216 protein-coding genes, 6 tRNA genes and 4 pseudogenes (1 of these 226 running past the window's edge) are annotated in these 227351 nt (G+C 68.2%); 90 read left to right on the top strand and 136 right to left on the bottom strand.

Annotated features, from left to right (window positions below):
- Window positions 1-5: 5 nt before the first annotated feature.
- The 3 genes from infB to rimP all read right to left on the bottom strand — a co-directional run bounded on the left by infB (window position 6) and on the right by rimP (window position 4825).
- Window positions 6-2612, bottom strand: a complete 2607-nt coding sequence (infB, locus tag AC3ANK_RS06805; protein WP_206859243.1) for a translation initiation factor IF-2 — start codon at window positions 2610-2612, stop codon at window positions 6-8.
- Window positions 2613-2701: 89 nt separating this feature from the next.
- Complete coding sequence (gene nusA, locus AC3ANK_RS06800; protein WP_206859245.1) at window positions 2702-4189, bottom strand: transcription termination factor NusA; 1488 nt, start codon at window positions 4187-4189, stop codon at window positions 2702-2704.
- A 60-nt stretch (window positions 4190-4249) separates the two neighbouring features.
- Window positions 4250-4825, bottom strand: a complete 576-nt coding sequence (gene rimP, locus AC3ANK_RS06795) for a ribosome maturation factor RimP (RefSeq protein WP_484172509.1) — start codon at window positions 4823-4825, stop codon at window positions 4250-4252.
- A 390-nt stretch (window positions 4826-5215) separates the two neighbouring features.
- On the opposite strand from rimP, the gene AC3ANK_RS06790 reads away from it, so the two are divergent.
- Window positions 5216-5872, top strand: coding sequence for a hypothetical protein (locus tag AC3ANK_RS06790; RefSeq protein ID WP_484172508.1), 657 nt, complete (start codon window positions 5216-5218; stop codon window positions 5870-5872).
- A gap of 131 nt (window positions 5873-6003) precedes the next feature.
- Here AC3ANK_RS06790 and AC3ANK_RS06785 read toward each other — a convergent pair whose 3' ends face one another.
- Window positions 6004-6243 carry a hypothetical protein gene (locus AC3ANK_RS06785; RefSeq protein ID WP_484172923.1) on the bottom strand — a complete coding sequence of 80 codons (240 nt, stop codon included), beginning with the start codon at window positions 6241-6243 and terminating at the stop codon, window positions 6004-6006.
- Here AC3ANK_RS06785 and AC3ANK_RS06780 point away from each other — a divergent pair.
- A pseudogene (locus tag AC3ANK_RS06780) lies at window positions 6206-6544 on the top strand (SOS response-associated peptidase family protein); the annotation flags it as partial. The gene AC3ANK_RS06785 and the pseudogene AC3ANK_RS06780 overlap by 38 nt on opposite strands.
- Window positions 6545-6682: 138 nt before the next feature.
- Here the strand turns inward: AC3ANK_RS06780 and AC3ANK_RS06775 are convergent.
- The gene (locus AC3ANK_RS06775; RefSeq protein ID WP_484172923.1) at window positions 6683-6922 is read right to left on the bottom strand and encodes a hypothetical protein; all 240 of its coding nucleotides are present in this window, start codon (window positions 6920-6922) and stop codon (window positions 6683-6685) included.
- Here AC3ANK_RS06775 and AC3ANK_RS06770 point away from each other — a divergent pair.
- From AC3ANK_RS06770 to AC3ANK_RS06760, 3 genes and pseudogenes are all read left to right on the top strand, one after another.
- A pseudogene (locus AC3ANK_RS06770) lies at window positions 6885-7223 on the top strand (SOS response-associated peptidase family protein); the annotation flags it as partial. The gene AC3ANK_RS06775 and the pseudogene AC3ANK_RS06770 overlap by 38 nt on opposite strands.
- A 184-nt stretch (window positions 7224-7407) precedes the next feature.
- The gene (locus tag AC3ANK_RS06765) at window positions 7408-8202 is read left to right on the top strand and encodes an SOS response-associated peptidase family protein (RefSeq protein ID WP_484172507.1); all 795 of its coding nucleotides are present in this window, start codon (window positions 7408-7410) and stop codon (window positions 8200-8202) included.
- An 8-nt stretch (window positions 8203-8210) separates the two neighbouring features.
- Window positions 8211-8804 (top strand): HEPN domain-containing protein, encoded by a 594-nt coding sequence (locus tag AC3ANK_RS06760; protein ID WP_484172506.1) that lies wholly within the window; start codon window positions 8211-8213, stop codon window positions 8802-8804.
- On the opposite strand, the gene AC3ANK_RS06755 is transcribed toward AC3ANK_RS06760, so the two are convergent.
- The 31 genes from AC3ANK_RS06755 to AC3ANK_RS06605 form a co-directional block, all read right to left on the bottom strand.
- Complete coding sequence (locus tag AC3ANK_RS06755) at window positions 8801-9037, bottom strand: hypothetical protein (RefSeq protein WP_484172505.1); 237 nt, start codon at window positions 9035-9037, stop codon at window positions 8801-8803. The two genes, AC3ANK_RS06760 and AC3ANK_RS06755, sit on opposite strands and share 4 nt — an antisense overlap.
- Before the next feature lie 85 nt (window positions 9038-9122).
- A complete protein-coding gene (locus tag AC3ANK_RS06750; protein ID WP_484172504.1) occupies window positions 9123-9398 on the bottom strand; it encodes a hypothetical protein in 276 nt (91 codons plus the stop codon).
- A 52-nt stretch (window positions 9399-9450) separates the two neighbouring features.
- Window positions 9451-10167: a hypothetical protein gene (locus AC3ANK_RS06745; protein WP_484172503.1), complete on the bottom strand. Its 717-nt coding sequence runs from the start codon at window positions 10165-10167 to the stop codon at window positions 9451-9453.
- Between the two features lies 1 nt (window position 10168).
- Window positions 10169-10459 carry a hypothetical protein gene (locus tag AC3ANK_RS06740; RefSeq protein ID WP_484172502.1) on the bottom strand — a complete coding sequence of 97 codons (291 nt, stop codon included), beginning with the start codon at window positions 10457-10459 and terminating at the stop codon, window positions 10169-10171.
- Window positions 10459-13656, bottom strand: coding sequence for a TipJ family phage tail tip protein (locus AC3ANK_RS06735; protein ID WP_484172501.1), 3198 nt, complete (start codon window positions 13654-13656; stop codon window positions 10459-10461). The genes AC3ANK_RS06740 and AC3ANK_RS06735 overlap by 1 nt, the downstream gene beginning before the upstream one ends.
- Window positions 13653-14234: a tail assembly protein gene (locus AC3ANK_RS06730; protein WP_484172500.1), complete on the bottom strand. Its 582-nt coding sequence runs from the start codon at window positions 14232-14234 to the stop codon at window positions 13653-13655. The genes AC3ANK_RS06735 and AC3ANK_RS06730 overlap by 4 nt, the downstream gene beginning before the upstream one ends.
- Window positions 14227-15015, bottom strand: coding sequence for a C40 family peptidase (locus AC3ANK_RS06725; protein ID WP_484172499.1), 789 nt, complete (start codon window positions 15013-15015; stop codon window positions 14227-14229). The genes AC3ANK_RS06730 and AC3ANK_RS06725 overlap by 8 nt, the downstream gene beginning before the upstream one ends.
- A complete protein-coding gene (locus AC3ANK_RS06720) occupies window positions 15012-15710 on the bottom strand; it encodes a phage minor tail protein L (protein ID WP_484172498.1) in 699 nt (232 codons plus the stop codon). Before AC3ANK_RS06720 ends, AC3ANK_RS06725 begins: the two co-directional genes overlap by 4 nt.
- Window positions 15694-16011 carry a tail fiber assembly protein gene (locus AC3ANK_RS06715; RefSeq protein WP_484172497.1) on the bottom strand — a complete coding sequence of 106 codons (318 nt, stop codon included), beginning with the start codon at window positions 16009-16011 and terminating at the stop codon, window positions 15694-15696. Before AC3ANK_RS06715 ends, AC3ANK_RS06720 begins: the two co-directional genes overlap by 17 nt.
- Window positions 16012-16013: 2 nt before the next feature.
- Window positions 16014-16865, bottom strand: coding sequence for a hypothetical protein (locus tag AC3ANK_RS06710; RefSeq protein WP_484172496.1), 852 nt, complete (start codon window positions 16863-16865; stop codon window positions 16014-16016).
- Window positions 16866-16872: 7 nt separating this feature from the next.
- Complete coding sequence (locus AC3ANK_RS06705; protein ID WP_484172495.1) at window positions 16873-17205, bottom strand: phage tail protein; 333 nt, start codon at window positions 17203-17205, stop codon at window positions 16873-16875.
- Complete coding sequence (locus AC3ANK_RS06700) at window positions 17205-19667, bottom strand: phage tail tape measure protein (RefSeq protein WP_484172494.1); 2463 nt, start codon at window positions 19665-19667, stop codon at window positions 17205-17207. The genes AC3ANK_RS06705 and AC3ANK_RS06700 overlap by 1 nt, the downstream gene beginning before the upstream one ends.
- Window positions 19668-19915: 248 nt before the next feature.
- On the bottom strand, window positions 19916-20131 hold the full coding sequence (locus AC3ANK_RS06695) for a DUF1799 domain-containing protein (protein ID WP_484172493.1): 216 nt from the start codon (window positions 20129-20131) through the stop codon (window positions 19916-19918).
- Between the two features lie 92 nt (window positions 20132-20223).
- Entirely contained in the window at window positions 20224-20526 is a 303-nt protein-coding gene (locus AC3ANK_RS06690; protein ID WP_484172492.1) for a phage tail assembly chaperone, read from the bottom strand.
- Complete coding sequence (locus tag AC3ANK_RS06685) at window positions 20526-21194, bottom strand: phage tail tube protein (protein ID WP_484172491.1); 669 nt, start codon at window positions 21192-21194, stop codon at window positions 20526-20528. The genes AC3ANK_RS06690 and AC3ANK_RS06685 overlap by 1 nt, the downstream gene beginning before the upstream one ends.
- A 75-nt stretch (window positions 21195-21269) precedes the next feature.
- On the bottom strand, window positions 21270-21626 hold the full coding sequence (gp17, locus tag AC3ANK_RS06680; RefSeq protein WP_484172490.1) for a tail completion protein gp17: 357 nt from the start codon (window positions 21624-21626) through the stop codon (window positions 21270-21272).
- Complete coding sequence (locus tag AC3ANK_RS06675) at window positions 21623-22141, bottom strand: HK97 gp10 family phage protein (RefSeq protein ID WP_484172489.1); 519 nt, start codon at window positions 22139-22141, stop codon at window positions 21623-21625. Before AC3ANK_RS06675 ends, gp17 begins: the two co-directional genes overlap by 4 nt.
- On the bottom strand, window positions 22138-22494 hold the full coding sequence (locus AC3ANK_RS06670) for a head-tail adaptor protein (RefSeq protein WP_484172488.1): 357 nt from the start codon (window positions 22492-22494) through the stop codon (window positions 22138-22140). The genes AC3ANK_RS06675 and AC3ANK_RS06670 overlap by 4 nt, the downstream gene beginning before the upstream one ends.
- Window positions 22491-22970 (bottom strand): head-tail connector protein, encoded by a 480-nt coding sequence (locus tag AC3ANK_RS06665; protein WP_484172487.1) that lies wholly within the window; start codon window positions 22968-22970, stop codon window positions 22491-22493. The genes AC3ANK_RS06670 and AC3ANK_RS06665 overlap by 4 nt, the downstream gene beginning before the upstream one ends.
- 3 nt (window positions 22971-22973) lie before the next feature.
- Complete coding sequence (locus AC3ANK_RS06660) at window positions 22974-23258, bottom strand: hypothetical protein (RefSeq protein ID WP_484172486.1); 285 nt, start codon at window positions 23256-23258, stop codon at window positions 22974-22976.
- Window positions 23259-23323: 65 nt separating this feature from the next.
- Window positions 23324-24568, bottom strand: coding sequence for a phage major capsid protein (locus tag AC3ANK_RS06655; protein ID WP_484172485.1), 1245 nt, complete (start codon window positions 24566-24568; stop codon window positions 23324-23326).
- Window positions 24569-24571: 3 nt separating this feature from the next.
- Window positions 24572-25408 carry a head maturation protease, ClpP-related gene (locus AC3ANK_RS06650; protein WP_484172484.1) on the bottom strand — a complete coding sequence of 279 codons (837 nt, stop codon included), beginning with the start codon at window positions 25406-25408 and terminating at the stop codon, window positions 24572-24574.
- Entirely contained in the window at window positions 25386-26642 is a 1257-nt protein-coding gene (locus tag AC3ANK_RS06645; RefSeq protein WP_484172483.1) for a phage portal protein, read from the bottom strand. The genes AC3ANK_RS06650 and AC3ANK_RS06645 overlap by 23 nt, the downstream gene beginning before the upstream one ends.
- Before the next feature lie 16 nt (window positions 26643-26658).
- Window positions 26659-28392, bottom strand: coding sequence for a terminase large subunit (locus tag AC3ANK_RS06640; RefSeq protein ID WP_484172482.1), 1734 nt, complete (start codon window positions 28390-28392; stop codon window positions 26659-26661).
- A complete protein-coding gene (locus AC3ANK_RS06635) occupies window positions 28392-28703 on the bottom strand; it encodes a hypothetical protein (RefSeq protein ID WP_484172481.1) in 312 nt (103 codons plus the stop codon). The genes AC3ANK_RS06640 and AC3ANK_RS06635 overlap by 1 nt, the downstream gene beginning before the upstream one ends.
- Before the next feature lie 92 nt (window positions 28704-28795).
- Window positions 28796-29110, bottom strand: coding sequence for an HNH endonuclease (locus AC3ANK_RS06630; RefSeq protein WP_484172480.1), 315 nt, complete (start codon window positions 29108-29110; stop codon window positions 28796-28798).
- Between the two features lie 114 nt (window positions 29111-29224).
- Window positions 29225-29605: a hypothetical protein gene (locus AC3ANK_RS06625; protein WP_484172479.1), complete on the bottom strand. Its 381-nt coding sequence runs from the start codon at window positions 29603-29605 to the stop codon at window positions 29225-29227.
- Window positions 29602-29790: a hypothetical protein gene (locus tag AC3ANK_RS06620; RefSeq protein ID WP_484172478.1), complete on the bottom strand. Its 189-nt coding sequence runs from the start codon at window positions 29788-29790 to the stop codon at window positions 29602-29604. The genes AC3ANK_RS06625 and AC3ANK_RS06620 overlap by 4 nt, the downstream gene beginning before the upstream one ends.
- Entirely contained in the window at window positions 29790-30347 is a 558-nt protein-coding gene (locus tag AC3ANK_RS06615; protein WP_484172477.1) for a lysozyme, read from the bottom strand. Before AC3ANK_RS06615 ends, AC3ANK_RS06620 begins: the two co-directional genes overlap by 1 nt.
- Window positions 30344-30514 (bottom strand): hypothetical protein, encoded by a 171-nt coding sequence (locus AC3ANK_RS06610; RefSeq protein ID WP_484172476.1) that lies wholly within the window; start codon window positions 30512-30514, stop codon window positions 30344-30346. The genes AC3ANK_RS06615 and AC3ANK_RS06610 overlap by 4 nt, the downstream gene beginning before the upstream one ends.
- A 170-nt stretch (window positions 30515-30684) precedes the next feature.
- Complete coding sequence (locus AC3ANK_RS06605; RefSeq protein ID WP_484172475.1) at window positions 30685-30888, bottom strand: hypothetical protein; 204 nt, start codon at window positions 30886-30888, stop codon at window positions 30685-30687.
- Window positions 30889-31018: 130 nt separating this feature from the next.
- On the opposite strand from AC3ANK_RS06605, the gene AC3ANK_RS06600 reads away from it, so the two are divergent.
- Window positions 31019-31600, top strand: a complete 582-nt coding sequence (locus AC3ANK_RS06600) for a hypothetical protein (protein WP_484172474.1) — start codon at window positions 31019-31021, stop codon at window positions 31598-31600.
- A gap of 3 nt (window positions 31601-31603) precedes the next feature.
- Here AC3ANK_RS06600 and AC3ANK_RS06595 read toward each other — a convergent pair whose 3' ends face one another.
- From AC3ANK_RS06595 to AC3ANK_RS06580, 4 genes are read right to left on the bottom strand one after another with little or no spacing between them, the layout of a single operon-like run.
- Window positions 31604-32038: a hypothetical protein gene (locus tag AC3ANK_RS06595; RefSeq protein WP_484172473.1), complete on the bottom strand. Its 435-nt coding sequence runs from the start codon at window positions 32036-32038 to the stop codon at window positions 31604-31606.
- A gap of 8 nt (window positions 32039-32046) precedes the next feature.
- Window positions 32047-32295, bottom strand: coding sequence for a hypothetical protein (locus AC3ANK_RS06590; RefSeq protein WP_484172472.1), 249 nt, complete (start codon window positions 32293-32295; stop codon window positions 32047-32049).
- Window positions 32292-32801: a hypothetical protein gene (locus AC3ANK_RS06585; RefSeq protein WP_484172471.1), complete on the bottom strand. Its 510-nt coding sequence runs from the start codon at window positions 32799-32801 to the stop codon at window positions 32292-32294. The genes AC3ANK_RS06590 and AC3ANK_RS06585 overlap by 4 nt, the downstream gene beginning before the upstream one ends.
- On the bottom strand, window positions 32798-33208 hold the full coding sequence (locus AC3ANK_RS06580) for a hypothetical protein (RefSeq protein WP_484172470.1): 411 nt from the start codon (window positions 33206-33208) through the stop codon (window positions 32798-32800). Before AC3ANK_RS06580 ends, AC3ANK_RS06585 begins: the two co-directional genes overlap by 4 nt.
- 35 nt (window positions 33209-33243) lie before the next feature.
- On the opposite strand from AC3ANK_RS06580, the gene AC3ANK_RS06575 reads away from it, so the two are divergent.
- Complete coding sequence (locus AC3ANK_RS06575; protein WP_484172469.1) at window positions 33244-33780, top strand: hypothetical protein; 537 nt, start codon at window positions 33244-33246, stop codon at window positions 33778-33780.
- On the opposite strand, the gene AC3ANK_RS06570 is transcribed toward AC3ANK_RS06575, so the two are convergent.
- The 6 genes from AC3ANK_RS06570 to AC3ANK_RS06545 form a co-directional block, all read right to left on the bottom strand.
- The gene (locus tag AC3ANK_RS06570; protein WP_484172468.1) at window positions 33777-34337 is read right to left on the bottom strand and encodes a hypothetical protein; all 561 of its coding nucleotides are present in this window, start codon (window positions 34335-34337) and stop codon (window positions 33777-33779) included. The genes AC3ANK_RS06575 and AC3ANK_RS06570 overlap by 4 nt on opposite strands.
- A complete protein-coding gene (gene dnaB, locus AC3ANK_RS06565; protein WP_484172467.1) occupies window positions 34334-35854 on the bottom strand; it encodes a replicative DNA helicase in 1521 nt (506 codons plus the stop codon). The genes AC3ANK_RS06570 and dnaB overlap by 4 nt, the downstream gene beginning before the upstream one ends.
- Window positions 35854-36831 carry a hypothetical protein gene (locus tag AC3ANK_RS06560; RefSeq protein WP_484172466.1) on the bottom strand — a complete coding sequence of 326 codons (978 nt, stop codon included), beginning with the start codon at window positions 36829-36831 and terminating at the stop codon, window positions 35854-35856. Before AC3ANK_RS06560 ends, dnaB begins: the two co-directional genes overlap by 1 nt.
- Before the next feature lies 1 nt (window position 36832).
- Window positions 36833-37015 carry a hypothetical protein gene (locus AC3ANK_RS06555; RefSeq protein ID WP_484172465.1) on the bottom strand — a complete coding sequence of 61 codons (183 nt, stop codon included), beginning with the start codon at window positions 37013-37015 and terminating at the stop codon, window positions 36833-36835.
- Window positions 37016-37017: 2 nt separating this feature from the next.
- Complete coding sequence (locus AC3ANK_RS06550; protein ID WP_484172464.1) at window positions 37018-37641, bottom strand: hypothetical protein; 624 nt, start codon at window positions 37639-37641, stop codon at window positions 37018-37020.
- A gap of 79 nt (window positions 37642-37720) precedes the next feature.
- Entirely contained in the window at window positions 37721-37963 is a 243-nt protein-coding gene (locus AC3ANK_RS06545) for a helix-turn-helix domain-containing protein (protein WP_484172463.1), read from the bottom strand.
- 151 nt (window positions 37964-38114) lie between these two features.
- Between AC3ANK_RS06545 and AC3ANK_RS06540 the strand changes: the two genes are divergently transcribed.
- The 18 genes from AC3ANK_RS06540 (at window position 38115) to AC3ANK_RS06455 (ending at window position 51874) form a co-directional block, all read left to right on the top strand.
- Window positions 38115-38579, top strand: coding sequence for a hypothetical protein (locus AC3ANK_RS06540; RefSeq protein WP_484172462.1), 465 nt, complete (start codon window positions 38115-38117; stop codon window positions 38577-38579).
- A gap of 961 nt (window positions 38580-39540) precedes the next feature.
- Window positions 39541-39960, top strand: a complete 420-nt coding sequence (locus tag AC3ANK_RS06535) for a hypothetical protein (RefSeq protein WP_484172461.1) — start codon at window positions 39541-39543, stop codon at window positions 39958-39960.
- A complete protein-coding gene (locus tag AC3ANK_RS06530) occupies window positions 39957-40181 on the top strand; it encodes a hypothetical protein (protein WP_484172460.1) in 225 nt (74 codons plus the stop codon). Before AC3ANK_RS06535 ends, AC3ANK_RS06530 begins: the two co-directional genes overlap by 4 nt.
- Window positions 40178-40411 (top strand): hypothetical protein, encoded by a 234-nt coding sequence (locus AC3ANK_RS06525; protein ID WP_484172459.1) that lies wholly within the window; start codon window positions 40178-40180, stop codon window positions 40409-40411. Before AC3ANK_RS06530 ends, AC3ANK_RS06525 begins: the two co-directional genes overlap by 4 nt.
- Entirely contained in the window at window positions 40408-40584 is a 177-nt protein-coding gene (locus AC3ANK_RS06520) for a hypothetical protein (RefSeq protein WP_484172458.1), read from the top strand. Before AC3ANK_RS06525 ends, AC3ANK_RS06520 begins: the two co-directional genes overlap by 4 nt.
- A gap of 2 nt (window positions 40585-40586) precedes the next feature.
- On the top strand, window positions 40587-40808 hold the full coding sequence (locus AC3ANK_RS06515) for a hypothetical protein (protein ID WP_484172457.1): 222 nt from the start codon (window positions 40587-40589) through the stop codon (window positions 40806-40808).
- Window positions 40805-41083 (top strand): hypothetical protein, encoded by a 279-nt coding sequence (locus AC3ANK_RS06510; protein ID WP_484172456.1) that lies wholly within the window; start codon window positions 40805-40807, stop codon window positions 41081-41083. The genes AC3ANK_RS06515 and AC3ANK_RS06510 overlap by 4 nt, the downstream gene beginning before the upstream one ends.
- Before the next feature lie 103 nt (window positions 41084-41186).
- The gene (locus AC3ANK_RS06505) at window positions 41187-41426 is read left to right on the top strand and encodes a hypothetical protein (protein ID WP_484172455.1); all 240 of its coding nucleotides are present in this window, start codon (window positions 41187-41189) and stop codon (window positions 41424-41426) included.
- A gap of 10 nt (window positions 41427-41436) precedes the next feature.
- On the top strand, window positions 41437-42054 hold the full coding sequence (locus AC3ANK_RS06500; RefSeq protein ID WP_484172454.1) for a hypothetical protein: 618 nt from the start codon (window positions 41437-41439) through the stop codon (window positions 42052-42054).
- Between the two features lie 140 nt (window positions 42055-42194).
- Complete coding sequence (locus tag AC3ANK_RS06495; RefSeq protein WP_484172453.1) at window positions 42195-42467, top strand: KTSC domain-containing protein; 273 nt, start codon at window positions 42195-42197, stop codon at window positions 42465-42467.
- 49 nt (window positions 42468-42516) lie between these two features.
- The gene (locus AC3ANK_RS06490) at window positions 42517-43323 is read left to right on the top strand and encodes a recombinase RecT (RefSeq protein ID WP_484172452.1); all 807 of its coding nucleotides are present in this window, start codon (window positions 42517-42519) and stop codon (window positions 43321-43323) included.
- Complete coding sequence (locus AC3ANK_RS06485; protein WP_484172451.1) at window positions 43320-45020, top strand: YqaJ viral recombinase family protein; 1701 nt, start codon at window positions 43320-43322, stop codon at window positions 45018-45020. The genes AC3ANK_RS06490 and AC3ANK_RS06485 overlap by 4 nt, the downstream gene beginning before the upstream one ends.
- Window positions 45020-45496 carry an HNH endonuclease signature motif containing protein gene (locus AC3ANK_RS06480; protein WP_484172450.1) on the top strand — a complete coding sequence of 159 codons (477 nt, stop codon included), beginning with the start codon at window positions 45020-45022 and terminating at the stop codon, window positions 45494-45496. The genes AC3ANK_RS06485 and AC3ANK_RS06480 overlap by 1 nt, the downstream gene beginning before the upstream one ends.
- Window positions 45493-45879: a hypothetical protein gene (locus tag AC3ANK_RS06475; protein WP_484172449.1), complete on the top strand. Its 387-nt coding sequence runs from the start codon at window positions 45493-45495 to the stop codon at window positions 45877-45879. The genes AC3ANK_RS06480 and AC3ANK_RS06475 overlap by 4 nt, the downstream gene beginning before the upstream one ends.
- A complete protein-coding gene (locus AC3ANK_RS06470) occupies window positions 45872-47602 on the top strand; it encodes a DNA cytosine methyltransferase (RefSeq protein WP_484172448.1) in 1731 nt (576 codons plus the stop codon). The genes AC3ANK_RS06475 and AC3ANK_RS06470 overlap by 8 nt, the downstream gene beginning before the upstream one ends.
- Window positions 47602-50172, top strand: a complete 2571-nt coding sequence (locus tag AC3ANK_RS06465; RefSeq protein WP_484172447.1) for a DNA methyltransferase — start codon at window positions 47602-47604, stop codon at window positions 50170-50172. Before AC3ANK_RS06470 ends, AC3ANK_RS06465 begins: the two co-directional genes overlap by 1 nt.
- Complete coding sequence (locus tag AC3ANK_RS06460; RefSeq protein ID WP_484172446.1) at window positions 50169-50327, top strand: hypothetical protein; 159 nt, start codon at window positions 50169-50171, stop codon at window positions 50325-50327. Before AC3ANK_RS06465 ends, AC3ANK_RS06460 begins: the two co-directional genes overlap by 4 nt.
- Window positions 50328-50338: 11 nt before the next feature.
- A complete protein-coding gene (locus tag AC3ANK_RS06455; protein WP_484172853.1) occupies window positions 50339-51874 on the top strand; it encodes a recombinase family protein in 1536 nt (511 codons plus the stop codon).
- Here AC3ANK_RS06455 and AC3ANK_RS06450 read toward each other — a convergent pair.
- The 18 genes from AC3ANK_RS06450 to tpiA form a co-directional block, all read right to left on the bottom strand.
- A tRNA-Met gene (locus AC3ANK_RS06450) sits at window positions 51831-51907 on the bottom strand. The genes AC3ANK_RS06455 and AC3ANK_RS06450 overlap by 44 nt on opposite strands.
- Window positions 51908-51985: 78 nt before the next feature.
- Complete coding sequence (gene nuoN, locus AC3ANK_RS06445; protein ID WP_206859249.1) at window positions 51986-53440, bottom strand: NADH-quinone oxidoreductase subunit NuoN; 1455 nt, start codon at window positions 53438-53440, stop codon at window positions 51986-51988.
- 12 nt (window positions 53441-53452) lie between these two features.
- The gene (locus tag AC3ANK_RS06440) at window positions 53453-54901 is read right to left on the bottom strand and encodes an NADH-quinone oxidoreductase subunit M (RefSeq protein WP_484172852.1); all 1449 of its coding nucleotides are present in this window, start codon (window positions 54899-54901) and stop codon (window positions 53453-53455) included.
- A 99-nt stretch (window positions 54902-55000) separates the two neighbouring features.
- Complete coding sequence (gene nuoL, locus AC3ANK_RS06435; RefSeq protein WP_484172445.1) at window positions 55001-57193, bottom strand: NADH-quinone oxidoreductase subunit L; 2193 nt, start codon at window positions 57191-57193, stop codon at window positions 55001-55003.
- A 13-nt stretch (window positions 57194-57206) separates the two neighbouring features.
- Complete coding sequence (nuoK, locus tag AC3ANK_RS06430; protein ID WP_206860365.1) at window positions 57207-57509, bottom strand: NADH-quinone oxidoreductase subunit NuoK; 303 nt, start codon at window positions 57507-57509, stop codon at window positions 57207-57209.
- A 20-nt stretch (window positions 57510-57529) separates the two neighbouring features.
- Window positions 57530-58162: an NADH-quinone oxidoreductase subunit J gene (locus AC3ANK_RS06425; RefSeq protein WP_484172444.1), complete on the bottom strand. Its 633-nt coding sequence runs from the start codon at window positions 58160-58162 to the stop codon at window positions 57530-57532.
- Between the two features lie 12 nt (window positions 58163-58174).
- Window positions 58175-58663 carry an NADH-quinone oxidoreductase subunit NuoI gene (gene nuoI, locus AC3ANK_RS06420; protein WP_206859253.1) on the bottom strand — a complete coding sequence of 163 codons (489 nt, stop codon included), beginning with the start codon at window positions 58661-58663 and terminating at the stop codon, window positions 58175-58177.
- A 9-nt stretch (window positions 58664-58672) separates the two neighbouring features.
- Window positions 58673-59722, bottom strand: a complete 1050-nt coding sequence (gene nuoH / locus AC3ANK_RS06415; protein ID WP_206859254.1) for an NADH-quinone oxidoreductase subunit NuoH — start codon at window positions 59720-59722, stop codon at window positions 58673-58675.
- A 3-nt stretch (window positions 59723-59725) separates the two neighbouring features.
- Window positions 59726-61954: an NADH-quinone oxidoreductase subunit NuoG gene (gene nuoG, locus AC3ANK_RS06410; protein WP_484172443.1), complete on the bottom strand. Its 2229-nt coding sequence runs from the start codon at window positions 61952-61954 to the stop codon at window positions 59726-59728.
- A complete protein-coding gene (gene nuoF, locus AC3ANK_RS06405; protein ID WP_192630374.1) occupies window positions 61951-63318 on the bottom strand; it encodes an NADH-quinone oxidoreductase subunit NuoF in 1368 nt (455 codons plus the stop codon). Before nuoF ends, nuoG begins: the two co-directional genes overlap by 4 nt.
- A gap of 12 nt (window positions 63319-63330) precedes the next feature.
- Window positions 63331-63858 carry an NADH-quinone oxidoreductase subunit NuoE gene (gene nuoE / locus AC3ANK_RS06400; RefSeq protein WP_484172442.1) on the bottom strand — a complete coding sequence of 176 codons (528 nt, stop codon included), beginning with the start codon at window positions 63856-63858 and terminating at the stop codon, window positions 63331-63333.
- 30 nt (window positions 63859-63888) lie between these two features.
- Window positions 63889-65196 (bottom strand): NADH-quinone oxidoreductase subunit D, encoded by a 1308-nt coding sequence (locus AC3ANK_RS06395; protein ID WP_206859262.1) that lies wholly within the window; start codon window positions 65194-65196, stop codon window positions 63889-63891.
- Window positions 65193-65915, bottom strand: a complete 723-nt coding sequence (locus AC3ANK_RS06390; RefSeq protein ID WP_484172851.1) for an NADH-quinone oxidoreductase subunit C — start codon at window positions 65913-65915, stop codon at window positions 65193-65195. The genes AC3ANK_RS06395 and AC3ANK_RS06390 overlap by 4 nt, the downstream gene beginning before the upstream one ends.
- 22 nt (window positions 65916-65937) lie before the next feature.
- Entirely contained in the window at window positions 65938-66510 is a 573-nt protein-coding gene (locus tag AC3ANK_RS06385; RefSeq protein WP_206859264.1) for a NuoB/complex I 20 kDa subunit family protein, read from the bottom strand.
- Window positions 66501-66857 carry an NADH-quinone oxidoreductase subunit A gene (locus tag AC3ANK_RS06380; RefSeq protein WP_206859265.1) on the bottom strand — a complete coding sequence of 119 codons (357 nt, stop codon included), beginning with the start codon at window positions 66855-66857 and terminating at the stop codon, window positions 66501-66503. The genes AC3ANK_RS06385 and AC3ANK_RS06380 overlap by 10 nt, the downstream gene beginning before the upstream one ends.
- 159 nt (window positions 66858-67016) lie before the next feature.
- A tRNA-Leu gene (locus AC3ANK_RS06375) sits at window positions 67017-67101 on the bottom strand.
- Between the two features lie 138 nt (window positions 67102-67239).
- Window positions 67240-67719, bottom strand: coding sequence for a preprotein translocase subunit SecG (gene secG, locus AC3ANK_RS06370; protein ID WP_484172441.1), 480 nt, complete (start codon window positions 67717-67719; stop codon window positions 67240-67242).
- Window positions 67720-67769: 50 nt separating this feature from the next.
- Entirely contained in the window at window positions 67770-68522 is a 753-nt protein-coding gene (tpiA, locus tag AC3ANK_RS06365) for a triose-phosphate isomerase (protein ID WP_484172440.1), read from the bottom strand.
- A gap of 91 nt (window positions 68523-68613) precedes the next feature.
- On the opposite strand from tpiA, the gene AC3ANK_RS06360 reads away from it, so the two are divergent.
- Window positions 68614-69165: a DNA-deoxyinosine glycosylase gene (locus AC3ANK_RS06360; protein WP_206859268.1), complete on the top strand. Its 552-nt coding sequence runs from the start codon at window positions 68614-68616 to the stop codon at window positions 69163-69165.
- On the opposite strand, the gene AC3ANK_RS06355 is transcribed toward AC3ANK_RS06360, so the two are convergent.
- Window positions 69166-70116, bottom strand: a complete 951-nt coding sequence (locus tag AC3ANK_RS06355) for an isopenicillin N synthase family dioxygenase (RefSeq protein ID WP_320415128.1) — start codon at window positions 70114-70116, stop codon at window positions 69166-69168.
- A gap of 178 nt (window positions 70117-70294) precedes the next feature.
- On the opposite strand from AC3ANK_RS06355, the gene AC3ANK_RS06350 reads away from it, so the two are divergent.
- The gene (locus AC3ANK_RS06350; protein WP_484172439.1) at window positions 70295-72145 is read left to right on the top strand and encodes a sulfatase-like hydrolase/transferase; all 1851 of its coding nucleotides are present in this window, start codon (window positions 70295-70297) and stop codon (window positions 72143-72145) included.
- Between the two features lie 188 nt (window positions 72146-72333).
- Here AC3ANK_RS06350 and glmM read toward each other — a convergent pair whose 3' ends face one another.
- From glmM to trpB, 4 genes are all read right to left on the bottom strand, one after another.
- Window positions 72334-73674 carry a phosphoglucosamine mutase gene (gene glmM, locus AC3ANK_RS06345; protein ID WP_484172438.1) on the bottom strand — a complete coding sequence of 447 codons (1341 nt, stop codon included), beginning with the start codon at window positions 73672-73674 and terminating at the stop codon, window positions 72334-72336.
- Entirely contained in the window at window positions 73671-74558 is an 888-nt protein-coding gene (gene accD / locus AC3ANK_RS06340) for an acetyl-CoA carboxylase, carboxyltransferase subunit beta (protein ID WP_206859275.1), read from the bottom strand. The genes glmM and accD overlap by 4 nt, the downstream gene beginning before the upstream one ends.
- A gap of 99 nt (window positions 74559-74657) precedes the next feature.
- On the bottom strand, window positions 74658-75473 hold the full coding sequence (gene trpA, locus AC3ANK_RS06335) for a tryptophan synthase subunit alpha (protein ID WP_484172437.1): 816 nt from the start codon (window positions 75471-75473) through the stop codon (window positions 74658-74660).
- 161 nt (window positions 75474-75634) lie between these two features.
- On the bottom strand, window positions 75635-76843 hold the full coding sequence (gene trpB, locus AC3ANK_RS06330; RefSeq protein WP_484172436.1) for a tryptophan synthase subunit beta: 1209 nt from the start codon (window positions 76841-76843) through the stop codon (window positions 75635-75637).
- A gap of 79 nt (window positions 76844-76922) precedes the next feature.
- On the opposite strand from trpB, the gene AC3ANK_RS06325 reads away from it, so the two are divergent.
- On the top strand, window positions 76923-77810 hold the full coding sequence (locus tag AC3ANK_RS06325; protein ID WP_484172435.1) for a LysR family transcriptional regulator: 888 nt from the start codon (window positions 76923-76925) through the stop codon (window positions 77808-77810).
- Window positions 77811-77853: 43 nt separating this feature from the next.
- Here the strand turns inward: AC3ANK_RS06325 and AC3ANK_RS06320 are convergent, their stop codons facing one another.
- The 8 genes from AC3ANK_RS06320 to prmB all read right to left on the bottom strand — a co-directional run bounded on the left by AC3ANK_RS06320 (window position 77854) and on the right by prmB (window position 86504).
- On the bottom strand, window positions 77854-78453 hold the full coding sequence (locus tag AC3ANK_RS06320; RefSeq protein WP_484172850.1) for a phosphoribosylanthranilate isomerase: 600 nt from the start codon (window positions 78451-78453) through the stop codon (window positions 77854-77856).
- A gap of 35 nt (window positions 78454-78488) precedes the next feature.
- The gene (gene truA / locus AC3ANK_RS06315; protein ID WP_484172434.1) at window positions 78489-79325 is read right to left on the bottom strand and encodes a tRNA pseudouridine(38-40) synthase TruA; all 837 of its coding nucleotides are present in this window, start codon (window positions 79323-79325) and stop codon (window positions 78489-78491) included.
- A gap of 225 nt (window positions 79326-79550) precedes the next feature.
- A complete protein-coding gene (locus AC3ANK_RS06310; protein WP_484172433.1) occupies window positions 79551-81386 on the bottom strand; it encodes a motility hub landmark protein FimV in 1836 nt (611 codons plus the stop codon).
- Between the two features lie 216 nt (window positions 81387-81602).
- Window positions 81603-82628, bottom strand: coding sequence for an aspartate-semialdehyde dehydrogenase (locus tag AC3ANK_RS06305; RefSeq protein ID WP_115840687.1), 1026 nt, complete (start codon window positions 82626-82628; stop codon window positions 81603-81605).
- Between the two features lie 85 nt (window positions 82629-82713).
- Window positions 82714-83082: an NIPSNAP family protein gene (locus AC3ANK_RS06300; protein WP_484172432.1), complete on the bottom strand. Its 369-nt coding sequence runs from the start codon at window positions 83080-83082 to the stop codon at window positions 82714-82716.
- 91 nt (window positions 83083-83173) lie between these two features.
- The gene (locus tag AC3ANK_RS06295) at window positions 83174-84268 is read right to left on the bottom strand and encodes a 2-hydroxyacid dehydrogenase (RefSeq protein ID WP_484172431.1); all 1095 of its coding nucleotides are present in this window, start codon (window positions 84266-84268) and stop codon (window positions 83174-83176) included.
- Window positions 84261-85364 carry a chorismate synthase gene (gene aroC, locus AC3ANK_RS06290; RefSeq protein ID WP_484172430.1) on the bottom strand — a complete coding sequence of 368 codons (1104 nt, stop codon included), beginning with the start codon at window positions 85362-85364 and terminating at the stop codon, window positions 84261-84263. The genes AC3ANK_RS06295 and aroC overlap by 8 nt, the downstream gene beginning before the upstream one ends.
- A gap of 198 nt (window positions 85365-85562) precedes the next feature.
- Window positions 85563-86504, bottom strand: a complete 942-nt coding sequence (prmB, locus tag AC3ANK_RS06285) for a 50S ribosomal protein L3 N(5)-glutamine methyltransferase (RefSeq protein WP_484172429.1) — start codon at window positions 86502-86504, stop codon at window positions 85563-85565.
- A gap of 91 nt (window positions 86505-86595) precedes the next feature.
- On the opposite strand from prmB, the gene AC3ANK_RS06280 reads away from it, so the two are divergent.
- Both AC3ANK_RS06280 and asd read left to right on the top strand, forming a co-directional pair.
- Window positions 86596-87264: an SCO family protein gene (locus tag AC3ANK_RS06280; protein WP_484172428.1), complete on the top strand. Its 669-nt coding sequence runs from the start codon at window positions 86596-86598 to the stop codon at window positions 87262-87264.
- 92 nt (window positions 87265-87356) lie between these two features.
- Window positions 87357-88202 (top strand): archaetidylserine decarboxylase, encoded by an 846-nt coding sequence (gene asd, locus AC3ANK_RS06275; protein WP_484172427.1) that lies wholly within the window; start codon window positions 87357-87359, stop codon window positions 88200-88202.
- Between the two features lie 91 nt (window positions 88203-88293).
- Here asd and AC3ANK_RS06270 read toward each other — a convergent pair whose 3' ends face one another.
- Genes AC3ANK_RS06270 through AC3ANK_RS06260 form a run of 3 tightly spaced genes read right to left on the bottom strand, consistent with a single transcriptional unit; the run spans window position 88294 to window position 91193 of the window.
- Window positions 88294-88947, bottom strand: coding sequence for a lysoplasmalogenase (locus AC3ANK_RS06270; protein WP_320415132.1), 654 nt, complete (start codon window positions 88945-88947; stop codon window positions 88294-88296).
- Complete coding sequence (locus AC3ANK_RS06265; RefSeq protein WP_206859293.1) at window positions 88944-89582, bottom strand: DUF6891 domain-containing protein; 639 nt, start codon at window positions 89580-89582, stop codon at window positions 88944-88946. Before AC3ANK_RS06265 ends, AC3ANK_RS06270 begins: the two co-directional genes overlap by 4 nt.
- A 57-nt stretch (window positions 89583-89639) precedes the next feature.
- Window positions 89640-91193, bottom strand: coding sequence for a transglycosylase SLT domain-containing protein (locus AC3ANK_RS06260; RefSeq protein WP_484172426.1), 1554 nt, complete (start codon window positions 91191-91193; stop codon window positions 89640-89642).
- A 220-nt stretch (window positions 91194-91413) separates the two neighbouring features.
- Here AC3ANK_RS06260 and AC3ANK_RS06255 point away from each other — a divergent pair, with 220 nt between their 5' ends.
- The 5 genes from AC3ANK_RS06255 (at window position 91414) to AC3ANK_RS06235 (ending at window position 95850) form a co-directional block, all read left to right on the top strand.
- The gene (locus AC3ANK_RS06255) at window positions 91414-92943 is read left to right on the top strand and encodes a helicase HerA-like domain-containing protein (protein ID WP_484172425.1); all 1530 of its coding nucleotides are present in this window, start codon (window positions 91414-91416) and stop codon (window positions 92941-92943) included.
- A 40-nt stretch (window positions 92944-92983) separates the two neighbouring features.
- Window positions 92984-93487, top strand: coding sequence for a copper resistance protein NlpE (locus AC3ANK_RS06250; protein WP_484172424.1), 504 nt, complete (start codon window positions 92984-92986; stop codon window positions 93485-93487).
- Window positions 93488-93598: 111 nt separating this feature from the next.
- Window positions 93599-94111: a transcription elongation factor GreB gene (greB, locus tag AC3ANK_RS06245; RefSeq protein WP_206859301.1), complete on the top strand. Its 513-nt coding sequence runs from the start codon at window positions 93599-93601 to the stop codon at window positions 94109-94111.
- On the top strand, window positions 94098-94580 hold the full coding sequence (locus AC3ANK_RS06240) for a GNAT family N-acetyltransferase (protein WP_484172423.1): 483 nt from the start codon (window positions 94098-94100) through the stop codon (window positions 94578-94580). The genes greB and AC3ANK_RS06240 overlap by 14 nt, the downstream gene beginning before the upstream one ends.
- A 34-nt stretch (window positions 94581-94614) precedes the next feature.
- Window positions 94615-95850: an MgtC/SapB family protein gene (locus AC3ANK_RS06235; protein WP_484172422.1), complete on the top strand. Its 1236-nt coding sequence runs from the start codon at window positions 94615-94617 to the stop codon at window positions 95848-95850.
- A gap of 39 nt (window positions 95851-95889) precedes the next feature.
- Here AC3ANK_RS06235 and rimO read toward each other — a convergent pair whose 3' ends face one another.
- Entirely contained in the window at window positions 95890-97221 is a 1332-nt protein-coding gene (gene rimO, locus AC3ANK_RS06230; protein WP_484172421.1) for a 30S ribosomal protein S12 methylthiotransferase RimO, read from the bottom strand.
- A 185-nt stretch (window positions 97222-97406) separates the two neighbouring features.
- On the opposite strand from rimO, the gene AC3ANK_RS06225 reads away from it, so the two are divergent.
- The 9 genes from AC3ANK_RS06225 to pcp are packed head-to-tail and all read left to right on the top strand — an operon-like array spanning window position 97407 to window position 103503.
- Window positions 97407-98075, top strand: a complete 669-nt coding sequence (locus AC3ANK_RS06225) for a dienelactone hydrolase family protein (protein WP_484172420.1) — start codon at window positions 97407-97409, stop codon at window positions 98073-98075.
- Entirely contained in the window at window positions 98072-98500 is a 429-nt protein-coding gene (locus AC3ANK_RS06220; RefSeq protein ID WP_206859309.1) for an HIT family protein, read from the top strand. Before AC3ANK_RS06225 ends, AC3ANK_RS06220 begins: the two co-directional genes overlap by 4 nt.
- A complete protein-coding gene (gene pxpB, locus AC3ANK_RS06215) occupies window positions 98497-99255 on the top strand; it encodes a 5-oxoprolinase subunit PxpB (protein WP_484172419.1) in 759 nt (252 codons plus the stop codon). The genes AC3ANK_RS06220 and pxpB overlap by 4 nt, the downstream gene beginning before the upstream one ends.
- A complete protein-coding gene (locus AC3ANK_RS06210) occupies window positions 99252-100196 on the top strand; it encodes a 5-oxoprolinase subunit C family protein (protein ID WP_484172418.1) in 945 nt (314 codons plus the stop codon). Before pxpB ends, AC3ANK_RS06210 begins: the two co-directional genes overlap by 4 nt.
- A gap of 27 nt (window positions 100197-100223) precedes the next feature.
- Window positions 100224-100388, top strand: a complete 165-nt coding sequence (locus AC3ANK_RS06205; protein ID WP_181902663.1) for a LiaI-LiaF-like domain-containing protein — start codon at window positions 100224-100226, stop codon at window positions 100386-100388.
- A 20-nt stretch (window positions 100389-100408) separates the two neighbouring features.
- Window positions 100409-101164, top strand: a complete 756-nt coding sequence (locus AC3ANK_RS06200) for a LamB/YcsF family protein (RefSeq protein ID WP_484172417.1) — start codon at window positions 100409-100411, stop codon at window positions 101162-101164.
- The gene (locus AC3ANK_RS06195; RefSeq protein ID WP_484172416.1) at window positions 101161-101895 is read left to right on the top strand and encodes a DUF969 domain-containing protein; all 735 of its coding nucleotides are present in this window, start codon (window positions 101161-101163) and stop codon (window positions 101893-101895) included. Before AC3ANK_RS06200 ends, AC3ANK_RS06195 begins: the two co-directional genes overlap by 4 nt.
- Window positions 101882-102847: a DUF979 domain-containing protein gene (locus AC3ANK_RS06190; RefSeq protein WP_484172415.1), complete on the top strand. Its 966-nt coding sequence runs from the start codon at window positions 101882-101884 to the stop codon at window positions 102845-102847. Before AC3ANK_RS06195 ends, AC3ANK_RS06190 begins: the two co-directional genes overlap by 14 nt.
- On the top strand, window positions 102844-103503 hold the full coding sequence (pcp, locus tag AC3ANK_RS06185) for a pyroglutamyl-peptidase I (RefSeq protein WP_206859324.1): 660 nt from the start codon (window positions 102844-102846) through the stop codon (window positions 103501-103503). Before AC3ANK_RS06190 ends, pcp begins: the two co-directional genes overlap by 4 nt.
- A gap of 76 nt (window positions 103504-103579) precedes the next feature.
- Here the strand turns inward: pcp and AC3ANK_RS06180 are convergent, their stop codons facing one another.
- The 4 genes from AC3ANK_RS06180 to apbC all read right to left on the bottom strand — a co-directional run bounded on the left by AC3ANK_RS06180 (window position 103580) and on the right by apbC (window position 106869).
- Window positions 103580-104359: a M48 family metallopeptidase gene (locus AC3ANK_RS06180; RefSeq protein WP_484172414.1), complete on the bottom strand. Its 780-nt coding sequence runs from the start codon at window positions 104357-104359 to the stop codon at window positions 103580-103582.
- 146 nt (window positions 104360-104505) lie between these two features.
- On the bottom strand, window positions 104506-105006 hold the full coding sequence (locus AC3ANK_RS06175; protein WP_206859327.1) for an RDD family protein: 501 nt from the start codon (window positions 105004-105006) through the stop codon (window positions 104506-104508).
- Between the two features lie 75 nt (window positions 105007-105081).
- Entirely contained in the window at window positions 105082-105654 is a 573-nt protein-coding gene (dcd, locus tag AC3ANK_RS06170) for a dCTP deaminase (protein WP_206859328.1), read from the bottom strand.
- Window positions 105655-105786: 132 nt separating this feature from the next.
- On the bottom strand, window positions 105787-106869 hold the full coding sequence (gene apbC, locus AC3ANK_RS06165) for an iron-sulfur cluster carrier protein ApbC (protein ID WP_484172413.1): 1083 nt from the start codon (window positions 106867-106869) through the stop codon (window positions 105787-105789).
- A gap of 168 nt (window positions 106870-107037) precedes the next feature.
- On the opposite strand from apbC, the gene AC3ANK_RS06160 reads away from it, so the two are divergent.
- The 4 genes from AC3ANK_RS06160 (at window position 107038) to rnfB (ending at window position 113206) form a co-directional block, all read left to right on the top strand.
- A complete protein-coding gene (locus AC3ANK_RS06160; protein ID WP_484172412.1) occupies window positions 107038-109863 on the top strand; it encodes a TonB-dependent receptor plug domain-containing protein in 2826 nt (941 codons plus the stop codon).
- A gap of 137 nt (window positions 109864-110000) precedes the next feature.
- Window positions 110001-110435: a DUF2147 domain-containing protein gene (locus AC3ANK_RS06155; RefSeq protein WP_206859333.1), complete on the top strand. Its 435-nt coding sequence runs from the start codon at window positions 110001-110003 to the stop codon at window positions 110433-110435.
- 206 nt (window positions 110436-110641) lie between these two features.
- Window positions 110642-112714, top strand: coding sequence for a methionine--tRNA ligase (metG, locus tag AC3ANK_RS06150; RefSeq protein ID WP_484172411.1), 2073 nt, complete (start codon window positions 110642-110644; stop codon window positions 112712-112714).
- A gap of 90 nt (window positions 112715-112804) precedes the next feature.
- A complete protein-coding gene (rnfB, locus tag AC3ANK_RS06145) occupies window positions 112805-113206 on the top strand; it encodes an Rnf electron transport complex subunit RnfB (RefSeq protein ID WP_206859338.1) in 402 nt (133 codons plus the stop codon).
- Window positions 113207-113309: 103 nt separating this feature from the next.
- On the opposite strand, the gene AC3ANK_RS06140 is transcribed toward rnfB, so the two are convergent.
- The 6 genes from AC3ANK_RS06140 to AC3ANK_RS06115 form a co-directional block, all read right to left on the bottom strand.
- Complete coding sequence (locus AC3ANK_RS06140) at window positions 113310-114347, bottom strand: TraB/GumN family protein (RefSeq protein ID WP_206859340.1); 1038 nt, start codon at window positions 114345-114347, stop codon at window positions 113310-113312.
- 16 nt (window positions 114348-114363) lie between these two features.
- Entirely contained in the window at window positions 114364-115308 is a 945-nt protein-coding gene (locus AC3ANK_RS06135; protein ID WP_484172410.1) for a DUF1684 domain-containing protein, read from the bottom strand.
- The gene (mutL, locus tag AC3ANK_RS06130; RefSeq protein ID WP_484172409.1) at window positions 115309-117165 is read right to left on the bottom strand and encodes a DNA mismatch repair endonuclease MutL; all 1857 of its coding nucleotides are present in this window, start codon (window positions 117163-117165) and stop codon (window positions 115309-115311) included.
- A gap of 187 nt (window positions 117166-117352) precedes the next feature.
- Window positions 117353-119011 (bottom strand): N-acetylmuramoyl-L-alanine amidase, encoded by a 1659-nt coding sequence (locus tag AC3ANK_RS06125; RefSeq protein ID WP_484172408.1) that lies wholly within the window; start codon window positions 119009-119011, stop codon window positions 117353-117355.
- Window positions 119012-119098: 87 nt separating this feature from the next.
- On the bottom strand, window positions 119099-119575 hold the full coding sequence (tsaE, locus tag AC3ANK_RS06120; protein ID WP_484172407.1) for a tRNA (adenosine(37)-N6)-threonylcarbamoyltransferase complex ATPase subunit type 1 TsaE: 477 nt from the start codon (window positions 119573-119575) through the stop codon (window positions 119099-119101).
- Window positions 119572-121086 (bottom strand): NAD(P)H-hydrate dehydratase, encoded by a 1515-nt coding sequence (locus tag AC3ANK_RS06115; RefSeq protein WP_484172406.1) that lies wholly within the window; start codon window positions 121084-121086, stop codon window positions 119572-119574. The genes tsaE and AC3ANK_RS06115 overlap by 4 nt, the downstream gene beginning before the upstream one ends.
- 52 nt (window positions 121087-121138) lie before the next feature.
- Here AC3ANK_RS06115 and queG point away from each other — a divergent pair, with 52 nt between their 5' ends.
- The gene (queG, locus tag AC3ANK_RS06110; RefSeq protein ID WP_484172849.1) at window positions 121139-122209 is read left to right on the top strand and encodes a tRNA epoxyqueuosine(34) reductase QueG; all 1071 of its coding nucleotides are present in this window, start codon (window positions 121139-121141) and stop codon (window positions 122207-122209) included.
- Window positions 122210-122319: 110 nt separating this feature from the next.
- On the opposite strand, the gene pgi is transcribed toward queG, so the two are convergent.
- The 6 genes and pseudogenes from pgi to pcnB form a co-directional block, all read right to left on the bottom strand.
- Window positions 122320-123834, bottom strand: coding sequence for a glucose-6-phosphate isomerase (pgi, locus tag AC3ANK_RS06105; protein ID WP_484172405.1), 1515 nt, complete (start codon window positions 123832-123834; stop codon window positions 122320-122322).
- Window positions 123835-123842: 8 nt separating this feature from the next.
- Window positions 123843-124223, bottom strand: coding sequence for an aspartate 1-decarboxylase (panD, locus tag AC3ANK_RS06100; protein ID WP_206859352.1), 381 nt, complete (start codon window positions 124221-124223; stop codon window positions 123843-123845).
- 146 nt (window positions 124224-124369) lie between these two features.
- Window positions 124370-125218, bottom strand: a complete 849-nt coding sequence (gene panC, locus AC3ANK_RS06095; protein WP_484172404.1) for a pantoate--beta-alanine ligase — start codon at window positions 125216-125218, stop codon at window positions 124370-124372.
- Between the two features lie 145 nt (window positions 125219-125363).
- Window positions 125364-126182: a 3-methyl-2-oxobutanoate hydroxymethyltransferase gene (panB, locus tag AC3ANK_RS06090; protein WP_484172403.1), complete on the bottom strand. Its 819-nt coding sequence runs from the start codon at window positions 126180-126182 to the stop codon at window positions 125364-125366.
- 24 nt (window positions 126183-126206) lie between these two features.
- Window positions 126207-126737: a 2-amino-4-hydroxy-6-hydroxymethyldihydropteridine diphosphokinase gene (gene folK / locus AC3ANK_RS06085; protein WP_484172402.1), complete on the bottom strand. Its 531-nt coding sequence runs from the start codon at window positions 126735-126737 to the stop codon at window positions 126207-126209.
- Window positions 126738-126746: 9 nt separating this feature from the next.
- Window positions 126747-128048 (bottom strand): annotated as a pseudogene (pcnB, locus tag AC3ANK_RS06080) (polynucleotide adenylyltransferase PcnB); the annotation flags it as partial.
- A gap of 138 nt (window positions 128049-128186) precedes the next feature.
- On the opposite strand from pcnB, the gene AC3ANK_RS06075 reads away from it, so the two are divergent.
- Window positions 128187-128262: transfer RNA gene (locus AC3ANK_RS06075), tRNA-Glu, on the top strand.
- Window positions 128263-128411: 149 nt separating this feature from the next.
- A complete protein-coding gene (fdxA, locus tag AC3ANK_RS06070) occupies window positions 128412-128735 on the top strand; it encodes a ferredoxin FdxA (protein ID WP_206859357.1) in 324 nt (107 codons plus the stop codon).
- Window positions 128736-128903: 168 nt separating this feature from the next.
- Here fdxA and AC3ANK_RS06065 read toward each other — a convergent pair whose 3' ends face one another.
- Together AC3ANK_RS06065 and dapA are read right to left on the bottom strand one after the other, a co-directional pair.
- On the bottom strand, window positions 128904-129404 hold the full coding sequence (locus AC3ANK_RS06065) for a hypothetical protein (RefSeq protein WP_484172401.1): 501 nt from the start codon (window positions 129402-129404) through the stop codon (window positions 128904-128906).
- Between the two features lie 18 nt (window positions 129405-129422).
- Complete coding sequence (dapA, locus tag AC3ANK_RS06060) at window positions 129423-130328, bottom strand: 4-hydroxy-tetrahydrodipicolinate synthase (RefSeq protein WP_484172400.1); 906 nt, start codon at window positions 130326-130328, stop codon at window positions 129423-129425.
- A 225-nt stretch (window positions 130329-130553) separates the two neighbouring features.
- On the opposite strand from dapA, the gene AC3ANK_RS06055 reads away from it, so the two are divergent.
- The 7 genes from AC3ANK_RS06055 (at window position 130554) to AC3ANK_RS06025 (ending at window position 138274) form a co-directional block, all read left to right on the top strand.
- The gene (locus tag AC3ANK_RS06055; RefSeq protein WP_206859362.1) at window positions 130554-131114 is read left to right on the top strand and encodes a glycine cleavage system transcriptional repressor; all 561 of its coding nucleotides are present in this window, start codon (window positions 130554-130556) and stop codon (window positions 131112-131114) included.
- 29 nt (window positions 131115-131143) lie between these two features.
- Window positions 131144-131626: a peroxiredoxin gene (locus AC3ANK_RS06050; protein ID WP_484172399.1), complete on the top strand. Its 483-nt coding sequence runs from the start codon at window positions 131144-131146 to the stop codon at window positions 131624-131626.
- 160 nt (window positions 131627-131786) lie between these two features.
- Window positions 131787-133184, top strand: a complete 1398-nt coding sequence (locus AC3ANK_RS06045; RefSeq protein WP_206859365.1) for a PhoH family protein — start codon at window positions 131787-131789, stop codon at window positions 133182-133184.
- 794 nt (window positions 133185-133978) lie between these two features.
- Entirely contained in the window at window positions 133979-134659 is a 681-nt protein-coding gene (locus AC3ANK_RS06040) for a YoaK family protein (protein ID WP_206859366.1), read from the top strand.
- The gene (thiD, locus tag AC3ANK_RS06035; RefSeq protein WP_206859368.1) at window positions 134656-135477 is read left to right on the top strand and encodes a bifunctional hydroxymethylpyrimidine kinase/phosphomethylpyrimidine kinase; all 822 of its coding nucleotides are present in this window, start codon (window positions 134656-134658) and stop codon (window positions 135475-135477) included. Before AC3ANK_RS06040 ends, thiD begins: the two co-directional genes overlap by 4 nt.
- On the top strand, window positions 135470-136327 hold the full coding sequence (locus AC3ANK_RS06030; RefSeq protein WP_484172398.1) for an alpha/beta hydrolase family protein: 858 nt from the start codon (window positions 135470-135472) through the stop codon (window positions 136325-136327). The genes thiD and AC3ANK_RS06030 overlap by 8 nt, the downstream gene beginning before the upstream one ends.
- Before the next feature lie 153 nt (window positions 136328-136480).
- Complete coding sequence (locus AC3ANK_RS06025) at window positions 136481-138274, top strand: sulfatase-like hydrolase/transferase (protein ID WP_484172397.1); 1794 nt, start codon at window positions 136481-136483, stop codon at window positions 138272-138274.
- Window positions 138275-138465: 191 nt separating this feature from the next.
- Here AC3ANK_RS06025 and galE read toward each other — a convergent pair whose 3' ends face one another.
- Complete coding sequence (galE, locus tag AC3ANK_RS06020; RefSeq protein WP_484172396.1) at window positions 138466-139554, bottom strand: UDP-glucose 4-epimerase GalE; 1089 nt, start codon at window positions 139552-139554, stop codon at window positions 138466-138468.
- Window positions 139555-139816: 262 nt separating this feature from the next.
- Between galE and AC3ANK_RS06015 the strand changes: the two genes are divergently transcribed.
- From AC3ANK_RS06015 to AC3ANK_RS05965, 11 genes are all read left to right on the top strand, one after another.
- Window positions 139817-140455 carry an XrtA/PEP-CTERM system exopolysaccharide export protein gene (locus tag AC3ANK_RS06015; RefSeq protein WP_484172395.1) on the top strand — a complete coding sequence of 213 codons (639 nt, stop codon included), beginning with the start codon at window positions 139817-139819 and terminating at the stop codon, window positions 140453-140455.
- Between the two features lie 5 nt (window positions 140456-140460).
- Window positions 140461-142065, top strand: coding sequence for an XrtA system polysaccharide chain length determinant (locus AC3ANK_RS06010; protein ID WP_242524969.1), 1605 nt, complete (start codon window positions 140461-140463; stop codon window positions 142063-142065).
- Entirely contained in the window at window positions 142062-142844 is a 783-nt protein-coding gene (locus AC3ANK_RS06005; protein WP_206859374.1) for a P-loop NTPase family protein, read from the top strand. Before AC3ANK_RS06010 ends, AC3ANK_RS06005 begins: the two co-directional genes overlap by 4 nt.
- A 64-nt stretch (window positions 142845-142908) precedes the next feature.
- Entirely contained in the window at window positions 142909-144270 is a 1362-nt protein-coding gene (locus AC3ANK_RS06000; RefSeq protein WP_484172394.1) for an outer membrane beta-barrel protein, read from the top strand.
- The gene (locus AC3ANK_RS05995; protein ID WP_484172393.1) at window positions 144236-145441 is read left to right on the top strand and encodes a glycosyltransferase; all 1206 of its coding nucleotides are present in this window, start codon (window positions 144236-144238) and stop codon (window positions 145439-145441) included. The genes AC3ANK_RS06000 and AC3ANK_RS05995 overlap by 35 nt, the downstream gene beginning before the upstream one ends.
- Window positions 145442-145456: 15 nt before the next feature.
- On the top strand, window positions 145457-146626 hold the full coding sequence (locus tag AC3ANK_RS05990) for a glycosyltransferase (protein ID WP_484172392.1): 1170 nt from the start codon (window positions 145457-145459) through the stop codon (window positions 146624-146626).
- On the top strand, window positions 146607-147968 hold the full coding sequence (locus AC3ANK_RS05985; RefSeq protein WP_484172391.1) for an O-antigen ligase family protein: 1362 nt from the start codon (window positions 146607-146609) through the stop codon (window positions 147966-147968). Before AC3ANK_RS05990 ends, AC3ANK_RS05985 begins: the two co-directional genes overlap by 20 nt.
- Window positions 147965-149005: a polysaccharide deacetylase family protein gene (locus AC3ANK_RS05980; protein ID WP_484172390.1), complete on the top strand. Its 1041-nt coding sequence runs from the start codon at window positions 147965-147967 to the stop codon at window positions 149003-149005. The genes AC3ANK_RS05985 and AC3ANK_RS05980 overlap by 4 nt, the downstream gene beginning before the upstream one ends.
- Before the next feature lie 22 nt (window positions 149006-149027).
- On the top strand, window positions 149028-149792 hold the full coding sequence (locus tag AC3ANK_RS05975; protein WP_484172389.1) for a polysaccharide deacetylase family protein: 765 nt from the start codon (window positions 149028-149030) through the stop codon (window positions 149790-149792).
- Window positions 149789-150937: a glycosyltransferase family 2 protein gene (locus AC3ANK_RS05970; RefSeq protein WP_484172388.1), complete on the top strand. Its 1149-nt coding sequence runs from the start codon at window positions 149789-149791 to the stop codon at window positions 150935-150937. The genes AC3ANK_RS05975 and AC3ANK_RS05970 overlap by 4 nt, the downstream gene beginning before the upstream one ends.
- Before the next feature lie 9 nt (window positions 150938-150946).
- Window positions 150947-152194 carry a glycosyltransferase family 4 protein gene (locus AC3ANK_RS05965; RefSeq protein WP_484172387.1) on the top strand — a complete coding sequence of 416 codons (1248 nt, stop codon included), beginning with the start codon at window positions 150947-150949 and terminating at the stop codon, window positions 152192-152194.
- Between the two features lie 124 nt (window positions 152195-152318).
- On the opposite strand, the gene AC3ANK_RS05960 is transcribed toward AC3ANK_RS05965, so the two are convergent.
- Window positions 152319-153074 carry a YdcF family protein gene (locus tag AC3ANK_RS05960; protein WP_484172386.1) on the bottom strand — a complete coding sequence of 252 codons (756 nt, stop codon included), beginning with the start codon at window positions 153072-153074 and terminating at the stop codon, window positions 152319-152321.
- A 117-nt stretch (window positions 153075-153191) separates the two neighbouring features.
- Here AC3ANK_RS05960 and AC3ANK_RS05955 point away from each other — a divergent pair, with 117 nt between their 5' ends.
- Window positions 153192-155036 carry a choice-of-anchor Q domain-containing protein gene (locus AC3ANK_RS05955; RefSeq protein ID WP_484172385.1) on the top strand — a complete coding sequence of 615 codons (1845 nt, stop codon included), beginning with the start codon at window positions 153192-153194 and terminating at the stop codon, window positions 155034-155036.
- Window positions 155037-155357: 321 nt separating this feature from the next.
- On the opposite strand, the gene AC3ANK_RS05950 is transcribed toward AC3ANK_RS05955, so the two are convergent.
- Genes AC3ANK_RS05950 through AC3ANK_RS05930 form a run of 5 tightly spaced genes read right to left on the bottom strand, consistent with a single transcriptional unit; the run spans window position 155358 to window position 171936 of the window.
- Entirely contained in the window at window positions 155358-156854 is a 1497-nt protein-coding gene (locus AC3ANK_RS05950; protein WP_484172384.1) for an oligosaccharide flippase family protein, read from the bottom strand.
- A 4-nt stretch (window positions 156855-156858) separates the two neighbouring features.
- Entirely contained in the window at window positions 156859-157764 is a 906-nt protein-coding gene (locus tag AC3ANK_RS05945; protein WP_484172383.1) for a serine aminopeptidase domain-containing protein, read from the bottom strand.
- The gene (locus AC3ANK_RS05940; protein ID WP_484172382.1) at window positions 157761-158570 is read right to left on the bottom strand and encodes a hypothetical protein; all 810 of its coding nucleotides are present in this window, start codon (window positions 158568-158570) and stop codon (window positions 157761-157763) included. The genes AC3ANK_RS05945 and AC3ANK_RS05940 overlap by 4 nt, the downstream gene beginning before the upstream one ends.
- Entirely contained in the window at window positions 158567-164686 is a 6120-nt protein-coding gene (locus tag AC3ANK_RS05935) for an amino acid adenylation domain-containing protein (RefSeq protein WP_484172381.1), read from the bottom strand. Before AC3ANK_RS05935 ends, AC3ANK_RS05940 begins: the two co-directional genes overlap by 4 nt.
- A complete protein-coding gene (locus AC3ANK_RS05930) occupies window positions 164683-171936 on the bottom strand; it encodes an amino acid adenylation domain-containing protein (RefSeq protein WP_484172380.1) in 7254 nt (2417 codons plus the stop codon). The genes AC3ANK_RS05935 and AC3ANK_RS05930 overlap by 4 nt, the downstream gene beginning before the upstream one ends.
- Before the next feature lie 443 nt (window positions 171937-172379).
- Here AC3ANK_RS05930 and AC3ANK_RS05925 point away from each other — a divergent pair, with 443 nt between their 5' ends.
- The gene (locus AC3ANK_RS05925; protein ID WP_206859396.1) at window positions 172380-173078 is read left to right on the top strand and encodes a J domain-containing protein; all 699 of its coding nucleotides are present in this window, start codon (window positions 172380-172382) and stop codon (window positions 173076-173078) included.
- 121 nt (window positions 173079-173199) lie between these two features.
- Here the strand turns inward: AC3ANK_RS05925 and AC3ANK_RS05920 are convergent, their stop codons facing one another.
- Window positions 173200-174594, bottom strand: a complete 1395-nt coding sequence (locus AC3ANK_RS05920; protein WP_242524971.1) for a TIGR03013 family XrtA/PEP-CTERM system glycosyltransferase — start codon at window positions 174592-174594, stop codon at window positions 173200-173202.
- Between the two features lie 149 nt (window positions 174595-174743).
- On the bottom strand, window positions 174744-175508 hold the full coding sequence (locus AC3ANK_RS05915) for a 4'-phosphopantetheinyl transferase family protein (RefSeq protein WP_484172379.1): 765 nt from the start codon (window positions 175506-175508) through the stop codon (window positions 174744-174746).
- A 341-nt stretch (window positions 175509-175849) separates the two neighbouring features.
- Between AC3ANK_RS05915 and tviB the strand changes: the two genes are divergently transcribed.
- Both tviB and AC3ANK_RS05905 read left to right on the top strand, forming a co-directional pair.
- Window positions 175850-177118, top strand: a complete 1269-nt coding sequence (tviB, locus tag AC3ANK_RS05910; protein WP_484172848.1) for a Vi polysaccharide biosynthesis UDP-N-acetylglucosamine C-6 dehydrogenase TviB — start codon at window positions 175850-175852, stop codon at window positions 177116-177118.
- Between the two features lie 2 nt (window positions 177119-177120).
- Window positions 177121-178179, top strand: coding sequence for an NAD-dependent epimerase (locus tag AC3ANK_RS05905; RefSeq protein ID WP_484172378.1), 1059 nt, complete (start codon window positions 177121-177123; stop codon window positions 178177-178179).
- A 259-nt stretch (window positions 178180-178438) separates the two neighbouring features.
- Here AC3ANK_RS05905 and AC3ANK_RS05900 read toward each other — a convergent pair.
- From AC3ANK_RS05900 to AC3ANK_RS05865, 8 genes are all read right to left on the bottom strand, one after another.
- Window positions 178439-178515 (bottom strand) — tRNA-Arg (locus tag AC3ANK_RS05900).
- 201 nt (window positions 178516-178716) lie between these two features.
- A tRNA-Ser gene (locus AC3ANK_RS05895) sits at window positions 178717-178809 on the bottom strand.
- A 66-nt stretch (window positions 178810-178875) separates the two neighbouring features.
- Window positions 178876-179082: a carbon storage regulator CsrA gene (csrA, locus tag AC3ANK_RS05890; RefSeq protein ID WP_206859401.1), complete on the bottom strand. Its 207-nt coding sequence runs from the start codon at window positions 179080-179082 to the stop codon at window positions 178876-178878.
- 141 nt (window positions 179083-179223) lie between these two features.
- On the bottom strand, window positions 179224-181857 hold the full coding sequence (gene alaS, locus AC3ANK_RS05885; protein ID WP_484172377.1) for an alanine--tRNA ligase: 2634 nt from the start codon (window positions 181855-181857) through the stop codon (window positions 179224-179226).
- 292 nt (window positions 181858-182149) lie between these two features.
- Entirely contained in the window at window positions 182150-182653 is a 504-nt protein-coding gene (gene recX / locus AC3ANK_RS05880) for a recombination regulator RecX (RefSeq protein WP_206859405.1), read from the bottom strand.
- A 37-nt stretch (window positions 182654-182690) separates the two neighbouring features.
- Complete coding sequence (gene recA / locus AC3ANK_RS05875; protein ID WP_206859407.1) at window positions 182691-183725, bottom strand: recombinase RecA; 1035 nt, start codon at window positions 183723-183725, stop codon at window positions 182691-182693.
- 215 nt (window positions 183726-183940) lie between these two features.
- Entirely contained in the window at window positions 183941-184597 is a 657-nt protein-coding gene (gene lexA / locus AC3ANK_RS05870; protein WP_484172376.1) for a transcriptional repressor LexA, read from the bottom strand.
- A gap of 78 nt (window positions 184598-184675) precedes the next feature.
- Entirely contained in the window at window positions 184676-185176 is a 501-nt protein-coding gene (locus AC3ANK_RS05865) for a CinA family protein (protein WP_157029775.1), read from the bottom strand.
- A 173-nt stretch (window positions 185177-185349) separates the two neighbouring features.
- Here AC3ANK_RS05865 and mutS point away from each other — a divergent pair, with 173 nt between their 5' ends.
- The 3 genes from mutS (at window position 185350) to AC3ANK_RS05850 (ending at window position 190563) form a co-directional block, all read left to right on the top strand.
- Window positions 185350-187926, top strand: coding sequence for a DNA mismatch repair protein MutS (mutS, locus tag AC3ANK_RS05860; RefSeq protein ID WP_484172375.1), 2577 nt, complete (start codon window positions 185350-185352; stop codon window positions 187924-187926).
- Between the two features lie 335 nt (window positions 187927-188261).
- Window positions 188262-189779 (top strand): catalase, encoded by a 1518-nt coding sequence (locus AC3ANK_RS05855; protein WP_484172374.1) that lies wholly within the window; start codon window positions 188262-188264, stop codon window positions 189777-189779.
- A 169-nt stretch (window positions 189780-189948) separates the two neighbouring features.
- Complete coding sequence (locus AC3ANK_RS05850; protein ID WP_484172373.1) at window positions 189949-190563, top strand: DUF937 domain-containing protein; 615 nt, start codon at window positions 189949-189951, stop codon at window positions 190561-190563.
- A 56-nt stretch (window positions 190564-190619) separates the two neighbouring features.
- Here the strand turns inward: AC3ANK_RS05850 and AC3ANK_RS05845 are convergent, their stop codons facing one another.
- On the bottom strand, window positions 190620-191030 hold the full coding sequence (locus AC3ANK_RS05845) for an RNA-binding S4 domain-containing protein (protein WP_484172372.1): 411 nt from the start codon (window positions 191028-191030) through the stop codon (window positions 190620-190622).
- A 154-nt stretch (window positions 191031-191184) separates the two neighbouring features.
- Here AC3ANK_RS05845 and AC3ANK_RS05840 point away from each other — a divergent pair.
- Window positions 191185-192630, top strand: a pseudogene (locus AC3ANK_RS05840) (MATE family efflux transporter); the annotation flags it as partial.
- 68 nt (window positions 192631-192698) lie between these two features.
- On the opposite strand, the gene AC3ANK_RS05835 reads toward AC3ANK_RS05840, so the two are convergent.
- The 6 genes from AC3ANK_RS05835 to ffh all read right to left on the bottom strand — a co-directional run bounded on the left by AC3ANK_RS05835 (window position 192699) and on the right by ffh (window position 197676).
- The gene (locus tag AC3ANK_RS05835; protein WP_484172371.1) at window positions 192699-193661 is read right to left on the bottom strand and encodes a Mut7-C RNAse domain-containing protein; all 963 of its coding nucleotides are present in this window, start codon (window positions 193659-193661) and stop codon (window positions 192699-192701) included.
- 169 nt (window positions 193662-193830) lie between these two features.
- Window positions 193831-194214, bottom strand: coding sequence for a 50S ribosomal protein L19 (rplS, locus tag AC3ANK_RS05830; protein WP_206859416.1), 384 nt, complete (start codon window positions 194212-194214; stop codon window positions 193831-193833).
- A 115-nt stretch (window positions 194215-194329) separates the two neighbouring features.
- On the bottom strand, window positions 194330-195124 hold the full coding sequence (gene trmD / locus AC3ANK_RS05825; RefSeq protein ID WP_206859418.1) for a tRNA (guanosine(37)-N1)-methyltransferase TrmD: 795 nt from the start codon (window positions 195122-195124) through the stop codon (window positions 194330-194332).
- A gap of 78 nt (window positions 195125-195202) precedes the next feature.
- On the bottom strand, window positions 195203-195742 hold the full coding sequence (gene rimM / locus AC3ANK_RS05820) for a ribosome maturation factor RimM (RefSeq protein ID WP_484172370.1): 540 nt from the start codon (window positions 195740-195742) through the stop codon (window positions 195203-195205).
- Between the two features lie 37 nt (window positions 195743-195779).
- Window positions 195780-196037: a 30S ribosomal protein S16 gene (gene rpsP / locus AC3ANK_RS05815; protein ID WP_115840765.1), complete on the bottom strand. Its 258-nt coding sequence runs from the start codon at window positions 196035-196037 to the stop codon at window positions 195780-195782.
- A gap of 271 nt (window positions 196038-196308) precedes the next feature.
- Window positions 196309-197676, bottom strand: a complete 1368-nt coding sequence (gene ffh, locus AC3ANK_RS05810) for a signal recognition particle protein (protein WP_484172369.1) — start codon at window positions 197674-197676, stop codon at window positions 196309-196311.
- 119 nt (window positions 197677-197795) lie between these two features.
- Here ffh and AC3ANK_RS05805 point away from each other — a divergent pair, with 119 nt between their 5' ends.
- The 7 genes from AC3ANK_RS05805 to AC3ANK_RS05775 all read left to right on the top strand — a co-directional run bounded on the left by AC3ANK_RS05805 (window position 197796) and on the right by AC3ANK_RS05775 (window position 205223).
- On the top strand, window positions 197796-198587 hold the full coding sequence (locus AC3ANK_RS05805) for a cytochrome C assembly family protein (protein ID WP_484172368.1): 792 nt from the start codon (window positions 197796-197798) through the stop codon (window positions 198585-198587).
- 100 nt (window positions 198588-198687) lie between these two features.
- On the top strand, window positions 198688-199146 hold the full coding sequence (locus AC3ANK_RS05800; RefSeq protein WP_484172367.1) for a MarR family winged helix-turn-helix transcriptional regulator: 459 nt from the start codon (window positions 198688-198690) through the stop codon (window positions 199144-199146).
- Window positions 199147-199148: 2 nt separating this feature from the next.
- The gene (locus AC3ANK_RS05795; protein ID WP_484172366.1) at window positions 199149-200681 is read left to right on the top strand and encodes an efflux transporter outer membrane subunit; all 1533 of its coding nucleotides are present in this window, start codon (window positions 199149-199151) and stop codon (window positions 200679-200681) included.
- Entirely contained in the window at window positions 200678-201868 is a 1191-nt protein-coding gene (locus tag AC3ANK_RS05790) for an EmrA/EmrK family multidrug efflux transporter periplasmic adaptor subunit (protein ID WP_484172365.1), read from the top strand. Before AC3ANK_RS05795 ends, AC3ANK_RS05790 begins: the two co-directional genes overlap by 4 nt.
- Before the next feature lie 211 nt (window positions 201869-202079).
- Window positions 202080-203636, top strand: coding sequence for a DHA2 family efflux MFS transporter permease subunit (locus AC3ANK_RS05785; protein WP_242525032.1), 1557 nt, complete (start codon window positions 202080-202082; stop codon window positions 203634-203636).
- Window positions 203637-203875: 239 nt separating this feature from the next.
- A complete protein-coding gene (gene purU, locus AC3ANK_RS05780; RefSeq protein WP_484172364.1) occupies window positions 203876-204727 on the top strand; it encodes a formyltetrahydrofolate deformylase in 852 nt (283 codons plus the stop codon).
- A 49-nt stretch (window positions 204728-204776) separates the two neighbouring features.
- Window positions 204777-205223 (top strand): hypothetical protein, encoded by a 447-nt coding sequence (locus tag AC3ANK_RS05775; RefSeq protein WP_206859440.1) that lies wholly within the window; start codon window positions 204777-204779, stop codon window positions 205221-205223.
- Between the two features lie 3 nt (window positions 205224-205226).
- Here AC3ANK_RS05775 and radA read toward each other — a convergent pair whose 3' ends face one another.
- The 8 genes from radA to murJ all read right to left on the bottom strand — a co-directional run bounded on the left by radA (window position 205227) and on the right by murJ (window position 214876).
- Window positions 205227-206630 carry a DNA repair protein RadA gene (radA, locus tag AC3ANK_RS05770; protein ID WP_484172363.1) on the bottom strand — a complete coding sequence of 468 codons (1404 nt, stop codon included), beginning with the start codon at window positions 206628-206630 and terminating at the stop codon, window positions 205227-205229.
- 76 nt (window positions 206631-206706) lie between these two features.
- Window positions 206707-206994, bottom strand: coding sequence for a hypothetical protein (locus AC3ANK_RS05765; RefSeq protein WP_206859448.1), 288 nt, complete (start codon window positions 206992-206994; stop codon window positions 206707-206709).
- 712 nt (window positions 206995-207706) lie between these two features.
- A tRNA-Thr gene (locus tag AC3ANK_RS05760) sits at window positions 207707-207782 on the bottom strand.
- 136 nt (window positions 207783-207918) lie between these two features.
- The gene (ispH, locus tag AC3ANK_RS05755; RefSeq protein ID WP_484172362.1) at window positions 207919-208869 is read right to left on the bottom strand and encodes a 4-hydroxy-3-methylbut-2-enyl diphosphate reductase; all 951 of its coding nucleotides are present in this window, start codon (window positions 208867-208869) and stop codon (window positions 207919-207921) included.
- A gap of 10 nt (window positions 208870-208879) precedes the next feature.
- Window positions 208880-209386 (bottom strand): signal peptidase II, encoded by a 507-nt coding sequence (gene lspA, locus AC3ANK_RS05750; RefSeq protein ID WP_484172361.1) that lies wholly within the window; start codon window positions 209384-209386, stop codon window positions 208880-208882.
- Window positions 209386-212199 carry an isoleucine--tRNA ligase gene (gene ileS / locus AC3ANK_RS05745; protein WP_484172847.1) on the bottom strand — a complete coding sequence of 938 codons (2814 nt, stop codon included), beginning with the start codon at window positions 212197-212199 and terminating at the stop codon, window positions 209386-209388. The genes lspA and ileS overlap by 1 nt, the downstream gene beginning before the upstream one ends.
- 72 nt (window positions 212200-212271) lie before the next feature.
- Window positions 212272-213222, bottom strand: coding sequence for a bifunctional riboflavin kinase/FAD synthetase (locus AC3ANK_RS05740; RefSeq protein WP_484172360.1), 951 nt, complete (start codon window positions 213220-213222; stop codon window positions 212272-212274).
- Between the two features lie 61 nt (window positions 213223-213283).
- Window positions 213284-214876, bottom strand: a complete 1593-nt coding sequence (gene murJ / locus AC3ANK_RS05735; protein WP_484172846.1) for a murein biosynthesis integral membrane protein MurJ — start codon at window positions 214874-214876, stop codon at window positions 213284-213286.
- Window positions 214877-215013: 137 nt separating this feature from the next.
- Between murJ and rpsT the strand changes: the two genes are divergently transcribed.
- Window positions 215014-215283, top strand: coding sequence for a 30S ribosomal protein S20 (gene rpsT, locus AC3ANK_RS05730; RefSeq protein ID WP_115840781.1), 270 nt, complete (start codon window positions 215014-215016; stop codon window positions 215281-215283).
- A 121-nt stretch (window positions 215284-215404) separates the two neighbouring features.
- Here rpsT and obgE read toward each other — a convergent pair whose 3' ends face one another.
- The 3 genes from obgE to rplU form a co-directional block, all read right to left on the bottom strand.
- Window positions 215405-216490, bottom strand: a complete 1086-nt coding sequence (gene obgE, locus AC3ANK_RS05725) for a GTPase ObgE (protein ID WP_206859466.1) — start codon at window positions 216488-216490, stop codon at window positions 215405-215407.
- Between the two features lie 185 nt (window positions 216491-216675).
- Window positions 216676-216930: a 50S ribosomal protein L27 gene (rpmA, locus tag AC3ANK_RS05720; RefSeq protein ID WP_115840783.1), complete on the bottom strand. Its 255-nt coding sequence runs from the start codon at window positions 216928-216930 to the stop codon at window positions 216676-216678.
- Window positions 216931-216946: 16 nt separating this feature from the next.
- Window positions 216947-217255 (bottom strand): 50S ribosomal protein L21, encoded by a 309-nt coding sequence (gene rplU, locus AC3ANK_RS05715; protein WP_206859467.1) that lies wholly within the window; start codon window positions 217253-217255, stop codon window positions 216947-216949.
- Window positions 217256-217917: 662 nt separating this feature from the next.
- On the opposite strand from rplU, the gene AC3ANK_RS05710 reads away from it, so the two are divergent.
- From AC3ANK_RS05710 to AC3ANK_RS05695, 4 genes are all read left to right on the top strand, one after another.
- Window positions 217918-219996: a S8 family peptidase gene (locus AC3ANK_RS05710; protein ID WP_484172359.1), complete on the top strand. Its 2079-nt coding sequence runs from the start codon at window positions 217918-217920 to the stop codon at window positions 219994-219996.
- Between the two features lie 78 nt (window positions 219997-220074).
- Complete coding sequence (locus AC3ANK_RS05705) at window positions 220075-220911, top strand: OmpA family protein (protein WP_484172358.1); 837 nt, start codon at window positions 220075-220077, stop codon at window positions 220909-220911.
- A gap of 313 nt (window positions 220912-221224) precedes the next feature.
- The gene (gene uvrA / locus AC3ANK_RS05700) at window positions 221225-224233 is read left to right on the top strand and encodes an excinuclease ABC subunit UvrA (RefSeq protein WP_484172357.1); all 3009 of its coding nucleotides are present in this window, start codon (window positions 221225-221227) and stop codon (window positions 224231-224233) included.
- Window positions 224234-224388: 155 nt separating this feature from the next.
- Window positions 224389-224772, top strand: coding sequence for an acyl-CoA thioesterase (locus AC3ANK_RS05695; protein WP_484172845.1), 384 nt, complete (start codon window positions 224389-224391; stop codon window positions 224770-224772).
- A gap of 89 nt (window positions 224773-224861) precedes the next feature.
- Here the strand turns inward: AC3ANK_RS05695 and AC3ANK_RS05690 are convergent, their stop codons facing one another.
- Complete coding sequence (locus AC3ANK_RS05690; RefSeq protein ID WP_484172356.1) at window positions 224862-225305, bottom strand: copper chaperone PCu(A)C; 444 nt, start codon at window positions 225303-225305, stop codon at window positions 224862-224864.
- 92 nt (window positions 225306-225397) lie between these two features.
- Here AC3ANK_RS05690 and AC3ANK_RS05685 point away from each other — a divergent pair, with 92 nt between their 5' ends.
- The gene (locus AC3ANK_RS05685; RefSeq protein WP_484172355.1) at window positions 225398-226171 is read left to right on the top strand and encodes an enoyl-CoA hydratase/isomerase family protein; all 774 of its coding nucleotides are present in this window, start codon (window positions 225398-225400) and stop codon (window positions 226169-226171) included.
- 98 nt (window positions 226172-226269) lie between these two features.
- Here the strand turns inward: AC3ANK_RS05685 and AC3ANK_RS05680 are convergent, their stop codons facing one another.
- Window positions 226270-227351: the 3' portion of a substrate-binding domain-containing protein gene (locus tag AC3ANK_RS05680; RefSeq protein ID WP_484172354.1), read on the bottom strand. Its footprint extends 223 nt past the window's final position; only the last 1082 of its 1305 coding nucleotides appear in the window; its start codon lies beyond the right edge, outside the window; it ends in the stop codon at window positions 226270-226272.

Raw genomic sequence — 227351 nt, 5'->3', positions numbered from 1 at the left:
CGGCTTCAGAGCGTCCGCTGCACCTCGATGCGCTCGAAGCACTCGATCTGGTCGCCCGGCTTGACGTCGTTGTACGCCTTCACGCCGATGCCGCACTCGGTACCGCTGCGGACTTCGTCCACGTTGTCCTTGAAGCGGCGCAGCGATTCCAGTTCGCCCTCGAAGATGACCGCGTTGTCGCGCAGCACGCGGATCGGCTTGTTCCGCTTGACCACGCCCTCCACCACCATGCAGCCGGCGACGGCACCGAACTTCGAGCTGCGGAAGACGTCGCGGACCTCGGCGGTGCCGATGATCTCTTCGCGGATCTCCACGCCCAGGATGCCCGAGGCCACCTGCTTCACCTGGTCGATCACGTCATAGATGATCGAGAAGTAGCGCAGGTCCAGGCCGTTGGCTTCGATCACCTTGCGGGCCGAAGCGTCGGCGCGCACGTTGAAGCCGATGATCGTGGCCTTCGCGGTGAGCGCGGCGTTGGCGTCCGACTCGGTGATGCCGCCCACGCCGGAGCTGATCACGTTGATGCGGATCTGCTCGTTGGACAGCGCGGTGAGCGACTGGCGCAGCGCTTCCACCGAACCCTGCACGTCGGCCTTGACGACGAGGTTGAGGCTCAGCTGGCCCTCGCCCTTGCCCATCTGGGCCATGATGTCTTCCATGCGGTTGCCGGCGGCGGCGACCAGGCGCGATTCGCGGCGCTTGGCATCGCGCTGCTGCGCGACGTCCTTCGCCAGACGCTCGTCGTCGACGACCACGAAGTCGTCGCCCGCGTCGGGCACGCCCGACAGGCCCAGCACCTGCACCGGGATCGACGGGCCGGCCTTCTCGACCTGCTTGCCGTTCTCGTCGAACAGGGCGCGCACGCGGCCGTACTGCACGCCGCACACGAGGTAGTCGCCCTTCTTGAGTTCGCCCTGCTGCACCAGCACGGTGGCGACCGGACCGCGGCCCTTGTCGAGCGCGGATTCGATCACCGTACCCGTCGCGCGGCCGGTCGGGACGGCGCGCAGTTCGAGCACTTCGGCCTGCAGCGAGATCGAGTCGAGCAGGTCGTCGACGCCCAGGCCGGTCTTGGCCGACAGCTCGACCATCTGCGTGTCGCCGCCGAAATCCTCGGCGACCACGTCCTCGGCCAGCAGGTCGTTCTTCACGCGGCCCGGATCGGCATCGGACTTGTCGATCTTGTTGATCGCCACGATCAGCGGGACGCCGGCAGCCTTCGCGTGCTGGATGGCCTCGCGCGTCTGCGGCATCACGCCGTCGTCGGCGGCCACGACCAGCACGACGATGTCGGTGAGCTTGGCGCCGCGCGCGCGCATCGAGGTGAACGCCGCGTGGCCCGGGGTGTCGAGGAAGCTGATGACGCCCTTGTCGGTTTCCACGTGGTACGCGCCGATGTGCTGGGTGATACCGCCGGCTTCGCCGGAGGCCACCTTCGTGCGGCGGATGTAGTCCAGCAGCGAGGTCTTGCCGTGGTCGACGTGGCCCATGATGGTGACCACCGGCGGACGCGGGGTCTTCTCGCCCTGCGTCTCCTCGACGTGGGCCAGCAGTGCGTCTTCGGCGGTCGCGGCATCGGCCTTCACCACCACGTGGCCGAGTTCCTCGGTCACCAGCGCGGCGGTGTCGTAGTCGATCGACTGGTTGATGGTCGCCATGACGCCCATCTTGAACAGCGCCTTCACCACGTCGCCGCCCTTGAGCGCCATCTTCTGCGCCAGGTCGGCGACGGTGATGGTCTCGCCGATCGCCACTTCACGGACGATGGGCGCGGTCGGGCGCATGAAGCCGCTGCCCGAACGGGCCTGCTCGGCGTGACGGCGGGTCGGCTTGGCCTTGCCGCGCGAGCTGGCGCCGCGACGGGCGCGCTCGGAGGCGCTCAGGTGCATCTGGCCGGCGAAACGGTTGGTGCGGTCGTCGTCCTCGACGGTCGCGACCATCGCGTGCGAACCGCGCGTCTTGTGCGCCGGGGCGCCGCGGGCGGGTTCCGGTGCGCGCGCCGGAGCGGCAGGCTTGGGATGACCGTGGCCGTGACCGTGACCATGGCCGCCGGCAGGCTTGCGTGCCGGCTCCTCTTCCTCGACGGCGCTGGCATCGGCCAGGCGCGCGCGCTCTTCTTCCTCGGCCTTCTGGCGCGCGGCTTCCTCGGCCTCGCGCCGGGCGGCGTCGAGCTCGTCGGCGCGGCGCTTGTCGTCAGCGGCCAGGCGCTGCTGCTCGGCGAGGTTGCGCTGCTTGGATTCCTCCAGCTTGCGCAGGATCTCGGCGCGCTCGTCGTCCTCCGACATCGGCTGCGACTCGGTCGGCTTCACCAGCGTGACCTTCTTGCGCACCACGACATCGACGGTCGTCTTGTTCTTGCCGCCGCCGACGGTGATTTCCTGCTTCCGGCTGCGGTTGAGCGTGATCTTCTTCGCCGCATCGCCCGGCTCGGCCTTGTCGGCCTTGCCGTGGGCGCGCTTGAGGAAGCCGAGCAGCTTGACTTTCTCGATGCTGGTGACGACCTGGTCGGGGCCGCTGAAGGTCATGCCGGCCTCGGCCAGCTGCTCCAGCAACTTCTCGACCGGCGTGTTCACCAGTTCGGCCAGCTTGCGGATGGTGGTTTGCTGCGACATTCGGATTCGGTGTCCTCGTGGCGCGGGACGGGTCCCGCGCGTGTTGGCGTCATTCTAGCCCGGGGGTGCCGGACGGGCCGACGCGGTATTCATTCGAACCAGTGCTTGCGCGCTTCCATGATCAGCGCGGCGGCACGGGCCTCGTCGATGCCTTCGATATCGGTCAGCTCGTCGGTGGCCATGTCGGCCAGGTCGTCGCGCGTGACCACCCCGCGGGCGGCCAGCGCGTAGGCCGTGGCCTCGTCCATGCCGTCCAGTTCAAGCAGGTCGGCGGCCGGCTGGTGCTCGTCGAGCTGCTCCTCGGCCGCCAGCGCCTCGTTCAGCAGGGCGTCGCGGGCGCGCGAGCGCAGTTCCTCGACGATGTCCTCGTCGAAGCCCTCGACCGCCAGCAGCTCGCCGACCGGCACGTAGGCGATTTCCTCGACCGTGCTGAAGCCTTCCGAGACCAGGATGCCGGCGATTTCCTCGTCGACTTCCAGCTTGTCCTGGAACAGCTGGCGGGCGGACGCCTGCTCGGCCTCCGACTTCGCCGTGACCTGGTCCTGGGTCATCACGTTCAGCTGCCAACCCGACAGGCGGCTGGCCAGGCGCACGTTCTGGCCACCCTTGCCGATCGCCTGGGCCAGGCGGTCTTCGGCGACGGCCAGGTCCATCGAATGCTTTTCTTCATCGACGATGATCGACTGCACTTCGGCCGGCGCCATCGCGTTGATGACGAACTGCGCCGGGTTGTCGGACCACAGCACGATGTCCACGCGCTCGCCGTTGAGTTCGTTGCTCACGGCCTGCACGCGCGAACCGCGCATGCCGATGCAGGCGCCGATGGGGTCGGTGCGGTTGTCGTGCGCGACCACGGCAATCTTGGCGCGGTCGCCCGGATCGCGGGCGCAGGCCTTGATCGACACCAGGCCCTGGCCGACTTCCGGCACCTCGAGCTTGAACAGCTCCATCATGAATTCCGGCGCCGCGCGGCTGATGAACAGCTGCGGGCCGCGGGGCTCGCTGCGCACGTCGAACAGGTAACCGCGCACGCGGTCGCCGGTACGCAGCACGTCGCGCGGGATGCCCTTGTCCTTCGGGATGATCGCTTCGGCGTTGCCGCCCAGGTCGACGTAGATGTTGCCGCGCTCCACGCGCTTGACCACGCCGGTGACCAGCTCGCCCACGCGATCCTTCCACGCGTCCACGACCTGCTGGCGCTCGGCCTCGCGCACGCGCTGGACGATCACCTGCTTGGCGGCCTGGGCGGCGATGCGGCCGAATTCGGGGTTCTCGATCTGCTCTTCGATGTAGTCGCCGACTTCCACGCCCTCGACCTCGTCGATGGCGTCCATCAGGCGGATCTGGCGATCGGGCGATTCCATGACGACGTCGTCGGCCACGACTTCCATGCGGCGGAAGGTCTCGTAGCTGCCGTCCTTCTGGTCGATGGTGACGCGAACCAGCACGTCCTGGTCGTGGTAACGCTTCTTCGCGGCCGAGGCCAACGCGGCCTCGATGGCCTCGAAGATGACTTCGCGCGGCACGCCCTTCTCGTTGGCGACTGCGTCCACGACCAGCAACAATTCCTTGCTCATCTCTCTGACTCCGCACGGTCGGCGACTGTCGCCGCCGGCATTGGGTGGTGAATTCGGTGGTTACTTCTTCGCCTTCGAAGCGCCGCCCTTGGGGGCGCCCTTCGACGGCTTGTCCTTGCCCGGCTTGACCGGAGCCAGACCCAGCGCGGCCCAGTCCGGGACCAGGCGCGCCTTGTCGATGTTGCCGAACGCGACGACGAACTCGCTGCCGTCCACGTCGAAGGCGACGTCGTCGCCCTGCACGCGCACGATGCGGCCCTGCAGGCGACGGCGGCCGTCCTGCGGCAGCTTCAGCGCGACCTTGGCGGTCTCGCCCTGGAAGCGCTCGTAATGCGCCAGGGTGAACAGCGGACGGTCGATGCCCGGGGAGGAGACTTCCAGCGTGTACTGGCCGCTGATCGGGTCCTCGACGTCGAGCTGCGCCGACACCTCGCGGCTCACGGCCTCGCAGTCCTCGATGGTCACCGAACGCGGCTGGCCGTCCTCGCCCGCGGCCTCCTCGGCCGGGACGTCGATGTACAGGCGCAGCACGGCGCTGCCCGGGGCCGGCAGGTACTCCGCGCCCAGCAGCTCCACGCCCAGCGACGCGACGGCCGGGGCGAGCAGGTTCGCGATTTCGACAGCTTTATCGGCCACGCGTCTCAACTCCCATGAAACCGGCACCGTGTTGCCGCTCCGGTGCCTCGATGCAATGCAATACCCAGCAAAACGCCACTGCGTACACGTTCTTCCGAAGCACGCATTCCAAAGCAGTTACTTCCGGATCGCGAGCCCACAAGCGCGAAAACGACAAAGGGCCCTTGCGGGCCCCTTGTCCGTACAGCTGGATGTCGGTGTGGTCGCGTGAGCAGTGCGCGACCACCAAGCCCGAGCCTTTGGCTGGAAGAGTCCGGTTCCGGACTCTCCACGGCGCCTGTCGTGAAGACTGCGCCTGCCGAAGCTGGTAGCGGGGGCAGGCTCCGTACTCTATCTGAGTGAACCGGTCCTAATCCCGCTAGGCCGCGCATGATAGCGGACCGCTCGGGAATGGTGCAAACCCTGTCCATTCAGGGAGCACTGCGGCGCCTCCCCGCCGCGCGCGTCGATCTCCGCCAAGTCCAGCAAACACAGCCGATCGCCGCGACGGTCAACTGTGTGGATGGGGGAAGCACCGGAAGGATCCAGGTGAAGGCGGCGCTGCTCGTTGCGCTGCTCGCGCTCACGTCGATCGCCGGCGCAGCCAGGGCGGCGGACGACCAGCCGTCGCTGGCGATGTCGGTTCGCAGTGAGTCGGGCGAGTCGATGGATGACTTTGCGGCTCGCATCGGCCCTGCCGTCGTCGAGGAGGCGATGCGCCGATCCGCCGAACTGTGCGGCGAGATCCGCCGGGATGGTGAGGCGTTCGCGCTTGACCTTTACACCATCCAAGGCCTGCGGGAGTGCAGCTACCGGCGCTTCGCCGCGCACGACTACACCGGGCTGACGTACCACACGCACATCTTCATCGGCGAAACCGACTGGCACCGCCTGAAGGCCAAGCTTATGAACCCGAGGTTCAGCGAGGACGACTACGCGCACCCGGGGTACTTGGCCACAGGCCGCAAGGTCCTGTTCCAGAACGGCCGGGGCACGGAACGGAGGGTGCGGCCGGACCTTGACGGCGCGGCCCAGCCCAGCGATCGGGCCATCGCGAACCCGCCGTAGGCCCGCGCTATATTCGGGGGAGCCGACCCTAGAGGCTCCCCCATGTGCTATTCCGCCCAGGTCTGGGCCAACTACCGGAAGTTCTGCCGCGAATTCGGCGCGACCCTCTCGGTCGAGGAGTTCGCCATCCTCTACTTCCACGACAAGGGGAAGGCGCGGCCGAAGACCCCGAAGGCAATGGACGACGCGTTCGCCGCCGGCGATACGCCGGAGGAGCACGAGATCTGGCGGAACATCGTCCATTGGAACCGCGAGGCGGCAGCCAAAGCCGAGCAGGAGCTGTTCACCCAGACCACGCGCCTCAACACCGCCCAGCGCGCCCTGCAGTCGAAGGTGACGAAGAAGGCGCAGGAAGACGTGCGCATCGCCACCAACAAGATCGAGGCGGCGAAGCAGAAGCTGGCGGATCTGCGGCGCACCGATCCCCTGCCCCGGGACTCGCGCGTGTTCCCGGGCGTCTACGCGCCGGTGATGATCTGGGAGGACGGCCGGCGCGTCATCAAGCCGATGCGCTACTTCTGCCGGCTGCCGGGCTGGACCGAGGCGATCGAGCGCAAGTTCCCCGGCACGTACAACGCCAGGCGCGACAAGCTCGAATCGTCGTGGAAGGGCCTGTTCGGCATCCAGCACGGGATCATGGTCGCCGACGTCTTCTACGAGAACGTCGAAGGGCCGAACGGCGAGAACCAGGTGCTGGCGTTCACGCCGCGGGATCGCGAGCCAATGCTATTCCGCCCAGGTCTGGGCCAACTACCGGAAGTTCTGCCGCGAATTCGGCGCGACCCTCTCGGTCGAGGAGTTCGCCATCCTCTACTTCCACGACAAGGGGAAGGCGCGGCCGAAGACCCCGAAGGCAATGGACGACGCGTTCGCCGCCGGCGATACGCCGGAGGAGCACGAGATCTGGCGGAACATCGTCCATTGGAACCGCGAGGCGGCAGCCAAAGCCGAGCAGGAGCTGTTCACCCAGACCACGCGCCTCAACACCGCCCAGCGCGCCCTGCAGTCGAAGGTGACGAAGAAGGCGCAGGAAGACGTGCGCATCGCCACCAACAAGATCGAGGCGGCGAAGCAGAAGCTGGCGGATCTGCGGCGCACCGATCCCCTGCCCCGGGACTCGCGCGTGTTCCCGGGCGTCTACGCGCCGGTGATGATCTGGGAGGACGGCCGGCGCGTCATCAAGCCGATGCGCTACTTCTGCCGGCTGCCGGGCTGGACCGAGGCGATCGAGCGCAAGTTCCCCGGCACGTACAACGCCAGGCGCGACAAGCTCGAATCGTCGTGGAAGGGCCTGTTCGGCATCCAGCACGGGATCATGGTCGCCGACGTCTTCTACGAGAACGTCGAAGGGCCGAACGGCGAGAACCAGGTGCTGGCGTTCACGCCGCGGGATCGCGAGCCAATGCTATTCCGCCCAGGTCTGGGCCAACTACCGGAAGTTCTGCCGCGAATTCGGCGCGACCCTCTCGGTCGAGGAGTTCGCCATCCTCTACTTCCACGACAAGGGGAAGGCGCGGCCGAAGACCCCGAAGGCAATGGACGACGCGTTCGCCGCCGGCGATACGCCGGAGGAGCACGAGATCTGGCGGAACATCGTCCATTGGAACCGCGAGGCGGCAGCCAAAGCCGAGCAGGAGCTGTTCACCCAGACCACGCGCCTCAACACCGCCCAGCGCGCCCTGCAGTCGAAGGTGACGAAGAAGGCGCAGGAAGACGTGCGCATCGCCACCAACAAGATCGAGGCGGCGAAGCAGAAGCTGGCGGATCTGCGGCGCACCGATCCCCTGCCCCGGGACTCGCGCGTGTTCCCGGGCGTCTACGCGCCGGTGATGATCTGGGAGGACGGCCGGCGCGTCATCAAGCCGATGCGCTACTTCTGCCGGCTGCCGGGCTGGACCGAGGCGATCGAGCGCAAGTTCCCCGGCACGTACAACGCCAGGCGCGACAAGCTCGAATCGTCGTGGAAGGGCCTGTTCGGCATCCAGCACGGGATCATGGTCGCCGACGTCTTCTACGAGAACGTCGAAGGGCCGAACGGCGAGAACCAGGTGCTGGCGTTCACGCCGCGGGATCGCGAGCCAATGCTGATCGCCTGCCTGTGGAACCGCTCACCGGGCTACAAGGGCGCACCGGACCTCTACTCCTTCGCGGCTATCACCGACGAACCCGAACCTGAAGTCGCCGAAGCTGGCCACGACCGCACGATCATCAACATCAAGCCCGAGCACGTCGACGCGTGGCTTCAGCCCGACGCGGGCAACCTCGCCGCGCTGTACGCGATTTTCGACGACAAGCGCCATCCCTACTACGAGCACATGCTGGCGGCGTGACGGAAAATATGCGCGCCGGCAAGAAAACTCTCTACGTTAATGGCATTGCCGTTGGCGAGTACGAAGGGTCAGAAGATCCTGCGGAGGACATGCAGCTCGCGCGGGAAGCTCTTCTGGCGAAGGGCCTCTGGAAGGAAGACGCCCCCATGGGGCTCGCGATTCGTCAACAAGCGAGCTACTTCGCGCGAACCGCCGCGCACATCTTCAACACGAAGATCAACGTGCCTCCGCCACATGAGCCGTTTGCCTTCACGCCGTTTGTGGTTAACAGTGTTTTCGCAATTGAGCTCTACCTGAAAGCACTGGCTCACTTGCATGGCGAGCAACCAAAGCGTACGCATGAGCTTGTCCGCCTCTTCGACAGGCTCCCAGCGACCGCCAAAACCGCGATCTTTGATTGTGTAGATATGTGTGCTGCGCGGCGCTCGCTCGGCGAACTGCCTGATGTCCGTGCATATCTCAAGGATCTCAACCGCGCATTCGATCTGTGGCGATACTCGTTCGAGTACGAGAGCACGGGGTTTGTAGCGATTCAGCCCACAATCTTCCTCCAGGATCTCCTTCACGAAGCCTGCAAGATCGATCCACCTGCTAGCGTCTAGTGCTGCCTTTCGTGCTCCGGCACGTAGCCGAGTTCGATGAGGATGTCCGTGATGCGAATGCTCACGTCCTCGATGCAGTCGTCGTTCGCGGCCTCGCGCACGTCATCGGCGAAGTCGGCGAAGCGCGGGAAGAAGTCCGCCGGATCCGGGAATCGTTCTTTGAGGTCGTCGGCGGTCAGACGGAGCTGGTGGAGGCGCGGCTCCATCGCGGCCCAGGGGAGCTTTTCGGTCATGGCGGTCGTCCGGCTGGTCAGGCTGGCAGCCTGCCGGCGGAGCATCTCACAGCGTGCGACGGGAGAACCCGCGCCCGGGACCCGTTCACCTTGGCCACTGACGCTTCGCTTCCATTTCCGCGACTTCCCGGTCGATACGCTCAGTGTGCCGCCGAGCCCACTCCTCGACTCCGGCCTTGCCCGTCTCGAAGCTCCGACAATCGCGGTAACGCCGCCGGGGATCGGCGCCGGGCAGGTGCTGGTTCAGCGCCGCGTGCCACTCGCCGCTGACCTTCTGGACCAGCCGCGCGACTTCCGTCCCGCGCAGCTTCAGGACGGTGAGCTTGTCACTCGAGGCGAAAAGTCGGCACCACTCGAACATGCCGGGCATCGTACGCCCGGCAATCTCACGAGCTGCGAAGGACGCGCTCGGCCTAGTACCCCGTCACGTCGATGACCAGGTACTTCCAGTCCGAATAGGTGAGGTTGCCGCTCCACGAGGGCTGATTGCTGTAGCGCACGTCCACCGTCTTCCGGTTGCTGATTTGCGCTCCGTTCGAGAGCGTCTGCACCGCGGTGTTGAAGTGGAAAACGGACCATACGCCGGCGGGCACCGGGGCCGTGATCTGCATGTACTGCTGAACGAGGGCGATCGCATATTTGCGGCCACCAGGGAGCGTGTTCAGCGTCACCGTGCCGGGACCGGATCCGGTCATGAACCCGGACACGCGCATCGGCTTGTCGTCGCTCTTGAACACGAGCCGGCCGTCTGGTCGATAGATCGCCATGCCGGTGAAATGCACAGGGGACGCGTTCGCCACCTCGCCGAAGGCGAACCACTCGATCGTGATCGCGCCCGGCGTGGTGTCGTACTCAGCGACGACCGTGTATCGCCAGTTCCCGCCAACGAGCGTCGTGTCGAAGATGGCCAGCGGCACGGAGGCAACGATCGCGAGCACCGGAGGGTAACCGAGCGAATTCGGGACGAGGATGTCGGCCGATGGCCCCTGAGTCCAGGTCATGCCCGTCAGGCTTCCAGTGCGTGCAGCGCCGAGCGTCACGGAACCCTTTGCGACCAGCGAAAAGTTCACTAGGTCGTTGGTGATCTGGATGTTGCCCGTCGGCGTGCGCGCGAGGAATCCTGCCGGCATCTCAGTAGATCCCGTAGACGATGACGCAGCTGTCGCCAGCGGTGTAGTTCAGTACGTTCCCGGAGAAGCTGACACGCGTTGGCACGCGCGGCGTGCCGTCAGCATTCCAGCGACCCTCGCCCAGTACCGCGGCGAACGGCGTCCCCTCCGAGAAATAGGCGTTGGTGATGCTACCTGCGCCGTGCCCATCGCCTAGCGTCCGCGTGCCCACGGTCTGGCTCATGCGCGTGGTGAAGTCAGCAATGATCGCCCCGCTTCCATTCGGGTCGTATATCCGCATGCCCGTCGGCATCACCAGTCCCCAATGCGAACAAGCAGAGTGCCTGTGTCACTAAACACCTGCAGGAGGCTGTCGTTCAGCGTGATGTAACCACTTCCACTCGGGCCGGTCAGAGTGAGCGTGCCGTTCTTGTCGAACTTCCAACGCGGCTGCCCGCCGGCGCCCAGCGCCGTCGACTGGATGACGTTGCCGATCATCGCGTTCGTGATCCAGCCGTTGCCGATGAAGGCCTGGTTGATGAACGTCTGCCCGCCCTGGATGACGAACGGCGACGTGACCTGTCCGTTGGCGAGGTTGATCAGCGCAAAGCGATCGGCCTGGAACAGGATCTGCGACTGGTAGCTGCCGTCGGCTTGCTGCTCGACGCCGAGGCCCATGCCGGCCTGGTAGATGTTGCCGTTCGCGTCCACCTGCGCGCGCACCGTGTACGTCGCGCTGATCCGCCCATCGAGATCGACGACGGCCGAGGAAACCTGCTGAACCGAAGCGGTCGCCGCATTCGAGGCGTCCACCGCGTCCTGCACGCTGGCCTGCACGGTGTCGATGCGCTGCGCGGTCGCCATGTCGCCTTCCTGCGCCGCGTACAGCTGCGACCACACGCCTGCGTAGGAAAGGGAATCGCCGGCGAACGCGTCGGCGGAGCCAGCCATGTCGGGGCTCATCTGCTGGATCGGCTCGAGCACGTCCTGCGCGAGCTCGGTCTGGCTGATCTGCCCTGCGAGGTAGTCGAGGATCGGCGTGGCGTCGCTGCTGCTCTGGCCGTTGACGCCGTCCTCGACCGGGTAGAACGGGCCAACGTTGCCCGACTTGTCGATCAACCTGCCCCAGAAGAAGAACGACGCGCCGGCGGCGAGGCCGAGCATCTGGTGCGCGTTCTGCGGGTAGGCGAAATCGCCGAGCTTGATGGCGTTCTCCAGCAGCGGACTCGGCCCGTACCAGATCTCGGTGCGCTCGGTGTCGGTCGCGCCCGCCGGGAACGTCCACTTCAACCCGATGCCGAACACCAGCGGCACGGTTTCGAGCGAGACCAGCGACGGCGGCGGCGTGGTCTTGCCGGCGATGTCGGTCGGGCCGCCGAGGGCGGGGATCGACAGCGAGCCCAGCGCGCTGACGGCGCGCACGCGGGCCTGGTACGTGCCTGCGTAGATCCCGCGCACGTCGAGGCTGGCGGCGGACACACGGCCTGCGCGCACCCAGTCGAGGTCGTCGCGGCGCCATTCCACGTCGTACGCCACGGCCTTCGGCGCGGCCTTCCAGGCGATCGTCAGCACGTGCGTCGCGATGCCCTGGTCGATCACCGAATGGCTGGACATCGTCACGTCCGTCGGCGGCGCCTGGATGCTCGGAGGGATCACCGTCACCGGCGGCAGCTCAATGCGCACGCCATCGTCGATCGCGGCGAACTTCTGCGGCACGTGCTTGAGGGCAGTCAGCTCGTAGGTGACGTCGTCGACCTCGGTGACGGACACCACGCGGAAAGTCTGGAGCGCGAGCTCGGCGCTCTCCACCGCCCACACAGCTTCAGCCTGCAGCGGCGTCGACCAGTCCACCGTCACCGTCACGTTGTTTCCAGCGATCGACTGGATCGTGCGCGCCTCGCTGCGACCGGTCGGGAGCATCACGCGGAGGGTCTGCCCCGCCGCGATGGCCTCCGGAACACGGTCAAGCGTCACGGTGCGGCCGTTGGCCGACCGAATGCGTCCGCCGATCCGGCGCCCGGCACGAGCCGGGTCGGCGATCTGGATCAGGTCATACGGCTGCGCTTTCACGGAATCGAGGCCGACGCGGAACGTGACGGTCTCCGTCTCCAGGTTCTCCGACAGCAGGGCGTGCAGGCCGACGCGCTGCGCCTGCGCGCGGCTCGTGCAGCCGAATGCCGTGATTTCCAGCGGCTGAAGCCCATAGCGCGCAATGCCGGGCCGATACTCGACCGGTTCCACCTTCGCTCGACCGAAGTCGGCGGGATCGTTCCAGCTCACCAGTGCATAGGTGTGCCGCGCTCGGCGCGCGGCCCCCTGGTACGTGAACCGTCCATCGATCACGTTCGCCGCGGCGTAGGTGTAGACGAAGTCGCCGGGCATATCGGCGGCGGCCATGATCTGGCCGAGCGCGTAGAAGCTGATGCCGCGGAACGTGGCCGCCATGTCCTGCAACACGCGGTACGCGTCGGCGCGCGTCTGCAACTGCCCGTTGAACGTGAATCGCGGTTCCTGCCCGCCCATGCCGTCGCTGACCATCTGGTCGCAGTACTGGGCGATCTGGTAAAGCCGCCACTTGTCGACGCGCGCAGGATCGATCAGGTTGCCGAGCCCGAAGCGATCGTTCGTGCACAGGTCGTAATAGACCCAAGCGGGGTTGTTGCTCCACGCGACTTTGAACGTGCCGTCCCAGACGCCCGAGTAGGTGCGCAGCTCGGGGTCGTAGTTCGAAGGGACGCGGATGCGGCGCCAACGGCCGTAGTAGGCGCGCGTCGGCACGGACTGGAACTGGCTTGCATCAAGCTCGAGACCGGCGAGCGCGCTGTTCGGATAGCGCAGTTTCGCGTCGATGATCTCGGTGATTGCCTGGACGGACATCGTGTCCGACACGGTCGCGTTGTCCTGATTCGGCGTGAGTCGTCGAATGCGCGCCTGCCAGCTATTTCCCTCCGGCAAGTCGATTCGGTGGCTGCGCTCGTACCCGTTGGTGGTCTTACCGGTCATCGCGGTCGTCAGCACCGTCGAGTACGCGCCGCCATCGGTGGACAGGTCGATCGCGTACTGGATGCTGTACCCGACGCGGTCCCCGTCATCTTCGAACTTCATCAGCTGCGGCACCGACAGGCGAATGCGCACCGCTGACAGTTCGTCATTGGTGACGTTGCGCACCACCGGATTGTCGTCGCGCAGTTCCACGCCGACCGGGATTTCATTCTCGACGCTCGGAAAGCCGGGGATGTACGTTTGGTCCTGACTGCCAGGTCTGAAGGTGAACGTCACGTTGTCGAAATTGATCGAGCCGTCCTGCCCCTGGATCGGCGTCCCGTCCAGAAACACGCCCTTGAGGCCTTCGAAGCCCGGCGCGACGAAGCCTTCCACCTCGCCTTCGCAGATCAGATCGAGAACCTTCGCGTACGCGATGCTGCGCAGGCTGTCCGGACTCTCGACGGGCGTCCGCGCCTTGCCGCCGCCGCCCTTCTTGGCTCCCTGCCACGCGACCGGCGCGTTCACTGCTGGTCCTCGGCGTAGATGCCGGCAGAGATGACAGCCGAGCCGCACCAGCATTCGCCGTACGCGAGCGGCACGGGATTGCCCTGTGCCTGCGTGTTGACCGCTCCATTGAAGCTGTAGCTCGGCCGATTCTCGGGACTGTCCTGCGTTCCCAAACCCTTCGGCTGCGGCGCGAGCAGCTGCGTGATGCCGCCGACGATCATGCTGTAGCCCAGGGAAGAGAGCGCAAGACCAAAGCCGGTCGGCGCCAGGAAGGCGCCGGCGATCACCAGCACCGCGCCGGCGATGATGTTGAACACCCCTCCGTTCTTGCTGCCGAACAGAACCGGAGCGATGCGGATCGGGGCGTCGCCCGGCGGATCGAGCAGTTGGTCCTCGCGGAGGTTCTCGCGCCCGTGGAACACCGCGAAGCCAAGTCCCCGGTCCTTCGATTCCATGAGGAAGCGCTTGAAGCCAGGGAGCTGCATGCTCAGCGCGTGCACGGCCTCGGCCGCGTTCGCGACGGCCAGCCGGTACTCGCGCCCGAAGCGAGCACCGAGCGTGCCGTACAGGCGGATGGTTCGCAGTTGGTCAGCCATGGCGCCGACGCATCTCCTGATGTCGAACGATGAAGCGCGTGCATTCGCGCCAGTAGCCGCCGTACACCGTCCGTTCGGACAGGCGGCCGTAGAGGTGGTGGAGCATCCCGTTCGCCACGGGGGCAAGGTGCGGCGCTTCGGAAAGGCCTTCGTCGCCGAGCAACACGCCGGCGTGGTTGGCCACTGGCGCGCGCACCTGCATGATCACCAGGTCCCCGCGGCGCGGCGCGTCGGTGATCGGTTCGAACCCTTCGGCGCGCAGGCGATCGAGGCTGTAGAGGTCCTGGCCTTTGTGCCACCAGTCGTCCTCACGCTCGTACTGCGACAGCTCCACGCCTAGCTCGCGCGCGTAGAAGTCGCGCACCAGCGTGTAGCAGTCGAGCACTCCGTGCGCGAACTGGCGACCGAGTAACGGCGCGCGGTAGCCGCACGGTTCGATCGTCTGGATGTCGCCGCACTCGGCGCGCCCGTCGATCTGGCCGACACTGATGATGTGCCAGGTGAGCCCGCTCGCCTCGCACTGGAGGCGATCGGCGTCGGACGGGACGGCGGAGGCATCTGGGTGGCTGTGCACCAGCGCCAGCACCTCGCCGCGATCTTCCGCGTAGGCATAGTCCCACTTCGACATGACGAAGTGCTCCGACGGCGTCGCGGCGGCGTTCCGGCAGACGACGTACTCCGGCACGCCGTCGATGCGGACCACCAGGCCGCAGCACTCGCGCGGGTACTCGGCGGCCGCGTGCGCCTGCACGGCTACGAGAACGGCGCCCGCGAGGCTCATGTACGCACCAGCCCGGCGGCAGGGAATCCACCGTAGGGCAACGGGTTGTTTTCCCCGAACCGCAGCTTGCAGCTGGAGAGGCGCCCGCCGCACACGTCGAGCCCGGGGTCAGCTACGGGCTGATCGTTGATGTCGAAGTACAGCGAGCCGGTGTAGCCGCAGTACGGGCCGCGGTAGCCGCCGCGCATGATCCAGGGGCAGGTGCCGGCGATGATCTGCCGGCCGGGAAGTTGCACGCCGCCGAAATCGGTCGCCGACGACAGTTCGAACTCGATCGCATTCTTGTCCTCGGATGCCTTGCGCTCGATGAACCAGATCTCGTCCGGGAAGTGCTCGTCCGGATCCGCGCTCGGGTTGCCGCCCGGGAAGTTCGCCGCGTCGAGGTACTTCACCAGCGTGCGCCGCACAATCACCTTCGCGCCGACCATGTCCTCGAACATCAGGCACAGCGCGCCGATCACCCCATCGACGTTGGCCACGCGCAGGCGCGGCGTCGGCGGCTGCTCACCCGTGCGCGCGAAGCCTTCTGCCTGAACCGGGAACGGGTCGTACTGCTGGCCCTGCCACCAGATCGACCCCTGCTGCAGGTGCCCGTGGAAGAACAGCTGATCGGCACCGATGTCGCGCGCGTCCACTTCGAACAGCCGGACCTGCGCACCAGGCTCAAGCTTCTGGATGTCAGCCGTGATCGGCACTCTCGCCTCCGGTCAGCGGCGGCGTCGGCCACTCGCAGTTGGGGAACATCGGATCAGAGGGCAAGTCGCGCAGGGCTTGGCGGTATTCGCCCCATGCGGCACGCACCTCTGTTGCGATCGGGGTATCCGGAAGCTGGGTCCAGTCGCTGGCTCGCAGAAGCGCGGCGCGCTGCGTTCGGGCCTGAATTTCGGCGATGTTGTCCAGAAGCGCGGATGGCACTTCATCCGCCAGTTGCTCACCAGGCTGTAGATCGTCTGGAGACCTGATGGCGCGGTAGCTGTAGCCGGTGATGGCGAACATGGTCAGCGCTCGAAGTTGTACCCAAGAACATCGATAAAGACGCCGCCAGAGGTCGGCGCTGTCAGCAGGCGGTAGTTGATCGCTTGGCTCGCATTCACCGGATGCGCAGGCACAAACGCATCATTGGTTGGATTCGCGTAGCCGAAGTACTGGTTGCCAGCTCCGGCGCCAAGCGGAAGCGCTGCCGTTGAGTTGCTGGTAACGCAGGTCTTGTCGCTGACGTTCGACAGAAGGAAATCGACGTGGGTTCCGGTGACCGGAACCAAGGCCGCGCAGCTGATCGTGGTTGCGGACGTGGCGGATCCGTTGGAAAGAACGTTCTTTGAAGAGTTGTCGATACCGAGATAGCTGACCTTTCCACCACTCGGGCCGTGCACAAACTGCAGCATGTTGCCGGCGCCGTTGGTGCGAACGCTTCCTAGATACCGTCGCGACGTGTCGCCAGATTTCGCGCGTGCCGTGCCGCTGTATGGTGCCGCTGGCGCGGTGGTGGAAAGCTCGCAGTCACCGAAGCCGCCAGCACCCTGAAAGAGATAGAGGTGATACCAGGTGTTCGGATTCAGCACCTGGCCGTTCTTCGTGATAGCGGATGGCACCGCAACCACGCCTTCGACTGACGGGATGTAGGCGTACCCGGATTCGAGGCGGTAGGAGTTGCCGCTCAGCCACACCAGCTGCAGGCCGCTGATCACGCCGGGCGAGCCGGGCACGAGGCCCGCCATGTCCGCAAGCAGCGCGGTCACGTTGGCATAGAGCTCGTCGAAGTTGGCCTCCGCTTTCACCCATGCGGCGCGAGTGGTGTCGCCGTCGGTGCCGTTCGGGGGCGTGCCCAGATTGATGTGCTGCTGTGCCATGTCGGTCCTATGGGGAGAAGGTCTGCTGGAACGTCGCGGTGACCGTGAACCAGCCGCCGCCCTCGTCCTTCGGCTGCCACGAGTCGCACTGCCACAGTGCGATCGGGCCGAGAAGCGGCTTCCACTGGAAGGAGCGGCCGACGTGCGCGGCGAGGAAGTCCACCAGCGCCTGCATGTCGTCCTCGTGGCCGGCAAACGTGAGCGGCCATTCCTGCGACGTGTGGTTGATGCCGTCGGGAACGGCCTGCGAATAGCCATCGCCGAACTGGGCGCGATTGACGCGCGCGGTCACGCGCCCGCGCGTGTCGTCGATCGGCCGCCACGTGAACATGTCGGCCATCAGTTGCGCCTCCCGCTGTAGAGCAGGCCGCCCGGCTGCATCTGGCGAATCAGCACGTCGTTCACCGCGCCTTCGATCATCTTGCCGAGCTCGCGACCGGTGCTGTCACCGGATCCGCGGACCTGGCTCGACGCCTGTCCGCCGCTGTCAACGTGGACGTCGATATAGGTGATCGGCGCCGCGCCGGCTCCGCCAACGGAACGGACACCGAGCTGGCCACCTGCGGTGCGCGTGAGCGGCATGATCGCTTCCGGGCCAGCCTCGCCGAACACGCCGGCACCCTTCGCGAACGCGAACAGCTTGGGTGTGTCGTGCACCTGGTTCGAGTACTGGCTCAGGCTTGGCGTTTGGTAAACGCCACCCTTCGCATTCGTGGTCAGCCAGCCAGTGTTGTTGCCGAAGCTGGACGCGAACCCTGTGGACGGGGCGCTGCCACCGCCGAATGCCCCAGCGAACATGCTGATGAACTGCATCGTGGCCTTCTGGGCGAAGAACTTCGCGAGATCGGCACCGATGCTTGAGAGCAGATCCTTCACGGAGAACTTGCCGGTCTGCGCGAACTTGACGATCGCATCCTCCATGTGGGTGAAAGCGCCGGTGAATAGTTGGCTCGTGAGGCCCGCCACGTCGGCCGCGCGAGCCTGCAGGTCGTCGAACGCGCGCCGGGCACCGTTGCGCCAGTCGCCCATCACGCGCACGCGGTCTTCCTGGAACTGCTCCTCGAGGCGTAACTGCTCGTCGCGATGGCGCGCGGCGTTGGCGGCCATCTCGTCCCAGGTCGCCTTGTCCTCGGCCACCGCGCGATCGCCCAGGCGCTTCAGTTCGTCCTCGTACTCGCGATCGATGTCGAGGCGGCGACGCATCTGCTCCACGGCGTCGGCACCGCGACTGAAGCCGAGCAGGTCGATCTCGTTGCCGCGCGCGCGGTTCTGTGCCTGCTGCTGGAGGATGGCGTTCTGGCGCGCCAGCGCTTCCTTCGCCTTCGCCTCGGCCAGCGCCTTTTCGGCCGCCTCGCCGCTGGCCTTCGCCTCCGCCATGAGGGCATCGACGGTCGCTCGCTTCGACGCGCTGGCCTTGGTTCCCAACTTGTCCAGATCGGTGCGCACCTGGACGAGCAGGCGCTCGGTCGCGGTGAGCTTGTCCTCGGACTGCGCCTGCTCCTCGTTCAGCGCGATCTGCTGGCGCAGCCGACTAATGATCTGGTCGGTCGGGTCGGTCGTGCGCGTGGTGCGATTGCGCTTGGCCTCGGCCTCGGCGAAGCGCGCGCGGGACGCGGCCAGTTCTCGATCGACCTCGGCCTCTTCCTTTCCGAGCGTCTTGCCCGCCGCGATGATCTTCGCCTCTTCGGCGAGCTGACGCTGACGAGCCGTCAGGTTCTGCTCGGTAATCCGCTCCCATTCCTGCTGGGTCTTCTTGCGCTCTTCGAGCGACTTCCGAGCCGCCGCGCTATCGACGGTGGCATCGCGCTGTGTGGGTCCGACCTGAGTCGGAGCGAGCATCGCCTGGCCGGCGAACGCGCCCGCCATGCCCTGTCCGCCCAGGCCTGAAGCCGAGAACAATCGCTTGAAGACGTCGACACTGTCCTGTGCGAGCTGGTCTGCATCCTTCAGGTTCTGAGTCGTGTCGTCCCAGAACTCAGCCGCTGCACGGCCCGCGGCCTTCCATGCCTTCTCCAGAACCCACACGTGTTCGGCGACCTGCGGAATGCGCTGGTCGATTACATCCGACTGGATCCGGATCGCCTCGGTGACGGCGTCCTGCTCTCGCTTCTGCTCACGAAGGGCGACGACGGAATCGAGCTGCGTCTGCGTGAGGAAGTGCTGGGTTTCGTTGAGCTTCAGCAGCGCTTCGACGGGATCCTTGCTGAGCGCAACGAAGTCCGCGATCGTCTCATCGACGGCCCGACCGGTGGCCACGCGCATCTGCTCCGCGGCCTTGGCGACCATTTCGACCTGCTCGCCCGTGAAGCGTCCGGTCGCCGTTACCGCCGCGAGCGTGCTCGCCGCGCTTCGACGCGTCACACCGCCGACGTCGTCGAGCTGCTTCGCGAGGCTGTCGAGTTCGTCCTCCGTGAGGCCGGCGTAACGTCCGGTGGCGATCAGGGCCTGGGCGTAGGCCTCAATCTCCTGGCGGCCCTGATACCACGCCAACGTGAGGCCGCCCACGGCCGCCGCCAGCACGGTCGTCGGATTGATCATCGCCGCGATCTGGCTGCCCAGCGCCGCAGCGGCAGGTCGGATACCGCCGAACATGTCGCGCAGCTGGCCGCCCTGCTGCAGGATCACCGTGAGCGGGTTCGCGCCGCCCTGCAGCTGCGTGACGATGTCGGTGATCTGCGCCGGCACGCCGCGAAGCGCGTTCGTCTGCTGCGCGGCCGTGAGCCCGTACTTGCTCAGTTCCTTGTTCGACGCCTGCGTCGCCGCCTGGTTCGCCTTCAGGCGGCGGGTGATGTCGTCGAGCAACGGGCCACTCGTGCGCAGCGCGGCGTTGTAGGCGATCTGCGCTTCGCGGTTCAGGCCGATCGTGTCGGCCTGCCGGATCAGCGAGTCGACGCGCCGTTTCTCCGCCGCGTTCAGCGCCGCATAGTCCTTCTGCGCCGCCTGCGACATCGACGTCGTACGCGCCTGCGCACGCTGGATCGCCACATCGAACTGCGACGTATCGACGACGATGTCGAGTCGGGCGGTGCCGACGCTGTCCTGTGCCATGCCTACGTCTCGTGGATGCGCGAAAGCGCCTCGGCCTCAATCACGCCGATGCGCCACATGAAGTCGTCGAAGTCGTCGCCGGAGATGCCGAGCTGGTCCAGCTCGCGGTAGACGACGGTGTAATCCAGTCCTACGGGTCCGCCGGCGCCGGTGCGCCACTGGGTGGAGATCCGCCGGAACAGCTGGATGGGTGCCCAGTTCTCGGGCCAAACGTCCACTTCCGGCTCCGGGTAGTGCTTCGGCTTCAACCCGGTGCCGGCGAGGTCCGCTTCACTCGGGCGCTTCCAGTAAAGCGCCCGAGTAGCGGCGATCAGTTTTTTTCCGCTTCCTTCCGGCGCGCGCGATGGAAGCCCGTGAGCAGGATGTCCACGATGCCCGGGTATTCGTCCTCGAACTCGCGCACGCCCTCCTCGGTGAGTTCGAAGTCCGTGTCCCAGGACTCCACGAGGAACGGGATCAGCGCGCCGAGCGACGCGCCGCCCTCGAGCAGCGCCGTGATCTCGGATTGCTTCCGGTTGTGGTACGTGACGTTGAGCTTGTCGGTCGAACCCTGACCGATGATGGTCAGGGTCGCCGGGATGGTCTTGGGGGCGCCGCCCTTCTTCAGGCTCATCAGGCACCTTCGACGAGCGTGGAGGAGTTGAGGGCGGTGAACGTCGCGGTATTGCCCATCGGGTTCGCCGCGGTCAGCGTCGGATCGCCGTCGAAGGACAGGTAGCCGTACCAGTACATCGTGTCGCCACCTTCCGGCAGGCGGCAGCGCAGCACAATCGGCTCCTTCTTCGCGTCCGCCGCCTTCGCAGCGGCATACCAGGGCAGCGACGGGTCGAAGAACAGCGGGATCGTCAGCACCTTCGCCGTCTTGATCGTCGGCACGTTGATCTGGCGGCCACTGCGATCCTCGAGGAAGCGACCGGTCCAGTACTGCTGCTCGCCGCCACTGGTGGACACGTCGCCCTGCTGGCTGAAGTCCACGAAGCCGGACGCGACGGCAAGCTTCAGAGCGGCTTCGCCGACCGGGTACAGGTCGGTGTCGGTGGAATCGATGCCCCGCAGCTGCACCGTGTCGGTCGCACCGACCGTGACAGTGCCGGACTGCGACACGCAGTTGTTCAGACCCGGCCAGGCCGAGGTCATCACCAGCACGTCGCCCTCGTCGATCGTGCCGGTGGGCACGGTGGCGACCGCGGGATTCGCGTTGGAGACCGCCGAAGCGCTGACCGCCGCGGCGAGCAAGGTGGAAATGCCGAACACGGCACCGTCAGGAAACTTCAGGCTCATGGGATGTTCCTCGGGTTGCAGATACAAAAAACCCGGCGCGTGGCCGGGGCGGAGAAATTGCGACGCGGAATCGCGTCAGGGGTCGGGATACCAGATCCCGAAATCCTGTCGGGTGCCGTAGATCTTCATCTCCGGCTCGTACAGGGCCGTTGGCGCGCCGAACGGCTCGGCGATCAGCGGGCTTTCGCACAGCGCCTTCTCGGCGGCGCGCGCGATGGTGTTCGTGTCCAGTCGCCGCTCGCTCCAGACGTGCAGTTGGATGCGCGCATGGCGATGGCCGGGCATCTCGCGATTGCTGAACCAGAGCGCTCGCCCGCCGACCTGCTGCCAGAACATCAACGGATATTCCGGCACGTCTGGCGGAACATCGGGCGTGAATCGCCCACCGACCAGCGGACTCCACAGCGCGAGGAGATCTGACTCGAGGCTCACACGAATTCCTCATCGGCCGGCGTGTACGCGTCCACCAACAATTCGGCGAAGCGCTCGCGGCCGCGCTCGATCATCACGACCTGCACGTGCTCATGCATCGCTTCGAACGCTGGGCGCAGATACGGCTCCGCCGGGATCCACTTCGGCTGCTTCAATGGAGCGCCGGTGTACCACTCGCCGTCCTTGCCTCGGTAGCGTGCATTCGTCTGCCAGTGCCCGAATTCCGGCCAATGGCCGTGCGGCGCCTTCTTGCTGTTCCAGGTGACGGAGTACACGACCACCTTCTCCGTCGATTCCTTGTCACGGTAGGCGAGGTAGATCGCGCTGCGCAGCAGGCCGGGCGTGATGCTGCCGCCATCGGCGGTGCCCACCGGCGCGCGCGCCTTCGCCTCGTCGCGGAGCACCTTGCCGCCGTCGACGGCCATCGAGCGCGCGAGCTGCTGGCGCATCGGCCCCTTCAGCAACGCGAACATTTCGTTCCACGCGCTGAAGTTGGTTTTCGCCGAGATCGTCATCCGAGGCTTCCGCCCTGCTCGCACAGCAGGTACGCCTTCTCGCGATGCTTCAGGTCGCGCACGAGCCCTGTGATCTCGAAGGCCAGATCCTCGTGCACCGCGCGCATGCCGGCGTCGATCCCCAACGCCTTCGCGGTTTCGTATCGCACGAGGAAGCTGTACCGCGCGATCGAAGTAGGCACTCCACCTTGCAGGCTTGAGCGGATCGCGCCCAAGCCGGTCTCGTTCGCGATTCCGGCCCAGATGTCGTCCACCTTCTCCCACGTGTCGATCGGCTGGCCGGCGGCGTCATGGCCAGGCACCCGCTTCTCAATGCGGACCAACCGATTGAGCTCGCCGGCGCGCAGGCTCACGGCATCATCACCCGACGGTACGGCCGCAGCAGCGTGCGCGCGCCGAGCGGGATTTCCGCCACTGTCACGCCGACGACCACGTCCTCCCGGTTCGCGAACAGATGCCCGAACGTGAGCAGGATCGCGGAAACGATGCTGTCGTTCACCACGATGCCGTGCAGCGCCTTCGCGACTGCAGCCTTCGCCTCCTCGAACTGCACCGCCGCCAGTTCAAGCGCGGCGACTTGCTCGGCCTCGTCGACCAGCGCTGCGGCCGCTGCGACTGCCGCGTCGTAGGCGGCCTTTGCGTCGCCCATGTCGGCGGCATACGTCCCGCGCGCGGCATCCAGCGCTTCCTGCGACTCGTACACGCGCCGGTTGAGGTAGGCCTGGGCAGCGTCCTCGGCGCCCTTCAGAGCAGGCTGGATCTGCGCCTCGGGGAAACCCGCGCCCTCGCGAACGTGGGCGCGCGCCTGGTCGAGCGTGACGAGCGGCATCGTTCAGTCCTTCTTGCCTTCGGCCAGCGCCGCGCGGAGCTTGTCCATACCCCAGCGCTTGTCGAACTTGATGCCGGCGGCGTCGAGCTGCGCCTGCAGTGCGGCCTTTTCGTCGCCCTGGTCGTCGCCGTCGCCGTCGTCGTGCTCTTCGTCCGACTCGTCCTCGATGGCGCCCAGGCTCTCGGCACCGGCGACCAACTCCGGCGGGCATTCGTCACCGGCGGCGAATTCGGTCGGGTAGATGTCGCCGTCCCGCACGCCGCGGAACGTCTTGATGAACTTCCTCATGGATCCTCCAGGGAGAAGGCGGCCGTAGCCGCCTCCTCGTTCGGGCCATCCTCAGCGGACAGCGATCAGGCGGCGATCTTCAGTGCGCGCATCGGCTCGGGGTTGTGCACGCCGCCGCCCACGCGCTTCGTCGTGTAGAACTGGACGAAGGGCTTGTTGGTGAACGGGTCGCGTAGGACGCGCACGCCCACGCGGTCGTAGACCGTATAAGTCTGCTTGAAGTCGCCGAACAGCGCGGCGATCGCGTTGGCGGCGACGTCCGGCATCGCGGCGACTTCGCGGATCGGGTATCCCGCCAGGGTCGCCGGCTGACCAGCCACGAACGACGGCTGCCATAGGTAATTTCCGTCACCGTCCTTCAGCTTCCGCACCACGCGCTGCGTATTGCGGTTCATCGCGAACTTCGCATTCGCGGTGAAGGCGGAAGGCAGGTCGTAGATCAGGTCGATCAGGCCGTCGGAGGTGATGGTCGCCGCGTCGCCGCTGTTCACGGCCTCGATCGCGCCGAAGGGGTGCTTCGCCGCGTTGGCTCCACCGGTGACGTAGGTCAGGATGCCGAACGGCTTGTTCGCGCCGTCGCCGCTGAAGAACGCGGTGCCCTCCTGCTTCGCGAACTCCAGCTCGACCTCGCCGGCCAGCCACGCCTCCAGATCGATCTCGGCGTCATCGAGGATCTGCTGGGTCGCTGCCGGGTTGGCGTAGATCTCGCCCCAACCGAAACCGAGCGATGCGAACTGGCTGGTGTTCGTGGCCGGGCGCGCGGTGGTCTCACCGACCCAGCCCGACGACGTCCCGCCCATGTTGAACAGCTTCGTCAGGCCAGCGCCCGAGACCCGCTGCACCGTCGCCAGTTCACGCATGTCCGACAGGATGGTCAGCCTGTTCGTGATGGTGCGGTCCCACTCGACCGGCGCGAGATAGCCACCTTCCGCGTCCGCGCCCTTGTTCAGCGACGCGCTGACTGCGCCCTTACTGAAATGTGCGCGGAACGCGTCGGAGTATTCGGCATCGACCAGCTTCGACCCGCCCGGGCCGCCGCCCATCTGCGCCGCCGCCAGCTTGGTGTTCGCCTCGTCGACGGCCCGCTGCAGGCGGTCGATATCGGCGTTGATGTTGTCGACCTTCAGCGCCTGCAGCGCGTCGGCGTTGCCCTTCTTGATCTCTTCGAGCTGGGCGGTGTGCTCGGCCTTGAAGTCGGCGAAGGCCTTGTTGAGGGTTTCGATCAGGGCCTTGACGCCCGGATCGGTGGCGCCTTCGGCACGCACAGCCTGGATGCCGCGCGCGATCGGCGAATGCTTGAGCAAGGTCATGGTTCAGCCTCGGATGTTGGTGATGAGGTTTTGCAGCAGAGCTGCGGTGTCGTCGCCAGCGCGCGGCATGGCGGGTTCGGCAGCGCTCGGCTTGCCGGTGAAAAGGGATTTCAGGGTGTCGCGCCGCTGGGATCGGGAATATCCGGATCGAGCCAGCGACGCCTCGACCAGCGCGAGCGCCTTGCGGTCACCCTTCGCGCTCGCCTCTTCGGTAACGGAATCCCTTTCGAGCACGCTGTCCGCGAAACCGTCTTCGATCGCGCGCGACGTGCCGATCCACGTTTCCGCATCCATGAGCTTCACGATCTCCGCAACCTTGATGCCCGTGCGGTTCGCGTACAGGTTCGCCATCTCGGCGTCGAACGGCGCCAGGAATTCGGCCGTCTCGATGAAGTCGTGGCGATTTCCGATAGCCACGCCCCACGCGTTGTGGATCATCAGGAACGATCCTTCGCCCATGCGGATCTCGTCGCCCGCCATCGCGATGATGGAACCAGCAGACGCGGCGAGACCGAGGATGTTGATGTTCACCTGGGCCCGGTGCTGCCGCAGCGCGTTGTAGATCGCCACGCCTTCGAAGAAGTCGCCGCCGGGCGAATTGATGTTCACCGTGACGTCGCGCTGGCCGATGCTGCGCAGCGCCGCGGCGATGCGCTTGACGGTGATCCCCTCGCCGTCCCACGTCGCCCCGATGGGGCCGTAGATGGAGATGGTCGCCTCGTCCTCGCTGGCCGCGCGCACCTCCGGCTTCCAGCGCTCCACGGCGTCCTGCCGCATGTCGAAGTTCAGTCCTTCGAAATGGGCGTCGGCCCGGATCTCAGGCAGCTTTCGCAGGCTCATTGCTCGGTCCCTTCTGGGTCATCGGATTGCGCAGCAGGTCGGTGCCCGGCTGTTCGGATTCGGGGTAATCCAGCAGCTCGCGCACTTCGTTCTGGGTGTGCCACGGCGCGTGGCCGCCGGCGCCGAGCGCCTTGGCAAAGAACTCAGCCTGGTCCTTCAGCGTGCCGCGCATCAGTGCGCGCACGTTGAACTTCGGCTGGTAGCGCTCGAGGTCGCGTTCGGACAGCAGGGTTCGTGCCGCTGCCTGCTCCCAGTTCGTGAAGTGCTCGAGCATCGTGTACTGCAGGAAGAAGATGCCGAGCTGCTCGATTCCGGTGCCCCAGCTGGTGTCGTCGAGGAACAGCAGCGGTCGCGGCACGCCAAACAGGCGCGCGATCTCCTCGACCTGCGCGTTGCGGTTTTCGACGTGCTGCGCTTCTTGCGCCGTGATGCCGAACTTGTTGGCTTTGGCGCCTTCCTCGAGGATCATCCAGCGCTGCGCACTGCGCGCGCCGGCGAATTCCGTGTCCAGCGAGTCGCGCATGCGACCGTAGGCCGTCTCGCTGAGCGAGTCCGGCGTCTCGATCGCGCCGCCCGCCATATTGCCGGTCTCGAAGATCCGGCTGGCCGCGCGCTCGGCATCCAGTGCCAGACGAATCGCGCGGTCCGCGAGCTTCATGCGCGACAGGCTCGTGACGCCGTCGGTGGACAGGTCGCGCAGGTGGAATACCTCCTCCTGCTTCAGCTCAACCACGCCGCGCTTCTTCGAGCTGTAGCGGTAAACCATGCGCCAGTCGTCGGCTAGCTCGGCCTGCATGGCCGTGCTTTCCAGCGGAATCAGGTGGATAGGTCGGCCGGCAGACCACACCACGCGCGCGTACGCGTCGCCGTGCCGCTGCTTCGACAACTCCATCTGGCGCTTGAACTCGAGCGGCGTCTGCCACGAATTCGGCTTCACCTTCAGCAACCGGTGGACCGGGTGCTCACTGGCGATCCGCTTTTCCGGACCGGACTCGATCAGGTTCAGCGGCAGCATGCCGACCGTGCCGCAGATCAGCGAAATGCAGCGCAGCACCGCCATGTTTCGGAGTTGGAACCCAGCCCCCTCGCCAGCTTGGCCACAGCGGATGAACTCCAGCAGCCGCGGATCGTCGAGGCCGGTGAAGGTCTGGCTTCCGGTGCTGGCCTGCGGGCGCGCACGCGCAACTTCCCCGCTCCAGAAGCCTTCCAGCGCCTGGATGTCGTCTGCGTTCATGCGTGCCATGGATTCCTCAGATGAAGCGAATGCCGCGCGTCTCGTACACCGACGCGCCCTTCGCCGTGGGATTCAGACCCATCAGCGACACCGCGTTGAATGTGGCCATGAGCGGGTCGATCTTGGCCGTGCCGCTGTTTTCCTTCGTGATCGTGGTCGCGCTGCCTTTCACCTCTGCCCTCGCGTTAGCCACGCACCACGCCATCAGCTGCTGCTCGCCATGGACGAGCTCGCCGCCGGCGATCGCGCGCTCAGTCGATTTGATGGCGCCGTTGAGCTTGTAGCCCTGCGGGACAGCAATGATCTGGCCGCCCGACCCGGCGGTGATGCCGCGTTCCTCGGTGGTCAGCTCGTCGACGATGTCGTTGATGCCCACCGGATCGACGCCGATCGCGAGCTTCTCCGGGAGCAACCCAGCAGCTTTCACGCGGCACACGATGTCGGCGACCTGCACGACGTCCTCGCCTGGCAGATCGACGATTGTGAGATCGCCCTGCCGCTCGAGTTCGAGCAACTTCTCGGCGATGTCCTGCCGCCGCTTCAGCACGATGCGATGCGCCCAGGCGTGCGCCCAAAGCAGCCAGCGGCGCGTACCGCGTTCGCGACCGATAACGGCGAGCCCCAGCAGATCGTCCAAGCCGCCGCCGTCGATCCCGACGGTGACGACCTCGCTGCGATCGATCAGCGAGTCGAGAGTGATGGTCGAATCGCCGCGCTGCACCCAGAACTCGGCGCCGGCCCACGTACCGCCGACGTTCTCGCTCGGCGGCACGTTGAGGCGCTTGGCCAAGAACACGCGCAGCGACTGGCCGCCAGCGGACTTCGCCTCCTCGAACTTCCGCAGCAGATCATCGGGGTCGACCGAGGCGCCGTAGTTCGGGTTCACGAGGTGGAACGTCGCCGGGTCCAGAAAGGCCTTGGACTTCAGCAGGTCTTCCGGCCACTCGTACAACAGCGGCAGAAAGTACGGAGCGTGTACCTCGCCGTCGCGCACCTTCCGCGCGAATTCCAGCTTCGCCTTGTAGATGCCGACCGGCTCGTCGTCGGACTCGGTGGTGATCGAGATGACGACGCCTTCGGGTCGCGAAGCCTGGCCGCCAGTCGCCTCGAGCATCATGTCCTCGGCGCCCTTCCGCTGCGCCAGCAGCCACAGCTCTTCGAAGATCACGAACGCCCAGATCTTGCCGGCGATCGTGTCCGTGTCCGCGGCGTACACCCGGCAGCTCATGCCGGTGACCCGGTGCGTGACCGTGCGGATGTTGGGCTGGACGTGGAACAGATCCGCCATCTCCGGGTCCGCGGCGATCGCGTCCCGGATCGGCTTGAAGACGTTGTCCGCCGTTTCCTTCGTGGGCGCGATGACCGCGCCTTCATTAGACTGGCGCCAGTTCAGCACCATCAGCGACAGCATCAGCCCTGCCGCGATGCCCGACTTCCAGTTCTTCTTCGGGATCTTCAGCAGCACCTCACGGATGAGGCGCTCGCCGGTCTCCACGTCATAGGCCCCGTGGACAGCCGCGGCAATTTCAGTGATCCAAGGCCGGCAGACCTGCCCGTAGGTCGGAGCGACAGCACGGCCGTAGTCGTCCAGTTCACCATCGGGGTTCGGAATGCCGACGGCGCGCAGGCTGTTGAACACGGCCAGACCGAGCTCGGCCTGCTCCGGAAAGATCGGAGCACAAGGCATCAGCGAACGCCCTTCGCGGATCCGCTCGCGCCAATCAGGGCAGGCTGTTGTCCAGGTCGGCATTACTTCACCGCCACCAGCCGTGGGCGACGCGGCGGCGGCATCGGCGCCAGCGATCGTCCGCCGATCACCTCGCGCGCCTTCGCGTTCGCCTGCTCCTTCTTCCCGAGCGGCGCACCCTTGCCGGTCTTCTTCAGCGCGAGGGCGGCGGCCATCCGGTCCTTGAAGTCGGCGCGCGGGTCTTGCATCACGGCCTTCAGGAACTCGTCCGGATCGTCCGTCTGGTACGCCTTCGCCTTCGTCTTGCGCGGCTTGGCCGGCTTGCGCCCGGCCCCATCACGGCGGCCTCCGCTTCGCCCTTTCACGCCGGCCATTTGATTTCCTCGTACCCGAAAAATAATCGCGAATGGGGGGACAGCCGGTTTACTGGAACCGACCGGGCTGGACTTTCGATCCCCCCCTGCCCTCAGCGCGGTCGCTGTCCGAGGTCGGTTCTGGTCTTGGCCTCGTGGCACCCATCGGCGCCGATGCACAGCACCTGGCAGTTCTCGTCCGTGTCCGAGCCGCCGTTGGCCAGTGCCACGACGTGATCGAGCTCGAACCCATGTGGATACGCCACCAGCCGGCCGCACCCAGCGCAGTGCGGGTTCCTCGACCAGATGCGCAGCCTGCGGTTCTGCAGCGTGCGACCGGTGATGCGACGCTCACTGGCGGTCGGCACGGCCTGCACCCTGCTACCCAGCGACGCCACCTTGGGACGCAGCGCCTTCAGCCTGCTCACTTCCCGCTCCGGTGCTTGTCCAGGCAGTCGGCCGTCTCGGCCCGCTTGGTCTCGCTGTCCTCGTACGCACCCACTGCGCCCGTGTAGGCCTCGGCCCAGCGGCGGTAGTCGTCGCTATCGGGCGGCGGCGGCGGGCGCAGGGCAATCGCTCGTTCGCTGCAGCCTGCAGGCGGCACGAACCGCTCGGTCGTAGGCTTCCTGAGCGACGCGCAGGACGTCAGGGTCAGCACCAGCAGCAGGGCGAGGATCGGCCTCGATGCGTTCACGGATCTTCTCCTGTGCGGCGCGGGTGCGCTCGCGGGTTTCGGCGCCCTGCACTTCCACCTTCTCGGCGGTGTCCCTGCTGATCGCCGTGCTGGCCTTGGTCGCCTTGGCATCCGCCTTCAGCTCGCGCACTTGGGCGCGCGGCTCGCTTCCGCCCTTCCAGTACGACAGGCCGAGGACGGCCAGCGCGACCAGGAGGACCGCAAGCAGGATGGTCGTGCGGATGCTCACCGGTCGGCCTCGGGCTTCGTGACGAACGTGTCGCCCACGTTGCCGGCCAAGTACAGGCCCAGCAGCCACTTCGTGTAGTCGATGAACTGCTCAGGGGTGATCAGGCCCAGCGCGAACGCCGTGGTGGCCATTAGCACCAGCGCGCAGGTCAGGAGGAACTTCCGGCTGGCGTAGCGGGTATCCATCACAGTGCTCCCATGCACAGCGTGTATTCCGCCTGCCGGCGATTGGCCAGCCCGCGGACGAATCGGTATTCCCATGAGCCATCAGGCAGGCGGCGGCCGGTCTTCACGTAGCTCCACACCGGACGGCCCGCGTCCGACCGGTATAGGCGCTGGCATCCCAGCTCCCACTCGCCGGCGTTCCACGCGCGCATCGCCGAACTGCCGCACGTCGCCGAGACGCCGAAGTTCCAGGCATGCGACGTCGCGGCGTCGAACACGGTCTGCGACGGGTTGCGGGAGAAACAGCGCAGCAGGTTCGTCTGCACCGCGACGATCGCGCGCCGTTCCTCCGCTTCGCACTTCTCGGCAGACCAGGTCTCGCCGACGATGATCGGCGTGCGCGTCACGTGCTTGGTCAGCCCGCGGCACACCGTCGGCAGGCCCTGCGCGAGCTTGTCCGCGTACACGGTGAGCTGCGTTCCATCCTCCCAGCGGCCGAGGAACGCGTAGACCACCGCCGAGCACAGCACCAGGCCCGCACCAATGCCGGTGCCGACCTTGGCGCCGTTCGCGTTCATCCGGCGCGTGCCTCGCGCAGCTTGCGGATGAAGCGCCAGACCTTCTCGCCAATGAGGATCAGCGAGTAGACGGCGGCCAAGAACGCCGCGATTGTCGGCCAGTTGAAGCCGGCCAGATACGAAGCAACGAAGCCGACAGCGGCCGTTCCGTTCGCGGTGTCGATCACGCTTCCCCGCACAGGCCTTCCCCTTGGTTGAATCGAGTGAATCCGGCCAGCGCCGCGCACGCCGACTCCCCCGAATCGACGGGCAGCGCTGACCGGAAGAGGTGCCCGGCGTACCCTTGCGGGCAGCAACGACGGCGACGAGGACCGCGGCCGGGCAAAGAGGGTTGTCGCTACTCGGTGGCGTCCGGAGTGAACTGCATCAGCTTCACGGCAACCGGCCCGAGGTTGAGGGTCCATTCCGCGTGCCACATGCCCGGACTCGGGCCGAGCTTCCAACGGCCGAACCCGACGCCGAAGCCCCACAGGTGACGCCATCCGCGCCACACGTACTGCCCGACTTCGATCGACAGGTAGCGCCAAGGCATGCCGGACATCGGATCCTCCAAAGCAAAAGCCCCCGGCTCTCGCCGAGGGCTTCTATTGCATCGTGCCTGAAACGATACCCTTTCGAGTCAGACTGTCAACGGGATTCCCGGATGTACCATCCGACAAAAGGAGGCACCCATGAAGATCACCCCGGCACTCGCTGACCAGATCTTCTTCTGGTCGAACGTGGTTCTCGTTGTCGGTGCAGCCATGGCGTTGCTGGGGACCTTGGGCAACGTGTGGAGCGGCGGCCTTCGTGACAAGTTTGCGGACGAACGCATCGCGCTCAACGAACGGCGAACCGCGGAGGCAAACGCCGAGGCCGCTACAGCAAAGCTCGAACAGGAGCGGTTGAAGTCGGAGATGGCTTGGCGGCGCGTGTCGGTCACGCAGGCCCACATCCTGGTCGAACGGCTCAAGGGCAGCGGCCTGGAGCCATGGGTCACCTACGTCGGAAGCGACCCCGAGAGTCAGCTATACCGCACCGAGATCAATGAAGTGATGCGCGCCGCCGGCCTTACAACTAAGTTCTTCAGCGGCTACGAGATGGCTGTCGGCTTGGGTGTCAAGGGCGGGACCGTCGAGCAGCGGGAGCTAGTGATCAGTGCCTTCGCGGCAGCCGGTATCGAGGTCTGGGACAAGGCCAACGATAAGCCACTCATGCCCGGTGAGTTGGAGATCATCGTCGGAACCAAGCCACCGCCGAACTTCCAACGCTGACGGTCAGGCGGCTCGAGCGAGCCCGAGCAACACACCACGAACCTCGGCCAGTCCGAGTTCGTGCTCCGAGAAGTACTTCGCGCGCGAGATGCAAGGCATGGCGTGGCCGAGTAATAGTTCGTTCGCGGTGTCGAACCTCTCGACGCCGCGGCGCCCTCGCCCACAGTAGTACGCCCGCAATACCACTGCGCGCGGCAAGTTGTACCGCGCGATGTCGCAGACGATGTCCTCGATCTGCTGCGGCATCGGCGGAATCTCGAGCGGCTTGAAGCCGGTGACGCGCGGCGGCATTTCGCCCTTGTGCTCGATGAGAATCTGCAGCATGTCTTTCGACCGATGCCCCAGGTACTCGCAATCACGGTGCAGCGCGAACTCCCGCCCCCATTCCTCAAGGCGGTCCCGCACGTAGACGCCGAATGTGTCGACCTGTTGGGCCATGCTTCCCCCTATGCCGCCTTCTTCTTGAACTGCTTCGTCAACTGGTCGTTGATGTGGAACACGTCGTCGCGCAGGTCCGCCAGCGTGACGTTTCGGTCGTAGGTCCCGATCTCGGTCAGGTGGCTCGCGCGGACGTCGTTGCTGGCCCACACGACCCTCCTCCCCGTGGTGAGGTAAAGCGTTCGGCGCCTGGCAGGCGGCATCTTCGTGAGCATCACCCACGCCTCTTCGATCTGGATCTCCAGCGGCTCGCTCACGCTGCCTTCCTTGCGACCTGCTCGGTCAACTCCGACCACAGCGCGATGAGCAGCGCGTCCGCGCGGCCGACGTCCTTCTTTCGCCGCAGCTGGTCGGCGATTTCGGGATAGCGCTGCAGCACCATCGTGCGTGCGGCGTCCTTGTCGCAGCCGGTGAGGCGCAGGTACTTCTTCCACGTCTGCGGCGGCACCTCGATGAACGGAATTCCCAGCGCGCCGACCACGCCGCGTGCGGTGCCGTCGGCCTGGCCGAAGCGGAAGCCGCTGGTGACGCCCTGCTTTGGCAGCGCGTTCACCTGCTCGAACACCGCGATCACATACGCGCCGGGGTGCTGGGCGATCAGCTCGCGCAACTGCTTCCCGAGCGAGAACGGATCGACCTGCTCACCGCCGGCCTTGCGCGTCATGGTGGGCATGTCGATGAAGCCGGCGGGCCTGCCGTCGGCGAGCGCGGCGACGGCGCCGGTCTGGCCGGGGTCGATGCCAAGGGTCAGGCGAAGGGTCATGCTGCGTTCCTCAGTCGAAGTTGCGCGTCCTGCCATTGCTGCCAGGCCTCGGTGCCGATGCCGGGGAAGCCGACGAGCACGTCGGCGGTCCAGATCCGGAACTCGCGCGCGTGGTGTTTGAAGCTGGGGCCGTACACGGCGCGCATCTGGTCGCGCGACCGTCCCGGGAGTTGGTCGCCGTCGTGGTGCCAGGCACCCATCGCGACGACGGAGTCGTGCCCGAGTTGGCGCTGGCCATGCAGGTCGCCGAGATTTCGGTGGTGGATCTGCGTGCCGCCGCACTGGCCAGCCCACGCGGGCTGCAGGCCCATGCGGATGCGGAAGCGGCAAACGACACAGCCAAGCGAGCGCGCCGCGTCGTGGTACGCCTGTTGGGTCCGGGTCGGGTTGCCGATCGCCCTTCTCATGCTCATGATCCCCTCAACTCAGCGGGGGGAAGGACATGGATTGCAGCGTCGTTGGATGGTGCGCACTGCCGTTGGATGCGCAGGCTGCTTGGATTCAGGCCATCTTCTCCATTATCGGCATCGGCGTCGCCATCGCCATACCAGCCGCCCAGCACTATCTGGATCGGAGAGATCGCATTGAGCAATCGGAACTCGTATCGCGAAGCATGGCGATGGCACTGTTCGCCGACTTCCAGGTTATCTCGGCACGCCTCAACAAGGTCTGGAGCCATGAGCATCAAGATTCCTTTGAAGGCATCGACTCCCCGCCCTTGGGCGCGTTCACTCAAACGGCTCTCGAGCTTCCCCCGCACCTTTTGGCCATGTCCGATCGATTGCATGAGCTCGGACCAGCAAGCGCTTTTGCGCAGAAGTGCGTTTACTGCATAACCCGAGCGCGTGAGTTCGTTACCACCCTCGAGAATGGGCAGCGCGTAATCTTCGACAAGGAGAGTTTCTATTCGCGCATGTGGGACGCCCACGGAGCGTGCGCGACTGTGCTCAACACGATCGATGGCATGTTTGACCATTAGCGTTCGCCTTCGATCATCAGCGCCATTTCCTCCACCGCGTGCGCCGGCATGCCGGGCCACAGATTGGCCGCGATCCAGTCCGTCACGCCCTTGAACAGTTCCTCCGCGCGCTCCTGGCTCATGTCGTCGAAGGCCATGGATTCGGGAACCTTCACCGGGCGCTCGCCGAGCGGGATCTCCATGCCGCCGAACCGGAGCGTGCCCATGTCCACCGTCATCTCCTCGCAGCACACGCCGGCCTCGCGCTGCACGCGCTTGATGGCGCCGTGCGCATCGAGGTGATCGAAGCCGGGCGCGTGGTCGACGAGCAGCTGGCCGATGGCGTGCATCAGCCGGTGGAACTTCACGTTGCGCGGCTTCTTCAGCTCGGCTCGCACTTCGTCGCCGGCGTGATAGCCACGCTCCTTGCACTGGCGGCGATCGAACGGATGCGACGCGACCAGCGCCAGCCGCTCTTCACCGGTGTCGAGGACGGCCACGCGCATCCACGTGAAGTGCAGCGGCCGGCGCGCGTGGCGAGCGGCGCGCTTGTTCACAGCCTTCGGCTTGGCGCTCACTCGTCACCCGCCGCCGCGGCGCGGCCCCTGCCCTGACCAAACTTCGACCGGCGCGCGCGTGGCGCTTCCGCCAGCTCGTATACGGGCTTACCGCCCTCCCACTCGCCGAAGCGGTAGCACGGCAGTTCGTGCTTCACGTACGCAGTACCCGTCGCGCCGCTGCGCTGCTTACCGATGATCACCTCCAGGCAGCCAGGCGCGTTGCTCGCATCGTTGTAGTAGTCGTCGCGGTACAGGAACAGGATCAGGTCGGCGTCCTGCTCGATCGCGCCGGACTCGCGCAGGTCGGCCATCGTCGGGCGCTTGTTCGTGCGCGTCTCCAACGATCGATTCAGCTGGGACAGCGCGACGACCGGGCACTTCAACTCTTTCGCCATCAACTTCAGGCCGCGCGAGATCTCGGCGATCTCGTCGTTTCGCTTCTCTCCCTTCCCCGAGCCTTGCAGCAGCTGCAGGTAATCGACGACGACGCAGCGCAAGCCGCGACCGCCGTTCTTCTGGTACTCCCTGTGCATGCGCCGCGCGCGGTGTCGCACTTGATGGATCGTCAGGTCCGAGCTGTCATCGACGGCGATAGGCAGCGCGCGGATTTCCGCAAATGCAGCCGTGACCTTCTCCCACTCGTGGTCCTCGATGCCGCCCTCCTGCATCAGGCGGTCCAGCGGAATGCCAGTGCGCGAAGAGACGCGGCGCATGATCAACTGCTGCCGCGCCATCTCGGGCGAGTACACCGCCACCGGGCCTTCGTTCTCCGCTACGTAGAACGCGATCTCTTGGCCGCCAACGCTCTTACCCATGCCCGGGCGGCCCGCGAGGATGATCAAGTCCGTGTCGGCCATGCCGCGCACGAACCTGCGCAGCGCGCCCCATGGCAGGGGGATACCCGGCGACCTCGTGCCGTTGTAGCAACCCAGCAGATCCTCGTACGCGTCCTTCAGCCCGGCGCGCATCAGCACCAGACCGCCGCGATCACGGTCGGCGGTGCTGGCCAGCTGGGTGATGTTCTTCTGAGCCTCGGTGAGGATCTCTCCCGTGTCGCGCCCGTTCGGCTGGAAACCGTCGTTGACGATCGTGGTGCCCACGTCGATTAGCTGCCGCAGGATCGCCTTGTCGCGGACGATCTCGGCGTACGCGGTGATGTTCGCCGCCGACGGCGTGTTGGTGGCCAGCTCGATCAGGTAGGCGCCGCCGGCGACTTCCTCGCTCAGGCCCTGCGATTCGAACCATTCGCCGAGGGTGACCGCGTCGAACGGCCGGTTCTTCTCGGCCAGCTCTCGAATGGCGCGAAAGATCAGCGCATGGTCGCGGCGGTAGAAGTCGCTGTCGCTGAGCTGGTCGGCAATCTGCTCCCACGCATTCGGCGCCAGCATCAGGCCGCCGAGGACAGCCTGCTCCGCTTCGATTGACTGCGGAGGCAGCCGCAGCTGTTCCACGCGCGAATCGGTCGCCGGCACGTGTGCGCGATCGCGCGGCGCGTACAGTGCGCCCAGTCGCTCGACTTCGGCCTGCGCATCCATCACGCGGCTTCCTCATCGGCCGCGGCGCGGTCGTAGATCTTGAGCATCGTCTTGCGCCGGGTCAGCAGTTCGAAGTCCGGCGTCCAGTTCTCGTGCCCCTTACCGCCGCCTTGGCGGCCGGAGTAGAAGTCGTCCTCGAGCACAGCAAGGAAGTAGTCCGCCCAGAACTCAGGCGTCACCGTCGGACCGCCGTAGCTCTCCAGGCAGATCTCGCGCGCGACGCTCAGGCAGCGCTCGACTTCCTTCTGGCGCACATCCTTCCCGACGCTCAGGCGAACAGTCGGCATGCGACCGCCGTTCGGCTTGACGAGCTTCGACGCGTTGAACGCCTCGATGGCTTCCTTCGTGACCTGGGCGAGGCGCTGGGCGCGCGTAGCGCCAAGGTCCGCCGGTTTCGGTGGCGATGCGGCGCCGCCATGCAGGTCGAGTTGATCAGCGCCGGGGGTCTTCGGCGCAGCCGAGGACGAAGGAGACGAAGTCTCCTGCTTTTGCTTTTCTTCCTGCTCTTGTTCCTGTTCCTGTTCCTGCTCCTGATTAGGCATACCCTTCGGGAAGGCTTCCCGGAAGGCTTTCTGAAAGGCTTCCGTCATGCCTTCCGCAAAGGCTTGAGCGCGTTGCAGAACAAGGGTTTTCAGCTTGCACTCGGGCAGCAGATCGATGGCCGCACCCCACGCTTTCACCACGTTCGGGGACTCGGGCGGGTTGTATTTCAGGAAGCGAGGCAGGGCCACCAGGCAGGCCCTTTCGTCATGCTCTGCCATGCCCTTCCGGGAGGCTTCCTCGAAGGCTTCCCGGAAGGCTTCCGGCGTCCAACCAATCTCCGCCGCCAACCCGGGCAGCGTCGCGCGCATCGCGCCGAGCGCCGTCATGTTCGGATGCGTGAGAAGCATGAAGAACATCAGCTTTCCGGCGTCGGACAGAGCGCGGAACTTCTGGTCGTTCCAGATGCGAGGGTCGATCTTTCGATAGCGCGCCACGTCACGCCACCTTGTCGAGCGGAAGCTCGGGTTCTGCCTCGGGATGCCGGCGCAGCCACGCGGCGCGATCCTGCGCGGCCTGCTGCGAGGCGAACACGGCTTCCTCTTCGTCGTTCAGCGGGCCGCGCGCGAGAGCCTCGCGCTGGCGCTGCACCACGGCCTCCCTGTGTGCGCGGCTCGACATGCTCACGCCCTCCGCAGTTCGGTGACGTTGGTCGGCTCGGCCTGCGCATCGAGCACGACGCTGGTCAGCCGGCCGTGCAACTGCAGGCCAGCGGTGAGCAGTTCGCCCAGCTGTTGCAGCGCCGGGCCGATGTGCGGCAGGTCGGCGCGATCGACACGACCGTCGGCGAAGATTGGCGCCAGCGCGGCCGCCGACTCCCCCACTTCACGAAGCAGCGTTGCCAGGTCGGCGGTCTGCTCGGCGGGGGAATCGGCGGCGCGGGGATCACGCACCGGCACATGGCCGCGGCGCGCGGCGAGATCCTGTTCGCAGCGATCCCGGTATGCGTCGGGAAGGCAGGCCACCCACGCATCCTCGAGGTCGGCCGGGAATGTTTTGACGTCGCCCTTAATCAGACGGTTGATGCGCTGCCAGTTGTGCTTCTCGGCAGCCTCCATGCTCTCCCCGGTGTCGCCGAGTTCGCGGATGTCGATCGCGCGCGATGCATACGGCGTATCGGCTAGATAGCGCTTTGCTACCTCACGGGAGAAAGGAAGGACGGACAGCGCCTTTTCGTCGATGGCTTGGCGCGTGTGGCGAAGCACCGTTGCCGAACGGGTCTCACCAGGGGGAAGAAGGTTATTCATGGCCTTGGCCGGTCTCATGCGGTGAGATGGCGTCATGGAGACGCCGATTAGAAATCGTGGGATTCGCTGTAGACGTCCATCAGGCGGCCCGCTGCGTGGCGTCGTCGTCATTTGCCGGCGGCGGGACCTTCTTCGGCGGTTCAGTGCGTGCTGCATGCAATGCGTGGAGAAGCACCGCCGAATCACCCGTTGGGGATTTGGTTCGCCCCTGCTTGATATCGCTGACCCCTTGCGGGGATAGCCCGATGGCGCCCCCGATGGCGGTCAACGACCACCCCCAGGATTCGAGCTCCTTGATTCTTCCGGCCCAGGTCGTCTTCATGCCCGCCAATCTATGGCATCCCATAGGGCCGCGTCAACGGCATGCCATAACGGAATTCCGTAAGACTCCGCCAATGACTGTTGGGCAGCGAATACTCAGAGCGCGCGAAGCCAAGGGCTGGTCCAGGCCCCAGTTGGCAAAAGAGTCTGGCGTGCCCTACCCGACCCTTGCCGGCCTCGAGAATGGGGACCAGCAAAGCTCGTCGTGGATCCCTGCGATCGCTGCCGCCACCGGGGTCAACGCGCTTTGGCTCGCCAGTGGAAAGGGCCCAATGACGGGCGGAGCACCGTCACGACAGGCCCAGTCTCATTCCGGGCGATTCGACCCCGATATGGTCTCTGACACGATTACCGCCCTTCTCCGGGTGATGCGACGTCGCAATAAGCACGCCAGTATCGACCTAGAGGATCCGATCGATGCCGAAATGTTCTGCCAAGCCTACGAAGCAATGCTCGAGGTGGATGAGCAGGCAGATCGCATCGAGGCCGGGGCGGTGATTGCTGACCTAGTTGCAATCCGGGAGGAAAAGCGAAGTGCGAGGGGACAGGGGGGAACGGATCAGCAAGCTGGTGGCCCTGATCGAATCCAAGCTCGAAAAGCAGGCGCCAGCACCTAAGCCTCAGCTACGCATAGTCCAGCATGAGCCGGCTCGACGGAACGTCATGCTGGATGTGGTGACCAGAGAGTCACACGTAAGGATGATCGGGCACATTCGTCGGCGTTGGGGCGAACCCATCCAAGTGATCATCGATCAGGCGTGCTTTGGCATTGGATCCATCGATCAGCTCGGTGACGAGCAACTGTTGCAGTTGCACAGGGATATGGAGCGCGCGTCAGAGTGCTTGCGCGAGGGAATCACATTTGAAGACGCAGGCCTTGTGCACTCACAGTTTGCCTAGGAGCAGATCATGAGAAGGGAAATCGTGGCTGCGGCGCTCGCGTTGTCGGCGACCGCCCCGACATTGGCCATCGCCCAGCAGTCGACTTGCTACTGCGATGCGCAATGCGATGCGATGTGGACGGAGGCCGCGTCTGCTGTTCAACGCCTCAGCGGCATGCGAATCAGGCTCGCCACAGACTCGATCCTGGAGACGTACCCACCACGCATAGGCATAGTTGCGACCGCCTACAAAAGGGCGCTGGGCGAAGGCAAGTATGAAATAGCACCATCGTTCCAGCCCAATCCATCAACGGATTCCCTAGTCAAACTTGCGCGAGACGGTGAGGGTCTGTTCCATGCGTCACTAGCAACAGCCGGACGCCGCGTCACGTGCGAGGTTGCGCAGTCTTCGATCGATCAACAGCATCAACCTGACGGCACCACGTCAGCTGGCGCCGGCGCAACGAAGCCGGCATCTACCTACTTCCTATGCCCGGATGGTGCTCGCTACTACTTGGCTGACGAACAGGGCCCAGGCTGCTACCCAGGGCCGCCGCGCGACTGATCGCTCGCCGGACCGATCAGGGGTTCTAGACGCCCGATGGGCGGATCTATGGAATCCCATTGACAACCGGAATTATGGGATGCCATAGTTCGCCCGTCGCCCTTCGGGGCAGTCCCAAACGGACGGACGGGCATGAACCAGATCAACTTCGAGCCGACGACCGCCGAGCAGTACCGCGCGGTCCGGTACGGCATCCACCGCAACGCGCGCGGGAAGGACATCGCTGAGGCGAACCGCCTGGCCGACGCCGACCTTGCGCAGTGGCGTGCGGAGCGCGAAGCAGCGGTAGCAGCCGACGCGCTGTTCGCTGCACACCCGGCCTTCGCCCTCGGCGAAGTGGCCGAGCGACTCCTTGAGGAGATGCGGGAAGCCGACGACCGCGTAGCGAGCCTCGTGCTTGCCGCGGCTGCCGCTGGGCTGCACGACTGCGCGGCCGAACTTCGCCGTGCGAGTTCCGGCTTGATCGCCGCCTGCTGCTCGCTGCACACCTGCCGCACCGACACCGACTTCGCCCGCCTCCGCGGCGCACGTGTCGAAAGGAAGGTCGCGTGAGCGCCGTCGTCGCCCTCCCCCTCCAGCAGCCCACAGCCGACCAGCTGCTCGCCGAAGCGCGCCGCGCGTACCGCAACAGGGCGTCGGCGAAGCGGAAGCTCGCCCACCTGCGCACCTACCGCAGCCAGAACGCAGGCATGCGGTACGAGGCGGACCAAGCCCTGCGCACTCTCCGCAAATCCGAAGAGACGCTCGATCGCGTCCTGGGCGGTGGCGCATGAACACGGCTGAGCAAACCGCAGGCGCGCTGCTGCTGACGCCTTCGCTGGAATTGACCCTCGTCCAGCGACTCGCCGGCGTGATGCCGTGGGTGTCGCCGGAATCGCGGGCCGACCTCGAACGTGTGCAGGAGGGGGTGCGCACGCTCGTCGTTGCGAACCGCCATCTCGCAATCGAACTCGCGAATGCCCGCGACGAAATCGAGCGCTTGCGCTCGAAGGCGGCCGCGTGAACACGAACCCGATTTTCTCCCGCCTCGCCGCCGACATGGCGCGCATGGGCCTCGCCGACGACGAACAGCGCGCCGGCGAAACCCTTCCCTCCCACCAGACCCAGGCCAAGCCTGCGGCGCGCGAGGCGGATCCCATCCAGTACCTGTACGGCCACGCTGGCCAGGAGCTCTGACCATGTCGAATGTCGTCTATCTCCACCGCACGACGCCGGGCCGCGCAGCCGGCACCGGCATCGCCGTCGCAATGATGGCGTCTCGCTACGGCGTGAAGCCGGAAGCGGCACGCGCCATGGGCCAGCAAGCGAAGGAAATGGTCGAGCGGGGCCATAGCGGCGCGAACGTGCGCGCCTCTTTCCTGTCGCGTCTGCGCCGGACAGCCGAGCCGGTGTTCGCATGAACGCGAACATGCCGTCCGGCCCGATCGACCTCGCGCTGTTCGCGAACGAACCGGCGTTCCCGCACTCGACGGTGACGGAGTCTTACCACCACGCGTTCGCGCACCACCGCGGGCTCACGCGCGGCGACCAGGTCTTCATCCGCGTCCTCGCCGGCTACATCGCCGCAGGTTCGAACGGCATGCCGTCGCCGGCGGAGCTCGTCGCGCGCGCCGACGAAACCACGGACCTTGCCATCCGCGCAATGGCCGCCCGCCATTCGAGGACTGCCGGATGAACGCGATCGACGTGGTCTTCGGTGTCGTGATCGTCGTGCTGCTCGTGATCGAAGGCGCGCATGCGTGCGCCTGGGCAGAGCGCGCTGACGGGAGGGCCGACCAGTGAAGCGGCGCACCCATCGCGCGATCGTCGACGCGCTCCTCGAATCGATGGACGTCTGCGATGCGACGCGCTCGCACGAAGCGACGCCGCACCAGCGCGTGCGCGCACGGCTCGCCGAACGCCGCGCCTGGCGCTACCTCCTCGCTGCATTCGTCGTCCTGTTCCTACTCATCGGCGTGGCCGTTCGCGCGACCGTGCCCTCCCCCCAGCCGGCCGTCGCCGGCGTTCCCCTCCCGTAAGGAAACCGACATGCCTTTCGAGTTCGACGGCAAGGCCGAAATCAAGCACCTCAACATCCGCAAGGGTTCCAGCGACGACTCTCAGGTCAGCATCGACATCAAGCTGGCGTTCGAAGGCCTGCCGCTGGGCACCGCCGCCGCCGCGCTGGGCGTCGAAGATCCGGAGACGCTGAAGCGCGCGCTCTTCCGCAGCACCGCCGAGGACGCCGAAGAGACCGCGCGCTTCCTCGGCCTGCGCAGCCTGACGTCGAACGCCAGCTGGGAGGACAAGCACGCCGTCACCCTCGGCGGGTTCCGCCGCCTGCGCGCGCACAAGGTCGGGAAGATCGAACTGGTGCCGCGCAACGCCGGCCGCTTCGACGGCTCGATGCAGATCACGATCCAGCAGCCGCCGTCCGGCTTCGTCGAGAACCTGGCCGAGCAGCTCAACAGCGTGCTCAAGGTGAAGCTCGAGCACGACGCGGAACTGCCGCTGGAAGGCGGCGATGCGAAGCCGAAGGTCAAGCCGACGCAGACCTCGATGAAGCTCAATCGCCACGACCGGAAGGTCGGCCGCAAGGACGTGGGCAAGGCGCTGCGCGGCAACTCGCGCGCGCGTGGCGGCGGCCGGAAGTCGAAGGCTGCCTAACCGAATACCTGCGCCGGCCAGGCCCCCTAAAGCCGGCAACCGTGACACCCCAGCGAGGAGAAGCCGCTGCCAACGCCGGTGAATCGGCACGAGCAGCCCCGGAGGCAACCGGGACTCATCCCCCATCCCGAGAGAACGCCGTGCGCACCATCCCCATGCAGGACGTGCAGTCCTCCCAGATCCACAGCATCGGCCACGACGCCGAGAGCAACACCCTCGCGATCCGGTTCAAGAGCTGGAAGGGCCAGCCGACGAGCCTCTACCACTACCAGAACGTCAGCGCCGCCGAGTTCGAAGCGCTGCGCGACGCCGAGTCGATCGGTCGCCACTTCGGCGAGCACATCAAGCCGCACGCCGACCGCTACCCGTACACGCGGATCGAAGGCGCGCCGGCGCTGCCGGCTGCGGCCTGATTCCCACAACCACCGCACGCCGGCGTAGCCGGCAGGAGTTTCAATCCAGATGTCCGTTCCCGCCCAGCAGACCGCGCTTGTCGCGCAGCCGCGCCAACAGTTCGACCTCAGCCCGCAGACGTTCGAGCAGGCGCTGACGTTCTGCGACTACCTCGCCAACAGCGACCTCGTCCCGAAGGATTTCAAGGGCAAACCGGAGAACTGCCTGATCGCGATCCAGTGGGGCGCCGAGCTCGGCCTGAAGCCGCTGCAGGCCTTGCAGAACCTCGCGATCATCAATGGCCGTCCCGCCTTGTGGGGCGACGCGGTCCTCGCGATCGTGCGCGCGTCGCCGCTCTGCGAATACGTCACCGAATCGGACGACGGGCATACGGCCACGTGCAAGGTGAAGCGCCGCGGCGAATCCGAAGAGATCCGCAAGTTCAGCATGGACGATGCGAAGACCGCGGGGCTGCTGGGCAAGGCCGGCCCCTGGACGCAGTACCCCAAGCGCATGCGGCAGATGCGAGCGCGCGCTTTCGCACTGCGCGACGTCTTCACCGACGTGCTGCGCGGCATGGCAATCGCCGAAGAGATCATGGACATCCAGCCGGCTTCCTCAGACGAGCCGAAGCGCGTTGTCGCCACCGTGGTGCAGCCTGACGAACTGCCGCTGTATTCCGATACCGACTTCTCCGAAAACCTGCCGAAGTGGTGGACGCTCATCGCGAGCGGCCGGAAGTCGGCCGACGACCTCATCGCGATGCTTCAGACGAAGGCGCGGTTCACGGCCGAGCAGCTGAACCAGATCCGAAACCCGCCGCGCGATGAAGAAGAGAGCGGTGACGAAGGCGAGGATCAGGGAGACCAGGCATGAAGGTCGTGAACCTGATCCAAGGCACGCCGGAATGGCACGCGCACCGCGCGCAGCACTTCAACGCGAGCGAAGCGCCGGCAATGCTCGGCTGCAGCAACTACAAGACCCGCGCGCAGCTCGTGCGCGAGGTCGCCACCGGCATCGGCGAGGACATCGACGACGCCACCCAGGCGCGATTCGACGCCGGCCATCGCTACGAGGCGCTGGCGCGTCCGCTGGCCGAGAAGCTCGTCGGCGAGGAGCTGTTCCCGTGCGTCGGCGTCGCCGACAGCAGTCCGCATTCCGCCAGCTTCGACGGTCTGACACTCATGGGCGACACGGCGTTCGAGCACAAGTCGCTGAACGACGAACTGCGCACGGCCTTCGGTCAGATCGAAGGCGCAAAGGTGCTTGGCGAAAGCGAGGCCGAGGCAGTCCGCATGTTCCTGCCGAAGGCGTACCGCGTGCAGATGGAACAGCAGTGCATGGTGTCCGGCGCGGAGCGCGTGCTGTTCATGGCCTCGAAGTGGAACGGCGATCATCTCGTCGAGGCACAGCATTGCTGGTACTACCATGACGCCGCGCTGCGCGCCGAGATCCTCGCCGGCTGGGAGCAGTTCGCTGCCGACGTCGCCGCGTACCAGCCCGAACCGGCGGCGGCGCCCGCGCCGGCAGGCCGTGCGCCCGACTCGCTCCCGGCGCTGCGCGTCGAGGTCAGGGGCATGGTCACCGCGTCGAACCTCGCCGAGTTCAAGGCGCAGGCGCTGGCGGTGCTGGGCGGCATCAACCGCGACCTGCAGACCGACGAGGACTTCGCCAACGCCGAGCAGACGGTGAAGTGGTGCAAGGGCGTGGAAGAGCGCCTGGCCGCCACGAAGGATGCTGTGCTCAGCCAGACCGCCGACATCGAAGCGGTGTTCCGCACGATGGACGAGGTATCGGGGGAGACGCGTCGGATCCGCCTGGAGCTGGACAAGCTGGTCGCGCGCGAGAAGGAAGCACGCCGCGCCGACATCGTGCAGGCCGGCGTCGCCGCCGTGCGCGAGCACTACGCCGCGGTAAACGCGATGCTCGGACAGCACGCGCTGGCGGTGCCGGCGTCGCTGGCGGCCGACATGGGCGTAGCCATCAAGGGCAAGAAGTCGCTCACCAGCATGCGCGACGCCGTCGACGCGGCCGCCGCCGCCGCGAAGATCGCCGCCAGCCAGCAGGCCGATCGCGTGCGCGCGAACGTCGCCATCCTCGCCGAGCAGCCGGAAGACGTGCAGATGCTGTTCGCCGATCGCGTGCAGCTGTGCGCGACGAAGGCGCCGGATGACCTGCGCAACCTGATCGCGGCGCGCGTCGGCGAGCACCAGCAGCGCGAGCGGGATCGCCTGGAGCGTGAGCGGCAGGCGGCCGAGCAGCGCGAGCACGAAGCGCAGCAGCACGCGGAACGCACCCGGCAGGTCTTCCGCGATGCTCCCACGGTGGTCATGAAGTCCGACCTGCCGCCGCCGGCGCGCGCGGGCAAGCGCATCAAGCTGGGCGACATCAACGGATGGATCGCGCCGCTGTCCATCACCGCCGACGGCCTTGCCGCGCTGGGCTTCAAGCCGGTGGGCACCGAGCGCGCCGCGAAGCTCTACGACGCGGCCGACCTGACGCGGATCTGCCAGGCGATGGTGCAGACCATCGAGCAGGCGCCCGCGCGCGCCGCTGAGAAGGAGGCCGCCTAATGCCGCACCCGGGCCAGACCATGCGACCGCTCGTGAAGCTCGGCCGCACGCCGGACGACTGCTGGATCTGGCTCGGGCCCGTCAGCAGCAGCGGGCACGGGAACAAGACGTTCGCCGGCAAGAGCGTGCCGGCGCACCGCTGGATGTGGGAGCAGCTGTTCGGCCCGATCCCCGACGGCCTGGTCGTGTACTCCACGTGCACGAGCAAGCTCTGCATCAACCCCCATCACCTTGCGTGCGGGACGATGGCCGACGCCACGCGCGCGAGCGTGCAGACGAAGCTCCTGCCGGGCGACGTGCTGGAGATCAAGGCCTGCACCGACCAGTGCGCGCCGATGGCGCGGTTCTACGCCGCGAAGTTCGATGTCTCCGAGCAGCTGGTGCGCGACATCTGGCGCGGCGATGCCTGGTCGCGCGCAAAGAAATTCCGTGGCCCGAGGCGGCCTCGCAACCAACACACGAGGAAGATCGCATGAACTTGCAGACCGACGCGCACGCCCACCTCGACGCCGCATTCAAGGCGGGCTGCCGCATCCAGGCGTGGCACCTCAACGATGGCGCCGCGAATTCGAACGATGGCCGGTGGGACACGCTCGCGCCGCCGGAAGGTCACGGACCTGAGTTCGGCTGCCATTCGCACCTGTACCAGATCCACCCCGACGACATGGCGAAGGCGCTCGCGGTGTGGGACTTCCGCATGCCGACCGGGCACATGCCGCCGAACTATCGCTTCTTCGTGGAGCGTCTCGTCAGCAACACCGATCCGGCAGGACTGGTGCGCGAGAACGAACTGCTGCGCGACGAGGTGAAGCGGCTTGCTGCGCTGGTGGCGGAACTGGAAGGCGGTCGCAATGGCTGACGGCTCGCGCGCCTTCAACTTCCCGCGTCCGCAGTCCTCGCGACTGCGTCCCGGCGAAATTGTCATCGACCTTTTTGCCGGCGGTGGCGGTGCCAGCGAGGCGCTGAAGCAAGCCATCGGCATCGATCCGGCGCTGGCCTACAACCACGACGAGTGGGCGATCGGCATGCACGCGGCGAACCACCCGCTGACGATCCACCATCGCGAAGACATCTGGCACGCGGATCCGCGCGTCGACGTCGCCGGCCGGAAGGTCGGCTGGTTCCACGCGTCGCCGGACTGCACGCATTTCAGCCAGGCGAAGGGCGGCCAGCCGCGCAACCGGAAGATCCGCGCGCTCACGTGGGTGGTGCTGAAGTGGTGTGGCCAGCTCGGGCGCATCGGCTTGGCGCCGCGCATCGTCTCGCTGGAAAACGTCTGGCAGATCCTGACGTGGGGGCCGCTGGTCGCGAAGCGCGACAAGGCGACCGGTCGCGTGCTGAAGATGGACGGCACCGTGGCGGCGCTCGGCGAGCGCGTGCCGGTGGAGAACCAGCAGCTGGTGCCGGACAAGCGGCGCGCCGGCCGCACGTGGCGCCAGTTCGTCACCGCGCTGCGTGCGCTGGGTTACGTGGTCGAATGGCGCAAGCTGGTCGCCAGCGACTACGGCGCCGGCACGAGCCGCGAGCGCCTGTTCCTGATCGCGCGCCGCGACGGCGAGCCCATCATGTGGCCCGAGCCTACCCACGGCCGCAGGAATAGTTCTGGGAATATTTTGCAGTCCGATTTGTTGCCGCTGGTCACGGCCGCGGACTGCATCGACTTCTCCGACCTCGGGCGATCGATCTTCGACCGCCCGCGCCCGCTCGCCGACGCGACGCTGCGCCGCATCGCGAAGGGTCTGGTGAAGCACGTGCTGCAGGCGGATGAGCCGTTCTTCCTGACCCAGTTCGCGAACGCCGGCAACGGCGGGCGCACCTGGTCGGCTGGCGAGCCGCTGCGCACTCAGTGCGCGCAGGTGAAGGGCGGGCACTTCGCGATGGTCGCGCCGATCCTCGCTGGTGTCGGCGGGCGCGCTGGGCAGTCTGAGCCGCGCCCCGCAAACCAGCCGCACTACACGTTCACGGCGAAGGCGGACTGCGCGGTGGTCAGCGCGTTCCTCGAGCAGGCCTGCAGCGGCTACTACGACGGCGCCGGGCAGGATCTTCGCAGGCCGGCGCCGACGATCTGCGCGAAGGGAAGCATCCAGCGCGTCGTCACGGCGCACATGGCCACGCTCCGCAACAACATGACCGGAGCCGACGCACGGGAGCCGCTGACGACGATCGCCGCCGGTGGCGAGCACCATGCGCTGGTGACCTGCGAGCTGACGCCCGAGCAGGAGGCCGGCGCCGCACGTGTCGCCGCCTTCCTCGTGAACTACTACGGCAACGGAACCGCGCTCGACGTGCGCGATCCGCTCGACACCGTCACCACGCGCGACCGCATGGCGCTGGTCACGGTCCACATCCACGGCACGCCGTACGTGATCGTCGATATCCGCCTGCGCATGCTGAAGCCGGCGGAGCTGTTCCGCGCGCAGGGGTTTCCGGCCGGGTACGTAATCGACCGCACCGCCGACGGCCGCCCGATCAGCACCAGCGCCGCCGTGCGCATGGTCGGCAACAGCGTTAGCCCGCCGCCGCTGCGCGCGCTCGCCGAAGCGAACCTCGATCCGGTCGCCGAACTGAGGATGGTCGCCTGATGGACAACCGCGACTACTTGGACTTCCTGCGCGCGAAGGTGGCCGTCGCTGGCTCGGCCGGTTTCGAGGTCGACGACGCGGAGGTGAACCCGATCCTGAAGCCGCACCAGCGCGCGATCGTGCGCTGGGCGATCGCTGGCGGGCGCCGGGCGATCTTCGCCGCGTTCGGTCTCGGCAAGAGCGTGATCCAGCTGGAGATCGTCCGCATCGTCATGGCTAGGACCGGCGGCCTCGGGCTGATCGTGATCCCGCTGGGCGTGCGGCAGGAGTTCGTCCGCGATGCCGCGATGCTGGGCATCGCCGTGCGCTTCATCCGCACGACGGCCGAGGCGACGGACCCGGCGGTGCTGTACCTCACGAACTACGAGAGCGTGCGCGAGGGAAAGATCGACCCGCTCGTGTTCACCGTGGCCAGCCTCGATGAGGCGGCGGTGCTGCGCGGCTTCGGCGGCACCAAGACGTTCCGCGAGTTCATGCGCCTGTTCGCCGGCGACGACCGCGGCGCCGGTGTGAAGACCGACGGCGTCCGGTACCGGTTCGTGGCCACGGCGGTGCCGAGCCCGAACGATCACATCGAGCTGCTAGCGTATTCGGCGTACCTCGACGTGATGGAAGTTGGCCAGGCCAAGACCCGGTTCTTCAAGCGCAACAGCGAGAAGGCGGACCAACTGACGCTGCACCCGCACAAAGAGCAGGAATTCTGGCTGTGGGTCGCGACGTGGGCGCTGTTCGTGCAGCGGCCGTCCGACATCGACCCGGACTTCAGCGATGAGGGCTACGAGCTGCCGCCGCTGGACGTGCGCTGGCACGAGATCGCGGGCGACCACCGGAACGCCGGCGAAGAGCGCGACGGCCAGGGCCGGCTCTTCCAGGTCGCCGCCATCGGCGTGCAGGACGCCGCGCGCGTGAAGCGCGAAAGCCTGCCCGCGCGCATCGCGAAACTGATGGAGATCCGCGCCGAGGCCCCGGACGCGCACCGGATCATCTGGCACGACCTGGAGGCGGAGCGGCACGCGATCGAGGATGCCGTCGCCGGCGTCGTCACGGTGTACGGCTCGCAAGACATCGACGAGCGCGAGGCCGCGGTGATCGCCTTCTCCAACGGCGAGACGCAGGAGCTGGCCGGCAAGCCGGTGATGCTCGGCTCGGGCTGCAATTTCCAGCGGCATTGTAGCTGGGCGATCTACCTCGGCATCGGGTTCAAGTTCTCCGATTGGATCCAGTCGGTTCACCGCCTGCACCGCTTCCTGCAGACGCGGACGGTGCGCATCGATCTGATCTACACCGAGGCCGAGCGCGACGTGCGCCGCAGCCTCGAACGCAAATGGCAGCAGCACATCGAGATGGTGGAGAAGATGACCCAGATCATCCGCGAGTACGGTCTCGCGCACGCGGCGGCGGCGAAGATGCTGGCGCGATCACTCGGCGTCGAGCGCGTCGAGGCCTCGGGCGACGGCTACACGGTGGTGAACAACGACTGCGTGCTGGAAGCGCGCGCGATGGCCGACAACAGCGTCGACCTGATCGTCACCAGCATCCCGTTCGCCAACCAGTACGAGTACACGCCCAGCTACAACGACTTCGGGCACACCGACGACAACGCGCACTTCTGGGAGCAGATGGATTTCCTGACGCCGGAACTGCTGCGCGTGCTGCGCCCGGGCCGCGTAGCCGCGATCCATGTGAAGGACCGGATCACCCCCGGCGGCATCAACGGCTTGGGCTTCCAGACGGTCACGCCGGTGAGCGACGAGTGCGTGGCGCACTTCCGCCGGCACGGCTTCGCGCTGCTGGCGCGCAAGACCATCGTTACGGACGTGGTGCGCGAGAACAACCAGACCTACCGGCTCGGCTGGTCGGAGCAGTGCAAGGATGGCTCGCGCATGGGCGCCGGCTTGCCGGAATACCTGCTGGTGTTCCGCAAGCCGCCGAGCGATCCGACCAACGGCTACGCCGACGTGCCTGTGGTGAAGGACAAGGCGGCGTTCACGCGCCCGCGCTGGCAGTTCGACGCGCACGGCTTCATGCGCAGCAGCGGCGATCGCCCGCTCCGGCCGGAAGAGCTCGAAGGACTCGACCAGGCCGCCATCTTCAAGCTGTTCCGGAAGCACTCCCTGGAGCAGGTCTACGACTTCCGCCACGACGTGCGCATTGCCGAGCACGTTGACCGGTCTGGCTGGCTCCCGTCGACCTTCATGCTGCTGCAGCCGCAGTCCTGGCACCCGGACGTCTGGACCGACATCACGCGCATGCGCACGCTGAATTCGACGCAGGCGGCCAAGGGGCGCGAGCAGCACCTGTGCCCGCTGCAGTTCGACATCGTCGATCGCTGCATCGAGCAGTACACGATGCCCGGCGAAGAGGTGTTCGATCCGTTCGGCGGCATCGGCACGGTGCCAACGCGCGCGCTCCGCATGAAGCGCCGCGGCCGAGCCGTGGAGCTCAACCCCAGCTACTTCCTGGACATGGCCGCCTATTGCGCTTCCGAGGCGCAGGGTCGCGCCCTCCCGGGCCTTTTCGACATGCTCGAGGCGGAATCCTCGGCGCCCGAACTGGGGCAAGCCGCGTGACCGAGCCCATCCCCGCCCCATACCTGCGCCTGATCGACGCGCTCGCAGAAAAAGCCGTCTCGGATTATCTGACCGAGGAAGCCGCGCGCCGTCAGGCTTCCAACGATGAGTGCACGAATCCCGCCCCGTTGCCGCAGCTGGACCAGGCTGCATAACCTCCGCCGCAATGCGAATCGCCGCCTACGCCCGCTACAGCTCCGACGCCCAGCGAGAAGCCAGTCTCGAGGACCAGCTGCGCAACTGCCGCGCCTATGCGGCGCGCCACGGCTGGCCGGAGCCAACCATCTACACAGACGCCGCGGTGAGCGGCGCGCGCACGGATCGTCCTGGCTATCGCCTGCTGCTGGCGGAGGCCGACCGGTTCGACGTGATCCTGGTCGATGACCTGTCTCGGCTATCGCGCGACAGCGTCGAGTCAGCGAAGGCCGTGAAGCGCCTGACGTTCGCCGGCGTGCGCCTCGTGGGCGTGAGCGACGGCGTCGACACCGGCCGCAAGGGGCATAAGCTTGAGGTCGGCATGCGCGGCATGATCGGCGAGCTCTACCTTGACGAGCTGGCGGACAAGACGCACCGGGGGCTCACCGGCCGCGCCCTACAAGGCGCCAGCGCCGGTGGGCTGCCGTACGGCTATCGAGTCGCCGGCGTCGGCCAGCGGGTGATTGATGAAGCACAGGCCGCCGTCGTGCGCCGCATCTTCGCCGACTACCTCGCCGGGCACGCGCCGCGCGCGATCGCCGCGGCCTTGAACCGGGATGCCGTCCCGGCGGCGCGCGGCTCGTCATGGGCGATGACGGCTATCCACGGCGACATCCGCCGCGGCATCGGCATCCTCGCGAATCCCATCTACGTCGGCCGCCAGATCTGGAACCGCAGCCGGTGGGTGAAGCACCCGGAGACGGGCCGCCGTGTTCGCCAGGAACGCCCGGAGAGCGAGTGGATCACCACGGAGCACCCGGACCTCGCCATTGTCGATGTGGAAACGTGGGAGCGCGTTCAGGCGCGCCTGCGGCGCAACCACAGGGCGAAAGGCACCGGCGGCGCCGGACGGCCTGCGCGGCACCTGCTGAGCGGCATCCTGCGTTGCGGGGAGTGCGGTGGCCCGATGGTCGTTGTGGACCGGTACGCCTACGCCTGCTCCATCGCCAAGGACCGCGGCACGTGCGCCAGCTCGATTCGGGTGGACCGGCGCCGCGCGGAGGACCAGATCCTCGCCGGGGTGCGCGATCGGCTCCTGCGGGAAGACCACTTCGAGGCCTTCCAGCGCGCCGCAGCGGCGAGGCTGAAGCGGACAGCGCCCGACATGGCCGCGGCGAAGCGGAAGCTCGCGGACGCCGAGCGCGTGCGCGACAACGTGATGCAGGCAATCCGCGCCGGGATCATTACGCCCAGCACCAAGGCCGAGCTGACCTCGGCTGAGGCCGCCATCGAGGCGGCGAAGATGAACATCGGGGCGCTACAGGACTTCCAGCCCGCGACCTTCCTGCCGCGCGCGCGAGATGTCTGGCGCAAGCTGGCGGCGAACCTGGCTGAAGAGGCCCGTGAACTGCCGGCGGCCCGCGAGGCGCTGCTGGCCATCATTGGAGACCGTATGCGCGTCATAAACAAAAACGGCGACCCCTTTGCAGAGATCGCCGCTTCGTCTGATGCTCAGATAAACGTGGTAGCGGGGGCAGGATTTGAACCTGCGACCTTCGGGTTATGAGCCCGACGAGCTGCCAGACTGCTCCACCCCGCATCAGGCCGACCATGATAACGGCCGACTAAAACATGCGCAACCCCGATTCATGAATCAAATCGGGTTGCGCGAAATAACTCAGCCCGCGAACGCCCTCTGGCACCACGCCATGATCGGATTCCACGCGAGGCCCAGCGCGAGCAGCGCCAGTGCATTCACGCCGAACGCGATGCGCAGCGGACGGTTGTCGGTGGCTTCGACCGCCTGCCCTTCCGGCTCGTCGAAATACATCGCCTTGATCACGCGCAGGTAGTAGAACGCGCCGACCACCGCGAACACGACGCCTACGATCGTCAGCCACAGCATGTCGCCCTGCAGCGCCGCGCGCAGCACGGCCAGCTTCGACCAGAAGCCCAGGAACGGCGGCACGCCGGCCAGCGAGGCCATCACGCACAGCACCAGGCCGGCCATCCACGGGTTGCGCGCGTTGAGGCCCTTGTAGTCGTCGATGCGATCGGCTTCGAAACCACGACGCGACAGCACCACGATCGCGCCGAACGCCGCGGCCGACATGATCGCGTAGCTGATCGCGTAGAACAGCGCCGCGGCGAAGCCTTCGCGCCCGCCACCGGCCAGGCCGACGAACAGGAAGCCGACGTGCGAGATCGTTGAATACGCCAGCAGTCGCTTGAGGTTGGTCTGCACCATCGCGCTGAGATTGCCGATGGCCAGCGACAGGACCGCGAGGACGGCCAGCATCAGGCGCCACTGCTCTTCGAACGCGGGCGCACCGATCTCCAGCAGGCGGTACGTCATGCCGAACGCCGCCAGCTTCGGTGCGGAACCGATGAACAGCGTGATCGGCGTCGGCGCACCGTGGTACACGTCCGGCAGCCACATGTGGAACGGCGCGGCGCCGAACTTGAACGCGATGCCGGCGACGATGAACACCACGCCGGTGATCAGCATCAGCGTGTTGCCTTCGGCGATGCGCTGCTGCGTGGCGACCGCGATCTCATCGAGCTGCAGCGAGCCGGTGGCGCCGTAGATCAGCGACAGGCCGTACAGCAGCAGGCCCGAGGCCAGCGCGCCGAGCACGAAGTACTTGATCGCCGCTTCCGAGGCGAGCGGGCTGTCGCGATCCACCGCGACCAGCGCGTAGGAGCACAGCGCCAGCATTTCCAGGCCGAGGTAGACCATCACCAGGCTGCCCGACGACACCAGCAGCATCATGCCGGCGGTGGCGAACAGCATCAGCACCGAGACCTCGCCCTTGTACAGTTCGCGGGCGCGCAGGTACGGCCAGGTGTAGATCATCGCCAGGATGCCGACGACGCCGATCGTCACCTTCATCACGTCGGCCGCGGTGTCGCGAACGAACATGCCGCCGAGCACGGTGCCGTGGCCGCCCACGCCGGTGGCGACCAGGAGGGTCGCGACCGCGAGCACGGCGATGCCGAACAGATGGCTGACGACGCGACGGCGTTCGTCGATGAACAGGTCGAGCATCAGCAGCGCGAACGCGCCGAGGATCACCACCAGCTCCGGCAGGAGCGGCAGCAGGTCGGCGGCGGAGCGGACAGGCATGTTCATTGCGCTACAACCTCAGAGCTTCGACGCGGCGATCTGCGTCGCCAGGTTCGCGATGGAGGGTTCCATCAGGTCCGTCAGGGGCTTGGGCCACAGGCCCAGGATCAGCACGCCGGCGGCGAACACGCCCAGCACGATGGCTTCGCGCGGGTTGATGTCCTCCAGCTCGGCGACGTGCGCGTTGCCCACTTCGCCCCACATGGTGCGCTTCACCAGCCACAGCGTGTACGCCGCGCCGATGATCAGCGTGGTGGCCGCGACGAAGCCGATCAGCGGGTGCTGCTGGAAGCTGGCCAGGATCACCATGAACTCGCCGACGAAGCCCGACGTGCCCGGCAGGCCGGAGTTGGCCATCGCGAACAGCACGACGAACGCGGCGAACCACGGCATCACGTTCGCGACGCCGCCGTAATCCTTGATCATGCGGGTGTGCATGCGGTCGTACAGCACGCCGACGCAGGAGAACATCGCGCCCGACACGAAACCGTGGCTGATCATCTGCACCATCGCCCCCTGCAGGCCCAGACGCGCACCGTCGGTGTTGCCGGCCTCGCGCACCAGCGCGAAGGCGATGAACGTACCGAGCGTGACGAAGCCCATGTGCGACACGGACGAGTACGCGATCAGCTTCTTCATGTCGTCCTGCGCGAGCGCGACCAGGCCGACGTAGACCACCGCGATCAGGCTCAGCGCGATCACCAGCCACGCCCACTCCGCGCCGGCGTCTGGCACGATCGGCAGCACGAAGCGGATGAAGCCGTAGCCACCGATCTTCAGCATGATCGCGGCCAGGATCACCGAACCGGCGGTCGGCGCTTCCACATGCGCGTCCGGCAACCAGGTGTGCACCGGGAACATCGGCACCTTCACCGCGAAGGCGATGAGGAACCCGAAGAACAACCACATCTGCTCGGTCGCCGTCAGCGGCAGCGCGTACATGTCCGCGAGCTGCCAGCTGCCGCCCTTCAGGTACAGGTAGATCAGGCCCAGCAGCATGAACAGCGAGCCGAGGAACGTGTACAGGAAGAACTTGATCGACGCGTACACGCGGCGCGGACCGCCCCACACGCCGATGATGATGAACATCGGGATGAGCATGCCCTCGAAGAACACGTAGAACAGCATCGCGTCCAGCGCGGCGAACACGCCGACCATCAGGCCTTCGAGGATCAGGAACGCGGCGTAGTACTGCGCCACGCGCTTGTCGATCGAGGTCCACGCGCCAATCATCGCCAGCAGCGTGGTCAGCGTGGTCAGGGCGATCAGCGCGACGGAGATGCCGTCGACGCCCAGGTGGTAACGGATGTCGTACGCCGGGATCCAGTTGCGGTTCTCGACGAACTGCATTGCCGCGGTCGCCATGTCGAAACCGGTGAGCAGCGGGATGCTCGCCAGCAGCGTGATGAAGGCGATGCCGGTGGCGAACCAGCGCGCCGCACCGGCGCGCTGGTTGCCGAAGGCCATGGTGGCCAGGCCGCCGAAGATCGGCAGCCAGATCAGCAGGCTGAGCAGGAAGGAAGTGCTCTGCAAGGGCTCGGGGTTCACGTCGGGTCCTTGTCCTAGTTAGTGCCAGTAGCGGATCAGCACGGCCAGCAACGCAATCAGGCCAATGATCATCGCGAACGCATAGTGGTAGAGATAACCCGACTGGATACGGCGGGTCAGGTTGGCGACGAGGTCGACGACGCGGGCGCTGCCGTTGACCACCGCACCGTCGATGACGTGCGAATCGATGGCGCGCGATGCCTTGCCGAGTCCCAGGCCGCCGCCGGCGAAGCCGCCGATCCAGAGCTTGTCGAAGCCGTACTTCTCCTCGAGCACGCGCACCGGCCAGGCGAACATGCGGCGCGCCTTGGCGGGCAGCTCCGGCTTCCACCAGTACATGATGGTCGCGAGCACGAAGCCGGCCAGGGTCAGCCAGAACACCGGCGCGGTGAAGCCGTGGATCGCGTACTTGACCGGACCGTGCCACACCTCTTCGCCGACGAGCGCGACGGTGTCGCGGGCCGCGGCCAGGTCGATGGCACCGAGGAAGAACGGCAGGCGTTCGGCATGGCCCATCACGTCGGTGCCGAACAGCATCGGACCGGCGGTGAAGAAGCCGATCAGCACCGACGGGATCGCCAGCAGGATCAGCGGCACCGTCACCACCCACGGCGACTCGTGCGGCGTGTGCGCGTGGTGGTCGTCGTGGCCGTGGCTGTCGCCGTGCGCGTTGTGCGCGTTGTGCGTGGCGTGGCCGTCGTGACCATGCTCCTCGGCGAGCTGCGCCTCGTGCTCGGTCGAATCCGCTTCCGGCGCGACGTAGTGGTCGGGCACCGGATCGTGGAAGCGTTCCTTGCCGTGGAAGGTCAGGTACAGCAGGCGGAAGCTGTAGAACGAGGTTACGAACGCGCCCAGCAGCACCGCCCACCAGGCGTACGTCGCCACCCAGCCGCCCGCTTCGTGGGCGTGGTGCGCGGCAGCCTCGATGATCGTGTCCTTCGAGTAGAAGCCGCTGAAGAACGGCGTGCCGATCAGCGCCAGCGTGCCGATGAGCATCGTCCAGTACGTGATGGGCATGTACTTCTTCAGCCCGCCCATGCGACGCATGTCCTGCTCGTGGTGCATGCCGATGATGACCGAGCCGGCGCCCAGGAACAGCAGCGCCTTGAAGAACGCGTGCGTCATCAGGTGGTACACGCCGGCGCTGTACGCCGACACGCCCAGCGCGACGGTCATGTAGCCCAGCTGCGACAGCGTCGAGTACGCGACCACGCGCTTGATGTCGTTCTGCACGATGCCGATCAGGCCGGTCCAGAACGCGGTCGTGGCACCGATGAACAGCACGAAGGTCAGCGCCGTCTCGGACAGCTCGAACAGCGGCGACATGCGCGCCACCATGAAGATGCCGGCGGTCACCATCGTCGCGGCGTGGATCAGCGCGGAGATCGGCGTCGGGCCTTCCATCGAGTCCGGCAGCCACACGTGCAGCGGCACCTGCGCCGACTTGCCCATCGCGCCGATGAACAGGCAGATGCAGATGAAGGTCATCAGCGACCAGCCGCCGATCGACGACATCCAGCCGCCGGCCTGCGCCAGCGCCGGCCACGCGTTCTGCAGCTGTGCCGCGGCAAGCGCCGGCTCGCCGGCACGCGCGAACACGGTGCCGTAGTCGAGCGAGTTAAAGGTGTACAGCACGCCCGCGATGCCGAGCAGGAAACCGAAGTCGCCCACGCGGTTGACCAGGAACGCCTTGAGGTTCGCGAACACCGCGGTCGGCCGCTTGAACCAGAAGCCGATCAGCAGGTACGACACCAGGCCCACCGCTTCCCAGCCGAAGAACAGCTGGAGGAAGTTGTTGCTCATCACGAGCATCAACATCGAGAAGGTGAACAGCGAGATGTAGCTGAAGAAGCGCTGGTAGCCGTCGTCCTCGGCCATGTAGCCGATGGTGTAGATGTGCACCAGCAGCGAGACGAAGGTGACGACCACCATCATCATCGCGGTCAGCTTGTCGACCATGAAGCCGACGTGCGCTTCGATGCCGCCGACCTGGAACCAGGTGTAGACGTTCTCGTTGAACGGCGAGGCGCCCTGCAGCAGCTGCCACAGCGTGTACATCGACAGCGCGCAGCTGACCGCGACGCCGAGGATGGTGACCCAGTGCGCGCCGGCGCGTCCCACCTGGCGGCGGAACAGGCCGGCGACGATCGCGCCGATCAGCGGCGCGAGGACGACCGCCAGCAGGACGGATTTGGAGATGGCGTGTTCCATTGCGTGCTCCACCTCAGCCCTTCATGGTGTCGATTTCGGCCACGTTGATCGTGCGCCGGTTGCGGAACAGGGTGACCAGGATGGCCAGGCCGATGGCCGCTTCGGCCGCGGCCACGGTCAGGATGAAGAACACGAACACCTGGCCGGCCGGATCGCCCAGCTGGCGCGAGAACGCGACGAAGTTGATGTTCACCGCCAGCAGCATCAGCTCCAGCGACATCAGCAACATGATCACGTTCTTGCGGTTGAGGAAGATGCCGGCGACGCTGATGCAGAACAGCACCGCGCCCAGCGCGAGGTAGTGGCCGAGCGCCAGCCCGGCGCCGAAGAATTCGCTCACGGCTTGCCCTCCCCTGCCGGGGTTTCCGCCGGCGCGGCCGGCTTGACGGCGTCCATCTTCACGATGCGCACGCGGTCGGCCGCACGCACGCGCGCCTGGACCGACGGATTCTGGTGACGCGCGCCGACGCGGCGACGCAGGGTCAGCATCACCGCCGCGATGACCGCGACCGTCAGGATGACCGCGGCGACCTCGAACGGCAGCAGGAAGTCGGTGAACAGCGCGCGCGCGATCCACTGCGTGTTGCCGGCCGCCGACGGGTCGGCCGGGAACCCGGTGGCGACGTTCGCCTTGACGCCGATCAGCGTCAGCATTTCCACCAGCATGATCACGGCGACGACCAGGCCGAGCGGCAGGTAGCGCACGTACCCTTCGCGCAACGGCGCGACGTCGATGTCGAGCATCATCACCACGAACAGCAGCAGCACCATCACCGCGCCGACGTAGACCAGGATGAGCGCGACGCCGAGGAACTCGGCGCCGGCGATGATCCAGGTGCAGGCGACGGAGAAGAACGTCAGCACCAGCAGCAGGACCGCATGCACCGGGTTCTTGACGCTGATGACGCCGACCGCGGCCATCGTGGCGACGGCGGCGAAGACGAAGAAGGCAATCTGGGCGAGATCCATGTTCGTCAGGCCTCAGCGGTAAGGTGCGTCGGCCGCGCGACGCTCGGCGATCTCCGCCTCGAGGCGGTCGCCGATGGCCAGCAGCTGCGGCTTGGTCACGATGTTCTGGCCACGCCGGTCGAAGTGGTATTCGTGCACGTGCGTCTCCACGATCGAATCGACCGGGCACGACTCCTCGCAGAAGCCGCAGAAGATGCACTTGAACAGGTCGATGTCGTAACGCGTGGTGCGGCGGGTGCCGTCCTCGCGCTTGGTCGAATCGATGGTGATCGCCAGCGCAGGGCACACGGCCTCGCACAGCTTGCATGCGATGCAGCGCTCTTCCCCGTTGGGATAGCGACGCAGTGCGTGCACGCCGCGGAAACGCGGCGACTGCGGCGTCTTTTCCATCGGGTACATCAGCGTGTACTTCGGCTTGAACAGGTACTTCGCCGTGAGGGCGAGTCCCTGCGAAAGCTCGATGAGCAGCAGGCTCTTGAAGTAGGAAACGATGCGGTTCATGCCTGCCCCTTACACCCCGGGCTCGAAGATTTTGAAGTACGCCATCACGGCCACCACGCAGATCCAGGCGATGGTCAGCGGGATGAAGACCTTCCAGCCCAGGCGCATGATCTGGTCGTAGCGATAGCGCGGGAACGACGCGCGGAACCAGATGAAGCAGCTGGCGAAGAAGAACACCTTCGCGAGCAACCACCACCAGCCGTCGGCCGACAGCAGCGGGATGCCCCAGCCGTGGAACGGGCTCAGCCAGCCGCCGAGGAAGAAGATCGAGGTCAGGAAGCTGATCAGGATCATGTTCGCGTATTCGGCGAGGAAGAACAGCGCGAACGCCGAACCCGAATACTCGACCATGTGGCCGGCCACGATTTCCGACTCGCCTTCCACCACGTCGAACGGCGCGCGGTTGGTTTCGGCGACGCCCGAGATGAAGTACACGACGAACAGCGGCAGCATCGGCACCCAGAACCACTCCAGGAAGCCGCCGTTGCCGGACTGCGCCATCACGATTTCCGTGAGGTTGAGGCTGCCGGCGCCGACCATCACGCCGACCATCGCGAAGCCCATGGCGATTTCGTACGAAACCACCTGCGCCGCGGCACGCATCGCGCCAAGGAACGCGTACTTCGAGTTCGACGCCCAGCCGGCCAGGATGATGCCGTACACGCCCAGGGAGGTCATCGCGAGCAGGTACAGCAGGCCCGCGTTGGCGTTCGACAGAACGACCTGGTAATCGAACGGCACCACGGCCCACGCGGCGAAGGCTGGCGCGAGAGCCAGCAGCGGCGCGAGCTTGAACAGGAAGTTCTCCGCCCGCGTGGGCTGGATGACTTCCTTGAACAGCAGTTTGAAGACGTCGGCGAACGCCTGGAGGATGCCCATGCCGACGTACATCGGCCCGTGGCGGACGTGCATCCAGCCGATGAGCTTGCGCTCCCAGACCACGTAGAACGCCACGGTGATGATCACCGGCATGGCGATCAGGAGGATCTTCAGCACGATCCAGAGGATGGCGCCGATGTTGCCGAACGACAGCAACCAGTCGCGGAACGGATCAAACATCGCTTATGCCCTCCCCGCCTGCACGCGGCCCGACATCGGCGCGGTGGCGCCGTGGCCGGATTCCACCCACACGGTACCCGGCGCGACCTTGTCGCTGACCGACACCGGCAGCGTGGCGGTGCCCGCGGCGGTGTTGAACTTGCCCACCACGCCGTCGGCGAAGCCGAGCGCGGAGGCATCCTTCGGATTCATCACGGCCGCAGGCGCAACGTTGAGCGGATGCGACTGCAGCGCGGGAGCGCGGCGCACGACCGCATCGCTGCGGTAGATCGCCATGCTCGCGGCTACTTCCAGGCCTTCGCCCGACACGGTCGGTGCCTTGCCGGCGACGACGTTGACTTCGCGCATCTGCATGCCCGCACGCAGGCCGGCCAGATCGACGAAATCGAATCCCTTCGCCTGCAGTTCGCCGCCGAGCGCGCGCAGCACGCGCCAGCCGGCACGCGCCTGGCCCGGCAGCTTGCCGCCGGCGACGGTCGCCTGCTGGCGGCCGTCGAGGTTGGTCAGCGTCGCGTCGATTTCCGGCAGCAGGCCGATCGGCAGGATCACGTCGGCGACCGCGCGCGTCGAACGGCACGCGAAGGTGCTGAACGCCACGACCTGCGCGGCGTTGAGCGCCTTCAGCGCGGTCGCGGTGTCGGCGAAGTCCATGCCCGGCTCGATGCCGTACAGCACGTACGCCGAACGCGCATCGGCGAGCATCGACTGCGCGTCGCGCGAGGTCGGCAGCACGCCGTAGTCGGACAGGCCGACGGCGTTCGCGCCCTGCGGGATGCGGTTGAGCGATGCGCCGGTGGCTGCGGCGAAATCGGCGGCGGCCTTGCGGATCTGCGCGGCGTACGGGCCGTTCTCGGCCAGCGCACCGACGATCACGACGGCGCGCGTCGCGTTCTTCGCGATGTCGACCAGACCGTCGTCGCCCAGCGTCGCGGCGATCTGCGACGGCGCCACGATCGCCTTCTGCGCGACGTCGTAGGTGAAGTCGAAATCGACCGGATTGACCACGTACACCTTCGCGCCGCGGGTCCAGGCCTTGCGCACGCGCTGGTTCACCAGCGGGAGTTCGTGGCGCAGGTTGGAGCCCACGATGACGATGACGTCGGCGTGGTTGATGTCGGCCACCGGTGCGGCGAACGTCGTCGCGTGCGCGGCGTCGCTCAGGTCGCGCTGACCGATGCGGTGGTCGAGGTTGCCCGTGCCCAGCGCTTCGGCGAGCCGGGCCAGCAGCGCGCCCTCCTCGTTCGAGGTCGCGGGACCGGCGAGGATGCCGAGCTGGTCGGCGCCGTTGTCGCGCAGGATCTTCGCGGCCTTCGCCAGCGCTTCTTCCCACGAGGCTTCACGCCACTCGCCGTTCTCTTTCACCATCGGCACCGTCGCGCGATCTTCCGCGTACAGGCCCTGGTGCGAGTAGCGGTCGCGGTCCGACAGCCAGCATTCGTTGACCGCTTCGTTGTCGCGCGGCACGGTGCGCAGCACTTCGCCGCGACGCACGTGCAGGAACAGGTTGCTGCCCAGCGCGTCGTGGTAGCCCAGCGATTCGCGCGCGATCAGTTCCCACGGACGCGCCTTGAACTGGAACACCTTGTTGGTCAGCGCGCCGACCGGGCACACGTCGATGACGTTGCCGGAGAGTTCCGTCGTCAACGGCTTGCCGTCGTAGGTGCCGATCTGCAGGTTCTCGCCACGGTACATGCCGCCGAGCTCGTACGTGCCGGCGATTTCCGCGGTGAAGCGCACGCAGCGCGTGCACTGGATGCAGCGGGTCATCTCGGTGGCGACCAGCGGACCGATGTCCTCGTCCGGCACCACGCGCTTGCGCTCGGCGAAGCGGCTCACCGAGCGGCCGTAACCCAGCGACAGGTCCTGCAGTTCGCACTCGCCGCCCTGATCGCAGATCGGGCAGTCGAGCGGATGGTTGATCAGCAGGAACTCCATCACGTTGCGCTGCGACTTGAGCGCCTTGTCGCTACGCGTGGAGACCTTCATTCCATCCATGACCGGCGTGGCGCAGGCCGGCGCCGGCTTGGGCATCTTTTCCACCTCGACCAGGCACATGCGGCAGTTCGCCGCGACGGCCAGCTTGTCGTGGTAGCAGAAACGCGGGATCGGAATGCCGGCCTTGTCGGCGGCCTGGATGATCATGGAACCCTTCGGCGCGGCCATCTCGACGCCGTCGATGAAGACGGTGACGTGGTCGGGCGGCAGGTTCGGATTTACGGGCTGTGCGCTCATGCGGCGACCTTCTCCACCACCGTGCCGGCGCGCTGGTCGTCGACCAGGAAACGCTTGTTCACGATCGCGTACTCGAATTCATCCCAGTAGTGACGCAGGAAGCCCTGCACCGGCCACGCGGCGGCTTCGCCGAACGCGCAGATGGTGTGGCCTTCGATCTGGCCGGCGGCGGCGCGCAGCATCTGCAGGTCTTCCAGCGTCGCCTGCTTGTCGACGATGCGGGTCAGCATGCGGTACATCCAGCCGGTGCCTTCGCGGCACGGCGTGCACTGGCCGCAGCTTTCCTTGAAGTAGAAACGCGCGATGCGCTGGCAGGCGCGCACCATGCAGGTGTCCTCGTCCATCACGATGACCGCGCCCGAACCCAGGCCCGAACCGGCCTTCTGGATGGCGTCGTAGTCCATCGTGAGCGACATCATCGTCTCGCCCGGGAGCACCGGCATCGACGAACCACCCGGAATCACGGCCTTGATCTTCTTGCCGTTGCGCATGCCGCCGGCGAGCTGGAGCAGCTCGGAGAACGGCGTGCCCAGGCGGATCTCGTAGTTGCCCGGCTTCGCGACGTGACCGGAGACCGAGAAGATCTTCGGACCGCCGTTGTTCGGCTTGCCCAGGTTGAGGAACCACTCCGCGCCGTTGCGGATGATCGCCGGCACCGACGCGTAGGTCTCGGTGTTGTTGATCGTCGTCGGCTTGCCGAACAGGCCGAAGTTCGCCGGGAACGGCGGCTTGTAGCGCGGTTGGCCCTTCTTGCCTTCCAGCGATTCCATCAGCGCGGTTTCTTCGCCGCAGATGTACGCGCCGGCGCCGAGCGCACCGTAGATGTCGATGTCCACGCCGCTGCCGAGCACGTTCTTGCCCAGCCAGCCGTGTTCGTACGCTTCCTTCAGCGCCTGCTCGAAGTGCTCGAACGGCTCGTGGTGGAACTCGCCGCGCAGGTAGTTGTAGGCCACCGTCGAACCGGTGGCATAGCAAGCGATCGCCATGCCTTCGACGACCGAATGCGGGTTGTAGCGCAGGATGTCGCGATCCTTCGCCGTGCCGGGCTCGGATTCGTCCGAGTTGCACAGGATGTACTTCTGCGTGCCGCTGCCCTTGGGCATGAAGGACCACTTCAGGCCGGTCGGGAAGCCCGCGCCGCCGCGACCGCGCAGGCCCGAGGCCTTCACCAGGTCGACGATGGCGGCCGGATCCATCTTCTCGGTCAGGATCTTGCGCAGCGCGGCGTAACCGCCGGTCTTGAGGTAGTTCTCGTACGACCACGGCGTGTCGTAGTGCAGCGTCGTGTAAACGACGCTGTGCTCCTGCGGAGCCGGGCCGACCGGACCGTAGCCCTGGGAATAATCGTGATGATCGTGCGCCATCTCAGCCGGGCCTCACTTCAGTCCGTCGAGCAGCTCGTCCACCTTCGCGGCGTCGAGCTTCTCGTGGTAATGACCGTTGACGACCACCACCGGCGCGCCGCAGCACGCGGCCAGGCACTCTTCCTCGCGCTTGAGGTAGACGCGGCCATCGGACGTGGATTCGCCCAGCTTGCAGCCGAGCTTCTTCTCGGCGTGGCGCACGAGGTCCTCGGCGCCGTTGAGCCAGCAGCTGATGTTGGTGCAGAAGGCGACGTTGTGGCGGCCGACCTGCTCGGTCTCGAACATCGAGTAGAAGCTGGCGACTTCGTAGGCCCACACCGGCGGCAGGCCGAGATACTTCGCCACCGCCGCGATCAGCTCGTCGCTGAGCCAGCCGCCGTTCTGTTCCTGCGCGGCATGCAGGCCCTGCAGCACGGCCGAGCGCTTGCGGTCCGGCGGGAACTTGGCCAGCCAGTGGTCGATGTGCGCGCGCGTCTTGTCAGACAACGCGACCATCGGGTCCACGTGCTGACAGGCTTCGAAATTTCCGGTCGCCTTCATTAGTCCAGATTCCTCAACGGGCCGCCGCGATCAGCGGTCGACTTCGCCGAACACGAGATCGTAGGTGCCGATCATCGCCACGACGTCGGCCAGCATGTGGCCACGAACGATGGCGTCCATCGACGACAGGTGCGCGAAGCCCGGCGCGCGCAGCTTCACGCGGAAGGGCTTGTTGGCGCCGTCGGAGACCAGGTAGCAGCCGAACTCGCCCTTGGGCGCTTCGACCGCGGCGTAGGTCTCGCCGGCCGGCACGCAGTAGCCTTCCGAGAACAGCTTGAAGTGGTGGATCAGGGCTTCCATGTCGTCCTTCATGGCCTCGCGCTTGGGCGGCGCGACCTTGAAGTTGTCGACCATGACCGGACCCGGATTGGCCTTCAGCCACTTCACGCACTGCTTGATGATGCGGTTGGACTGGCGCATCTCCTCGACGCGTACGAGATACCGGTCGTAGCAGTCGCCGTTGACGCCGACCGGGATGTCGAAGTCCATCTGCGCGTACTTGGCGTACGGCTGCTTCTTGCGAAGGTCCCAGGCGATGCCGGAACCGCGGATCATCGCGCCGGTCATGCCCCACGCCAGCGCCTGCTCGGGCGACACGACGCCGATGCCGACGGTGCGCTGCTTCCAGATGCGGTTGTCGGTGAGCAGCGTTTCGTATTCGTCGACGCGCTTGGGGAAGTCGTCGGTGAACGCTTCCAGGTAATCCAGCAGCGAGCCTTCGCGCCACTCGTTGAAGCGCTTGAGCTTGGCGCCCTTGCGCCACGGCGATTCCTTGTACTTCGGCATGAAGTCAGGAAGATCGCGGTGCACGCCGCCCGGGCGGTAGTACGTCGCGTGCATGCGCGCGCCGGAGACCGCCTCGTAGCAGTCCATCAGCTCTTCGCGCTCGCGGAACGCGTACAGGAACACCGCCATCGCGCCCAGGTCGAGCGCGTTCGATCCGATCCACATCAGGTGGTTCAGGATGCGGGTGATCTCGTCGAACATCGTGCGGATGTACTGCGCGCGCTCGGGCGCCTCGACGCCAAGCAGCGTCTCGATCGCACGCACGTAGGCGTGCTCGTTGCACATCATCGACACGTAGTCCAGTCGATCCATGTAGCCGATCGACTGGTTGAACGGCTTGGACTCGGCGAGCTTCTCCGTCGCACGATGCAGCAGGCCGACGTGCGGGTCGGCGCGATGCACGACTTCGCCGTCCATCTCCAGGATCAGGCGCAGCACGCCGTGCGCGGCCGGATGCTGCGGGCCGAAGTTCAGCGTGTAGTTGCGGATCTCGGCACCGCTGCCGAGGCCGGAGGTGTTGCTCACGGTTCCGTTGGAAAGCTGGGCGCTCACTTCTTCACCTCGGCGCGCTGGGCGGCCTCGCCCTGCGCGGTCTCATAGCGCGCGTCGTCGCGGATCACGCGCGGCACCAGCACGCGCGGCTCGATCGTCACCGGCTCGTACACCACGCGCTTGCGCTCGTTGTCGTAGCGCACTTCGACGTTGCCGATCAGCGGGAAGTCCTTGCGGAACGGATGGCCGACGAAACCGTAGTCGGTCAGGATGCGGCGCAGGTCCGGATGGCCTTCGAACACGATGCCGTACAGGTCGAACGCCTCGCGTTCGAACCAGTTCACGCCCGGCCACACGGAGGTGAGCGAATCCACCACCGGCAGGTCATCGTTGTCGGCGAACGTGCGCAGGCGCACGCGCAGGTTGTGCTGGCACGAAAGCAGGTGCGCAACCGCGGCGAAGCGGCGCTCCGGTGCGGCGGCGGCGCCGTTGGGTTGCTCGCCCCAGGCGAAACGGCCGGCGCTCTTGCCTTCCACGCCGCGCGAGAAGCCTTCGGAGGACACATCGGTGTCCCACTCGTCGCTGCCGTAGCTGAGGTAGTCGACGCCGCTGACGTCCACGCACTGTTCGAAACCGAACTCGTCGCGCAGCGCCAGCGCGGTGGCGAGCCACTGCGACGAAGCGACGTCGAGCGTGACTTCGGCGCGGCCCGGCGCGACGACGACCATCGCGTCCGCGAAACGCGTGGTCAGGCGCCCGGAAAGCGCCTGGGCATCCATGAAATCGTAGGGGGCGGCCATGTCAGCGCACGCCCTGGATGTTTTCGCCGAAGTTCGTGCCGCGGCGGATCTTCTTCTGCAACTGCAGGATGCCGTACACCAGCGCTTCGGCCGTCGGCGGGCAGCCCGGGACGTAGACGTCCACCGGCACGATGCGGTCGCAGCCGCGCACCACCGAATACGAGTAGTGGTAGTAGCCGCCGCCGTTGGCGCAGCTGCCCATCGAAATGACCCACTTGGGATCCGGCATCTGGTCGTAGACCTTGCGCAGCGCCGGGGCCATCTTGTTGACCAGCGTGCCGGCCACGATCATCACGTCGGACTGGCGCGGCGACGGGCGGAACACCACGCCGTAGCGGTCCAGGTCCAGGCGCGCGGCGCCGGCGTGCATCATCTCGACCGCGCAGCAGGCCAGGCCGAACGTCATCGGCCACATCGAGCCGGTGCGCGCCCAGTTCCACAGCGCGTCCATGCTCGTGGTGACGAAGCCGTTCTGCAGCAGCGGGTTGTCGCCCTCGGGGCGCAGGATGTCGTCCAGCTGCCCTTCGGGCAGCGGGTTGTGCATGAGGTCAGAGACGCTCTGGATCACTCCCATTCGAGTGCTCCCTTCTTCCAGACGTAGACGAAGCCGAGCAGCAGCATGCCGGCGAAGATGCCCATTTCGATCAGGCCGACCACACCGAGTTCGCGGAACACGGTGGCCCAGGGCACGATGAAGATGATTTCCAGATCGAAGATGATGAACTGGATCGCGATGAGGTAGTAGCGCACATCGAACTGCATGCGCGCGTCCTCGAACGCCTCGAAGCCGCACTCGTAGGGCGAGAGCTTCTCGATGGACGGACGCTGGGGGCCGAGCACCTTGCCCACCACCAGCAGGGCGACGCCGATACCTCCGGCGACGATCAGGAACAGCAGGGTCGGCAGGTATTCGGCCAGCACTCGTTGTTCTCTCGCTTCGTTTAGCTCGATCGCGTTGCCGCGACCTGGCTCGGCGGCAGCCGCCTGGGTGATCCCCGCGCGAGACTCGGCCCGCCGTGCGTGCCGCACCTGCGTCGGTGGTGCTAACGCTGCAATCGCTTGCAGCAGTGTCGTTCGGTGTGGTGCCCAAGGGGGGACTCGAACCCCCACGACTTGCGTCGCTACCACCTCAAGGTAGTGCGTCTACCAATTCCGCCACCTGGGCAATCAAACCCACGCCATCGCTGGCATGTTTGTCTTCCTGACGCGATCGGTGCCGTGTGGGCGTTGATCGCTCCGGTCATCGCGGACCGTACCCGGCAATCCGTGCCGGGCCGATGAAATGCAAGTTTACCGCGTTAAGTCAGCCGCCCGCAGGGGGTTGCGGCTTTGCCGGTTCCGGCGACTGCTGGGCCGGCGCCTGCTGCACGGGCGCCGGAGCAGCCGGGACCGCTTCCTGCGCGGGCGCCTGCGGCACCGTCGTCGCCGGAGCGGGCGCCGTGGTCGGCGCGGCCGGGACCGCGGCGTTGCCGGTCGCTGGCGCCGGTGCGCTCGGCACCACCGGAACGTCGGCCATCACGCCGCTGGGGGCGGCGCCGGTGTCGCCGGTGGCCTTGCGGGTGGCGTTCCAGGCCATGAAGAGGCTGATCGCGAAGAACGCGATGGCGAGCCACTTCGTCGCCTTCGACAGGAAATTCGCCGAACCGCGCGCGCCGAACACGGTGGCGGAGGCGCCGCCGCCGAAACCGGAACCGGCCTGGGCGCCCGCGCCGCGCTGCATCAGGATCAGCGCAACCATCGCGATCGCGATCAGCACATAGATGACGTTGAGCAGCAACAGCATCGTGGGGTTCTACGAATGGGTTCGAATGGTTCGACGCGCCGGATGGAGCGTCAGGGTGCCGCCGCGACCGCGATGGCGTGGAAGTCTTCGGCCACCAGCGAGGCGCCTCCGACCAGGCCGCCATCGACGTCCGGCTGCGCGAACAGCGCGGCGGCATTGTCGGCCTTCACGCTTCCGCCGTACAGGATCGGTAGCGAGCCAGCGATTCTAGCATCGCGCGCGGCGATTTCGCTACGGATGAATGCATGGACCTCCTGGGCCTGCTCCGGCGTCGCGGTGCGGCCGGTGCCGATGGCCCAGACGGGCTCGTAGGCGACGATCGCGCCATCGAACACGTCCTTGCCGCCCAGCTCGAACAGCGGGGCCAGCTGCTTCTCGATGCGCCACTGCGTCTGGTCGTCCTCGCGCTCGGACAGGCTCTCGCCCACGCACAGGATCGGAGTCAGGCCGGCGGCCTTGCAGGCGAGGAACTTGCGCGCGACCAGCTCGCTGGTCTCGCCGTGGTACTGGCGACGCTCGGAATGACCGACCAGGCCGTAGCCCGCGCCGACGTCCCGGAGCATCGTCGCGGAGACCTCGCCGGTGAACGCGCCCTTCTGGTTCGCGCTGACGTCCTGGGCACCGAAGGTGAGACCCTTCTCGCCGTAGCGCACGACCAGCCCGGCCAGGTACGGCAGCGGCGGCAGGATCAGGCGCTCCACGCCCTGCGGCGCGGCTTTCGCGACGATCGCGTCGAGCAGCTCTAGGGCGAACTGGCGATCGCCGTGCAGCTTCCAGTTTCCGGCAACGATTCTGCGGCGCATGGCCACTCCTTCTGCGTCCTTCGGGATCGCGACGGCGAGGGCCGGCCGCGAGCGGCGGCAAGTTTACTCCACGTGGGCGAGAATCGATCCCATGGACACGCGACCGCGCGCGGATGCGCCATTGCTGCAAGGTTTTCCGGCGATCGCCACGCGCCAGGCGCGCGTGCTGGTGCTGGGCAGCATGCCGGGCGTCGCTTCGCTGCAGGCGGGGCGCTACTACGCGCATCCGCGCAATGCGTTCTGGCCGATCATGGGCGCGCTGGTCGGCGCCCATCCCGCCCTGCCCTACGCGCGCCGCGTCGCGCAGCTGAAGGCCGCCCGCATCGCGCTGTGGGACGTGTTCGACCGTTGCGAACGCGAGGGCAGCCTGGACTCGGCGATCGTCGACGCGACCGCGCAGGCCAACGATTTCGCCACGTTCTTCGGGCGGCACCCGGATCTGTCGACGGTGCTGTTCAATGGCGCGAAGGCGGAAGCCGCATACCGGCGTTCCGCGCCGCCGCTGGAGGCGTTCGGACTGCGCGGCGTGCGGTTGCCATCGACCAGTCCGGCGAACGCGGCGGTCGCGTTCGCGAAAAAAATGGCCGCCTGGCGCGAAGCGCTGCAGGCGGCCGGTATTGCGGTATCGGAACCGCAGCGCTGATTACTTCAGCTTGATCTCGCGCAGCCGTTCTTCGAGGTAACCGTGCGCGGTGATCGCTTCCGGATAGCGGCTCGGGTTCTCCGCGCTCACGCACGAAGGCAGCACGTCGATCAGGAAATCCGGGTTCGGATGCAGGAAGAACGGCGTGGAGTAGCGCGGCTGGCGCGCCTTCTCGCCCTTCGGGTTCACCACGCGGTGCGTCGTGGACGGATATACGTGGTTGGTCAGGCGCTGCAGCATGTCGCCGATATTGACCACGATGGTGTCGGCGTCGGCGGTGAACGGCACCCACTCGCCCTTGCGCGACAGCACTTCCAGGCCCTCGGCGCTGGCGCCGACCAGCAGCGTGATCAGGTTGATGTCCTCGTGCGCGCCGGCGCGCACGTTGGGGATGTCGTCGGTGGTGATCGGCGGATAGTGGATCGGGCGCAGGATCGAGTTGCCCGAGTTGGTCTTGTCGGCGAAATACGTCTCCGGCAGGCCGATGTGCAGCGCCAGCGCGCTCAGCACGCGCGAACCGAGCCGGTCCAGCGACTCGTACAGGCCGTAGCCCACCTCGCGGAACTCCGGGATTTCCTCCGGCCACAGGTTCGGCGGCATCACGTCCGCGTACTTCGAATCGCGCGGGATCTCGCGGCCGATGTGCCAGAACTCCTTCAGGTCGAAATGCTTGGAGTCCTTCGCGGTTTCCACGCCGAACGGCGTGTAGCCGCGCGCGCCGCCGCTGCCGGGCACGTTGTACTTGCGCTTGACCTCGTCCGGCAGCGCGAAGAAGCGCTTGAACACGTCGTAGGCGGTGTCGATCTGCGCGTCGGAAATGCCGTGGCCGCGGATGCCGCAGAAGCCCCACTCACGGTACGCCGCGCCGAGTTCGGCCACGAAGGCCTCGCGATCGCCCGGGCTGGCGGGTTCGCTGAAGCGGCGGATGTCGAGGGTCGGGATGCGGTTCACGTCGGGGGTCCTGTGCGGCGGGTCGGTTGAGGGCCGCACATGATAGCGCTCGCTGGCGCGGCGCCGGCTGGCGCCGCGCGGGCTTCGCGGCCGTTCAGCCTGGATGGCTTTCCGCAGGGGCCGACGCACGGGCATTCCCGGATAATGGCGCGCCTTTTTCTAACGCCCCGCTCGACGAATGGAAGCCGTCACCGCTCCACCCCTGCGCCAGCGCGCGCTCGCCTGGCTGACCGGCCTGGTCCTCGGCAACGCCCTGCTCGCGTGCCTGATCACGCTCAGCAACATTCCGCTCACCGAAGCCGGAAGCCGCTGGCATTCGGCGCTGTTCCTGCTGCTCGCCCTGCCCGGCCATTTCATCTTCTTCGGCGCCATCGTCGCGCTGCCGGCGTACCTGCTCGGTCGTATCGTCCGCGATCCGCGCTGGATGATCGCGCTCGCCGTGCTGATGCAGACGCTATGGCTGTGCCTGCTGCTCGCCGACGCGAAGGTATTCGCGCTCTACCGTTTCCACCTCAACGCGATGGTGGTGAACATGATCTTCGGCGGGGCGCTGCAGGATCAGGTCACCTTCTCGGCGAAGATGTGGGCGCTGATCGCGCTTGGCGCCGGCGTGCTGTTCGCGCTGCAGATCGCGGCGGCACGGCTGTGGTGGCAGGCGCTGCGGCGTCGTCCCGGGCTGCTGCGCATCCGCGCGACCTGGTGGGTCGCCATCGGCCTGTTCCTGGTCAGCCAGGGCATGGTCGCGTACTCGGACGCACGCGGCGATCGCGCGGTGATGTCGCAGCTGACCTACATCCCGTGGGCGCAGCCGATCACGCTGAAGAACGCGCTGCACCGCTTCGGCGTGCAGACGGCGCAGGCCACCGCACTGCCGGACGCGGGCGATCGGCTGGGCTATCCGCGACGCGCGCCGCAATGCGCGGCATCGCCGTCGCTGAACGTGTTGGTGATCCTGGTCGAATCGCTGCGCCACGACATGCTCGATCCCGCCGTGATGCCGAACACCTGGCGTTACGCGCAGGATGCGCAGTGGTTCCAGAACCATTACAGCAGCGGCAACGCCACGCGCTTCGGCCTGTTCGGCCTGATGTACGGACTGCCCGGCGGCTACTGGCAGGCGATGCTGGCGCAACAGCGCGGACCGGTGATGATCGACCGCATGCTCGCCGATCGTTACGCGATGCACATCTACGGCAGCGCGCCGCTGTACAGCCCGGAGTTCGATCGCACCGTGTTCGCGAAGGTGCGCGAGCGCATCGTCAACGGGCCGTCGAAGATGAAGAGCGCGCAACGCGACCGCTACGTGGTGTCGCGCATGCAGGCCGACATCCGCAACCATCCGGCGAACCAGCCGTTCTTCGGCTTCGTGTTCCTGGATTCGCCGCATGCCCCCTACCACCTGCCGCCCGGCTACGTGTCGCCGTTCCAGCCGATGGCGAAGGACGTGAACTTCCTCAAGCTCGGCCCGGACCACGATCCCACGCCCGAATTCAACCGCTATCGCGCGGCCGTGCACAGCAGCGACGCGCTCATCGGCGAACTGCTGCGCACGCTCGGGGAAAGCCCGCTGGCGTCGAACACCGTCGTGCTCATCACCGGCGACCATGGCGAGGAATTCAACGACCTGCGCCGGAACTACTGGGGCCACAACGGCAACTTCTCGGATTACCAGTTACGCACGCCGTTCGTGCTGCACTGGCCCGGTCGTACCGCGCGGCGCGTGGACGCGGCGACGTCGCACGAGGACTTCGTGCCGACCGTGATGCGCCATGCACTGGGTTGCACTGGCGACAGCGCGGATTACTCGACCGGCCTCGACCTGTTCGGCGAGCTTCCGCGCAAACGGCCGCTGCTGGTGGAAAGCTGGTCGCAGCGCGGCATCCGCGACGGCGCGCTGATCTACCTGTTCGACAACTTCGGTTCGGCGACGGTGGTGGATCGCAACTACAGGCCGGTGGAGGACGCGGAGGTCTCGGCCGATGCCGTGCGTGAATCCTGGGAGATGTTGACGCGGTTCCAGAAGCGGTGATGGGGCTTTCGGCGTAACTTCAGCTCCCTTCCCTGCGAGGGTTGGGGAGGGAGAAGTGCACAGCGCCGCGCCGCCAACGAAGCAGCTATGGGGTCCCGACGCAAAGGCGAGCACCGGCCGCATCGTCACATCGCACACGCCGCCCCTCGACCCAACCCCTCTCCTTCCGGGAGAGGGGCTCATGCGACTCAAGCCGCAGCAGTAACCGCCGCCGCCAGCTTGTCGAGCGTGTCCTGCATCAGCGTCGCGTCGTCCGCTTCCACGGTGACGCGCACGACCGGCTCGGTGCCCGACGGGCGCAGGAACGCCCGGCCGCGACCGGCTACGGCCTGCTCGGCCTCGCGCAGCGCGGCCTTCACGGCTTCGGCCTCGGTCGGCCTGGAGCCCGCCGCGAAACGCACGTTCACCGTCTTCTGCGGCACCTTGCGGAAGCCGTCGAGCGCCTCGCGCAGCGAGATGCCGCGGCGCTTGAGCACTTCCAGCACCTGCAACGCGCTCACGATGCCGTCGCCGGTGTTGGCGCGATCCAGGCACAGGATGTGGCCGGAGGCCTCGCCGCCCAGCACGCCGCCATTGGCGACCAGTTGCTGGTGCACGTAGCGATCGCCGACCTTCGCGCGAATGAAGCCGATGCCGCGTTCGGCGAAGGCGCGCTCCAGCGCGTAGTTGGTCATCAGCGTGCCGACGACCGGCCCGCGCAGACGACCGGACTGCTGCCAGTCGGTGGCCATCACGTACAGCAGGTCGTCGCCGTCGCAGACCGCGCCGTTGCCGTCGACGAACAGCACGCGATCGCCGTCGCCGTCGAAGGCGATGCCGAGGTCGGCACCGGAGGCGCGCACGTGCTGGACCAGCGTGTCGGGATGGGTCGAGCCCACGCCGTCGTTGATGTTGATGCCGTTGGGATCGATGCCGATGGCGTCCACGCGCGCACCGAGTTCGCGCAGCACCAGCGGGCCGAGCTGGTAGGTCGCGCCGTTGGCGCAATCCATCGCGATGCGCAGGCCGCCCAGGTCGAAGCCGGCCGGCACCGAGGCCTTGCAGTGTTCGATGTAGCGGCCCAGCGCATCGCGCGTGCGCACGGCCTTGCCGAGCTGCTCGGACGGCACGGTGCGGAAGGGATGGTCCAGCGCCGCTTCGATGGCCAGTTCGGTCGCGTCGTCGAGCTTCTCGCCTTCGGCGGAGAAGAACTTGATGCCGTTGTCGTGATGCGGGTTGTGCGAGGCGGAAATCACGATGCCGCCGTCGGCGCGCATCGAATGCGTCAGGTGCGCGACGGCGGGCGTCGGCATCGGACCCATCAGCTGCACGTCGACGCCCGCGGCGACCAGGCCGGCTTCCAGCGCGGCCTCGAACATGTAGTTCGAGATGCGCGTGTCCTTGCCGATGATCACCACCGGGTTGCGCCACTCGCGGCGCGCCAGCGCGTGGCCGTAGGCGTTGCCCAGGCGCAACACGAAGTCGGCCGAGATCGGCCCTTCGCCCACGCGTCCTCGAATGCCGTCGGTGCCGAAATACCGGCGGCTCACGCAGCCACCTCGTCGGCCGGCGGCTGCGGCTGGTTCATCATCAGCGCGAACAGCGTCGCCAGGCGGTCGCGCAGTTCGCGGCGATCGCAGATCTGGTCGAGCGCGCCGTGTTCGAGCAGGAATTCCGAACGCTGGAAGCCTTCCGGCAGCGTCTCGCGCACGGTCTGCTCGATCACGCGCGGGCCGGCGAAGCCGATCAGCGCTTCGGGCTCGGCGAGGTTGAGATCGCCCAGCATCGCGAACGACGCCGACACGCCGCCGGTGGTCGGATGCGTCATGACCGAAATGAACGGGAGGCCGCGGGCGCGCATGCGACCGAGCGCGGCGGAGGTCTTGGCCATCTGCATCAGCGAGAACAGGCTTTCCTGCATGCGCGCGCCGCCGGTGGCGGTGAAGCAGACCATCGGGCAGCCCAGCTCCACCGCGCGTTCGGCGGCGCGGGTGAAGCGCTCGCCGACGACCGAACCCATCGAACCGCCCATGAAGGCGAAATCGAACGCGGCGGCCACCAGCGGGCGCTGCTTGAGCGTGCCTTCCATCGCGACCAGCGCGTCGCGCTCGCCGGTGGACTTCTGCGCGGCTTTGATGCGGTCGGCGTAGCGCTTCTGGTCCTTGAACTTGAGCACGTCGGTCGGGCCGAGCTCGCCGGCGATCTCGCGCGTGCTGCCCTCATCCAGCAGCGCGGCCAGGCGGACGCGGGCGCGGATGGGCATGTGGAAGCTGCACTTCGGGCAGACCTCGAGGTTTTCCTCGAGCTCGGGGCGGTACAGCACCGCGCCGCAGCGGTCGCACTTTTCCCACAGGCCTTCGGGCACGCTGCGACGCTTGGCGGCGCCGGTTTCGGTGCGGATGCCCGAGGGCATGAGTTTCTTGAGCCAGGACATGCGTTGAGAGTATTCCCGTTCAGGCGTGAAGAATGCCGGAGCGGGCCCCGGCGGAAGCGGGGCAGTGTAGCGCAGCGGACGGCGGCGCCCGCGCGTCCCTCAGGCCGGATCGGCGGGGGCCGGAAGCCCGTCGAGCGCCGCACGCAAGGGGGCCAGGAACGTGCGGGCCTGTATGGCCGGGTCGCTCGCGTCGGCCAATGCGGCGACCAGTGCGCTGCCGACGACGACGCCTTCGGCCTCGCGAGCCATCGCGGCTGCACTGGCCGCGTCCTTGATGCCGAACCCGGCCACCACGGGCACGCGGCTTCGCTGCCGGATGGCATGCAGCCGTTCGCCGGCCGCGCCGGTATCCAGGCGGTCCGCACCCGTCACGCCGGCGAAGCTCACGTAGTAGAGATAGCCCTGCGCGTCGTCGCACAGGCGCTGCAGGCGTTCGTCGGTGGTGGTAGGCGATGCAAGCAGGATCAATGCGAGATCGTGCCTGGCGAACGCGCGGCGGAACTCGTCGGATTCCTCGGGCGGCAGATCGACCAGCAGCACGCCGTCGACGCCGGCGTCCGTCGCCTCGCGGGCGAACGCCTCCGCTCCGCGGATCTCGACCGGGTTGAGATAGCCCATCAACACCACCGGCGTGTCGGCATCGCGCTCACGGAAACGCCGCACGCTGTCGAATACGAACGACAGCCCCGCCCCGCGCGACAGCGCGCGTTCGGAGCTGCGCTGGATCGTGGGGCCGTCGGCCATCGGGTCGGAGAACGGCACGCCCAGTTCGATCACGTCCGCGCCTGCTGCGACCAGCGCGTGCATCACCGGCACCGTCGCCTCCAGCGAGGGATCGCCCGCGGTGACGAACGGGATCAGCGCCTTGCGGCGATCGGAGCGCAGCTGTGTGAAGCGTCGGTCGATTCGATTCATGGCGATGCCGGGGTCGGTGCGCGGCCTCTCAAGGGGAAGGCCCGGAAAGCGTGGGATGGGAGGGAGGGAGTCCCGCCGCGTTCCTGACCTTCCCCTTGAGAGGTCGCATGAAGTGCGTGGATGCCGTTGCCGCGAGTCCGCGCAGGCTCGCGGCGACAGCGCTACAACGAAATCCCCTCGCGCGCGGCGATGGTGTGGACATCCTTGTCGCCGCGCCCGGAGAGGTTGCACAGCACCATCGCATCCGGCGGCAGCTCGCGGGCGAGCTTGATCGCCTGCGCGATCGCGTGGCTCGACTCCAGCGCCGGCAGGATGCCTTCCGTGCGCGACAACTGGTGGAAGGCCGACAGCGCCTCGGCATCGGTCACGCCGACGTAATCGGCACGGCCGGCGTCCTTGAGGAACGCGTGCTCCGGCCCGACTCCGGGATAGTCCAGGCCGGCCGATACCGAATGCGTCTCGATGATCTGCCCGTCGTCGTCGCACAACACGTAGGTGCGGTTGCCGTGCAGCACGCCAGGACGCCCCGCAGCGAGCGACGCGGCGTGATGCCCGGTGGCGATGCCCTCGCCCGCCGCTTCGGCGCCGACGAGCCGTACGTCGGCATCGTTGAGGAAGGCGTGGAAGATGCCGATGGCGTTGCTGCCGCCGCCGACGCAGGCGGTCACCGCATCCGGAAGGCGACCGTATTCGGCGAGCATCTGCGCGCGCGCCTCTCGGCCGACGACGGCGTTGAAGTCGCGCACCATGCGCGGATAGGGATCGGGCCCCGCCACCGTGCCGATGATGTAGAACGTGTCGCGCACGTGGGTGACCCAGTCGCGCATCGCTTCGTTGAGCGCGTCCTTCAGCGTCGCCGAACCGCTGGTCACCGGCACGACCGTCGCGCCGAGCAGCTTCATCCGGTAAACGTTGATCTTCTGGCGCTCGATGTCGGTCGCGCCCATGTAGACGACGCATTCCAGTCCGAGGCGCGCGGCGACCGTCGCGCTGGCGACGCCGTGCTGGCCGGCGCCGGTCTCGGCGATGATCCGGGTCTTGCCCATGCGGCTGGCGAGCAGCGCCTGGCCGATGGTGTTGTTGATCTTGTGCGCGCCGGTGTGGTTCAGGTCCTCGCGCTTGAGCAGGATGCGTGCGCCGCCGACCTCGCGGCTGAGCCGCTCTGCGAAGTAGATCGGACTCGGGCGCCCGACATAGTGCGCCAGGTCCGCGTCGAAGGCCGCATTGAACGACGGATCGACACGCGCGGCGTCGTAGGCGGCGGCCAGCTCCTCCAGTGGACCGATCAGGGTCTCGGCGACGAAACGTCCGCCGAAGCGGCCGAAGTGGCCGGCGGCATCGGGGAAGGCGTGGAAGTCGGAGCGGGACATGGCGTGACTTTAGCGAACGACACGCGTCCGGAACATGCATAAAATCGGATCGTTCTGTCAGAAAACCTCACATGTCCGCATGAGCCGAGACCTACCCCCGCTCAACGCCCTGCGTGCCTTCGAGGCCGTGGCTCGGCTGGAAAGCGTGAGCCGCGCCGCGGACGAGCTGCACGTCACCCACGGCGCCGTGAGCCGGCACCTGAAATCGCTGGAGGAAGCGCTGGGCGCCGCGCTGTTCATCCGCGAAGGCCGGGGGCTGGCGCTCACGCCGGCCGGCCGGCGGCTGCACGAGGCCGCGGACGGGGCGTTCGCCCTGCTGCGCCAAAGCTGGAGCGATCTGCGGCGGCGCCCGCTAGTGGCGCCGCTGGTGCTCGGCTGTCCGGGCAGCGTGCTGGCGCGGTGGATGATTCCGCGACTCGATCGTCTCGCCCGCGAGCGCCCCGACCTCACGCTCCACCTTGCCGCCAGCGACAACCCGCCCGACGCGCAACTGACCGGGCTCGACGCCGCGCTGCTCATCGCCCCGCCCCCGTGGCCCACCGACTGGCAGGTGCACGAGTTGGCGCCGGAGCGCATCGGGCCGGTGGTGAGCCCGCGTTTCGCGGGGTTCGCACACCTGCGCGATGCAGCACCGCACGCGCTCGCGCGGGAAGCGCTGCTGCACACGCAGTCGCGTCCGCAGGCGTGGTCCGACTGGGCGGTCCGCAACGGGCTCGACGCAGGCGCATTGCGCATGGGCACCGGCTTTCCGCATCTGTATTACCTGCTGGAAGCGGCGAACGCGGGGCTCGGCGTGGCGATCGCGCCGGAACCCCTGGTCGCGGAGGATCTCGCCGCAGGAAGGCTCGTCGCACCGTGGGGGTTCGTCGAAACCGATGCGCGTTGGGTGCTGGTGACGCGCAGGCGCGCGAGCGACCCGCGTGTGGCGGCGCTGGTGGAATGGCTGGGTGGGGAGCTCGAAGGGTGAGCTGCGTTCGCAAGAATGACGTTCGATCTACGACGCGCGCGTTCTAAAGCGCCGCATCCGCCCGACGCACTTCCTCGACGAAGCGCCGCATCTTCGCGGTGTCCTTCTCGCCCGGCGCCGATTCGATGCCGCTGGAAACATCCACGCCCCACGGCCGCACGGTACGCACGGCGTCGAAGACGTTGTCCGGATGCAATCCGCCGGCCAGAAGGAACGCGCGCCCGGAACCGTGCGGAATCCGCGACCAGTCGAAGCGCTCGCCGGTGCCGCCCGGGGCGCCGGGAGCGTGGCTGTCGAGCAGCAGCGCGCGCGCGGCGGGATGGCGCGACAGCGCATCCGCCTCGCCTTCGCCACCCATCGCGACCGCCTTCCAGTACGGCAGGCCGAACGCGTCGCAGAACGCTTCATCCTCGCGCCCGTGGAACTGCAGCAGCGTCGGGCCGACCGCTTCGATCACGCGCGCCACTTCTTCGGCCGTGTTGTCCATGAACAACGCGACCACGTCGAGCGAGGCCGGAACATCGGCGCGCAATGCCGCCGCACGCGCGATGTCCAAGCGCCGCGAGCTGCGCTGCGCGAACACCAAGCCGATCGCATCCACGCCGAGGCCGCTCGCGATGGCGACGTCCTCCGGGCGCGTCATGCCGCAGAACTTGATGCGCGTGTGCGCCGCGGCGCTCACAACGTGATCTCCGCCGGCAGGTTCCACTGCGCCGGATAGCGCGGCCCCAGGAACACCAGCCCGGTCGGCGGCGCGGTCGGTCCGGCGACGGTCCGGTCGCGCGTTTCCAGCAGCTCGGCGATCCAGCGCTCGGGTTTCTCGCCGCTGCCCACCATCAGCAGGCTGCCGACGATGTTGCGCACCATGTGGTGCAGGAAGGCGTTCGCCTGCACTTCCACCTCGACGACGTCGCCCGTGCGCGTCACGCGGATCTCCTGCAGCTCGCGCCACGCGTGCGGCGACTGGCAGTGCACGGTGCGGAAGGAGGAGAAGTCGTTCTCGCCAAGCAGCGCCTGCGCGGCGCGGTGCATGGCGTCGGCGTCGAGCGGGCGGCGCTCCCAGCTGAGGTATTGCCGGCCGAGTGCGGCGCGCACCGGGCGGTTGAGGATGCGGTAGCGATAGCGCCGCGCACGCGCGGAAAAACGCGCATGGAAGTCGTGCGCCACCGGCCGGCACCAGCGCACCGCGATCTGCGGCGGGAGGCGACTGGTGACGCCGAGCATCCAGCTGCGTGGATCGCGCGCGGCGTGGCTGTCGAAATGCACGACCTGGCACTCGGCGTGCACGCCGGCGTCGGTGCGGCCGGCGCAGATCGTCTCCACCGGATGGCCGGCGACGAAGGAGATCGCGAATTCCAGCGCGGCCTGCAGGGTTTCCTCGCCTTCGCGCTCGGGTTCGCCGTGCTTGCTCAGCCGTTGCCAGCCGCAGAAGCCGCTGCCGTCGTATTCGATGCCGAGGGCGAAGCGTTGCGTCGGGGCGGTCTCGGGGAGCGTGGATTCGTCTGGGCTGTTCACGGGAAGCGGCATGCGTTCCGGAGCGATCCGGAACCGGATTATCGATGTGGCATCGTGCTTCGCGACGGTGGGCGAAGCAAATCGCGCCGCCAGGAATGGTGGCGCTGTGCGGTGGCGGCGATGGGGGGCGCGATCGCCTCGTTGCCCCTCACCCCAACCCTCCCAGCTCTGCACTCCCTTCGGTCGCCGTCGGGAGTGGGGTTCAGAACTTCGGATGTTCGGCGATCACTCCAGATCCTGCAGCATCCGCGACGCGACCTGGCGGGCGGCGAGGTCGCCGTTGATGACGACTTCGCTCAGCAACTGGCGCGCGCTTTCGCGATCACCCAGGTCGATGTAGGCGCGGGCGAGTTCCAGGCGTTCCTGCCCCGGTTGCGTGGCGAGCGTTGGCTCGACGTGCGCGCGGCGGCCGTTGCCGTTCGCGGCGATGTGCCAGGCCGGGGCGATCGGTGCGGCGGGTGCGCTCGGCGCGGCCGGTCGCGCGGGCGCCTGCGGTTCGGGCGTCAGCTCGAACGCGGGCTCTTCGAACGGGCGCGCGTCCGCGGCACGCTCTTCCGGCGCGGGCGGCTCGACGATGGTTTCGTGCGCCTCGCGCGCGTCGATATCCGGACCGGGCGCGAAGGCATCGGCAATCGACGGCGCCGTGGACGCGGAGTCCGGCGGCGCACGGAACACCGGCTTGCCCGGGCGCCTGCCCCACCACCAGCCGCCGAGCAGCGCCAGCAACAGCGCACCGCCGCCGATGATCCACGGCAGCGGCGAGCCGGACTGCGCGGCGGCCTGTTCGTTGGTCTTGGCCACGCGCTGCTGCGCGGCGGCCAGCTCGCTGTCCTTCATCGCGATGAGCTGTTGCTGCTGCTTCTGCAGCTGTTCGAGCTCGGCGACGCGGCTCTTGAGTTCCTGGACCTCGGCGTCGCGCGCCGCGATCGTTTCCTGGCTCTGTTGCAGTTCCTGTCGCAGCATCTGGCCCTCGCCGCCGGCCTGGATGCCGGACTGGGTACCCGCCTGGGCGGCACGCGCGGCCTCCGGCGGGACGATTTCCAGGCGGGCGTCGGCCGTCGCCGCGCCGCCCGCCGTTGCGTTGTCGCCGCCTGAAGGCGCGCCCGCCGCGGTCGCGCCGCCTTCCAGCGCCGGCTGTGGCACCGCGCGGCGCGCATCGCGCCACTGCTGGACGTGCTGGGCGACCAGACGTCGGGCCTCGCCGGCATCGACGCTCGCCAGCTCGTCGCCAGGCGGCAGTTCGAGCACCGCGCCGGCTTTCAGCAGGTTGATGTTGCCGTCGATGAAGGCGTCGGGATTCGCGCGCAGCAGCGCGATCATCGCCTGGTCGAGACTCGCCTGCCCCTCCATGCGGCTGGCGATTTCCGACAGCGTGTCGCCGCGGCGCACGGCGTAGTCGCCGGACAGCGCGCGCGAGGCCTCGGGCACCGGCGCACGCGGCGGCGTCGCCACCGCGACCTGCGGCTGCGGTTCGGGCTGCGGCGCGGCGGGGATCTCGCTGTCGGCCGCGGCGTTTTCCTCACGGGCCAGCGCCTGCGCGACGGCTTCCTCGGGCGCGGTCGCCGGCGGTGCTTCGGCCGTGGTGGCGGGCGCGGCGGCTTCCGGCTCGCGCTCGATGAGGTTGGGTTCGGAGACGACCGTCTCCTCGATCGCCGGCTGCATCGGCGCCGACACCGTGCGGGGCGCATCGACCAGCGCTGCGTATTCGCGCACCAGCCGGCCCTGGCCCCAGTCGACCGAGACCAGGAAGGTCAGCAGCGGCTCGTTGACCGGCTGCGCGCTGGTGACGCGGATGACCGGACGGCCGGCCGCATCGAGCGCGGAGGTGAACTGCAGTTCGGCGACCACGCCCATTGGAGGCTTCAGGCCGACGCGGGCGAACACCAGCGGCGAGGCGAGCTCGGCCTGCAGGTGTTCCAGTTCGGACGGATCGCTGGAAATGATCGGGATCTCGGCCAGGAACGGCTGTCCGAGCCGCGATTTGACCTCGATCTGCCCCAGCCCCAGCGCCGAGGCGGCGCCGCTGGCGAGGGCCAATGCCAGCCCGAGCGCCGTGCGCACGTAGCGCCGGGCGGAACTTTGTCTGGCAACTGGCTGTTTTGCTTCGGGTTGTTTCACTTCGGATCCCTGCCCTTCCCCGGGCGCGACTCTAAGCCCTCGCCGGGGGAAGGGGCAATGAAAACCGGTGGATTCCGGGACCCGGTCCCGTGGAAAAGGCCTTCCGGGTGAAGCGGTGCCCGGCTCTTCGCCAGGCGCCGCTCCCTGTGCCGAACGCCGTCAGCCGCGTTCGGCCAGCACCAGCTCGGCCAGCTGCACCGCGTTCAATGCGGCGCCCTTGCGGATGTTGTCGGAGACGATCCACAGGTTCACCGCGCGCGGGTGCGAGAAGTCGTCGCGGATGCGGCCGACGTACACCGGATCGTTGCCCGACGCATGCGTCACCGGCGTCGGGTAGCCGCCCGCCTTCGGCTCGTCGACGATTTCCACGCCCGGCGCGGTTTCCAGCAGCTTGCGCACATCGCTTGCGGAGATCTTCTCGCGCGTCTCGATGTTCACCGCCTCGGAGTGGCCGTAGAACACCGGCACGCGCACCGCGGTGGGGTTCACCTGGATGCTGTCGTCGCCGAGGATCTTCCGGGTCTCCCAGACCAGCTTCATTTCTTCCTTGGTGTAGCCGTTGTCCTGGAACTCGTCGATGTGCGGGATCAGGTTGAACGCGATCTGCACCGGGAAACGCTCCGGGTTCGGCTCCTGGAAGCCGAGCAGCGCGGCGGTCTGCCGGCCGAGCTCCTCCAGCGCCGAGCGGCCCGCGCCCGACACCGACTGGTAGGTCGCCACGTTGATGCGCTCGATGCCGACCTTGCGGTGGATCGGCGCCAGCGCGACCAGCATCTGCATGGTCGAGCAGTTCGGGTTGGCGATGATGCCGCGCGGGCGGTTCTTCGCCGCCTCCGGGTTCACTTCCGACACGACCAGCGGCACGTCGTCGTCGTAACGGAACGCCGAGGAGTTGTCGATCACCACCGCGCCGGCCGCGGCGAACTTCGGCGCGTATTCCTTCGACACGCTGCCGCCTGCGGAGAACAGCGCGATGTCGATGCCGCTCGGATCGAACGTCGCCAGGTCCTCCACCGTGATTTTTTTCGCGCCGAACTCGATTTTCTCGCCGGCCGAACGCTCGCTGGCCAGCAGGTGCAAGTTGCCAATGGGGAATTTCCGTTCGACGAGGATGCGCAGCATCGTCTCGCCCACGGCGCCGGTCGCACCGACGATGGCCACGTTGCAGGAGTTCTTGGCGTTCATTGGTTCCTTCTTTCGGGTTGGAGGGGTACAGCGTTGATGCCCGGCCGGAACCATTCCGGCGGGTGTTGCGAAGCGTGGATGCGGCTCAGCCCGTGGGCGCCGCGTCGCCGGGATTGCGGCGGCGCAGGTCGTCGAGCGTCCCGGGAGATGCCCACAGTACCGCATCCTGGTAGTGACGGATCATCGCCAGCACGCGTTCGCGCGGGCCCTGCCGCCATTCCGGCGAGCCGTAGAAGGCGTCCTGCCGCGCGTTCAGATCGTCGAGGTCGTCGTAGGCACGGATCAGGAAGTACGCGTCGCCGGCATGCGGCGATGGACCGAATGCCACGACCTCGTGCTGCCAGCGGCGCAGCATCGGCACGGCCTCGTCGACGAAGGCGCGATGGAATGCGTCGCGTGCGCCGGGCGCGAGCTGGTAGGTGCGGATCTGGATGAGGCGCGGGGGACGCGACATGGCGGCGGTTCCGGCGTGACTATTTGCGGCTGTTCGAAAGGCGCGTGGCGGATGATCGCGCAACGCGGCGGCGGACGCTGATGCGTTCGCGTTATTTCGATATGCCGGGTTTTCGGCCTTGCGCCGAGGTCGCGACCGGTTTCGCTCCGGCTTCGTTGCCCCTCACCCCAACCCCTCTCCCGTTGGGAGAGGGGCTCGATTCGGTTGCGTTCACCGGCGTCGGCGGGTCGCCCGCACGCGGGCCGAAACCCAGCGCGGCGATGAGGTTGTCCACGGCCAGCGACACCATCGCGCGGCGCGTGGCGAGGCTGCCGCTGGCGATGTGCGGGGTGAGCACCACGTTGCGCAGCGCGAGCAGGCGCGGGTTGATTGCCGGCTCGCCTTCGTAGACGTCGAGCCCCGCCGCGGCGAGGCGGCCGCTTTCCAGAGCGTCGGCCAGAGCATCCTCATCGACGATGCCGCCACGCGCGATGTTGGTCAGCGTCGCAGTCGGCTTCATCTTGGCGATGGCGGCCGCGTCGACGATGTGGTGCGCCGCGTGCGAATACGGCAGCACGAGCACGAGGTGATCGGACTGCGCCAGCAGCGTGTCGAAATCGACGTACGCGGCGCGGCACGCGCCTTCGATGTCGGCGCCGAGCCGCGAGCGGTTGTGGTAAAGCACGCGCATGCGGAAGCCCGCCGCGCGGCACGCGATCGCCTGTCCGATGCGGCCCATCCCGAGGATGCCCAGCGTCGTGCCGTGCACGTCGCCGCCGAGCATCGTCTCGAAGCTCCACTGTTTCCATTGGCCGTCGCGCAACCAGCGCTCGGCCTCGGTGATGCGGCGCGCGGTGGCCATCAACAGTGCGAAGCCGAAGTCCGCGGTGGTTTCGGTCAGCACGTCCGGCGTGTTGGTCACGACGATGCCGGCCTGCGTGAGGGCGACAACGTCGAGGTTGTTGTAGCCGACGCCGACGTTCGCGATCGCGCGAAGACGCGGCGCATTCGCGATTTCCGCCGCGCCGATGCGATCGTTGAGCGTGACCAGCGCGCCATCGCAGGAAGCGAGCGTCGCGGCAATTTCGTCCTGCGAATGCTTGCCGACTGCGGCGGTCTCGATCACGTCGAAGTGTTCGCGCAGCCGCCCGACGATGTCGCCGAACAGCGGTTGCGAGACCCAGACGCGGGGACGCACGTCAGCCATCGCGTTGCGCGGGAATCCGCGGCGTCACCTCGCCCACGTCGCCGCACTGCGCGCGATGGCGCAGCGCCTGGTCCATCAGCACCAGCGCGACCATCGCCTCGCAGATCGGCGTCGCGCGGATGCCGACGCAGGGATCGTGGCGGCCGGTGGTGACCACTTCGGCGACGTTGCCGTGCGTGTCGAGGCTGTCGATCGGCAGGCGCAGGCTGGAGGTCGGCTTGAACGCGACCGAGCAGCGCAGCGGCTGGCCGGTGCTGATGCCGCCGAGGATGCCGCCGGCGTGGTTGCTGGCGAAACCCTGCGGCGTCATCTGGTCGCGGTGCGCGCTGCCCCTCTGCGCGACGACGCCGAAGCCGTCGCCGATCTCCACGCCCTTCACCGCGTTGATGCTCATCAGCGCGGCGGCGAGTTCGCCGTCGAGCTTGCCGTAGATCGGCTCGCCCCAGCCGGGCGGCACGTTCGTCGCAACGACGTCCACGCGCGCGCCGACCGAATCGCCGGACTTGCGCAGCGCGTCCATGTACAGCTCCAGCTCCGTCACCTGGCGCGTGTCGGGCCAGAAGAACGGGTTGTTCTCCACGGCCGACAGATCGAAGCCGTGCGGCACGATCTCGCCGATCTGCGACAGCCAGCCCTGCACCTGCACGCCATGACGGTCGGCGAGCCACTTCTTGGCGATGACGCCGGCGGCCACGCGCATCGTCGTCTCGCGCGCGGACGAACGCCCGCCGCCGCGCGGATCGCGGATGCCGTATTTCTGCCAGTAGGTGTAGTCCGCGTGACCGGGGCGGAACTGCTCGGCGATCTTCGCGTAGTCCTTGCTGCGTTGATCCGTGTTGCGGATCAGCAGCGCGATCGGCGTGCCGGTGGTGAGACCTTCGTACACGCCGCTGAGGATCTCCACCTCGTCGGCCTCGTGGCGCTGCGAGGTATGGCGCGTGCGGCCGGTGGCGCGGCGTTCGAGATCGTGGCGGAAGTCCTCCGGCGCGATGGCGATGCCCGGAGGGCAACCGTCGACGACACAGCCGATGGCCGGGCCATGGCTTTCGCCGAAGGTGGTGACGGTGAGGAGTTTGCCGAAGCTGTTGCTGGACACGTGGAAGCCCGCGGGGTGCAGGTATTCACTTTAGCAACGTGGATTGGTTGCTGCTGGAACCAGCCGGTTTCGTGGCGGCCTTCGTCTCCCGTCATTCCAGCGAAAGCTGGAATGACGGTGAGGCGGCGGGTGTCGGCGTGACGGCCCTTCACGCGTCCCGGGTGCGCTTCGCTTACCCGGGCTACAAGTACGGGACGGTCAGCGCGCGTCCGCCAGCGCCTTGATCTTCGCGTGGTGCTCGACCAGGTCGGCGCGTTCGACCACGAAGATGCCCATCTGGCCGACCTTGAACTCCACCCATGCCATCGGCAGCTCGGGCAGCAGGCGCACCAGCGCGGTCTCGGCCTCGCCGACCTCGCAGATCAGCAGGCCGTTTTCGGTCAGGTGGTCCGGTGCGTCGCGCAGGATCTTCAGCGCGAGGTCCAGGCCATCAAAGCCGGCACGCAGGCCCAATTCGGGCTCGTGCGAATACTCCTTCGGCAGCGCGTCGGTCTCGTCGTTGGTGACGTACGGCGGGTTGGTGACGATCAGGTCGTACACCTGGCCCTGCAGCTGGTTGAACAGGTCCGACTTGCGCAGCGTGACGTTGTCGGCGTGCAGGCGTTCCTTGTTTTCTTGCGCGAGCGAGAGCGCGTCGTCGTTGATGTCCACGCCGTCCACCTGCCAGTGCGGGTGGTAGTGCGCGGTGGCGATCGCGATGCAGCCCGAGCCGGTGCACAGATCGAGCACGCGCTCGATTTCGCGCCCGCCCAGCCACGGCTCGTAGCCGTGCGGGATCAGTTCGGCGATCGGCGAACGCGGCACCAGCGCGCGGCGGTCGCTCTTGAAGCTGAGCCCCGCGAACCACGCCTCACCCGTCAGGTACGCCGCCGGGACGCGCTCGTCGATGCGGCGCTGGAAGAGCGCCAGCACCTTCGCCTGCTCCGCCGCGGTCACGCGCGAAGCGCCGTAGATCGGGCTCAGGTCGTGCGGCAGGTGCAGCGCGTGCAGGACCAGCTGCGTCGCTTCGTCCAGCGCGTTGTCGTAGCTGTGGCCGAAGGTCAGGCCGGCTTCGTTGAAGCGGCTGCCGCCATAGCGGATCAGGTCGATGATCGAGACCTGCTCGAACGTGACGGGGGTCGGGGTCGCGGAGCCGTTCATGACGGGGCCTTTCGAAGGGGGCGACGATTATACGGGCCCCGGCCCGGTATCATGCCCGCGCCCCAGCTCCCGGGCGCGATTCGAAGCCGCCATGTTCAACCGCACCACGGTCTACGTCCTCATCGCCGCCCTCGCCGCCGCCCTCGGCCTGTGGGCCGCGCAGCACTACTTCGCGCCGTCCGCGGGCTCCTCGCTGCCGCAGACCCGCGCCGTGCGCCTGTTCGAACCGGCCCGCACGCTGCCGGCCTTCACGCTGCGCCAGTCCGACGGCACGCCGCTGGTGCCGGGCGAACTGAAGGGCCACTGGACGCTGGTGTTCCTCGGCTTCACGCACTGCCCCGACGTCTGCCCGACCACGCTGGCCGAAATGGCCAAGGCGCAGAAGCAGTGGGCCGCGCTGCCGGAAACCACGCGCCCGCGCGTGCTGTTCGTGTCGGTCGATCCCGAGCGCGACACGCCCGACCGCATCGGCGAGTACGCACACGCCTTCCACCGCGACACGATCGCCGCCACCGCCGACATCCCGGCGCTGGAGCAGTTCGCCAAGTCGCTGAGCATGGTCTTCGCGAAGGTGCCGGCGCCGGAGGGCGTGCGCGCCGACCAGTACAGCGTCGACCACAGTGCGTCGATGGCGGTGCTCGATCCGCAGGGCCGCATGGCCGGCATCGTGCAGCCGCCGTTCGACCCGGCCGCGATCGCCGCCGACATGACGGCACTGACGCAGGCGAGCTTCGCTGCCGCGTCTCCCAAGCGCGAGTGACCGCCGCGACGGGCGGATGAACCGCCCGCTCCGCGCCTTCCGCACGTGCCCTGCACGACCCCATCACGCCTGCACGCCATCGTAAGCACTCCATGAGCCTCGTCACCGCCCTCACCTACGTCCTTCCGCATCGGCTGCTGTCGTCGATGGCGCGCGCGCTCGCGTATTCGGACAACCCGCGCCTGAAGCAGTGGCTGATCGACACGGTGACGCGCCGGTTCGGCGTCGACCTCGCCGAGGCCGCGCAGCCGGATCCGACGAAATACCCCACGTTCAATGCGTTCTTCACGCGTGCGCTGAAGCCCGGCGCGCGCGTGCCCGACCCCGATCCGCGTTCGCTGCTGATGCCCGCCGACGGCCACGTGAGCCAGTGCGGCCCGATCGAGAACGGTCGCATCTTCCAGGCCAAGGGCCAGTCGTTCACGGCCGCCGAGCTGCTCGGCGACGAGGCTGACGCCACGCCCTTCAACGACGGACTGTTCGCGACGGTGTACCTGTCGCCGCGTGACTACCACCGCGTGCACATGCCGTGGACCGGCCGACTGCGCGAAACCGTGCACGTGCCGGGCCGTCTGTTCAGCGTCGGCACCGCGGCGGTGGCGAACGTGCCGCGCCTGTTCGCGCGGAACGAGCGCCTGGTGTGCCATTTCGACACCGACTTCGGGCCGATGGCGATGGTGATGGTCGGCGCGCTGCTGGTGTCGGGCGTCGAGACCGTGTGGAGCGGCGAGGAAATCCCCGCCTACGGCGACCGCATCAACCGGAAGGACTGGCGCGCGGAGAACATCACGCTGGACCGTTTCGCCGAGATGGCGCGGTTCAACTACGGCTCGACGGTGATCGTGTTGCTGCCGCGCGGCGTGGCGACGCTCGATCCGTCGCTGGGCGCGGAATCGCCGGTGCGTCTGGGGCAGAAGCTCGCGACGCGCACGGCCTGATGCTCTTGTAGCCCGGGTAAGCGAAGCGCACCCGGATTTCAGCGACGGTGACGGGTCCCGGGTGCGCGTTGCTTACCCGGGTACAAAAGCGCTACTCGGTTCTGGGAACAGACCGCCCCAACCCCCACTGCGCCAGCCAGTAACTCGCGAGCACCGCGAACGACGCGGCGGCGAACGGCGCGACGAAGCGGTCCCACGCCAGCAGCGCATCGGACAGCACGAAGCACGCCCCGCCCCACGCGCCGCACACCGCCGCGCCGTCGCGTCGGCGCCACCACACCGCCAGCGCCTGCGCCGCCATCGCCGCGAGCACGACGACGTACACGATCACCGGCGCGCGCAACGCACCGGGCAATCCGGACCAGAGCTGCGACAGCACGCCGCCGGCGACGACCGCATACAGCACGAACGGCCAGCCCACGACGAACAGGCGTTCGCGCTGCCGCAGCGCCAGCAGGTAGGCGACGTGCGCCAGCAGGAAACTCGCCAGCCCCGCGACGAACGCATCGACGGGCAGCATCAGGAACACGTCGCCCGCCGTGGACAGCGCGAGCCCCGCGAGCAGCCACGCGCGATAACGCGGCAGCGACGACGGCATGCGCCACACCATCGCGGCGATCAGCAGCGTCGTCAGCGGCTTGAAGATCCAGTGCAGCCACGGCATCGCCGGCCAGTACGCACCGGCGATGGCGAGCACCGCGCTGGCGGCCACGACGCCCGCCACGAGCGCGGGCGCGCGCGTCACAGCGCCAGCCGGCGTTGCCATTGCAGCGGCACGTGGATGCGTTTGCTCCAGTCGCCGTCCCAGTTCACCGTGAGGCCGGTGGCGCGCAGGGCCTCGGCGATGCGGCCCGCCACGGCGAGCGCGGGCGCCTCGCCGTCGCCGGTCGCCCCGAAGTTCAGCCAGAGCCCGCCGCCTTCGACGGCGCGCTCGGTGTCCTGCATGTGGAAGAACGCGTAACCGAGCACGTCGCCGCCGCGTTCGCGCGTGGCGTCGATCTCGTCGCCGATCTCCGCCACGCCGCAGGTGCCGCAGCACGTGAAGTTCTGCCGGCACACCACGCCTTGCGATTCCAGCGCGGCGAAGGCTTCCTCGAGGCGATCGTGGTCGGTGACGTCCGGCCAGTCGGCCGAGTCGAGGCGGTACGCCGCGATTTCCTCGTCGAGGATGCGCAGCGCGTTCGCGCGCAGCACGTCTTCGCCGTGCGGCTGGAGTTCCAGCACTTCCAGCGCGTTGTCGACGATGGAATCGCGATCGACGTAGCCGCCGCGCAGATCGCGGGCGATGTAGTCGCGCAGTTCGTCCAGTTGCGCCTGCAGCGCCGGCCCGGCCGGCGTCTCATTCTTGCGGAACAGACCGACGAGCTTCTGCCACACCATGCCCCACCCCCTGCTTCCCTGTGGTGGGCGCCAGCATGGAGGGTCCGGCGGCGCGACTCAACCGTCGCAGGCGTCGAGCTTGAGCTTCTGCCCCGGGCGGATCGCGAAACGCGGCGCCTTGAGCTTGTTCGACCTGGCCAGGTCGCCGGTGTCGCACTCGAACTTCTGCGCGATGCCGGTGAGCGTCTCGCCGCGCTTGACGGTGTAGGTCGTCGGCTTGGAGCGCTTCGCGCGCACCGGAGCGCGGGGCGCCGCCGCGCCGGCGCTGCCCACGCCCGGACTTTCGGCTTCGTACACCGCGTCTTCCGGCTGCACCGGCGTCACCGGGCCGGTGCGCACGATGGCGCGTGAGGCATCGCTCATCACCAGCGTGTGCGCGAGTTCGGCGCGCTGGCCCTGCGTGCAGTGGCGGCCGTACAGTCCGACGATCTTCGTCGTCGCCGCGAGCGTGGTGCCGGCCGGCAGGTACTGGTCGGCCTGGTAACGCGGGTTGAGGTTGCGCAGCGCGCGCATGAAGCCCTCGCGCGTGCCGCCGTTGCCCAGGCAGATGGTGAGTTCGTAGATCGAGCTCGGCCGGGACAGGCGCAGCGGCGCCGGTCGCGCCTCGACGCGCGGGATCGTCAGGCCGTATTCCTTCGGATGCAGGAACAGCCACGCCGCGGCGATCACCATCGGCACGTAGTCGCGGGTTTCGGCCGGGAACTGGTTGTAGACCGATTCATCCCAGAAGTTGCGCCCGCCGGTGCTGTTGTACACGCGCTGGGCGCGGCCCTCGCCGCCGTTGTACGCGGCAAGCGACAGTTCGATGTTGCGGTTGAGCGTCGCCAGGCGTTCGTTGAAATACTCCGCCGCCGCGACCGCGGAAGCGCGCGCGTCGTAGCGCGTGTCGAAACCGGTGCCGTCGTCGCCCAGGCCGAAACGGCGACCGGTGGCATACATGAACTGCATCGGCCCGGCCGCGCCGGCGCGCGAGGTCGAATGCACGCGGCCGTTGGATTCCTTCGCCATCACGCCGAACAGCAGCGCTTCGGGCAGGCCGGCGCGCTGGAACTGCGGCCACATCGTCTGGCGCAGGTACTGGTAGTTCTCGAAGCTGTCCATCAGCGACGGACGCATGTCGGTGAGCCAGCGGCGGATGCCCGCCTGCACCGCCGGGTTGTACTGCACCATCTTCACGAACTGCTGGCCGTCGGCGCTGAGCAGCGCGGCGGCGCGCGCCGCTTCGGGCACGTCGGCGGTGATGCTGCCGGCGGCGTCCTCGTCGTTGTCCTCGGGCACTTCGTCGCCGGAGGCCAGGTCGGCGTTCTGCTTCAGCAGGCGCTTGTAGGCGGCGAGCATGGTCGTGGGCGAACAGCCCTTCTGCTTCACGCAGTCGGCCATCACGTCTTCCATGTCCTCCAGCGCGCCGTCGACCTCGGTGCGGCCGGCGGGGTCGGCGTTGCCGATCTTCACCAGCCCGGCGCGATAGCGCGCCTCGGCGGCCTGCATGCGCTGGTTGAGCGCGTCCACGGCGGCCTGGTCGCGTTTGGACAGCGCGTGCGCGGAGGGCATCACGGCGACGAGGCCCAGCGCGAGCAGCGCTGCGGCGGAAGTACGGGCAATCACATGCATGGACAGCGCGGGCGTGGGGCGGGAGGCACCGCAGCGTAGCCGCCCGCGAGCGAACACGACAAGGTGGAAACGTCCGAAAAGGTGCTGATCTGCGCCGCAGGTCCGGATGAACGGCCGCTTCCGGCGCGAACCCGCAGGATTCGCAAGATGAACACGGGCGACCGCCGGCATGCCTAGAATCGCGGCAACTCCATCGCCGCATTCCCGGAAAGACTCCTCCATGGACCCCATCCTGCTTGGCAAGGCCGTCACCACGCCGCAATCGCTGCCCGACTCGCAGGGCCACGTGTTCCTGCAGCCGAAGTTCGGCAACCGCCACGGCCTCGTCGCGGGCGCCACCGGCACCGGCAAGACGGTGACGCTGATGACCCTGGCGGAAGGGTTCTCGCGGCTGGGCGTGCCGGTGTTCCTCGCCGACGTGAAGGGCGACGTTGCAGGCCTCGCGGTCGCCGGCGCCGCGAACGAGAAGCTGCAGTCGCGCGTGGCCGAGATCGGCCTGGCGAACTACGCGCACGAAGCCAATCCGGTGGTGTTCTGGGACCTGTTCGGCAAGCTCGGCCATCCGGTGCGCACCACCGTGAGCGAGATGGGACCGACCCTGCTTTCGCGCGTGTTCGAACTCAACGACACGCAGTCCGGCGTGCTCGACATCGTCTTCAAGCTGGCCGACGACCGCGGCCTGCTGCTGCTCGACCTGGACGACCTGCGCGCGCTGCTCGGCCTGGTCGCGGCGGAGCGCAAGGACATCTCCACCAGCTACGGCCTGGTCAGCGCGCAGTCGATCGGCGCGATCCAGCGCGCCCTGCTGCGACTGGAGCAGGAAGGCGGCGAGCTGTTCTTCGGCGAGCCCGCGCTCGAACTGGCCGACCTGATGCGCACCACGCCGGACGGCCGCGGCGTCGTGAACGTGCTCGCCTCCGAGCAGCTGGTCCTCAAGCCGCGCCTGTACTCCAGTTTCCTGCTGTGGCTGCTGTCGGAACTGTTCGAGACGCTGCCGGAAGTCGGCGATCTGGACAAACCCAAGCTCGTGTTCGTGTTCGACGAGGCGCACCTGCTGTTCGACGACGCGCCGCCGGCCCTGCAGCAGCGCGTGGAGCAGGTCGTGCGGCTGATCCGCTCCAAGGGCGTGGGCGTGTATTTCTGCTCGCAGTTCCCCGACGACGTCCCCGACGACATCCTCGGCCAGCTCGGCAACCGCGTGCAGCACGCGCTGCGTGCGTTCACGCCGCGCGACCAGAAGGCGGTGAAGACCGCCGCGGAGACCTTCGTGCCCAATCCGGCGCTGGATGTGGCGAAGGCGATCTCGCAGCTCGGCACCGGCGAGGCGCTGGTGTCCACGCTGCAGGACAAGGGCGTGCCGATGCCGGTGGAGAAGACGCTGGTCGCGCCGCCGCGCTGCCGGATGGGCGCGATCACCGAAACCGAACGCGCGCAGGTGCGCAATGGCAGTCCGGTCGGGCACAAGTACGACGAGCGCGTGGATCGCGAGTCGGCCGCCGAAATGCTCGCCGCGCGCGCCGAAGCCGCCACGCTGCAGAGCAAGGCGCCGCCGGCGCGTTCGCGCGCGCAGGACGAGGCGGAGGACAGCGGCTTCGGCCAGGCGGTGAAGGACGCGGTGTTCGGCACGAAGCGGCGCCAGGGCATGGTCGAGACGATGGCCAAGCAGACCGCGCGCACGGTCGGCAGCCGCATCGGGCAGCAGATCGTGCGCGGACTGCTCGGCAGCATCTTCGGCGGTTCGCGGCGCTGACCGGTTCGATTTCCCTTCCCCCAGACGCAAGGAACACACGATGTCGAAGTCCGCAGTGAACGCACGCGCCGCCCTGCTCGCCGCGCTGGTCGTGGCCGCGTTGTCGGCGTGCAAGCCGCAGGCGCCGGCCGAAACCGCCGCGCCGCCCGCGCAGCCCGAAGCGGCAGCCGCACCGGCGTTGCCCGCCGCCGATGCACGTCCGTCGGCGCAACGCGCGCCGTTCGACGCGAAGGCCTTCGCCGGCATGTTCACCGGCACCCTGCCCTGCGCGGATTGCCCGGGCATCGACACGCGGCTCGTGCTCGCGGCCGACGGCACGTACACGATCACCGAGTCCTACCAGGAGCGCTCGGCGCCGGAGATCAAGGGCGACGGGACGTGGACGGTCGAGGAGAACAACCAGCGCCTGCGGCTGGATCCGAACAGCAAGTCGGACAACGACCGGTTGTTCGCCATCCTGTCGCAGGACGGGATCCGCCAGTTGGACACGGAAGGCAAGCCGATCGACAGCGCGCTGCCGTACACCCTCAGGCGTTCCCGATAAGGCGCGGTTGTAGCCCGGGTAGCAGCGAAGCGCACCCGGGGGCCGCACGGTCGCTGCAACCCGGGTGCGCTTCGCTTACCCGGGCTTCAAGAGCATCAGGAAACACCACGCATGGGCCGCTGGCGTCCACCTCCCGAAAAAAGCACCGCGCTCATCACCCGCGAGGGACACGACCGCCTCAAGGCCGAGCTCGACGAGCTCTGGCGCGTGAAGCGTCCCGAAGTGGTGAAGGCGCTCGCCGCCGCCGCGGCCGAAGGCGATCGCTCGGAGAACGCCGAGTACACCTACCGCAAGAAGCAACTCGCTGAGATCGACCGTCGCGTGCGCTACCTGTCCAAGCGCGTGCCGGCGCTGCGCGTGGTCGATACCGTGCCGAGCGATCCGGATGCGGTGTTCTTCGGCGCGCGCGTGGAGATCGAGAACGTCGCCAGCGGCGAAACGCAGCGCTACCGCATCGTCGGCCCCGACGAGACCGACGCGAAGGCCGGCTGGATCAGCATCGACTCGCCGCTCGCGCGCGCCATGCTGAAGAAGCGGCTGGACGACGAGTTCGAGGCGATGCTGCCCGGCGGCGCGGCACGTTTCGTGATCGTCGAGGTGGCCTACGACGATGCCGCCGGTTGACGCGATCGTCCTGCGCGACGCGACCGCCGACGATGCCGCGGCGATCAGCGCGCTCGTGATCGCATCGACGCGACGCTGGATCGCGCCCGACTGCACGGACGACGGCATCGCGATGCTGGTCGACTCGATGGTCCCGGCACGCATCGAGGAGCGCCTGCGCGAAGGGCATCGCCACGTGGTCGCGGAGCAGGTCGCCCCGCACCACGGCACCCGCATCGTCGGCGTCGCGGTGCTGCGGCTTCCCTCGCACCTGTACCACCTGTTCGTGGCCGACGACATGCAACGGCGCGGTATCGCGCGGCGCCTGTGGCAGGCCGTGCGATACGACGCGGCGCCCGATGCGCCGGTGACGGTGAACGCCTCGTTGCACGCGGTCGAGGCCTACCGGCGGCTCGGCTTCGAAGCCGCGGGACCTGCGCGGTTCGAGCGCGGGCTGCGCTTCGTGCCGATGACCCGCGCACCGCGCTGACGCGCTTCGCACGCGCCTGCGGTAGCGTGTGCGCATGGACTCCGACGACCTCCAGGGCCTGCTCACGGCCATCGCCATCGGGCTGCTCATCGGCGTGGTGCGCGAACGCCAGCATCACGACGGCGGCCCGGTCGCGGCCGGCATCCGCACGCATGCGATGGTCGCGACGGCCGCGGCGGTCGCGGCGGGGCTCGGGCCGGCGGTGCTGGTCGCGGTGGTGATCGCGGTCGGCGTCCTCGCGGTCGCCGCCTACCTGCGAACGCGCACGGACGACCCGGGCCTCACCGGCGAGATGGCGTTGCTGGTCACCGCGACGCTGGCGGCGCTCGCGCGCACGAACGCCGCCGTGGCCGCCGCGCTCGGCGTGATCTGCGCGGCGCTGCTGTTCGCCAAGCACCCGCTGCGACGGTTCGCGCGCGACGTCGTCAGCGCGCGCGAGGTGCAGGATGCGCTGCTGCTCGCCACCTCGGCGCTGGTGGTCCTGCCGCTGCTGCCGGATTCGGCGATCGATCCCTGGGGCGTGCTGGTGCCGTCGAAACTGTGGCGCCTGGTGGTGCTGGTGATGGCCGTGGGCATGCTCGGCCATGTCGCGCTGCGCGCGGTCGGCGCGCGCTGGGGGCTGCCGGTCGCGGGGTTCTTTTCCGGATTCGCATCGTCCACCGCCGCCGTGGCGGGCTTCGGCCAGCGCACGCGCGATGCAAGCGAACTCACGGCCGGCGCGGCGTCCGCGGCACTGCTGGCGAATCTCGCCTCGTTGTTGCTGATGATCGGCATCATCGCGACCGCGGCGCCCGCGCTGTTGCGCGCGTGCGCGTGGCCGCTCGCGTCCGCGGCGGGCGTGCTGGCGTTGATGGCGGCGATCGGCCTGCGTCGCCAGGGCCAGGCACCGACCCTGCCCGACGAACCGGAAGCGCGCGCGTTCAAGCTGAGCCACGCCTTGCTGCTGGCGCTGGTGATCGCGCTCGTGCTGGTCGTTTCGGCGTGGCTGCGCAGCGTGTTCGGCGACCTGGGCGCGCTGGCGACGGCAGTGCTGGTCGCGGTGGTGGAACTGCATGCGGCGGCGGCGAGCATCGCGCAGCTTTCCGCGGCGGGCGGGATGACGATGGCGCACGCGCAATGGGGCGTGGCGGCGCTGCTCGCATCGAGCGCCATCGCGAAGACGGCGCTGGCGTTCGCGAGCGGGAACCGCCGCTACGGGGCGCTGGTGGGCGCCGGGTTGATCGGGATGGCGGTGGTGTGCGTGGTGGTGACGGGAAGCGTGGCGGAGTGATGGAAGGCGGTCTCGGGACGACGGCGACCGCCAGACGCCTCAATCCTCGAACGCGACCTCACCGAACAGGTCGTGCTCGTCGCTGCCCATGATTTCAACGTCGACGAATTCGCCGGGTTTCACGCCGGCCATGAACCCGTTCTGGATCTGCACCAGGCCGTCGATTTCCGGCGCGTCGTACATCGTGCGCGCGATCGCCAGTTCGCCGTCGAGCGCGTCGACCAGGCAGCGCTGCGTCGTGCCGACCTTCGCTTCCAGCTTCGCGGCGGAGATCTCCGCCTGCTTCTCCATGAAGCGCGCGAGGCGCTCCTGCTTCACGTCCTCGGGAATCGCTTCGGGCAGCGCGTTGGCCGTGGCGCCTTCCACCGGCGAATAGGCGAACGCGCCGACGCGGTCGAGCTGCGCTTCGTCGAGGAAATCCAGCAGTTCCTCGAATTCGGCTTCGGTCTCGCCGGGGAAACCGACGATGAAGGTCGAACGGATCGCGATGTCCGGAGCGACCGAACGCCAGCGCTGGATGCGTTCGAGCGTCTTTTCCACCGCGCCCGGACGCTTCATCAGCTTCAGCACGCGCGGGCTGGCGTGCTGGAACGGGATGTCGAGGTAGGGCAGCAGCTTGCCGTCCGCCATCAGCGCAATGATGTCGTCCACGTGCGGATACGGATACACGTAGTGCAGGCGCGTCCAGATGCCGAGTTCGGCCAGCCCTTCGCACAGCGCCTTCATGCGCGTCTGGTACGACTTGCCGCGCCATTCGCGCTCGGCGTACTTCACGTCGACGCCGTAGGCGGAGGTGTCCTGCGAGATGACCAGCAGTTCCTTCACGCCGCCCATCGCGAGCTTTTCGGCTTCGCGCAGCACCTGGTCGACCGGACGACTGACGAGGTCGCCGCGCATCGACGGGATGATGCAGAAGCTGCAACGGTGATTGCAGCCTTCGGAAATCTTGAGGTACGCGTAGTGCTTCGGCGTCAGCTTGATGCCCGTGTCGGGCACCAGGTCCAGGAACGGATCGTGCTTCGGCGGCAACGCCGCGTGCACGGCGGTCATGACGCTGCCGTAATCCTGCGGGCCGCTGATCGACAGCACGTCCGGATGCGCCTGGCGGATCTGCTCGGGCTTCTTGCCCAGGCAGCCGGTGACGATGACCTTGCCGTTCTCGGCGATCGCTTCGCCGATGGCGTCCAGCGATTCGGCCACCGCCGAGTCGATGAAGCCGCAGGTGTTGACCACGACGACGTCGGCGTCGTCGTAGGTCTGCACGATGTCGTATCCCTCCACGCGCAACTGGGTGAGGATGCGTTCGGAATCGACCAGCGCCTTCGGGCAACCGAGGCTGACGAAACCGACTTTGGGATTGGCAAGGGACATGGAGTAAACCGGGATTCGGGATTGGAGATTCGGGATTGGCAGAGCAACACCGGTAGCGCATGCGCACTCGCGGCCGCGGGCCGGCGCGGTGCGCGAATCCCGAATCCCCAATCTCGAATCCCGGGAATTATAGCCCCGGAGCTAGAATCGTCCGGGTCCCTTCCCCCGCCGAAACTGAACAGCCCATGGCCCACTGGACCGAACTGGACACCCCCCATGGCCCCGTCCGCGCCTGGCGCGCCGAGCCGGCCGGGCCGTCGCACGGCGCGGTGATCGTGCTGCAGGAGATCTTCGGCGCCAACGCCCACGTCCGCGCCGTGACCGAGCGCTTTGCCGCCGCGGGCTTCATCGCGCTCGCGCCGGCGCTTTACGACCCCGTGGCGCCCGGCATCGAGCTGGACTACGACGAGGCCGGCACCCAGCGTGGCGTGGCGCTGCGCAACGAGCTGGGCTTCGATCGCGCGGTGGACATCGTCGCCGTCGCAGCCGAGACGCTGCACGCCGAAGGCCTGCGCGCGGGCGCGGTGGGGTTCTGCTGGGGCGGCAGCGTGGCGTTCCTTGCGAACACGCGGCTCGGCCTGCCCGCGGTGTCGTACTACGGCGCGCGCACCCTGCCCTTCCTCGACGAGCCGTTGCGCGCGCCGATGATGTTCCACTTCGGCGAAACCGATTCGAGCATTCCGCCCGAAGCGATCGAGCAGCATCGCCGGAAGCAGCCGCACGCGACGATCCACCTCTACGCCGGCGCCGGCCACGCGTTCAATCGCGACATCGACAACCACGCCTATGCGCCGGCCGCCGCCGAGACGGCGTGGCGCCGCACCCTCGATTTCCTGCAGGAGAACCTGCGATGAACCGCGCCGGGAATCACGGCGGCTGGCAGTTGCACGCGCAGCTCGCACAGGACACGCATCCGGTCGCGCATCTGCGCCTGAGCGAGCTGCGGCTGATGGACGATGCGAACCATCCGTGGCTGATCCTCGTGCCGCGCGTCGCCGATGCGGTGGAGCTGGTCGATCTGGACGCCACGCAGCAGGCCGCGCTGCTGGCCGAGATCAACCTCGCCAGCCACGCGCTGCGCGCGGCGTTCAAGCCCCACAAGCTCAACGTCGCCGCGCTGGGCAACGTGGTGTCGCAGCTGCACGTGCATGTGATCGCGCGGTTCGCCGACGACATCGCCTGGCCGCGTCCGGTATGGGGCACGGCGAGCGCGAAGCCCTACACGCCCGAAGCCCTGGTCGCGCGCATCCAGCAGTTGCAGGACGCGCTGAAACAGTGAGTCCGCGCGCGGCCTGCGACATCGAAGCGCTGGCCGACGATGCGTGGCTGCTGCGCTTCGGCGATCGGATCGATCCGGCGCTCAACGCCGCCGTGCACGCGATGGCGGCGCGACTGCGGGCGCGGCAGCCCGGGTGGTTGCGGGATCTGGTGCCGGCGTATGCGAGCCTGGGGGTGTTTTTCGATCCGGCGGAAGATGCGGCGCGGGTGCATGGTGAGTTGCTGGCGCTGGTCGATGGAGCATCGCCAGCGGTGAGCGGGCAACGTGCATCGGACGGCGATTGTTCGCCCCTTCCCCTGCTTGCAGGGGAGGGAGTGCCGAGACTCGTTGAGATCCCGGTGCTCTACGGCGGCGAACACGGGTCCGACCTCGAATCCTCCGCAAGCGAACTCGGCCTTTCCCCGGCCGAACTGATCGCCCGCCACACCGCCGGCGATTACACCGTCGCGATGATCGGTTTCGCTCCCGGCTTCCCGTACCTCTCCGGCCTCGATCCCGCGCTCGCGCTGCCGCGCCTGGCGACGCCGCGCGCACGCGTGGCCGCGGGCAGCGTCGCGATCGGTGGCGCGCAGACCGGCATCTATCCGCGCGAAAGCCCCGGCGGCTGGCGCGTGCTCGGGCGCACGCCGTGGGTGCTGTTCGATCCGGACCGCCAAGCGCCAACGCGCCTGCTGCCGGGCGACCGCGTGCGTTTCCGCGCGATCGACGCCGACGAGTTCGCGCGTCTGGGACGCGGGCAGGACACCGCATCGTGACGCGCACCTTGCACGTCCTCGCGCCGGGACTGCTGACCACGGTGCAGGATCGCGGCCGTGGCGGCTGGCGCCATCTCGGCGTCGCGCTCGCGGGTGCGCTCGACAGCGACGCCGCATCGCTGGCCAACCGGCTCGTCGGCAACGCGGCCGACGCCGCCGTGCTCGAACTGACCCTGCGCGGGCCGACGCTGCGCTTCGATGCGCCTGCACGCGTCGCACTGGCCGGCGCGGCGACGGCCATGCGGTTCGACGGCGAATGCGTGCCCTGCGGGCGTCCGGTCGACCTTCCGGCGGGCACGCTCGAACTCGGCGCATTGCGCGGCGGCGCGCGCGCGTGGCTGGCGATCGACGGTGGCATCGATGTCGCCCCGGTGCTCGGCAGCCGCAGCACCGACCTGCGCGGCGGCTTCGGCGGGTGGGAAGGACGCGCGCTGCGTGCAGGCGATGCGCTTCCGCTCGGCGCGACGCACGCGCGCCCGATCCATGCGCCGCGCGCGCCGGCGTGGTGGATCGATCCGACCGACGACGCCCAGCTGCCGATCCGCTACTGCCCGTCCGTGCATCCCGCCGCGACCGCCCTCGCCCGCCGCGCGTGGAGCGTCAGCGCCAGCAGCAATCGCCAGGGACTGCGGTTGCAGGGCGATGCGCTGGCGTCGACCGGCGGCGACGGCGTCTCCGAACCGGTCGCGCCCGGCACGATCCAGTTGCCTGCCGACGGCGGCCCCATCGTGCTGCTGCGCGACGCGCAGACCGTCGGCGGCTACGCGAAGCTCGGGCACGTGATCGCCGCCGATCTGCCGCGCCTGGCGCAGTGCGTTCCGGGACAGCCGCTGCATTTCGCGCCCGTGGACGCCGCCACCGCCCATCGGCTGGCTTGCGCGGCACGTGCGCGCATCGCCAGAATCGGCGTGATGATCGACGCGCGCCTCGCCGCGGTCTGAACCTTCCACTCTTCCTGGCGGACTCGAATGAAATCCAACATCGTCGGCGCGCTGGTGCTGGTCGTGATCGGCACCCTGTTCCTGCTGAACAACCTCGGCTTCACCGACATGAGCCTCGGCCGGCTGCTGATGACCTGGTGGCCGGCGATCCTGATCGTGGTCGGCCTGGGCATGCTGTTCAAGCGCGGCTGAGGCCGCGCGATCCCAAGCACGTGGGCACGCGCATCGACTTCAATTGCGACTTGGGCGAAGGCTGCGGCGACGATGCGGCCATCCTTCCGCACGTGACCTCCGCGAGCATCGCCTGCGGCGGCCACGCGGGCGATGACGCATCGATGCGCGAAACGCTGCGCCTGTGCCGCGCGCATGGCGTTGCGGCGGGCGCGCATCCTTCGTACGAGGATCGCGAACACTTCGGCCGGCGCGCGCTCGACGTGCCGCCCGGCGACGTGGCCCGCATGGTGCGCGGGCAGGTGCGACGCCTGCGCGCCATCGCGCAAGAGGAAGGCGTGCCGCTCGCGCACGTCAAACCGCATGGCGCGCTGTACAACGTCGCGGCGGACGATCGCGCCGTCGCCGACGCGATCGCCGCGGCCGTCGCGGACATCGATCCGACGCTGGTGCTCTACGCCTTGTCGGGCTCGGCGCTGGCGGAGGCCGGCATCGCACAGGGGTTGCGCGTCGCGCATGAAGTCTTCGCCGAACGCGGCTACGACGCGCGCGGGCGGCTGCGTCCGCGCGGCACGCCCGGCGCGGTGATCGATGCGCTGGACGACTCCATCGCGCAGGTGCGACGCCTTGCACTGCACGGCGAAGTGCTGGCCGACGATGGCCGCGTCGTGCGCCTGCGCGCCGACACGCTGTGCCTGCACGGCGATCGCGCGGACGCGGTGCAGTTCGCACGCGCCGTGCGCGAGGCGCTGGAAGCCGACGGCATCGCGGTGCGCGCGTTCGGAGCCACCGCATGAACGAAGCGATCAACTACTGGCCGCTGATCGGCGTCGCATGGGTGGTGGTCGGCTTCGTGCTGCGCGCCAATCCGGTGATCGTGGTGGTCAGCGCAGGGCTGGTGAGCGGTCTGCTGGCCGGCAAGTCGATGGGCGAACTGCTGGCGCTGCTCGGCGAAAGCTTCGTCTCCAACCGCGCGCTGCTGATGTTCGCGATGACGCTGCCGACCATTGGCCTGCTCGAACGCGCCGGCCTGCGCGAGCACGCGCTGCGCTGGATCGAAGGCTGGCGCCGGCTCACGCTGTCGCGGCTGCTTGCGGGCTACCTCGCCGCGCGGCAGGGCCTGAGCATGCTCGGCCTGATCGACATCGCCGGCCACGCGCAGACCGTGCGACCGCTGCTCGCGCCGATGGCGGAATCCGCTGCGTCCAAGCCGAACGGCGCGATCTCGCGCGACGACACGCAGAAGGTGCACGCGCTCGCCGCGGCCACCGACAACGTCGGACGTTTCTTCGGCGAGGACGTGTTCCTGGCCTTCGGCGCGGTGCTGCTGATCCAGGGCTTCTATGCCGAACACGGGATACACCTGGAGCCGTTGCAGATCGCGTTGTGGGCGCTGCCCACCGCCATCGCCGCGTTCGTGATACACGCCGTGCGCATCGTGTTCTTCCAGCGCGGCCTCGATCGCCGCACCGCCGCGCACCGCGCCGCACAAGCCAGCGGGAGCGCGCACGCCGATGCTGTCGATTGAACACTTTTACCTGCTGCTCGCGCTGTTCCTGCTGTACGCGGGACTGCGCAACCTGCGCGAGCGCCGTTTCGCGCACGCGGCGTTCTGGACGCTGCTGGCGGTGCTGTTCGCAGCCGGAAAACCGGTGCTCGATGCATCGAAGGGCGGCGACCGCTTGCCCGCGCAGGTGGCCGGCGCGGCCGTGATCGCGCTCGCACTGCTCGCCACGCGCATGCGCCGCGAACCGATCGACGAAGCACCGCACGCGCAGCGGCTCGCCTCGGCGCAGCGGCTGCGCCACAAGCTGTTCGTGCCGGCGCTGATCATTCCGGTCGTCACGGTGTTGATCGTGCTGTTCGGGCCGGAACTCGCGTTCGGCGCCACGCCGGTGTTCGGCGAAGGCAGCATCACGCTGATCGGGCTGGCACTGGCGTGCGTCGTCGCGACGTTCGCGGCGATGCTGGTCACGCGCGAGCGCCCCATCGCCGCGCTCGGCGAAGGCCGCCGGTTGCTCGACACGATGGGCTGGGCGGCGCTGCTGCCGATCGTGCTGGCGACGCTGGGCGGCGTGTTCGCGGCGAGCGGCGTCGGGGACGCGGTGGCGTCGATCGTGTCGATGCTGATCCCCGCCGACAGCCGCCTCGCCTGCGTGCTGGCCTACGGGCTCGGGATGGTGTTGTTCACGGTGATCATGGGCAACGCGTTCGCGGCGTTCCCGGTGATGACGGCCGGCATCGGCCTGCCTCTGCTCATCCAGCAGCACGGCGCCGCACCGGCGATCCTGGGCTCCATCGGCATGCTCACCGGCTACTGCGGCACGCTGATGACGCCGATGGCGGCGAACTTCAACCTCGTTCCGGCCGCGCTGCTGGAACTGGACGATCCGAACGCGGTGATCCGCGCGCAGTTGCCGACGGCCATCCCGCTGCTGCTGGTCAACCTCGCCCTGATGTACTGGCTTGCCTTCCGATGAGCGCGAATCCCCTCCCGCACGTGCTGCTGACCGGCTTCGCGCCGTTTGGCGGCGAGGCGACCAACCCGAGTTGGGACGCCGTGCAGGCGCTGGAAGGCGAGATCGTCGCCGGTCATCGCATCGTCGCGCGCTGCCTGCCGGTGGAGTTCGAGGCATCGCTGCACGCGCTCGCGCAGGCGCTGGACGAGCTCGCACCGACGCTGGTGATCTGCGTCGGACAGGCCGGCGGACGCGCGCAGATCTCGCTGGAGCGCGTGGCGATCAACGTGATCGACGCGCGCATTCCCGACAACGCGGGCGCGCAACCGATCGACGAGCCGGTCGCTGCGGATGGACCGGCGGCGTATTTCACCGGATTGCCGGTCAAGGCGATGCTGGCGGCGCTGCGCAATGCGGGGTTTCCCGCGGAGATTTCCCAGACCGCCGGCACGTATGTGTGCAACCACGTGTTCTACGGCCTGATGCACGCGCTGCGCGAGCGGCCCGGCGTGCGCGGCGGCTTCGTGCACATCCCCTACTCGCCCGCGCAGGCGGCACTGCATGCCGGTGCGCCGAGCCTGCCGGCGACGGTCGTCGCGCAGGCGTTGCGGCTTGCGGTGGGGATCGCGCTCACGATCGAGCGCGACGTGCGGATGGGCGGTGGCGCCACGCATTGAGCAGCAGTGCGTGAGGAGGAGCGAGGAGTGGGCGTCGTTCGTGCCCACCCACGCCCCGTCTCTCGCTCCTGACGCGTCACTTCTTCCGTGCGATGTACTTCTGCAGATGCGTCACGCGTTCCTGCGAAGCCGGATGGTCGTCGAGGAAGGACGTCTTCGCCTTGCCGTCCTGCGCGGCGAGCTTCTGCATCCCGCGCACCGAGGCATTCGGGTCCATCTTGTGGCGGCGCAGGAAATCCGCGCCGTATTCGTCCGCCTGCGTTTCGTTCGCGCGGCTGAACTTCGCGTTGACCGCCGCCTCGCCGATCGCGCCGATGTCGGACGCCGCCAGCTTGCCGACCGCGCCGCCCATCGCGGCCACGCCCTTGCGCGCGGCACTGGACAGGTACGCGGCGCGGTAGTGTTCCTTGCTGTGGCCGTGCTTGACGTGGCCGATCTCATGGCCGATGACCGACATCAACTCCGCGTCGTCGGGCATCAGGTCCATCAGGCCGGCGAACACGCGCACCGAACCGTCGGGTACGGCGAACGCGTTGACGTCCTTCACCAGGTACACCTTGAAGTTGAGCCGCAGGCCGTCCTCGCCTTCCATGCCCTGCGAGAGCCTGGCCAGGCGCTTCGCATAGGCGTTGCCGGCGGGCGCGACCGGGTTTTCCTTGTCCATCTGCGCGACCGATTTCGCGCCCAGTTCGACGACCTGCGCGTCGGTCAGCGTGAGACCGGTGATCGCGGTGGTGCCGGCGTCCTTCAGGCCCTGGCTGCCGAGCAGGTCGGCGAGCTTTCCGGCGCTGGCGCTCCCGGCCATGCACAGCAGGCCGGCCATCGTCAGGGCGAGTCGTGTCGTGTTGCGTGTCATGCGGCGTCTCCATCGCGCGGGGATCGCGCGTCGGGCGGATTTTCGATCGTGCGCGCGGCCCGCCCCATCGGAGGAATCCGAATGGCGCAGGAAAAAGGCCCGCAGTGCGGGCCTTCGGATTTCCCGTTACCTCGACGGCAACGACGTCAGTCCGCTTCGACCACGCGCGTATCGGCGACGAGGTCGTGAATGCAGCGACGGTCCGAACGGAAGATGAAGAGCACGTTTACGATGCTCAACACGCCGCCCACCAGCGGCACCAGGCCGATGCCGTTGGAGAACAGGTAGCGGCGTCCCATCAACACGCCCAGGCCGGGCTGCTGCCCGTCCATGTCGACGATGCGGATGCCGACCACTTTCTTGCCCCAGGTCTGCGCGCTGGCGTTGAGCGGCACGAACTGGATGGCGAAGAACAGGACCAGGCCGAACAGGCCCCAGCCCAGCTGCGTCATCAGCCCGGCGCCCTGCGCGAGCGCGGTGAAATACCCGCCGTAGATCATGATCGGGATGAACACCGCGAGGGCGATGAGGCCGTCCACGATGGCCGCCGCGAGACGCTTGCCGCGGCTGGCGGGCACGAGCCCGTCGGGCGGCAACACGTCGGCGACCTGCGCCTGCGGGCGCTGGTAAGGATTGTGCTGTTCCACTGCGATTTCCCCTTCGAGTGAATGTGCGTTGCGTTGGCCGGCTTCCCCTGGCGCACCGCCGCCGGCCGGGGGCGGTCAGGTGCGCGGCAGCGTGACGCCGGTCTGGCCCTGGTACTTGCCGCCGCGATCCTTGTAGGAGGTGTCGCAGACTTCGTCGGACTGGAAGAACAGCATCTGCGCCACGCCCTCGTTCGCGTAGATGCGCGCCGGCAGGGGCGTGGTGTTGCTGAATTCGAGCGTGACGTGGCCTTCCCATTCCGGCTCCAGCGGCGTCACGTTGACGATGATGCCGCAGCGCGCGTAGGTGCTCTTCCCCAGGCAGACGACGAGCACGTCGCGCGGGATGCGGAAGTACTCGACCGTGCGCGCCAGCGCGAAGGAATTCGGCGGAATGATGCAGACGTCGCTTTCGATGTCGACGAAGCTGCCGTTGTCGAAGTGCTTCGGGTCGACGATCGTGGAGTTGATGTTGGTGAACACCTTGAACTCGCGCGAGCAGCGCACGTCGTACCCGTAGCTGGAAGTGCCGTAGCTGACGATGCGGTGGCCGTCCGCCGCGGTCTTGACCTGACCGGGCTCGAACGGCTCGATCATGCCGTTGGGCTGCTCGGACATGCGGCGGATCCAGCGGTCGGACTTGATGCTCATGCGGTTGGGGCGGCTCGGGCGTGGGAACGGGGATTGTGCCGGAAAAGCAGGAACGAGTGACGAGGCATGGGAAACGCGAGCAAAAGCCGGGCTTTCCACTCGTTTCCGTTCCTCTCCCTTGCTTCCGGTCCCTTACACCAGCGAGGCCGAAAGCGGCGTCGCCACCCGCGGCCGGCGGGCCAGTTCGACCGCCATGCGCAGCGCCGTGGCGCGATACGCCGCGGCGGCGGCGCTCGCCGGCGCGGCGACGACCACCGGCGAGCCGGCATCGCCCTGCTCGCGGATCGCGATCTCCAGCGGCAGGCTGCCCAGCAGCGGGACGCCGTACTGCTCGGCCATGCGACGGCCGCCGCCCTCGCCGAAGACGTGCTCGGCGTGGCCGCAGTTCGAGCACACGTGCACCGCCATGTTCTCCACCAGGCCCAGCACCGGCACGTGGACCTTCTCGAACATCTTCAGTGCCTTGCGCGCATCCAGCGTCGCCACGTCCTGCGGCGTGGTCACGATCACCGCGCCCGCGACCGGGATCTTCTGCGCCAGGGTCAGCTGGATGTCGCCCGTGCCCGGCGGCAGGTCGACGATGAGGTAATCCAGGTCCCCGCTGAGCGAATGGCCCCAGCGGGTCTCGCCCAGCAGCTGGGTGAGCGCGGAGGTCGCCATCGGGCCGCGCCAGATCATCGGCGTGTCCTGGTCCACCAGCAGGCCGATGGACATCGCTTCCACGCCGTGCGCCTGCATCGGTTCGATGGTCTTGCCATCCGGGCTGTCGGGGCGGCCATCGAGGCCGAGCATCGTCGGGATGCTGGGGCCGTAGATGTCCGCATCGAGCACGCCCACGCGCGCGCCCTCGCCCGCCAGCGCGAGCGCCAGGTTCACCGCCGTGGTCGACTTGCCCACGCCGCCCTTGCCCGATCCCACCGCGATGAGGTTGCGCACGTTCGGCAGCGGCGACAGATTCGGCTGCACCGCATGCGAGGCGACGCGCGGATGCAGGTCGAGCCGCGTCAACGCCAGTCCTTCGTCGGCGAGCAGCCGCTGCACGTCCGCTTCGAGCCGCGGACGCAACGACGCGCACGGGAACCCAGGGACGATTTCTACCACCGCGCGGCCGTCCGCCACGGCGACGCGAATGCGCGCGTTCGCATCATTGAGCGAGAGGTCCGCATCGAAAACGCGGAGCGCGCCGATGCGCTGCTCCAGAAGCTGATTGATCACGTCGCAACCTTCTGTTTTGCCAGTTATGGCGACAAGGAAAACGCGGCTAATTTCACGTTAAGCACATGTTACGGTCCGATGACCGGGCCATGACGAGGGATACGAGTCCGGAATGAACGGAAGCACGTGCCTGCTCTCTCCTTGACGTCCATTTAGGGGTTCAACCAGATGCCAGTATCCAACAATCGGCTGCGCCGCAGCCGACTGAGCACCGCTTTGCTCGTCGCATCGCTCATGCCCGTCGCCGGCGTGGCGATGGCCCAGGAAGCCGGATCCGCCACCGACCTCGACAAGGTCACGGTCACCGGTTCGCTGATTCCGCAGACGCAGATCGAGAACTTCACGCCGGTCACCGTGATCTCGGCCGAAGACATCCAGATGCGCGGCTTCACCAGCGTGTCGGACGTGCTGCAGCAGTCCACGTTCCAGACCGGCGGCCTGCAGGGCGGCCAGACCTCGGCCTCGTTCACGCAGGGCGCCGAAGCGTCGGGCATGTTCGGCCTCGATCCGGGCTACACCAAGTACCTGATCAACGGACGCCCGATGGCCAATTATCCGGCCCTGTACAACGGTTCGGACACCTTCAACAACATCAGCGGCATCCCGGTCGACCTGGTCGAGCGCATCGAGATCCTGCCGGGCGGCCAGTCGTCGCTGTACGGCTCCGACGCGATCGCCGGCGTGGTGAACGTGATCCTGAAGAAGAACGTCGACGGCCTGTCGGTGAACCTGCGCGGTGGCGCGTACAGCGACGGCGGCGGCGACAGCTTCCGCGTCAGCGTGTCCGACGGCTTCACCAGCGCCGACGGCCGCCTGAACCTGATCGGCGGCCTGCAGTACGAGACCCGCGATCCGATCTGGGGCTACCAGCGCGACCTCACCAAGCAGTACAACCCCAACGGCTATTCCGCCGCTGCGGCCAGCCGCGACTACGTGGTGATCAACGGCTCGGCCGGCAACTCGTACCTGTTCCTGGATCCGGCCAACTGCGCGAACGTGACCGGCCAGTTCGGCGGCACCGAGGGCCTGCAGTCGCGTCCGAACCTCGGCCAGTACTGCGGTTCGTTCAGCACGCCGGGCTACCGCACGCTGCTCAACGGCAAGGAAGCCACGCAGATCTACGGGCATGGCACGTACGACCTGACCGACAACGTCCAGCTCTACGCCGACGTGCTGACCAACCACGAGGACGTGGAGTACGCCACCGGTTCGGGCTACACCTGGTGGGGCACCAGCGCGAAGTACGGCTACTACTACGATCCGGACCAGGATGCGTTCCTGAACCTGCAGCGCGCGTTCTCGCCCGAGGACATCGGCGGCCAGGGCTTCAAGGACATCATGAACACCGACCGCAACCGTTCCTACCAGGTCACCCTGGGCGCGAGCGGCATGTTCGGCAGCAACTGGGACTGGGACGTCGGCTTCACCCGCACCGAGTACAAGCTGACCGAGCACCAGTGGGTCCGCTTCGCCGACGCGATCGACAACTACTTCCTCGACCACGTGCTGGGCCCGCAGCTGGGCACGGAAAGCGGCTATCCGATCTTCCGTCCGAACTACGCGGCGTTCTACACGCCGATGTCGCCGTCCGACTTCGCCAGCTTCACCGGCTTCGTCGACACGCGCAGCAAGACCACCGACAACACCCTGCGTGCGCAGCTGACCAACTCGGCGCTGTTCTCGCTGCCGGGCGGCGATGCCGGCCTGGCGGTGGTGGTCGAGGGCGGCACGCAGAGCTGGGACTACACGCCCGACGCGCGCCTGATGCAGGATCCGGAGACGCTGGAATCGGAGATCTGGGGCCTGACCTCGGTGAACGGTTCGGGCGATCGCGACCGCTACGCCGTGACCGGCGAACTGCGCCTGCCGCTGTGGGAGCCGCTGACGGTGACGGTGTCCGGCCGCTACGACGCGTTCAAGGTTGCCGGCCAGACCATCGACAAGCCCACCTACAGCATCGGCGTGGAATACCGTCCGGTCGAAAGCTTCCTGCTGCGCGGCAAGTACGGCACGGCGTTCCGCGCGCCGACGCTGTCGGACGTGTTCCAGGGCCTGAGCGGCTACTACAGCTCCGACACCGATTACTACCGCTGCTCGCTGGAAGGCTACACGCCGGGCAACACCCAGGACTGCGCGTACGACAGCACGCAGTACTTCGGCCAGCAGTCGGGCAACCCGGACCTGCAGCCGATCGAGGCCGACGTGTGGAACGCCGGTTTCGTGTGGGCGCCGATCAACAACCTCTCGTTCTCGATGGATTACTTCCACTGGGACATCCGCGACGAGGTCGACCAGCTCAGCAGCGACCAGCTGCTGCTGGCCGAGTACTTCTGCCGCACCGGCCAGGCCAACACCGCCTCGGCCAGCTGCGACAACGCCCTCGCCTGGGTGACCCGCGGCGCCAACAACGAGATCCAGCAGATCTACACGCCGAAGATCAACGTCTCGCAGCAGAAGCTGGAAGCGGTCACCGCCAGCCTCAACTACGTGCTGGACATCGGCAAGTGGGGCTCGCTGGCCTTCGCCGGCAACTACACCAACAACCTCAAGCACACGGTCACGCCGCTGCCGGGTGAGGACGAGATCGACCTGCTGCGCGATCCGTACTACATGTGGGTGTACGACGCCTATGCGAAGACCCGCGCCGACGCGTCGGTGGGCTGGAACATCGGCAAGCTGACCACCACCGTGTACGCCAATCGCATCGGCAAGACGCCGAACTACGTGGCCTACGCGACCGGCTCGTGGGATGACGAGATCAACGGTGCGCGCGCCGGCTGGTTCGCGCCGTACTCGACCTACAACCTGACGTTCAACTACGACGCGACCGACAACATCCGCCTGTCGCTCCTGATCAACAACGTCCTCGACAAGACGCCGGAAGACCAGGCGTCGAACTTCCCGGGCACGGAGGACACGCCGTACAACAACTACCTGTACAGCGCGTACGGCCGCTCCATGTACGTGGAGATGCGCTACAACTTCGGCAAGTAAACGTTTCGCTTCGCGAAGTCCCGGACCCCGCCGCGAGGCGGGGTCTTTTTTTGCGTGCGGCAGGCGTCCGGGACGGGGTTCCGTACGCCATCGGATGCGGTATAACTGGGCGGAATTCGATCCCTGGGAGGGGACACATGCGCACCAAGTTGCTCACCCTGTTGTTGCTGGCCCTGCCGCTGGGCGCCTTCGCCCAGACCTCGCCCGTGGGCCAGTGGACCACCATCGACGACAAGACGCAGAAGCCCAAGTCGGTGGTCGAGATCTACGAAGCGAAGGACGGCAGCCTCGCCGGCCGCGTGACGGAGATCCTCCAGTCCGATCGCGGCCCGAACCCGGTCTGCGACAAGTGCTCCGGCGAGCGCAAGAACAAGCCGGTCAAGGGCATGGTGATCCTGTGGGGCATCAAGCAGAAGGGCGAGACCTGGGAAGGCGGGCAGATCCTCGATCCGGCCAGCGGCAAGGTCTATTCGGTCAAGGTCACCCCGGTGGACAACGGCAACAAGCTGGAAGTGCGCGGGTTCATGGGCTTCTCGCTGCTGGGCCGCACGCAGACCTGGAACCGCCGCTGACGGCGGTCCCGGCTTCGACGAACGCCCCGGCATGCCGGGGCGTTCTGCTTTTGTGGGCTGGGCTGGATCGACGACCGCATCCGGGAAGCCACCGTCACGTTTCCCCGGGGGCGCTTCGCTTACCCGGGCTACAAAGGCCCGTGCGTCGTCGGGGGCGTGCGACGCGCATGCGATAATCCCCGGCTCTCTTCGCATTCCGGTCCCCCATGTCCCGCGAGTTCGTCGTTTCCTGCGCCCTGCCCTATGCCAACGGGCACCTGCACCTGGGCCACCTGGTCGGCTACACCCAGGCCGACATCTGGTGCCGCGCCCAGCGCATGGCCGGCCACAAGGCCTGGTACGTGTGCGCCGACGACACCCACGGCACGCCGATCATGCTCGCCGCCGAGAAGGCCGGGCAGTCGCCGGAAGCCTTCATCGCCGGCATCCAGGCCAGCCACGAGCGCGACTTCGCCGATTTCGGCGTCGCCTTCGATCATTACGACTCGACCAATTCCGAACGCAACCGCGTCCTGACCGAGGCGATCTACGCCAAGCTCGACAACAACGGCCACATCGCGCGCCGCTCGGTCGCGCAGCTGTACGACCCGGTCAAGGGCATGTTCCTGCCCGACCGCTACGTGAAGGGCATCTGCCCCAACTGCGGCACGCCCGACCAGTACGGGGACAACTGCGAGAACTGCGGCGCGACCTACTCGCCGACCGAACTGAAGGAACCGCGCTCGGTCATCAGCGGCGCCACGCCGGAGCTGCGCGAGTCCGAACACTTCTTCTTCGAGGTCGGCCAGTTCGCCGGCTTCCTGCGCGAATGGCTCGCCGGCGACGTCGCGCTTCCCGGCGTGAAGGCGAAGCTCCAGGAATGGCTGGACGCCGAGGGCGGCCTGCGCGCGTGGGACATCTCGCGCGACGCGCCGTACTTCGGTTTCCAGATCCCCGGCCATCCGGGCAAGTACCTGTACGTCTGGCTGGACGCGCCGATCGGCTACCTGTCCAGCTTCCAGGCGCTGTGCGAGCGCGAAGGCCTGGACTTCTGGTCCTACCTGCGCCGCGACAGCCCGGCCGAACTGCACCACTTCATCGGCAAGGACATCGTCAACTTCCACGGCCTGTTCTGGCCGGCGGTGCTGCACGGCGCGGGCTTCCGCGCGCCGACGCGGCTGCACGTCAACGGCTATCTCACCGTCGACGGCGCCAAGATGTCCAAGTCGCGCGGCACCTTCGTCATGGCGCGCACCTATCTCGACGCCGGCCTCGATCCCGAAGCGCTGCGTTACTACTACGCGACCAAGACCACCGGCGGCGTCGATGATCTCGACCTCAACCTGTCGGACTTCGTCGCGCGCGTGAACGCGGACCTGGTCGGCAAGTTCGTGAACCTCGCCAGCCGCTGCGCCGGGTTCATCGAGAAGCGTTTCGACGGTCGCCTCGCCGATGCCCTGCCCGACGCGGCGCAGTACGCGCGCTTCGTCGAACAGCTGGCGCCGATCGCGCAGGCGTACGAGCGCAACGAAGCGGCCACCGCGCTGCGCCTGACGATGGCCTTGGCGGACGAGGCCAACAAGTACATCGACGAACACAAGCCGTGGGTACTCGCCAAGCAGGACGGCATGGAGGCGCAGCTGCAGGCCGTGTGCACGCAGGGCCTGAACCTGTTCCGCGTGCTCAACGCCGCGCTCAAGCCGGTGCTGCCGCGCGTCGCCGCGCAGGCGGAGGCTTTCCTCGCCGCGCCCGTGACGCACTGGCGCGACACCGAAGCGCCGCTGCTCGCGCGCACCATCAACGCCTACACCCCGCTGTTCACCCGCATCGACCCGAAACAGATCCAGACCATGATCGACGCTTCCAAGGATTCGCTGGCCCCGAAGGCCGACGCCAGGACTGAAACCACCGCCAAGGCCGAACCCAAGGCCGCCGCCGCACCGGCGCCTGCCGCGGGCGATGCCGCACCGACCATCGGCATCGACGACTTCGCCAAGCTCGACCTGCGCGTGGGCAAGGTGGTCGCGTGCGAATTCGTGGAAGGCTCCGACAAGCTGCTGCGTTTCGAACTCGACGCCGGCGAGCTGGGCACGCGCCAGATCTTCTCCGGCATCCGCGGTTCCTACGGCGAACCGGAAAAGCTCGTCGGCCGCAGCGTCGTGTTCATCGCCAACCTCGCGCCGCGCAAGATGCGCTTCGGCACCAGCGAGGGAATGATCCTGTCGGCCGGTTTCGACGGCGGCTCGCTGCACCTGCTCGATGCGGATGCAGGCGTGCAGCCGGGGGCGCCGGTGCGCTGAACGACCAGGAACGAGTGATCAGGAGTGAGAAGCGAGTGACGCCGGCACTCCTACTCGTTTCTCGTTCCTCTCCCCTCGTTTTTCCCGCTCATGGACCTGACCGAACGCCTCGACCGCCTGCTCCCGCAAACCCAATGCGGGCAGTGCGGCTACGCGGGCTGCCGTCCTTATGCGGAGGCGATGGCGCGCGGCGAGGCGGAGGTCGACCGCTGTCCGCCCGGCGGCGACGAGGGCGCGCGTGCGCTCGCGAAGCTGCTGGACGTGCCGGCGAAACCGTTCGACCGGACGCGCGGCGAACACAAGCCGCCACAGGTGGCGCTGATCGTCGAAGCGGACTGCATCGGCTGCACCAAATGCATCCAGGCGTGCCCCGTGGACGCGATCGTCGGCGGTTCCAGGCACATGCACACCGTCATCGACCCGCTGTGCACCGGCTGCGAGCTGTGCGTGCCGGCGTGCCCGGTGGATTGCATCGTGATGGTGGCGGCGTAGGCGTTCGCCCCCGAAAAGTCATCCCGGCGAAGACCGGGAGACGCTGGGTGAACCGGGATGAGCTGGGTGAAGTGAACGCCCCGGAAGCGCAGGAGAAACAGCGTTACCTCGCCGACGCGTTCGCAGGCGCGCCTTGCGTCGCCCCACCCGCAGGCGCTGCTTCCGGCACGCACACCGAGCACACGCGCTCCACCGCATAGCCCTTCGCGCGCAACTTCTCGACCACGCCATCCTCGCCGAGCAGGTGCAGCGCGCCGACGACCACCAGCGTGTCGCCCTTCTTCTGTCCGTCGAGCATCTGCTGGATCTGCGGCACCCACGCGTCGTTGCGCTCGACGTTGACCATGCGGTACGTCTCGGGCGTTTTCTCGCGCATTTCCTCGCGCGTGAGCGTGTCCAGCCGCGCGAGGTCGCCGTCGCGCCACGCGTTGTGCAGGTCGCTGAGCATGCCGGGCATTTCCATGGGCTTGTCGAGGAATTCCTTCAGCGACTTCACCTGCTCGTCCATCGGCGTGGAATCGAGCACGCTCAGCTGCAGGTCGATCGACTCCAGTCCGCCGGTCGCCTTTCCGCTCGCGCGCGCCTGCTGCATCAGCACCTGGTCCAGGCCCTTTTCCTGCTGGAAGCCCATCTGCTGCGAGATGCCCAGCATCAACGAGAGGTTCACGAACCACGGCTCGTACGCGTCGAACTGCGCGATGGATTCGTCGTAACGGGCAAGGATGCGGTTGAACTTCTCGCGCATGGTCGGCGGCAGCACCTGGCTGAGCGTGCGTCCATCCGCATAGCCGGCGGCGGCGAGGAATTTCTGCCCCGTCGCCGGATCCAGCAACTGCTCCGGCGGCACTTCGAAAACGACCTTGTCGGCGCTTGCGAACGCCTGGTCGATGTCGGACGAGAGCGGGTAATCGTCGGCCTTGAGCAGGTGGAACGAGCCGAGCAGGTACACCGCGTTGTCGCGATCGGACACCTTCCACAGCAGCGGCACCGGCGGCGCCTTGGCCGTCGCGGTGGCGACGCCTGCGCCTGGTGCGACCGGAGCCGGCTGCGACGGCGAGCGCGCCTGCTCGACGGCGAGGGCCATCGACATCAGGCCCGCGGCAGCGAGGAGCGAAAGGCAGAGCAGCTTCAGGCGGCGCATCGGGTGGTGGTCCGGATCAGGGAGCGGAGTGGGCGTAGGTCTTCTCGCCGGCCTGGATCGCCACGTCCAGCCGGTTCTCCGGCGGCGGCAGCGGGCAGGTCGCGAACGGGGTGAACGCGCACGGCGGATTGTGCGCCTGGTTGAAATCGAGCACGACGGTGCCGCCCACGCCCGGCTTGGCGACGTCGAGGAAGCGTCCGGCCGGATAGCTGCCGTGTCCGCTGGTGCGATCGGCGAAGACCAGGAACAGCGTGTCGCCGCCCTCGTCGAGCGCTTCGATGCGGAAGGTCTTGCCGCCGTGCTGGAACTCGATCGCGCCCGGATTCGGCACCGCGTCGGTGGTGCCGATGATGTTGGCGATCTCCAGCGTCTTGCCCGCCGGATGCGGCACGAAGCGGCCTTCCACGCGCCAGTCGGCGCTGGTCGGCCAGTACTCGATGCCGCGGAAGCCGGTGCGCGTGGGCGCGTCGGCGTGCTTCACGCGCAGCAGGTAGCGATCGCCGCGCTTGATCACCGTCGCCACGCCCTTGCCTTCATCGAACGCGATGACACTGGGCCCGGCCGGCGCGTCGTCGGCGCGCAGGATCGTCTCGCCGGTGAACGGCTGGCCATCGAGCGTCATCGCCACGCCCTTCTCCGCGACGAAGCGGATGCCGCCCTTGCCCTGGTCGATCATGCCCAGGTGCGCCGGACCGACCGCCAGCTTGATCCCGTTGCCGGCGGAAGCGCCGACGTAATGCGCGCCCGGATCGATCCAGTGCAGCCCGACCAGGCTGGTCCAGCCGTCGGGCCGGGTCAGCTCGGCGATGCGCGCCTGGCGCACCACGTCCAGCTCGCGCTGGAAGGCCACCTGCGCCGCCTTCGCCTGTTCGGCGCTCGCGGCATCGTCCCGGCCTGGCCCGCAGGCGGTGATCGCACCCAGCATCATGAGGATCAGTGCCCCCTTCGCGCCTGAAGCCATTCAACGTCCTCGCAGGAACCAGCGGTCGATGTCGGGCAGCGTGAACCGCGCCCAGGTGGGACGGCCATGATTGCACTGGCCGGAGCGCTCGGTGATTTCCATCTCGCGCAACAGGGCATTCATCTCGGGCAGAGTGAGACGCCGGTTCGCGCGCACCGCGCCGTGGCAGGCCATCGTCGCGAGCAGTTCGTCGCGCGCGGCGGCGACGCGGCGGGATTCGCCATGTTCGCGGAGGTCGGCCAGCACGTCGCGCAGCAGCGCCTCGACGTCGCCGTGCGCGAGCAGCGCCGGCACCGCGCGCAAGGTCAGCGACTGCGGGCCGCTGCGGGTCACTTCGAAGCCGAGTTCGGCCAGCGTCCGCGCCTCGCGTTCGGCGACTTCGGCCTCGCGCTCGGATACCGCCAGCGTCGCCGGGACGAGCAGCGGCTGCGTGCGCAGGCCTTCCCCGTCGTGCGCGGTCTTGAGCTTCTCGTAGCCGATGCGCTCGTGCGCGGCGTGCATGTCGACGACGATCAGGCCTTCCGCGCTCTCGGCGAGGATGTAGATGCCATGCAATTGCGCGATCGCATAACCGAGCGGCGGCAGCGTGGCGTCCTCACCGTGCGGCAACGTCGCCGGTTGCGACACCTGCACGAACGACGGCGCCACCGCGGTCACGGCCCCGCCGCCGTACAGCGCCGCGTAACCGGCGCGGGTGTCCGCCACCTGCATCGGCAGCGGCGACTGCGTGGCGCGATCGAGATACCCGTAGGCCGGCGCCGCGCTGGCATGACCGCCGAATGCGGGCGCCGCCATCGCGTCGTTCGCCGGCATGCCGGCGACGCCCGCGACCGTGCCGGCGCGCGTTTCGGCCAGCGCGTCCTGCAGGGTGCGGTAGACGAAATCGTGGATCAGCCGCGCGTCGCGGAACCGCACTTCGTGCTTGGCCGGATGCACGTTGACGTCGACGCGGCGCGGGTCGAGTTCGAGGAACAGCACGTACGCCGGCTGGCGGCCGTGGAAGAGCACGTCGGCATACGCCTGCTTGATCGCGTGCGCGATGCTGCGATCGCGCACCGCGCGGCCGTTGACGTAGAGGTATTGCTGGTCGGCGCTGGCGCGGTTGTAGGCGGGCTGGGCGATCCACCCGTGCAGGCGCAGGCCGGCGCCGGCGTGTTCGACGCGCAGCGCGTTGCGGGCGAATTCCTCGCCGAGCGCTTCGTGCAGGCGCACTTCGGACAACAGGGCCTGCCCCGGACCTGATCCGGGGTCGCCCTCGCCTTTCCAGCGACGCGACGGCTTGCCGTTGTGCGAGACGCGCAGTTCGACGTCCGGACGCGCGAGCGCCAGCTGCCGCAGCCATTCCTCGATGTGGCCGAGCTCGGTGCGCTCGGCCTTCAGGAACTTGCGCCGCGCCGGCACGTTGAAGAACAGGTCGCGCACCTCGACCGTCGTCCCCGGCGGGTGCGGCTTCGGCATGACCTCGCCGGGACGGCCGCCGTCGATTTCCAGCGTCGCCGCGCGATCGCTGCCCACGCGGCGCGAGGTGAGCGCGAAGCGGCTGACCGAGGCGATCGACGGCAGCGCCTCGCCGCGGAAGCCGAGCGTCGCCACGCCTTCCAGGTCGTCGAGCGAGGCGATCTTGCTGGTCGCGTGGCGCGAGACCGCCAATGGCAGTTCGCCGGGCTCGATGCCCTTGCCGTCGTCGCGGATGCGGATCAGGCGGACGCCGCCTTCTTCCAGGTCGATGTCGATGCGGCGCGCGCCGGCGTCGAGCGCGTTCTCGACGAGCTCCTTGACCACCGAAGCGGGACGCTCGATGACCTCGCCGGCGGCGATCTGGTTGATGAGGGTGTCGGGGAGCTGGCGGATCGTCACGGCTGGGCGAAGCGGTCCGGAATCGCGGAAGAATCGCCACGCATGATAGCCGACGGCGCCGCCCCGCTCGCCGTGCCGGAAGGAAAAAACCTGCGGAACGCTGGGCCCGCCTTCGATACGGATCAACGTCGATGGGGCGGATACGGCGAGGCGTGTCCGCGCTTTCAGGTCCGATTGGATCCGCGGCTCAGAGGCTGCCGCCGCTCGCTTCGCCACCCGATGCGTACTGCGCGTCGGCGCGCGCCGCGTAGAGCGTGCCCGGCGGCGGTTGGCGGGTGAAATAGGTGTTGACGCCATCCAGCACCGCACGCGCGAGCTTGCGCTGGTGGCCGGGATCGTTGAGCCGCTTTTCTTCTTCGGGATTCGAGATGAAGGCGGTTTCGACCAGCATCGCCGGCATGTCGGACGTGCGCAGCACGGCGAAGTTGGCGCGCTCGATGTTCGGCTTGTGGTTGTTGCCCACACGCTTGAGGCCGTCGAGCACATGGCCGGCGGCGTCCTCGGAGGCCTTCATGTGGCCGCTCTGGGTAAGGTCGAGCAGCACCGAGGCCAGCGTGTTGCTGGTCTGCTCCAGGCGCACGCCGCCGATGAGATCGGACGCGTTTTCCTTGTCGGCCAGCCAGCGGGCGCGCTGCGAGGACGCGCCCTTGAGCGACAACACGTACACCGACGAGCCGCGCGCGGCGCGGTTTTCCGCGGCGTCGGCATGGATGGAGATGAACATGTCCGCCTTGGCCGCGCGCGCCAGCTGCGCGCGACGCGGCAGCGGGATGAACACGTCGGTGTCGCGCGTGAGGTAGGCCTTCAGGCCCGGGGTGGCGTTGACCTGCCGCGCCAGTTCGCGGGCGATCGCCAGCGTCGCGTCCTTCTCGCGCTTGCCCGACGGGCCGATCGCGCCCGGGTCCTGCCCGCCGTGGCCGGCGTCGATGGCGATGACCAGCGGACGCATGCCGCGACCGCGCATCACGTCCTTCATCGTCTTGACCGGCGCCTGCTTCGCGGGCGCTTCGGCTTCGGCTGCCGTCGCGTTACCCGACGCGGCCAGCGCCGAACCGGGCATGGGCGTCGGTACGCCGGTGGCGATGCGGGTCGGAACGCCGGTGGCGATGGTGGTCGCGACGGGCGGCTTCGCCGGCGCGATCGTGTTCTGCGAAGCCGTCGCCGGCAGCTGCGTGGCTGCGGACGCGATCGGCGTGACGCTCGGCATCGCCGACGGCGGAACGGTCGCGACGGACGCCGGCGCGGCGGACGGCGTCGGCGCGGCGGTGCTCTCGTTGCGCGCGACGATTTCGGTGATCAGGCGCGTCGTCGCCGCCGACGAGGCGGCCGGGTCGAACTTCGGTGCCAGGGATTCGGCCGGCGGTGCGGCAGCGGTTGCGACCGCCGGCGCGACGGCAGCGGGCTGCGCGGGCGCGGAGGCGACGGCCGCGGCGGACGGAGCGCCATCGCCCGGCCATTCCAGCACCAGGCGCGGACCGTCGCCGGCCTGTTCGATGCGCGGCTTGAGCACGGCGACCGGCTGGGCCAGATCGAACACGATGCGGGCCGTCCCGGGCGTCGGTTCGCCGGTGCGGACCGACTTCACCACGCCGACAGCGGACGGCAGACGCAGGCCGCGGGCCAGCGCGGAGGACGGAAGGTCGATGACGAGGCGATCCGGCCCCTTGAGGCTGATGACCTTGAATTCGGCGGCACGGTCCAGGGCGATTTCGGCGCGGGTGCCGGTGGCGCCGTCGCGCAGTTCCAAGCCCTTGATTTCACTGGCGTGGGCGAGATTCCAGGCCAGCGCCGCGAGCAGCGCGAGGCCGAGCAGGCATTTCTGGACGGTGGCGGCCTTGACACGCATGGCCGGTAGTCAAGCACCGCGATATTAAATTTGCAAGCACTTTTCCCTTACGAATCCGGCACCTGGCGACTTTTCCTGCAAATCCGTTCAGGAGTCGTCCGCAACTTCGTGCCCCGAAGACACCCGCCCGGCCCAGGCGTCGCCGATCGGCGAGCCCGGGTGCAGGCGGGCGATCCGCCCCGGTCCACGCATGGACAGCTCGACGGTCAGGTCCGGCGCCGGCAGCGCACCGACGCCCCGCTCCGGCCATTCGACCAGCCACAGCCGCACTTCCGCGCCGTCGAGACCGAGGAATTCCAGCTCGCCAGGATCGGCGATGCGATAGAGATCCAGATGCCACGCCTCGCCGCCATCGGCCAAGGGATAACGTTCGACCAGCGTGTACGTCGGACTGCGGATCGCGCCCTGCACGCCAAGCGCGCGCAACAACGCACGCGCGATCGTCGACTTGCCCGCGCCCAGGTCGCCGTGCAGATGCACCACCGCCTGCGCGGGACGCGTCAACGCCAGGCGCGCGCCCAACGCGTCGGTGGCATCGGCATCGGGCAACCACAGTTCGGTCATCGCATCGGCTCCGGGACGTACGGTTCTGGATTGGCGAAATGCCGCAACCACGGCATGAGATCGCTGGGAAGCAGGCCGCGTTCGCCGCCGTCGTGCGCGGCGGCGTCGCCCGCCGCCGAATGCAGCAGCGCGCCGCACGCGGCGGCATCGAAGGCGTTCAGCCCCTGCGCGCGCAGTGCGGCGATCACGCCGCTGAGCACGTCGCCCATGCCGCCGACCGCCATGCCGGGATTGCCTGCGCCGATCACGCGCGGCGTTTCGTGCGCGGCGGCGACTATCGTGCCCGCACCCTTGAGCACGACCACGCACGCATAGCGATCGCACAACGCACGTGCGGCGGCGAAGCGATCGCGCTGGATGTCGGCGGTGTTCGCATCGAGCAGGCGCGCTGCTTCGCCCGGATGGGGCGTGATCACCGCATCGGCCGGCAACGCGAACGGGCGCGTCGCCAGCAGGTTCAACGCATCGGCATCGAGCAGCAGCGGCTTTCCGCTGGCGATCGCGCGCTCGTACAGCGGCAGGCTCCATGGGCCCTGCCCGAGCCCGGGGCCGAGCGCGACCGCATCCGCGCGATCGAGCGCGGCATGCAGCGCATCGGCATCGCCGACGTCGTGCGCCATCGCTTCGGGCAATCGCGCGAGCAGCGGCGCGACGTGACGTTCGCGCGTGGCGGCTTCCACCAGTCCCGCACCGCTGCGCAGTGCCGCTTCCGCGCAGAGCATGATCGCGCCGCCGCTGCCGTGATCCCCGCCAATGCACAGCACGCGGCCGTTGCGGCCCTTGTGGCTGTCGCGCGGACGCGGCGCGAGCCAGCGCGGCAGATCGGCTGCGGCGAGGCGTTCGGCGATGGCGGCGACGCCGTCGAAATCGGCGGGTTCGAGATCGAGCGATGCGAGCGCCAGCGTGCCGGCATGATCGAGCGCGACACCGGTGCGCAACCCGGCTTTGGGCGCGATGAATTCGATCGTGCGCGCGGCGATCACCGCCTCGCCCGGCGCGCCGCCGCGATCGGCATCGATGCCGCTGGGAACGTCGAGCGCGTACACCGGCGCACGGCTCGCGTTCATCGCGGCGATCAGCGCCCGCGTCGCCGCATCCGGCGCGCGTGCGAAGCCGATGCCGAACAGCGCGTCGATGACGACGTCGCACGGCGGCAAGGCGTGTTCGAACATTTCGTTCGCGCCGCCGCATTGCGCGTATTCATCGGCGGCACGACGGGCGAGTTCGCTTCGCGGAGCGTGTTCAGGCAGACGGACGACGCGCACGTCGCGTCCGGACTCGCGCGCGTGGCGTGCGAGCACGTAGCCGTCTCCCCCGTTGTTGCCGGGGCCGCACACGACGACGATCCGCATCGCCTGCGGCCAGCGCATGAGGAGATCGCGCCATGCGGCCTGGCCGGCGCGGCGCATCAGTTCGAACCCGTCGCCCAGGCGCTGCGTCGCGCGCGCCTCCAGCCGGCGCAGCGCGGCGGCGTCGAACAGCGCGTGGGAGGGATGGGCGGCGTGGGCCATCGCGCGATTCTATACTTGGCATGCCGTGAATCCCGCCGCTTCGCCCCCGTCCCTGCCCGCCCCCGCGCCCGATTACGGCGCGCTGGCTGCGCGCGTGCGCGAACTGGCTCGCGAGTTCGGCTTCCAGCGCTGCGGCATCGCCGGCGTCGAACTCGGCGAGGACGAAGCGCACCTGCGCGACTGGCTCGCGCAGGGGCTGTACGGTTCGATGGACTGGATGGCGCGCCATGGCGAACTGCGCGCGCGTCCGCACGAACTGCATCCGGGTACGGTGCGCGTGATCTCGGTCGGCCTCGATTACGGGCGCGACACCGATGAAGCCTGGGCCACGCTCGACAACGCCGAACGCGCGTACGTCGCGCGTTACGCGCTGGGCCGCGATTACCACAAGCTCATGCGCCAGCGCCTGCAACGCCTCGCCGACCGTATCGCCGAGGTCGTCGGTCCGTTCGGCCATCGCGTGTTCGTCGATTCGGCACCGGTGCTGGAGCGCGCGCTCGCGCGCAACGCGGGACTTGGCTGGATCGGCAAGCACACCTGCCTGATCGACAAGGACGGCGGTTCTTTCTTCTTCCTCGGCGAGATCTACGTCGACCTGCCGCTGCCGATCGACGCGCCCGCGAGCGCGCACTGCGGCACGTGCCGGCGCTGCATCGACATATGCCCGACGCAGGCGATCGTCGCGCCGTACCGGCTGGATGCGCGGCGCTGCATCGCGTATCTCACGATCGAGCACGAAGGCGCGATTCCCGAAGACCTGCGCGCGCCGATCGGCAACCGCATCTTCGGTTGCGACGACTGCCAGCTGGCGTGCCCCTGGAACAAGTTCGCCCAACGCACGGACGAGCCGGATTTCCGCGTACGCAACGACCTGGACAAGGCGACGCTGGTGGATCTGTTCGCGTGGAGCGAGGAGGAGTTCCTGCAACGCACGGAGGGTTCGGCGATCCGTCGCAGCGGGCATGAACGGTGGTTGCGGAATATCGCCGTCGCGCTGGGGAATGCACCCTCGACGCCGGAGGTGATCGGCGCGCTGCGTGGGCGATGGGCGTCCGCGAGCCCGATGGTGCGCGAGCACATCGAGTGGGCGCTGCGGCGGCATGGGGTGGGTCCGGCGAGCTGACGCCGCGCTTGTGTAGCCCGGGTAAGCGAAGCGCACCCGGGGACTTTGGCGCACGATCCGGGTGCGCTGCGCTTACCCGGGCTACAGGAACCTTGCTACGAATGCGTCCGCTATCGGCCGCGCAGCTGTTCCAGCAACGCGCGCGTCACCGGATCGTCCGCCTGCGCCTGACCTTCCAGCGCCGGCAGCAGCCGGTTCGCGACCTGCTTGCCCAGCTCCACGCCGAACTGGTCGAAGGCGTTGATGCCCCACACCAGCGACTGCAGGTACACGCTGTGTTCGTACAGCGCGAGCAGCGCGCCGAAGCTGTGCGGCGTCAGTGCGTCGAGCAGGATCGTCGTCGTCGGGCGACCGCCGGCGTACGCGCGGTGCGGGTCGTCGCTCGCCTGGCCGTTCGCGAACGCTTCGGTCTGCGCGAGCAGGTTGGCCTGCAGCGCGCGATGGTTCTGCGGATACGGCGCATCGGCGCGGATCACACCGATGAAGTCCGCAGGCACGATCGACGTGCCCTGGTGCAGCGCCTGGAAGAAGCTGTGCTGCGTGTCGGTGCCGGCGCCGCCCCACCATACCGGCACGGTTTCCACGCCGACCGGCGTGCCGTCGGTGCGCGTGGACTTGCCGAGGCTTTCCATCACCAACTGCTGCAGGTAGTTCGACAGCAGCTTCAGGCGTTCGTCGTACGGCAGCACGGCCTGCGTCGAATAGCCCAGGCCGTTGCGGTTCCACACGCCGGTCAGCGCGTGCCAGAACGCAAGGTTCGATTCGGCCGGCGTGCGCAGGACGTGCGCGTCCATTTCGGCGGCGCCCGCGAGCATCTGCTCGAAGGCGTCCATGCCGATCGCCAGCGCGATCGGTAAACCCACCGCCGACCACAGCGAATAACGGCCGCCGACCCAGTCCCACATCGGCAGGATGCGTTCGGCGGGAATCGAGAACGTCTGCGCCGCACGCTCGACGTTCGCCGACACGGCGTACAGCCGCTCCGTGCCGCCGAGCCAGTCGCGCAGGATCGCGCCGTTGAGCAGCGTTTCCTGCGTGCCGAAGGTCTTGGAAATCAGCACCGCGGCGGTGCGCGCGGGATCGAGCCCGGCCAGCACGCGCTGCGCCGCATGGCCGTCGACGTTGCTGAGGAAATGCACGCGCAGGCGGCCGGGCTTCGCGCCGCCCAATGCATCCACGGCCAGGCGCGGACCGAGATCGGAGCCGCCGATGCCGACGCTGACAACGTCGGTGATGCCGCTGCTGGAAAGCGATTCGACCAGCGCGCGCATCCGCGTGCGCGCTTCGAGCGCCTGCGCGTGGGCCGCCTTTGCGACGGGCGCGTCCGACAGGTCGCTGCGCAGCGACGTGTGCAGCACGCTGCGGCCTTCGGTGAGGTTGATCTTCTCGCCGTCGAACAGCGCCTTCAGTCGCGCGGGGGCATCGACCGACTGCGCGAGTGCGAACAACGCGGCGAACGCGTCGCGGTCGTAATGCTGGCGGGCGAAGTTGGCGTAGATCGGGCCGACGCGCAGCGCGAACTCCTGCGCGCGCGCCGGATCGCCGGCGATCAGCTTCGCAAGCGGGGTCTGGACGACGCGCCCGGCCTGGGCGCGGAGCTGGCTCAGACGGGCGGCGGCATCCATGGGCGGGGTCAGGCCGCCTGGGCCGGCATCGAACGGTTCGTGTGCGTCAGCGCGTTGTCGCGGTCGACGTACACCAGCGTCGGCTTGTACTTGGCCGCTTCGGCCTCGTCGCACACGCCGTAGGCGCAGATGATCACGAGGTCCCCGGGCTGCGCGCAGTGCGCGGCGGCGCCGTTCACCGAGATCACGCCGCTGCCCTCTTCGCCGCGGATGGCGTAGGTGACGAAGCGCTGGCCGTTGTTCACGTTGTAGATGTGGATCTGCTCGTATTCGCGGATGCCGGAGATGTCGAGCAGGCGGCCGTCGATCGCGCACGAGCCTTCGTAATGCAGCTCGGCGTGGGTCACCGTGGCGCGGTGGATCTTGGCCTTGAGGATGTTCAGTTGCATGGGGTTCGGCTCCGGCCGCAGCGCTCGGGCGCCGGGCGTGCAAGGGATTTGGGCAAGTCTAGCAGCGCATGGCGCGGTGCAACATCATCCGGCCTTCGCGATTGGCGCCGGCGCTGGAACGCTCCGGATCACCGCGGCGCGCCCGTTCAGACCGTGAACTCGAGGTTGTCGATCAGGCGGGTCCGGCCGAGCCGGGCCGCGATCAGCGCGACCATGGAACCGGTTTCACCGGCCGCCGGTTCGGTCAGGTCGGGCCGGCGAACGACGGCGTAATCCGGGACGAACCCGGCGGCGGCCAGGCGCTCGTCCGCTTGGCTCTCGACCGCCTCGCGGGGCTGGCCATCGCGCAGCGCCTGCGCCATCGCCGCCAGGCAGCGGCTGATCTCCGCCGCCTGCGCGCGTTCCCCGGCGGACAGGTACTGGTTGCGCGAACTCATCGCCAGCCCGTTCGCCTCGCGCACGATGTCGGCGCCGACCACCTCGATCGGAAACGCCAGGTCGCGCACCATGTAACGCACGACGGCGAGCTGCTGGTAGTCCTTGCGACCGAACACCGCGACGTCCGGCTGCACCTGGTTGAACAGCCGCGAAACCACGGTGGCCACGCCATCGAAATGGCCCGGCCGGTGCGCGCCTTCCAGCGTGCTGGTGACGCCGGGCACCTGCACGCGCACGGTCGCTTCCACGCCGTACGGGTACATGGTTTCCACCGACGGCAGCCACATCGCATCGCAACCGGCCGCGTCCAGTCCGTCCGCATCGGCCTGCGGCGTGCGCGGATAGCGCGCGAAATCCTCGTTCGGCCCGAACTGCGTCGGATTGACGAACACGCTGGCGACCACGCGGTCGGCGAGTTCGCGCGCGCGCTTCACCAGCGAGAAATGCCCGGCGTGCAGGTTGCCCATCGTGGGAACGAAGGCGATGCGCAGGCCATCGCGCTTCCAGCCGCGCACGCGTTCGCGCAGCGGGTCGAGGTCGGTGAAGGTTTCGATCATGTCGGAGTGTTCTGGACGCGGATTACACGGAAGGAGCACGGATCACACGGGCAAGGCGAAGCGACACGCGGAACGGGACGATGAATCGCTGTGCGACCGCCCCGCCTTCATCCGCTTCTATCGGCTTGTCCGCCCAATCCTGCGGTCAGGCGTACGAATGCCCGGGATCCGGGAACGAGCCGTCCCGCACCGCCTGCGCATACGCGGCGAAGGCGCCTGCGATCGAACCGCCTTCGGCAAGGAAATCCTTCACGAAGCGCGGACGGCGATGGCCGGAGTTCACGCCGAGCAGGTCGTGCAGCACCAGCACCTGGCCATCGCACTGCGGACCGGCGCCGATGCCGATGGTGGGAATGTCCAGATCACCGGTGATCGCCGCGGCGACCGGCGTCGGCACGCATTCGAGCACCAGCAGCGTCGCGCCCGCCTCCTGCACGGCGCGCGCGTCTTCGCGCAGGCGCCTGGCGGCAGCCTCGTCGCGCCCCTGCACCTTGTAGCCGCCCAGGCGCAGCACCGACTGTGGCGTCAGGCCGAGATGCGCGCAGACGGGAATCTCGCGATCGACCAGGAAGCGGATCACGTCCAGCTTGTGCGCGGCGCCTTCCAGCTTGACCATCGTCGCACCCGCCTGGAGCAGCCGGATGGATGCCTCCAGCGCGCGTTCCGGCGTGGCGTCCGCGCCGAACGGCAGGTCGGCGATCAGCAGCGCCTTGCCGAGTCCGCGAGCGACGCAGGCGGTGTGATAGGCGACATCGGCCACCGTCACCGGCAGCGTGCTGTCGTGGCCCTGCACCACCATGCCCAGCGAGTCGCCGATCAGCACCAGGTCGATACCGGCGTCATCCATCGTGCGGGCGAACCCGGCGTCGTAGCAGGTCAGCATGACCAGCTTGCGGCCGTCGCGCTTGGCCTGCGCGAGCGCGGGCACGGTCCAGGGCTTTTCGTTCGGCGTTCCGCTGTACATGGGGATGTGCGCTGGCGCGAACGCTCAGGCGGAGTCGAGGGGGTCCGCATACGTTACCCCCTCGACCTGCGCCGGTGCCATCCTCGACAGCGCCTGTGCGGCGGTGCCGACGCCGGGGATGCACGCGTCCGGCGCGATTTCGGCCAGCGGCACCAGCACGAAGGCGCGCTCGTGCAGGCGCGGGTGCGGGACGTGCAGGCCGGGTTCGTCGATGCGCGTCTCGCCGTAGAGCAGCAGGTCGAGGTCGAGCGTGCGCGGGCCCCAGCGATCGCTGCCATCGGCCAGGCGCTGGCGGCCGGCATGGCGCTCGATCTCCAGCAGGTCCTCCAGCAACCGGCGCGGCGCGCGGCGGGTGTGCAGCATCGCGACGGCGTTGATGAAGTCCGGCTGTTCGGTCACGCCCCAGGCGGGCGTGCGATACAGCTTCGAGGCACGCACGAGGCGAGTGTCAGGCAGCGCGTCGAGCGCCCGCAGCGCCGCTCTCAGCGTGGCGACGCTGTCGCCGAGGTTGCTGCCCAGGCCGATGAAGGCCGGGCACGGGTGCGCTTCGTTCATTCGCCCGGGTTATTCGCCGTTCGCGGTCTTGCGGCGACGGCGACGGCGCTTGCGCGGCGCGTCGCCTTCCTCGGTCGACTCGGATTCGCGATGCGCGTCGAGCTGCGCGGCCAGCGCGTCGCCCGGATTGGTCTGCGCCTCGCGCCAGAACGCGACGTCCTCGGCGTGCTCGTCGGATGCGGCCAGCCGCAGGTTGAGGAAGTCGAACGCCGCGCGGAACCGCGGATGCGCGAGCGTGCGGAACACGCGCTTGCGCTGGCGCTGCGAGAACCGCGACTGCAGCAGCCAGATTTCCTGCATCGGCAGCGAGAAACGACGCGGCAGCGCGATGGTTTCCAACTGGTGCACGGTGACGCGGTCGGCCGCGCGACGCTGCGCCTCGGCGGCGTGCACGCCCTGCGCCTGCAGCGAGATCAGGGCGCGGCAGTACGCCGGCCACAGCAGCAGCGCGAACAGGAACGCCGGCGACACCGGCTCGTCGTTCGCCACGCGCGCATCGGTGCCCCGCAGGCCGGCCAGCAGCATGCGACGCAGCGCGCCGCTGCGGTTGGACTTCAACGCGGCGGCGGTTTCCGGCAACAGCGCCGGCAGCAGGCCGTGGCGCTCCAGCCCCAGGAAACTCTTCACCGCATGGCCGGAGAGGAACAGCTTCAGGCATTCCTCGAACAACCGTGCCGGCGCCGCCTCGCGCAGCAGCGGCGCCAGTTGCGGGATGGGCCTGGCGGTCGCGTCCTCGATCTCGAAATCCAGCTTCGCCGCCAGCCGCACCGCGCGCAGCATGCGCACTGGGTCTTCGCGGTAGCGCGTCTCCGGATCGCCGATCAGGCGCATCAGCCGGTTGCGCACGTCGTCGAAACCGCCGGTGTAGTCGCGCACCGAGAAGTCCTCGATCGCGTAATACAGCGCGTTGGCGGTGAAGTCGCGGCGGATCGCGTCCTCCTCGATCGTGCCGTACACGTTGTCGCGCAGCACGCGCCCGCCTTCGTGCAGCTCGCGGTCGCCGCTGCCGTCGTCGCTGTTGGCGCGGAACGTCGCCACTTCGATGATCTCGCGGCCGTAGACCACGTGCGCCAGGCGGAAGCGGCGGCCGATCAGGCGGCAGTTGCGGAACAGGCCCTTGACCTCTTCCGGCGTGGCGTTGGTGGCGACGTCGAAGTCCTTCGGGTGGCCGCCGATGAGCAGGTCGCGCACGGCGCCGCCGACCAGGTAGGCGTCGAAACCGCCTTCCCGCAGCCGGTAGAGCACGCGCAGGGCGTTGGGGCTGATGTCGCGGCGCGAGACGTTGTGCTGGTCGCGCGGGATGATCTGCAATTGGGGTCGGATGTCGGGTTGCATCAGGCGGGCGCGCCGCGGGTCCTTGGAAAGTAGGCCGTTGCCGCCGGCAACAGCGCCGCATATACTAGCAAGCCGCGTTGTGTTGAGAGCCTGCGCGGGGTTCACCGCTCCAAAGCTCCCATCGTCTAGAGGCCTAGGACACCGCCCTCTCAAGGCAGTAACACGGGTTCGAATCCCGTTGGGAGTACCAATTCCGAAGCCCGCGCAGCGATGCGCGGGCTTTTTCTTTGCCTCACCGGGCCCATCCGCCAAGGACGGGTTGGGGCCCGCGCCGGCGAATCGCTAAACTAGCGCGATGCGGCGCGCCCGTTCGCGCGCCATCTTCACGGAACCATCGTCATGCCCTTCGTCGTCACCGAGAACTGCATCAAGTGCAAGTACACCGACTGCGTGGAGGTGTGCCCGGTCGACTGTTTCCACGAGGGCCCGAACTTCCTGGTTATCGATCCGGACGAGTGCATCGACTGCACCCTGTGCGAGCCGGAATGCCCGATCAACGCGATCTACCCCGAGGACGACGTGCCCGCCGGCCAGGAGGTCTACGTCGCGCTCAATGCCGAGCTGTCGAAGGCCTGGCCGGTGATCACCACGCGCAAGGACCCGTTGCCGGACGCCAAGGAGTGGGAAGGCAAGCCGGGGAAGCTGGATCTGCTGGAGCGCTGAGGCGCCGTGCTCTTGTAGCCCGGTAAGCGAAGCGCACCCGGGGATAGCGCGGCAGCCATCGTTCGACCCGGGTGCGCTTCGCTTACCCGGGCTACAAAGGCAGCAACGTCGCAAACGAAAACGGGCGCCATCCGGCGCCCGTTTCGCGTTTCATGGCTGACGCGCCGCTTACTGCACGCCGAGCGCCGTGCGCAGCGTGTCGATGAGCTTCTTCGGCGCCGCGCCCGTGGCCGGCAGGCCGCGCGGATCGACGGCGGTCACGTACGCACCGGTGTCGGCGCCGGCGACGCGCACGAGGAAATTGGCCCCCTCGTAGCTGACGTCGTACACGCCCAGCGCTTCCGCCCGGCTGGTGATGGTCACGCCCTGCACCGCGGCCAGCGCTTCGCCGACCTTGGCGAAGGCGTCCTCGCGGTTGGTCGCCATGCCGAAGCCGCCCGAGGCCTGGCCGGACTCCACCGCCTGGCGGGCGGCGGCCGAAGGCACGTTCACGGCGGTGTCGGTGCGCGGCAGGTCCAGGTCCGGCGGGACTTCGAGCGGGCGCGTTTCCGGGCTCTGCGCGTAGAGGTCGCTGCCCTTGCGGAACCAGCTGCAGCCGGAGCCGAGCGCGACGCCCGCCAGCAACAGGCCGGCCACGGCGGCGCGGGACATCGAAACGTTAGGACGCATGTAGGTCTCCTGCAGGGTTCAGGCCACGAGCGATTCGCGGCATTCCAGTTCGAGTTCGGCCACCAGCGCGGCGATGGCCGCGGCGGTGCCGGCATGTGCGGCCGAGAGCGGCAGCAGCGGCAGGCGCAGCCCATGGCCGATGCCCTGTCGCGCCAGCAGCGCCTTGACGGGGATCGGGTTGGGCTCGACGCCTAGGAAGTCGTAGGTCGTCTGCAGGCGCGCATCCAGTGCGAGCGCGGCATCGCGCTGGCCGGCACGCGCCAGGTCGGCGAGCCTGCGGAACGCATGCGGCACCACGTTCGAAGCCACCGAGATGACGCCGTCGGCGCCGGCGAACATCGCGCGGCACGCGGTCGGATCGTCGCCGCTGAGGACCGCGAAATCCTCGCTGCGCAGCGCCAGCAGCGCGGCCATGCGCTCGGGTTCGCTGCGCGCTTCCTTGATGCCGACGATGCGCGGATGCGCGACGAGTTCGGCCACGGTTTCCGGCAGCAGGTCGCCGCCGGTGCGGCCGGGCACGTTGTACAGGACGACCGGCAGCGCGCCGTCGTCGGCGATGGCGCGGTAGTGCGCGACCAGGCCGGCCTGGGTCGGGCGCACGTAAGGCGGCGTCACCACCAGCGCGGCATCGGCGCCGAGCGCGGCGACGCGACGGGTGAGTTCGATCGTCTTGGCGGTGTTCGAAAGGCCGGTGCCGGCCAGGACCGGAATGCGTCCGCCCACGCGCTCCACCGCGGTGCGCAGCAGCGTGTCGTATTCGGCGTCGTACAACGCCACCGCCTCGCCGGTCGAGCCGGCCACGACGATGGCCTGGGTGCCGGCCGCGAGCTGCGCGTCGAGCAGCCGGTTCCATGCGTCGAGATCGATTTCGCCGGCCGCGGTGAAAGGCGTGGCCAGCGCGGTGATGCTGCCGGAAAGTCGCAAGGTCGAAGGTCCGAGGCCGCGTTTGCTGGGAAGTCCGCGCCGGTGCGCGCGGGGGTTGGTCGAAGCGTCGGAGCGGGCGTTCGAACGATGTCGAACGCGCGCACAGCGCCTTGAGATGTTACTTGCGGCCCGAAAGCGCGGGCAAGTATGCTCCCCGCCAAGCACGGGCCCCTCACGGGCCACCATTCAGTATCCGAGCCCAGGCTCACCAGGACAGGCGCCGCCTTGACCGATTCCGCATCCCGGCCGTCGCCGAACGAAAACCACCTCCTGATCAACGCCTACACGACGCATCCGGAGTCGCCGCTGCTTTCGGTGACGCGCCGCATCGCCGATTCGGGCTGCAATCTGGTGGACGCGCGCCTGGCCACCGTCGGCCGCGACGTGTCGGTGACCACGCTCGCCGTGGGTTCGTGGGACGCGGTCGCCAAGCTGGAAGCCATGCTCACGCGCCTGGAGCGCGAGGAAGGCCTGAAGCTGGTGTGGTACCGCACCGGCGCCAAGCAGGTGCAGTCGAACCTGCTGCCGTACGTGGTGGAAGTGGTCGCCGCCGACAAGCCGGGCATCCTGTTCCAGCTGGCCGATTTCTTCGACCGCCAGGGCATCACCATCGAAAGCCTGCATTCCTCGCGTTACCGCGCGATGCAGACCGGCGCGGAGATGTTCTCCGCGCAGATCACCATCGGCGTGCCCTCGAGCATGCACATCGCCGCGCTGCGCGACGATTTCCTCGAATTCTGCGACCACCTCAACCTCGACGCGATCATGGACCCGATGAAGTTCTGATCGCCCCGCGATACGAACTGCACACGACGATGCTCGATACCGGCGACGCAATCCCGAAGAACGTTTCCACCCTGCCCCTGGCGCTGTCCAGCGGCGAAACCGCGCAACTGAAGGATTTCGCGGGCGGCTGGCTGGTGCTGTACTTCTACCCGAAGGACAGCACGCCCGGCTGCACCACCGAAGGCATCGACTTCAACGCGCTGCTGCCGAAGTTCAGGAAGCTGGGCGCCACCGTGCTGGGCGTGTCGCGCGACTCGATCAAGTCGCACCAGAACTTCTGCGCCAAGCAGGGTTTCAAGTTCGACCTCGTCAGCGACGGCGACGAAGCGCTGTGCAACGCCTTCGGCGTGATCAAGCCGAAGAAGCTGTACGGCCGCGAGTACGTCGGCGTCGAGCGCAGCACCTTCCTGATCGATCCCAAGGGCGTCATCGCCCAGTCATGGCGCCCGGTGAAAGTGCCCGGCCATGCGCAGGCCGTGCTCGATTCGCTCAAGGAACACGCAACGCAGTGACCCCCGCCGCCCGCCCGCAACGCCGCCGTCCCGCACCGCGGGCCACGGCGGCGTCGCCGTGCGCGCGCGGTGGCGCAGTCAGGTTTCCCGTCCCGCGAAGCAGTACACCACACGGCAACACCCCGTTCTCCAGGCAGTCCCACCCGCATCGGAGCAGTCGATGACCAGAAGCAAGCGGATCTACGTGCTAGACACCAACGTCCTCATGCACGACCCGACCGCGCTGTTCAAATTCGAGGAACACGATGTCTACCTGCCCATGCAGGTCATCGAGGAACTCGACAACGCCAAGAAAGGCACCTCCGAAGCCAGTCGCAACGCGCGCCAGGTCAGCCGCTTCCTCAACGAGCTGATCGAGGCCGCCGGCACCGACAAGATCGCCGAAGGCATCCCGCTCAACCGCCCGCAGGGCCTGCAGCTGCGCGGCGCGCAGAGCATCGGCCGGCTGCGGTTCCAGACGCGCGACTTCGATTCGGGCAAGCGCTTCGGCGCGGTGATCCCGGACAACCACATCCTGGGTTCCATCCTGGCGCTGAAGGAAGCCGAACCCGGCGTGCCGGTGGTGTTCATTTCCAAGGACGTGAACCTGCGCATCAAGGCGTCCATCGCCGGCATCGTGTCGGAGGATTACGAGAACGACCGCGCGCTCGACGACTTCAGCCTGCTCTACACCGGCGCCACCGCGCTGCCGGAGGATTTCTGGCAGCGTTACGGCAAGGACCTCAAGTCGTGGACCGAGAAGGGCCGCACGTTCTACGAGATCCGCCGCAAGGACGAGGACGACTTCCACCCCAACCAGTTCCTCTTCCTGCCCGGCGACGAGGAATCCGAACTCAAGGTCGCGCGCGTCGACGACGAGAAGGCGGTGCTGCAGATCGTCGACGACTACCGCCATCACCAGCACGCCGTGTGGGGCATCGCCGCGCGCAACCGCGAACAGAATTTCGCGCTCAACGCGCTGATGGACCCGGAGATCGACTTCGTCACCCTGCTCGGCACCGCCGGCACCGGCAAGACCCTGCTCGCGCTGGCCGCGGGCCTGGCGCAGACGATGGACCAGCAGCGTTACCGCGAGATCATCATGACCCGCGCGACGGTGAGCGTCGGCGAGGACATCGGCTTCCTGCCCGGCACGGAAGAGGAAAAGATGACGCCGTGGATGGGCGCGCTGACCGACAACCTGGAAGTGCTCACGCACAATCAGGACGGCGGCAGCTGGGGCCGCGCGGCGACCAACGACCTGCTCGCCAGCCGCATCAAGATCCGCTCGCTGAACTTCATGCGTGGCCGCACGTTCCTGAGCCGCTGGCTGATCCTGGACGAAGCACAGAACCTCACGCCCAAGCAGATGAAGACGCTGATCACGCGCGCCGGCCCGGGCACGAAGATCGTGTGCCTGGGCAACGTCGAGCAGATCGACACGCCCTACCTGACCGAAACCACGTCGGGCCTGACCTACGCGGTGGACCGCTTCAAGAACTGGGAGCACAGCGCGCACGTGACGCTGCGCCGCGGCGAGCGGTCGCGGTTGGCGGATTATGCGTCGGAGGTTCTGTAGGGCTTTGGGTGTTTGCAGGAAACCGTGCCGCTCCTGTAACCCGGGTAAGCGAAGCGCACCTGGGGCCTGTCGCGCTTGAACCACGCGCATCGTGTGCCATTTCACCCCTCTCCAACCCTCCCCTGCATTCGCCGGGGAGGGAGTTCCAGCTCCTCTCCCTCCGGGAGAGGGTTGGGGTGGGAGGGTCGGGACGTGCGGCAACGCCCGCGCTCGCGATGTGCGCTTTCGAAGCGCTTCTGTAGCCCGGGTAAGCGGAGCGCACCCGGGGCCTGTCACGCTCGAACCAGGCGCACCGTTTGCCACTTCACCCCTCCCCAACCCTCCCCTGCATTCGCCGGGGAGGGAGTTCTGAGCCCCTCGACCTCCGGGAGTGAGGGGCGGTGCTTTTAGCCCCTCTCCCTGCGGGAGAGGGATTGGGTGAGGGGCGGGGCGTGCGGTAACGCCGGCGCTCGCGATGTGTGCTTTCGAAGTCACGACGAAGCCCAACAGCAAATGGGTTCCAGCTTTCGCTGGAATGACGGTGAGCTTGGGAACCGTCAATGGAGTGCCCAAACGTCACGAGCCTGGATCCCGGCCTTCGCCGGGATGACGGTGCATTTTTTTGGGAAACGACCTTGGCGTTGGGAACGCCGGCGCTTCGACCACAACGACAACGACAATGCCCCACGGGGCGACGCCGACCCCCACAGCGCACTGAAAAACACCCCCAGCACCCCGCGCCCATCAACGCCGCCGCAACACGGCACAATGACGCAATCCTCCAACCGCAATCCTCCAACGGGACACGCGCACCCATGATCACCCGCCTCCCCACCTGGGTCTGGCTCGGCGCCGCCACGCTCGCGATGGTCGCGGGGATGGTGAATGTGGTGGGTTACCTCGGTTTCGAACACCAGGCGGTGACGCACCTCACCGGCACGACCACGCTGCTCGGCGCGGCGATCGCGCATGGCGATGCGCGCGCGAGCGGCCACCTGGTGCTCGTGGTGATGTCGTTCGTCGGCGGCGCGGTGCTCAGCGGGTTCATCATCCAGGACAGCACGTTGCGCCTGGGCCGGCGCTACGGCGTGGCGCTCTCCATCGAAGCGGCGCTGCTGGTCGCGGCGGTGCCGCTGTTCGAACGCCAGCAGATCGCCGGCGCCGCGCTCGCCGCGATGGCCTGCGGACTGCAGAACGCGATGACCGCGACCTACAGCGGCACGCTCGTGCGCACCTCGCACCTCACCGGCATGTTCACCGACCTGGGCGTGTTCCTCGGCCATCGCCTGCGCGGCGTGCCGGCCGAACCGCGCCGGCTCTGGCTGTGCCTGGCGATCGTCGGCGGCTTCCTGCTCGGCGGCGTGGTCGGCGCGTCGCTGTTCCCGCACCTGGCCTACCGCACGCTGTACGTGCCGGCCGCGATCACCGGCGTCACCGGCGTCGCCTACGTCGCCTATCGCCTGCACCGCGGTCCGGCAGGCACACTGTCGCCATGAACGACGCGACTCTCCCGTCCTGCGCCCTCACCATCGCCGGTTCGGATTCCGGCGGCGGCGCCGGCATCCAGGCCGACCTGAAAACCTTCGCCGCGCATCGCGTGCACGGCCTCAGCGCGCTCGCCGCGCTCACCGCGCAGCACACCCGCGCCGTCACCGCGGTGCACGTGCCGGACGTCGCCTTCCTGCGCGCGCAGATCGACGCCTGCTTCGACGATTTCGACATCGGTGCGGTGAAGCTCGGCATGCTCGCCAACGCCGAGGTGATCCACGCCGTCGCCGACGCGCTCTCGCACCATCGTCCCGCGCACGTCGTGCTCGATCCGGTGATGGTGTCCACCTCCGGCGCGCGCCTGCTCGAATCCAGCGCGCTGGACGCGTTGCGCACGCGCCTGCTGCCGATGGCGACGCTGGTCACGCCGAACCTGCCCGAAGCCGAACTGCTGATCGGCGAACGCATCGAGGACCTCGATGCGATGCACGGCGCGATCGACGCCCTGCGAGCCCTCGGCGTGCGCGCGGTGCTGCTCAAGGGCGGCCATCTTCCGGTGGAAGCCTCGCGCGAGGACGTGGTGGACCTGTTCGCCGACGGCGACGTCGTGCATCCGATGTCGCACACGCGATTGCAGATCGACGCGCACGGCACCGGCTGCACGCTCGCGTCCGCGGTCGCGGCGAACCTGTGCCTCGGACGCGACCTGCGCGAGGCCAGCACCGCCGCCACCGACTACGTGCACGCCGCGCTGCGCCGTGGTTATCGACCCGGTCGCGGCGACGTGCTCGTGCTCGACCACTTCGGAGCCGCACCGCATGGATGACGCCTCGCCGCCGCAGGACTTCCGCGCGCTCGAATCCGAGGCGACGGCCGACGACGGCCATCGCTTCAAACCGATCGCGCGCATCCCGCAAGCGCCGCGCGCCAGCCTGCTCTGGCTGCCGGCCATGGGCATCGGCGCGAAGCATTACGTGCCCTTCGCCGAAGCGCTGGCACGACGCGGCATCGCGGTGTTCGTGCACGAATGGCGCGGCGGCGGCTCCAGCAGCGTGCGTGCGGACCGCCAGACCGACTGGGGTTATCGCGAACTGCTCACGCTCGACCTCCCCGCCAGCGAAGCGCTGGTCGCCGCGCACGCCCCCGACGTGCCGCGCATCCTCGGCGGCCACAGCCTGGGCGGGCAACTGGCGTGCTGCCGGCTCGGCCTTTCGCCGGAAAGCGCGCAACGCCTGTGGCTGGTCGGCAGCGGCGCGCCGTACTGGCGCGCGTTCCCGATGAAGACCGCGTGGTGGCTGCCGTTCGTGTACCGGTTCCTCGCGTGGCTCGCCGATTTCCACGGCGCCCTGCCCGGCCGCCGCATCGGTTTCGGCGGACAGGAAGCGCGCGGCGTGATCCGCGACTGGAGCCTCACCGGCCTGTCCGGCCGCTATGCCGCGCGCGGCGTGGACGTCGACCTGGAATCGGCGATGGCCGCCCTCACCCTCGACGCGCACGCGGTGGTGCTCGCGCGCGACTGGCTCGGGCCGGAATCCTCGCTGCGTTTCCTGCTGTCGAAACTGCGCCGCGCGACGACGCGCATCGACGTGCTCGACGCCGCCGCGCTGGGCGCGCGCGCCGATCACTACGCCTGGATGAAGCAGCCCGACGCGGTGGTCGACGCGCTGCTGCGCTGACCGCCCGATCCGCGCGGCGACCGTTCCCGCCGCCCGCCTGCGTTACCCGCAATGAGGCCGCTCCCTCGCCGAGGGGAGTGGGCCGGAACCCGGCCGCGCGCCGGGCATACACGCGGTTCCGCCGCAAGGCGGCGCAACGGGGGGCGAGATCGCATGGGCGGATGGGTTTCCAGGGCACCGGCTGCATGGATCGCGGTGAAGCTCGTGCTGATCGGCACCTATCTGCTGGGCACCAACCGCCTGCTCGCCGAGCGCGTGGCCCACATCGGGCTGCAACCCGGCCTGGCGGTGTTCGCCGCGGTCTGGCTGTTGTGCATCGTCACCATGCTGGTACTCGCGTTCCACGCGCGCACGCCCGCGCGCGTCGTGTGGAGCGCGGTCTTCTTCCTCGGCAGCAGTTTCACCCTCGCCCACGCGCTGATCGTGTCGCGCCACCTGGGCCTGATCGAGTTCGAACAGCTCCTCGGCCTGGTCGGTTTCGCCGGGAACCTGAAGGGTTTCCACGACGCGCAGATTTTGCAGGCGGTCGCGTGGTCCGCGCTCGGGGTCATCGCGATCAACCTGCCGCCGTGGCTCGCGCCGCCGGATTCGCCATCGCTGCTGCGCTGGCCGCAACGCAATCCGGGGCTGCTGCAACTGCTGCCGGTGGTGGCGATCGGCGTGCTTCTCTACCTGCGCGGCGGCGAAGGCTCCAACGGGTTTCCGGGGCAATACAACACCGCCGCGTTCGCCGGCGTGCTCGGCGCGGAAAAACTGCTCGCGCCGCCCGCGCCCGAACGCGAGGACATCGCGCTGGCGCACCTGGGCCAGCGGCCGTTCCGCCACATCGTGCTGGTGATGGACGAAAGCGTGCGCGGCGATTACGTCGACCTCAACGTCGAGGACGGCGTGGAAACCGGCCTGCGTCCGCTCGGAAGCGCGTTGGCGAACTTCGGCGTCGCGGCGTCCACGGCGAACTGCTCGTCCACCTCGAACGCGAGCGTGCGCTACGGCGTCACGCGCGAGCGGTACCTGAAGGACCTGCAGGTCAATCCGTCCTTCTGGCGCTACGCCGCGCGTGCGGGCTACCGCACGATCTACATCGACGCGCAGCGCCACGACGGCAAGCTGCAGAACTTCATGGACCGGCGCGAGGTCGGCGAGATCGACGAGTTCGTGCAGGTCGGCACGGCCTTCGCGCCGGACGCGAAGGACATCGAGGCCGGGCGCCTGCTCAACCGCGTGCTGCTGCGCGACCGCCCCAGCTTCACCTACGTCAACAAGATGGGCTGCCACTTCCCGTACGAAGGCAAGTATCCGGCCGCGAACACGCTGTATTCGCCGACGATGTCGCGCGCGTTCGTGTCGAAGGAGGCTGACGACGGTTCCGGCTATCGACAGGCCGAGAACGCCGAACAGCGCTGGCGCCAGGTCAACAGCTACCGCAACTGCCTGGCCTGGAACACGCGCGGCTTCTTCCGCGAAGCGCTCGCGAACGTGGACCTCGCCGACACGCTGATCCTCTACACCGCCGACCACGGCCAGAATTTCCACGAGGACGGCAGCCCCGGCGAGCAGACGCATTGCACGATCGGCCCCGCCTCGCCGAGCGAAGGCCGCGTGCCGCTGGCGGCGATCACGCGCAACGCCGAGCTCTCGCCGCTGCTGCGCGACGCCGCGCGCCGCAACCACGACCGCGCCAGCGCGTTCAACGTCTATCCCACGCTGCTAGCGTCGATGGGTTATGCCCCACCTTCCGCCGAAAGCCGCTTCGAAGCGGGCCTGTTCGACGCGCTGCCGGACCACGGCAACCGCTTCCTCTCCACCTACTTCGTGCGCTTCGGCCGCGAACCGGTGTGGAATTCGATCGGCCAGGGCGGGCAACTCCGCGACGGATTGCAGCAGGCGCTGGCGGACGACCGCCGGCGCGCGAAGCTGGATGCGAGCACGGCGAGCGGTGCGCCGTAACGCGCGGCCTCGCTTCCGCTCCTTATCCGAGGCCTCCGCTTTTCAGACGACGTCCCCGCGCAGGCCGGGACCCAACGCTCCGGGCCATCGCGTTTTCCGGAGAGCGTGATCCGCCCGACAGCGGGATTCCCGCCTTCGCGGGAATGACGGCGTCTTCGACGATGCCCGCACCGCGGAGCGACGCAGGCCGTTCACACCACATCCACCGCCCGGGACCCGCCAATCCGCGCACGCCGTCCACGCGACGACGCGGGCTCGTGCCGCGCGACCGTCCGATACCCTTCCGGATTCATCGCCTGCCAGCGCCACGCATCGCGGCACATCGCATCCACGTCGAACTGCGCGCGCCATCCGAACAACGCGTGCGCGAGCGACGGATCGGCGTAGACGGACGCGGCATCGCCCGAGCGACGCCCGACGATCTCGTAGGCGATGCGCCGTCCGCTCGCGCGTTCGAACGCATGCACCAGTTCCAGCACGCTCACGCCGCGTCCGGTGCCGAGGTTGACGGTCACGCTGGCATCGGCTCGCACCATGTACTCCAGCGCGTCCACGTGCGCACGCGCCAGGTCCACCACGTGGATGTAGTCGCGCACGCCGGTCCCGTCCACGGTCGGATAATCGCCGCCGAACACGCGCAGCTTCTCGCGCGCGCCCACCGCGACCTGGCAGATGTAGGGCATCAGGTTGGTCGGCTCGCCGCAGGGGTCCTCGCCGATCAGGCCCGACGCATGCGCGCCGACCGGATTGAAATAGCGCAGGTTCGCGGCGCGGAATTCGGGATCGGCCGTGCACAGATCGCCGATCAGCTGCTCGGCCACCAACTTCGTGCGGCCGTACGGATTCATCACCGACAGCCCCGCGTCCTCGCGCACCGGCACGCGCTCCGGCTCGCCGTAGACCGTCGCGGACGAACTGAACACCAGCCGTCGCACGCCCGCCCCGCGCATCGCCTGCAGCAGGACGATGGTGCCGCTGATGTTGTTGTCGAAGTAGTCCAGCGGCCGGCGGCAGGAATCGCCCACCGCCTTGAGCGCCGCGAAGTGCAGCACGGCGTCGAAGCGGTACGTCGCGAACAGCGCCGTCATCGCCGCGCGGTCGCGCAGGTCCACGCGGTGCACGGGAATCGGCACGCCGGCGAGCCGGCGCAGTCGCGGGATCACGCGCGGCGACGAGTTCACGCCGCTGTCGGCGATCACCACGGAATGGCCGCGCTCGATCAGGCCCAGGCAGGTGTGGCTGCCGATGTAACCGGCGCCTCCGCAGACGAGGATTCGCATGAGGATCCCGATGTGTCGGGCGACTTCCGGACAAGTCGGCCCTTGCAAGTCGAAGCAGGGCCGCCGCGACACGCGGCCGCCCTGCACGCTCCGCCGCGAACGACGGCTCCCCGGACACCGGTCGTCCGGCGTCCTGACCCTTCCAACGCAAAGCGCCGCCCGCTCCGGCAAGGATCCGGCAAGCGTGTTCGCCGCACGCGCAGGTGGCCGGAAATCCGCCCCCGCGCCGTTCGCTCATGTCGAATGCAAGGGGGTTTTGCGTATGCGCACGTTAAGTACCCGCACGATCGGCACCTTCGTCGCCGTCCTCGCCACGATGCTCTTCCTTTCCGCCTGCGCGTCTTCGGGCGGCAGCGCCAACGCACCGCCGCCGGCGGAATCGGAAAACCTGGTCGACGCCTACCAGATCGGCATCGACGACATCGTGCAGGTGTCGGTGTGGCGCAATCCGGAGCTGGGCATCACCGTTCCGGTGCGTCCGGACGGCAGGATTTCCGTCCCGCTGGTCGGCGACGTCGCCGCGGGCGGGCGCACGCCGAACGCGGTGGCGAAGGAAATCCAGGAACGCCTCGCCGTGTTCGTGCGCGATCCGCAGGTCGCGGTGATCCTCACCGACCTTCGCAGCCACGAATACCTCTCGCGCGTGCGCGTCACCGGCGCGGTGCGCCAGCCCATCTCCATTCCCTTCCGCCAGGGCATGACCGTGCTCGACGCCGTGCTCGCCGCCGGCGGCGTCACCGAGTTCGCCGCGCCCGCGAAGTCCGACCTGTATCGCAAGACCGGCGACAGCACGCGCAGCTATGCGGTTCGGCTGGACCACATCCTGGAAGACGGCGACCTGACGACCAACTTCAAGGTCGCGCCGGGCGATGTCATCACCGTTCCGGAACGCACGCTGTGAACGGCATGTCGACGGAACTCACGGTCCCGGAGACCCGTCCCTCCGCGATCGCGGCGATGGTGCCGGTGGCGTTCGAGGAATGGCGCCGCCGCCCGGTGCTGCTGGCGACGGTGTTCACGCTGATCGCACTGGGCGCGCTCGTCTTCGGGATGCTGCTGCCGAAGAAATACAACTCGCAGACGACGATCCTGGTCGAGGAAAGCAACATCATCAAGCCGCTGATGGAAGGCCGCGCCGTGCCGACCAGCGTGGTGAGCCGCGCGGCGATCACGCGCGAGGTCGCCTTCAGCCGCAGGACGATGGACGAGATCCTCAAGACCGGCGGCTGGATGAAATCCAATCCGACGCCGGTGCAGCAGGACCAGCTGATCGAGGTGATCACCGGTCGCACGATCATCTCCAACCCGCGCGACAACCTGATCCGCGTGTCGTACACGGACACCGACCCGGCGCGCGCGCACGCCGTCACCAAGCGCTTCGCCGAACTGATCATCGAGCAGAGCCTGGCGACCAAGGAACGCGAGAGCCGCGACGCGTACGACTTCATCGACTCGCAGGTACGCGCCTACCACAAGAAGCTCACCGACGCCGAATCCAAGCTGGAGGCGTATCGCAAGTCCAATCCGGACGCGCGCCCGGGCATCGACGGCGACGTGAACTCGCGCATCGCCGAGTTGCGCCGCATGGTCGACACCTCGCGCATGGAGCTGATGGACCTGGAATCGCAGGGCAACGCGCTGCAGGGCCAGCTCAACGGCGAGAACGAGGTGAACGTGGTGCAGACGCGCTCGGGCCAGCTGCTCGCGCGCATGGCCGAGCTGGAATCCGAGCACGACCGCCTGCTGATGAACTACACCGAGCAGCATCCGGACGTGGTCCGCGTGGCGCACCAGATCCGCGACCTGGAAGAGGAAGTGCGCCGCGAGGACGCGCGCCAGGCCGCGCGCAAGAGCGCACCGCCCTCGCCCGGCGCGGCGAACGACACCAGCACCGGCGGCACCGCGCTGGGCGGCGTGGCTTCGTTCAATCCGCTGTACGGCGAACTCAAGAGCAAGCTCGCCGAGAACCGCCGCCAGGCCGCCGCGGTGACCTCGCGCATCAACACCAGCCAGGCGCTGCTCGACCAGGAACTGGCCCGCAGCCGCCACATCGCCGCATCGGAAAGCACGATGGCCGAGCTGTCGCGCGATTACGAAGTCAACCGCGATCTCTACCAGGACCTGCTCAAGCGCCGCGAGAACGCGCGCGTGTCGATGAGCCTGGATTCCGAGCAGCGCGGCCTGAGTTTCCGCATCCAGGAACCGGCGACGTATCCGCTGCGCGGCGTCGGCCTGCGCCTGGTGCACGTGGCGGGCGCCGGCCTCGGCGCCGCCGCGCTGGCGCCGCTGGTGCTGCTGTTCGGCTTCGTGCGGCTCGATCCGCGCGTGCGTTCGCCCTACCAGGTCGAAACCGCATCGGCGTTGCCGGTGCTCGGCACGGTGCCGCGTTACCGCACCGTGACCTCGCGCCGCATGGCGATGCGCCGCTTCGTGATCGCCGCGATGATTTTCCTGGTGGTGCCGCTCGTTTACGGCCTGACCCTCATCCTGAAGATGGTGACCCTCCAATGAGCGCCGCTCCTTCCGAAGCCGTACTGGACACCACGGACGACCGCGCCACCGGAAGCGCCGCGACCGATCGCGAGGACGCGCCCGAACGCGACCTGCGTCCGACCATCCCGCGCAGCGCCGGCGTTGCCGCGCTCACGCCCTCGCAGCTGGAGGACCGCGCGATCATCCATCGCGGCGGCGTGTCGAGGCCGGAGGTCGATGCGTTCCGCGAACTGCGCACGCGCCTGCTCTCCGCGGTCGAAGGCAGCTTCGTCGCGCTGGTGGCGCCGGTGAGCAGCGGCAGCGGCGGCAGTTTCGTCGCGCGCAACCTCGCCACGGCGATGGCCTTCGACGAAACCAGGAGCGCGCTGCTGGTCGACTGCGACCTGCGCCATCCCTCGCAGCAACGCACGATGAAGATCGACGCCGACAACGGCGGGCTCGTGGAATACCTCGAGAACGCCGATGCGGATCTGTCCGACGTGATCTACGAAACCGGCGTCACCGGGCTTCGCCTGATTCCCGCAGGAACCACGCGCGAGATCGGCGCGGAGTACTTCTCGTCCGTGCGCATGCGGCTTCTGCTGGATTCGATCCGCAGCCGGCACCCGAACTGCTACGTGTTCCTCGACGGGCCGCCGGTGCGCGGCACGCCGGACGCACGCATCCTGGCCGACATCGCCGACGTGGTGATCCTCGTCGCCGGATACGGGCGCGATACGGCGTCGACGATCGCGCAGGCCGCGGCGAACTTCGATCCGGCCAAGTTCGCCGGCGTGGTGTTCAACGAAGGCGTTTGAACGACGCAAGCTTCGGCACCCGCGGCTTCAGGACCGTCCGGCCACAAGACATCAGGGAGATCGAATGGCCAGCGCAAGAATCCAACCGGTCGCAGGGCCATCCCCGCGATCCGCGCTCTGCATCGGCCTGCTGGCCGCGCTTCCCGCGATGCTGCCGCACGCCGCGCGCGCGGCGCAGATCAATTACTCCATCGGCGGGCGCGTCGAGCACAGCGACAACATCGCGCTGACGCAGACCAATCCGCAGGAGGAAAGCACGCTCGCCACCGACGTCGCCTTCGACCTGACCCAGACCGGCCGCAACACCACGCTGGCCGCGAGCGGCGGCGTGGAATACCTGTACTACACCGGCGACCTGTTCGACGACGACGTGCGCGCCTCGCTGGTGGGCACGTTCAACTGGAACACCTGGCAGGACCGGATGAAGGTCATCATCGAGGACTACGCGAACTACGAGCCGATCGACGTGCTCGCCGCCGATGCGCCCAACAACCAGCAGCAGGTGAACGTGTTCGTCGCCGGCACGCAGTTCAACCTGCGCCCGGGCGATGCCACCCGCGTGCGCGTGGATCTTCGCTACAACAACTACTGGGCCGAGGAAAGCGACGATTTCAACGGCGATCGGTACAACGCCGCCTTCACCCTGTGGCAGGAACCCGGCCCGACCACGCGCATCGCCTTCACCGTGGAAGGCAGCGAAGTGCAGTACGACCAGGTGAGCCTGGACACGCTCGGCGCCGATTACCGCCGCCTCGACAGCTACGTCACCTGGAACCGAAACCTCGCCAACATCGACCTGGAAGTGCGCGCGGGTTACTCGTGGGTCGAACTCACCGACTACAACACCAAGGACGACGCGCCGCTGTTCCGCACCGTGCTGACCTGGCGGGCGACCTCACGCAGCACGCTCGACATGGGCGTGTACTACCAGTTCTCCGACGCCGCGCAGGAACTGATGACCAACGCCGTCGATCCGACCGCCGGCCCAACGGCGCCCGGCGGCGCGCCGACGCCCGATCCGACCGACGTCACCATCGGCCCGGACCTGTACCGCCAGCGTCGCGTCGACGTGGGCTACCGCTACAACGGCGAACGCCTCGACGCCAGCATCCGGCCGTACTACGAAGACAACGACTACATCGACCCCACCGCCGAAAGCGAAGGCAGCTACGGCATCGGCGTCGGGCTGAGCTGGGCGATCACGCCGTCGCTGTACCTCAACGGTTCGGTGTCGGCGGGCTTCCGCAGTTTCGACAGCTTCGACCGCGACGACGACGACTTCTCCGTTTACATCGGCATGACGAAGATCCTCACCCGCCACTGGAGCCTGGGCTTCGACCTGCGCCACCAGGAACGCGACAGCAACGCCAACGAAGCGAGCTATGACGAGAATGCCGCCATCTTCAGCGTTCGCTATACCCGCTGAGCCGCGCGCCGTCGCGCGCGTCGCCGACGAGCGCATCGCGCTGCTGCTGGTGACCGACACGCCGGTGCTCGCGCCCGGCGGCAGCGAACGGTTCCTGCAGAACCTCGCCACGCGCCTGCCCGCGGATGCGTACCGCATCACGCTGGTGCAACTGCACGAACAGTCGATGCCGGGCAACCACGGCCGCCAGCTGTTGAAGCAACCGCACCTGCGCATGCTCTCGCTACCGGTGCATGCGGTGTACGACCGCACCGGCCTGCGCGCGTGGCGCGAACTGTCGGCGATGCTGCGCCGCGAGCGTTTCGACGTCGTGCAGTCGCAGCACGAGAAGGCCGACGTGCTCAACGCGCTGCTTCCGCGCCGGCCCGGGACGGTGCACATCTCCAACCGGCGCGACATGGGCTTCAAGAAGAGCCCGAAGCTGCAGCACGCGTTCCGCTGGCTCAATCCGCGCTTCGATACGGTGGTGGCGCCGGCGCGGCAGATCCTGTCCGGGCTCGCGCAATGCGAGAAGCTCGACGCGCTGCGCATGACGTGGATCCCCAACGGCGTGGACACGCGCCACTACGCGCCGGCGCCGTTGCAGCGCCGGCTCGACACGCGCGCGGTACTCGGGCTGGATGCGGACGCCATCGTGTTCGGCTGCGTCGCGCGCATGCAGCCGGTGAAGCGCCATGTCGACCTGCTCGACGCCTTCGCCAGCGTGCGACGCAACGTGCCGCAGGCGCGGCTGCTGCTGGTCGGCGACGGCCCGGACCTGCCGATGATCCGCGCCCGCATTGCCGGGCAGGGCCTGGACGAGGACGTCCACCTGCTGAGCTTCCGCGACGACGTCGCCGATCTGCTGCCGGCGATGGACGCGCTGGTGCTGTGCTCCTCGAGCGAGGGCATGTCCAACGCGATCCTCGAGGCGATGGCATGCGGCCTGCCGGTCGTCGCGACCGCGGTCGGCGGAAACCTGCACCTGGTGCAGCACGAACAGACCGGGTTGCTGGTGCCGCCGCTGGATCCGATCTCGCTGGCCGCGGCGCTGCAATGGCTGGCGCAATCGCCGCATGCGCGCCGGCGCATGGGGCTGGCCGCGCGCACGCGCATCGAGCGCGAGTTCTCGCTCGACGCGATGGTGCTCGCGTTCGACCGCCTGTATCGCCGCCTGCTTGGACGCGATTGAGGCCGCGAGGACGCCATGAACGAATCGCGCCCCTTCGTCTTGCAGGTCCGCTCGAGCGCCGGCTTGTATGGCGCCGATCGCGTGGTGCTCGCGCTGAATCGCGCGCTCGATCGCGGCGGCGCACGCAGCCGTCTTCTGAGCATCAACAACTACCGCATGCACGAACAGGCGCTGCACGACGTCGCCTCCGCGACCGGCCAGGACACGGTCCTGCTGCCCTGCCGTGGCCGCGTCGATGCGGCCACCATCGGCGCGATCGCCGCGCAGATCGGCGCCACGCGCGACCGCGCCGGCACGCCACCGGTCGTGCACGTGCACGACTACAAGAGCGCCTTCTACGCCTGGCTCGCCACGCGCCGCGAACATCACCTCGGAAAGCCCGCGCCGCTGGTCGCCACGCTGCACGGCTGGGTCGAATCCTCCGCGTCGCTGCGCCTGTACACGCGGCTGGAACTCGCGCTGCTACGCCGCTTCGATGCGCTGGTGGTCGTGGCCGGCGAACAGGTCGACCGCCTCGCGCGTGCCGGCGTTCCGCGCGCGCGCATCCGTCACATCGACAACGGCATCGATTGCCCGGTGCGCGATGAAGCCGGCGCCGCGATGCTGCGCGCGCAACTGGGCCTTTCGCCGGACTCGCGCGTGTTCTCCGCCGTCGCGCGGCTGTCGAGCGAGAAGAACATCGCGATGCTGCTGCGCGCCTTCGTGCCGGTCGCCGCGCGCCATGCGGACGCCGTGCTGCTGGTCGTCGGCGACGGCCCGCTGCGCGAGGAACTCGAAACGCTGGCAACGCAGCTCGGCATCACGCAGCGCGTCCGTTTCCTCGGCATGCGCCACGACATGCCGGCCGTCCACACGCTCACCGATCACCTCGTGTTGCCCTCGCTCACCGAAGGCATGCCGCTGGTGGTGCTGGAAGCGATGGCCTGCGAAGTTCCGGTGATCGCCAGCGCCGTCGGCGACATCCCGCGCCTGCTCGCACGCAGCGCGCATGGGCGCACCGTTCCGCCGGGCGATGTGGTCGCCCTCGAGATGGCGCTGGACGACGCGATGAGCGCACCCCGTGTCCGCGACACCGTGGCGCGCGATCACGTGCGCGAACGCCACAGCGCGCAGGCGATGGCGGCCGGGTACCTGGCGCTGTACCGCGGACTGCTGGAGAAACGCCATGCGCGGCGCGCATCCTGACGCTGGTGGATCGCGATTCCCGCTCGCGGCGCGTGCGTTGCGCGGCGCGATGCCGGCCGGCACGCGCACGCGCCTGCCCGTGCTTCCGGGCGCACCGAGTGCCGCGCGGGCGAGCGCCCGGCCGGCGACCGCACGCGCGCCGCGCAACTGGGCGCTGTTCGTGTTCCTGATCCTGCTGCCGCTGCAGAACATCACCGCCGGCTATCTGCCGAACATCGGCGGTGGGTTGAACTTCCTCAACCTCATGTTCCTGGTCTCGCTGTTCACCGCGATGGCGCAGGGCGGGAAGCTCGCGCCGAACGAGCCGGTGAACACGTGGACGGCGATCTACGCGATCTACATGACGCTGTCGATGCTCATCGGTTTCCATTTCGTCAACGAGCCGACCAACCACTTCAACCAGCTCAAGGACCACATGGTCGGGCTGTTCGTGGTGTACGTGGTGCAGATGAGCGTGCGCGACTGGAACGGCGTGCGCATGGTGGTCCTGGCCACGCTGCTGCCGCTGCCGTACATCGCCAAGGTGGTGTGGAACCAGCACCGCAGCGTCGCCAGCACGCACTACACCGACGACCTGCGCATCAGCGGCACCTTCGCGCTGCTGGGCGCCAACGAGTTCGCCGCGTTCTGCGTGACCGTGGCGGTGGTGCTGTTCGCGCTGCTGCTCGCGTGCCGGCTGTCGCGCAAGTGGAAGCTGCTGCTGCTCGGCGGCATCGGCTGCATGATCGTCGGCGTGCTGTACGCCTACTCGCGCACGGCCTACATCAGCCTGATCATGGGCATGGTGGTGGTGATCCTGGTCTGGCGCGGGCGGATGAAGCTGATCCTGCCGCTGTGCCTGGCGGTCGTGGTGCTGCCGGCGGTGCTTCCCAAGTCGGTGGTCGAACGTTTCGACAGCACCACGGTGGAGGAAGGCAAGCGCGACGAAAGCACCGAGCTGCGCATCGAGTACTGGAAGATCGCGTGGTCGAACTTCGTACGCAATCCGGTGGTCGGCACCGGCTACCACACCTTCCACCATCGCGAGATCAATCCCTACGGCCGCGACACCCACAACCTCTACATCCGCATGCTCAGCGAAGGCGGCGTGCTCGGCGCGATCTCGCTGCTGGGCATCCTGCTGGCGGTGCTGAGGACCTCGTTGCGCGAGGTCGCTCAGGCGCGCACCGGCACCTGGCGCTACGCGCTGGCCCTGGGAATGATGGGCGCCTGGGTGTCGATGATCATCAGCAACCTGTTCGGCGACCGTTTCACGTATTACCCGGTGATCGCCTACTTCTGGGCCTATGTGGCCCTGGTCGTGAAGGCGCGCCACCTGCCGCCGGAGGATTCCACGCGATGACCGTCCTGCTTCGCACCTGGGTGCGTTACTGCCTCGCATTGTGCAGCCATTACAGCGGGCTCGATGGCCTGTACCGCAAGCTCAGCGGCGCGGGGCTGGTGATCCTGATGCTGCATCGCCTGCGCGACGACCACGACCCCTACCCCTTGAGCGTCTCGCGCACGCAACTGCGGCAGATGCTCGCGTGGCTGCGCGCGCGCGGCGCGCTGGTCGGGCTGGACGACGGCCTGCGCGAACTCTCGCCCGAGCGCGCGCAGAAGACCCGCTATGCGCTCACCTTCGACGACGGCTATCGCGACAACCTCGGCCTGATCGACGCGAACCTCGGCGGACCGGTCCCGGCGGTCGTCTACGTCGCCACCGGCCACATCGGCGGCGAACCGATCTGGGCGTACCGCCTCGTGCACGCGGTGGAATCGCGCAGTCGCGACCAGATCGACCTCGGCGGCCTGGGGCTCGGACACTTCGACCTGTCGCTCTCCGACGATCGCCATCGTCTCTACACGCTGCTGCCACCGCGCCTGAAAACGCTGGAACCTGCCGAACTGGAAGCGTGGGTCGACCACGTCTGCGAGCAGGCGCGTCCGCGCCCGCTGCCGCACGAGGATCGCGAGATGCTCGACTGGAACGACGTGCGTCGCCTGGCCGACGGCGGCATCGAGATCGGCGGCCACACGTGCAGCCACGCGATTCTCAGCCGCCTCGACGACGCCGCCGCCGGCGAGGAAATCGGCCTGTCGCGCGCGAGCATTGCCGCCGAACTCGGGCACGCGCCGCGCCATTTCGCCTATCCCAATGGCGGCCGTACCGATTTCGGCGAACGCGACGTGCGCCTGGTGCGCGACGCGGGTTTCGCCACCGCGACCACGTCGATCGAAGGCGTGAACCGTCCCGGCGCCGATCCCTACCGCCTGCTGCGCTTCAACGTGCACGAAGCGCGTTTCCGCGCGCCGTCCGGGCGCCTGTCGAAGGCGCTGTTCTTCAGCGAGACCAGCGGCATGCTCGGCTGGCTGCGCGGACTGCGCGCCGCCGCATGAGACCCGTGGCGAGGGCATCGACATGAGCGCGCTTCCCATCCTGATGTACCACGGCCTGCACCGCGAGGCGTCCTCGCGCGGGCGTTTCGATCCGGTGTACAGCGTGCATCCGGAGATGTTCGCGCGGCAGCTCGACTGGCTGGTGCAGCAGGGCCATCGCGCGCCGTTGCTGGAAGACGCGCTGTCGGGTTCCGGCGATGCACGCGACGTGATCATCACCTTCGACGACGGCGACGTGTCCAACGTCGAGATCGCGCTGCCGCTGCTGCTCGAACGCGGGCTGCGCGCGGAGTTCTTCGTCACCACCGACTTCATCGGCCAGTGCGGCATGCTCGCGCCGGACGACATCCGCCGCCTCGCGGCCCACGGCATGGGCATCGGCTCGCACGGACGCACGCATGCGTTCCTGTCGGACCTGGACACGACCGACCTGATGGCCGAACTCGACGACAGCCGCTGCCGGTTGCAGGCGATCTGCGGCCGGCCGATCGATTCGCTCGCGCTGCCCGGCGGTCGTGGCGGCGAGCGCGAACTGAACGCGGCGCAGCGGCTCGGCTACCGGCATCTGCTCGGCTCCGTGCCGGGGCCGAACCGGCGTCGTCGTGGCGATGCGTGGCTGCAGCGGTTGCCGGTCACGCGCACGCTCTCGCTGGACGATTTCGCCGCGCTGGTGCACTGGCGCGGATTGCCGGCACGCTGGATGCAGGCACGTCACGCCGCGCTCGCGCTGCCCAAGCGCGTGCTCGGCAACGACGGCTACCAGCGTTTGCGCGAGCGCCTGCTGTGAACGCCGCGCTGCTGTTCTGGTCGTGCATCGCGCTGGTCGCCTGGGCGTACGCGGGCTATCCGCTGTTCACGGCGTTGCTTGCGCGACGCTATGGCGACGCGCCGCTGCACGATCCGCGCGGCGGCGACGATGACGAATGCGAACCGATGACCGTCGTCATCGCCGCCTTCGACGAGGAAGCGCGCATCGCCGCGCGCATCCGCGACATCCTCGACCAGGACTACCCCGCCGACAGGCTGCAGGTACTGGCGATCAGCGACGGCAGCCGCGACGGCACCGCGCGCGCCGCCGCATCGCTCGGCGACGATCGCGTGCGCGTGCTCGATCTGCCGCACAACGTCGGCAAGGCGGCGGCGCTCACCCTGGGCATGCGCCAGGTCGACACGCCGCTGGTCGCCTTCACCGATGCACGGCAACGCTTCGCACCGGGCGCGCTGCGCGCGTTGGCGGCGCCGTTCGCCGATCCGTCCATCGGCGCGGTGAGCGGCGAGCTGGTGATCGCCGCCGCCGATCACGGCACCGGCGAAGGCGTCGGACTGTACTGGCGCATGGAAAAACGCCTGCGTTCGGACGAAGCGAAGCTGGGGTGGCTGCATGGCGTCAGCGGCTCAATCCACGCGATGCGCCGCACGTTGTTCGTGCCGATTCCCGCGAACACCGTGCTCGACGACATGTGGATGCCGCTGCAGGTGCTGCGCTCGGGCCATCGCGTGTGGATGGCGCGCGAGGCGCTCGCGCTCGACCGCGCCAGCCACAGCGTGGACGAGGAATTCCAGCGCAAGCTGCGCACGCTCGCGGGCAACTGGCAGCTGATCGCGCGCCTGCCGTGGCTGCTGGACCCGTTCGCGAACCCGGCGTTCTTCGCGTGGTTCTCGCACAAGTTCCTGCGCCTGCTGGTGCCGTGGGCGTTGCTGGTCGCGCTGGCGGCGTCCGCGTTCGCGGAAGGCGCCCTGTATCGCATCGCCTTCGGCCTCCAGTTGCTCGCCTACGCGGGCGCGCTGGGTGGACTGGTGTTGCCGCGCGTGGCCGCGCGATTGCCGTTGCTGCCGGCGGCGAGCAGTTTCGTGATGCTCAACTTCGCCGCGCTGTTGTCGCTTCCCGCGTCGCTGGCGATGGACCCGGCGCGGCTGTGGAAGAAACACTGAGGACGCACGATGGCCCGCATCCTTGCCGTGACCAGCCGCCTTCCCTTCCCGCCGCGCGAAGGTCACCAGCTGCGCGCGTGGCACGTGCTGCGCGCGCTCGCATCGAAGCACGAGGTGACGCTGCTGAGCTTCCAGCGCAAGGACGATCTCCCCGACGAAGCCGCGACGCTGCACGCGGCGATGGTGCGCGTGGAAACCTTCCGCATCCCCGGCGAACGCTCGCGTGGCGCGCTCGCGCGCGCGGTGCTGCGCGGCACGCTCACGCCGACGCCTTTCCTCGTCGCCAAGTACGACTCGCCCGCGCTGCGCGCGCGGCTGAGCGCTCTCGCGCGCGATGCCGATCTGGTGCACTTCGACATGCTGCCGCTGATCGCGCACGCGGACTGCGTGCCCGACGGCGTGCCGATCGCGCTGAACGCGCACAACGTCGAGCATCGCCTGCTCGCCGCGCGCGCCGGGATCGAAACACGACCGTGGGCGCGGCGCTTCCTTTCCGGCCAGGTCGACAGGTTGCGGGCGTTCGAGCGTCGCGCCTGCGAGCGGGCCGACGCGGTGCTGGCGTGCTCGCAGGTGGATGCGCAGGGGCTGCGCGAACTCGTGCCGGACTGCAACGTGCACGTCGTCGCCAATGGCGTCGATCTGGAAACGAACCGCCCCGCCGCGCACGCGCCGGATGCGGAACGGCTGGTGTTCGTCGGCCAGATGGGCTGGTTTCCGAATCGCGATGGCGTGGATTGGTTCCTGCGCGAGGTGTTCCCGCGCATCCTCGCGCGCCGCCCGACGGCGCGCTTCGAACTGGTCGGCAAGGCCGAAGGCTTCGATGTTCCCGCCAACGTGCGCGCGAACGTCGACCTCGCCGGTTTCGTCGACGACCTGCGTCCGCACGTGCACGACGCGTCGGTCTACGTCGTCCCGTTGCGCGCGGGCAGCGGCACGCGGCTGAAGGTGCTCGAGGCGATGGCGCTGGGCAAGGCGATCGTCACCACTACCGTCGGCAGCGAAGGCATCGCCCTTCGCCATGGCCGCAGCGCGTTGTATGCGGACGATGCGGAGGCCTTCGCCGAATCCGTGTTGTCGCTGCTCCAGTCCCCGGAGCGCACGACCGCACTCGGCATCCAGGCGCGTCGACTGGCGGAAGACGAGTACGGCTGGGATGCGATCGGCACGCGGCTGCTGCGTGCGTACGAGCCGTTGCTGGGCGGGAACCTGCGGCCGGTGCGCGCGGCTGCGGCGACGCTGGGGGCGGTGGAGGCCTAGCGCAACCCTGCGTTCGCCATTTCTCCTGGCCGTTGTAGCCCGGGTAAGCGAAGCGCACCCGGGGCGCGGCCACTTCTCCAACCCGGGTGCGCTTCGCTTGCCCGGGCTCCAGAAGCCACCACGACTATCGGGCCGACGAACCAGGCCCACGCCCCCGCGCCCGCCATCGATAACTCACCACCCCCATCACCTCATACAGCGCCACCTGCGTCTTCTGCATCGCCGACAGCTGCGGCAGGAAGTACCCGACGCTTCCCATCGGCACATACGCCGAATCGCTCGCCACCATGCACGGCACGAAGCCCGCCGCGCGGAACGCCACCGCCGCGCGCGGCAGGTGCGTGGCCGAACTCACCACGCGCACGCGCGCCGGCAACGTGCCGCGCAACGCCATCGCGCTTTCCCAGGTGGTGGTCGATTGCGCTTCCTCGCGCAGCCACTGCGCCGGCACGCCCCAGTCCTGCGCGAGCCGCGCGAGCACCGCCGCCTCGCTGATCGCGAACGGCCCGCCGCCGGCGATGGTCATCGTCACCGGCGCGCCACGGCGCCACAGTTCGACGCCGCCCCGCAGCCGACGCCAGCTCGACGGCGTCAGCGCGATGTAATCGTCGTGCGCGCGTGGTTCGTCCTGCAGGCCACCGGCGAGCACCACGATCGGCGCCTGCGCATCCCGCGCATCGCAGCGCGCCTCGCGGGGAACGCCGCCTTCGACCATGCGGATCAGCGTATTCGCGCCCAGCGGCGTGCACAGCAGCACGATCGCGATGCCCGCGATCGCCAGCACCACGCGCCACCACGCGCGGGCCCGCGCCCACGTCAGCCACGTGGCCGCCATCCACAGCAGGGCCCAGGTCATCGGCGAGAGCAGGAGGGAGTGCATGGCCGGCGCAGTCTTGCATGAACGGGCCATGGGCGCGAGGCGGCCGAACATGCGCGCGCAACGCGTTCTCCACGGTAACGGGCCCTGCCCGATCCCTCCCCCGCGCCGGAATCCGACATGGCCATCCTGCGGCTTCGTCCCCTCGCCTTCGCCCTGCTGCCCGCGTGCGCGCTAGCCGCGATGGCGATGCCCGTGCCCGCGTTCGCCGACACGTACTACGTCCGCACCGACGGCGGCGACGACGAACAGTGCAACGGTCGGGCCGACGCGCCGTATCCCGGCAGCGGCAGCGGCGTGGACTGCGCATGGCGTCATCCGAACTACGCGTTGCCGACCAGCGATCGCCCGCGCATCGACGGCGGCGACACGCTGATCATCGGCCCGGGCGAATACATGATCGGCTGGGAATCGCCAGGCCTTTCGACGAAAAGCACGCGCTGCGATTCGAGCGCGCCCTACGACTGCTATCCGGCCGCGCCGCCGAGCGGCACGCCGCAGGCGCGCACGCGCATCCTCGGCGCGGGTTTCGACAGCGGCTGCAAGGCGCCACCGAAACTGTGGGGCACCAACCGCGTGGACCTCGTCCTCAACCTGCAGGACGCCGACAACGTCGAAGTCGGATGCCTCGAGATCACCGACAAGAGCGATTGCGTCGAATTCCACGCGAACGACGCCGTGCGTTGCGAGCGCGACTCGCCGCCGTTCGGGCAATGGGCGTCGATCGGCATCGGCGCCAAGCGTTCGAAGAACGTGTGGCTGCACGATCTGGACATCCACGGCCTGTCGGGCCGCGGCATCATGGCCGGCGGCCTGCGCGACTGGACGATCGAACGCGTGCGCATCCACGCCAACGGCTGGGCCGGCTGGGACGGCGACGTGGGCGAAGGCGAGAGTTCCAACGAAGGCGACATCGTGTTCCGCAACGTGGAAATCGCCTGGAACGGCTGCGCCGAGCGCTGGCAGACCGGCGAACCGTTCGCGTGCTGGGCGCAGGAGGAAGGCGGCTACGGCGACGGCCTCGGCACCGGCCGGACCAACGGCCACTGGCTGGTGGAAGATTCGCGCATCCACCACAACACCTCCGACGGACTCGATCTGCTGTACACCGACGAATCGAAGACCGCCACCGTCGTCGTGCGCCGCGTGTACGCCGCGGCGAACGCGGGCAACCAGGTGAAGACCGCGGGGAACGCGCTGGTCGAGAACTCGGTGATCGTCGGCCAGTGCGCGTACTTCCACGGGAAATACGACATGAGCGACGGCGACATGTGCCGCGCGTACGGCAATGCGTTGTCGGTCGGCGTCGGTCCGAAACAAACCGCGACCGTGCGCCACAACACCATCACCGGCGAAGGCGACTGTCTGATCCTCACCGCCGGGGGCAACGCGAGCTCGCGCGCGGAAATCCAGAACAATGCGCTGATCGGCCAGAAGGACGTCACCGCCAGCGACGGCGACATGCGCAGCTGCGCGCATTACGCCGACAAGAGCACGGCGGTGGTGAGCTTCGAAGGCAACGCGTTCTGGAACGTCAAGGACGACATGTGCCCGGCCGGCAACGTGTGCGGGCGCGAGCCTAAGCTGGCGAGCATCGAGCTTTCGACGTTCGATCCGATGCCGCTCGCGGGCAGCCCGCTGATCGACCGCGCGACGCAGCAGACCAGCGTGACCTCGGATTTCCTGCGCCAGTCGCGGCCGAAGGGCTCGGCGGCGGACATCGGGGCGGTGGAGTTCCAGGACGGCCAGGCGGGCGCGCCGACGGTGGGCGCGCCGGCCGCGGGTGCGCCTGCCGCGCGGGAACCTGGCTCGCGTGCGGAAGATGCTGCGATCGACGACACGACCGGCGCAGCGGCGCCGAAGCAGTCGTCGACGTGGATGATCGGCACGCTGGCGGCGGCTTCGTTGTTGACCGCCGGCGTGGCGGCGGCGCTGCGGAAGATGCGGGGGCGGAAGACGGCGTGACGAGGGCATGCCTGCGCCGATGACCTGCACGCTCATCGGAGTGGCGCTCCTGTAGCCCGGGTAAGCACAGCGCACCCGGGGAGCGCGGGGCGCCTCCGACCCGGGTGCGCTTCGCTTACCCGGGCTACAACAGCAACAACAACGGCATAACCCCACACCAACAACAACAGCTCCTGTAGCCCGGGTAAGCGCAGCGCACCCGGGGAGCGCGGGGCGCCTCCGACCCGGGTGCGCTTCGCTTACCCGGGCTACAACAGCAGCAACAACGGCATAACGCCGACACCAACAACAAACAGCAACAGCAACGACAACTCCAAGCCGCTACCCCGCCACCCCCTCCCCCACCCGCCGCTGCACCGCGCGCAGCTTCGGATGCAGCATCCCGCGCAGCCGGGCGTCCAGTGTCAGCAGCACCAGCAGATACGGCCCGCCGATCAGCATTCCGCCGACCAGCATCCGCTGCCAGCCGGGGCGCAGCGACAGCTGCAGCGTGAGCCATTCACCGGCGAGCGCCGCCAACGCCGCGACCGCCACCGTTCCCAACGTGCGTCGATCCGGGAACTGGCGCAGCGCGGGATCCACGAGCAGGCATGCCGCCACGCTCGACACCGTCGAACTCACCAGGGTCGCGTACGCCGCGCCCATCACGCCGTACGCGGGAATCCACAGCAGGTTGAGCAGCGAGTTCACCGCCACCGCCAGGCCCATCAACGCCAGCACCGTCTTCGTGCGCCGTTCCAGCACCAGGCCGAAGCCGCACACCAGCACCACCGGCAGCACCGCGTTCATCGCGCCCATCCACTCGAAAACCGGGCCCGATCGCGACTTGTCCGCGCCGCTCAGCGCGATGATGAGGTCCGTGCCCAGGCACCACAGCAATATCGCGACGCCGATCGCGGCATAGGTCATCGGCACGAGCATCGTTCGCTTGAGCGTGCGCACGGCCGCCGCGCCGTCGGTGGTGAACACGCGGTTGGCCGCCGGCGTGAACGACTCGAACAGGGTGAGGTTCATGAACATGTGCACCTGCATCGCCAGCGCCGCGCCGACGCTGTAGATGCCCACCACCGCGAAATCGCCGGACAGGCTCTTGAGCATGATGCGATCGATCGACACCAGCGCGACGGCGAGGATCTCCGTCGCCACCAGCGGCATGCCGTACGCGAACGACTGGCGAAGTTCCGCCGGATCCATCGAGCGTCGCGCGAAATGCAGGTGCCGCCGCGCCCACGCGAGGTAGAACACCATGCCGATCACCACCGCCAGCAGCTTTCCGCCGTACGCCGCCGCGGCGGTGTGCTGCACGGCGAGCACCGCGCCGAGCATCAGCGCCAGCTGCAGCCACCGCCACGCCACGCGCGTGAGCATCACCGTGCGCGACTGCTCGGTCACGCGCAGCACGGTTTCCACCAGGCTGGAATAGACCAGCATCGGCGTCATCACCAGCGCCATCCAGAACACCGGCGAATGCCCCTCGCCGGTGACGTAGCCGTGCACGATCACGATCGCGCCGACCAACGCCCACAACGCCAGCGAACCGATCATCGGCAGGTAGAACAGGTTGGTGGCGAACGAACGCATGCGCGCGTCGTCGCCGCCGTGCGGATAGAAGCGCTGGATCGAATGCTGCGCGCCGAGCTTGGCGACGGCCACCGCCATCAGCACCCAGGTTTCGTAGTAGCCCAGGATGCCGTACTGCGTGTTGTCGAGCAGCCGCGTGAGCAGCGGGAAGGACACCAGCCCCGCCATCATCACCAACAGGTTGGCGGTGGAATAGCGCAGGTAATGCCGGGCCAGGCCGGGCGTGGACGCGGTCATCGGGTCAGGGCGTCCCCGCGTCGCCGAACTGTTCGCGCATCCAGGCCGCGATGCGCGCGAGCAGCACGCGGCGATGCTTGCGCAGGTAGAAGGTGTGGTCGTACTCGCGCCAGAATTCCAGGCTCACCTGTTTCTCCTGCGCGGCGCGACCGAGACTCGCGGGCAACTGCGCGCGATGGTTGAAGTAGTGATAGGCGCCGCCGGTGAAGACGAACAGCAGCCGCGTATCCCGCGCGACCATGTCGGCGAGCATGCGCTGCGCCTGCGCGCGCGCGGGCCAGTCGCGGAAATCCGACAGCGAAGGGCGTGGATTGCGGCGCGACATGAGGAAGCGCAGCACCTTGCCGAAATCCAGCAGCCGCGGCAGTGCATGCCGCACCCAGAAGCCGGGCGTGGGATACGCGACGCCATCGAGCAGGATCGCGCCGGCCACGCGCGGATCGACCGCGCCCACGTGGAACGCATCGTCAGCACCCGAGCACAGGCCGCACAGCACGAAGCGTTCGGCGCCCGCCTCCTGTGCGAGCAGGCGCATCGCCGCGTCGGTTTCGCGGTGGCGACGTTCGCCGGACGCCTTGCCCGGCAGCTCGCTGTCGCCCAGCCCCGACTGATCGAAGCGCAGAACCGCGAAGCCCTGCGCCGCGAGCATGCGCGCGATGTCGACGTGTGCGCGGAACGGGCCGGTGTGGCGCGTGAGGCCGGCGTTGAGCAGCAACACGCCGATCTTCGATGCGACGCCATCCGGGCGCGTGATCACGCCGACGAGGCCATCGCCGAAGCGATGCGCCGTTTCGATGAAGGCGTCCTGCGCGGGTCCAGGCGTGCGTTCGCGCGTGGGCGCGGGCGCGGATTCCAGGCGCGCTTCGGGCACGCGCGCGTCGAGTCGTTTCTCGTTGAATTGCAGGTTCACCACGGCACCTGTCCGGTCATGCGCTGCGCGAGCTGGGCCACGGCGCGGCGCGGGAACACCTGGCCGCCGAAGCGCGACGGCACGCTCCATTCCGGGCGCTCGCCTTCGTCGAGCAGCACCGCCTCCACCGCCACGCCACCGGCGCGCTGCTCGCGCGCGAAGCGGTCCAGTTCCTCGTCCATCTCCCACACCGCCATGCGCACGCGGCTTCCGCGCGGCAGGCGCAGCTGCGCGGCGTCGAGCGCCGCGAGCGCATCCAGCAACGCATCGCTCACGCCGAAGCCGAGCAGCTCGCCATCGTCGGATTCGTGCACCACGCCGACGTAACGGCCGCTTTCGTGCACCTGCTGGCGATGCTGTTCCCTCCACGACGCGACGAGCCTGTCGCCGTCGAGCTGCGGATCCCACAGCACGACATCGACCGGATCGACGCGCCGCTCCAGCGCGGCCAGCAGCGGAAGCGCCGCACTGCGCAGCGCGAGGAACTGCACCTGCGACACTTCGCCGCGACGCATCGCCTCCACGCTCGCGCGATCGAGATCATCGAGCATGCCCGACAGGCTCAGCTCGGCGTCCTGCCCGGCGGAATCACCGGTGCCGTACCAGTCGAACGTGAGCGCCGGAATGCCGTACTGCCCCACCGTCTGCGCGAGCGACCACAGCGCACGATGGCTGCGGATGCCGTCCTGCAGCAGCGGCGCGCACAGCAGCAGCGCGTGCTTCGACGCAGGCTCCGCGTCGTCGCGCGCGTGCAGCAGGCCGAACAGGCTGCGGCCCGGCGCACCGAAGAAGAACGGCGCGCTCATTCCACCGCTCCCGGCGTGCGCAGCAGGCGCTTCATGCTGCGCGCCATGCGCGCGCCGACGCCGCCGCGTTCCTCCGGGACGATGTGCGACGGCAGGTCCGCGGCGATCTGCACGAGATTCGTCGCGGCCAGGCGCATCAGCTGGATGCGCACGCCGGTGTCCTTCGCGACGCGGCTGGACATCTGCACCGCGAGCATCGAGTTGCCGCCCAGGTCGAAGAAGTTGTCCTGCGGCCCGACGTCCACGCCGAGCAGTTCCTTCCACACTCCGCGCAGGTACGTCGCGCGCGGATCGTCGTCGGCGACCGTGTCGTCGTATCGCTTCGCACGCGCTTGGGCCGGAGTGGTCTCCGCGCCATCGACGGACGCAGCCCCGCCCTGCGCGCGCAGGATCGCCGCGCTGAGCTTCGCCACCAGCGACGGCGATTCGATCATGCCGCGGTGATCGCCGGGCACCGGTACGACCTCCACCGCACCGCACATCGCTTCCCAGCCGAGCTTCGGCTTCGCGCTCAGTTCCGGCGGCTGGTTCTCGGCGCGGAACAGCACGATCGCCCCCGCGTACGGCTTCACGATGTACTGCACGTACGCGCGCATGTGGGTGGCTTCCAGTTCGGCATAGCGCACGCTGTGCGGCAGCGCCTCGCCCGCATCGCGCGCTTGTTGCGCCTGCTGGCGCAGCTTCGACGCCTGCAGACGGCCGTTGACGACACCGCCGATAGTCGCGATGCGCTCGCCCAGCGTCTGCCCCTGCATGCGACGATGCAGCCGCTGCACGCGTCCGGTGAATCCACGCTGCGCCTGCGCGCGATAGCGGATGCCGAATTCCGCCGACGTGTCGATCAGCCCCAGCATGCCGACGGTTTCGCCCGCCGCCATCAGTTGCTGCGCCATCTCGAAGGCGATGATGCCGCCCATCGAACCGCCCGCCAGGTGGTACGGACCGTGCGGCTGCACGCTGCGGATCTCGCGCACGTAGCGTTCGGCCATCGCCTCCACGCGTTCCAGCGGCGCCGTGCGGCCGTCGAGCCCCAGCGCCTGAAGACCGTAGACGGGAATGCCCGCGGGCATCGCGTCGGCGAGCGGACGGTAGTTCAGCACGTTGCCGCCGACCGCATGCACGAGGAACAGCGGCGCCGCGTCGCCCTGCGGACGGATCGGCACCAGCGGCGCCCACGGGTCCGGGCGCGCGCCGTCGGCCTGCACGTCGGCATCGTTCTTCGCGCGGTGGTACTCGCGCGCGAGCGCACGCACGGTGCGCGCGGAGAGCAGCGTCGCCAGCGGCAGGTTCACGCCGGTCTGGCGGTTGAAACGGTGGAACATCTGCACCGCCTGCAGCGAATGCCCGCCCAGCGCGAAGAAATCGTCGTCCGCGCCGATGTCCGGCTTGCGCAGCAGGTCGCGCCAGATCTCGAGCAGTTGTTCGCCCAGTGCGTCGAGCGGCTCGTACAATTCGGCGTCGATGGTCGCCGGGGTTTCCGCGGCGAGCGGGTCGGCCTCGATGCTGCGTCCGAAGCACAGCGGCTGGCCGTCGTCGAACCGGGTGATCTGCTCCAGCGTCAGCGACGGATCGCGCCCCAGCGCCTTCAGCACGGCGACGTAGCGATCGCGCAGCAGCGCCGCGGTTTCGTCGAGGAAGATGTCCGCGTTGTAGATGAAGCCGCCCGACAGGCCCGTGTCCTGTTCGACGAACCACAGGCCGAGGTCCTGCGTCGATGCCGTCTGGAACACCGGATAGCGCTCGTGCGTGAGCGGACCCCATTCGCACATGCGCTGGCGGATGTCCTGGAACGAGAACAGCGCGTGGTACAGCACGGCGCCGCCTTCGCGACTGCGCACGCTCAACTCGCGCACCAGGTCCTCCAGGCGGACGTCCGGATGCGCGAAGCTGTCGAGCACCACGTCCTTCACCTGCTTCACCGCCTGCGCGAAGGTCATCGACGGATCGATCTCCATGCGCAGCGGCAACAGGCTGGTGAAGTACCCCATCAGGTTCTCCACCTCGGCCGTGTTGCGCCCGCGCACCGGCGTGCCGACGATCAGCTCCCGCAGGTTCGAGGTACGGCTGATCAGCGCGAAATATGCGGTGAGCAGCACCATGTACAGCGTGGCGTCGACCTTGCGCGCGGTGTCGTGCAGCGCCGCGGTCACGTCGTTGCCGACGGTGATGCGATGCGTGACGCCGCGCCCCGACATGCCCGGGCGACGCGGCATGTCGGTGGGCAGCGCTTCGATCGCGTGGCCGGCGCCGCCGAGGCGCTCGCGCCAGAACGCCAGCTGCTTCGCGTACTCCGGCCCCTGCAGCCACTCGCGATGCCACGCCGAGAAATCGGCGTAGGTCACCGGCAGTTCCGGCAGCTTCGGCTCGCGCTGCTCCAGCTGCGCGGCGTAAAGTTCGGCCATGTCGGTGTACATCAGGTCGAACGACCAGCCGTCCCAGATCAGGTGGTGCGTCATGAAGAACCACACGTGCTCTTCCGGCCCAAGGCGGAACAGGCGCGAGCGGATCAGCGGCGCACGGTCCAGTTCGAACGGCGTCTGGATCAGTGCATCCATCAGCCGCGACACTTCCGCTTCGCGTTCGTCCTTCGGCAGATGGCTCACGTCGACGACGTCGGTGATATCGACGTCGACCGCGTCGTGCACGATCTGCATCGGCTCGCCATCGACCAGGCCGATCGTCGTGCGCAGCACGCTCTGGCGCTGGATCATCGCGTTGAGCGCGGCCTGGAACGCATCCAGCTGCAACGGCCCGCGCAGGCGATGCGCGCTCGGCGTGTTGTAGGTGATCTGGCCGGGATTGAACTGTTCGAGCAGGTACAGGCGCTCCTGCATCACCGACATCGGACCGCGCGTGCGATCTTCCAGTGGCTTGATCGGCTCGCGTTTCGGCGCGGCTTCGCCGTCGATGCCCTGCACCATGCGCGCAAGCTTGGCGACGGTCGGCCCGTCGAACAGCGCACGCAGCGACAGCGCGATGCCCAGCTCCTTGTTGATGCGCGAAGTCAGCTGCGCGGCGAGCAGCGAGTGCCCGCCGAGCGAGAAGAAATCATCGTCCACGCCGACTTCCGCGACGCCGAGCACCTTCGCCATGGCGTCGGCGATCGTGCGCTCCAGCGCGTTGCGCGGCGCCACGCGTTCGCCGGCGAGCTTCGCGGTGAGGTCCGGCGCCGGCAGCGACTTGCGGTCGATCTTGCCGTTGGGCAGCAGCGGGATCGCGTCGAGGAACAGGATGTGCTGCGGGATCATGTAATCGGGCAGCGAGCCTTTGAGGTACGACGCGAGCGCGGCTTCGTCCAGCGACGACGCACCTTCGCCCACCACGTACGCCACCAGCCGCACGTCGCCCGGGCGATCCTCACGCGCGACCACCACCGCACGCGCGACCTGCGCATGCGCCGCCAGCAGCGCTTCGATCTCGCCCAGTTCGATGCGGTAGCCGCGCACCTTCACCTGGAAATCCAGGCGTCCCTGGTGTTCGAGCACGCCATCCGGGCGCCAGCGCCCGCGATCGCCCGTGCGATACAGCAGCGCGCCGCTCGAGCCCGCGAAAGGATCGGGCACGAAACGTTCGGACGTGAGTTCGGGTCGGTTGAGATACCCCAGCGTCACACCATCGCCGCCGATCCAGATCTCGCCCGGCACGCCGAGCGGGCACAGCTCGCCGCGCGGATCGAGGATCCACACCTGCGTGTTGTCGATCGGCCGCCCGATATGGATGTCGGACGCATCCAGCACGCGCGAGCACGTCGACCACACCGTCGTTTCGGTTGGGCCGTACACGTTCCACAGCGAACCGCATCGCTTGAGCAGCTGTGTCGCCAGATCCGGCGGCAGCGCTTCGCCGCCGCAGAGGATCTTGAAGTCCGCATCGCCCTGCCACTCCGCATCGAGCAGCAAACGCCACGACGCCGGCGTCGCCTGCATTACGGTCGCGCCGCTGCTGGCGATGAGCGCCTTCAGCGCGACGCCATCGGCGGCGGTCACGCGATCGGCGAGCACGACGCGCGCGCCGACCGACAGCGGCAGCAGCAGTTCAAGCACGGCGATGTCGAACGAAAGCGTGGTCACCGCGACGAGGCGATCGTCCGCGTCCAGGCCCGGTTCCTTCGCCATGCTCGACAGGAAATTGCTGACCGCGCGATGCGGCACCTGCACGCCCTTCGGGCGGCCGGTCGAACCGGAGGTGTAGATGACGTAGGCGATCGATTCCGGCTCCGCTGCGCCTTCGTCGCGACCGATGCGCGAATGCGGCAGCGCGGCGAGTTCATCGTCCAGCGTGTCGAGCGACAACACCGGACGGCCGCGCAGGTCGAAGTTGCCTGCGTGTTTGCTTGTCGTCAGCAGCGCGGCCAGGCCCGCGTCGCCGGCCATGTAGCCCAGGCGTTCGGCGGGGAAATTCGGGTCCAGCGGAACGTAACCCGCGCCCGCCTTCAGCACGCCGAGCAGGCCGGCGAGCATGTCCACGCCGCGATCGAGCACCAGCCCCACCAGCGAACCGCGATGCACGCCGCGCTTTCGTAGCAAGTGCGCGATGCGGTTGGCGCGAGCTTCCAGTTCGTCGTAGCGCACGTGCGCGTCGTCGAACTCGACGGCGATGCGATCGGGCGTGCGGTCGCACTGGCGTTCGAACGCCTCGTGCATGCGACATTCGCGGTCGAACGCCACCGGCGCGGGCTGCAACGCCTGGAGTTCCGCGCGCGCGCTTTCGGACACCACCGACAGCCGCCCGAACGGAAGGTCCGGCCGCGCGACGGCTTCGCGCAACAGCGTCTCGTACGCGGCGAGCCAGCGGCGGATCGTCGCGTTGTCGAACAGGTCGGTGTTGTACTGGCATTCCAGCCGCATGCCGCCCTGCACCTGCACCGCGTTGACGAACAGTTCGAAGTTCTCGTAACTGCGCGGATTGGTGATCAGGCGCATGCCCAGGCCGTGGAAGCCGGTGCTTTCCTGGTCCATCGCCTGGTCGATGTTGAACATCACGCTGCACAGCGGCAGGCGCGCGGGATCGCGCTGCAACGGCAGCTTCTTCAGCAGCGTGCCGAAGGTGTAGCGCTGGTGTTCGATCGCGTCGAGCAGCGTCGACTGCGCGCCGCCCAATGCCTGTTCGAAGGGCTGCGCGTGGTCCAGCTCGAACCGCAGCGGCAGCAGGTTCACGCAATGGCCCACGAGATGGTCGTGGCCATCGACCGACTGGCCGGCGGCCGGAATGCCGATCACCACGTCGTTCTGCGCGGTCAGGCGCGACAACAAGCCGGCGAAACCGGCGAGCAGGGTCGCGAACAGGCTCGCGCCCTGGCGCGCGCCGAGGCGGCGCACGGCGGCGACGAGATCGTTGTCGAGCAGATGATCCTCGCGGATCGACGGGAACGTGCGACGCGACGGACGCGTGCGATCGGTCGGAAGGTCGAGCACCGGTCCGCCGTCGGCGAAGCGTCCGAGCCAGTACGCCTCGTCGGCCCGGTACGTCGCGCCGTGCGGATGTTCGGCTTCGGCCAGCGCGTAATCGGCGAACGATTCGGCCGGCGGCAGCGTCTGCGACGCATGACCCCGCGCCTGCGAGTACAGCGCGCCGAGCTCGCGCACGATCACCCACCACGACCAGCCGTCGCACACGATGTGGTGCGCGGTGAGCACGAGGTGATGGTGATCGTCGGACAGGCGCAGCAGCTGCGCGCGGAACAGCACGCCATGGTCGAGATCGAACGGCGTTTCCACCGCCTCGCGCGCGTGCGCGGCGATGCGCGCGTCGCGCGCGGCGTCTTCCAGCGCGGAGAGGTCGGTCAGCGACAGTTCGATGGCGCGTTCGTCGGCCACGCACAGCGTCTTGCCGTCGGGGCCGAAGTTCGCGCGCAGGATGTCGTGGCGCGCGACCAGGCCGCGCAGCGCCTCGTGCAGCGCGTCGGCGTCGAGCGGGCCGCGGAAATCCAGCGAGATCGACTCGTTGTACGCCAGCGACGCATCGCGACCGAGCTGGTCGGCGAGCCACACTTCGCGCTGCGGTTCGGTCGTCGGCGCGACGCGCGCCAGCGGGCCGTCGGCGAACGGGTCGTAATCGACGGCGGTATCGGCGCCGCCGGCCTTGTCCCGGCTCCTGTCGAACATGGCTGCATTCATGCGCTCACCTTCATGTACCGGCCGGGCTGCTCCGGATTGGGCACGAACCACGCCGGCGTGCCGTCCGGTTCGCGGCCCAGGCGCGCGCCGGGCACAACGGGCCTGCTGGCGTCCATCACCGTCTTCGGCGTCGCCGCGCGTCGCGGCAGCAGTTCCATGTCCTGCAGTTCGGCGACCGCTTCCTTGAACGCCGTAGCGATGCGCGCGATGTCCTCATCGCTGTGCGCGGTGGTGATGAAACACGGGAAGTTGTCGAGGATGTGGATGCCGCGCATGCGCATCGACGCGAACAGCAGGTCCTGCAGCGGGTGCGCCTCGTGCCAGTGCGTCTTCCACGCCGAGGCGTACTGCTTCACCGACACCGGCGCGCCAACGTCTGCGCAGAACGCGTTGATGTCCGCGGCGAGCGCTTCGGTCTTCGCGTTCAGGCGCTTCTGCAGTTCGCCGCCGTCGGCCTTGAAGTGTTCGAGCACCGCCTTCGCCGCGACCAGCGCCAACGGATGGCGCACGAACGTGCCGGCGAAGTACGTCACGCCCACCGTCGGCACCGAATCGTCGCCGTACTGCCAGTGGCCGCCGTCCAGCGCATCCATGTACTCGCGCTTGCCGGCGATCACGCCGATGGGGAAGCCGCCGCCGACGACCTTGCCGTAGGTCGCGATGTCGGCCTTGATGCCGAAGATCGCCTGCACGCCGCCGGGATTCGAACGGAAGCCGGTGACCACTTCGTCGAAGATCAGCAGCGCGCCGTTGTCCTGCGTGAGCTGGCGCAGTTCCTTGAGGAAATCGACCGGACGGAAGTCCAGGCGGCGGCTCTGCACGGGTTCGACCAGCACCGCGGCGATCTCGTGGATGCGCGACTTGATGATCTCCATCGCCTCGGGCGTGCCGTAATCGAGCACGAGCACGTTCTCGGCGGTGTTGCGCAGGATGCCCGGCGCCGCCGGCACGGCGCGCAGCGACTTGGTGCCGCGCACGATCACTTCATCGACGATGCCGTGGTACGACCCGGTGAACAGCACCACCGTGCTGCGCGCGGTGATCGTGCGCGCGATGCGCAGCGCGCCGAGCACGGCTTCGGAACCGGTGTTGCACAGTGCGGCGCGATCGTGCCCGGTGAGTTCGCACACCAGCTGCGCGACTTCGCCGGCGACCGGGTGCTGCGGGCCGATCTCGTACCCCTTGTCGAGCTGTTCGCGCACGGCATCGAGCACGAAGTCCGGCTGCCAGCCGAACAGGCTCATGCCGAAGCCGTTGAGCGCGTCGACGTATTCGTTGCCGTCGATGTCGATGACGCGGGAACCTTTGGAACGTTCGACGACGATCTGGTAGACGATCTCCTTCGTCAGCGGACGGAAGCCGTTGACGACGCGTGGATCGGCGAGCTGCGAACGGTTGGCCTGCGTGTATTCCTTCGACTTGCGCGTGCGCGCGACGTAGCGGTCCATGAATGCATCGAGCTTGGCCTTCTGCTGCGGCGACAGGTCGGTATCGACGTGGTTCTCGATGCGCGCGATCGCGCCGAAGGCCTTCTTCACGTCGTACTTCTGCTGCACGGCGCCGGTGTCTTCCTCGCCTTCGACGGCCGGCTTCTGCACCGGCGCGGCTGCGGTGGGCGCGGCGACGGCGGGTGCGGCGGCGACGGGCGCAGGTACGGCGATCGGAGCAGTGGCCACGGGAGCGACTGCGCCGCCCGACAGCAACGCCAGCTGCTGCGCCATCAGCTGCATCTGCTGGGCGATCACCTGGCGGGTGAAGTCGTTGCCGCCTTCCAGCGCGGGCAGCGCGACGGGCGCGACCGCAACCGGCGAAAGGGCCATCGGCGCGGCAGTCGCCGCCTGCACGGGCGCCGGCGCGGGGTCGGCGGGCAGCGTCGCGTCGAGCATGCCGGCCAGGCGATCCAGGCTGCTGCAATCGCCCATCAGCTGGCGGAAGTTCACCGGTACCTCGAAGGTCTTCTGCAACTGCACCGCGACCTGCGTCAGCATCAGGCTGTCCAGGCCCAGTTCGATGAAGTTGGTGTCCGCGTCGGCGTCGCTCATGTCGAAGCCGGCGATGTTCTCGAACAGGCCGCGCAATTGCCCGACCAGGCGTTCGCGACGGCCGGGAGCGGGCACGGCGGGGACGGCGGCGGCGGCGGGCAGGGACTGCGGCATGACGGTCTCCAGTACGGTGTTGGTTCGTGCGGCGGTGGCGACCGCCGGGTGCGGGACGACGTTGCCCGGGCTCGCGGCAACCGCCTCCACCCAATAACGTTGTCTCTCGAACGGATAGGTCGGCAGGCGCAGGCGATGGCGGATCGCGCGCGTGTCGAACGCGGCCGGATCGATCGCCGCGCCCTGGCTCCAGAGCCGGCCGGCTGCGTCGACGAGGTCGCGGCGCTCGCTCGCGGGGTTGTCCGACAGGCTGGCGACGGTGGCGATGCGCTGCTTCTGCACGGCCGGCTGCTGGCGCGCGAGCGCGTTCAGCGTGCCGCGCGGGCCCACTTCCAGCAGCACGCGCGAGGGATCCTCCACCAGCGCCTGCAACGCGCCGGAGAAACGCACCGCCTCGCGCAGGTGGCGCGCCCAGTAGCCGGGCGACGTCGCTTCGTCGTCGCGCAGCGGCGCGCCGGTGACGGTGGACACGATGGGCCGCGTCGGCGGATTGAGGCGCACCGCCGCGACGGCCTCGCGGAACGGCGCGACCACCGGCTCCATCATCGCCGAGTGGAACGCGTGCGACGTCCGCAGCGCGCGACAGGCGATCCCCTCGCCTTCCAGTTGCGCCTGGAACGCGGCGACCGCGTCCGACGGCCCGGCGACCACGCAGGCCAGCGGCGAGTTCTCCGCCGCGAGCGAGAGCGCCTGCGGCAGGCGTTCGCGCACGGCGTCGGCCGGGAGGCGGATCGACAGCATCGAACCGGCCGGCTGCGCCTGCATCAACGCACCCCGGCGCGCGATGAGGTGCAGCGCATCGCGTAGTTCGAACACGCCGGCCAGGGTCGCGGCGACGAACTCGCCGATGCTGTGGCCGATCATGGCGACGGGCTCGATGCCGCGCGCCATCCACAGCTTCGCCAGCGCGTATTCGATGGCGAACGTCGCCGGCTGCATGATCGAGGTCGGCAGCAATGCTTCGGAGTCTTCCGCGAACAGGCGCTCGCGGAGATCGAAGCCGAGGTCGGCGCGCAGCAGCTTCGCGCATTCGTCCAGCGCGTCGCGGAACACGGGCTCGGCTTCGTACAGGCTGCGCCCCATGCCGGGGTACGTCGCGCCCTGCCCCGGGAACATGAAGACGACGCCGGCCGCGCGGGCCGGCCGGCTGCGCGCGGCGTCGGCCTGCGTGTCGGGCGCGCGCAGGGTTTCGATCGCGGACGGCACGTCGTCGGCCGCGATGGCGATGCGATGCGCGAATGCCTTGCGCCCGACCGCGAGCGTCCACGCCACGTCGGCGAGGTTCGCATCGCGATGCGCGTCGAGGTGATCGGCCAGCCGGTTCACGGCCGCGCCCAGCGCCGCCGGCGTGCGCGCGGACAGCACCAGCAGCTGCGGGCCTTCGGCTTCGCCGGACTCGGGCAGCGGCGGCGCTTCCTCCAGCACGGCGTGCGCGTTGGTTCCGCCGAGGCCGAACGAACTCACGCCCGCGCGGCGCGGTGCGTCGCCGTCGCGTTCCCATGCGCTCATGCGCGCGTTGACGACGAACGGCGTGCTGGCGAAATCGATGGTCGGGTTCGGCGACTCGAAATGGATGCTCGCCGGGATGCGCTTCTCGTGCAGCGAGAGGGCGGTCTTGATCACGCCCGCCGCACCGGCCGCGGTCACCATGTGGCCGACGTTGCTCTTGAGCGAACCGATGCGGCAGAAGCCGCTGTCCTGCGTACCGCGACGGAACGCGCGGGTGAGGCCCTCGATCTCGATCGGATCGCCCAGCGGCGTCGCCGTGCCATGCGCTTCGACGTAGCTGATGCTGCGCGGATCGACGCCGGCCTTGTCGTGCGCGAGCGCGACCACCGCGGCCTGGCCTTCGCTGCTCGGCGCGGTGAAGCTGGCGCGGTTGGCGCCGTCGTTGTTGAGCGCGCTGCCACGGATCACGGCGTACACGGGATTGCCGTCGGCGATCGCATCCGACAATCGCTTCAGCAGCACCACCGCTGCGCCATCGCCGAACACCGTGCCCTTCGCGTTCGCGTCGAATGTGCGCGTGTGGCCGTCGGGCGAGAGCATCGAACCTTCCTGGTACAGGTAACCGCTGCGCGGCGGGCACGTCACCGCGATGCCACCCGCGAGCGCCATGTCGCACAGGCCGGCCTGCAGGCTTTCCACCGCCTGCGCGATCGCGACCAGCGACGTCGAGCACGCCGAGTGCACCGCCACCGCCGGGCCGGTGAGGTTGAGCTTGTGCGCCACGCGCGTGGCGATGTAGTCCTTCTCGTTGCCGAGCATCACCTGCAACGCGCCGACGCGGCTCACCAGGTCCGGATGCGCGGACACGTGGCGCTGGAAGTAGGTGGCGTTGTTCATTCCCGCGAAGACGCCGGTGACGCCGGCGGCGTCCGGCGCATGGCCGCCGCGTTCCAGGCATTCCCAGCACAGCTCCAGGAAGATGCGCTGCTGCGGATCCATCAGCTCCGCCTCGCGCGGGCCGATGCCGAAGAACGCCGCGTCGAACAGCTCGACGTTGTCGATCACGCCGCGCGCGGCGACGTAGGCCGGATCGTTGCGTTCGCTCGCATTGACGGCCGGATCGAGCTCGTCGATGCGGAACTTGGTGATCGAATCGCGGCCTTCGCAGAGGTTGTTCCAGAAGCCTTCGACGTCGTCCGCGCCGGGGAAACGCCCGGCCATCGCGACGATGGCGATGGGCTCGCGCGCATCCACCGTGCGGCGGGTCGGCGCATGCGTGGCCTGCCCGCCTTCCAGCACGATCGCGAGCCGCGCCGGCGTCGGGTGCTGGAAGATCGTCGGCGCCGCCACGCGCGGACCGCTGCCGTCGGCCTGCCAGCCTTCCACGCGGATCTGCTCGGCCAGGCGCACGGCGAGCAGCGAGCTGCCGCCGAGTTCGAAGAAGTTGTCGTCGCGGCCCACGCCCTCGACGTCGAGCAGCGCGCCGAACGCATCGCACAATCGGCGCTCGAGCGATGTCGCCGGCTCGGCGAAATCGACGGTGAGTTCCGGACGGCGGCGATCCGGCGCGGGCAAGGCCCGTCGGTCGATCTTGCCATTGACCGTGCGCGGCAGTTCGTCCAGCCGCACGTAACGCGTCGGCACCATGTACGGCGGCAGCGCGGCGGCCAAATGCGCGCGCAGCTGCGGCGCGTGGGCTTCGATGCCGGATTCGACGTAGTACGCGACCAGGCGCTTTTCGCCGGGGAAATCCGCGCGCGCGACGACGATGGACGAAGCGACGGACGGATGCCGCGCGAGCACGGCTTCGACCTCGGTCAGCTCGATGCGGTGCCCGCGGATCTTCACCTGCGCATCGGTGCGGCCGACGAACTCGATCAGCCCATCCTCGCGCAGGCGCACCTGGTCGCCCGTGCGATACAGCACGTCGCCTTCGATGAAGGGATTGGGCACGAAGCGCTCCGCATTGAGCTCCGGCCGCGCGAGATAGCCGCGCGCGACGCCGACGCCGCCCACGCACAACTCGCCGATCACGCCCGTCGGCAGCAGCTGCAGGCGACGGTTGAACACGTACGCGCTGGTGTCCTGCAGCGGACGGCCGATCGGGATCGTCGCCGCATCGGCCGGCAGGTCGCGCGGAATCGGATGCGAGGTGCACATGATCGTGCACTCGGTCGGGCCGTAGCCGTTGTGCAGGCGCAGCGCCGGCGCGGCGGCCTGCATGCGGCGGATGTGATCGACCGACAGCGCTTCGCCGCCGACGATCAGATCGCGCATCCCGGCCAGGATCGTCGCGTCCTCGTCGACCACGGCGTTGAACAGCGCGACGGCCATGATCCCTGCGTTGACGTCGTGCCGCGCGATGGTTTCGCGCAGGCGCGCCGTGGTCGGCGCCACTTCATCGTGCACCACGATCGTGCCGCCGTTGAACAGCGCGCCCCAGATCTCGAGCCCGGAAATGTCGAAGCCCAGCGGCGCCTGGTGCAGCAGGCGGGTGCCGGTGTCGAGGGCGACGTAATCGACGCCGTGCAGTCGGCGGACCAGCGAGCGGTGGCGGATCTCCACGCCCTTCGGCACGCCGGTGGAGCCGGAGGTGAAGAGCACGTACGCGAGCGAATCGCCGTCGATGGCGGGTTCGCCGTCGAACGGGGCATCGTCGCCGTGCACGTTCACGCGCGCGGCATCGCGCGGCATCGCGGCGGCTTCGATCGCGGGATCGACGACCAGCACGCGCACGCGCGCGTTGTCGATCATGAAGGCGACGCGGTCGGCTGGCAGCGCAAGGTCCAGCGGCAGGTACGCGGCGCCTGCCTTGATCACGCCGAGCAGTGCGACCACGGCGTCGAGGGAGCGTGGCAGTGCGACGCCGACGATGTCCCCGGCGACGACGCCCGCCTCGCGCAGGCGCGTGGCGAGCGAGGCGGCGCGGCGGTCGAGTTCGGCGTAGGTGATGGCGGCATCGCGATGGACGACGGCGGTGTTCTGCGGCCACGCCGCGAGTGCCTGCGCGAAGCAGGCGTGCACGGTTTCGTGCTGCGTGCGGGCGGGCGGCGCGAGGGCCCAGTCGTCGATCTGGTGCGAGCGGTCGGCGGCATCCGGAGTGCCGATCCTCGAAAGCGGCGAGGCGGGGTCGGATGCGAGCGTCGCGAGCGCGCGGACGGTCGCATCGCCGAGCAGCACGATGGCTTCGCGCGACAGCGGGTCGCGGAACGTGACGTGCAGCTGCGCTCCCTCGATGCGCCAGGACGAGGCGGCGAACGCGGGCGCGTCGTCGGCCTCCGGCACGCACCACGCGCACGGCTGCGGGGCGTCGATCGCATCGGCCGTGTCGATCGCGGTCGCAAGGCGACCCGCATCGATGCCATCGATGGCGATGCGCAGCTGCCGCCACGCGTTGCCGCGCTTCACCGTCGCCACGATTTCACCCGCGCCCGACAGCCATGCATCCACCGAGGCGAGCGCGGCGACGAGCATCGTGCGCGCATCGCGCGATGCGCCGGCCACGTCGTCCGGAAGCGTGAGGACGAGCGGCTGCGTGGCGCCATCGGTTGCGCCGGCGTGCTGCGGAAGCACGTCGAGCAGCGGCGAATCGATGGCCGGCGTCGCGCCGCGAATGTCCTGTGCCGCTTCAGCCCGGGTACCCATGCACCTGCTCCTCTCCAATGCGCACGGCGCGCGGCGCCGTCGGCAACGATCACGTGCAAACCGGCGGCGATCGGCCGCCGGTTGCGTCAACGCCGGTTGCCGCGCCGGCTCCGCCGCGTCATTGCGCGCGGATGCGTCGTGCGGCGAATTGCAGGCACGTCCGCAGGCAGGTCGTCGCGACGCGACGTGGCAACGGACCGGTTGCCGCGTGCCGGACGTCCGGCGCCGCGACGCGGGCCGCCCTGGCCTCGCGCGATCGGTTGCTGCCGGAATTCCACGACATCGCCTGCCCCTCGTGCGGCACGACCGGTGACGAACCCGCACCGGCCATTCCCTGCCCCTCTCGTCGATCCAAACGGCGCGCGCGCGCGCGAGCGGCCACGTTCGTGCGCCGATGCACGGCGCCGGCAGGCGCGCTAGGATGGCGCCGACAAGGGGGCCCCATGAGCCAGGACTTCGCGCTTCTGTACATGCAGCTTGGTCTGCATCCGGACTGCAGCCTCGAAGACCTCAAGCGCGCGTATCGCGTCCGCGTGGCCGAACTGCATCCGGACCGGCATCTCGACCGCACCGCATCGGACGAGGCGCACGACGCACTCACCGAACTCACCGCGCTGTATTCGGGCGCGATCCGTTTCCATCGCCTGCATGGGCGGTTGCCGGGTTCGACGCCGCGCGGCGCGGCGGCTCCGCGCCCTGCGTCCGGCATTGCGTCGGAAAGCAATGGCCCTTCGTCGCCATCACGCACGATGACCACCACCGGACGCAATGCGCCGCCCAGCGCGACGCCGCGCATCGCGGTGCTCAGCGTGCTCGTGCTGGTGGTGGTGATGGTGGTGCTGCACTGGTCGGAAAGCACGCAGCTCGCGCCGCAGGCCGAGGCGAACGGCGCGGTGGCGGAGGTCGCCGATCCGAATGCGCCGCGCCTGGAACTGGGCATGGAGGAAGCGGCCGTCGTCGCGATCCAGGGTCCGCCGGAACGCGTGCAGGACGGCGTGTGGAATTACGGCTCGTCGTGGGTGCGCTTCGAGGACGGCCATCTGGCCGACTGGGCCAGCGTGCCGCCGAACCGGCTGCTGGTGCCCACGCCGCGACCGGTTCGCCAGGAAGAAAGCGGCGACGCGGACGTGTTCGGGCCGTAACGATCGCAGCTCACCCAACGCGAGCCAGCGTTTGTAGCCGGGTAAGCGAAGCGCACCCGGGATTTGCGGCGCCTGGCCCGGGTGCGCTTCGCTTGCCCGGGCTACAGAAACACGGGAACCCCTAGCGCGAACCGCGCTGGAACAGCACCACCTCGACCGTCTGCAACAGGATGATCAGGTCGAACACCAGGCCGTGGTTCTTGACGTAGAACAGGTCGAACTTCAGCTTCTCCTCCGCATCGCGCACCGAGGCGCCATACGGATAGCGCAGCTGCGCCCAGCCGGTCAGACCCGGCTTCACGCAATGGCGCACGGCGTAGTAGCGGATCTCGCGGCTGAGCATGTCGACGAACTGCGGGCGTTCCGGACGCGGGCCGACGATGCTCATCTCGCCGCGCAGGATGTTGAACAGCTGCGGCAGTTCGTCCAGCCGCGTCAGGCGGATGAACTTGCCCACGCGCGTGGTGCGATCGTCGCCGCGTTGCGCCCAGCGCGCCACGCCATCGCCTTCGGCATCCACGCGCATGCTGCGGAACTTGATCAGCTCGAACGGCCGGCCGCCTTCGCCGATGCGCGTCTGCTGGTAGAGGATCGGGCCGCTGGATTCCAGGCGGACCAGCGCCGCCACCAGCACCATGAAGGGCCACGCGATCAGCAGCAGCGCGGACGCGGCGAGCACGTCGAACAGCCGCTTGTTCATGCAGCGCGACGTCGAATGATCGAAACCGCCGGAGAACACCAGCCACGACGGATCGCACAGGTTCGTCGTGACCAGTCCCGCCTCGCGCTCGAAGAAGGTCGAAAGGTCGGTCATCGCCACGCCGCGCTGCACGCAGGTGAGCATTTCCTCCATCGGCAGGCCGCCGCGACGCTCGTCGGGGGCGACCACGACCTCGCTGATCTGCAACCGGTGCACGACATCGGAAAGCCCGTCCGGCGCGGCGATGCGCATCGATTCGGGCACGCAGGCGTCCTGGCCGGCGATGGGCACGAAGCCGATCAGCGTGAACGCGCGGCGGTCGCTGCCGCGACGCATGCGCGTGTTGATCAGGTCCGCGTTGTGGCCCGCGCCCAGCACCAGCACGCGGCGCTTGAACAGGTCGCCGCGGAACACGTGCATTACGCAATAGCGCAACAGCGCGATGCCGAGCAGGCCCAGGATCATCGCGATGACGATGACGCCGCGGCCGATGTACGCCATGGGCACCAGGTAGTACAGCACCATCAGCCCGATGCCGCCGATCGAGAACGATACCAGCAGGCGCAGCGCGAACTCGAAACGGTTCAGCCGCACGTGCACCTGGTAAAGCCCCAGCGCCGCCATCGCGGTGGTGACGAACATCGCCACCAGCAACGCGCGCAGGCTGAGGTTCTCGGAAAAGATCTCATGGCCTTCGGGATCGTTCATGAAGCGCAGCCACGCCGCGCCCATCACCGCCGCGATCACCAGCAGCACCTCGAGCAGCCAAAGCAGCAGCAACGCCCGGTTCTTCAGACTCGCCTTGCCGAACATCATGACCGCACTCCAGCGATGCGCGCCCAGGGGCGCGCAATGTTGTCTCCGACCTGGGGATGCGCAGGAGCCACGGGAAACGGCGTATCCAGCCGCCACGCTTCCCGTCCCTTACGCCCTGCTCCGCTTCCCGCTTCCCCTCCACTGCACCGTTACAACGACCTTGCGCCAGCGCTCCGGCCAGTCGCATCGGATATCGGCTGCAGATGCAGGCATTCGACCGCGGCCTCGCGCGGCGCCGCTACGGCCGCGGTCCATCGCTCGCCCACATCGAGCATGGCCAGGCGCACGCTGCACGCCGCAGGAGATTCCCGCGCGCTCCCGGCCAGGATGAACTCCGCGCCGGCGGCGGCGCGGAAACTGCACATCTCGCGCGCAAGGCCGATGCCTTCGGCCTTGAGCAGCGCTTCCTTGCGCACCCACAACGCCAGCAACGCACGGCTGCGCGCGGGTTCGGCGAAGTTCGACAGCGATTGCCATTCCGACGCGTGGCACACGCTCTCCGCGATGCCCGGCAGCTCCGTGGCGCGGAATGCCGCTTCGACGTCGATGCCCACCGGCCCCATCGCGCACAGCGCGAACGCGGCCACGCCGTCGGCGTGACTGAGGCTGGTGCGCACGGGTTTTCCGTCCCGCGCGATGCCGGGCAGGTGCGGCGCGCCTTCGGCATCGCGCGCGATGTTCACCACTCCGGGCGCGAGGTCCAGGGACCGCGCGACGAACAGGCGGTGCAGCGCGTAGGTCATCGCCAGCGCCTCGCGGTCGTCCGCGAAGCGGCGTTGCGCCACGCGCTGGCGTTCGGCGGCATCGAGCAGCGCCCAGGCCTCGTCGCGCCAGGGTCGCCAGGCGCGCAACTCGACGATGGCGGTCGCACAGGCGCCGGGCGCCATCGGCCCGCACGCGAACGCGTCGCGCAACGAGCACGCCGATGCTGCCTGTCGCCATGCGACCGCCACCCTCGCCCCCTGTCCGGTCCGGCCGGTTCTGGATTCAACGAACACCAACGCAGGCATCGATCGAAGGCGGACACGTCCTGTCCCGGGCCGTCGCTGCGTTTGGTGCATCAAGGCGACCGCGCCGGACCGGGCGGCGTCACGTCAAACCAAGAGCACAACGAATGGACAAGACCGAGATTGGGGAACGGCTGGTCCAGCGGGCCATGCGCGATGCGCAACTGCGCGACGCCGGCCCGCGAGACACCCTCCTGGCCGCCGATGCGGCGGTGCACGGCGCGCCGGCATCGGCGGCATTGCCGACGCTGGAAACGACGCGGCTGGGCGTGATCGGGCTGGGCTACGTCGGCCTGCCGCTCGCGGTGGCGTTCGGCCGGCGCTACGACACCGTCGGCTTCGACATCAACGCACAGCGCGTGGTCGAACTGCGCGAAGGACGCGACAGCACGCTGGAAGTCGACGCGGCCGAACTCGCGCAGGCGCAGCGCCTGCGCTGCAGCAGCGACCTTGGGATGCTGCAGCGCTGCAACGTCTACATCGTCACCGTGCCGACGCCGATCGACGCCGCCAAGCGCCCGGACCTGGGCCCGCTCATGCGCGCGAGCGAGGCGCTGGGCCAGGTGCTCAAGCGCGGCGACGTGGTCGTGTACGAGTCCACCGTGTACCCGGGCTGCACCGAGGAAGTGTGCGTGCCGATCCTCGAACGCGCGTCGGGCCTGGTGTTCAATCGCGATTTCTTCGCCGGCTACAGCCCGGAGCGCATCAATCCGGGCGACCGGGAACATCGGCTCACGCGCATCCTGAAGATCACCTCCGGCTCCACGCCGGCGGCGGCGGAGTTCGTCGATGCGCTGTACGGTTCGATCATCGAGGCGGGCACGCACAAGGCCAGTTCGATCAAGGTCGCCGAAGCGGCGAAGGTGATCGAGAACACGCAGCGCGATCTCAACATCGCGCTCGTCAACGACCTGGCGATCCTGTTCAACAAGCTCGGCATCGACACGCTGGAAGTGCTGCAGGCCGCCGGTACCAAGTGGAATTTCCTGCCGTTCCGCCCGGGGCTGGTGGGCGGCCACTGCATCGGCGTGGACCCGTACTACCTGACCCACAAGGCGCAGGAAATCGGCCACCACCCCGACGTGATCCTCGCCGGCCGCCGCACCAACGACGGCATGGGTGCGTACATCGCCAGCGAAGTCGTGCGACTGATGGTGCGCAAGGGGATCAACCCGGTGCAGGCGCGCATCCTCGTGCTGGGGCTGGCGTTCAAGGAGAACTGTCCGGACCTTCGCAACACGCGCGTGGTCGACATCGTGCGGGCGCTGCGCGGCTACAACGCGCAGGTCGACGTGCACGACCCGTGGGTGGACGCAGGCGACGCGGCGCACGAGTACGGCCTGGACACCGTCGCCTCGCCGGATGAAGGCGGGTACGACGCGGTGATCGTCGCTGTGGCGCATCGGCAGTTCGCGCAGCTGGGCGCGCGGGGCGTGCGCGCCTACGGCAAGCCGGTGTCGGTGGTCTACGACGTCAAGTACGTGCTGCCGCGCGATGCGGTGGACGGTCGGCTGTGACGATGAAGGTGCTCGTCACCGGCACGGCCGGTTTCATCGGGTCGCACGTCGCGCAGGTCCTGCTCGCGCGCGGCGACGAGGTGATCGGCTTCGACAATCTCAACGATTACTACGATGTGGGGCTCAAGGGCGCGCGGCTGGCACGGTTCGCGGAGCATCCGGCGTACACGCATGTGCACGGGGACCTGGCCGATCGCGATGCGGTGGAGGCGCTGTTCGAACGGCATCGCCCCGCGCGCGTGGTGCACCTGGCCGCGCAGGCGGGCGTGCGCTATGCGGCGGAGAACCCGCACGTGTACGTGGCGAGCAACGTCACCGGCTTCCTGCACGTGCTCGAAGGCGCGCGGCGGCACGGTGTCAAACATGTGGTGTATGCCTCGACCAGTTCGGTGTACGGCGCCAACACCGCGATGCCGTTCTCCGAGCACCAGCACACCGAACATCCGCTCACGCTCTACGCCGCCACCAAGAAGGCGAACGAGGCGATGGCGCACAGCTATGCGCACCTGTACGGCGTGCCGTGCACGGGGCTGCGGTTCTTCACGGTGTACGGGCCATGGGGCCGGCCGGACATGGCGCTGTTCCTGTTCACGCGCGCGATCCTCGCGGGCGAGCCGATCCCGGTGTTCAACCACGGCCGCCACAAGCGCAGCTTCACCTACATCGACGACATCGTCGCGGGCGTGGTGCGCGCGCTCGATCGCGTGCCTCGCGTCGATGACGACTGGGATGGCGCATCGCCGGATCCGGCGAGCAGCGGCGTCGCGCCGTATCGGCTGTACAACATCGGCAGCGGCGAAAGCGTCGAACTGCTGCGCTACATCGAAGTGCTGGAGCGGTGCCTGGGTCGCAAGGCGAGCCTGCGCATGCTCCCTCTCCAACCCGGCGACGTGCCGGCCACCGAAGCGGACTGCACCGATCTCGCACGCGACATGGGGTATGCGCCGGGCGTGACGGTGGAGGAAGGCGTGGCGCGGTTCGTTGCGTGGTATCGCGGGTATTACGGCGATGGCGCTGCGCGCGAGCGCGAGTCGGCGGGTGTGGGGACTGTGGCGGTTTGAGGGTTGTGTGTTTTCGTTTTCCGATCGCGACATCGAGCAAGCGTTGTCTCGGGCAAAAAGCGAAAATGGGTTCCAGCTTTCGCTGGAATGACGGGGATGCGGTTTTCGTCGTGGGAGTGCCCCGTGAGTTGCGGGCCTGGATCCCGGCCTGCGCCGGGACGACGGGTTGGAGGCGATTCCCGATTCCCGATTCCCGATTCCCGCGAAAAGAACACAAACAAAAAGGCCGATGCTTTCGCATCGGCCTTTTTGTCTTGTATGGCGCGCCCGGAGAGATTCGAACTCCCGACCACCAAGTTCGTAGCCTGGTGCTCTATCCAGCTGAGCTACGGGCGCTGAGTTGAAAAATTATGAAGGATCGTTGCCGATTCGTCAAACATTTTTCGAACACTTTGATCGAAGCCGTTGAAGGCGCTTCAACCATGCACGAACCGCGCGGATTCGTGCGACCGTCTGGATCTCATGCACATCGCCGGTGGCGTCATGCACGACCAGCATGCGTTGCATCCTGGGGCCGATCCGGCCGGCCGATGGAACTGGCGGAGACTGAGGGATTCGAACCCTCGATGGAGCTTTTGACCCCATACTCCCTTAGCAGGGGAGCCCCTTCGGCCTCTCGGGCAAGTCTCCGCGGAACATCAAAACGGTGCGGGCGCAAAGGATAGCGGCTCGCTCCGATTACGGCAAACGGTTTTCTCAGCCCGCGCCGTGCTTGCCGGACTCGCTGTCCGCCGGCTCTTCGCCGCGCTGGATGCGCTGGTAGATCTCTTCACGGTGGACCGCAACATCTTTCGGCGCGGTAATACCAATGCGCACCTGGTTTCCCTTGACGCCGAGCACGGTGACGGTCACCGAGTCGCCGATCATCAAGGTCTCACCGACGCGACGCGTCAGGATCAGCATCTAACATCTCCTATGGCCGCCCTTCGGGGTCGGCATGCGGGAGCTCCCGGAGCTCCCCGATTTCGAAACACAAACGTGGATCATCTTAGCGGCGGGCCAAACGCCCCCGCAACCGCAAGTGGTCAACGTTCACCATTCAATTCAGCCAAGCTTGGCCTCGACCCAGGCCGGCACCTCCGCGAGCACCTGGACCAGCGCCGGGCCATCCTCGCCACCGCCCTGGGCCATGTCCGGACGCCCGCCGCCCTTGCCGTTGATCCGACTGGCCACGTGCGCGAGGAGTTCCCCCGCCTTGACCTTGCCTGCCGCGCTTCCGTTCACGCCGGCTACCAGGGCAGCCTTGCCCTCGCTCGCCCCGGCCAGGACGATCACCGCATCGCCCATCTGCTGCTTGAGGCGGTCGACCGCCTCGCGCAGCGCCTTGGCGTCGAACCCCTCCAGCCGCGTCGCCACGACCTTGACGCCCGCCACCTGCGCGGCCGAGGCCGCCAGGTCGGAGGTCGCGCCGGACGCGGCCTTGGCCTTCAGAGACTCAAGCTCGCGCTCCAGCTTCTTCTGGCGATCGAGCAGGCTGCGCAGCTTGTCGGAGACGTCGGCCGCGTTGCCGCCCAGCAGACGCGCGGCCTCGTCGAGGCGGCGTTCCTCCTCGGCCACGAAGTCCAGTGCGCCCTGCCCGGTCAGCGCCTCGATGCGGCGCACGCCTGCGGACACGCCGCCTTCGGAGACGATCTTGAACAGACCGATGTCGCCGGTGCGCGAAACGTGCGTGCCGCCGCACAGCTCGGTCGAGGTGCCGCCCATGCGCAGCACGCGCACGCGGTCGCCGTACTTCTCGCCGAACAGCGCCATCGCGCCGAAATCCAGCGCTTCCTGCATGCCCATGTGGTGCACTTCGGCGGCGTGGTTGCCGCGGATCTCGGCGTTGACGCGACGCTCGATTTCGGCGAGCTCGCCCGCGCCCACCGGCGCGAAATGCGAGAAGTCGAAGCGCAGGCGGTCGGGCGCGACCAGCGAGCCCTTCTGCACGACGTGGTCGCCCAGCACGCTGCGCAGCGCGGAGTGCAACAGGTGCGTGGCCGAATGGTTGAGCACGGTCGCGGCACGGCGCACGGCGTCGACGCTCGCACGCACGCGATCGCCGCGCCGCAACGAACCGCTTGCAAGCATGCCGACGTGGCCGTGGAACTGGCCGGCGAACTTCACCGTGTCGCGCACTTCGAAGCGTGCGGCACCGGCTTCCAGATCGCCGGTGTCGCCGACCTGGCCGCCGCTTTCGGCGTAGAACGGCGTGCGATCGAGGATCACCGCCGCTTCCTCGCCCGCCTCGATGCGGTCCACCGCGCGGCCGTTTTTCAGCAACGCGACGACTTCCAGGCCTTCGTCGGCGAGTCGTTCGTAACCCAGGAACTGCGTCGGCGCGAGCTGCGCGGCGAGTTCGGCCGGCATCGTCGCGGTGTTGCCGAACTTGCCGGCGGCACGCGCGGTCTCGCGCTGCTGTTCCATCGCGGCTTCGAAGCCTTCCATGTCCACCGACAGGCCGCGCTCGCGCGCGATGTCGGCGGTCAGGTCGACCGGGAAGCCGTAGGTGTCGTACAGGCGGAACGCGTCGACGCCCGGAATGGTGGTGTTCGAGCGTGCGGCGACTTCATCGAAGATGCGCATGCCGGCGTCGAGCGTTTCGGCGAAACGTTCTTCCTCGGCCAGCAGCGCGCGTTCGACGAACTCGCGCTTGGCGGTCAGCTCCGGATACGCATCGCCCATCACCTCGACCAGCGGCGCGACCATGCGGTGGAAGAACGGGCCCTTCTGGCCGAGCATCCAGCCATGGCGCAGCGCGCGACGGATGATGCGGCGCAGGACGTAGCCGCGGCCTTCGTTGCTCGGCAGCACGCCATCGACGATGAGGAAGGCGCAGGCGCGGATGTGGTCGGCGATGACGCGCAGCGACTTGTTGTCGAGGTCCGGCGTGGAGGTGAACTCCGCGGCCTTGGCGATCAGGTGACGGAACAGGTCGATCTCGTAGTTGCCGTGCACGCCCTGCAGCACGGCCGCCAGGCGCTCCAGGCCCATGCCGGTGTCGACGCATGGCGCCGGCAGCGGCAGCAGCGTGCCGTCGGGCTGGCGGTCGAACTGCATGAACACCAGGTTCCAGATCTCGATGTAGCGGTCGCCGTCCTCGTCGGGCGAACCCGGCGGGCCACCGGCGATGTGCGCGCCGTGATCGTAGAAAATTTCTGTGCACGGGCCGCACGGACCGGTGTCGGCCATCTGCCAGAAATTGTCGGAGGCGAACGGCGCACCCTTGTTGTCGCCAATGCGCACGATGCGCTCGGCCGGCACGCCGATCTTCCTGTTCCAGATCTCGTAGGCTTCGTCGTCGGTGTGGTAGACCGTGACGGTGAGGCGCTCGGCCGGCAGCCCCCAGACCTTGGTCAGCAGTTCCCAGGCCCAGGCGATGGCGTCTTCCTTGAAGTAGTCGCCGAAGGACCAGTTGCCCAGCATTTCGAAGAACGTGTGGTGGCGCGCGGTGTAGCCGACCTGGTCGAGGTCGTTGTGCTTGCCGCCGGCGCGCAGGCAGCGCTGCACATCGGCCGCGCGCACGTAGCCGGGCTTCTCGCTGCCGAGGAAGACGTTCTTGAACTGGACCATGCCCGAGTTGGTGAACAGCAACGTCGGGTCGTTGGCCGGCACCAGCGGTGCCGACGGCACGATGGTGTGGGCCTTTCCGCGGAAGAATTCGAGGAAATCGCTGCGGATTTCGGTAGTGGTTTTCATGCCTGCGCGCGAAGTCGGTGACAGGGCCGGACTGCCCGACCGGCCCATGCCCTCCTAGTGGGGGCGTCGACAGGAGCAGGCAACCCGAACCCGAAAGCCGGCTAGCGTAGCAGGACGGGCGCCCACGCGCTTGGCCCGTGGCGCATGCCTTTCCGGACTTTCGCGGACATTCCCGCGTTCATGCTGGCGGGGCTGCCGCTTCGGGAAAGCGACGCCGGCCTGCTTGTGATCCGCCGCGACGGATTGTCGGAACGGCTGGACGCGGCCCGCATGGTCGAGCCCCGTGCTGGACTCAGTCGCCCAGATCCAGCCGGGTCGCCGCTCGCACGCTGTCGCCATCGAAACCGCGGCGTATCAGGAAATCGGCCGCCTTGCGCCGCTGCGCCAGCTCGTCCAGCGACTTGCCGAAGCGGCGGCGGACCAGATCGCGGGCGTTCTCCGTCCAATCGCCGTCGAACGTGCCCATGGCATGGGCAATGGCCTCGCCGTCCAATCCATGCGTGGACAGTTCCGCCCGGATGCGCAATGGGCCGTAGCCGCTGACTGCGCGACTGCGGACGAGGCTTTCGGCGAACCGCGCATCGTTCTGCCAGCCCTCGCCTGCCAGGCGATCCACCGCAGCCTGTACCTCGCCGGGATCCAGGCCGCGCGAGGTCAGCTTGCGGTTCAACTCCTTGCGGGAGTGCTCGCGACGCGCGAGCAACCCCAGCGCGCGTTGCACCGGGGTCTGCTCGCGAACCCGGCGGCGGCGGCCGGAAGCCTCTCCGCTGCCGCCATCGCGGGGATCGTCATGCATGGCGAGAGCCCGACTTCATGCGATGCGACTCCGACGATCAGTCGTCCTGACCGTCGTCGTCCTCGCCGCGGCCGGCTTCGGCCGGGACGAACTTTTCGCGCAGCGCCGCTTCCAGGCGCTCGGCGACCTGCGGGTTTTCCTTCAGGTACTGGCGGGCGTTCTCCTTGCCCTGACCGATGCGCTCGTCGTACGCGCTGTACCAGGCGCCGGACTTCTCGACCAGCTTGGCCTCCACGCCCATGTCGATCAGTTCGCCCTCTCGCGAGATGCCTTCGCCGTAGAGGATTTCGGTGACGACCTGCTTGAACGGCGGCGCCAACTTGTTCTTCACGACCTTGATGCGGGTCTGGTTGCCGATGATCTCGTCGCCCTTCTTGATCGAACCGATGCGACGGATGTCCAGGCGCACCGAGGCGTAGAACTTCAGTGCGTTGCCGCCGGTCGTGGTTTCCGGGCTCTGGCCCGGCATCATCACGCCGATCTTCATGCGCAGCTGGTTGATGAAGATCACCAGGCAGTTGGAGCGCTTGATGTTGCCGGTGAGCTTGCGCAGCGCCTGGCTCATCAGGCGGGCCTGCAGGCCCGGCAGCTGGTCGCCCATCTCGCCTTCGATTTCGGCCTTCGGCGTCAGCGCGGCGACCGAGTCGACCACGACCATGTCGATCGCGCCCGAACGCACCAGCATGTCGGCGATTTCCAGCGCCTGCTCGCCCGTGTCCGGCTGGCTGACCAGCAGGTCGTCGACGTTGACGCCGAGCTTGGCGGCATAGATGGGATCGAGCGCGTGTTCGGCGTCGATGAAGGCGCAGGTGCCGCCGGCCTTCTGGCACTGGGCGATGGCCTGCAGCGTGAGGGTGGTCTTGCCCGAGGACTCCGGACCGTAGATCTCGACGACGCGGCCCTTCGGCAGGCCGCCGATGCCCAGCGCGATGTCGAGCATCAGCGAGCCGGTGCCGATGACTTCCGTCGCTTCGATCGTGCGATCGCCCATGCGCATCACCGAGCCCTTGCCGAACTGCTTTTCGATCTGGCCCAGTGCGGCCGAAAGGGCGCGCTTCTTGTTGTCGTCCATCGTGGAGTTTTCCTTCAGTGTCAGTGGCGGAAGTCGTTGCGTGGAAGCAATCTAGCGGTGGCGTATCGCACGGGCTGAGACGCGCCGGCGGTCGTGTCCAGATTGCGTGGGCGATCCCCGGCCGACCATGAGGGGTGTCCGGGACAGGGTGTGGGAAAACCCCGCACCCTGCCCCGGAACGCCACTGACGCTGGCCCGGAAAAACGCCCGGAAGTTCATCGGTTGGGCCTCACCAGCCCGCAGTACAGGCCTTCGATCGCGAAGTCCTGGCCCGGCTCGACCTCGATGGGTGCGTAGTCGGGATTGCGAGGCAGCAGGCGGATGCGGTCCTTGCCGATCTTGAGGAGCTTGACGGTGATCTCGTCGTCGATGCGCGCAACCACGATCTGGCCCGAGCGCGCGTCGTTCGTGCGATGCACGCCGATGAGGTCGCCGCTGAAGATGCCTTCGTCGCGCATGGAATCGCCCTTCACCTTGAGCAGGTAGTCGGGCGTGGGCGAGAAGAACACGCGGTCGAGCAGGACGAAGTCGTCCGAGCCGATGTCGGCGCCGATCGGACGGCCGGCGGCCACCTGCCCCAGCACCGGAAGGCGCAACGCGTCGTTGGCGGCGTCGCCCGCCTCCACATGCCGGACCGGCAGCGCTTCGGACACCGGTTCGACCGCCGCGCACATGCGAATGGCCCGCGCCCGGCCGGGCATGCGCTGGATCGCGCCCGCCTGTTCCAGCGCCTCCAGGTGGTACTGGGCCGCCCGGACGCTGCTGAAGCCCATGGCGCGGGCGATCTCGGTCTGCGACGGCGGAACGCCCTCGGCCTCGATGCGCTCGGCGATGAGGGCGAGGATGGTGCGCTGGGTGTCGGTGATGTCCATTAGTAGCAATACTACTAACGGCGAGTGGAGAGTCAAGAGGAGCGGGAAACGGGTCCCCGCCCTGCGCTCCTTCCCGGCCTACGCCATCAGTTCGGCGAGCCCGTGCAGCGCCGCGGCGACCGTCTGCCGGCGCACCGCGTCGCGGTCGCCGTCGAAATGGAAGGTCACCGCGGTCGGGTAGCCGCCGCGCCGCTTCCAGGCGATCCATACCGTGCCGACCGGCTTGTCCTCGGTGCCGCCGCCGGGCCCGGCGATGCCGGTGACCGCCACCGCCAGGGTCGCACCCGAGTGCACGAGTGCGCCGGACACCATCTCGATCACCGTCTCGCGGCTGACCGCGCCGTGCGTTTCCAGCGTCTGCGGGCGCACGCCCAGCAGCGCCTGCTTGGCTTCGTAGCTGTAAGCGGCCATGCCGCATTCGAACCAGCCGGACGAGCCGGGAATGTCGGTCAACATCTTGGCGATCCAGCCACCGGTGCAGCTTTCGGCGGTGACCAGGGTCTGGCGATGGGCGCGGGCGGCTTCGGCGACCTGTTGCGCCAGGCGCAGCAGGGAGGCATCGGTGACGTCGTTCTTCATGGGGCGATGATAGCCCGTCGCCCGTTTCCCTCGCGCCCGCTCCGCGGCCCGCTACCCCGCATGACCGGCGACTCGACAGCGAAGGCTTCGGCGAAATCGTCGTCGGCTGCTAGCCTAATGCCCCTTTCGCCGGCCCGCCGGCGCCGTCCCACGCAGCAGCAGATCCGCGATCCATGAGCCAAGCCGAACGGCCGCAGGAACACACGCCCCTGATGAAGCAGTTCTTCGCCGCCAAGGCGGAGCACCCGGACGTGCTGCTGTTCTTCCGCATGGGCGATTTCTACGAGCTGTTCTACGACGACGCGCGCAAGGCCGCGCGGCTGCTCGACATCACCCTGACCCAGCGCGGACAGTCCGCCGGGCAACCGATTCCGATGGCAGGGGTGCCGCACCATTCGGCCGAAGGCTACCTGGCGCGGCTGGTGGCGCTGGGCGAGTCGGTGGCGATCTGCGAGCAGATCGGCGACCCCGCGCTCGCCAAGGGCATCGTCGAACGCAAGGTGGTGCGCATCGTCACGCCGGGCACGGTGACCGACGAGGCGCTGCTCAACGAGCGCCGCGACACGCTGCTGCTCGCCATCGCGCGCGGCAAGACGGGGTACGGGCTTGCATGGGCGGACCTCGCCGGCGGACGTTTCCTCGTCAACGAAGTGGCGAACGAGGACGCGCTGGAAGCCGAGATCGCGCGCCTGGAACCGGCCGAAACGCTGGTCGCCGACGAGGACGGCTGGCAGCCGTGGATCGCCGAACGCACCGGCGTGCGCCGTCGCGCGCCGTGGCTGTTCGACGCCGACAGCGGCCGTCGCCAGCTGCTGCGTTTCTTCAACCTGCACGACCTCTCCGGTTTCGGCCTCGAAGACAAGCCGCTTTCGATCGCCGCCGCCGCCGCGCTGCTCGGCTACGTCGAGGAAACGCAGAAGCAGCGGCTGCCGCACCTGACCTCGATCGCAGTGGAATCCGGCGACGGTGCGATCGCGATGAACGCCGCGACGCGTCGTCATCTCGAACTCGACACCCGCGTCGATGGAGATACGCGCAACACCCTGCTCGGCATCCTCGATTCGACCATCACGCCGATGGGCGGCCGGTTGCTGCGCCGCTGGCTGCATCGTCCGCTGCGCGATCGCAGCGTGCTGCGCCATCGCCAGCAGGCCGTCGCCACGCTCATCGAATCGCGCTGCGGCGACACGCTGCGCGAAGGCTTTCGCGCGCTCGGCGACCTGGAACGCATTCTTTCGCGCATCGCACTGCGCAGTGCGCGTCCGCGCGATCTTTCCACGCTGCGCGATGGCCTGGGCATGCTGCCCGACGTGCGCGCGACGCTCGCGCCGCTGGATTCGCCGTGCCTGGCCGAACTCGCGGCGGAGCTCGGCGAGCACGACGACCACGCGCACCTGCTCAAGTCGGCGATCGTGCCGCAGCCGCCGGTGCTGGCGCGCGACGGCGGCATCTTCGCCGAAGGCTACGACGCCGAACTCGACGAACTGCGCACGCTCTCGACCAACGCCGACCAGTTCCTGATCGACCTGGAAGCGCGCGAGAAGGCCGCCACCGGCATCGCGACGCTGAAGGTCGGCTACAACCGCGTGCACGGCTACTACATCGAGATCAGCAAGGGCCAGTCCGACAAGGCACCGACGCACTACACGCGCCGGCAGACGCTGACCGGCGCCGAGCGCTACATCACCGAGGAACTCAAGCAGTTCGAGGACAAGGTGCTGTCCGCGCGCGAACGTGCGCTGGCCCGCGAGCGCCTGCTGTACGAACAGCTGCTCGATGCCCTGAACGAACGCCTGCAGCCGCTCAAGCGCTGCGCCGCCGCGCTGGCGGAACTCGACGTGCTCGCGTGTTTCGCCGAACGCGCGCAGTCGCTGGACTGGTCGCAGCCGCAGCTCGTCGACGAACCCGGCATCCGCATCGAACGCGGTCGCCATCCGGTGGTGGAGGCCGTGCGTAGCGATCCGTTCGAGCCCAACGACCTGGTGTTCGACGAAGACCGCCGCATGCTGGTGATCACCGGCCCGAACATGGGCGGTAAATCGACCTACATGCGCCAGAACGCGCTGATCGTGCTGCTCGCGCACATCGGCAGTTTCGTGCCGGCCTCGCGCGCGGTGATCGGGCCGATCGACCGCATCCTCACGCGCATCGGCGCGGGCGACGACCTCGCGCGCGGGCAGTCGACCTTCATGGTCGAGATGAGCGAAACCAGCTACATCCTGCATCACGCGACGCACCAGTCGCTGGTGCTGATGGACGAGATCGGACGCGGCACGTCGACCTACGATGGCCTCGCGCTCGCCGAAGCCTGCGCGCGGCACCTGGCGCATCACAATCGCGCGTACACGCTGTTCGCGACGCATTACTTCGAGCTCACGCGTCTGGCCGAACCGGGCAGCGGCATCGCGAACGTGCATCTGGATGCGGTCGAACATGGCGACCAGCTGGTCTTCATGCACGCCGTCAAGGACGGCCCGGCCGACCGCAGTTTCGGCCTGCAGGTGGCGGCGCTCGCCGGCCTGCCGAAGGCCGTGGTGCAGCAGGCGCGTGGTCGTCTTGCGGAACTGGAGCAGCAGAGCCGCGACGCGCCTTCCCCGTCGCTGGCGCCGGCGGCGCTGGATGCGCCGCAGCAGTTCGGATTGTTCGCGCCGTCCTCGGCGGCGCTCGAGGCGCTGGCGTCGATCGATCCGGACGACCTGACGCCGAAGCAGGCGCTCGAAGCGCTGTATCGCCTGAAAGCGCTGTCCTGATCTGCTCCTGTAGCCCGGGCCAGCAAAGCGCACCCGGGGAACAGATCGCGGCTCGTCCCGGGTGACCCGGGCTACGACAGCCACGGCGGCAGCTTGGCATCACGCGATTGAAATGGATCGGGGCTCATGATCGCCCCGCGTCGGAGCGTGCTCATGCATGCCCCACCGAAGCCGTTTCGCCGTGCAACGCGGCGACCGGGCGCAGGGAGCGCGCAACGTACCGCGCGTGTCGAGCCTGATAGCCAGCTCCTATCGAAGCGTTCGCAACAAACGATTTTCCCCGATCGCCCGCGCTTCCTACTCTCTCACTCCACACGACAGGAACGGAGTCAGCCATGAGCCAGCCCCCCGACAAGCCCGCCAAGACGCCGCTGACCACGGCCTTCGGCGCCCCGGTCATCGACAACGACAACAGCCTGACCGCGGGTCCGCGCGGGCCACTGCTGATGCAGGACGTATGGCTGATCGAGAAACTCGCCAACCTCAACCGCGAAGTCATTCCCGAGCGCCGCATGCACGCGAAGGGTTCCGGCGCGTTCGGCACGTTCACGGTCACCAACGACATCACCCGATACACCCGCGCGAAGATCTTCGAGAAGGTCGGCAAGAAGACCGAGATGTTCGCCCGCTTCACCACCGTCGCCGGCGAACGCGGCGCGGCCGACGCCGAGCGCGACATCCGCGGTTTCGCGCTGAAGTTCTATACCGAGGAAGGCAACTGGGACCTGGTCGGCAACAACACGCCGGTGTTCTTCGTGCGCGATCCGCGCAAGTTCCCGGACCTCAACAAGGCGGTGAAGCGCGATCCGCAGACCAACCTGCGCAGCGCGCGCAACAACTGGGATTTCTGGACCAGCCTGCCGGAGGCGCTGCACCAGGTCACCATCGTGATGAGCGATCGCGGCATCCCGGCGAGCTATCGCCACATGCACGGTTTCGGCTCGCACACCTACAGCTTCTACAACAACGATGGCGAGCGGTTCTGGGTGAAGTTCCACATCCGCACGCAGCAGGGCATCAGGAATCTTACCGACGAGGAAGCGCAGGAGCTGATCGGCCGCGATCGCGAAAGCCACCAGCGCGACCTGTTCGATGCGATCGAGCGCGGTGAATTCCCGAAGTGGACGATGTACATCCAGGTGATGCCGGAAACCGACGCGGAAAAGGTGCCGTACCACCCGTTCGACCTCACCAAGGTGTGGCCGCACAAGGATTACCCGCTGATCGAAGTGGGCGTGATGGAGCTCAACCGAAATCCGCAGAACTTCTACGCCGACGTCGAGCAGAGCGCGTTCGCGCCGAACAACCTGGTGCCGGGCATCAGCGTGTCGCCGGACAAGATGCTTCAGGCGCGGCTGTTCGCGTATTCGGATGCGCAACGGTATCGCCTGGGCGTGAACCATCACCAGATCCCGGTGAACGCGGCGCGCTGCCCGGTGCACAGCAACCATCGCGACGGCGCGATGCGCGTGGACGGCAATTACGGCGCGAACCTGCACTACACGCCCAACAGTTACGGCCAGTGGGAGGCGCAGCCGGAGTACCGCGAGCCGGCGCTGAAGATCAACGGCAACGCGGATTTCTGGAACTTCCGCGAGGACGACGCCGATTACTTCAAGCAGCCCGGCGACCTGTTCCGCCTGATGACGCCGGCGCAGCAGCAGGTGCTGTTCGACAACACCGCACGCGCCATGGGCGATGCGCCGGACTTCATCAAGCAGCGCCACATCGACAACTGCAGCAAGGCCGATCCGGCATACGGCGCGGGCGTGGCGAAGGCGCTGAGGATGGAAGCGGCCAACCCCGCGCATACCGAAAGCGGCACGGTGAATCATCCGGTCGAGGCGGGTTGATCGGCGGTCGCGTCCGACGCGTTCGCGGCAGGCATTCGCCCCTCTCCCGCACAACGGGAGCGGGGCGACATCATCTGGCGGATGTTGGACGAGACATCGTCTCTTCACGCCATCACGACAACTGAACGTGGCGGCGTTAGCATCGAGCCCCCACTTCGAGGCCACCGCCATGAGCGCTCCCATGACCCGCGACCTGCTCGATCAATTGCAGGGGCAACCGCTCGCCGACATCGGCAACCAGCTCGGTCTTTCGCCCACGCAGGCGCAGGGCGCGGTGTCGGCGGCGCTGCCGCTGCTGCTCGGCGCGCTCGGCCGGAACGCGAGCCAGCCGCAGGGCGCCGAAGCGCTGTTCGGTGCGTTGCAGCGCGATCATGCCGGCCTCGACATCGGCAGCGTGCTCGGCTCGGTCCTTGGCGGCGGCGGCCAGGGAGGTTCGATCCTCGACCACGTGCTCGGCGGACGCCAGCAGAACGCGGCGCAGGGCCTTGGCGCGGCAACGGGCCTGGGCCAGGGCCAGGCGAGTTCGCTGCTGCAGATGCTCGCACCGCTGGTGATGGCCTACCTCGCCAAGCGCATGTTCGCCGGCAATGGCGGCGGCGGACTCGCGGGCTCGCCGCAGCAGTTGGGCGAGGTGCTGGGACAGGAACGCCAGACCATCGCGCAACAGGGCGGCATCGGCGGCTCACTGATGGGCGCCGTGCTCGATCGCGACGGCGACGGCGATACCGATTTCTCCGACCTGATCGGACTGGCCGGATCCTTCCTGGGCGGCGGGCGGCGCTGAGGCGTCGCGCCCTGCCCTCGCACCGGTCGCGCTGCCACGCGGGAGCGCGACCTCGACTACATCGCGTCGATATCGCCCAGCGCGCGGATGAGTCTCCGCGCCCGTTTGTCGGGCCTGGTTTCCGGCGGGCGATATCCCGTGCGTTCGGCGACGCGCAGCGCGCGTGCCTGTTCGCGCGCCGCACGCGACGCATCGCTTTCCTGATACAGCGCCTGCGCGACGCTCGCCGGCCCGCGCGTGTCGCTCAGGCCGCGCACTTCGATCTCGAAGGTTTCCTGGCCGCGCACGATGCGCAGCGCATCGTGCACCCGCACCGCGCGCGAAGGCTTCGCGCGCTGGCCGCCGATGTCGATCTTGCCGGTTTCGATCGCCTGCTTGGCCAGCGATCGCGTCTTGAAGAATCGCGCCGCCCACAACCACAGGTCCAGGCGCACGGAGGGCGTGGAAGAATCGGGTACGTCGCTCACTGCTCGGTCCGGTGATGCCTGCTCGGCTTCGTTGGCTTGGGGCGATTATCGCAGGGTCGGTGTCGTCGTCGCGCGTGCGGTCGGACATGGCGCGGCGTTCGCGCGAACGGTGCTACCGTGCCGCCTCTTCACGTCGCTGGATGGCCCGCATCGCATGGCGCCCACGTCGCACAACCTCACCGAAGGTCCCATCGGCCGCAACCTGTTCGCCTTCGCGCTGCCGATCCTCGCCGGCAACGTCGCCCAGTCGCTCAACGGCTCGGTCAACGCGGTCTGGGTCGGCCGCTTCCTCGGCGAGGAAGCGCTCACCGCGACGGCGAACGCCAACAACATCATGTTCTTCCTGATCGGCTCGGTGTTCGGCATCGGCATGGCGGCGACGATCCTGATCGCGCAGGCGATGGGCGCGCGCGACCTCACCCAGGCGCGGCGCGTGATGGGCACCAGTGCGACGTTCTTCATCGGCCTGTCGGTGGTGATCGCCTCGCTCGGGCAATGGTTGTCGCGGCATCTGCTTGCCGCGATGGGCACGCCGGCCACCTCGCTGCACCTGGCCGAGGATTACCTGCGTGTGATCTTCCTCGCGATGCCGGCGCTGTACGCGTTCGCGTTCCTGTCGGCCGCGCTGCGCGGCGCGGGAGATGCGCGCACGCCGTTCCGTTTCCTGCTGATCGCGGTGCTGCTGGACATCGTGCTCAATCCGCTGTTGATCTTCGGTATCGGGCCCTTCCCGGAACTCGGCATTGCCGGCTCCGCGTGGGCGACGCTCATCGGGCAGACCACGACGCTGGTCGCGCTGCTCTTCTACCTTCGCCACAAGCGGCATGTCCTGTGGCTCGGCCGCCAGGACGCCCGCATGTTCCGCATCGACCGCACCATCCTGCGCTCGCTCATCGTCAAGGGCGTGCCGATGGGGCTGCAGATGGTGCTGATCTCGCTGGCGATGATCGCGATGATGTCGATGGTCAACCACCACGGCACCGACACCACCGCGGCCTACGGCGCCGCGCTGCAACTGTGGACCTACGTGCAGATGCCGGCGATGGCGGTGGGCGCGGCGTGCTCCTCGATGGCCGCGCAGAACGTCGGCGCGCACCGGTGGGATCGCGTGTCGGCCACCGCGCGTGCCGGCGTGCTGATGAACTTCCTCATGACCGGCGCGCTGATCGTGCCGCTGATCGTGTTCGACCGCTGGACGCTGTCGCTGTTCCTGCCGCCGGACAGCACGGCGCTGGAGGTCGCGCGCCATCTCAACCACATCGCGGTGTGGTCGTTCCTGTTCTTCGGCGTGACCTTCGTCGTGTCCGGCGTGGTGCGTTCCACTGGCGCGGTGGTGCCGCCGCTGCTGATCCTCGCCGCCGCGTTGTGGGGCATCCGCGTGCCGTTCGCGAATTTCATGCAGCCGCGCATCGGCGTGGATGCGATCTGGTGGAGTTTCCCGATCAGCGCGTTATGTTCGATGCTGATGGCGCTGGCGTATTACCGCTACGGCCGTTGGCGCAAGGCGCGGATGCTGGTGCCGGATCGGCACGAGGTCGCGGTGCCGGCGGAAGTGCCGGCGACGCCGCCCTCGCCGGTGGCCGATCCGAGTGCGGACCCGGACGACGAACTGGACACGCTGGAACGGGGCGTTGAACGCCGGCCCGTTCAACCCCGGCGCGGCGAACGTCAGATCGACACGCCCACTTCCGCGAGCCGCTGGCGCAGACGCGTGAGATGACTGCCCGGCCAGTAGATCTGGCCGCAATCGCGACAACGGCTGAGCGAGCCGCCGTATCCGGCCAGCACGCGCGGCGGGACGGCGCTGGATGCGAGGCCGTGCTTCGGAGGCTTCGGTTTCCCAGGGTCGCGGATCTCCGGCGGCGAACCGGGGTCGCGTTCGGGCGGTGCATGGCCGGGGTCGCGACGCTCGGGCTCGCCCGGACCGGGATCGCGCCGCTCGCGTTCGCCGGGGGACGGGTCGCGCTCTTCGGGAGGTTGGCGATCGGGATCGTGTTCGTCGGGCGCGTCGACCAGCAATTCCACCTTGCCGTTGCAGCGCGCGCAGCGCGTGAACGGCTTGACGCGCGCGTCGAGCTGGAACCGGTCGAGCACCTCGCGCAGTTGCCGGCGCGGATCGGTCGCGTGCAGGAATGCACCGTGCGTGACGGCCGCACGCTTCAGCAGCCCGGTGTCGCGGGTGAGCAGGATGCGGTGCTGCGCGCGGGAAATCCGCAGCAGTTCGTCGTCGTGGTAATCGTTGCGGTACAGCGTGTCGAACCCGAGCAGGCGCAGGTACGAGGCGAGCCTTCCCAGGTGCACGTCGAGCACGAAGCGCGGCTCGCGCAGCGGCGTTGGACGCAGGCGGTTGGATTCGCCGAGCTCGAAGCGTTCGAACATCGGATAGACCGCGACCCGTTCGCCGCCGGTGAGCTTGTGCGAGAACGGCACGGGTTCGCCGTCGACCAGGATCAGGTCCACTTCGGTGTGCGGCACGCCGAGCGATTCGATGCGGTCCTTCACCGACGGCGTGCCGTCGAAGGCATGGGTGAAACTGCGCTTGCGGCGTTCGGGCGCGAGGAATTCGCCGAGTTCCTCGTAGAAGCGGAACTCGCATGTGGATTGCGGAGTCGCTGGAAGCAGGCTGGCCACGGCGGGCCTCCGTCGCACGATCACGCGATCGCAGCGGCCACGCTACGCCGCTGCGCGTGGGCATCGCGGGAAGAAGGGAACGCGCGCGGGTATTCGTGGACCGGAAACGATGACGGCCGCCCGGAGGCGGCCGTCGGAACGCGCGGGCGAATGGCCCGCCGCGCGAGGATTACTCGGCGTTCTTGGCGTAGGCGGACAGGTCTTCCTTGATGCGCGCCTTCTTGCCCTGCAGACCGCGCAGGTAGTACAGCTTGCCCGCGCGCACCTTGCCGCGACGCTTCACGTCGACCGAGGCGATGGTGGCGCTGTGGGTCTGGAACACGCGCTCGACGCCATAGCCGTGCGAGATCTTGCGCACGGTGAAGGACGAGTTCAGGCCGGCGTTCTTGATCGCGATGACCACGCCTTCGTAGGCCTGGACGCGCTCGCGGTTGCCTTCCTTGACCTTCACGTTGACGACGACGGTGTCGCCCTGGCTGAAGTCGGGAAGCTGGCGCTGGATCTGCTCGGCTTCGAAATTCTGGACGAGCGTGTGGATGGAGGGCTTGTTCATGGCTTTGGCCTGTTGGAGTCGTTGTAGCGCGAGTGCACGTGGACCCGCGTCTGGCATGGGTGGAACGAATGGAAGCCGCGGATTATAGCGGCATTTTTCCTTGCGTGGCTAGCGGTTACGGCGCTTCGGGGGCGTCCGCGGCCGGCTCGGAGACCGTCCCGGCGGCCTCCCGGGCGACCAGCGCGGCCCGGTAGGCGTCCAGGAGCTTGCGGTCGGCCTTCGACAGGGCCGCCTCGTCCAGCAGGTCCGGGCGACGCTGCCAGGTCCGGCCGAGCGACTGCATCCGCCGCCATTTGGCGATTTCCGCATGGTTGCCGGACATCAGCACCTCGGGGACGGTGCCCAGTTCGTGCTCGACCGGCCGGGTGTAGTGCGGGCAGTCCAGCAGGCCGCCCTCGAAGCTGTCCTGCACGGCGGACTCGGCGTCGCCCAGCACGCCTTCGCGCAGCCGCGCCACGGCGTCCACGATCACCGCGGCGGCCAGCTCGCCGCCGGACAGGACGTAGTCGCCGATGGAGATTTCCTCGTCGACCTCGGCCTGGATCAGCCGCTCATCGATGCCCTCGTACCGGCCGCACAGCAGGATCAGGCGCTCGCGACCGGCCAGCTCGCGCACCTTGGCCTGGGTGAGCGGCGCGCCCTGCGGGCTCATGTAGACGACCTTCGCCGGCGTCGGATCGGCTTCGCGCGCGGCCCGAAGGCTCGCCCGCAGCGGATCGACCAGCATCACCATGCCCGGGCCGCCGCCGAACGGACGGTCGTCGACCCGGCGGTAATTGCCTTCGGCGTAATCGCGCGGATTGAAGCCGTGCACCGACAGCAGCCCGCGCTCGACCGCCCGGCCGACCACGCCGAACGCCGCGCATTGCGCGACGAAATCGGGGAAGAGGCTGATGATGTCGATGCGCATGGGGCTGGAAACGAGAGACGAAGAACGAGAAACGAGAAACGAGCCGCAGCGTAGTTGCCCGCTCCTCTCCACGCTTCACTAGAAGTCAGGGTCCCAATCCACCGTCACCACCCCCGCCTCGAAATCCACGGACGTGACGTACTGCGGCTGGACGAAGGGAATCATGCGTTCGCGCTCGTCGTCGCGCGCGACCAGCACGTCGTTTGCGCCGGTGGCGAACAGGTGCGAGACGGTGCCGAGCGGAACGCCTTCGGTGGTTACCACGCGCAGGCCTTCCAGATCGACCCAGTAGTACTCGCCTTCGCTCGGCGGCGGGAGCGCCGAACGCGGCACGTATATCTCGGTGCCGCGCATCGCCTCGATGGCGTCGCGGTCGGTGATGTCCGGGAACGTGGCGACGGTGTACTTGCCGCTCTGCCTGCCGCGCACGCCGCGCAGTTCGCGTTCGCTGCCCTGCGGGTCGCGCAGGATCCACGGCTGGTAACGGAAGATCGCATCGCGCGGTTCCGTCCAGCTTTCCAGTTTCGCTTCGCCCCTGATGCCAAAAGCGCCGGAAATCCTGCCAAGCAGGACCCGACGCTCTTGGGATCCGGTGCGCTCCGAGGAGGCGCCCGTCATGATCGGTCTGGCCGCGCGCGGGGGCGCGGCCCGCGGATCAGGCGGCGGTCGCGGCCTTGGCCGCTTCCTTGTACAGCACGGCGACCTTGTCGGTCAGCTGCGCGCCGTTCTTGATCCAGTGCTGCACGCGCTCGACGTTCAGCTCAACGCGCTTCTCGGCGCCCTGGGCGACCGGGTTGTAGAAGCCCACGCGCTCGATGTTGCGGCCGTCACGGGCGTTGCGGCTGTCGGTGACGATGACGTGGTAGAAGGGACGCTTCTTGGCGCCGCCGCGAGCGAGACGAATCTTGACCATGGTTCGGTAGTTCCTGTGTTGCCCAGCTGCCGGAATGGCAGGGTAAGTCGGCAAGTATAAAGGGTTGATTGCGCTCGGGAAACCCCGCCGCCGAGCCCGTTCAGGGCCGCGGACCAGCGATACGCCCGGGACCTGGCGACAACGACGCCTTTCCAGCCCCCTTAGTTAGGGGGCGATTCGCGCCGAAGGCGCGAATGGGGTATGGAAGCGCGCCGCGGGGCCCGAGGTTTGCGCAGCAAACCTTGGGGGATTTTCCGGCAAAGCCGGAAAATCAGCGGAACGGCATTCCGCCGCGCGCGCCCATCATCCCCTTCATGCCGCGCATCAGGCCTTTCATGCCGCCGCCGGCCAGCTTGGACATCATCTTTTCCATCTGCTGGTACTGCTTCATCAGCTTGTTGACGTCGGCAGGGGTCAGGCCGGCGCCCTTGGCGATGCGGGCGCGGCGCGAGCCGTTCAGCAGGCTCGGGTTGCGGCGCTCCTTCTTCGTCATGGAATTGATGATCGCCACCATGCGCGGCACTTCCTTGCCGGTGACCTGGTTCTTCACGTGGTCGGGGATCTGGCCCATGCCCGGCAGCTTGTCCATCAGGCCGTGGATGCCGCCCATGTTCTGCATCTGCTCGAGCTGGTCCTTCATGTCGTTCAGGTCGAACTTCTTGCCCTTGGCGACCTTCTCGGCGAGCTTCTGCGCCTTGTCCTTGTCGACCTGCTGCTCGACCTGCTCGACCAGCGACAGCACGTCGCCCATGTCGAGGATGCGGCTGGCGATGCGGTCGGGGTGGAACACGTCCAGGCCGTCGGGCTTCTCGCCCACGCCGATGAACTTGATCGGGCGCTGGGTGATGTAGCGAACGCTCAGCGCCGCGCCGCCGCGCGCGTCGCCGTCGGTCTTGGTGAGCACCACGCCGGTGAGCGGCAGCGCTTCGCCGAAATGCTTCGCGGTGACGGCCGCGTCCTGGCCGGTCATCGAGTCGACGACGAACAGTGTTTCGACCGGCTTGACCGCGGCGTGCAGCGCCTTGATCTCGGCCATCATCGCTTCGTCGATGCTGGTGCGGCCGGCGGTGTCGACCAGCAGCACGTCGACGAAGGACTTCTTCGCGTCGTCGATGGCGGCCTTAACGATCGCTTCGGGCTTCTGGTCCGCGCTCGAGGGGAAGAACAGCACGTCGACCTGCTGCGCGAGCGTCTTGAGCTGCTCGATCGCCGCCGGGCGATACACGTCGGCGGACACCACCATCACCTTCTTCTTGCGCTTTTCCTTCAGGTGCTTGGCGAGCTTGCCGACGGTGGTCGTCTTGCCCGCGCCCTGCAGGCCGGCCATCAGGATGACCGCCGGCGCGGGCACGTTGAGGTTCAGGTCGGCGGCCTGCGAGCCCATGACGGCCGTCATTTCGTCGCGCACGACCTTGATCAGCGCCTGGCCGGGCGTGAGCGACTTCAGCACTTCCTGGCCGACCGCACGCACCTTGATGCGCTCGATCAGCGCCTGCACCACCGGCAGCGCGACGTCGGCCTCCAGCAGGGCGATGCGCACCTCGCGCAGCGACTCGCGGATGTTCTCCTCGGTCAGGCGGCCGCGGCCGCGCAGGCGCTCGATGGTGCCGGAAAGGCGCTGGGTCAGGGATTCGAACATGCGGACGCGACCTGGTCGGAAGCAGAAAACTGGGCCGCGAAGTATAGCCCTTCGCGCACTGCGACCCGGTGCGCATCCGGCCCATGCGGTTCGTCTCGCCGCTGTGCGACACTGCCGCGATGACAATCGTTCTCATCGCCATCGTCCTGTATCTGGTCGCGACCGCCCTGCTCGTCGGCGGCGTGCGGCAGGAACCGCCCCGTCCATCGCGCCTGTGGCTGGTTCCGGCGGTGGGTGGCGTGGCGCTGCACGGGCTCGCGCACCTGCTCGCCTGGCATGCCAGCGGCGGCGCGGACATGCATTTCTACGCGGCGCTGTCGCTGGTCGGGCTCGGCATGGCGGCGCTCACCGCGCTGGTCGGCGCGGGCGGGCGGATGGCGGCGCTGGGGGTGATCGTGTTCCCGATCGCCGCGCTGGCGCTGTTCGGCTACCACCACCACGGCCACGTGCTGGGCGAACGGCTCGACTGGCGCCTGCAACTGCACGCGTGGCTGGCGTTGCTGGCGTACGCGACGCTGGCGATCGCCGCCCTGCTGGCGGTGATGCTGTGGGCGCAGGAACGCGCCCTGCGCCGGCGCGAATTCCACCGCTGGCTGCGCGCCCTGCCGCCGCTGGTGGAACTGGAGAGCCTGCTGTTCCGGACCATTGCCGTCGGTTTCGCCCTGCTCACGGCGACCCTGCTGACCGGCCTGCTGTTCGTGGAAAACCTGTTCGCCCAGCACCTGGTGCACAAGACGGTACTGAGCGTGCTGTCGTGGCTGCTGTTCGGCGGGCTGCTGCTCGGCCGCTGGCGTTACGGCTGGCGCGGCGCGGTGGCCGTCCGCTGGACCTTGGCCGCCATGGCGCTGCTGATCCTCGCCTTCTTCGGCAGCAAGTTCGTCCTGGAATTGATCCTGCGCCAACCTACCTGAGCCCCATTCAGGTTGTTGCTCGTGCGACGACAACCCGTTTCGTTTGCTGAAACAATATTTGCATTGACAAATATTGCCCAGGCGAAGAACATGCGCAGCCATGTCGCGCTCCCGTCCTCCGTCCGCCTGCAGCGGCTCCACGCTCGGACTGCTCTTCCGGCAGGTCCGCGATGCGATGTGGGCGCGCATGGAGCACGAGCTGGGCGTCGCCGGCCATGAACTCACCTTCAGCCAGTACATCGCGCTGAAGAAGCTCTCCGACGGCCCGCACGGCGTCACCGACCTTGCGCGCGCCGCCGAGCTCAACCCGGGCGCGATGACCCGCCTGCTCGACAAGCTCGAAGCGCGCGGCCTGATCGCGCGCGAAGCCGACCCGGCCGATCGCCGCGCGGTGAACATCCAGCTCACCGAGGCCGGACGCGCGATGTGGCTGGACGTGAACCAGTGCGGCCAGCGCGTGCGCGAGCGTGCGATGCACGGCATGAGCGACGCCGAACGCGAGCAGCTCATGCGGATGCTCGAGCAGGTCCGCGACAACCTTTCCCTTTCCGACACCTGACCATGGCCCTTTCCCATCCTCGCCCGCTCCGCGGGCTGAAGCCCGTGCTTTCGACGGGTACGTCTCCGAAAGCCGCCGCCACGCTCGCGATCGCCCTGGCGAGCGCGCTGGTCCTGGCCGGCTGCGCCAGTTCGCGCGGCCTCGCGCCGGAAGGCCGCCCGCTCGACGCGGACAGCCTGCAGGCGCAGCGCTCGCTGTCCGGCGTCGCGGTGTCCGATGCGGCCTTCCCGACGCAGGACTGGTGGACCACGCTCGGCGATGCGCAGCTGGACTCGCTGATCGTCGAAGCGCTGCAGGGCACGCCGAGCCTCGCCGCCGCCGACGCGCGCCTGCGCCAGGCCGTCGCGCAGGCCGGACTCGCCGATGCGCAACGCAAGCCGACGCTCGGCGCGAGCGCGCAGTACTCCGGCCTCCAACTGCCCGAAACGGTCGCGCCCGAGCCGCTTGGCGGTTCCTACCAGGGCGTCGGCCTGCTGAGCCTCAACTTCAAGTACACCTTCGACCTGTGGGGCGGCGAACGCGCGAAGTGGCAGGCCGCGCTCGGCCAGGCGCGCGCGGCGGAAGTCGATGCGCAGGCCGCGCGCCTGACGCTCTCCTCCGGCATCGCCCGCACGTATGTCGCGCTGGCGCAGGCGTTCGATGCGAACGACGTCGCCAGGGCCGATTTCGACCGCGCCAGCGGCCTGCTCGAACTCGGTCGCCAGCGCGTCGCCGCGGGCCTGGACAACCAGTTGCAGATCCGCAACGCCGAAAGCGCCGTCGCCAGCGCGCAGCAGCAGATCCAGGCCAGCAAGCATGAGATCGAAGTGACGCGCAACGCGCTCGCCGCGCTGCTGGGCAAGGGCCCGGATCGCGGTCGCGACATCGCGCGTCCGATGATCCTGCACGCCGCCACGCCGACGCTGCCGTCGGTGCTGCCGAGCGAACTGCTGGGCCACCGCCCCGACGTGGTCGCCGCGCGCTGGCGCGTGGAAGCCGCGCAGCACGGCATCAAGGCGAGCAAGGCCGCGTTCTATCCGACCATCAACCTGAGCGCGATGGCCGGCGTCGCCGCCGGCAACCTCGGCGACCTGTTCGGCAGCGACGCGCTGCTGCTGCAGGGCGGCCCGGCGATCAGCCTGCCGATCTTCGACGGCGGCCGGCTGCGCAACAACCTCGCCAGCAGCGATGCGACCTACGACCTCGCGGTCGCCAACTACAACCAGTCGCTGGTCGGCGCGCTGCGCGAAGTCGCCGACGCCGTGCATTCGGCGCGTTCGCTCGACGCGCAGATCGCCTCCGCCACGCGGGCGCGCGATGCCGCGCGCAGCGCGTGGGACATCGCGACGCAGCGCTACAGGGCCGGCCTGGGCACGCAGCTCGACGTGCTCGCCGCGCAGCGTCCGCTGCTCGACAGCGATCGCCAGCTGACGGTGTTGCGCGCGCAGCGGCTCGCCGCGTCCATCGACCTCGACCGCGCGCTCGGCGGCGGCCTGGTCCTGACGGCTCCCACCTCCGACTCCACTTCCGACATCGCCAAGGCCCCCACGCCATGACCACCGAACACAATCCCAATGCGAAGGCGGCTGCGCCGCAGTCCAATGGCAAGCGCAAGAAGGCGCTGACGATCCTCGCCGCCGTGGTCGCCCTGGCGGGCATCGGCTGGGCGGCGTGGTACCTGCTCGTCGCGCGTTTCCACGAAGACACCGACGACGCCTACGTGCAGGGCAACGTCGTCAGCATCGTCCCGCAGACGCAGGGCACTGTGGTGAGCATCGACGCCGACGACGGCATGAAGGTCGAAGCCGGCCAGCCGCTGGTGCACCTGGATCCGAACGACGCGCAGGTCGCCTACGACCAGGCCGTGGCGAACCTCGCCAACACCGTGCGCCAGGTGCGCGGCCTGTACAGCGCGGTCGATGCGGGCGCGGCCGATCTCGCCGCTCGCGAAGCGCAGGTCGCGCGTGCGCGCGCCGACCTGAAGCGTCGCGAAGGCCTCGTCGGCAACGGCGCGGTGTCGGCGGAAGAACTCGCGCATGCACGCAACGAACTCGCCGTCCTCGAAGCCGGCCTGCGTGCCTCCAGCGGCAACCTCTCGCGCAACCGTGCGCTGGTCGATGCCACCGAAGTCGGCACGCAGCCGCAGGTCGCCGCCGCCGCGTCGCAGCTGCGCCAGGCGTACCTCAACCTGCAGCGCACCGCGATCGTCGCGCCCGTGTCGGGCTACATCGCCAAGCGCGAAGTGCAGCTTGGCCAGCGCGTGCAGCCGGGCGTGAACCTGATGACCATCGTTCCGCTGGAACAGCTGTGGGTCGAGGCGAACTTCAAGGAAACGCAGCTGGCGAAGATGCGCATCGGCCAGCCGGTGAAGGTGCACGCCGACCTGTACGGCAGCGACGTCGAATACGACGGCAAGGTCGTCTCGCTCGGCATGGGCACGGGCAGCGCGTTCTCCCTGCTGCCGGCCCAGAACGCCAGCGGCAACTGGATCAAGATCGTGCAGCGCGTGCCGGTGCGCATCGAAGTCGAGCCGAAGCAGCTTGCCGATCATCCGCTGCGCCTGGGCCTGAGCATGAACGTGGACGTCACCGTGCGCGACCAGGCCGGCCCCGTGCTCGTGCCGGCGCGCAGGAACGACAAGCCGCTGTTCACCACCGCCGCGTACGAAAAGCAGCTCAACGATGCGAACGCGCTGATCGACAAGGTGATCCGCGAGAACCTGCCGGGCACGCGCCACGGTTGATCGGCGCGCATCGATGCGCGCAACGCTCCACGTCTTCTTTGCCGTCATCCCCGCGAAAGCGGGGGCCTGCCGACCGATCCCTCCCCCGAACGTCGCAGGATTCCCGCCTTCGCGGGAATGACGGCCCTTCTTCCCACGACGCGTCGCGAGCCGCTCGCGTCGCACACCTCCAGACGACGCCATGTCCACCATCGCGCAACAGGAAGAGGAAATGGGTTTGCCGGTCACGCCGGAACCGCCCAAGACCGCCTTCCGTCCGCCCAACATCGCGTTGACGACCGTCGGCCTCGCGCTGGCGTCGTTCATGCAGGTGCTCGACACCACCATCGCCAACGTCTCGCTGCCGACCATTTCCGGCAACCTCGGTGCGAGCGCGAACCAGGCGACGTGGGTCATCACGTCCTTCGCCGTGAGCAACGCGATCGCGCTGCCGCTCACCGGCTTCCTCACGCGCCGCTTCGGCGAGCGCAAGCTGTTCACCTGGGCGACGCTCGCATTCGTCATTGCCTCGCTGCTGTGCGGCCTGGCGAACTCGATGGGCCTGCTGGTCGCCGCGCGTGCGCTGCAGGGCTTCGTCGCCGGCCCGATGTACCCGGTCACGCAGGCGCTGCTGATCTCGATCTATCCACCGCACAAACGCGGACAGGCGATCGCGCTGCTGGCGATGGTGACGGTCGTGGCGCCGATCGCGGGCCCGATTCTCGGCGGCTGGATCACCGACAACTACAGCTGGGAATGGATCTTCTTCATCAACGTGCCGATCGGCATCTTCTCCAGCATCGTCGTCGGGCGGCAGCTCAAGGGTCGCCCGGAGAAGCTGGAAAAGCCGAAGATGGACTACATCGGCCTGGCGACGCTGGTGCTGGGCGTGGGCGCGCTGCAGATCATGCTCGACCTGGGCAACGACGAGGACTGGTTCAACTCGACCAAGATCGTGTGGCTGACGGTGATCGCGGTGATCGCGCTGGCGGTGTTCGTGATCTGGGAACTCACCGAGAAGGACCCCATCGTCAACCTGCGCCTGTTCCGCCATCGCAATTTCGCCAGCGGCACGGCGGCGATGGTGATGGCGTACTCAGCGTTCTTCAGCGTCGGCCTGCTGGTGCCGCTGTGGCTGCAGCGCAACCTGGGCTACACGCCGATCTGGGCCGGTTTCGCCAGCGCGCCCATCGGCATCCTGCCGGTGCTGCTGACGCCGCTGGTGGGCAAGTACGCGTCGAAGTTCGACCTGCGCATGCTGGCGACATTCGCCTTCATCGTGATGGCGGCCACCAGCTTCTACCGCTCCGGCTTCAACCTCGACGTGGACTTCGCACGCGTGGCCGAAGTGCAGTTGTGGCAGGGCTTGGGCGTGGCGCTGTTCTTCATGCCGGTGCTGACGATATTGCTGTCGGACCTGGAGCCGCATGAGATCGCGGCGGGTTCGGGCCTGGCGACGTTCGTGCGAACGCTCGGCGGCAGCTTCGCGGCGTCGCTGACGACGTGGGCCTGGAACCAGCGCAGCACGATCCATCATGCGCGGCTGACCGAGAACATCGGCGCCTACGATCCGGCGATGCAGCAGACCGTGACCTCGCTGGGCCAGGGCGACCTGCAGCGCGGCGCGGTGGTGATGAACCAGATGATCTCGCAGCAGGCGGTGCAGATCGGCTTCAACGAGATCTTCCACCTGCTGGGCATCCTGTTCCTGGTGGTGATCGTGTTCGTCTGGTTCGCCAGGCCGCCGTTCTCGGCGAAGGTGGGCGGCGCGGCGGCGGGTGGGCATTGAGGCTCATGCCTTTTCAGCGCTTGTAGCCTTTGTAGCCCGGGTAAGCGAAGCGCACCCGGGTTGGGCGTGACAGTCCCCGGGTGCGCTTCGCTGACCCGGGCTGCAAGGGCGGCACCGCCAGCGCGAGATGACCGTCCTTCCCAGGACGCCCGCAGGAAGCGCACCAAGATCCCATTCCACATAGGCCGCCCACGGCGATCCACGCCGTTGTAAGGGTCATCGGACATCCTCCCACCCCGATGCCCCACTACGTCCTCACCCTCTCCTGCCCCGATCGCCCGGGCATCGTCAATGCCGTCACCGGGCATCTGCTGCGGTTCGAGGGCAACATCCTCGAAGCGCAGCAGTACAACGACCGCGAAACCGACCGCTTCTTCATGCGCACCGTGTTCGCGCTCGCGCCGCAAGCGCACGCGCAGGTGCGCGAGGGCTTCGATGCGCTCGCGCAGGCGTTCCGCATGGAATGGTCGCTGCGCGATCGCAGCGAACCGCGTCGTGTGATGCTGCTCGCTTCAAAGTTCGACCACTGCCTCGCCGACGTCCTGTACCGCTGGCGTATCGGCGAATTGCCGATGGCGATCACCGCCGTCGTCGCCAACCATCCGCGCGAGACCTACCGACATCTGGATTTCGACGGCATTCCCTTCCACCACCTTCCGGTGGAAAAAGGTCGCAAGCACGAACAGGAAGCCGCGCTGGCCGCATTGATCCACGACACCGGCACCGAACTCGTCGTGCTCGCGCGCTACATGCAGGTGCTGTCGGCGGAACTGGCGCGCACGCTCGCCGGACGCTGCATCAACATCCACCACTCGTTCCTGCCCGGCTTCAAGGGCGCGCGGCCGTACCACCAGGCGCATGCGCGCGGGGTCAAGCTGATCGGCGCGACGGCGCATTTCGTCACCGCCGACCTCGACGAAGGCCCGATCATCGAACAGGACACGCAACGCGTCAGCCACCACGACACGCCCGACGACCTCGTCCGCATCGGCCGCGACATCGAACGTCGCGTGCTCGCGCAGGCGCTGCGCTACTGGCTCGACGACCGCATCCTGCTCAACGGCCATCGCACGGTGGTATTCGCCGTGTGAATGAACGCGCTTTCGCCGCACGCACACATGCGTTGGGTAAGGTGCGGCCATGGGCGCCGCACGCTGGATCATCGCGATTTGGCTGGGAACCGTCATCGTTTCGACGGTGCTCGTGGGCTGGATCGTGCTGTGGCACCGCCTCCTCCTGCAGCGCGAAGCGTTGCGCCTGCAGGCCGCGTTCGACGCCCTCTGCTTTCCCACGCCGGCCGGGCCGGTGATGGGCGAAGCGCTCACCGTGGTGAAGATCGCCTACCAGCTCGACGAACCCGATCCGTCGCTCGGCGCGCGCGCAGGCCCGGCGCATTGGGATTCGCTGTGGTACGCGGCGGGACCGGGGCCGAGCTATTTCCTCGCGATCTGCACGCTCGACGCACATGCGTCGGAGCTGGCGCCGCGCTGGATCGTGCGACGCTTGGACGAGGCGCGAATGCGCGCCGCGCTGACCGACGACGCGCGCGCGCAGATGCTGGCGTTCGGGGAGGCGATCGAGGCCTGAGCCTCACGCCTGTTCGAGCGCGTCCGCCAGCCGCTCCACCGCGATCACTTCCATTTCGCCGACGCGCCCGCCCTTGGGCGCATTCGACTTCGGCACGATCGCGCGCTTGAAGCCGTGCGTGGCGGCTTCCTTCAGGCGCTCCTCGCCGTTGGGAACCGGGCGGATCTCGCCCGACAGACCGACCTCACCGAACGCGACGGTCTGCTCGGCCAGCGGCCGATCGCGCAGCGACGACAGCACGGCGAGCAGCACCGGCAGGTCCGCGGCGGTTTCCTGCACGCGGATGCCGCCTACCACATTCACGAACACGTCCTGGTCGCCCACGCCGATGCCGCCGTGGCGATGCAGCACCGCAAGCAGCATCGCCAGACGGTTGCCTTCCATGCCGACCGCGACGCGACGCGGGTTCGACAGTGGCGAGGCATCGACCAGCGCCTGCACTTCCACCAGCAGCGGGCGCGTGCCTTCGCGCGTGACCATCACGCAGCTGCCCGGCTGCGGACGCTGGCTGCCGGAGAGGAAGATCGCCGAGGGATTGGGCACTTCGCGCAGGCCCTTCTCGCCCATCGCGAACACGCCCAGTTCGTTGACCGCGCCGAAGCGGTTCTTGAACGCGCGCAACACGCGGAAACGGCTGCCGCTCTCGCCCTCGAAATACAGCACCGCGTCGACCATGTGCTCGAGCACGCGCGGGCCGGCGATGCCGCCCTCCTTGGTGACGTGACCGACGAGGAACACGGCGGTGCCGGTTTCCTTCGCGTAACGCACCAGGCGCGCCGCACTTTCGCGCACCTGGCTCACCGAACCCGGGGCGGCGCTGAGTTCTTCGGTCCACAGCGTCTGCACGGAGTCGGCGACGATGAGGCCCGGACGCATCTTCGCGGCATGTTCGAGCACGCGTTCGACGCCGGTCTCGGCCAGCGCATGCACGCCATCGACCGGCACGCCCAGGCGCGCGGCGCGACCGGCCACCTGCGCGAGCGATTCCTCGCCGGTGACGTACAGGCCGGGCAGCGTGCCTGCCATCTTGCTGATCGCCTGCAGCAGCAGCGTGGACTTGCCGATGCCCGGATCGCCGCCCACCAGCACCACCGAGCCGTGCACCAGGCCGCCGCCGAGCACGCGGTCGAACTCGCCGATGCCGGTGCTGACGCGGTCTTCCTCGGTGTGGCGCACGTCGCGCAGCGCGGTGACGGTGGGCGCGTCGGCCTTGCCGGCCCAACTGCCGCGACGGCTCGCGGCGACGCTGGCGCCTGCCTTCGCGGCGGGTTCGACGACGAATTCGCCCAGCGTGTTCCAGCCCCCGCATTCGCCGCACTGGCCCTGCCACTTGCTGTGGTCGGCGCCGCATTCGGAACATACGTAGGCGGTGCGGGCTTTGGAGGCGGATTTCGCGGGTTTCGACATGGGGGAATGCGGCGACGAGACTGCCGGCACTCTACCCGGCCCACGTCGCGGAAGGCGAGACGCGGGCGATTGAACGCTACGCGGCGTAGCGGATGTGGCGCTCGGGGTAATGCGCCGTCAGTTCGTGCTGTGGAAGGCCCAGCAGGCCACCCACGTCGCCGTGCGGCACGATGCTGTAGCCGCGCGCGTCGATGTCCTTGACGATGCCCATCCAGTCGAGCTTCGGCACCACGTGGTCGCTGTCCACCGACCAGCCGAATCGCACGTCGCCCAGCGCCGCCATCTCGTCGCCGGGTAGCCGCGTGCCGCACGGCGCCACCACGAAACCTTCGTTCTGTCCCACCACGAAGACGTCCACCTGCATGTTCGACACCTGCTCCTGCCCCTGTCGAAAAAAACTGGCGGCATGGTGGCGATGGCGCCGCTAAAAAACGGTGAACATCAGATTGCCGGGAGATGAATCGTTCAGGCGTCGGGTGTGATGGAGGAGTTCAGGCGCGGTGTGCTTTTCCGGATGTGGATCTCGGAACTCTCGGAATACGAACGCGCATCCATCAAAAGAGAACGGGTGGCTCATGAGCCACCCGTTGCTAGGCGTTACGGAAACCAGTTCGCGCCATACCTGTGACCCCGCGGTTTACTGCGATGGTCGAATCTCTGGTTTTCATCCAAAGGGGGTGAAGGTGCTTGTTTGCAAGGTCAGAAACCTTGCGGATACCACTGGTTAATACGCTGACTGTTTTCTTCATGAAGCCTCCTGTAATTGTGTGTCCGATGATTTCGCCAGCGATGAACTGCAAGGCGAAGATTGCAATGCCTGTTCCAGGGAGCAGGCTTTCGAACGTAAGGCACAGGCAGAAGCGAACAGCTACCGCTCCGCATCCAAAGGACCTGGTTGCTGGATACGCCCTGGCACATCCAACATGGCCGCGATATTAGCGAACAAGCGAACCAAATGTCAAGATAACTCATTGAATTTAAATAATTTATTATGAGTTCGCGCAGGTTCGCTGGCATGCACTGATTTGATATCCAGCGCAAAAAAAAGCCCCGCCGAAGCGGGGCTCTAAAAAATCTGGTGCCGGAAACAGGAGTCGAACCTGCGACCTACGCATTACGAATGCGCCGCTCTACCAACTGAGCTATTCCGGCGGATCTTGCCGCGAAGCGCCTGCCTGGCCGATGGGCCGGAGGGAGCTCCGCGAAGACGGGAATTCTAGGGCGGGGGCGCTTTTCGGTCAACGTACCCGGTCCATGCGCCCGGGCGACATGCCCCGCCAGCACACCCTCAGTCCACCAGCTGCAGCCGCAGTTCCTTCGGCAGGGCGAAGACCATGTTCTCCGGCTCGCCGTCGAGGTCGGACACGTGCGCGGCGCCCAACTCGCGCAGGCGGTCGATCACACCGCGCACCAGCACCTCCGGTGCGGATGCGCCCGCGGTGACGCCGATGCGCTGGCGGCCGGCCACCCACTTCGGGTCGATCTCGATCGCGCCGTCGATGAGGTAAGCCTCCACGCCTTCGCGCTCGGCCAGCTCGCGCAGGCGGTTGGAGTTGGAGCTGTTGACCGAGCCGACCACCAGCACCAGGTCGCAGCGCGCGGCCAGTTCGCGCACGGCGTCCTGGCGGTTCTGCGTGGCGTAGCAGATGTCGTCGTTCTTCGGGCCCTGGATCGCCGGGAACTTCGCGCGCAGGGCCTCGATGACGCCGCGGGTGTCGTCCACCGACAGCGTCGTCTGCGTGGTGTAGGCGACGTTTTCCGGCTGGTCGATGTGCAGCGCGGCGACGTCCTCGCTGTCCTCGACCAGGTAGATGCGCCCGGCGCCCGCCTCGCGGCGCCACTGGCCCATCGTGCCCTCCACTTCCGGATGGCCCTCGTGCCCGATCAGCACCACGTCGCGACCGGCGCGGCAGTGGCGCGCGACTTCCAGGTGCACCTTGGTCACCAGCGGACAGGTCGCGTCGAACACCTTCAGCCCGCGACGCTCGGCTTCCATCCGCACCGCACGGGCGACGCCGTGCGCGCTGAAGATCACCGTCGCGTTGTCGGGCACCTCGTCGAGCTCCTCGACGAAGATCGCGCCGCGATGCTTCAGGTCGTCCACCACGAAGCGGTTGTGCACCACTTCGTGGCGCACGTAGATCGGCGCACCGAGGGTCTCGATGGCGCGCTTGACGATCTCGATGGCGCGGTCGACACCGGCGCAGAAACCACGGGGATTGGCGAGGAGGACTTCCATGAGACTTATTCTACCGGCGCCTGCTGGAAGCCGACGCCGGCTTGCTGAACAGCCCGAACAGGGCGATGCCGACGGCGCCGGCGACGATCGCCGCATCCGCCACGTTGAAGGCCGGCCAGTAGTAATCGCGCCAGTACCACTGGATGAAATCGACCACGTGGCCGTGCATCAGGCGGTCGATCACGTTGCCCAGCGCACCGCCGATCACCAGCGCGTACGGCAGCGCGCTCCTCCAGTCGCGCCGCGGCGTGCGGCTCAGCCACCAGCCCAGCAGGCCGCTGATCGCCACCGCCAGCACGACGAAGAAGTACTTCTGCCAGCCGCTGGCATCGCTGAGGAAGCTGAACGCCGCGCCGGTGTTGTAGGTGCGGTACCAGTTCCAGAAGCCGTCGATGACCGGGATCGCGGTGTACTCGGGCAGCGAGCCGAGCACCCACATCTTGGTGGCCTGGTCGAGGACGATCACCGCCACCGAGACGAGCAGCCACGGCAGCGCGTTGGGGCGGACCGGCGCCATCAGAACCACTCCCTGTGTTCGCCGTCGCCGGCAAGGTTGATCACGCAGCGGCCGCACAGCTGCGGATGCGTCTCATCGCTGCCGATGTCGGCCCGATACTGCCAGCAGCGCACGCACTTGGATTTGGTCGTCGGCGCGGCGAGCACGGCGATGTCCTTGATGGCGTCGTCGGCCACCACTTCCACGTCGCCGCTGATGAACAGGAAGCGCAGTTCATCGGCGAACGGCGCCAGCCAGTTCTGGTCGGCGACGCCGGCGCGAAGCGAGATCTCGGCCTCCAGCGCCGCGCCGATCTCGCCGGCCGCGCGCATCGGCTCCAGCGTCCTGCTGACTTCCTCGCGCAGCACGAGCAGGCGGTCGAAATCCTCCGCCGACAGCGCCGCGTCTTCCGGCAGCAGCGCCAGGCCGTCGTACCAGGTGACGAACAGGACGTTGTCCTCGCGCGGGCCGTGCTCGGTGACGGCCGGCAGGTGGCGCCACATCTCGTCGGCGGTGAACGCCAGGATCGGGGCGATCCAGCGCACGAACGCCTCGGCGATGCGGTACATCGCGCTCTGCGCCGAACGGCGGCCGCGCGAGTCCTCCGGCATCGTGTAGAGGCGGTCCTTCGTGACGTCGAGGTACAGCGATCCCAGGTCGACCGAGCAGAAGTTCGACAGCGCCTGCACGATCTCGGCGAAGTCGTAGCGCTCGTACGCGCTGGCGATGCGGTCCTGCAGTTCGGCGGCGCGATGCACGATCCAGCGGTCGAGCGCGACCATGTCCTCCAACGGACGCAGGTGCGTCGCCGGCTCGAAACCGTTGAGGTTCGCCAGCAGGAAGCGCGCCGTGTTGCGGATGCGGCGATAGACGTCCGAGGTGCGCTTGAGGATGTTGTCCGACACCGACATCTCGTTGCGGTAGTCGGTGGAGGCGATCCACAGGCGCAGCACGTCGGCGCCCATCGCGTTGATGACCTTCTGCGGCTCGACGGTGTTGCCGAGCGACTTGGACATCTTCTTGCCCTGCTCGTCCACGGTGAAACCGTGCGTCAGCACCTGGCGGTACGGCGCGACGCCGTCCATCGCCACGCCGGTGAGCAGCGAGGAATGGAACCAGCCGCGATGCTGGTCGGAGCCTTCCAGGTAGAGATCCGCCGGCTTGTAGAGGCCGTCCTGCGGACGCTGTGCGAGCACGCACTCGTGGCTCACGCCGGAGTCGAACCAGACGTCGAGGATGTCGGTGACCTTCTCGTACTGCGAGGCTTCATCGCCCAGCAGTTCCTCGGCGGTCATCGCATACCACGCATCGGCGCCGGTCTGCTCGACCTTCTCGGCGACCTTGCGCATCAGCTCGGGCGAACGCGGGTGGATCTCGCCGGTCTCGCGATGGAAGAACAGCGCGATCGGCACGCCCCAGTAGCGCTGGCGGGAGATCGTCCAGTCCGGGCGGCCTTCGATCATGTTGTAGATGCGCGCCTCGCCCCACTCGGGCACCCACGCGACCTTGCCGATCTCGGTGAGCGCATCGCGGCGCAGGTTGGCCTGCTCCATCGAGATGAACCACTGCGGCGTGGTGCGGAAGATCACCGGCGTCTTGTGACGCCAGCAATGCGGGTAGCTGTGCGTGAGCTTGTGCGCGGCCAGCAGGTGGCCGCTGGCGCGGACGACGTCGACGAGGATGTCGTTCGCCTTCCACAGGTGCAGGCGGGCGAGCACGACGCCGTCGGCCGGCGGCGTGGTCGGCAGGTACACGCCCTTCGCATCGACCGGGTTGATCTGCGCGGCGGTGTACTTGTCGGTCAGGCCGTACTTCAGGCCGATCGTGTAGTCGTCCGGGCCGTGGCCCGGCGCGGTATGGACCATGCCGGTGCCGTCTTCGGCGGAGACGTGGTCGCCGACCAGCACCGGGATGTCGCGCTCGGCGTAGAAGGGATGCGCCATCAGCGCATTCTCGAGATCGCGCCCCAGCGCGCGGCCGAGGATCGTCACCTCGTCCACGCCGTAACGCGACAGCGCCTTGCCGGCGAGCGCCTCGGCCAGCACGAGCAGACGCCGGCCGCCATCGGGCGTGTTCGGCCCTTCGACCAGCACGTAGTCGAGTTCCGGGCCAACGCTGATCGCCAGGCTCGCCGGCAGCGTCCACGGCGTGGTGGTCCAGATCGGCATCGCGACGCGCACGCCGTCGTCCGCGCTGGCACCGAACAGGCGTGCCACGGCCTGCGGATCGCGCGCGTCGTAGGCGACGTCGATCGCCCAGGACTGCTTGTCGGCGTATTCGATCTCGGCTTCGGCCAGCGCCGAGCCGCAATCGAAGCACCAGTGCACCGGCTTCGCGCCGCGCACCAGATGGCCGCGCTCGACGATCTTCGCCAGCGACCGCATGATGTCCGCCTCGTAGCGGAAATCCATGGTGCGATACGGCTGTTCCCAGTCGCCGACCACACCCAGCCGCTTGAAGTCGCGGCGCTGCAGGTCGATCTGCTCGGCGGCGTATTCGCGGCACTTTTGCCGGAACGCGGCGGCGTCGAGCTTCTCGCCGACCTTGCCGAACTTCTTCTCGACCTGGTGCTCGATCGGCAGGCCATGGCAGTCCCAGCCCGGCACGTACGGCGCGTCATAGCCGGCCATCAGCTTGGACTTCACCACCAGGTCCTTGAGGACCTTGTTGACCGCGTGGCCGATGTGGATCGCGCCGTTGGCGTACGGCGGGCCGTCGTGCAGCACGAAGCTGCGCTCGCGCTTGCCGACCTTCTCGCGGATTCGCGCGTACAGGCCTTCGCTTTCCCAGCGCGCGAGCGTTTCCGGTTCGCGCTTGGGCAGGTCGCCGCGCATCGGGAATTCCGTCGCGGGCAGGTGCAGGGTGGCTTTGTACTGGTTCGGGTCTTGGGCGGTCACAAGCGGCGCTCAGGCGAAGGCGTGGTGTTGTTCTTTGGAGAGGATCTCGCGCGCCTGCTCGGCGTCGCGATGCATCTGCGCGGTCAGTGCCGGCAGATCGGAAAACCTGAGTTCATCGCGCAGCTTCGCGACGAACTCGACTTCGATGCGGCGCCCGTACAGATCGCCATCGAAATCGAAAAGATGCGCTTCCAGCAGCGGCTCGACGCCGTCCACCGTGGGCCGGGTGCCCAGGCTCGACACCGACGCGCGCGGCGTGTCGCCCACGCCGTGCACCCACGTGGCGTAGATGCCCGACAGCGCCGGCGTCCGGCCACCAAAACGCAGGTTCGCGGTGGGAAAGCCGAGCGTGCGACCCAGTTGCTTGCCGGGCACGACGTGGCCGGCGATCGAATACGGGCGGCCGAGGAAACGTTCGGCGGTCGCGAAATCGCCTGCACGCAGCGCCTGGCGGATGCGCGTGGCGGACACGCGCTCGCCATCGAGCATCACCGGTTCGATTTCGCCTGCGACGAAACCGTGCTCCAGCCCCATCGCCTGCAGCACGTCGATGTCGCCGCTCCGTGCCTTGCCGAAGCGGAACTCCGGACCGACCCAGACTTCATGCGCGGACAGGCGATGCACCAGCACCTGGCGCACGAACTCCTGCGCCGTGAGCGAACTCAGGCGACGGTCGAAACGCAGCAGGCCGAGCTGGTCGACGCCCATCGCGAACAGGCGCCCGGCCTTCGTGCGCGGGAGCATCAGGCGTGGCGGCGGATCGTCGGGCGCGAAGAACTCGCGCGGCAGCGGCTCGAAACTCAGCACCACGCAGGGCACGTCGAGCGCGCGCGCGCGGGCGAGCGCGTGGCGCACCAGCGCCTGGTGGCCCAGGTGCAGGCCGTCGAATGCGCCGATGCAGACCACACTGCCGTGCGGGCACCGGGGCCCGCCTTCGACGTCACGAAACAGCCTGCTCATCGGTCCGAAGTATAGCCGGCAAGGCCCGTCTCCAAGGCTGGGCGTACGGTCCACGGCCGGCTCAGTGCTCGCGCAGATCGCGCGGACGGAAGCCCAGCGCCAGCAGCGCCAGCAGGTAGACCAGTCCACCGCCGCCGACGAGCACCGCGAGGTAACCCACGCGCGCCCACTGCCCGATCTGCGTGAACGCCGGCGCCCACTGCAGCCCCGCCCACAGCGCGGCCGACATCGCCGCGCACGCGACGAGCAGGCGCATCAGGTAACGCAGCCAGCCGGGCTGGCGTTCGTACACGCCGGCCTTGCGCAGCCAGTGCCACAGCAGCGCGAGGTTGAGGTAGCTCGCCGCGGCGCTCGCGAAACCCAGCGCCAGGTGCAGGCCGGGCGTGCGTTCCAGCGCGGCGAACACGCCCTGCGCGCGCACCTCGGGCGTGGTCCACAGCAGGTACAGCACCCACAGGAACACCACGTTGAGCACCATGTTCGCGATCAGCGAGGCGATGCCCGCGCGCACCGGCGTGCGCGTGTCCTGGCGCGCATAGAACGCCGGCAGCACGATCTTCACCAGCGCGAAGGCCGGCAGGCCGAAGCTCAGGCCGAACACCGACATCGCCGCCATGCGCGTGTCGAACGCGGTGAACTTGCCGCCCTGGAACAGCGTCGCCACCAGCGGTTCGGCCAGGAACATCAGGCCGAGCATCGCCGGCATCGCAATCAGCAACGTGGTGCGCAGGCCCCAGTCGAGCGCTTTCGAAAACCCTTCGGTATCGGTCTTGACGTGGTGCCGCGACAGCGCCGGCAGGATCACCGTGCCCAGCGCCACGCCGAACACGCCCAGCGGCAGCTCGAGGAAACGGTCGGCCTGCGAGAGCCACGTCTGCGAACCGACGAACAGCAGCGAGGCGATCACCGTGTCGAGCAGCAGGTTGATCTGCGCCACCGACGAGCCGAACAGTGTCGGCACCATCAGGCGCATCACCTTGCGCACGTCGGGATGGCTCCAGCCCCACTTCGGCCGCGTGAGCAGATCGAGCTTGCGCATCGCCGGCAACTGGAACACCAGCTGCGCGATGCCGCCCGCCAGCACGGCCCAGCCCAGCGCGAGGATCGGCACTTCAAGGTGCGGCGCGAGCCACAGCGCGCCGGCGATCATGAAAAGGTTGAGGATCACCGGCGTGAAGGCCGGCAGCCCGAAGCGGTGGAAGCTGTTCAGCGCGCCGCCCGCCAGCGCGGTCAGCGAGACGAACAGGATGAAGGGAAAGGTCAGCCGCAGCAGGTCGACGGTCAGGCCGAACTTGTGGGTGTCGTCGAGCGAGCCCGGGGTGAACACCGCCGCGATCTGCGGGGTGAAGATCAGCCCCAGCGCGGTCAGCACCATCAGGATCCCGCCGAGCGTGCCGGACACCCGGGCGACCAGTTCCTTCAGGTCCTGGTGCGGGCGGGTTTCCTTGATTTCCGTGAATACCGGCACGAACGCCGTCGAAAACGAACCTTCCGCGAACAGGCGCCGCATGAAATTCGGGATGCGGAACGCCACCCAGAACGCGTCGGTACCGGCATTGGCGCCGAAGACCTGGTTGATGGCGATGTCGCGGACCAGCCCCAGCACGCGCGAGACCATGGTCATGCTGCTGAACGAGAGCAGCCCTTTCAGCATCTTCGGCGCGCTCAAGCCCGCCCTCCCGGAGTCCGGCGGCCGCCGGCGTTGTTGTTGACGCAACCCACTGAATCCTCCATACTTTCTGGTCTAATTGTCCCCAGACCCTCTTCACTTACAGTTTCCAGGAATTCGCCGTGGCCAACATCAAGTCCGCCAAGAAGCGCGCCAAGCAGACCGTGGTCCGCAATGCCCGCAACGCCAGCCAGCGTTCGATGCTGCGTACCGCCGTCAAGAAGGTGCTCAAGGCCCTGGGCGAGAACGACGCCGCCGGCGCCGAGTCCGCCTTCGCCGTCGCGCAGCCGATCCTCGATCGCTTCAGCTCGCGCGGCCTGATCCACAAGAACAAGGCTGCCCGCCACAAGGCTCGCCTGAACGCCCGCATCAAGGCCCTCAAGGCCGCCTGATACGGCGTAACGGGGACGGGAGTCCACGGCGCGGCGCCGCATGGCGCCTTCGCCCAAGGCACTCCAGGCAGCAAACAAAAACCCGGCCGATGCCGGGTTTTTTGTTGCCTGCGCGAAGGCGTCACGGTGCGGCATGGCCCTCGCCTGCGCGTTCGGCTTCCAGCGCCGCTTCGCGCTGGCGGTCGAAGAACGTCATGACGTCGAGCATGATCGGCCAGGTACCTTCGCGGCCGATCGCGGACACCAGGTACCAGCGGTCCTTCCAGCCCAGTTCGTCGAGGATCGCCTTCACCGCCGCCTGCTGCTCTTCCTCCAGCAACAGGTCGGCCTTGTTGAGCACGAGCCAGCGCGGCTTGTTCAACAATTCCGGGTCGTGCTTCTCCAGTTCGCGCTCGATCGCGCGCACCTGGTCGGCCGGGCTCACGCCCTCCTCCGCGCCTTCGTCGTACACGCCGCCCGCGGGCGCGATGTCGACCAGGTGCAGCAGCAGGCGCGTGCGTTGGAGATGCTTGAGGAACTGCGTGCCCAAGCCCGCGCCTTCCGCCGCGCCTTCGATCAGGCCGGGAATGTCGGCGATGACGAAGCTGCGATGCGGCTCGACGCTGACCACGCCGAGGTTGGGATAGAGCGTGGTGAACGGATAGTCCGCGACCTTCGGCGTCGCCGCCGACACGGCGCGGATCAGCGTGCTCTTGCCGGCATTCGGGAAGCCGAGCAGGCCGACGTCGGCGAGCAGCTTGAGTTCGAGCTTGAGCACGCGCTCCTCGCCCGGCAGGCCCGGCAGCGCCTTGCGCGGCGCACGGTTCACCGAGCTCTTGAAATGCATGTTGCCCAGCCCGCCCTTGCCGCCCTTCGCGACCAGCAGGCGTTCGCCGTGGCGCGTGAGGTCGCCGATGACTTCGTCGGTCTCGACGTTGGTCACGACGGTGCCGACCGGCACGGTGATGACCAGGTCGTCGCCGGCCTTGCCGTACATCTGGCGGCCCATGCCGTTCTCGCCGCGCTTGGCGCGGAACTGGCGCTGGTGACGGAAGTCGACGAGCGTGTTGAGGTTTTCATCGGCCAGCAGCCACACGCTGCCGCCATCGCCGCCGTCGCCGCCATCGGGGCCGCCAAGCGGGATGAATTTCTCGCGGCGGAAACCAACGCAGCCGTTGCCGCCGTTGCCTGCGCTGACCTGGATTTCGGCTTCGTCGACGAGTTTCATGGGGGTGCCGGGAATCGGGAATGGAGAATCGGGAATCGTCTGATGCAAAGCATCGTGGCTGCTCGGGAGCAGGGAGGCAACGAATCGCAGGAATTTCGCTTCTGCGATTCCCGATTCTCCATTCCCGGCAGACCGAAACGAAAAGCCCCGCCGAAGCGGGGCCCTTCGCGGACAGCGTTCGGCGATTACTCGACGACGCTGACGGTGCGACGCTTCTTCGGACCCTTGGTCGAGAACTCGACCTTGCCGTCGACCAGCGCGAACAGCGTGTGGTCGCGACCCAGGCCGACGCCGGCGCCCGGATGGAACTGGGTGCCGCGCTGGCGAACGATGATGTTGCCGGCCTCGATGGCCTGGCCGCCGTAGATCTTCACGCCCAGGTACTTCGGGTTGGAGTCGCGGCCGTTACGGGTGGAACCTACGCCCTTTTTGTGTGCCATGGCTGCTTCTCCTTACTTAGCCGGCAATGCCGGTGATTTCGATTTCGGTGTAATGCTGACGGTGGCCCATCTGCTTGCGGTGATGCTTGCGGCGACGGAACTTCACGATGCGCACCTTGTCGGCGCGGCCGTGGCCGACGACCTTGGCGGAGACCGACGCGCCCTTCAGGGCATCGCCAACCTTCACGCCATCGCTGCCGCCCAGCATCAGGACGTTGTCCAGCTTGATCTCGCTGCCGACTTCGGCATCGAGCAGCTCGACGCGCAGGGTTTCGCCCTGCATCACGCGGTATTGCTTACCGCCGGTGACTACAACTGCGTACATGACCAGATTCCTCTGTAGTTATTTTGGTCGCTGCCGCACCCGAGGCGGGCGGACAGAAGCGGAATTGTAGGGCTTTCAGGGAGTTGGAGCAAGTCCGACGGTCGCTTCGCCGGGGAGCGACGCGGCTTCCGGCGATCCCCATGATCGCGCGGAACCGTCGGCGATTCCGGGGCCGGGGCTTCAAACCGAGACCCCCGCCACACTCTGTCCCGCGTTCAGCAACGTATTGATTTTGTTAGCACTTACGAACCTCTTGCGGCGTTTCGACAGTTCCCTTACGGTCGGCCGACGTGGACGGCTACAGGGCTCCGTCCACGTCCAGCCAACTCGATCGGCCGGCGCCGGATGCGCGGGCCTGGGAGCAGTCGCTGTGCCTTCGCACGCCCTGATGTCATCGGAAGACATGATCCCGTCCGCCTGCCCGGGCGATGGCGCTCCGTCGGGCGACGCGCCCGATGCCGCACCGCCCTCCTCCGCCTGCCGCGTGGCTGGCACTTCCCGCATTCCTCCCCATCCGCGTGCACGCGCACGACGCCCGGAAGGCGTTCGTACGCGCGCACCCACCCAAGTCGCGCGCCGGATCGACCGTCGCGGACTCGCACCCGGCGCCGCGCAGGGGGAGGCGCCGGGCGTTCCTGCAGCAGCCAACAAAGGACGTTGACATGACCCGCAAAGCACGCACCCTGAAGTGGACCGCCCTCGCCGTCGCCACCGCGCTCATCGCCGCGCCGGCGGCCTACTCGGGCGGGAAGCTGCCCGTCGCCAACAAGGTGAAGGTCTCGACGCTTTCGCCGCAGGCGGCGAAGGCCGCGAAGCAGCAGCCGCAGCAGTTCGACCGTTTCATCGTCACCTATCGCGAAGGGACCCGCCGGCTGGGCATCGCCGCGACGAACCAGCGCTTCGCCACCGCAGCGAAGAACCTCAACCTCGGCATCGCGCCGATGCGCACGCTCGCCACCGGCAGCTCGCTGATCCGCACCGACCGCAAGCTCGACAGCGCCGCCAGCAAGGCGCTGGCGATCGAACTGATGAAGGATCCGAACGTGCTCGCGGTCGAGCCCGACCGCCTGCGCAAGCCGATGATGGTGCCGAACGATCCGCTGTACGCGCAGCAGTGGCACTACAAGGACGGCCCGGGCGGCATCAACGCCGAACCCGCGTGGGACCTGGCGACCGGCGACGGCATCGTGGTCGCGGTGCTCGATACCGGCATCACGCCGCATTCGGAACTCAACGCGCAGACGGTGGCGGGTTACGACTTCATCATCGACACCGAAGTCAGCGTCGACGGCGACGGCCGCGACGCGGACCCGAACGATCCGGGCGACTGGCACGACGGCGAATGCAACATCTTCGGCATCCCCGAGGACAGCAGCTGGCACGGCACGCACGTGGCCGGCACGGTCGCGGCGGCGACGAACAACAACGCAGGCGTGGCCGGCGTGGCGTTCGGCGCGAAGGTGCAGCCGGTGCGCGTGCTGGGCAAGTGCGGCGGCTACGAGTCCGACATCATCGACGCGGTGACCTGGGCGTCCGGCGGCACCGTCGCGGGCGTGCCGGACAACGCGACGCCGGCGGAAGTGATCAACCTCAGCCTCGGCGGCGGCGGCGCGTGCTCGGTCGCCGAACAGGCGGCCTACACCGCGGCGAAGGCGCGGGGCACGACGGTCGTCGTATCCGCCGGCAATTCGTCGGCCGATGCGGCGGGCTATTCCCCCGCGAGCTGCAACGACGTCATCACCGTCGCGTCGGTCGGCCCGACCGGCGAGCTGTCCGACTTCTCCAACTACGGCACCGTCGTCGACGTGGCCGCGCCGGGCGGTTCGGGCTACACGCCGGCGGAGGACAACATCCTGTCCACGCTGAACCTCGGCGCGCAGGGCCAGGGTGCCGAAGGTTACGCGTGGTACGCGGGCACCTCGATGTCGGCGCCGCATGTGGCCGGCGTGGTCGCGCTGATGCAGTCGGCCGCGGCGACGCCGAAGACGCCGGACGAGATCAAGAAGATCCTCGAGAACACGGCCTACGCGTCGGGCGGTTTCGCCACCGGTTGCGGCTACAACAAGTGGTGCGGTGCCGGCATCATCGACGCGCGCTACGCCGTGGCCGTCGCGAACGGCGACGAACCGCTGCCGCCGGACGTCCCGCCGCCGCCGCCGCCGCCGCCGGCCATCGAGCTGGAGAACGGCGTGACCGTCACCGGCATCGAAGTGCTGGCCGGCGACACCGTGCGCTATGAGCTGCTGGTGCCCAACGGCGCGTCGAACCTGCTGTTCGCGATGTACGGCGGCACCGGCGATGCCGATATGTACGTGCGCCGCGGCGCCGAGCCGACCACGACCGCGTACGACTGCCGTCCGTTCGCCGGCGGCAACAACGAGAACTGCTTCTTCCCGGCCCCGCAGGGCGGCACCTGGTACGTGACGGTCCGCGGCTACAGCAACGCCGCCGGCGTGTCGCTGTATCCGAGCTTCGTCGATGCGAACTGGCCGCGTTCGGTGGAAGCCGACGCCATCCAGCTCGCCAACCACCGCACCCAGGTGAAGCTGAACTGGACGCACGGCAAGCGGAACATCGACATCTACCGCAATGGCGCGATCCTCAAGACCGTGAGGAACAACGGCACGGCGACGGATACGTTCCGCGTCATCGGCAGCGGCACGATGAGCTACAAGCTGTGCAACAACGGCACGCAGGAGTGCGCGGATCCGGTCGAGATCGAGTACGCCTCGCACCGGTAAGCGGTCTGGAAGTACAGCAAGACGGGAAGGGCCCGGTCCGCCGGGCCCTTCCTCCCGATGCCCCGCGATGGAGTGCCCATGGTCCGTTCCCGTTCGATCCTCCCGATGATGCTGATGGCGGCCGTCGCCGCGACGACAGCCTGCAACCGCGACACCCCCGCTTCCCAGACGCCGCCGCCGGTCGCAGCCGCGCCGGTCGCGCAGTTCGACGCGACCCTGAACCTGGTCAACAACAACGGCGCCGTGCGCTACGACGGCACGGTCGGCAGCGACGACGCGCGGCAGTCGATCGAGGCCACGCTCGCACGCGCCTATGGCCGCGTGTCCGGCGAGCTCAAGGTCGATCGCGGCGCCCGCCCCGCTCCGTGGCAGGACGCGCTGCCGAAGTTCCTGGAATCGTTCATCCAGCCCGGCGCGGCGGTGTCGTTCGAAGGCCGCCGCATCGAACTGCACGGCCACGCCACCGAGACCGACCGCAACGCGCTGCTCGCCCGCGCCGAACTGCTCTACCCCGGTTACGCCTACACCGGCCTGTTCCAGGGCGTGGGCGACGGCGCGCCCACGGACGCTGCGAGCGCGGTGCTGGCGCAGGTGAAGCCCGGCACTTCCGGTGCATCGCTGGTGAAGGCGCTGAACGAGGCCGTGACGCAGACGCCAATCCGCTTCGAGCCCGGCAGCGCGCGCGTCGCGCCCGACAGCCTGGCGCTGCTGAGCAAGGCCGCGCAGGTGATCCAGGCCTCCGGCGAGGGCACGCGGCTGCAGATCGCCGGGCCTGCGGCCGACGATCCGTCGCTGGCGCAGCAGCGCGCGGAAGCCATCAAGGTCCAGCTGATCGTCAACGGCGTGAGCCCGGCGGCGCTGGAAACCACCGCGCAGGCGGGCAGCGGCGAGGCGGCGTCGTTCCAGCTGCTCTGACGCTGTTGTAGCCGGATACGCGGAGCGCACCCGGGACGAGGCATGCGCGAACCGGGCGTTGCCGCACGCCACTTCGCCCCTCCCCCGGGCCATCGGGACATGGCCCGCTGGCATTCGCACGGGAGGGAGCTGTCGCCCGCACCGCGTGCGCGCACATCGTTCAGCCACCCCGCGTGGAACACCCCTGAACCCTGCTCCACGCCCCGCCGCGCGTGCCTTTGGTTCCGGCGATTTGCCCCCATCTACGCCTGTCGATACGCTCCCCTGTTCGCCCCGCGCTCCGCGGCGGCGACCCTCCCCATACAGGCAACCGATGGCGCTGGATTACATCCGCATCCGCGGCGCGCGGACGCACAACCTCAAGAACATCGACCTCGACCTCCCCCGCGACAAGCTCATCGTGATCACGGGGCTGTCGGGATCGGGCAAGTCCTCGCTCGCGTTCGACACGATCTACGCCGAAGGCCAGCGTCGCTACGTCGAGTCGCTGTCGGCCTACGCGCGCCAGTTCCTCTCGGTGATGGAGAAGCCGGACGTCGACCACATCGAGGGCCTGTCGCCGGCGATCTCGATCGAACAGAAGTCGACCTCGCACAACCCGCGATCCACCGTCGGCACGATCACCGAGATCTACGACTACCTGCGACTGCTCTACGCACGCGTGGGCACGCCGCGCTGTCCGGACCACGGCTATCCGCTGGAAGCGCAGACGGTCAGCCAGATGGTCGACCAGGTCGTCGCGCTCGGCGCCACCGAGGCCGGCCGCGAGCAGCGCTACATGCTGCTGGCGCCGGTGATCCGCGAACGCAAGGGCGAGCATGCGCAGGTGTTCGAACAGCTGCGCGCGCAGGGCTTCGTGCGCGTGCGCGTGGACGGCGTGCTGCACGAGATCGACGCCGTGCCGCCGCTCGCGCTGCGCGTGAAGCACACCATCGAAGCGGTCGTGGACCGCTTCAAGCCGCGCGAGGACATCAAGCAGCGCCTGGCCGAATCCTTCGAGACCGCGCTGAAGCTCGGCGACGGCATGGCGCAGGTGATGTCGCTCGACGACAGCGAAGCCGCGCCGCTGCTGTTCTCGTCCAAGTACAGCTGCCCGGTGTGCGACTACTCGCTGCCGGAACTGGAGCCGCGCCTTTTCTCGTTCAACTCGCCGGTGGGCGCGTGCCCGACGTGCGACGGCCTGGGGGTGGCGCAGTTCTTCGATCCGAACCGCGTGGTGGTGCATCCGGAACTCTCGCTCTCGGCCGGCGCGGTGCGCGGCTGGGATCGCCGCAATGCCTACTACTTCCAGCTGATCCAGTCGCTGGCGCGACACTACAGGTTCGACGTCGATGCGCCGTGGCAGTCGCTGCCGAAGAAGGCGCGCGACGCGGTGCTGTTCGGCAGCGGCGACGAGACCATCACCTTCACCTACCTCACCGAAAGCGGCGGGCGCAGCCAGCGCAAGCATCGTTTCGAAGGCATCGTGCCGAACCTGGAGCGCCGCTATCGCGAAACCGAATCGGCGGCGGTGCGCGAGGAACTGGCCAAGTACATCAGCGAGCGCGCCTGCACCGATTGCGGCGGCGCGCGCCTGAACCGCGCCGCGCGCAACGTGTTCGTGGCCGAGCGTCCGCTGCCGGACATCGTCGTGATGCCGGTGGACGAAGCGCTGGCGCATTTCAAGGCGCTCAACCTGCCGGGCTGGCGCGGCGAGATCGCGATCAAGATCGTCAAGGAAATCTCCGACCGCCTGCGTTTCCTCGTGGACGTCGGCCTGGATTACCTCACGCTCGAACGCAAGGCCGATTCGCTTTCGGGCGGCGAGGCGCAGCGTATCCGTCTCGCCTCGCAGATCGGCGCCGGCCTGGTCGGCGTGATGTACGTGCTCGACGAGCCGTCGATCGGCCTGCACCAGCGCGACAACGAGCGCCTGCTGGGCACGCTCACGCGCCTGCGCGACCTGGGCAACACGGTGATCGTGGTCGAACACGACGAGGACGCGATCCGCCTGGCCGACCACGTCGTCGACATCGGTCCCGGCGCGGGCGTGCACGGCGGCGAAGTGATCGCGCACGGCACGCTGCAGGACATCCTCAAGGCGCCGCGTTCGCTCACCGGCCAGTACCTGTCGGGCAAGCGTGGCATCGAGATCCCGGCCCGGCGCCACAAGCCCGACGCGAAGACCACCTTCCACCTGCGCGGCGCCAGCGGCAACAACCTCAAGGACGTCGACCTGGCGATCCCGTCGGGGCTGTTCACGGCGATCACCGGCGTATCCGGCTCGGGCAAATCGACGCTGATCAACGACACGCTGTTCGCGATCACCGCCAACGAGCTCAATGGCGCCTCGCATACGGCGGCGCCGTATCGCGAGTACGAGAACATCGAGCTGTGGGACAAGGTCGTCGATATCGACCAGTCGCCGATCGGTCGCACGCCGCGTTCTAATCCGGCCACGTACACCGGCCTGTTCACGCCGCTGCGCGAGCTGTACGCGCAGGTGCCCGAGGCGCGTGCGCGCGGCTATTCGCCGGGCCGCTTCAGCTTCAACGTGCGCGGCGGTCGCTGCGAGGCGTGCCAGGGCGATGGCCTGATCAAGGTCGAGATGCACTTCCTGCCGGACGTGTACGTGCCGTGCGACGTCTGCGGCGGCAAGCGCTACAACCGCGAAACGCTGGAGATCCTCTACAAGGGTTACAACATCAACGACGTGCTGGAGATGACCGTCGAGGATGCGCTGAACCTGTTCGAGGCCATCCCGGCGATCTCGCGCAAGCTCGAAACGCTGATGGACGTGGGCCTGAGCTACATCAAGCTGGGCCAGAGCGCGACCACGCTGTCCGGCGGCGAGGCGCAGCGCGTGAAGCTGTCGAAGGAACTCTCGCGCCGCGACACCGGCCGCACGCTGTACATCCTCGACGAACCCACGACCGGCCTGCACTTCCACGACATCGAACACCTGCTCACGGTGCTGCATCGCCTGCGCGACGACGGCAACACGGTGGTGGTGATCGAGCACAACCTCGACGTCATCAAGACGGCCGACTGGGTGATCGACCTGGGGCCGGAAGGCGGACATCGCGGCGGCACCATCCTGGCCTGCGGCACGCCGGAGGAAATCGCCTCGCTGCCGCACTCGCACACCGGACGCTTCCTCGCACCGCTGCTGGGCACGAAGCCCGAGGCGCCGGCGCGCAAGGCGAAGCCGGCTGCGGCGAAGGCCGGTGGCAAGGCGGTTGCGAAGACGACCGCATCGAAGCGCGTGCAGGCGAAGACGACGAAGGCCGCGAAGACGGTCGCCGCCAAGAAGAACAACACGAAGAAGAAATCCGCCGCATGAGCGACACCGCGACACCGAAGCCCCGCAAGACGCCGGCGCGCAAGCGCAAGCCGGCGGCGAAGAAGACCCGCGAAAGCGCGGTGCCCGCCGCCGCCCCGAAGCCGCAAGCCCCCGAAGGGCCTGCGGCGGAAGCGCACGACGCGCCCGTTGCACTCATCCGCGTCCCGCTCTCCGTGCGCTGGCGCGACCTCGACGCGTTCAACCACGTCAACAATTCGAAGTACCTGAGCTATCTCGAGGAAGCGCGCCTGCGCTGGATGCTTGGCGTGCCGGGACAGGGACTGGACGACCACGTCGCGCCCGTCGTCGCCGCCGCGAACCTCAACTATCGCCGCCCGATCGAATGGCCGGCGGAAGTGGACATCGAGCTGTTCGTCGAACGCCTGGGGAACACCAGCGTGAGCATCGGCCATCGCATCGTCGATGCGCACGACGAGTCGGTGCTCTATTGCGACGGCAACGTCGTGATGGTGTGGATCGATCGCGGCACCGGACGTGCGGCGGAATTGCCGGTGGCGGTCCGCGAGGCGTGCTCGTAAGGCGCGGCTGCGCATCGCCCCAGGACAAAAACGGCGCCAAGGCGCCGTTTGTGTTTCCGCCCCTGTTTTCGAAGAAGCGATCAGGCGCCCTATTCGCCCGCCTTCTTCACCACGAACTCGCCCGACGCCTTCCCGCCGTCCTTCGTGGCGAACTCGATGGCCACCTTGCTGCCCGGCTTCAGCGCCGCGCCCGGCTCCATCAGCATCAGGTGCAGGCCGCCCGGCTTGAACACCGCCGCCTCGCCCGGCGCGATGCGCACTTCCGGCACCGCGCGCATGCGGCTGACGCCCTCGACCACGCGCGTCTCGTGCATCTCGACCTCGCCGAACGCCGGGCTGCTTGCGCCGACGATCGTCAGCGGCTTCGCGCACGGATTCTCGATGCGGGCGAAGCCGGCCATCATCGGCATCGCGGCCGGTGGCATGCGCACCCAGCCTTCGACCACCTTGAGGCTGCAATCTGCAGCGGAAGCGGCGGACGATGCCGCCAGCGTGAGGGCCAGCAGGCCGAGTCGGATCGAGGTCGCGTTCATGGGCCTATGATACCCGCGGTCGTCCGCGCGGCTCCGTCGCTGGGCCGCGCCGTTCACGCATCGTCCGCCCGCCACTTCCGGGAACACCGCCCATGAGCCTAGTCGAATCCCATTCCGCCGACGGCATCGTCGAACTCCGGCTGGCGCGCGCGCCGGTCAACGCGCTCAATCCGCAGTTGTGCGACGACTTGGCCGCCGCGCTCGCGCAGGCGGTCGATGGCGGCGCGCAGGGCGTCGTGCTGGCGGGTGGCGCGAAGGTGTTCTCGGCGGGCCTCGACGTGCCGCACCTGCTGTCGCTCGGCGATGACCGCGATGCGCTGATGTCGGCGTGGGAAAGCTTCTTCCATGCCGCGCGCGCCATCGCCGAATGCCCCGTGCCGGTCGTCGCCGCGATCGGCGGCCACGCGCCCGCGGGCGGCTGCGTGCTGGCGCTGTGCTGCGACTACCGCGTGATGGCGCGCAGCGAGGATCCCGCGAAGCCCTTCCGCATCGGCCTCAACGAAACGCAGGTCGGACTGGTGGTGCCGGTCGGCATCCTGCGACTGATGCAGCGCGTCGTCGGCACGTATCGCGCCGAGCGCCTCGTCGTCGCCGGCGACATGGTCGAGGCCGAACGCGCCGAACGCATCGGGCTGGTGGACGAGCTCGTGCCCGCCGACCAGGTCGCGGCGCGTGCGCGCGAATGGCTCGCGCAGTTGCTGAAATTGCCGCAGCCGGTGATGCGCCAGACCCGCGCGATCGCCCGCGCGGACCTGGTCGCCGCGATGCAGCCGGAGCAGATCCAACTGCCGAAATTCATCGCCGCGTGGAGCGATCCGGCGACGCAGGGCGCGTTGAAGGCGCTCGTTGCGAAGCTCGGGAAGTAAGAGCCGCGCTTGTGTAACCCCGGTAAGCGCAGTGCACCCGGGACCTGTCACGCCGCCCCGGGTGCGCTTCGCTTACCCGGGCTACAAATGCGGCGAACTCACAGCACCCAGATTTCCACCCGCTCGTTGCGATAACGCGCCGACGGCGTGCCGGAGGCCGCAAGCGGCACCTGCGCGCCGACGCCGCGCGCATGCAGCACCGGCACGCCGCGCGCCATCAGCTCGTGCGCGACGAGGTCGGCGCGATCGTTGCTCATCATCGTCGCCGCCACCGAACTTCCGGCCACGTCGGCGAAGCCCACCACCAGCAGGCGGCGACCACGGTTCACCGGCAACTGCATGAAGGCGACGATGCGCTCGACGTCGCGCACCGCGCGGCTGTCGTACACGCTCGCCGCGACGCCGCTCTCGTTGATGCCGGTGAGATTGAAGCGCAGGCTCAGCGGCAGGCGCGTGGCGCTGGCGACGAGGTCGCGATAATCCTTCGGCCCGAACAGCGTCGGCGGTGCGTAGCCGGGGCGCAGCGTCACGGCGAAATGGCCGGCACGCGTCACCGCGTCCTGTCCGCGCTGGCCCATCGCGTACAGCGCGAAGCTGCGGCTGAGCGCGCCCATCATCTGGCTGCCATAAAGATGGAAGCGGCGCGTGAGCGGGTAATCCTCGCTCTGCACCGCCAGCCGCGTCGGCGCGACCGCACGACCGCCATCGGACAATGCGAGCGGACGCACGCCCGCGCCCCACGGCTGGCGCAGCGTGACGAAGCCGATGCCGCCGGGATCCTTCGCGATCGCGCGCACCAGCGATTCGCCATCGCCATGCAGTTGCGCGGCGGGCGCGTAGGCCGCTCCCCGCATCACACGTTCGTCGATGAGATCGCGCGCGGAATTGGCGCTTGCGACCATGTGCAGGCGCACCGCGCCGCGACCGCCGAACTCGCGCCAGTCGCGCACCTGTCCCGACAGCACGCGGCGCAGCTGCGCGAAGCTCAGGCGGGCGAGCGGGTTCTCGCGATTCACGACCACCGCCGCGCCGTCGAGCGCCAGTACGAATTCCTGGTCGTGCGAAGCCAGGTCGCCCAGCTGCCAGCCCGCGTCGAGTTCTGCGGCGTCGGGCCGGCGCGTCATCATCGCGACGTGCGCGTTGCCGTCGACCAGGTCCTGGAAGCCCTGCGCCGAACTGT

Source organism: Lysobacter sp. SCRH-1R, from assembly GCF_057747855.1.
The sequence above is the reverse complement of the archived record's forward strand: the minus strand, read 5'-3'. Positions and strand labels throughout refer to the sequence as shown.

Coding starts and splice junctions, on each gene's coding strand:
- AC3ANK_RS06655 (WP_484172485.1), bottom strand. CDS start 24,568: ATGACCTTGCTCAAGCATTCGCCGATCGCGCGCGGCATCCAGGCTGTG.
- AC3ANK_RS06350 (WP_484172439.1), top strand. CDS start 70,295: ATGGAAGCCGTCACCGCTCCACCCCTGCGCCAGCGCGCGCTCGCCTGG.
- AC3ANK_RS05995 (WP_484172393.1), top strand. CDS start 144,236: ATGCCGCCATCTTCAGCGTTCGCTATACCCGCTGAGCCGCGCGCCGTC.
- obgE (WP_206859466.1), bottom strand. CDS start 216,490: ATGAAACTCGTCGACGAAGCCGAAATCCAGGTCAGCGCAGGCAACGGC.
- AC3ANK_RS05990 (WP_484172392.1), top strand. CDS start 145,457: ATGAACGAATCGCGCCCCTTCGTCTTGCAGGTCCGCTCGAGCGCCGGC.
- AC3ANK_RS06575 (WP_484172469.1), top strand. CDS start 33,244: ATGGATTGCAGCGTCGTTGGATGGTGCGCACTGCCGTTGGATGCGCAG.
- AC3ANK_RS06480 (WP_484172450.1), top strand. CDS start 45,020: ATGCCGCACCCGGGCCAGACCATGCGACCGCTCGTGAAGCTCGGCCGC.
- AC3ANK_RS05685 (WP_484172355.1), top strand. CDS start 225,398: ATGAGCCTAGTCGAATCCCATTCCGCCGACGGCATCGTCGAACTCCGG.
- AC3ANK_RS06675 (WP_484172489.1), bottom strand. CDS start 22,141: ATGACGATCTCGGCGAAAACCAACTTCAGCGCGTGGAACGAAATGTTC.
- ffh (WP_484172369.1), bottom strand. CDS start 197,676: ATGTTCGAATCCCTGACCCAGCGCCTTTCCGGCACCATCGAGCGCCTG.
- AC3ANK_RS06305 (WP_115840687.1), bottom strand. CDS start 82,628: ATGAACGCCAAGAACTCCTGCAACGTGGCCATCGTCGGTGCGACCGGC.
- recA (WP_206859407.1), bottom strand. CDS start 183,725: ATGGACGACAACAAGAAGCGCGCCCTTTCGGCCGCACTGGGCCAGATC.
- rpsP (WP_115840765.1), bottom strand. CDS start 196,037: ATGGTCAAGATTCGTCTCGCTCGCGGCGGCGCCAAGAAGCGTCCCTTC.
- AC3ANK_RS06755 (WP_484172505.1), bottom strand. CDS start 9,037: ATGACCGAAAAGCTCCCCTGGGCCGCGATGGAGCCGCGCCTCCACCAG.
- AC3ANK_RS06545 (WP_484172463.1), bottom strand. CDS start 37,963: ATGAAGACGACCTGGGCCGGAAGAATCAAGGAGCTCGAATCCTGGGGG.
- greB (WP_206859301.1), top strand. CDS start 93,599: ATGGGCCGCTGGCGTCCACCTCCCGAAAAAAGCACCGCGCTCATCACC.
- panB (WP_484172403.1), bottom strand. CDS start 126,182: ATGTACAGCGGAACGCCGAACGAAAAGCCCTGGACCGTGCCCGCGCTC.
- lexA (WP_484172376.1), bottom strand. CDS start 184,597: ATGGACATCACCGACACCCAGCGCACCATCCTCGCCCTCATCGCCGAG.
- AC3ANK_RS05935 (WP_484172381.1), bottom strand. CDS start 164,686: ATGAATGCAGCCATGTTCGACAGGAGCCGGGACAAGGCCGGCGGCGCC.
- AC3ANK_RS06750 (WP_484172504.1), bottom strand. CDS start 9,398: ATGTTCGAGTGGTGCCGACTTTTCGCCTCGAGTGACAAGCTCACCGTC.
- AC3ANK_RS06745 (WP_484172503.1), bottom strand. CDS start 10,167: ATGCCGGCAGGATTCCTCGCGCGCACGCCGACGGGCAACATCCAGATC.
- rpmA (WP_115840783.1), bottom strand. CDS start 216,930: ATGGCACACAAAAAGGGCGTAGGTTCCACCCGTAACGGCCGCGACTCC.
- AC3ANK_RS06065 (WP_484172401.1), bottom strand. CDS start 129,404: ATGCGTCCTAACGTTTCGATGTCCCGCGCCGCCGTGGCCGGCCTGTTG.
- AC3ANK_RS06485 (WP_484172451.1), top strand. CDS start 43,320: ATGAAGGTCGTGAACCTGATCCAAGGCACGCCGGAATGGCACGCGCAC.
- AC3ANK_RS05690 (WP_484172356.1), bottom strand. CDS start 225,305: ATGAACGCGACCTCGATCCGACTCGGCCTGCTGGCCCTCACGCTGGCG.
- AC3ANK_RS05955 (WP_484172385.1), top strand. CDS start 153,192: ATGGCCATCCTGCGGCTTCGTCCCCTCGCCTTCGCCCTGCTGCCCGCG.
- AC3ANK_RS06325 (WP_484172435.1), top strand. CDS start 76,923: ATGAGCCGAGACCTACCCCCGCTCAACGCCCTGCGTGCCTTCGAGGCC.
- rplS (WP_206859416.1), bottom strand. CDS start 194,214: ATGAACAAGCCCTCCATCCACACGCTCGTCCAGAATTTCGAAGCCGAG.
- AC3ANK_RS06050 (WP_484172399.1), top strand. CDS start 131,144: ATGCTCGATACCGGCGACGCAATCCCGAAGAACGTTTCCACCCTGCCC.
- ileS (WP_484172847.1), bottom strand. CDS start 212,199: ATGCGCGGCGACCTGCCCAAGCGCGAACCGGAAACGCTCGCGCGCTGG.
- AC3ANK_RS05950 (WP_484172384.1), bottom strand. CDS start 156,854: ATGACCGCGTCCACGCCCGGCCTGGCCCGGCATTACCTGCGCTATTCC.
- lspA (WP_484172361.1), bottom strand. CDS start 209,386: ATGGCGCCGGTCCGCCCCAACGCGCTGCCGTGGCTGCTCGTCTCGGTG.
- AC3ANK_RS06015 (WP_484172395.1), top strand. CDS start 139,817: ATGCGCACGTTAAGTACCCGCACGATCGGCACCTTCGTCGCCGTCCTC.
- AC3ANK_RS06390 (WP_484172851.1), bottom strand. CDS start 65,915: ATGGATGCCCAGGCGCTTTCCGGGCGCCTGACCACGCGTTTCGCGGAC.
- AC3ANK_RS06320 (WP_484172850.1), bottom strand. CDS start 78,453: ATGACGCGCCCGGAGGACGTCGCCATCGCGAGCGGCCTCGGCGTGGAT.
- AC3ANK_RS05865 (WP_157029775.1), bottom strand. CDS start 185,176: ATGAAGAACGACGTCACCGATGCCTCCCTGCTGCGCCTGGCGCAACAG.
- AC3ANK_RS05920 (WP_242524971.1), bottom strand. CDS start 174,594: ATGATGTTCGGCAAGGCGAGTCTGAAGAACCGGGCGTTGCTGCTGCTT.
- AC3ANK_RS05855 (WP_484172374.1), top strand. CDS start 188,262: ATGAGCCAGCCCCCCGACAAGCCCGCCAAGACGCCGCTGACCACGGCC.
- pcp (WP_206859324.1), top strand. CDS start 102,844: ATGAGCGCGAATCCCCTCCCGCACGTGCTGCTGACCGGCTTCGCGCCG.
- AC3ANK_RS05790 (WP_484172365.1), top strand. CDS start 200,678: ATGACCACCGAACACAATCCCAATGCGAAGGCGGCTGCGCCGCAGTCC.
- AC3ANK_RS06425 (WP_484172444.1), bottom strand. CDS start 58,162: ATGGATCTCGCCCAGATTGCCTTCTTCGTCTTCGCCGCCGTCGCCACG.
- AC3ANK_RS05930 (WP_484172380.1), bottom strand. CDS start 171,936: ATGGGTACCCGGGCTGAAGCGGCACAGGACATTCGCGGCGCGACGCCG.
- AC3ANK_RS05960 (WP_484172386.1), bottom strand. CDS start 153,074: ATGCACTCCCTCCTGCTCTCGCCGATGACCTGGGCCCTGCTGTGGATG.
- AC3ANK_RS05850 (WP_484172373.1), top strand. CDS start 189,949: ATGAGCGCTCCCATGACCCGCGACCTGCTCGATCAATTGCAGGGGCAA.
- panC (WP_484172404.1), bottom strand. CDS start 125,218: ATGATCGAAACCTTCACCGACCTCGACCCGCTGCGCGAACGCGTGCGC.
- AC3ANK_RS05795 (WP_484172366.1), top strand. CDS start 199,149: ATGGCCCTTTCCCATCCTCGCCCGCTCCGCGGGCTGAAGCCCGTGCTT.
- AC3ANK_RS05980 (WP_484172390.1), top strand. CDS start 147,965: ATGACCGTCCTGCTTCGCACCTGGGTGCGTTACTGCCTCGCATTGTGC.
- accD (WP_206859275.1), bottom strand. CDS start 74,558: ATGTCCTGGCTCAAGAAACTCATGCCCTCGGGCATCCGCACCGAAACC.
- AC3ANK_RS06010 (WP_242524969.1), top strand. CDS start 140,461: ATGTCGACGGAACTCACGGTCCCGGAGACCCGTCCCTCCGCGATCGCG.
- AC3ANK_RS06555 (WP_484172465.1), bottom strand. CDS start 37,015: ATGTCGAGCCGCGCACACAGGGAGGCCGTGGTGCAGCGCCAGCGCGAG.
- AC3ANK_RS06710 (WP_484172496.1), bottom strand. CDS start 16,865: ATGGCACAGCAGCACATCAATCTGGGCACGCCCCCGAACGGCACCGAC.
- AC3ANK_RS06235 (WP_484172422.1), top strand. CDS start 94,615: ATGGACTCCGACGACCTCCAGGGCCTGCTCACGGCCATCGCCATCGGG.
- asd (WP_484172427.1), top strand. CDS start 87,357: ATGAGCCTCGTCACCGCCCTCACCTACGTCCTTCCGCATCGGCTGCTG.
- AC3ANK_RS06125 (WP_484172408.1), bottom strand. CDS start 119,011: ATGCGTGTCAAGGCCGCCACCGTCCAGAAATGCCTGCTCGGCCTCGCG.
- AC3ANK_RS06600 (WP_484172474.1), top strand. CDS start 31,019: ATGAAGATCACCCCGGCACTCGCTGACCAGATCTTCTTCTGGTCGAAC.
- AC3ANK_RS06155 (WP_206859333.1), top strand. CDS start 110,001: ATGCGCACCAAGTTGCTCACCCTGTTGTTGCTGGCCCTGCCGCTGGGC.
- AC3ANK_RS06510 (WP_484172456.1), top strand. CDS start 40,805: ATGAACGCGAACATGCCGTCCGGCCCGATCGACCTCGCGCTGTTCGCG.
- AC3ANK_RS06280 (WP_484172428.1), top strand. CDS start 86,596: ATGTTCAACCGCACCACGGTCTACGTCCTCATCGCCGCCCTCGCCGCC.
- AC3ANK_RS06195 (WP_484172416.1), top strand. CDS start 101,161: ATGAACGAAGCGATCAACTACTGGCCGCTGATCGGCGTCGCATGGGTG.
- AC3ANK_RS05925 (WP_206859396.1), top strand. CDS start 172,380: ATGAGCCAGGACTTCGCGCTTCTGTACATGCAGCTTGGTCTGCATCCG.
- AC3ANK_RS06115 (WP_484172406.1), bottom strand. CDS start 121,086: ATGGCCCACGCCGCCCATCCCTCCCACGCGCTGTTCGACGCCGCCGCG.
- nuoN (WP_206859249.1), bottom strand. CDS start 53,440: ATGAACATGCCTGTCCGCTCCGCCGCCGACCTGCTGCCGCTCCTGCCG.
- AC3ANK_RS06760 (WP_484172506.1), top strand. CDS start 8,211: ATGCGCGCCGGCAAGAAAACTCTCTACGTTAATGGCATTGCCGTTGGC.
- AC3ANK_RS06250 (WP_484172424.1), top strand. CDS start 92,984: ATGTCGAAGTCCGCAGTGAACGCACGCGCCGCCCTGCTCGCCGCGCTG.
- infB (WP_206859243.1), bottom strand. CDS start 2,612: ATGTCGCAGCAAACCACCATCCGCAAGCTGGCCGAACTGGTGAACACG.
- fdxA (WP_206859357.1), top strand. CDS start 128,412: ATGCCCTTCGTCGTCACCGAGAACTGCATCAAGTGCAAGTACACCGAC.
- AC3ANK_RS06690 (WP_484172492.1), bottom strand. CDS start 20,526: ATGAGCCTGAAGAAGGGCGGCGCCCCCAAGACCATCCCGGCGACCCTG.
- AC3ANK_RS06650 (WP_484172484.1), bottom strand. CDS start 25,408: ATGAGCCTGCGAAAGCTGCCTGAGATCCGGGCCGACGCCCATTTCGAA.
- AC3ANK_RS06360 (WP_206859268.1), top strand. CDS start 68,614: ATGGACACGCGACCGCGCGCGGATGCGCCATTGCTGCAAGGTTTTCCG.
- AC3ANK_RS06730 (WP_484172500.1), bottom strand. CDS start 14,234: ATGGCTGACCAACTGCGAACCATCCGCCTGTACGGCACGCTCGGTGCT.
- radA (WP_484172363.1), bottom strand. CDS start 206,630: ATGTCGAAACCCGCGAAATCCGCCTCCAAAGCCCGCACCGCCTACGTA.
- tsaE (WP_484172407.1), bottom strand. CDS start 119,575: ATGACCGAACTGTGGTTGCCCGATGCCGATGCCACCGACGCGTTGGGC.
- AC3ANK_RS06160 (WP_484172412.1), top strand. CDS start 107,038: ATGCCAGTATCCAACAATCGGCTGCGCCGCAGCCGACTGAGCACCGCT.
- nuoL (WP_484172445.1), bottom strand. CDS start 57,193: ATGGAACACGCCATCTCCAAATCCGTCCTGCTGGCGGTCGTCCTCGCG.
- nuoH (WP_206859254.1), bottom strand. CDS start 59,722: ATGTTTGATCCGTTCCGCGACTGGTTGCTGTCGTTCGGCAACATCGGC.
- AC3ANK_RS05775 (WP_206859440.1), top strand. CDS start 204,777: ATGGGCGCCGCACGCTGGATCATCGCGATTTGGCTGGGAACCGTCATC.
- AC3ANK_RS05785 (WP_242525032.1), top strand. CDS start 202,080: ATGGGTTTGCCGGTCACGCCGGAACCGCCCAAGACCGCCTTCCGTCCG.
- tpiA (WP_484172440.1), bottom strand. CDS start 68,522: ATGCGCCGCAGAATCGTTGCCGGAAACTGGAAGCTGCACGGCGATCGC.
- AC3ANK_RS06030 (WP_484172398.1), top strand. CDS start 135,470: ATGGATGACGCCTCGCCGCCGCAGGACTTCCGCGCGCTCGAATCCGAG.
- AC3ANK_RS06225 (WP_484172420.1), top strand. CDS start 97,407: ATGGCCCACTGGACCGAACTGGACACCCCCCATGGCCCCGTCCGCGCC.
- uvrA (WP_484172357.1), top strand. CDS start 221,225: ATGGCGCTGGATTACATCCGCATCCGCGGCGCGCGGACGCACAACCTC.
- AC3ANK_RS06685 (WP_484172491.1), bottom strand. CDS start 21,194: ATGAGCCTGAAGTTTCCTGACGGTGCCGTGTTCGGCATTTCCACCTTG.
- AC3ANK_RS05975 (WP_484172389.1), top strand. CDS start 149,028: ATGAGCGCGCTTCCCATCCTGATGTACCACGGCCTGCACCGCGAGGCG.
- AC3ANK_RS06725 (WP_484172499.1), bottom strand. CDS start 15,015: ATGAGCCTCGCGGGCGCCGTTCTCGTAGCCGTGCAGGCGCACGCGGCC.
- trmD (WP_206859418.1), bottom strand. CDS start 195,124: ATGCGCATCGACATCATCAGCCTCTTCCCCGATTTCGTCGCGCAATGC.
- metG (WP_484172411.1), top strand. CDS start 110,642: ATGTCCCGCGAGTTCGTCGTTTCCTGCGCCCTGCCCTATGCCAACGGG.
- AC3ANK_RS06385 (WP_206859264.1), bottom strand. CDS start 66,510: ATGGGAGTGATCCAGAGCGTCTCTGACCTCATGCACAACCCGCTGCCC.
- AC3ANK_RS06740 (WP_484172502.1), bottom strand. CDS start 10,459: ATGCCGACGGGCATGCGGATATACGACCCGAATGGAAGCGGGGCGATC.
- AC3ANK_RS05805 (WP_484172368.1), top strand. CDS start 197,796: ATGACAATCGTTCTCATCGCCATCGTCCTGTATCTGGTCGCGACCGCC.
- ispH (WP_484172362.1), bottom strand. CDS start 208,869: ATGGAAGTCCTCCTCGCCAATCCCCGTGGTTTCTGCGCCGGTGTCGAC.
- AC3ANK_RS06045 (WP_206859365.1), top strand. CDS start 131,787: ATGACCAGAAGCAAGCGGATCTACGTGCTAGACACCAACGTCCTCATG.
- AC3ANK_RS06005 (WP_206859374.1), top strand. CDS start 142,062: ATGAGCGCCGCTCCTTCCGAAGCCGTACTGGACACCACGGACGACCGC.
- AC3ANK_RS06665 (WP_484172487.1), bottom strand. CDS start 22,970: ATGCCGCTCGTCACGCTCGACCAGGCGCGCGCCCACGTTCGCGAGGGC.
- AC3ANK_RS05800 (WP_484172367.1), top strand. CDS start 198,688: ATGTCGCGCTCCCGTCCTCCGTCCGCCTGCAGCGGCTCCACGCTCGGA.
- nuoG (WP_484172443.1), bottom strand. CDS start 61,954: ATGAGCGCACAGCCCGTAAATCCGAACCTGCCGCCCGACCACGTCACC.
- AC3ANK_RS06240 (WP_484172423.1), top strand. CDS start 94,098: ATGCCGCCGGTTGACGCGATCGTCCTGCGCGACGCGACCGCCGACGAT.
- AC3ANK_RS06265 (WP_206859293.1), bottom strand. CDS start 89,582: ATGGTGTGGCAGAAGCTCGTCGGTCTGTTCCGCAAGAATGAGACGCCG.
- AC3ANK_RS06640 (WP_484172482.1), bottom strand. CDS start 28,392: ATGCCGACCTGGACAACAGCCTGCCCTGATTGGCGCGAGCGGATCCGC.
- AC3ANK_RS06295 (WP_484172431.1), bottom strand. CDS start 84,268: ATGGCTGACGTGCGTCCCCGCGTCTGGGTCTCGCAACCGCTGTTCGGC.
- AC3ANK_RS06490 (WP_484172452.1), top strand. CDS start 42,517: ATGTCCGTTCCCGCCCAGCAGACCGCGCTTGTCGCGCAGCCGCGCCAA.
- AC3ANK_RS06500 (WP_484172454.1), top strand. CDS start 41,437: ATGCCTTTCGAGTTCGACGGCAAGGCCGAAATCAAGCACCTCAACATC.
- thiD (WP_206859368.1), top strand. CDS start 134,656: ATGAACGACGCGACTCTCCCGTCCTGCGCCCTCACCATCGCCGGTTCG.
- AC3ANK_RS06790 (WP_484172508.1), top strand. CDS start 5,216: ATGGTGCAAACCCTGTCCATTCAGGGAGCACTGCGGCGCCTCCCCGCC.
- AC3ANK_RS06660 (WP_484172486.1), bottom strand. CDS start 23,258: ATGAGGAAGTTCATCAAGACGTTCCGCGGCGTGCGGGACGGCGACATC.
- AC3ANK_RS06025 (WP_484172397.1), top strand. CDS start 136,481: ATGGGCGGATGGGTTTCCAGGGCACCGGCTGCATGGATCGCGGTGAAG.
- panD (WP_206859352.1), bottom strand. CDS start 124,223: ATGCAACTGAACATCCTCAAGGCCAAGATCCACCGCGCCACGGTGACC.
- nuoE (WP_484172442.1), bottom strand. CDS start 63,858: ATGAAGGCGACCGGAAATTTCGAAGCCTGTCAGCACGTGGACCCGATG.
- AC3ANK_RS06040 (WP_206859366.1), top strand. CDS start 133,979: ATGATCACCCGCCTCCCCACCTGGGTCTGGCTCGGCGCCGCCACGCTC.
- AC3ANK_RS05710 (WP_484172359.1), top strand. CDS start 217,918: ATGACCCGCAAAGCACGCACCCTGAAGTGGACCGCCCTCGCCGTCGCC.
- AC3ANK_RS05765 (WP_206859448.1), bottom strand. CDS start 206,994: ATGCAGGTGGACGTCTTCGTGGTGGGACAGAACGAAGGTTTCGTGGTG.
- prmB (WP_484172429.1), bottom strand. CDS start 86,504: ATGAACGGCTCCGCGACCCCGACCCCCGTCACGTTCGAGCAGGTCTCG.
- AC3ANK_RS06635 (WP_484172481.1), bottom strand. CDS start 28,703: ATGGCCGGCGTGAAAGGGCGAAGCGGAGGCCGCCGTGATGGGGCCGGG.
- AC3ANK_RS06550 (WP_484172464.1), bottom strand. CDS start 37,641: ATGAATAACCTTCTTCCCCCTGGTGAGACCCGTTCGGCAACGGTGCTT.
- trpA (WP_484172437.1), bottom strand. CDS start 75,473: ATGAATCGAATCGACCGACGCTTCACACAGCTGCGCTCCGATCGCCGC.
- AC3ANK_RS06440 (WP_484172852.1), bottom strand. CDS start 54,901: ATGGCCTTCGGCAACCAGCGCGCCGGTGCGGCGCGCTGGTTCGCCACC.
- AC3ANK_RS06595 (WP_484172473.1), bottom strand. CDS start 32,038: ATGGCCCAACAGGTCGACACATTCGGCGTCTACGTGCGGGACCGCCTT.
- nuoF (WP_192630374.1), bottom strand. CDS start 63,318: ATGGCGCACGATCATCACGATTATTCCCAGGGCTACGGTCCGGTCGGC.
- AC3ANK_RS06515 (WP_484172457.1), top strand. CDS start 40,587: ATGTCGAATGTCGTCTATCTCCACCGCACGACGCCGGGCCGCGCAGCC.
- AC3ANK_RS06585 (WP_484172471.1), bottom strand. CDS start 32,801: ATGACCCTTCGCCTGACCCTTGGCATCGACCCCGGCCAGACCGGCGCC.
- trpB (WP_484172436.1), bottom strand. CDS start 76,843: ATGTCCCGCTCCGACTTCCACGCCTTCCCCGATGCCGCCGGCCACTTC.
- AC3ANK_RS06140 (WP_206859340.1), bottom strand. CDS start 114,347: ATGCGCCGCCTGAAGCTGCTCTGCCTTTCGCTCCTCGCTGCCGCGGGC.
- rimM (WP_484172370.1), bottom strand. CDS start 195,742: ATGACGGGCGCCTCCTCGGAGCGCACCGGATCCCAAGAGCGTCGGGTC.
- AC3ANK_RS06255 (WP_484172425.1), top strand. CDS start 91,414: ATGGACCCCATCCTGCTTGGCAAGGCCGTCACCACGCCGCAATCGCTG.
- AC3ANK_RS06455 (WP_484172853.1), top strand. CDS start 50,339: ATGCGAATCGCCGCCTACGCCCGCTACAGCTCCGACGCCCAGCGAGAA.
- AC3ANK_RS06645 (WP_484172483.1), bottom strand. CDS start 26,642: ATGAACGCAGACGACATCCAGGCGCTGGAAGGCTTCTGGAGCGGGGAA.
- AC3ANK_RS06525 (WP_484172459.1), top strand. CDS start 40,178: ATGAACACGGCTGAGCAAACCGCAGGCGCGCTGCTGCTGACGCCTTCG.
- dnaB (WP_484172467.1), bottom strand. CDS start 35,854: ATGGATGCGCAGGCCGAAGTCGAGCGACTGGGCGCACTGTACGCGCCG.
- alaS (WP_484172377.1), bottom strand. CDS start 181,857: ATGAAAACCACTACCGAAATCCGCAGCGATTTCCTCGAATTCTTCCGC.
- AC3ANK_RS05965 (WP_484172387.1), top strand. CDS start 150,947: ATGGCCCGCATCCTTGCCGTGACCAGCCGCCTTCCCTTCCCGCCGCGC.
- murJ (WP_484172846.1), bottom strand. CDS start 214,876: ATGCTGAAAGGGCTGCTCTCGTTCAGCAGCATGACCATGGTCTCGCGC.
- AC3ANK_RS06615 (WP_484172477.1), bottom strand. CDS start 30,347: ATGAACGCGAACGGCGCCAAGGTCGGCACCGGCATTGGTGCGGGCCTG.
- csrA (WP_206859401.1), bottom strand. CDS start 179,082: ATGCTGATCCTGACGCGTCGCGTCGGTGAGACCTTGATGATCGGCGAC.
- mutS (WP_484172375.1), top strand. CDS start 185,350: ATGAGCCAAGCCGAACGGCCGCAGGAACACACGCCCCTGATGAAGCAG.
- dcd (WP_206859328.1), bottom strand. CDS start 105,654: ATGAGCATCAAGTCCGACCGCTGGATCCGCCGCATGTCCGAGCAGCCC.
- AC3ANK_RS06475 (WP_484172449.1), top strand. CDS start 45,493: ATGAACTTGCAGACCGACGCGCACGCCCACCTCGACGCCGCATTCAAG.
- AC3ANK_RS05940 (WP_484172382.1), bottom strand. CDS start 158,570: ATGAGCGCGCCGTTCTTCTTCGGTGCGCCGGGCCGCAGCCTGTTCGGC.
- AC3ANK_RS05905 (WP_484172378.1), top strand. CDS start 177,121: ATGAAGGTGCTCGTCACCGGCACGGCCGGTTTCATCGGGTCGCACGTC.
- AC3ANK_RS06135 (WP_484172410.1), bottom strand. CDS start 115,308: ATGGCTTCAGGCGCGAAGGGGGCACTGATCCTCATGATGCTGGGTGCG.
- AC3ANK_RS06190 (WP_484172415.1), top strand. CDS start 101,882: ATGCTGTCGATTGAACACTTTTACCTGCTGCTCGCGCTGTTCCTGCTG.
- AC3ANK_RS06180 (WP_484172414.1), bottom strand. CDS start 104,359: ATGACACGCAACACGACACGACTCGCCCTGACGATGGCCGGCCTGCTG.
- AC3ANK_RS06580 (WP_484172470.1), bottom strand. CDS start 33,208: ATGAGAAGGGCGATCGGCAACCCGACCCGGACCCAACAGGCGTACCAC.
- AC3ANK_RS06620 (WP_484172478.1), bottom strand. CDS start 29,790: ATGGATACCCGCTACGCCAGCCGGAAGTTCCTCCTGACCTGCGCGCTG.
- AC3ANK_RS06465 (WP_484172447.1), top strand. CDS start 47,602: ATGGACAACCGCGACTACTTGGACTTCCTGCGCGCGAAGGTGGCCGTC.
- AC3ANK_RS06205 (WP_181902663.1), top strand. CDS start 100,224: ATGAAATCCAACATCGTCGGCGCGCTGGTGCTGGTCGTGATCGGCACC.
- AC3ANK_RS06300 (WP_484172432.1), bottom strand. CDS start 83,082: ATGTCGCGTCCCCCGCGCCTCATCCAGATCCGCACCTACCAGCTCGCG.
- AC3ANK_RS06000 (WP_484172394.1), top strand. CDS start 142,909: ATGGCCAGCGCAAGAATCCAACCGGTCGCAGGGCCATCCCCGCGATCC.
- pgi (WP_484172405.1), bottom strand. CDS start 123,834: ATGGATGCCGCCGCCCGTCTGAGCCAGCTCCGCGCCCAGGCCGGGCGC.
- AC3ANK_RS06260 (WP_484172426.1), bottom strand. CDS start 91,193: ATGCATGTGATTGCCCGTACTTCCGCCGCAGCGCTGCTCGCGCTGGGC.
- AC3ANK_RS06765 (WP_484172507.1), top strand. CDS start 7,408: ATGGACGACGCGTTCGCCGCCGGCGATACGCCGGAGGAGCACGAGATC.
- rplU (WP_206859467.1), bottom strand. CDS start 217,255: ATGTACGCAGTTGTAGTCACCGGCGGTAAGCAATACCGCGTGATGCAG.
- AC3ANK_RS06535 (WP_484172461.1), top strand. CDS start 39,541: ATGAACCAGATCAACTTCGAGCCGACGACCGCCGAGCAGTACCGCGCG.
- AC3ANK_RS06705 (WP_484172495.1), bottom strand. CDS start 17,205: ATGGCCGACATGTTCACGTGGCGGCCGATCGACGACACGCGCGGGCGC.
- AC3ANK_RS06605 (WP_484172475.1), bottom strand. CDS start 30,888: ATGTCCGGCATGCCTTGGCGCTACCTGTCGATCGAAGTCGGGCAGTAC.
- secG (WP_484172441.1), bottom strand. CDS start 67,719: ATGCTGTTGCTGCTCAACGTCATCTATGTGCTGATCGCGATCGCGATG.
- AC3ANK_RS05740 (WP_484172360.1), bottom strand. CDS start 213,222: ATGAGCAGGCTGTTTCGTGACGTCGAAGGCGGGCCCCGGTGCCCGCAC.
- AC3ANK_RS05705 (WP_484172358.1), top strand. CDS start 220,075: ATGGTCCGTTCCCGTTCGATCCTCCCGATGATGCTGATGGCGGCCGTC.
- nuoI (WP_206859253.1), bottom strand. CDS start 58,663: ATGAACCGCATCGTTTCCTACTTCAAGAGCCTGCTGCTCATCGAGCTT.
- folK (WP_484172402.1), bottom strand. CDS start 126,737: ATGAACGAAGCGCACCCGTGCCCGGCCTTCATCGGCCTGGGCAGCAAC.
- recX (WP_206859405.1), bottom strand. CDS start 182,653: ATGCATGACGATCCCCGCGATGGCGGCAGCGGAGAGGCTTCCGGCCGC.
- AC3ANK_RS06715 (WP_484172497.1), bottom strand. CDS start 16,011: ATGTTCGCCATCACCGGCTACAGCTACCGCGCCATCAGGTCTCCAGAC.
- rnfB (WP_206859338.1), top strand. CDS start 112,805: ATGGACCTGACCGAACGCCTCGACCGCCTGCTCCCGCAAACCCAATGC.
- AC3ANK_RS05985 (WP_484172391.1), top strand. CDS start 146,607: ATGCGCGGCGCGCATCCTGACGCTGGTGGATCGCGATTCCCGCTCGCG.
- nusA (WP_206859245.1), bottom strand. CDS start 4,189: ATGAGCAAGGAATTGTTGCTGGTCGTGGACGCAGTCGCCAACGAGAAG.
- rimO (WP_484172421.1), bottom strand. CDS start 97,221: ATGTCCCTTGCCAATCCCAAAGTCGGTTTCGTCAGCCTCGGTTGCCCG.
- AC3ANK_RS06470 (WP_484172448.1), top strand. CDS start 45,872: ATGGCTGACGGCTCGCGCGCCTTCAACTTCCCGCGTCCGCAGTCCTCG.
- purU (WP_484172364.1), top strand. CDS start 203,876: ATGCCCCACTACGTCCTCACCCTCTCCTGCCCCGATCGCCCGGGCATC.
- galE (WP_484172396.1), bottom strand. CDS start 139,554: ATGCGAATCCTCGTCTGCGGAGGCGCCGGTTACATCGGCAGCCACACC.
- AC3ANK_RS06220 (WP_206859309.1), top strand. CDS start 98,072: ATGAACCGCGCCGGGAATCACGGCGGCTGGCAGTTGCACGCGCAGCTC.